The sequence below is a fragment of the Terricaulis silvestris genome (genome assembly GCF_009792355.1).
GTDB classification, from domain to species: Bacteria; Pseudomonadota; Alphaproteobacteria; order Caulobacterales; family Aquidulcibacteraceae; genus Vitreimonas; species Vitreimonas silvestris.
The window spans coordinates 3,338,766-3,564,316 of record NZ_CP047045.1; the positions used below are offsets into that span (position 1 = coordinate 3,338,766).

Consider the following 225,551-nt stretch of genomic DNA (forward strand, 5'->3'; position numbering starts at 1 on the left):
GCGCGAAATGGAGAAGAACAAGTCTCGGGAGCGCCCGGTGCTTCCGCACGAATTGGCCGAGCATGATGAAGCGGAAACGCAAGCAGCTGCTGAGGTCAGTCCCGAAGAGCAAGCATTCGGTGATCTGAAGTTCGGCGACCTCTGAAGCGCTAGCCGCCCTCCTCGCAAGCGTCCTAATCCAGCAATGCGCTCGCCGTGGTCTTAAGCGCCTTCGCCAAGCGCTCCACGATCACGATCGTGGGATTGCGCACTTGTCGTTCGATGCCTGAAATGTAAGTGCGGTCGAGACCGGAGGCGTCTGCCAAATCCTCCTGAGACCAGCCGCGCTCGCTCCGCTCGGCTTTCACGTTGCGCGCCAGTCGACCCCGGATATCCATATCCAGAGAGCGCCGCCTTGGAGACGATCAGACCACGGACGATGAGTCTCATTTTGCTTGACTGCCAGCGGCGGCGGAGCGTTGCTTGCGCATGCTGAATGTGACTTATCGTCTACAGCGCGAAAGATGCGGCATCGCATTCGCCCGGGCGGCGTGCGCATGCCGCTAACGTTCAACCTGTTGCTGTCCAACGCTGGGCTCGACCCCAAAGAGGTGTCCTTGCTCCGCCATCAAGACGGGCGGGCGCGGCGCGGACGCTCAATCTATCAACTTTGGCGCGACGATCGCGCTGTCTTCGAAGACTACCAAAGCCGACAGCGCCGGGGCGTGAAGCTCAAATTCAACCGCCCGCTCTGGGCGAGCTTTGTGGCCGCGCCCAATGGCGAGACATTGTTCGCTGGCCTCTACCGCGTCGGCATCCCACACCCCAGCGAAACGGATTGGCAGGCGCCGCACTCGGGCGAGGTCGTGGCCGCTGGCGCAGATCACGTTTTTCCGTTCGAGCGTTTGAGCGCACTGAGCGAGTTCGTTGGCCTGCTCACCGTAGACTGGGGCGGCGGCACCCGCTCGTGGGTCCAACGCGCAGACCGGCGCGACAAGCCAGTGCTAGAATTGCGCTGTGCGCTCAAAGAACCGGACTTTCCAGGTTATGGAGCGTTCTTCGCGCAATTGTCGGACCTCGAAGCGATGCCGCCTTCATGGACCGTCGCGCTCAGCGCTAGTCGCGGGATCTATCTCCTCACCTGCCCGCGCACGGCAGAACAATATGTCGGAGCGGCTCTTGGCGCAGACGGTTTTCTCGGCCGCTGGCTGGCGTATGCGCGCTCAGGCCACGGCGGCAACGTTGGTTTGAAGATCCGCGACCCGAGCGACTATCGCGTTTCGATTTTGGAAGTCGCAGCATCGAGCGCCAGCACCGAGCACATCCTGGCGATGGAAGCGCTCTGGAAATCCAAGTTGCAAAGCCGCGAGATGGGCCTCAACCGTAATTGAGTCAGCGCGAAGAGAGGCCCGCATTGTTGCGGCGGTCGCGCAACCTTCGCGCCCGCGTAGCTTCCGCTTCCCCCTCGCTACCTGCGCTCGCGCCCAGCTCCCTCAGCGGCCGTCTGGGATCGTGGTCAGCAGCTCGGCCACACGGGCGTCACGGCGCTTGCCGCCGCGCGCCAAGTCAGCCGACGACTTCACATCGAAGGTCGACATCGCGTTGACCATATGAAGCACGCGTCGGTCGAGCACGCCCAGGCCCTGGTGCAAGCTGGAGGCTTGCGCAGGCCCCGCTCCCAACGCGGGGCGGGCATCATCGGGCGCCGAGGCTGCGTGTGCCGTCACAGGATCAGGCTCTCTCAACGCTGAGCGCAGCGGGTCACTCAAGCGCTGAGTCTTTTTCTTCGACGCCCACGCGCTGTTGCGCGACAACCATTCATCGGCAAGCCCGTTGTCATCGCCGCCGCCTGCGCCCATCCAAGCGAACGCTGACTTACCGGGTCCTGGCACGGCAAAAGGCTTGGCGCGCGCACGCTCGTCGGCGGTGCGGCTTGGCCGGTCTTCTGCCGTGGCGGGCATATCGGCGTCATAGACGAGGCTGACATCGGCGGTTTCACCGACGCGGCCGTCGCTTCGCACAAATGTGCCGTAGGCATGAACGATGTTGCCGCCGCTCCGTTGCGCCGGCGCTTCCGTGCGGGTCAGCCCGATCGACGCGATCTCCGCATCCGCGAGCGATCTCAATTCGCCCGCTTCGCTGACGCCATCGCCATTGGCATCTTGCCAGACCAGGAACGTCCCGAACGCCGCGTCGCCCTCGTCGATTTTGCCGCTCAGGTCGGAATCGTAGGCGGCGAGACCTTCAAGGTCTGTCATCGCGCCGGCGAGGTCTTGTTTGAACGATATCTCAAGGCCGTTATTGATGAGACCATCGCCATTGCGGTCGAGGGCCAAGACGCCGTCGCCTGCGCTGAACCAGCCTGTGCGCTCGACATCGCCATCGCCATCGGCGTCGAACCTGGCCTTCGATTGACCGCGCGAAAGCAGCTTCACGCCGTCGCCGTTCAGATCGAACACGATGGGCGGCAAGAGTGCACCTGCGACATCGAAACCAGTTTCTTCGGCGACGAACGCTAGCATGACGTCGCCAACTTCGCCCGAGCTGCCGTCGGCGCGGTAGAACACCGTCCTGCCGATGACGAGATTGTCGTACTCGTTCTCCCGCACCGCGCCCGTCTCTTCGATCGTCAGCGAAATGGATGCGATGCCAACGCTGGTGAGGCTCTGAAGTTCTTCGCTTTGGCTGACGCCGTCTTGATTGAGGTCGCGCCAAATTCTGAAGTCGGCGAAGCGTTCATCACCTCCATCGAAGCGGCCATTCAAATTGGTGTCGAAGGACGAGAGCCCCTCAAGATCGGTCTGGCCGCCGGCGACATCTTCATTGAAGGCGATTTCGCCCCGTTCGGTGATGGCGCCGTCTCCGTTGCGGTCAAGCACCAGGATGCCATCGTCAGCGCCGACCCAGCCGGTGCGCTCGCCTTGGCCGTCGCCGTCCATGTCGAAATAGATCTGTTTGGTGGCGATAGAGGAAAGCTCCAAGCCATCGCCGTCGAGATCCAACACAATCGGCGCAGCCAGACCAAACTCCGCGCCCGCGTGATGGACGGTGTACTGACGCGCCACATTGGCGCTATCGGTGATGGTCAACACCATGTCGAAAGCAGGCGGCGTGGGCACATACTCCTCTGGATCCTCGCCGGAAGCGTCCATATTCCACTTCTGCTGCGTGCCGACGCGATTGACGTCGATGGTGGCGCCGGAGGCGAACGTGACCGATGTGCTGGTGAACGTCGCACTGACGCCGGGCGGTAGGATGACGCTGGTGATGGCGACCGAAGCAATAGTGGTTTGGAACGGCGCATAAGTATCTGGATCGTTGAAGGTGAGCTCGGTCCAGGTGTTATAAATCCCCTTGTACGGGATGTAGACTTCTCTCGGCGTGAAGATGGGCGCGGGCGCCTCGTTCACATTGTTGACGTTGATCGTGATCGTGACCGGCGATGACGCCAGACCTTGGCCCACCGCGCCGCCATCCCACACTCTCGCCGACACCGAGTAGCTCGTCTGCGCTTCCCAATTGAGCGCACCGTGCAGTTTCAATTCGCCGGTCACGGCATTGACCTGGAAGACGCTGGTGTCGCCGCCCGTCAGCTCATATCGGAGCTGCTTGTTGCCGGCATAATCGTCCAAGTCGCTCGCGGCCAGCGTACCAATCGTGGTTTGGCCCGCGCCGGGCATATTTTCGTCCACCGAGAAACTCTGCGCGTTCATGGTGGGCGCGGTGTTGGTCTCGATTACGTTGACGCTAATGTGGCGCACGCTTGGTGAAGCAAGCGCGCCGTCCCAGGCTTCGACATCGACGGAGATGGCGGGCGTCGTTCCATAGTCGAGGGTGGCGACATTGGCTTTGAAGCGAAGCTCATTGCCGACGATCTCGAACCAGGGGCTCGGACCATTCTTGATCCTGAAGCTTGGCGCCGGTCCATTGAGATCGGTTGCTGCAAGCGTGGCCACCACCTGGCCGTTCACGCCACTGTCCTGCACGTTGGTGACAGGCTGAGACACGATTGTGGGCGTCGTCGGCGCGATGGGCTGGGTCGGCGACAAGGTGTCGACGGCGACGGTCTGAATCACTTCGTGACCGGCCGCGTCCGTTATCTTGATCTTGAAACTATCCTCTCCCACCCAATCGGTTGAAGGCGTGTAGGTCCAAGCACCGGTCGCTGCGTTCAAGTTGATCGCGCCATGGTCGGCGGCGTCGAACAGCGTGTAGCCATTGGCTAAGATGTCTTGGTCATGATCGATGGCGCCTGCATTGCCGTTGAGCACCGTGTTCCAAGCCAATTGCAGCGACTGATCGGGCGCCAATGGCGCGACCGGTCCGATGTGCCAAAGCCCGACGGAGAGATTTGCGATCGATTGCGGCATGGAAGCAGGCGCCACCGTCGAGATGGCGGTCATCGCGGTGATGAGCGGTCCGGCGAAAGCTAGGTAGATCGTCCCATCCGACGCTTCGACGCTTTTGATCAGCCCAGGCGAGCTCGAGCCAAAATAGTTTGCGACGGTGATCGAGGACGATGCGGGATCTTCGCCGATGATCCCGATCTTCAAGTCAAAGCCAACGCGTGCGAGCCAGACCTTTGACGCGGGAACGCCCGCAAGCTTGATGGTATTGACGCCCGCCGTATCGGTGATGATGTCTGCGCCATCGCCGGCTTCGAACACATAAACGTCGTCGCCAGCGCCGCCCTGAAGCGCATCGTTGCCGAGGCCGCCGAGCAATTCGTCATTGTCATTGCCGCCTTGGAGCGTGTCGGCGCCCGCCTCGCCCGCGAGCTGGTCGTTTCCGTCGCCGCCTTGCAGAAGATCGATCCCCTCTCCGCCGGCCAAGGTGTCGTCGCCTGTCGATCCCGCGACGGTGTCGTCGCCGTCGCCACCCACGACCATATCGTTGCCGGCGTCGCCATTTAGCGTGTCGTTGCCGGCATCGCCCATAAGGACATCGTCATCATCGCCGCCGCTCACGGTATCAACGCCATCGCCGCCAATAATGTTGTCTGCCCCCGCCTCGCCATAGAGCAGGTCGTTGCCCGCGCCGCCCGCGATGACGTCATCGCCGCCGCGTCCAGAGATGGTGTCGACGCCATCCAAGCCCTGGAGCCGGTTATGACGGGCATCGCCCACGATGGTGTCGTTGAACTGGCTGCCGGTGACGTGCTCGATAGTTGAGTATCCGCCCACGCGAACAATTTTATCGCCGGCCGCGTCGCCGCCAGTGAAGGCAAGACTGCGCGCCGCGTTCGCCGGATCGACGCTGGTCAGATCGATGTTGACCCCTGCGCTCGACGTAACATAGCGGATCGTGTCGCCCCAAGTGCCTTGCGCCGCGCTTAAGGCCACGCCTGCGGTTTGCTCATCGCTGCCGCCATCCAGAAGGTCGGCGCCCGCGCCGCCTTCGAGGACATCGTTACCGTCGCCGCCTTGCAAGGTGTCGTCGCCCGCCGCACCCGACAAAATGTCATCGCCGGCGAGCCCAGCAAGCGTATTGGCCGACGCGTTGCCGAACATGGCGTCGGCGTTGGCGGTTGCGACTTCCGCGCCGGCGCGGACCGTTACCAGATCGATGACAAGGCCATCATCGAGATGGATGGTTTCAACAGCCTTTGCCGCGGTGCTCTGTCCTGAGATCAGAACGGAATCGGTTGCACCGTAGGTGATGCGAAGATCTGCGTTGCTGTTTTCCCGCAGGAACGAGAGCTGTGCCAGCGAAATGCCTGCGCCAAACTCGATTGAGTCCGCCCCGCCCTCGCCCGTGCCCACGATTTCTCGTCCGACCTGGTAGCCGTTGCCGGTGCGCGCAACGCCGTTCTTCCATTGCGCAGCGCTGAACGGCCAGACCGTCGGTGAGGGCTGCGGCATGGCGCCGACACTGTTTCCGTAATATTCGAAGTCGGCGAAGTCATTGGAACGATAGATTTCGACGGTCTGGCCGTTGACGACCTGAGTGACGATGAGCCTGTACCAGGCCCAGGATTTATAAGGCGGCTTCCAATTGCTCTCTTCGTCGACCTCGGTGCCGATCAATTGCCACGACACGGTGTAGCCGCTCGCCAGCACGCCCGCTGCGCTCACGATCTCTTGGGTCGTGATCGCGCCTTCAGCGATGGTATCGGCGCCCGCGCCAATCAAGAATTCGTAGGTGTCGTCGCCGGCGCCGCCACGCAGCAGATCCGCACCCACAAGCCCGCGCAACACGTTAGCGTTTTCGTTGCCGGTTAGCGTGTCGGCGAAGGCCGAACCTTCTAGACCTTCGATGCTGTTATACTTGTCGCCCGCGGCCTCGCCATTACCGGCTTGGAGCGGGCCTAGGGTTGTAATGACAGCCGCGGTTGAGTTGGCGTAGGACGCGAGATCAATGCCCGCGCCGCCGAACAATTGATCGGCGAGCAAGCCGCCATTCAGAATGTCAGAGCCGTCTCCCCCATAGATGACGTCGGCGCCGTCTCCGCCTTTGATGGTGTCGTGATCGTTGCCGCCATAGAGGATGTCAGCGCCGCCCGCGCCGTCCATGATGTCGTCGCCGTCGCTGCCGGTCATCCAGTCGACGCCGGTCCCGCCGGCCGTGGTGTCGGCGATCCCCGTGCCTGCGCCGATCGACCAGGAGGTGGTCACAACCGTTCCGATTTCGGTGAAGACGAATTTCTCGATCGATGCGATCGCGCCCGCGGCGAACCAATCCTTGATCAGGATGCGGTCGTCTACGTTTTCAAACGGTGTGACGTCGCTGTCGTTTTCGCGGATCGCGATGTCGAGGTCGTTGCCGACGCGGCGGAATTCCAGATGTTGAATGTCGATGCCGAAACCGAACTCTAGCGTGTCGGTCCCGCTATTGGCCGCAATCGCGCCGCTGACGGCGCCGACTTGGCGCTTCAGCGTGTTCGTCGACTGAACCCAATCGTAGCGCCCAAGCCATTCCGAGCCGTCGAAATAGACGACACCGCCCTTGGTCACGGTGCCATTGGACTGCAGCGCATAACCGTTGACGTAGACGCCGTTCTGGAAAACCGTTTCCCAGTTGTTGACGTATTCATCGATCAGCGTGTCGGCCCCATCACCGCGATTATAGCGCACAACATCGTTGCCGGCGCCTGTGACGACGAGGTCGGCGCCTTTGCCGCCTGCGATGATGTCGGAATCGGCGCCGCCATAGACTTGATCGTCGCCCGTATCGCCGAACACGGTGTCGAGGCCCGTACCGCCGGTGACGATATCGTCGCCGCTGCCGCCCGCGACCATGTCGCTATCGCCGTCGCCCGAGATGAAGTCAGAGCCGGAGCCGCCAAAACCGAAATCGTCGCCGGCCAGAGTGTAAACAGTGTCGTCGCCAGCGCCCGCCACCACGAAGTCGGCGCCGGAGGTGCCGATGATGACGTCGTTGCCGCCGGTGCCGACGGTAAAGCTCGAGAGGTCACCGATCCTGATATCTTCGCCGTCGGCGAAGCGGAACCACTCCACCCGGCGGGTCTGATTGAACCAATCCTTGATGACGAGTTCGTCGCCCGTCAGCGTCATCACGCCATTCACTTCGACCTGAAGCTGAACGATGAGATCATTGCCCGGCGCCTGCGCCGTCCCCGAGCGCTTCAAGACGATATTAGTAATGTCCATGCCCGGCGCAAACACGATGGCATCTTCGCCGCCGCGAACATCGCCATTTTGTACATAATCGCCGCCGCCCGCCCAGTTTCGCGCTTGAGTGCCGGCCGCGAATGCGGCCATGCGCGCTGCAAACGAGTCGGTCCCACCCGGTCCGCCTGCAGGATCGCTCTCGTCGAAAATGACATCCTTGCCGTAGCCCAGACCAAACACGTATTGGTCCGAACCCGCTCCGCCCAGAATGGCCGCGAGCCCCACGCCTGCGCGATCGTCTCCTGCTCCACCATTTAGGATATCACCGCCCGCGCCGCCGACGAGCCGGTCAACACCATCACCGCCGTTCAGCCAATCGGAGCCTGTTCCGCCATAGATGAGGTCGTCTCCGCCGCCGCCCTCGAGATAATTGCCGTTGCCGCTGTCTATCGCGATAGCAGCGCTTTCAGTCACGTTTCCATCGCTAACGGCGCCCGCAAAGAGTTTGTCGGCGCCTTCGCCGCCGAACATCCAATCGTCGAGCGCGCCGCCGATCAACACATCGCCCCCGTCGCCGCCGATGAGATCGTTGCCCTGATCGCCAGCGCGGATCGTGTCATTGCCGGCACCGCCATCGATGACCGCCGCGATTCGAATAGCGTGAGCGCCCGGTGTTGCAACTTCACCATTGAGTTGGTGAGCGCTCGTCAACGTGATCGACCCGTTGGCGACGGTCAGCGTATCGGCATTTGAGGTTCCTCGAATCCAATCCTTCGAGCCGCTGTCGATCGTATCGCCAAGGACGCCGATGACCGCACCATCCCCGTCGATGAAGCCGAACAGGCGTTCGCGTGTCTCGGGATCGAGCTCAAGCAAGACATTCGACGGCGCAAACGCAACGCCGTCGAGTTTGGCGTCAAACGATTCATCGAAGAACGCGGCCCAGCCCCCCAACCAATCGCTCTTCCAACGCCGGTCAATGCCCAATTCCTGGGCCTGCGCCAGAGTAATAAGCCAGGTCGCGGCGAAACCGCTTGTCGCTTGCGCCGCCATCAGCGAATTCACGAACGCGGAATTGGTCAGATAATTCGCGAAGTCTTGGGCGACCGCAATGTTGCCCAACAAGGTCTCGGCTTCAAAATCGCCCGCCGAATAAGCGGAATTGTTGTCGGGATTGCCGTTTGCTTCTTTGACCGTCGCCATTACGGCGCGCTTGACATAGACGTTGCCGCCGATCAGCCGTTCAGACAAATCGGCAAGCGCGATGAACGTGCCGTGGTTGATGATCTTCTGTGCGTCTTTGGAGCTATAGGCATAATTGCCCGACGCGCTTGCCTTATAGATGAACTTCGAACCCTTGGTGTCGTAAGCGCCCGTTTGCACGCCCGCGACATCGGTGACGCGCGCACCGGTTGAGGCGATGACCGCGTTCAACACTTCGCCAACTTGGCTGGCGATGGCGCGAACGCTGTCCTTCGATCCGCCGTTCTTGGACCAGACGCGTCCTACCGCAAAACGCCCGTCGTGTTCGTTCCATCCCAGCGCCGCGCCCGATTTCGGCGTGCCGCCAAAGAGCGAACCGATGAGCCCGCCCAACAGGTAGCCGACGAAAGCGCCGATGAAGGCGCCAACCGGTCCGCCAACACTCAAGCCGATCTTCATGAGCGCGTCGGCACCGTACAAGGTGCCGATCGCCGAGCCGACCGCCGCCCCGATTTGACCACCTATGCTTTCGAACTGAACGAGTTCGGCAGCGAGCTTCGCGCCCAAGAACCCGCCCATCAGATTGGCGGGATTGACCTCGGCTAGACTGGTGAAGTCTCCGGTCAGGATCTGCGGCAGGTGGGTGATGACTTGGGTGAGATACGCCGCGTGATGGGTTTGCAGCCAATCGCCGTAAAGCGTGCCTTCGAGCCCCATGGCGTCGATCAGATCGGCAACCAGGATCGAAGAGATGACGCCGGCGGCGCTGTTTTGCAGGTTCTGGATGAATTCGTTGGAGAAGCCTTCAAAGGGCCCGCTGAGTTTGTCCGCGACCGCCGCGGGCACGCCGGCCAAAGCTTCGCCGTCGTCTATGAGTTGGCCGAGGTTGAGCCCAATGGTGCCGATCAGCGTGCCTGCGAGCGTCGCGGTCCAGATGTCGTCGGTCGGAATGAGCCGCGCGAGGTTGGAGCCGAAAATGCTGCCGATCTGCGCGAACGATATATTGAGTTCGGGGCCTGTTGCGATCTCGGCTGATTCCGGGGCGCCCTCTGACGCCGTCGCCGAGCGTTGGGTGGTGACGCTGCCGTCGCCATTGGTGATTTCAACGACTTCGATGGTCCAATTGTGTCCAGGCGCGCTGGCGGGCGCGTTCGAGACCGTCCGCCAATCCTTGCCGTCGGCGGAATAGAGCGGCAGGCGAACAACGATGTCCTTGGTATTGTCGTTTGGCGCCCAGGCTCGATAGACTTTGTAGCTTGCGGCCTTGCCGTTCATCACGCCGTCGAATTTGAGCACATGGCCGCCGTCGGGAAGCGTCAGCTCGGAGATGAGCGTTAGATCATCGAGCGCGTCATCGTTCACTTCGACGACAGGATCGACGAGAGTGTTCGTTGCGGTGTCGAGCGTGTAGGCCGTGGTGTGGACGCCGTCGGACGCCGTCAACAAAATCGTACCTTCGCTGTTGCGTTCGAGCGTCAGTTGAACCGATCCGCCACGGCCGTCGGGCATATCCACAACGAGCGGCCCGTCGGCTTCGTCCACCATGGCTTGGAGCCGCATCGTCGTGCGGTATTCGGGCGGGATCTGGTTTAGCAGGTCCGCTGGCGCGTTGCCTTGCAGCACGGCGCTTTTCGCCATCACGTAGGCGAGTTCGGGCGCCGCCTGAAGCGATGCATAAAGCGTTCGCTCGCGCTCATAAGCCGAGATCAAGTCTTGGCTGGCGCCGGGCGGGGGCGGCGTCGGTTCTTCAGCGGCGGCGGCCGCTGTTCCGAGCGCGCCAAACAAAGCAACGGCGGCCACGATTTCTGGGAAGAAGATAATGCCGCCCACCACAAGAACGCCAAGCACGACAGCGCCGCCTACGATCCCAACCGTTGAGGCCCAACCTTCGGAATCTTCGTCGGCCGGACGCGGACGCGGCGCGCCGAGCGGCGCGCGGCCCGTCATCGCGTCGTCGAAAATGGTGACTGTTGCGCCAGCGCCGCCGCTGGGGGGCAAGCAAAGATCTTGAACCGCCGCCAGTTGGGTCAAGATGTCGGCGAGGAACAACAACTGGAAGCCGCCGCCATCGGCTGGGACCAGCCTCGAGGCCCAGGCTTCGACGGCGATGCCGTTGATTGTGACATTGCCCTTGCTGACCAGGATCGGCAATTCGACCATGGAGAAGGTTCGCGACGGCAGAGCCCCTTCTACGAACGCGATCACCTCGCCCTCGGCGGCCATCGCGAACTTTGTCGACGCAGCTCTCCAAACTGCGTCGGCTTCCGCGCGGGTCAGCAAACCACGGATCACGAGCGCGTCGGCTTCCCCGCCGATAGCGCCGACGCCGGTGTCGTGGATGCTGTAATATTGGTTAGGGTAGGAGTTGACGCAATTGAGCGCGAGATTCTGATTTGCGCCGTTGCCGCCTGAATAGAACACCGCGGTGCGCCCGGCCACAGACGCCGAGGCCGTTTGAATGCGGACGAGGAGATCGCTCAGAACTGACATCGCCTCGCCCCCTAATTTTGTACGACAACACGCGAGAGCGCGAAGTCACGCCGCCCGGACGAGAGCGTTCTGTTCAAGACTGTGACGCCATCGATGACGTCGGCTCTTATCTGGGCCAGCCGATTGGCGGGGACGGATGATGCGAGCGCCAATAATGCGCCATCAAAGATGAAGACGACTTCCGCGGGATTGATGACGTTCGGATTGCCGCGCTCGAGGAGACGAAAATCGAACTGACAGAGCGGCGATTGATAGCGATACGATGTTACGCGCTCGGGCCCGTCCGTACGCGCATGCAGATGAGTGATTTTCGAGCCATCATCGGCGGTCGCCGTCCAACCGGTTACGGCGCTGGGACCTGGATCCAAGACTTGCCAAACACGTTGCGTCACGAGCTTCCCCTTCATGGCCAATGTCATCGCTCTCTCCCCGCTTCTTCGACGCGCCGTTGCAGCGGTGAGAGCAGAAATTCGATAATGCGCCGCCGTCCGGTGCGGATTTCCGCGGTCGCGGCCAACCCGGCGCTGAGCGGCGTCGCGCGTCCGCCGACATTAATCGAGAATTGCTGAAGCTCAACGCGCGCTGGAAATACGAGGCCAAGCTCTTCGTCCTGCACCGCGTCTCGGCTCAAGAACGTCAAGCGTCCTTCGACAACGCCGTAACGTGTGAACGGAAAGGCTTCGAGCTTAACGCGCACCGGCTGGCCTTCGCGCACGAAGCCGACATCCCGGTTCAAAACCATGGCGTCGACCACGAGCGTCGAGCCCTCCGGCACGATGACAAGCAGCGCATCCGCCGGGCGCACCACCGCGCCCACGGTGTGCACCTGCAATTGCTGCACGATGCCGGCCGCGGGCGCGCGCAACAACGTGCGGCGGTTCTGTTCGGCGGCGATATTGGACTCTTCTTGCCGGAGCCGCGCGGTGGCGTCGGCTTCATTGAACGCGTCGAGCGCTTCGCGCCGGAACTGGGCGTCGAGGCTGGCAAGCTGGGTCGCTGCTGCGCCTTCGGCTGCAGCCGCGCGCCTCAGCTCGGCACCGCGGATGACGCGGTCCTGGCGCATGCCGATCGTGCGTTCCTCGACCTCGGCGACCCGTAAGCGCGGCGCAAAGCCCCGCGCTTCAAGGTCGCGGTACGACTGCAGCTGCTGCTCGGCCAGCGGCAATTGCTGCTCGATGCGCTCGATGTCGGCCGCCACCATGGCGCGGTCGGCGGCGCGCTGACTGCGCTCTTGGGCGAGGCCTACGCGCCTAGCGCTATGTTCAGCAATGCGCGCACTCACGATGGCGTCTTGGGTGGCCCGCGTCGCGTCGTCGAGACCTGCGGGCCACTCGACGGCGGCGCGCCGCCCATTGGCGTGATCGAGGAGCGCGCCCGCGCGTGCTCGATCGATTTGGGCCACCAACAGCGCTTCATGCGCGCGCTCGAGTTCGGCCGCGGAGACGGTTGGATCCATTTCGATCAGCGGATCGCCTTCGGCGACGCGCTGACCGTCGTGGACATAGACTGCGCGCACGACGCCGGAATCGGGCGCTTGGATAGTCTTGATGCGCCCGTCTGGGATGACGCGACCTTGGGCCACGGCGACGACGTCGATCTGGCCGAAGCACGCCCAAGCGAGCGCAAGCGATAAGAACGCCATGATGACCCAAAGCACGATCCGCCCCAGCGGATTGGGCGGGGTCTCCAACACCTCGAGTGCAGCAGGCAAGAATGCGGTATTGTCATTGGCGCGCTCGACCCGCTCGACGTCGCGCGCAGCCTTCAAGCTCTCCCGCAAGACGTTGACATGGCGCATGAGACCCATGGACCCCTCCTCACGCCGTCATGGGCTTTAGGCCCATCTGTTTGCTGTAGAGCTGCGCATAGCGGCCGTTCTTGGCCATCAGCTCTTCGTGGCTTCCCATCTCGGTTAGCCGTCCCCGTTCCAATGTGACGATGCGGTCTGCGCCTCTAACCGCCGACAAACGGTGCGCGATAATGATGACGGTACGGCTTTCAGCGATCGCGGCCAGATTGGTTTGGATGATCTCTTCGCTTTCGGCGTCGAGCGCCGAAGTCGCTTCATCGAGGATCAGAATCTTGGGATCAATCGCAAGCGCGCGCGCGATGGCGATGCGCTGGCGCTGGCCACCGGAGAGATTGCCGCCGCGTTCGTCAATATGCGTGTCGTAGGCTTCCGGTAGCTCCAAGATGAATTCGTGCGCGCCGGCGAGCTTGGCGGCCTCCACGACTTTTTCCATCGGCAGTGCTGGGTCGGCGAGCGCGATGTTTTCGCGGACAGTGCGGTTGAAGAGAAGGTTCTCCTGCAGGACCACGCCGACTTGGCGGCGGAGCCAAGCCGGATCGACCATGGCGAGATCGACGCCGTCGACCAGGACGCGTCCGCGCTCGGGCGTCTGCAGGCGCTGCACCAGTTTGGTGAGCGTCGATTTGCCTGATCCAGAGGGTCCCACAATGCCCAGCATCTCGCCCGGCGCGATCTGAAGATCGATGCCGCGCAACACTTCTTGCGTATCGGGTCGATAGCGAAAGCTCACGCCTTCAAAACTGACGCCGCCTTTGATCTCTGGAAGGCTTGCACGCGAGGCCGACATGATGGGCTCAGTTGGCGAGTTTAGAATATCGCCTAGGCGATCGACCGCGATCCGGGCTTGCTGGAAGTCCTGCGCCAATTGAGCAAGACGCAGGATCGGCCCCGCAACTTGGCCCGCCAGCATGTTGAACGCGACGAGTTCGCCGACCGTCAACTTGCCCTCGATGACGAGTTTTGCGCCAAAGAACAGAAGCGCCACCGTGCCAAGCTTTTGAATGAGTTCGATCGCCTGACGGCCCCAATTGGCGAGCATTGCGGCCTTGAAGCCCGATTGAATGTAACCCGCGAGCTGGCGCTCCCAGCGCTGCTGCATCTGCGGTTCGACCGCGGCCGCCTTGATGGTCTCGATGCCGGTTACGCTCTCGACCAAGAATGATTGGTTTTCGGCGCCGCGCGCGAACTTGTCGTCGAGTTGACGGCGCAGCATGGGCGCCACGAGCCATAAGACGCCCGCATAGAGCGGCAGCGTGATCAAAACGATCAGCAGGAGCCACGGGCTATAAACGAACATGACGGCGAGGAAGACGATGGCAAAAAAGATATCGAGCACCACCGTCAGCGCCGACGACGTCAAAAATTCGCGGATGGTTTCCAATTCGCGGACCCGCGCGACGGAATCGCCGACGCGCCGGGCTTGGAAATATGCCATCGGCAGGTGCGTCAGATGTGAGAAAAGCCGCCCGCTCAATTCGGCGTCGACGCGGCTGGTGGTGTGACTGAAGAGATAGGTGCGCAAGCCCCCCATAACGACGTCGAAGATCGAGACGCACAGGAATCCGATCGCCAACACTTCAAGTGTGGTGATGCCGTTGTGGACCAGCACCTTGTCGATGACGATCTGGAAGAAGATCGGGCTGATGAGCGCCAGGATCTGGATGAAGAAGGACGCCACGAGCACGTCGCGGAGCAAATGGCGGTACTTGACCAGCGACGGAATAAACCAGGTGACGTCAAAGGCCCGGGCAACGCCTGCCACCCGCTCCCGCGTCGTCATCAAGAGCAGTTTGCCGGAATAGTTCGCCGCCAGCGTCGCGATCGGCACCGCTTGAGGCTTGTCAGCCTCATGATTGAAGACGAGCGCCTTCTCCGCGGTCGCCTGCAAGATGAGATAGAAATGTCCATCCGGCGACGAGGCGATCGCCGGTAGCGGCTGGCGATGAAGCTTTGTGGCCGCCACGCTCACTTCGCGCGCGCGCACATCCAATTGTTTGGCGAGGCGTAATAGGTCGGACCCGTCGAGTGCAGCCCCACCCTTGCCAGCGGCGTGACGCAATTGATCGGGATCTGCCGGCTTTTGCAAAAAGCTCAGCATCAGGACGAAGGCTTGGAGCGCCGTGTCTCCGCCAACGTCCGTTTCCGAACGTGATCCACCCACCTCTTCCACGCCGGCATCCCCTCGCCGCACGCAACCGATTAAAAAATCGAGCGCCTCACCCCTCAACCGCACAGCGAGTGTTCCGGACCGCGCCCGCGACAGGAAGAGTGTGAGGCGGCTAAAGCTGTGGAAAATTCGACTTGGCGCCATCGCAACGCAGCGGACTGCGAAACCGCGAACGTGCTTGTCGCAAAACCTTCATTCCCAATACCGTAGATGAGGTATCTCCGCTCGCCGCGAGTACGCGGCAGCGATCACAGCTCCTTTATGCGCAGCCGCGCAGTCTAACAGCAGGTCGCGGCCTGTCGGCCAACGCGCCAACGCTACGCGCAAGCTAGTTCGGCTTGGCGCCGGGCGCCGCAGGTCCGGTCTGCAGATGACTAGCCATGTGAACCTTGTCGCGTCGGCCGGTCTTCGGATCGGTGCGATGGAGGTTGAAGGCGGTTTCGCGGAAAGGACCTTGAATGAGGTCCATCAGCATGGCTTCGGAAAGTTTGTTTTGCGGTGTCGCGAACGGCGAGATCAACTCCACGAGCCAGACGCGTTCGCCTGAACGCCATTCGCCGGCGTCTAGCCGTTCGCCGCGTTCGAGCTTGGCCTCGGCCGTTTCCGAAAGCTTGGCCCAGATCGCAACGCCCAGCGGCATCTGTTCAAGGCCTTCCTTGGTCAGCCCCACTTTGGCGAATTCGGCGGGATCCAAGTTTTCACTTCCAGGCAGCGGACCGAAGCGGAACAGCCGGAACTGCTCATGGAGAATCGGCGGCATGAACGCCCACTCGAGATCCTTGATCTTGAGCTCACGATGGATCGGAGACTGGGAGAGAACCCAGGTAATCTGCCCCAGCGCCTCGGCAATTGTGCGCGGCGTTCCCGGCGCGGGCTGTTTTGTGCTTTCGCTCATGCCTTCGAACATCTCCCAACGCGGTCCTACGATAAATCCGCGGGCTGCAAAGATCGCGCGCGGCGATCCGGCGCGCAAGGTGGACCGTGTCCACGCCTTCCGCGCCGGCGGTTCCCGCCGCATCGACGCCCAGCCGGCATCAGAGCCGGGTTACAAGGAGAAGCTGAGGCGCTGCTCGGCAGAAAAGCGTGGGGCCATCTTCGGCTGACGCGGCCTTTGCAATCCTTCTTGATGTTTGGCATGGGCCCGCTCTCGAGCGAGTTATATTAGCCACCGCATGCTCAGCGGTCGGCTCGGTCCTGCACCTTAGTGACATTGGCGGCGGGCCGAGAATGGTCGCTGTCAGGGCTCTTGCCGCATCTACCTTCCGCAAAGAAGGCGCTGATCCGAAGGCGGCCTGGGTTCGCTGGTTGAACCTTATGTCCAAGCTAGAGACAGACGCAGCATCAAACGAAAGTTGATACGAATTTGCAGTGCGTTGCGCGCCGCGCCAACTCTATTTTCGATCTTTGATGCGGAGCTTCTCGTCGGCGGCCAGCGAGCGGGCGATCTGCAACAGCAACCGGCGCCCTTCGGCATTTAATTTTCCCATCACTGCGCCGATGTCTTGGGCTTGGGGATCGTCTAGCCAAATCTCGCGCGAGCCGGTCTTACTCTCTCTCGGATAGAGCGCCTCCACGCCGACCCCGAGCGCGCGCGCGATTTCCATCAAGGTGCTGGCGGCAACGCGATTGACGCCCTTCTCATACTTTTGCACCTGCTGGAACGAGACCCCGATCGCCGCGGCCAAGGCCTCCTGGCTCGTGCCGGTCTCCAGCCGAAGCGCACGAATACGCGCGCCGATGTGACGATCCGCGCCGGAAGCCGCTCGCGGATCAGTTTTCTGGTCTTTCGCCATGCTTTATCCCCGCGCGTCGTCGCCAGTTTCGAGCGAGAGCAGCGCCGATAAAAGCAACTTCACGGTGCAGTGGGCCGCTGACCTTATGGTGTGGAGGCGTGTGGCAAGGCACGGGACTGGCGCGTTCCGCGCGCTCTAATCACCGGACACGACTAACGCTTGCGTTTGATCTCGCCCGCCGTGATCGCGTCTTCGAATTCGTCAGGCTGGATGAACTCCTCGCGAAACCAGGGATTGGCCGCCGGATCGAAGACACGCCGCAGCCACTCGATGGTTTCGCGGAGCCTCGGCAATTGCCCGCGCTCGCGGTCGTAGACGAGCCAGAACCGGACACGCGCCAATTCGCCGCCGACCTCGAGGCAGACCAGACGTTCATCGACGCGGGCCACATAAGTCGGCATCGACGATATCCCGCCGCCGCTCGCGGTGGTCTCGACCAGTGCCGGGCCGCAATCGGTGCGCACCGCGTAATCGAGAATTTCCTGCAGCGGCTGTTGCTTTGGCTTCCAGCCGGCTTGAGCGATATAGGCGGTATGCATCAACATGCGGTGCTGAAACGCCTCGCCAATATCTTGCGGGCCGCCATAGAGGTCGAGATAGCTCCTGGAGGCGAAGGCGACATGGTGCACCCACCCCAAGCCGATCGCGACATCCTCCATGCGTTTGGTCTCATGAAACTGGATCGTGATGTCGCTGACCGGTTCGCCGTCGCCAGCCTTCGATTTCAACACGAGCTGAATGCTTGGATGCACGCGGTGTAGATTGGCGACGGCTGGCGCAATAAAATAGGTCAAGAGCGCATCCGGGCACGAGATCGTCACCTCTCCCGCCGGCGCGTGATCGCGCATCGCCACTTCCTGCCTGATCTGCTTGACCGAGCGCGCCATCGCAACGGCCTGCTGGGCGACAAACCGCCCCTCCTCGGTCAGCTGGATCCCGCCGGTTGACCGGAGCGCAAGTGTTGCGCCCAACCGGCGCTCAAGTTCGATTAGGCGCTTCGATACCGTAGGCTGCGTGGTGCGAAGCCGCTTTGCCGCCTTGTTGAGGCTCTTCTCTTCGGCGACCGCCAAGAAGAAATTTAAGTCGTCCCAATCGAGGTCCTGACTGGCAGGGACCGGCTTATCGTCATTTCGAATACCCATGCTTCGAAACTAGCTGAATGTGCGCCGCGCACGATCGCGCAGACTTGCCCCGTCAGAAATTTGGCACGGGGAGCCGGCGATGCAAGCTGAAACAGCGTTTATGGCGGGCCCCCAAGAGATCCGCTCGTTCATGCACGCCCGCGGCTTTGCGCCGTGTGATACAAAAACCGATACCGAGGCTTTGCGCCAACTTGCCTGTCGGCTTATTCCCGGCGCGATCGCTTCGACCGCGGTATTGGCCGATGCACACCGCCGAACCGGACATAGTTTGTTTCTCTGCCGCGAGAACGGCCGGCCTACGGCCTTTATCGCCTGCCTTTCATTGACCCGAGCCGGCGCCAATGCGATCCGCTCTGGACGCTTTGACGGCTTAGCGATCGCACCCGAATGGATCGCGCCCTTTGGGCCTCTGGTGCACGCAGGATACATTTGGGGGCTGGGCGGCGTCACGCGGCGCGCCACGTTTTCGGCCATGCGTGCGCTGCGCATTATGCGCCAACGCTTCTTTTCGCATATCGACCTCTTCGCGCGCGCAAGCACCCCTGAAGGCCGCCGGATCATGGCAGGGTTCGGTTACCGCGCCGCTGCCGGCCCGGATCCCGACGTGATGCTGGCGCCCGCGATCGGGCCCGCGGCACTGGCGCGTGCGTCATGACCACCGCCGCCATCGACGTTGGCTTTCTCTATAGCGGGCCGCCGGCCAATCACGTGCGCGTTCGGGTGGCTCGCGATTTACCCGACCTCATGCGCGTCTTTGCGCTCCGCGCCATCGTCTACATGGCCGAACAGGTTTGCCCCTACGACGAGGAATTCGACGGCAATGATTTTGCTGGCGCGACGCACCTCTTAGCCGAGATCGACGGCGAGCCGGTGGCGACGCTCAGGCTCCGTTGGTTTGCCGACTTCGTCAAAGTCGAACGCGTTGCAGTAAAGGCCGAGCATCGCGGTGGCGCCGTGGTGAAGAGCTTGTTTGGCGAAGCGGTGCGCCTTGCCGCCAAGCGCGGTTACACCCACGCCATCGGCCATATCCAGGCAAGGCTTGAACCCTTCTGGCGCCGGATGGGCTTTTTTCAGCGCCTAGACCGCGCTCGCTTCCGGTTCTCCGACCACGATTACATCGAAGTCGAGGGCCGCATCGAACGCGATCCCGAAGCGCTCTCGACCGAGACGCCGCCGCTCGTGCTGCTTCGACCCGAAGGGTGCTGGGACGCTGAAGGGCCCCTCGACAAATCGGCGTCCCGGGCGGCCACCTGCCCATGTTGAACGCGCCGCTTTTGCTTTGTCTCGACATGCAGCGCGGCTTTTTGGAGCCCGGGCCGTTGCACGCGCCCAACGCGCCGCGCGCACTGGTGCACGGCCGGCGCATGCTGGGACACGCGCGCGAGCGACGCTGGCGCATCGCGCACTGCTTTCGCAAAGCCGCGTCCGGCCCCTCGCCCATGACCGACCACGGCGCGCGCCCGATTGACGGCTTTGAGCCGCGCGTTCGCGAAATGGTGTTCGAACGCAAAACCCTCTCTGCCTACGGCGACGCCGATTTCGCCGCGCTCATGAACCAGACCAGCGCTGGCGCGCTCGTGACCGGACTCTCGGCCTCGCTCACGGTTCTCGCCACCACGATCGACGCGTTTGAACGCGGCCATCGCCTCATCTTCGCCAGCGACGCACTCGCGGGCCTCGCTGGCTCTGAGGCTAATGCCAGCGCCCATGAAGCGGTGGCGCGCGATGTGGCGCGCTTTCTCGGTTTCTTCGTTGGCGCCGCAGACGCGCCGCCAACGCAAGCGCCGTTCTTTTTAGAGGGTCAACGCTGGGGAGCGCCAAAATGAGCAACGTCGTCCACTTCATGCAGGCTGAAGACCGCAAAGCGCTTGAGGTCATGCAAAGCCTTCTTGCCTACGCACAACGCGAACTTGGCGATTTGAAAACGCCCCAGCCACAGCTCGCCGCGGTCGTGAACAATGCGTTGCAACTGTCGAGCGTCATCTTGGGTGAGCACGGCAGCGGCCAAGAGATCCCAACCCATCGCGCGCGCGGACTGTTCGACTTATGAAGGCCGCCCGTCCGGTCGCAGCCAACTCAGCGCCGCTCTTTACGCCTTCGCATCCGATTCCGCCGCGGGCCCAGCTGCCGCGGTTGCAATCGCTGCGCGTCATGCTCGATAATCCAATCGAAGGCTGGCCTTCGGCCGTTTACGAAGAGCCGATCTATGTGCCGCCGCGGCGCGATTTTCCGCTGGTCTACCTCTGCGACCCCGACGCTATCCGCGCCGTGCTGGTCGAGCGCGCGGCGTTCTTTCCAAAGGGTCCGCTTTGGATGCGGCTATTAAAGCCGCTGCTAGGCGAGGGCTTGCTAACGGCTGAGGGCGCCCATTGGCGCTGGCAGCGCCATGCGGCAGCACCCGCGTTCCAACCAAGACAGGTCTTGCAGTGCAGCGACGCTATCGGCGCGGCAGCCGAGCGCGCGGTTGAACGCTGGCGGCGCCAAGCGCCCGGCGAGACGTGCGACGTGGCGGCCGAATTTGTCTCCATCACTTTCGAAGTTATTCTCGACACCATGTTCGGCGGCCGCGAGGGCTATGATGTGAAAGCGATGAGCGCCGCGTTCGCGCGCTATGTCGCCGAGCTTGGCAAGCCCACGCTTTTGGATCTCGCCAGCGCGCCGCGTTGGCTGAAGCGCTTTACCGCACCGGGCGCCAACGAAGCCATTGATTATTTACGCGCCAAGGTGGACGACACCATTGCCCGGCGCCGCCGCGAACCCCCGCGGGGCGACTTGATCGACGCGCTCCTCAGCGCGCGCGATCCAGAAACCGGGCGCGCCATGAGCGACGCTGAACTGCGCGACAATCTTCTAACCTTTCTGGCCGGAGGCCACGAAACCACCGCGCTTGCGCTCACATGGGCGATCTTCCTGCTCTCGCAACATCCCGAGAGCCAACACCGCATTTATCGCGAAGTCGTGAGCGTCGCCGGCGCCGGCGCCATCACCGCCGCACATGCGGACGAGCTTCAATTCACCAAACAGGTCATTCAAGAAGCGATGCGGCTCTATCCGCCGCTGCCCGCACTCTCTCGCGTCTGCCGCCAAGATTGCGAGCTTGCAGGCCGGCCGACCCGGCGCGGTGAAATCGTCGTCATCCCAACCTATGCGCTCCATCGTCATCGGCTCTATTGGGACAATCCAGATTGCTACGATCCCGACCGTTTCAGCCCAGGATCGCCATTGGGGGCGCGCCGTTACCTTTATATGCCCTTCGGCGGCGGTCCGCGCGTTTGCATCGGCGCGAGCTTTGCCATGCTCGAAGCGACGATCATTTTGGCGACCTTGGTGCGCGCCGCAAACTTCGAGACGATCGAGGGGCCGCCGGTGCGTCCGCTGCTTCGCATCGCGCTTCGCCCAGAACATGGTTTGCCGACGCGTGTGACATTGCGCCGAAGCGAACCCAAGATACGCGCTGCGTGAACAAGGGGCGCACGGCGGACGCCGCCACGCTGGTTTACGCCGCTTCTTTTCCGCGCTTTGCCCTTCGCGTAACCGGCGATGTAACGCCCTCGAAGAAATAGTCTAACGGTGCATTGAGCGCCGCCGCGATGTCGAAAAGCCGGCTTGCCGCCACGCGGTTCACGCCCTTTTCGTATTTCTGCACTTGCTGAAACGTAAGCCCAAGCAATTCGGCCAGGCGCTCCTGGGTCATGGCGATCGCGAGACGGCGCGCGCGGATGCGTTTGCCGATGGCAGCGTCCGTCGCGGTCGCTCGCCGTTCATCACGCTTCATCGTCTTTAGGCCCATCCGCTGACCTTGAAGCGCCTTGCCCGCCTCATCAAGGCAAGTTCGCGCAGAACGTGTGCGTTTTCTGAGGGCGTATGATTCAAAAAGTCCCCGCGGGGGAAATCATGAAGCATGGGCACGAGGTGTGTTCGCTGTGCGGGCGTGCGCCATCCGAGAATTTTCCAGAGTGGCCGGCCCGCTCCGATCCGGGCCGTAACGCGCCCGCATTTCGGTCAGTCGGTGACGCTGCAAAGTTCGCGCGAACCTCGCAGAGGGCTGGAACCGACTCTGGCACGCGATTTCCCAAATAACATTGAACCTGAATTATGCTCTGAACGGTTCGACTCCCTGCTGTGCGAGAACACGGCCGCGATCGTTTGAGTAGCAGCGCCAGATTGTGTCGATACTCGTTCCGACCAGAATGGGCCTAGAGGATTCATACCAGCGGCCGAAACAACCTCGCGCCATCGCAATCTCGGTGATGAGTTTGGTGGTTGGATTGAATATGAATGATGCGCCGCCCGTCGATTGAGCTGATCACCACTCTTGGCGCGACGTTCCCAGGGAAATTCGCGTTCTGAAACGCAGGCGTCGCGGGAGTGATGTCATGGTGTTTACGATACGGTCTATGAGGCTTGTGGCCTTGGCTGGCGCTTGTGCGCTGTGGGGCTGCACTACCTCGCTTTCGTCTGCGCCGCACACAATGGGCGGCCCGCCAGGCCACAGTTGCTTAACGCTGGCTGTGGCGGCTACTCGATCGGCGCTCAGCTCTGGGACGAGGTCGCGGTCTCGGGCCAGCGTACGACTTCGACGTGCGTGATAGCGCCCAAGGTGCGCGTGATTCCTCGCCACCGCTCGCGCGACCTCCTCGCGCGTGCACCGCCCGCTCTCGCAGTTCGCTCCTTGCTCTCAGTTCGGGGCGTCGAAGTCAGCGACCCATACTTCGATTCACGAATCCGAGTTGTCTGAATGGCTGACGCCGCAGCGTCCTCTCGGGCAAGCGGCCCGTCTCTAGAGCAAGCCTGAGGGCAGCGCAGCGCGTCGTGTGCGCTGGGTCTTAGAATGGAGACGAAGCTATTGCTGCGTCCTGCGATACTCAGAAAAAAACTCATTGCCCGTGTCCGGCAACGGCCCGGCGCCGATATCTTGCAACGTGGGTCTGGATACACGCAGCCCTGTCGACATGATGGTGGCGCACTGCGAGAGATTGGCTGAAAGGGTAGTGATGTTTGGAGTAATTCTCTGAATCTCGGAGACTTGGCGCGAGATTCGATTGATGAGCGTGCGCGCTTGATCATCTGCGCTCATAACTCCGGGCGCTCCGGCGGGAGGCTCCGACGTGCCAGCGGGCGGCTCATCCTTGTTGGCAAACGCCATATTTTCTTCAACCGTCGCCCCGATAGCTTGAACAAGAGCGGCGAACCCAATTTCAGACCTGACCGACCTTACCACAATACTGTTATAGATCTCGTTGCGGACATTCACGACTGCCGCCGGGAAGTTGTAATACGCGTTCACTTGAGAGGTGGCGCGTTCGATCTCCGCGGTCGCGGTGGCGATTGTTGCACGCGCCTGTTCCGCGAGCGCGTCATTTGGGATTGCGCGCGCCGCGACTTTGCCTTCCAACTCCGCGACGCTTTCGCGCAGGCCTCCGGCGCCAAGCAGTTCGTCCTCCACCCTTCGAACGAATGTTTCTCGTTCCAAGACGAGATATGTCGTGTCCGCAACGCATTCGTAAGTGAAATAAGCGCGAAGGTTGGTATCGCGTGAGCCTACTGGGCTGTAGATTTGGTTTGTCGCCTGCAGCAGCGCGATGCCAAGCGCCGTCTCACGAAGGTCCGTGGTTTCTACCTCAGAGAGACCGCCCGGATTTAGCGCCAGCGTCGACGCCCCGTACGCTGCGGCGCCAAACGTGACGATGTTCTTGAGATCGACAAAGCGCGAGTGGGTGCGCGCCTCTACGAGATAGCCGTCGGCAAAGCCCATGACTTCGCAATACTGCGACCACAACAGATGCTGTGGCGCGGTTGACGGAGTGTCCTCATTCGCATCGCCCGCCGGCGCAGTCACGGGCGTCGGGCATTGCCGCGCCTCAGGTCCCGTGCGCTCGAAGTGAAATTGCGGCCGATCCGGCACGTGTCCGCAGGCGGCCAGTGTAAGCGCAGACAATGCGGCCCATGTTCGCGTCATGGATCACCCCCTGGCTGCACTCCATCGTCCGGCAGCCGCCATCCCTAGGTTGTAGTAAACCTTATCCAGGGGGCCTGCAATCGCAATGTCTAAGGCGGCAGCGAGCCGTGCGGCTCAGTGTTGAGAATCTCGCGCGCCCATACCGGTTTGCCGGTCGCAAGAGCGACCGCGCGGATTTGCAATGGCGTCTCGATCAGGCGTCCACCCGCTCTTTGGATTTGCGGCCGGTTCTCGAATACCAGCAGGCCATCGTGAACGAGGAACGGCGCATAGGCGACATCCATCACGACTTCAGCGAGAGGGCGCTCGGCGCCAGCGCCGGTGATGGTCCACACGTAACGGGGTTGACCCGACGACTCGATTTGGCGACTGGACATATAGAACTGCCGATCAGCGGACGGCGCGCGAAGAATACCTGGAGCGCCGTCGGTTCTCGGAGTGATTTCGTCCGCGGAGACGCCTTCCTCAAACAGACCAGGGCTCGGCGCGCTCGGAGGCGCCGACGTGAGCAGACCGGTGCGAGGCGTGAAAGTAAAGCCGCCTTCAAGATCGAATGAATCGGTGAGATCAGCCTCATCTAAGGCCTCACTACGAAACACTCCGCCAATTCGCTGCCGCTCGAACGTCCACCTGAGCAGCACCCGATCCCCGACGGGCGCGGCCTCCGCTTCGAAGGCGCCGCGTAGTGAAGGCTCGAGCGAGAATTCAGCGCCGGATGGAAGATTCGCGGCGCTTCGTGAGAAAGCGACGCCGCTTGACGCCTCAAGTCCGATCACGGCGAAACGGGTGCGCACACCCGGCTCTTCTGTGATGGCGGTTACAGCGCCGCGCGACACAGCGATCGGCATGGCGCGCTCCTCAGTGACCCACTTCAGCTCACCTGAGTTGAGGTCGATCGCTTCGACGCGGCCGTTCGGGTTGGTAAGAACAATTACGCCGCTCGACGGGTCAGCGACGACACCCTGCGTAAGATCAATAGACTGGGCGTTCGCACCGGTCGGCGCACTCAACGTCAGCGAAATGGCCAAGCACAAAGTCCGGGCGAGCATGAGATTGGTATAGAGGACAAACCCTAGATTGTATAGGCTCCTCGTCCGGAGGGGCGTCATGAGGGGAGCAATCTTTAGCGTTGCAGCATTCGTGGGCGCTGTTGTTGCGGCGCAATCGAGCCATGCGCAGCGATGGACCGCGCAAGGACCCGGGCCCTCTGTGGATGGGCAGGTTGAGATTTTGCCCGACCGCGAAGTGGTCGGGGCCGTGCACGATGTGGCCCCTCATCCGTCCGATCCAAACATATTGTTCATAGGCACAACCAATGGCGGCGTTTGGCGCTCAGACAATGCGTTAAGCGCCCAACCCCGCTGGACGCACCTCTCGTCAACGCTTCCGTCACAGTCGATTGGAGCACTGGAGTTTGATTTCACGGATCGCTCGTTCAGTACGCTGGTCATCGGATTTGGCCGTTTCAGCTCCTATCACCGAGGCGGACCGCTAAGCGGCGTTGCCCGCACCACAGATGGCGGCCGCACTTGGAGTGTTCTTGATGGAGGAGGCCAAATCGTCGGGCTGAACATTTCCGGCGTCGCTGTGCGCGGACAGACAATTGTCGTCACCGCCAATAGTAGCGAGGGACTCCTGCAAAGCGGCGTCTGGCGAAGTACAAACCTCGGTGCCTCATGGACCAGGATTTCAGGCGCCGCGCATTCGAACTTGCCCAGCGGGGCGTCGTTCGACCTCGTAAACCTCCCGAGGTCGGAGCGGCTTTACACGAACGCCGGCTGGAGCGGCATATACCGAAGCGATGACTTTGGCGAAACGTGGAGTAAAGTGAATACAGCCGCCCTGGACGCTGCGCTCACCTCCTCGGTTAGCAACGTGGAGCTGGCGCTTGGACCAGACAGCCGCGTTTTCGTTGCCGTGGTTACTCACGGACAACTCAGTTCGCTCTTCCAGTCGAGCGATGCCGGCGCGACTTGGGGTGAACTCGACCGGCCGCCTGGCCTTCACCCAGGAGCACAGGGCCAGATCCATCTCTCCATCGCTGCTGATCCCACCAACGCAGAACGCGTTTATGTCGGTGGCGACCGACAGCCCGATCAGGGCGAAGAAGCGCCGGGTTCGCCAAGCCAATGGCCAAATTCCATAGGCGCCGTCGACTACACGGGGCGACTGTTTGTGGTGGACGCATCGCGCGCGCGCGGACACCAAGCTACGCATATCACGCACAGCAATACCCAGAGCGGAAGCGCACCCCATGCAGATTCCCGCGACATGGCGTTTGATGCAGCTGGCGAGCTCTTAGAAGCCGACGATGGGGGCGTGTATCGCCGTCGGCGCGTGGGCGCATCGTACGACTGGTTCTCCCTCAACGGGGACCTCCAATCGAGTGAAATGATTCACGTGGCCTGGGATGCGGTCGCTGACATCGTGATCGGCGGTTCGCAAGACATTGGCACTCCTCAGCAGGATGCGTCGAACAATGTCCGGATGCGCAGCTTCAATACTGCTGATGGCGGCGACGTCGCCGTGGATGATCTGAGCACGCCGGGGGTGTCGATACGATATTCTAGCTCACAATACCTCTACAATTTTAGGCGGGCGTTTTACACCAGCGCAAACAAATTCCTGCGCGCGGACTTCCCCGCCCTTCAGCGCGTCGGACAATCGAGGCCGCTGGAGCGACAATTCTACACGCCGATCGCACTCAACGCAGCCGCGCCCAATCGGCTCATTATTGGCGCAGACAACGCAGTGTATGAATCATTCGATCGTGGCGACACAATTCGAGAGATCGGCCGCGGCATTCGCGTCAACGCAGAAGCGGCTGATCCAATTGCGGCCGGCGTGCCATCAAATCCGGACCTCCTCTTTGTCGGCGATCAAGAGGATGTGTATGTGCGCTCAGCGTCTGGCGGCAGGCTTGCCCGGTCGGCGGCGTATCCTGGCAGGAGCTACGTTGTCGACATCGTGACCGATCCCAGCCAGAGCAGCACCGCCTTCGTGGTCGCTCTTGAGGGCGTGTTCGTCACCAACAACGCCGGCGCGACTTGGACACGAGCAACGGGAAATCTGATGTCGCTAGAGCCTGGCGCTTTGCACTCCGCGGCGTTCCGAGCCGGTTCCCGACGCACTTTGATTGTTGGCGCCGCGAGCGGCGTGTACCTTGCTTATGAGCCGTTTGATCATTGGAGCCGGCTTGGCGAAGGCCTCCCGCTCGCGCCAGTGCTGGATCTCGAGTATGATGCCGCTGATCGGATTCTCGTCGCCGCTACACTCGGCCGCGGCGCGTGGACACTCAGCCTTCCCGACTAAGCTTGGATCACCCGCGAATGGAGTCGCTTCCGCGACGCCGCAACCGTTTGGGGATCAGGCTCGCCGCCGCTAGACGCGGGCAATCCTGTGCACAATCACTCATTATACGCTAAGCGGTTCGACTCCCCGTCCCGCTCTCATAACTCGCTGTTATCGTCGCATGTGGAGGTGATGCAGCATCGATTACGCGCTGAACGGTTCGACTCCGACCGCCGCATACCCGAAGTCATCGATACATCGGCCACATCATCCGCATCATCCCAACAACTCTCGCGCGACCCCGCCGTTTAGCGGACATCCGGCGACCGTTGTTCGCTGTGTGTGGACAGCGCTTAGCAGACAACAGCTCTCACCGAACGTCTGCCCTCACCAGTCTCTGACGCGCATGACTCCCGCGTCGCAATTGCACGCGGCTTACATTTCAACTCTCCGAGGATGTTGCATGCCGCGTCTGATCAGCGATCGGACAATCCTTTGCTCCACGCTTGCAGCGCGAACGAGTGTGTTAGACCGGCTTCACGCCGCTTCCCGGGGGCCGCGTGTCGATCTGATTAAATCTAGCGGCGAGCATTCGGCTGGGAATAGCCGCAGTCGTTCCCGTAGCCACCATTTCCGCCACAACTTGGCCAACCCTTGGAGCCATGGTGACGCCTAAGCCGAGAAAGCCGAGCGCCAAGATTGGACCCTCGCCTTCGACCAATCTTCCCAAAATTGGAAAGTGATCTCGCGAGCGCGGTCTCCAGCCGGACCATCTTCGCAATACCTCCGATCGCCGGACTTGCGGCAAGAACGCGGCACAAGCTTCCGTCACGTCTGCTTCTGTCGTTGCTCGAATAGACTCTTTTGCTCGATCCGTTTCGCCAATCGAACGCGGTTCCTCCAACACATAGGTCGACCCCAAAAGGCACGTCCCATCCATTCGGGGAGTCACGAATCCTTTTCCGTGGTAGACGTGGCGAAGCAAATGCGGGGAGTCGGCTGGCAATCGAACCCTCAAACCCTCGCCGCGAATCCACTCCATCTCCGGTCTTGGAAAACCCAAGACTGCAGTTTCACCAAGACCCGTTGCGAGCACTATTTCTCCAGCGGCCACCCTCTCACCGGTGTCCAAGCATACAGCGCTGGCATCAGTATCAACGCTATCTACTCGGGTTTTCAGCTTGATCGTGCATTTTGGATTTCGCGCCAAACGGTCTTTCACGCTCTGCAAAAGTTGCTCCAAGTCGATCCAGGGCTCGTCATAAAGAAGCGCGCCGGCGAAGTCTCCGCGAAGCGCAGGTTCAAGAGCTAGCACTTCCATCCGCGACAGCGGATTTGGACCTCTTAGTGCTCCTGCGCACCCTTTGGCGGCACTACGAGATTCTTCCAGATCATCCATCGAGGCGAAGAGTTGCAGCAGGCCCTCGTCAACGAAGTCCAAACGCGAGTGTCTCGCGAACTCTGGCACGATGTTGTTGCGGTATAGTCGAACGGATTGGTTCGCGAACTCGGCTATGTCACCATCAAAGAAAGGGTCCGAGAACGGCGTGAGACTCCCGAAGCCGGCTGCGGAAGTTGCCGTGAGTAGATTCTCCCGAGCTTCAACGATCATCACTCGGCAGCCGATATCGCAGAGCGCCTGTGCGGCACAACACCCGATAATTCCGCCACCAGCGATCACGGCGTCGAATGCCATCTCGTCCTCCCACCGAGGTCAGATCGCCTCCAGCATGTCCACCGCCATGCGAGGCCCGGCGTACACAGCGGCTTCATCCCTAAGTCGCACAGACGCTTGCTTGACAGTCAACGCATCCAGCACCGAATGGATCGCCACACACAATTTTGATGCGTCGCCGATTGCGGCTTTGTCCGCCAGGACGCCGGCGCCTAGCGCAACGATTTTCTCGGCGTGGTACCGACGCTCCGAGTCCGAGAAAGGCAGTAGCATCTGCGGCACTCCGTGCCGGACCGCGAGCATCATGGTGTTGGCTGTTCCAGCATGAAGGCATATGTCTGCAGACGACATAACACCGCCGCCGGGTAACCAACGTTGGATGGCCAACCGCGGTTGCGTCATTTCGTGCTCTCGCGAAGCCGCCACGATGGCTAGATCAGAGATCCCAACCGCGTCTTGCAGCGTCTTAACCCAAATCGATTCCTCGAGATCGCTTGTGCCGAGATAAACGTAGACCCTGGGCCTAGACTTGAGCACCGCGCCAACGGCGGCGGGCAACTCTCCGTATTCCAATGAATGGAAGAGCAAGTCACCCACGAATCTGAAGCGCGCATGGTCGGATAGCTCAGGTTCAAGGCTTGGCGTCATAGGAACAAGAATGAGCTGAGCGAACCGCACTGTGAGGTCCGACAAGTCTGCGATTGGTTCTACTCCCATGCGTTGAAGGGAATCATTGTGACGATCCAAGCGAGTGGGAGGCACGCTCGACCTCATCCCTTGAGTTGTTAAACTCAGCGAAGACGTGTCCGCCCAAGTAAACGTGCTCGCCAGCGGAATATGATCCTCCAGACAGGTAAGAGGCATGGTGACATTGGACTCAACGAACACTGCGTCCGGCTTGAACTCCTTAATGGCTTTCCGCTCCACCCGCTGCGACTGATCGACGAAGTCATTTTCTGTCAGCCCCAGATAGGCGGCGATGTCTGTCCAGGTGTCGCCTACTTGACTCAGTTGAACTTGCTTCCTTGGTTCCGCCGCCAATGACCCGCTGAAACCGTGCTTTTCGAGCAAAGGGACAAACGACTGGCGCACCAAGAAGCTTACGTCGTGTCCCCGCCTCCGCGCTTCGTCTGCTACGGCCATTGATCGGGTAAGAGGGCCAAGCCCGCGACCCCCTACCATCGGCGCAAAAAGAACTTTCATCGCACTTCTTCGCAGTTGCTCAAGGAACGATCTCGATCGCTCCTAGTTCTGGTTTGTCATTCCACAAACACATTCTGGGGCGCGCCGTGGATAGCCGAAACAATATTTCCAACCCAAATGTCTCGCAGCAGCGCCAGCGATTCATCGGAGAACCATGCATTTTCGGCCGGCATGCTCACGGAATCCAGCTTTGCTAGGTCCAGAGCAATTGTCGTCGGGTTGCGACCGACAGAATAGCCCGCGAAGCGCCCGCTAAGCATTTCACGATACAGTGCATCATGATCCACCAGCTGGATGCCGGCCAGGTTGATCAGGATCGTCCCCGGTTGCGCACGCACGAGCAGCTCATCGCTGATGGCGCCGACGTTCCTTTGCGCGCCTTCCGTCACAGTTTTTAGGCACAAGCAAATAACATCGCAACGCGCGAAGAGATCGGGCAACGATACTTGTGTCACGCCGGTGAGGTTCAGAGGCGTTCGATTCCAAGCGATCACTCGCATACCGATTGCGGAGAGCACCTCTGCGACACGGGCCCCTATGCTTCCTAGACCGACTATGCCCGCAGTTCGTCCCTTAAGATTGATACCCTTTCGGATCTCCGGCTCGCGTCCCGCGATCATGTCCTTGTAACCTAGATGCAACTTGCGGGAATGCAGGAGCACCTCAGCGAGCGTCGACTCCGCGACGCTTTCCGTCGAATAACGCGGCGTATTCATCAGCAGCACGCCGTGACGTCGCGCCAAATGCGGATTCGCCCACTCCATGCCCGTAATATCCACGGATATCGCCTTCAATGCGCGAACCGCGGGCGCGGCGTAGAACCCATCCGTGAGCGTTTTGACGACATCATAATTCAACATCAGGTAGTCGGCTCCGGCGCAAGCTAACGCCAACTCCTCTTGAGTTAGCCGCGCCTCCTCGCGGTACACCACCTCCGAAAGTTCTCTTAGCGGCTTCAACTCCTCGTCGCCGATCATGCCTGGCACTGTTGCCACCAACGTTTTGATCGAGGTCATGCATGTGCCTTTCGCAAGCGATTCACTGCGCGCCGCGCAAGGCAATCGAGTCGAGAACTCGCCGCATTGCAAGGCTGTAGTGCGAATAGTGGTTGTTTCTGAAATCGACCGAGCGAACATGGTCCACGTGCTGACACACGTAGTAGGCAACAGTTTCACGCCAATACGCGCCCCGTCCTGCCGATAGCAACACACGCTCACACACGGTAAAAACGTAAGCGACGTACCTCTTGTATCGCGCATAACTCGTTGGATCGCTTCGAACGACTTCATACGCTGGTGGCGAGAACTCGGGGAAGTCCACCATATTGCGAAGCAGACCTGCGTACGCGTCCTGTGCCGCGATCTCATTCGATATGCGCAGCTGTGCCAAAGCAAAGAATGCTGTGACGACCGCCAGGATCACACCCACGGCTGTGGCCACGCCGCCGACGATTTGAGCGAGATCGAGCCAATTTGTCATGTGTCCGCCAAAGTCATCGAGCGCCTTATGAGCGCATCAGCCATACGCCAAATGCTGCGAGCGCTGCTCCGGCGAACACCTTCAGAGTCAGTTGTTCCGCAAACATCGCCATCCCTATTGGCACAAGCGCCAAGGTCGTAACCGCCAAGATGCTAAGGGCGCCCGTACCTATGGGAAGTCCCGCTCGGTACGAATAAATGTACCCGACTTCTACCAAGGCTACAGCGATACCAAGGCCTAGTGCGGGAATAAGCGTGCGCAACGAGATCAGTCCTCCGACAGACATTTGTTTTGTCGCAAGGCCGACCCAGACGACGGCGATCAACCCGAACAAATAGGCCGCGGCAATGAGTTCGAACGGTTGCCGCGACGGACCGACGGTTCGAGCTATGGAATGATAGATCACTTGGCCAAACACGGTGATCGCGAAGGCGATCGCCAACGCAAACGGCTCTACTCTCATGACAACACCTGCATCATCTGCATGACGGCCTCTTCGAAATAGTCTGCGCGCCGCGCGAGCGCGAGGCGAATGTAGTGCTCCGGTTTCCAACTCGAATGAAAGAATATGCTCCCCGCCACCGTGCCGACGCCATTTGACAACAAACGCTTTCGGATCGCCTCATCCGCCTCACCGGTCCGACTCACGTCAATCAAAGCAAGAGAGCCCGCCTTGGTCGGGAAGAGGTCGAATGACGGACCCACCAAGCGCTCCAGCGTTTCGAGATTGTTCGCGCAGAGTTCGTTCAGTTCGCGCACGTGATCATAATAAGTTGCCAGGCGAAAGAGTTCGGAGAAAAAAATCTTTGCTCTGCGCGCCACACCAAATTGAACGACGGCTAGCGCCGCATCAATCGCGCGACTCGTTTCCGCATCGCCCGAGATCAGAAAGCCGAGTTTGTCTTCATTTAGTCCGAACGTCTTTCCGGTGTCCCAAATGCCAATCCAGTCACAGAGCTCAGATGCGGCGCTCCACACAGCCGCCACATCTTTCGGATGGTGAACGCCCGCCACCGCAAAGCAATGATCGACAATGAGCGTTGCATCGGCGGCCGCGCATTCTCGCGCGATGTGCATCAGGTCTTGTTCGGACCAAATCGATCCCGTCGGATTTTCCGGTGAACACACGAGGACAACGATGTGTTCGCGTTCGTCCTTCGCACGGACCTGAGCAAGTTTTTGTAGTACGGCCTCAGCGTCCAGGACTCCAAGTGCGCCGTTCTTATTGCTCGCCACGAATGCCGGCTTAACGTCCGCCCTTTCCAACAAGAACAGCTTCATGATGTCGATGCATGGCGTCGTCGTGATCACCGCGATCTTCTTCTTACCTCTCTGCCGAGCAAGCAATTGTGCTGTTGCGAGAGCTCGGTCGAGCGCAATTGAGCCGCTGAACGTAGATCGAATTTGTATGCGAGGACCCTCTGGAATCATGAGGAAGCGTCGCAGCGCCACCTCCAAATCCGCGTCAACTTGCGCTTGCTTCTCTGGCGACCACGTAGGCGCGAACTTCAGACTGAGATCCTCTGCAGTGGAGTCGAGATAGAGACGGCGAACATACGGAGGCACATCAAGCTGAGGATACCCGGGTCCCAAATCATGCCGCGCCAGATATGCGGCCTGAAGTTCCTGCTCCGTCAGTGTTCCGTCTGCAATTTTCATTCGATGGTCACAAACAATGCAACGAGGCAAAAGCTACAACGGCAAATAGACGGCGATGCGAAAACCAAGATCAATGTACGAACTAAATGGTGGATCGCAGAGTCGATACGCAGGGTTCCACGCTGCTTGCTCGTCCCTAGAGAAGAACGATCCGCCGCGCACTGCGCGATAGGACAAATCATTGTCCTCATTGACGACATCTCGCAAAGGATGCCGGGGGGTCTGCTCCCCTTGCGCGTCGACGTCATCCCATGCCGTCGGACCAAAGTCCGCGTTCTCCTCGGCCGCGGTGACGATACGACCAAAGACTCGAGACCTCGTCCACTCCCAAACATTGCCGACCATGTCTGTTGGCCCCTCGCTCTTCGGCGCGAGCGAGAGTCCAACGTGCAGAGGGCGCAAGACATTGTGCACTCGCCCGCCTTGGGCGCTTGTCATGGCCATCCGTGTGTGAGCCGGGAAACGACCCGCAGGAAAAGCAGGCGCATCCACTGAGCCTTCAGCCTCGTAGTAGAACCGCCGAACGGCCTCCCACTCCCAATCGGTCAGGAGACCCGCAGTTGAGCCCGGCGGGAATCCGGTGTCCGGCAACTTTGCGGACGTCCACCAGTCACAGAAAGCCATCGCTTCCCACCAATTGACGCCTACAACTGGCTTTCCCTTGGCGCTGAACCTCTCATCCGTTTGAGTCGGATCCCAAAGCGCGACTTGGGCTGGATCGTTTGGGGCCAGTGCCCGCTTGCGCGCCAATTGCAACGGCGTCGGAATGGCGCTCGAGGCCCCCGAAAGCACCAAGGCGTCTTGATCACGCGTCTCTTTCCAAAAACAGCGCGTCGCCGTTACATCAAAGGAGCGCGCGATTTCTTCGCGCAGCGCGGCGTCTTCCCTTATCCATTGCCGTGCAGTCGCCTTGTAGTGCTTCTTTCGCCCTTCGCTGTCCCAGAATTCTAAGAACAGCTCATTGGTGACCAGAAATTTCGCGACCCACAGAGGCCCCACTTCAACGCCTTCGCGCCGAAAAGGGAGAACCGGTTTGGCGCTGTCCGCCCGAACTGGAACGTGATCAGACCCGATCTCGATTGTGGTCTTAGGAACGGCTACGAAATAGCCTGACTCAGGTCCGAACTTCGCCCTAGCCGCCCTTTTCAATCTTGGATCGCCAACGTCGGACAACGCATCTGAAATGTCCCAGAGCAGCGAACCTTCGTCGGTTGTCTCAACGCCGCCCGGAGCCGACCTTTTCTCAATCATTCGCATGCAGCGCTCGCGCAGAACGTCCGCCGGCGCCTCATCGCGTAGTCGACGAAAGGCGTCCGCCACGCGTCCCTGAATGAAAATGGGATAGTGGGCTTGAGCGATCTGCTGATCGCCCATGACGAAGTCGCGTAGATCCAGCTCAAAACGCTCTTTCAACACTTCACCGCGCGCGCGACGAAGGGATTTCATATGAGAGAGGATGATCTCAATTGCCGGGATGACATTTTGGCACTTAACGACGTTCTCAAAACGCTCGCCGCGCGTTACCACCGCAGACGCGAGCAAGACATTTCGATATCCATCATGAACAAAGCCATTCTCGCCAATAATCCCCGCTAAATTCGGCGTGCGATCGGCATCCAAATTGCCCAGAGCACATTGAACGAGATCAGCGAAACTCCCACCTAACTCGGAGACACGCTGTTCAATTGATCTCTGGAAAACCTGCAGAGGCGTGAATGACCCGTCGATACTCATCGACTCGTCCATAGAGATGGCCCTAGCCGCTTGTTCAAAATAGAAAGGGGTCTGCAAAAACCGCTGATCGAAATTGCCAGCGAGCTTCAGCAACTTTTGGGTCGCGACCGCATCAAGCCCGAACTTCTGCGAGATCGCGGAGATACATTCATGGAACAGCTGTCGCGTGGGTTCGAACGGCAACATCGTCACAGCCTTGTCGGCCGGTCGGCCCAGGCGACGTTCAGCAATGTCCATCGTGGCTGGCCGCCCGAGCGCGATCACTGCTCCGTCTTTGTCGATCGCGACCTTTATTCGCTTTGCGAATTCGTGAGCTGGCTCGAGATCTTCGGCCTCTAACACCACGCAGGTTTCGAGAACGTTCGACGCTTGCGGATTGGTGGGAGCCGATTGTTTGCCAACTCTCCGGAGCTCAAGCCGAACCATCGGCACCAGCGTGGACTTGCCTATGCCCAACTCGCCACGAACGAAGATAAGATGACTACGGTTTCCCGCCTCCGCCGCGCGCTGGATCTCCTGGACGATCGCCTTGTCGAGCGGCGGCTCAACGGCCCTTTGCGTAACACCCTCGCCCACTTCCCATTGGTATTCCCAACGCGGAGGGACAACTTCCGCAGGAGGTGGTTGCACCGCTGGACGCGATGGTGTGGCCACCGCTATCGGGTGGGCTGGAGCGCGCTCGCTTGCGCGAGGCCTCTTCAATTTGTCCGTCGCCCAGCGTGCAATCTTGAAGCCGAAGTAGATAATGCTTCCAACTAGTCCAAGGACAGGAACGACCCAGGCGATCTGCTCAAGCGGATTAAGCGCCTCGTAAGCCGCGACGGCACTTTCGATCCATTGGCGTTTGGCGTCCGACATCCCTGCTTCCCCCACCGCTCTGATTATGACGAGGATTGTGTTCGCGCCTCGACGTTTTTTGCCGGCCGCGCGTCGCACGCATCGGTGTTGTGCGACCAGCGAACCCGCACAACTCACGCCTCATCCGAATTCAGAGACAGCCCCTCCCGAAACCGTTCTTATGTAGCCTTTGAATTTCCCTACCGAAGTCGATCGCAATCCACGTCTGTGACCCCGGACTAATTGAACAGAGGATTGGAGGCGAGTTCGGCGACGCTCTCGCCGGCAGCCATGCGCCTCATCATCTCTATGACGGTGTCTGGAACCAAAATTTTGCGCTCGTGATCCCGATCGAGAGAAATCGAGTTCCTTCCACGATCGCCCGGCGCTCGAACCGGAACCGAAGGATCTTCTGGTCGGCTACCGCGAACCGCAACCAGCAACCTTTCAAGCCCTTGCGCAAAGCCCTCAGCGCCGGCCCCAGCAAACTTCGGATCAATCGCGATAAAGAAAGCGCCGCAGTCGAATTCGCTTTCACACTCCATGCCAGCGCGCCCGCCCGGCAGTATCCCCGCGAGAATCTCAATGGCCAGATTTAGCGCAAATCCTTTGCGTCCGCCAAAACCTCGGACGGCATTTACTTCCGATGGTATTGTGGTCACATCACCTGCGGCGTCCAGAAACGGCCCCGTTGGAAGCGCTTTGCCTTCGATGGCAGCCTGACGAATTGCGCCCCAAACGACCTCGGAGGTCGCAAAGTCAAACGTCTGGACTTGTCCCTTCGGTTTCGGAAACGAGAAGCAGATGGGGTTCGTACCGGTTAGCGGATCCACCGAGCCAAAAGGGGTGACGGCAGCCGGGCCGGCCGAATTTGCAAGCAATGTCGCGTAGCCTGCTTTCGCGACGCGTGACGTATAGGGATACAGAGAACTGTAGCGGCTGAAGTTGTGCACAAATGCTGCGGAGATTCCGTTTCGTGGACATCTCTCGATGAGCATTCCAGCTATCTCACGAAACAGCTTGAAGCCGTTGCCTCTGCATCCATCGATCGAAAGCAGCGCGCCATGTTCCTGAATCTTGGGCGCCGCGTTTAGGTCTCCCAAGTTCAACGAAACCAGTTTTCCAATTCCGTGCGTCTTCACACCTGCAAGTTCTGCGACAACAAACTCTTCGGCGACTTCCCGCGCCAAGCCCTCGCTCATGCCTTGGCCAACGAGCGCTTTTGCTGCAAGCGCACAAAGGTCTCTTGCCGTCGATTCAGCCACCGAACCCCCCTCAAATGTGATTGCGCCCTGCCTAACCACAGGTTGCCAAACTAAGCTACGACACGCAAGGCAGGCCCTCTAGGCGAGGCGCACCTGCCTCGTGTGCTCCCTCACCTTTGCCCCGAAAGTCGAACGCGGCAACTTCTCTTCCGGGCAAATGTTTCGCACCCATAGCAGGAAGCGCCGGGGTCCAGCCAATTGATTGACTTCGCTGAAGTTTAGCACCTTATCCACGTGTACCAACGTTCGAAGTGCCGGAAGCCAATAAATGGCGGAGCGTGGCTTTCAAGGCTGGAAGATCGACCTCGTGTCAGTGGACAACGCCCGCGGGGACGATTCTCTCACCACCCGTTGAAACACCAACACGGCCGATGCCGCAACGCCCTCTTCGCCATGAACCCCCGCCCCCGATTACGCGCTGAACGGTTCGACTCCATCTCGCCTCGAATAACCCGAAGTTATCGACACGTGAGAGACGAGCGTATGGCTAGGCGTCGGGCGCAATATCCCAAGCACTGTAGAGCCTCGCGAGCAGCGCATTCTGGCGATCTTGCAGTACTGTCGGCGTCCATACGTCCTCACCGAGAACCTGCGTGGTTATCACGAACGGTGACACTCCTCCGCTTTCAGAAAAATATCGCTCCTTCTTTGTTGCGAAGTCCCAATTGCTCGCCTGAATATTCTTCCGAAGCGTGAGCAGCATTAGATTGGCAAGCTTGTGAGTCCACGTCTCTCGCTCAGCTTCGTCAGGAAAATCTTTCAGCCATTGGCTGCTGGCACTGGGAGTTTGAGGCAGCACATGTTCGACGGAAACGACATCATAATTGTATGTCGCACCGCCAGAAGAGAGCTCCGCATCAAGCCGAAGAAGCAGAGGCAGGCGAACTCTCGTAATTTGATAGATGGGGCCGTCAAGGTGAACGCGAAACGCGACCTTGTCCGCCGCCGATAGCTGCATAGACTCACCGTCTGGCACTCCATTGGCCAAGTCCGTGAGGACAGCAGCGTATCTACGAATACGTTCGTTGATGTCCGCGCGCGTCACGAATAAGAAATAGGCGAGCGTCTCTAGTCGCCGCATGAATTGCGCTGCTTCTTCCGGTTCTGGCTCGGCCTCAGCGAAATACTTTAGTGCAACAGGCAACCAATCGCTGTTGTCCAGCTTGGTTATGTATCGAAGACGCTTTGCACTCTCCTCGCCATAGTGCACCGCAAAATCAAATGGAGAAACCAGCCTGGCATAGGTCGCCCCGAGCGGCTGCAAGACTTCCCTCAGGAACCTCTTGTGGTCGGAGAAGTCGGTCACAAACTTTTTAAACCCAACCTCAAGCCTCTCCCTTGGCTTGTCGCGCTGGTAAATCATCCGAATGTGCTGAAACAGCTCAACGAACCGCTCGCGTCCGAGCTGCTCTTCGATTGCTTCCCAGGCGTCCGCGTAGTCCCTTTCATCTTGTGGCGGCACGCGATCAAGCAAATCCGCTTTAAGGATGTCCGCTGGCGTAAGATCTAGTCCTCGTGCATTGAGCACGGTGAATACGCGATGTGCCATGTCGACATTTGCGACGGCGATGACGACCAAATAGCAACGCTGCAAAAGAAACGCGACTAAGCGGTCGCGCAATTCCGGCGTCATAGCTTTTGCTCGATCGCTGAAGATTTTGGCTGCTTCGACGATCCTTAGTCGGCTATCGGTCAACCCCTTCGCGCTCGGCAAAGCGCCCGTTGTGTCTTTCCTCTGGATGGTCTCGCGAAAAAATTCTTCGTCGCGTTTCCGGAGCGTGAGACGGTATCGGCTCTTTGTGCCTTTGTCTGGGTCGCCGTCCTCGCAAACATAAGAATGACGCCTTATTGCGATCTCCGGCGTTGAAAGATCTCGCAACACCGAGAACAATATTGTGAGGGTCGTAAGCCTCTGCTGTCCATCGACGACTTTGGCGTCGGGCGAGCCAGGCTGCTTGATAAGCACGATGCTGCCTAGAAAGTACGTCACTGGCTCGCGCGTATCAGTCGCATCCGTGAGCGCGGAAAGAATATCGTCGAGCAACGCTTCGACTTGCTCTTTTTCCCAAGCGTAAGGGCGTTGGTAAGTCGGAATCGCGAAAGCGAATTCATCACTGAATACGCGGCTCAGTCGCTCCTGCCCCGCCTTGATGGGCTCAAGCTCCATGGGCTCAAACTGCATTCACGCCCCCCGCAAAAAAAACGAAATGGTCACCTTCTCGACCACAGCTCCGCGATTGACCAGTTCGCGCACAAACTGCGCGTGAGCTCGGCGCACCCTGGCGTCAGCGATGGCGTATGGGTCGAGGATGTGGAGATGAATAACTCTCCTGCCGCTGAACGGCGCCAAGATCTCGTCCAAAGGCCGTGGCTCATTTGGCGATAGCCTCCATCGCCCAAAGCTCATCCGTTGTACGAGCCGCTCGCTTGGCGTCGGCACAATAGGCCTCGCAGCGTCCGACACTTGGCCAGTGACCGTTGGCGCTTCATTCGTCGTGCTCGTATTCTTCGGCCCACCGCCCGAAATCGCTTCAAATAGGGCGGCGATATCACCCGTATCTCCTTCAGGCGCCACCAGCATCTGTTGCGAAAGGGTACGCTTCTTCTCGATGAGATCGTGCAGTCGCAAATCAAAGCTCATTGGACCGAGGTCTGGATCTGGATGCTCTGCGAGCGGAAGGTAAACATGCACCGCCTTTTCCTGCCCAATCCGATAGGCGCGGTCGGTGCTCTGATCCTCGACCGCCGGGTTCCACCACCTCGATAAGTGAATCACATGATTGGCGGCCGTCAGCGTCAAGCCTACGCCTCCTGCTTTCGGCGAGAGGATCATCACGTCAAAGACGTCTCGGGTTTTCTGAAAGGCTTTGACGAGCTCCTGCCGCTTTGCACCGGGCACACCACCGTGAATGCGATGCGGCCTCTGTTGTAGCTTAAAGCGTTGCTGAACAATCGCAGCGAGACGCTCCTGCATTGCCAGACTTTCGACGAAAATGAGCACCTTTTCGCGCTTCAACGCGATCCGATCGAGCTGCTCTATCGTCCACTTCAACCGCGCGGACTCGGCCGCGTACGCAGCTAGATCACAAGGTTCAACTTCCGGGTCGACAGGATGCAACGATACGCCACGCAACGCGTGCAGGACCTGCAACATCATTCCTGGGGCCGGCTTATCGATCTTCGCCGCAAGTGCACTACGGACGATGCCGGCATAGGCGTTCGCTTGCGTCGCTGGCATTTTGAGGCGCTCTGCCTGGACGTGCTTGGCTGGCAAAGCGAACAAACCATTCGTCGAAGAGCAGGCGCGTCGCTCGTTCCAGAAGCGCCATTCGACGTTCGTTGTTCGTCACAAGGGCATCATAGACCCTTAGCTTTTCAGCGATGCTCATCTGCTCATCGACGCTCGGCAACGTAATCGAAAAGCGACGAAGTTCTCCAAGCAGAAGATTTTTCTGAGCAGCTCCCGCCGAGGCATTGACCAATCTCTCGCGACTATCAACGAGCGCGTAATAGAGAAACCTTGGGTCAACCAACTCACGAATTGGCTTCAAAACAGCCACGCTCTTTTGAAAGGTCGTGCAGGCGGTACGGTCGTCTGCCTCCGCAATCGCGATGCGACCGATGGTGCCGCTATTTGTTACGAGGACATCACCTTCGCACAAATCTGTTCGTCGGTGTGTTTCTTCAAAGTCCGATTGTGTGATTTCGCGCGCTCCCAGGTAGTTCACGCGCCCGTCTCGGATGTCCTTCGCACTGATAAAGAAAAATCCGGAGTCGTCCTGGTCACGACAATCGCCATGTTTGCCGTCTGTGATGAGGCTGCAAATCTTTCCAAGGGTCACTTGAGGACGCATTACAGGAGCAACTCAAGGTTCGACGCGATTTGCGATGCTAGTTCCACAGATTCGGCGTTCAATTCTTCCAACTCGCTGTGAATCTCTCGCATGGTTTCGTCAAAATCGAAATCCTCATCGATTTCTTGCGGAGCTACCCCAACATAGCGTCCCGGTGATAAGCTCCAGTCGTTGGCATCCAATATTTTGAAGTCGACCAGCTTGACTAGGCCATCTACGTCGCGAAGCTTTGCTTCTGGGAAGCGCAACTGTAACCAGTGTGCATGTCGCGCAAAATGGCGCACGCGGTTGAGCGCATCCGCTGCGAGTCCACGCATCTCTTCCAGCGCTTTGATAACCTGCTTTGCGTCGCGCGTGCCTTTGCCATTTGGCTCCGCGCTATCGGTCAGGCGAGAGAGCATTTTTGTGACGTGGTCGATGTCCTTGGCCAAGACGTGTCCGCGTTCTGCGTATGTCGCTATGGACTCCGCACTTACGTGGAGCGTCTTGTTGTCTCTTTTCGCCTTTGCCCAGTTCGATTCAACAGCGGTCGTCGCATCCCTGAAGTCACCTGCTTCTTTGCGCAGTTTTTTTGCTAATGACGCAATTTCAGTAAGTGCGGCGGGTTTCTTCCCGTTGCCGACTGAAGCGATGGTTTTCTCCACGCCTGCCAGTGATTTGAGGAAGTTATCCAATGGTTCGAGTGCAGCCCGGCCAGCCTCAGTCGCAGTTTGGAGGTGATTTGTCACGAGTGCGAGGAACCGGTCGCTTTGTCCCCGATAGAGCCACACGATAGCGGTCAGGTTGGCAAGTTGCTCGGGTGAAAAGTCGAAAATTCTTCGTGTAACCTTCCTGTAAACGCCGCGCGCGTCGAGCATCAATATTTTGTCGGCGTGTGCTTTAGGCCTGTCCTTATTCAAGAACCACAGTTCACAAGGCACGCTCCGCGTATAGAAGAAGTTTCCTCTAATGGAGACCATGGCATCGACGTGACCGCTCTTAATCAGGTCGCGCCGCACAGTCGCTTCTTGACCACTCGCACTCGAAGCCTGCGAGGACATGACAAATCCTGCACGACCCTTGCCGCTCAGGTATGCGTCAAAATATGAAATCCAAACGTAGTTTCCGTTGGAAACTTTGCCCTTGTTGTTCACCCCTGGCAGCCCGTAAGGCAGCCTCGGGTCGCGCCTAATTTTGTCGGCGTCAATTTCATCGACGTTGAACGGCGGATTCGCCATGACGAAATCCGCCTTGCCGACAAGCTCATGGGAGTCTTCGTAGTAACTGATCGCTTTACTGATGCGCCCCTCCAACCCGTGAACCGCGAGGTTCATTTTCGCGAGACGGATGGTCGTCGGGTTTTTCTCCATGCCATAGAAGGTGACGCTCTTGGTCGGGTCCTTCTTCAGGCTTTCAATAAAGTGCGCGCTCTGCACGAACATGCCGCCAGAGCCGCAGGCGGGGTCGAGAACCTTGCCGTGCTCCGGCTCGATGACGTTGACGATAAGTTGGACGAGCGAGACGGGGGTGAAGAACTCGCCGCCATCGTGCGCCTTCAGGTCGGCAAACTGGGTGAGGAAGTATTCGTAGATACGCCCGAATACGTCGCCATTGGCCTTTTGCAGGGCCGGGTCGTTGAAGACGCGCAAAAGGTTGCCAAGCACGTCGTTGTCCAATTCTGTATATTCGGACTTGGGTAGCGTGCCCGCGAGCGAGTCATAGTCGCCTTCAATCGACTCCATTGCGGCGATAATGGCCTTGGCGCGGTCTGCGCTATCGGGCAGCGCGGCCAGATGGTCGAACTGGGCGGTGGGTTGAAGGTAGATTGCGCCTCGACCGGAAAAATCCTCCTTGGTGAGCGCGCGTGTCTGACCTGCACGCTTGGGAAGCGCCGGCTCAATCTCCGCTCGGACCTTTAGGAAGCGGCTGTAGGCGTGACGGAGGAAAATCAGCCCCATCACGGGCAGGAAGTATTCGTTGCTCGCAAAATTGGAATTTGCGCGCAGGTTATCGGCGCTAGACCATAGTCGTTTCTCGATTTCGCCGATGTCGTCCATTCGCGAGCTCGTCCCCTAACCTTCACGACGTTGACGATCCCGCCTCTTGGTGGGCGCGCGCACTTTGCCTGCGCTCTTGGTTTGGTCGGTGAATCGCTGGACGTATCCTCGCATAAACTCGCGCAGGACTTGCGCGGCAGGGAGGTCTTGAGCCTGACACGCGCCGAGAAATTCCTCTCGGAGCGCCTTCTCAACTCGAATGCGGAGTCCTGCGTCCTTGGCCGACATTCTCCAAGTGTATCCAACGGATACACAGTGAAAAGCCGAATTCGAAGCGGCGACGATGTATGAGGCCTTCCAAGCACTCCGCTGGCCCTTCGATGTCGCCTTCAATTTATTTCATATTGTCCGTGGGTTACAGCGTGGGTACGCGGCCTCGGGCATCGGGAAGCCTTGAAAAAATAGGGCTCCGCGGAGGACTCCTTTCCGCCATCGATGGAGCGTCGTTGGGCCTCTCCACCGACGCGGATCATCGCGCCTCGCACGCGCGACAGTTGATTGTCCGCTTACCCAGCCTGACGACAGGCCGGCATGTCGCTTGATGCCCCGAAGCGGTCGCCCGATTGTGCGACTATCCGCTGGACTTCGCTTCGGAAGAGAGCGTGCATGGACCCGATGAACGAGGCCCATGTCGCACCGCAACAACGCATCTCTTTGACCTAGCGCGCGCCCCACTCCTGGCGCGCACACCCCCGCTTTGGCGGGGCTTGCGGTCGTACCGGCGACGGGCCGGTGCAGGAGTAAGAGACATGGCCAAACAAACCGCGAAGCAGCGCAAGACGCCGCCCAAATCCCCATCCAGCAAACTCGATCAAATCGTAACCGCGCTGCGCGCACGCAAAGGCGCAACGATCGGGCAACTCGTAACGCTAACCGGTTGGCAGGCGCATTCCGTGCGCGGCGCGATGTCAGGCGCACTGAAGAAGCAGCGGGGCTTCACGATAACGTCGACCAAATCCGGTAGCGAGCGCGTCTACAAAATCGAGGGCGCGCGATGAACGTTGCCGAAGAAGCTGGCATGGCGCTCGCGCATGTCTGGGAAACTATGGTGGTGTTGGCGGAGGCCGGCAACGACATGGTTGTTGATCAACAGCGCCTGGCCCCCGCCAATGGCGCTGGCGAGATCGCGAAGATCGCCGCCGATCTATCCGCTCTTTCGCGCGCAGCGGAGGTGTTGGCGAAACTGAGGGATCGGACGTGATGGCGCCCATCGACTTTGACGCGCTGACGCTTCATCAGGCGCGAGTTCTGTGGGCAAAGCATCTCAAAACTCGGCTTCCTCGCCACCGCTCGCGCGACCTTCTCGCGCGCGCCCTTTCGTATCATCTGCAGGCGCGCACAGACGGTGGCCTTACGCAAACGCTTCGGCGCAAACTCGACGATCTAGCGCCACGCTTTGTTGCGGACAAAGACTTCGCCCCTGCTCCAGCAGAACGGCCCAAACCTGGCAGCGTTCTGGTGCGCGAGTGGAACGGTGTCAGCCACGCCGTGACGGTGACCAGTACGGGCTTCCTGTACGACGGCAAACCGTTCGCCTCGCTGACTGCAGTCGCGCGCGCCATCACGGGCACGCACTGGAATGGTCCCCACTTCTTCCGCCTCAAAGACGGAGTGAGGAAGAAATGAAGACCAAACGGCAATGTGCGATCTACACACGCACCTCGACGGAAGAAGGCCTCGCTCAGGATTTCAATTCGCTGCACGCACAAGCCGAAGCGTGCACCGCTTTCATCAAGTCTCAAGCAAGCGAGGGGTGGATTACGGCGCGACGCATCTACGAGGACGGCGGATATTCCGGCGGTTCGATTGAGCGCCCAGCTCTTCGTGAGCTGCTTGATGACATCGCGGCCGGCCGCGTTGATGTGGTCGTGGTCTACAAAGTCGACCGCCTCACGCGCTCATTGGCGGATTTCGCTAAGATCGTTGAAATCATGGATGCCGAAGGCGCATCGTTTGTTTCGGTCACACAGTCATTCAACACCACGACCAGCATGGGACGGCTGACGCTGAACGTCTTGCTGTCCTTCGCGCAGTTTGAACGCGAAGTTACTGGCGAGCGCATCCGCGATAAGTTCGCAGCATCGAAGGCTAAGGGCATCTTCATGGGCGGGACGCCGCCACTAGGCTACGACATTGGTGAGCGTGCGTTGGTCGTCAATGCTGCCGAAGGGGAGACGGTTCGCTTCATCTTTCAGCGTTTTCTCGAAATTGGATCGGTGTCGTTGCTAGCGGACGATTTGCGCGATCGCGGCATAAAGTCGAAGCGGCACACGAGTCGAAAGGGCAACACACGGGGCGGCGTCACGATCTATCCCGGCGCACTGGCGCAAATACTCGACAACCCGATCTATTGCGGCGTCATCCGACATAAGGGCGTTCAACACGCTGGCCAGCATGAACGGATCATCGACCCTGAGCTTTGGGAGGCCGTCCAGGAATTGAGAAGCAAGACGCGCGGCAAAGGTCGCAGCGCTCAACTACGCTCGGGCGCGCGGCTGATAGGCAAGGTGTTCGACTCGCTCGGCAATCCGATGAGTCCGACCATCACCAAGAAGCAGTCAATACGCTATCGCTACTACATGACGCGCGAGCACGGTCTGGAAGGGCCGAAGGGTTCAATCCACCGCGTCCCGATGACCGCATTGGAAGGTGCTGTCATTGCAGAAGTCACGCCGCAGTTGGCTCCGAGTTGGCGAGGCGACGTCCACGATTCCGCGCAACGCGCCATGGAGGCGGTCCTCCGCGTTCGGATCTTTCCGACCGAGTTGCTGATCGACATCACCGCAGACGCTGTCGGTGGAGACACCGATGCAGAGCCGGTCATTCTGAAATGCGAGGTGTCCTTCGAACGGCCGCGCAATTCGACAACGCTCATCCGAAGCGGCGCGCCGGCGCCCACGAAGGTCGATCGTTCTTTGGTCCGCGCAGTTGTGATGGCTCGTGCCTGGGTGAAGCGACTAGAGGCAGGCGAGCCCCAATCCATCAAGGGATTGGCTCGCGAGGAGGGTATTTGCGTGCTTCACACGGCAAAACTCCTGCCCCTCGCTTTCCTGGCACCTGACCTGGTGGGCCGGATTCTCGAGGGCCGGCAGCCGCGAACGCTGACGCTGACCGCGTTGATTTCTGAGCCTCTCCCCCTGGGTTGGGCCGATCAACGCGCGCGGTTTGCCGCCTTTGCCTGATGCAGGCAGCGGCGAAGAGCTAACTTTTTCGATACGGCGAGAGAGACCGAGGCTCAGTGGCGCCGTATCGCGCGCTTTCTGGCCAGCAGTTCGCGTTCTCTGACCACCCGTTGCCCGGATTAGTGCCGCGAAGTCCGGCGTTTGCGGCGGCGGCGACCCGCGGCAGCGACACACAGGAAATGGGTGGTGGTCGGACAGTTCGATCGAACCTCTCACAGTGTGGATTTCACGCGCATCCATGCGCAGATGCATGGCTCAACGAGCTCGCGCTCGGCTCAAACCTGGCAGACGATCCGGTCCATCGCGGCATCGCCCCGCTTGTATCCCGGCCGCGGAGCTTGCGACGCCTCGTCGGTCAGATGCGCGGAAAACGTCTCATCGGCGCGCATCAGCTTCCAGCCAGAGCGCTCACCGCTAACGCTGCCACCGCGCACTTGCCACACGCGCATGATCGCGTTTCCGTCCTTGGAGTAGCCGGCGGCATGCACCTCAACCACGCGGCTGTAGCCATCGTAGCGAAGCTCCAAACACTTCTGCGCCCGAAGGGCTGCGCAAGCGGTCTCAAGCCACATCGCCTGACGCTACACCGACTCGCTCTGCCTGTTCAGCCGCGCCCCGAGCGAGCAGCATCCCCTGCGTACTGTGGGCTTTCGAAAGTGTTTAATGCGATCAGCGCCCGCGCGAATGCGCCTTTGCGAGCGAAGGCCAGGCAATGAACGCGTGTGCGACACCCGACATACGGGCACCGCGCGCGCACTCAATGATGCACTCAAACGCGAAGAGCTAACTTTCTCCAGACGGCGAGAGAGAGCCCGCGCAAACAGGCGCATTCTCGCGCGATTTGGACCACTAGTTCGGCCGCTCTCACCAGCTCGTCCGCGAAGAAAGCGCCAATTGTCCGAGGCTTAGGGTGAGAGAAAAATCACTGCAAAAACAGCATGTTATGGGTGGTGGACCCTAGCGGGATCGAACCGCTGACCTCCTGCATGCCATGCAGGCGCTCTCCCAGCTGAGCTAAGGGCCCATTTTCCGTCGGGACGCTTGAGCAGTCCCGAGTCATGGACGGCGCGGAACCTAGGCCACGCCTCCCACCGGTTCAAGCGGACTTAGCGTCCGCTGTCGTCGTCCTCGTTCTCGCCGGCGACGCCACCGAGCTCGTCTTCGGGAAACTCTTCTTCGTCGTCGATCAAGGGCACGGTGTCGTCATCAGCGGCGTCTTCGCCCAGATCGGCTTCTTCCTCAGAAAACCCTTCGGGCAACTCGTCTTCCGAGCTTTTCGCCGTGGCGTCCTCTTCTTCGTCGTCCGTTACGATCGGGTCCGGTTCGGCCTCAGCGTCAACTTCCGTTGCCTCCTCAGCCTCTTCTTCTTCGTCCTCATCGTCGTCGCCGGTCTTGGCCTTCTTCTTCTTGGCGTCGACTTCCTCGTCATCGTCATAGGCTGGGTCGTGCGCGGCGACGCGGGCGCGGCCACGCTTGGCGCGGACGCCTTCCTCGGCCGGATCGAAGCTGGTCGTGCACTTGGGGCACACCGCCGGGCGACGGCGAAGATCGTAGAACTTCGCCCCGCAGTTCGGGCAGACCTGCTTGTCGCCCAAATCGGTCTTGGCCAAATGCCTCTCCTATCCGCTCTACGTCGGGCGTTTCGCCCCGTACGCGGGGCGCTCGCTTGCCACCTCCCGGACCGCCTGTCAAAAGCTTTGTCCCCTCCTTCCAGCACTTGCGGGCAAAGGTTTCGTGATGCGTCTCAAGGCGCGATTCGCAGGCCCCCTGAGCGGCCGCGCACGGCCGCCGGGGGACAAATCGATCTCCCACCGCGCCCTCATCATGGGCGGGCTGGCTCATGGCCGCACCGAGATTGGCTGCCTGCTCAACGCCGCCGACGTGCAGAATACCGCCGCCGCCGTTCGCCGCTTTGGCGCGACCGTGGAGCGCGGCGATGGAGACACTTGGGTCGTCACCGGCGCCGGCGGCTTCAGCCAACCGAGCGAAACCATCGATTGCGGCAACTCGGGAACCGCCGCGCGTCTGCTGCTGGGCGCGGCCTCTGGCTACAAACTCTCCGCCCGCTTCGACGGCGACGCTTCGCTGCGCAAGCGGCCCATGAACCGGGTTATCGCCCCACTCACCCAAATGGGCGCGCGGTTCGATGCGCCAAACCAGCGCATGCCGCTGATCATGCATGGCGGGCGCCTCAAAGGGATCACTTACCGCTCGCCGGTGTCGTCGGCGCAAGTGAAGTCGGCCGTGCTGCTCGCGGGTCTCGAGGCGGACGGCGAGACCGTCCTGATCGAACCGGAACGATCGCGCGACCATACCGAGCGCATGTTGGGCGTATTCGGCGCCGCGATCGATGACGTCGAGATCGACGGCGCGCGCCACCCGCGCGTGCGGGCTGGCAAGCTCACCGGCGCCAACATCTATGTTCCGGGCGATCCCTCCTCGGCCGCTTTCCCCGCCGCAGCGGCGCTGATCGTCGCCAAATCGGAAATCCGCATCGAGGACGTGCTGGTCAATCCGCTCCGGCTCGGCTTCTACGAGACCCTGCTCGAGATGGGCGCGAAGATCACCTACGAAGAACGCCGCGATCCGATCGGCGAACCGATCGCCAATCTCATCGTCAACGCCAGTAAACTCCGCGGCGCAAACCCACCGGCCCGGCGCGCACCTGCTATGATTGACGAATTCCCAATTCTCGCCGTCGTCGCCGCGTTTGCCGAGGGCGAGACGCGTATCGTAGGCGCCGCCGAACTCCGCGTCAAAGAGAGCGACCGCATCACCATGATGGTTGACGGATTGCGTGCATGCGGCGTTGACGCTGAGGAATTGCCGGACGGGCTGGTCGTGCGCGGCCATGGGCCAAAGAGCGTGCGCGGCGGCGCGAGCATCCGTACCTTGGGCGATCACCGCGTCGCCATGTCGTTTCTGGTGCTTGGTCTGGCGTCCAAGGAGCCGGTGGTCGTCGATGACGCCGACATGATCGCCACGTCTTTCCCCGGCTTTGCCGACTTCATGCAGGGCCTAGGCGCCGACATCGCGGCGGCCTGAGATTTCACAGTAAACCGTAATTCACCACGCTCTTGCGCGCTCCCTTAACGAGCGGTGTGCATAAGCTTCACAAAACAGGTGGGGCTCATGCGAGCTTTGGGTATTCGCGCGCTTGTAGCGAGCGCGTGTGCGATAGCAGCTTTCAGTTCGACGGCGTTTGCTCAGCAAGCGCCGGAGACGCCGCAACAGCCGCCGGAATGGGTGGTGCGCGGTGAAGCGCTCGCGCGCCGCATCGACGCTGAGAATCTGCTCATCACCCCAGAGAACCGTCACTCGCGTGAAGCAGACGCGCGCCGCCTCAGCGGCGAAGCGCGTTTGCAGGTTCTTTACGATCTCGCGGCCGACGATTATGTCGCGTCCGACGTTGAAGCCTCGCGCTCGTCGATGGCCATGCTCGAATCCGAAGCCCGGGCGCAAAACAACGCCCGCTTCACGGCCATGTCGAATATCCTGCGCGCATACGGCCCGGCGCTCGATGGCGACTACGTCGCGTCGCGGCAAAACCTGGAACAAGCGCTGCGCAACGTCCAGGATCCCTTCGTGCGGGCCGCTGGCTCGCGCCTGCTGGCTTATTCTTTCACTGACCTCGGCCTCTTCGGCAACTCGCTCGAAGCCGCCCGCGCCGGGCTGGTTCACCTGCCGGATTCACCGGCGACCACGACGCTTCGTTCGGGCCTGCACGACGCAATGGCCTACAACGCCGTCCGCGTCGGCGACTACGAAACGGCGCTGCAGCACCTCGAACGCACAGTTGAACTCGACACCTCGGTCGGCCGCCCCGTCGATGGCGCCGTCATCGTCAACAACCTCGCTGGCATGTTCGCGCTTGCTGGCTCGACCGAGGAAGCGTTGCGCCTCGTCACCATCCACGAGTCGCTGGTGCAACGGACCGGCCAACCCAATCTGCAGTTCTTCGGCTATCTGATCTGCGCGCGCGTGAACTTCATTGCCCGCCACTACGAAGACGCCGTGCGCTGCTCCAATAGCGGCCGCGCCATGGCCGAGGCGCCGCCCGAATACATGCCACGCCTTCTCGTTCATCGCGTCCACGCGCTGGCCCGCCTCAACCGCGGGACGGAGGCACGCACAGCGTTGCAAGAGCTGCGCGCAATCGCCGCCGAACGTGGCGACCCGGGCCTGACCGAACGTCTAGACATTATCGAGCCGGAAGTTCTCGCCGCCGAAGGTCGCTACGAAGAAGCCTTCACCATGCTCCGCGACGCTCACGAGAGCGCCGAGACGAACTTGATGTCGCGCTTCAACAACGGCGTGCGCGAACTGCGCGCCACCATGGAAAGCGAAGTCGCCGACGCCGAGCAGCGCGCGCAATCCGAGTCGATGCGCTCCGAGCTGCAGGCCCGCACGCTTGAGAAGATGACGCTGGCAACGCTGCTTGCCGGCGCCTGCCTGATCGGCCTTGGCGCTGTCGCCGTGCTGATCTATCGCAGCCGCCGCAACATGCTGCGCGCTGTCGGCCGCGCCGAAGAGATCCTCGCCCGCCGCGGCCAACCCGTCATGGAAGCCGCCAACGATACACCGACGAAGAAGGTCGGCCCGACGCAGCGCTTGCGCACCATCCTCGACGAAATCGAGCACCGTGACGTGGAGCTGAAACGCGCGTTCGAGGAACTTGAGAAAGCACGTGTCGCCGCCGAACAAGCCAGCATCGCGAAGTCGCAATTCCTGGCCACCATGAGCCACGAACTGCGCACGCCGCTCAACGCGATTATTGGTTACGGCGAAATGCTCAAGGAGAACGCGGAAGATCGCGGCGACGAACAAGATGGCGCCGACCTGATGCGCATCCACGGCGCGGCGCATCGATTACTCGCGCTGATCAACGACGTGCTCGATCTCTCCAAGATCGAAGCCGGAGGCACGGATGTCTCGCTGGAGCCCGTCGATCTCGATGCCCTGCTCCACGAAGCCGCAGAAACAGTACGCCCGGCCGCAGCTGCCAATGGCGCAGAGATCGTCGTCGAAACGCCGGCGCCGCTTGGCGTCGTGGAGACGGACGGCTTCAAGCTCAGCCAGTGCTTGCTAAACCTCGCCTCGAACGCTGCGAAGTTCACCAGGGACGGTCAGATCAAGTTGAGCGGGCGCCGCGAAAGCGAAGCCGGCGCAGAGTGGTTGGTGTTCGACGTCATCGATACCGGCATCGGCATCTCGCCCGAAGCACTCGGACGCTTGTTCCAGCCATTCGTTCAGGCCGACGCATCCACCACGCGCGCCTACGGCGGCACCGGTCTGGGTCTCGCGATCACGCGGCGCCTCGCCCGCATGCTGGGCGGAGACGTGACAGTGGTCAGCGTTGTCGGCCAAGGCTCGACGTTCACACTGCGCGTGCCCGCGCTCGCACTCGCGGAACAAGATCAAGCGCGCAGCGCGGCTTAATCGGGTTCCGAACGCAACTCCCTGCTCGCGCGCGCGTTGTCGCGCCAAAGCATGAGGAGTTCGCCATGCGTAAAGTGTTCGCCGCCGCCGTCCTGGTCGGCGCAGTGTCTCTTGGCTCAATCGCGCTCGCGCAGGTTAAACCGCTTGGGCCAGACGGCCAATACCAGCCGAGTCTCACTACCCAGCAAACGATGACCGCCGATCCCGCCATGACCGAGCCGGTGGATGCAGCGCCACAGGACGCGCGTTCGATCGCCAGCGACCAGGAAGTCGGCGAAGCGCGCCGCGCGTACCGCGCCGCTTGCGACCGCTACGAATCCACCAGCTTCTGCGAATGCGTGACCGCAGGCGTCGCCCAGGCGCTGCATCCGTCTGAAGTGCGCATCGCCGCCCGCACCATCGGCGACCGCATTACCGCGCAAGGTGATGCCGCGATAAGCTCTGAGACCGACAGCACCGCTGGCCTCCAAAGTTCAGCAGCGCGCATCGAGCAAGTCGAAGGCCACTACGCCGACGCCTGCGCACAGTTCCGCGGCTAGCCTTCGTCGGCCACGGCCGCGGCAATATCATCCTCGCGCGTGCGCCCGCGCGCGAGGATTGATGTTGCCGCCAAATCACCGGTGACATTGCCGAGCGTGCGGAAGATGTCGGGGAACACTTCGACCGCAATCAGAATGCCCAGAACTTCCGTCGGCACGCCGAGCGCCAAACAGATTGGCGCGATGGAGGCGATGAACGACACCTGCCCGGGCAAGCCCACCGACGCGACACTCATCGCGTAGGCCACAAACACGCCGCCTGCGATCTGCAGCGGCGTCGGCTGGATCCCATAAAGATGCGCTACGAAGAACACGACCGCGAGGTTCGCCACCGGGCTAGTAAAGCGGAAAATCGCCACCGCGAGCGGCAACACAACGTCGGCCACGCTCGGCGGAATGCGCAAGCCCCGCAACGCCGCATCAAGCATCGCCGGTAGCGAAGCCAGCGAAGACTGAGTGGAGGCAGCGATAGCCCACACGGGCGTCGCAGCGGTGGTGAAGCGCCCAATCGGCTGGCCGCCCAATGTGATCGCGATGAGCCAGGCAACCACGGTGATGCCGGCCGTCACCGACGTCACGATCACCACGTATTGCGCCAGGGTGCCTGCAGCCCCGAAGCCGGTGTGCAGGCCAACGCCTAGCGCCAGGGCGAACACGCCGAGCGGTCCGGCCAACAGCACCCAGCCAACGATAACGATCATCGCTTCCGAAACGGCGCGGAAGAAACCGACGATCTGATCGCGCATTGGCGGCGCTAGCCGCGTCGTGGCGAAACCGAAGAACACGGAGAACACCACCAGCGCCAGCACGCCGTCTTCGGCGGCCGCTTTCACTGGATTATAAGGCGCAAGCCCCTGCAGCCAGCTCGCGAACGTCGGCGGCTCGACGACCCTCACCGCCTGATCGCCGACGCCGGCGATAAAGGCCGCCGCTGCCTCGCGATCGACGGGCCAAGCTGCGAGGAAGCTGTTGGTCGCGATGACCGAATACGTGGCGGCGAAGAAGATCAGCACCGTGAAGAGGAGGATTGCCCGCAGCACCAGACCGCCGGTCTTCCCAGCGTCCGCGACTGAGGCGATTCCCGTGATCAACAGCGATACCACAAGCGGGATCACCGTCATCCGGAGTGTGTTAAGCCAAAGCCCGCCAAACGCCTCGACGCCCTCGCCGACCGCCGTCAGCTGCGGCGCCTCTGCGCGAATGAGAGCGCCCGCGGCCAATCCAGCGATCAGCCCCGCGAACACGAGCAAGCTCAAACTAAGTTTCAAACGCGCGCCCCAATTAACTCAGAGCGCGTGTAACGCACCTGCGAACAGCGCGCCAGCGTCAGGCGAGTTCGCGGGCGCGATCAGGCGCCGAAGCGGGCGCTGCAGCCGGCGCGCGCTCGAACTTCAGCACGCCATCCTCGAGCGGGCCGAACCGCAGGTCGAAGATGTCGTGCATATAGCTCTGGTTCTGCTTCCAGGGCGCGGAACTGGTCTGCTTCGGCATCAGATGCTCGGCGCGCCTAAAGTAGCCGGACGAGAAATCAGCGAACGGCAACGCCTCTTCCGGCGGCGCTTCCATCACGGGCGTGGCCGACGCCAGATCGTAATCATCGAGATATTTGATCAGGCGGCAGGTGTATTCGCAGATCAGATCCGCCCGCAGCGTCCACGAAGCGTTGGTGTAGCCAAACACGAACGTCATGTTCGGCACGTTGGAGAGCATCGAGCCTTTGTAGGCGTAGCACTTGCCGGTATCGATCTTGGCGCCATCGACACTGATCTCCGCCCCGCCGAGCATGCGCAGATTGAGCCCGGTCGCGGAGATGATGATGTCGGCCTCCAGCTCCTGGCCGGAGGCGAGCTTGATGCCCTTCTCGGTGAACGTCTCGATCGTGTCGGTGACGATAGACGCTTTGCCATCGCGGATCGCCGTGAACATATCGTTGTCCGGCACCAGGCAGAGGCGCTGCTCCCACGGATTATAGCTGGGCGTGAAATGCGTCTCCATGTCGTAGTCAGGGCCGAGCTGTTCGCGGATGAGCGCTAGCAAACGCTCCTTCGTCTTGCCCGGCCGCGAGCGCGCCAAGCGGAAGAAAAATTGCTGGAACAGAATTTTCCGCATCCGCGTCAGATCGTAGGCAAAGTGCTTCGGCAGATTGCGCCGGCCCCAATTCGCCAGCTTATCCTCTGACGGCAGCGAGACCATGTAAGTCGGCGAACGCTGCAACATGGTCACGTGCGCGGCTTTGTCCGTCATCGCCGGCACCAATGTCACCGCCGTCGCGCCTGAGCCGATCACGACAACGCGCTTGCCGCTGTACTCCAAATCTTCCGGCCAGTGCTGCGGATGGATCAGCGTTCCCTTGAACTGCTCCGCGCCCGGAAACTCCGGCTGATAGCCCTGTTCGTAATTGTAATAGCCCGCCGCCATCAGCACGAACTTGGCTTTGAAGCGCTTCACCACGCCGTCTTGCTCGGCCTCCACGGTCCAGCGCGCCTCGCGCGAATCCCACGATGAGCGCACCACACGATGCTTAAAACGGATGTGTTCGCGGATGCCGTATTCGTCCGCCGTCTCATTGACGTATTTCCAGATCGACGGCCCGTCCGCGATCGCCTTCTCTTCGGCCCACGGCTTGAACGCGTAGCCCAAGGTGAACATGTCGCTGTCGGAGCGGATGCCGGGATAGCGGAAAAGGTCCCAAGTGCCGCCGATGGCGTCGCGGTTTTCCAGGATGACGTAGCTATGATCCGGTAGATCACGCTGTAGATAATACCCCGCGCCGATGCCGGAAATCCCAGCGCCTACGATTAGGACGTCGAACTCATCAATGCTCATGCCTTGAATCCGCGCGTTAGCGGCGCGCGTGTCAAGCCGACGCAAGGGAACATGACTGCAAACGCATGGCCTGCTAGAGCCGCCCCATGATCATCGCCATCGATGGACCCACTGCGTCGGGCAAGGGCACGGTCGCTGCCGGCGTCGCCCGGCACTACGGGCTGAAGCGCCTAGACACCGGCGCGCTCTACCGCGCCGTGGGCCTCGCCGTGATCGATGTGGGCGGCAATCCATCGGACGAAGCTGCCGCCGTCGCCGCCGCCAAAGCGCTGGATCTCACAGCCATCGACGAGACCCGCATCCGGTCGAGCGCCGCTGGTCTTGCCGCCTCCAAGGTCGCCAGCCAGCCAGCCGTCCGCGCCGCACTCCTCGCGGCCCAGCGCGCCTTCGCCGCCGACCCGGCGGGCGCGGTGCTCGATGGCCGCGACATTGGCACCGTCATCTGCCCGGACGCGGACGTGAAGCTCTTTGTCACGGCTGACCTTCCCGTCCGTACCGAGCGCCGGCTGAACGAACTCCGCTCTCGCGGCGAGCAGATCAGCTTTGAAGAATTGCAGGCCCAGATCGCCGAGCGCGACCGCCGCGACACCAGCCGCGCCGATGCGCCGCTCCGCCAGGCCGAGGGGGCGCACTTGCTGGACACGACCCATCTTTCTATAGAGGGCGCGGTTGAGGCCGCTTGTCGGCTCATCGACGCGGCGCTGGCGCGTCCCGGGGCTTGAGGGCCTGCGGGGCGTTTCTCATATGCCGTGCCTCAGCCAAGCTAGTTCGGACGGCCCCATGGTGGGGCCGAGACCGCCGGAGCCAACCGGTCGGCCCGTTTTGAACGTTGGAGTTGAAGTAAAGTATGTCTGTCCAAACAATGACCCCCACGCGCGACGATTTCGCGGCTCTTCTGGATGAAAGCCTTGGAACACGCGGCATGGTGGAAGGCCGGGTCATCCCGGCGACCGTCGTGGCGATCGAAAACGATTTCGTCGTCGTCGACATTGGCCTCAAGACCGAAGGCCGCATCCCAGTCCGTGAATTCCTGATCGATGACGGCGCCGGCGCTCCGAAAGTGGGCGACATCGTCGAAGTCTATCTTGAGCGCATCGAGAACGCGCTGGGCGACGCTGTCGTCAGCCGTGAGAAGGCGCGTCGCGAAGAAGCGTGGACCCGTCTCGAAAAATCGTTCGCCGCGCAAGAAGCGGTCAACGGCGCGCTCGTCGGTCGCGTCAAGGGCGGCTTCACTGTCGACCTCGGCGGCGCCAATGCGTTCTTGCCTGGCTCGCAAGTTGATATCCGCCCCGTGCGCGACGTCGGCCCGCTGATGAACATCGTGCAGCCGTTCGCGATCCTAAAAATGGACCGTCAGCGCGGCAACATCGTCGTCTCGCGTCGCGCCGTGCTCGAAGAGAGCCGCGCTTCGGAACGCGCCGAAATCGTCGGCCAGCTGAAGGAAGGCGAAGTCCGCGAAGGCATCGTCAAGAACATCACCGATTACGGTGCGTTCGTTGATCTCGGCGGCATCGACGGCCTGCTGCACGTCACCGATATGAGCTGGAAGCGCGTCTCCCACCCAAGCCAAGTGCTCAATGTGGGCGACACCGTCAAAGTCCAGATCGTCAAGATCAACCCGGAAACCCAGCGCATCAGCCTCGGCATGAAGCAGCTGCTCACCGATCCGTGGGATGGCGTTGATGCGAAGTATCCGGCGGGTGGCAAGTTCACCGGCCGCGTCACCAACATCACCGACTACGGCGCTTTCGTTGAACTCGAGCCGGGCGTTGAAGGCCTGGTGCATGTCAGCGAAATGAGCTGGACCAAGAAGAACCTGCACCCGTCGAAGATCCTAAGCACCAGCCAGGAAGTCGACGTGCAAGTGCTCGACGTGGACGGCGAAAAACGTCGTATCTCACTCGGCATCAAGCAAGTGCAGAACAATCCGTGGGACGCGTTCGTCGCCGACCACCCGGTTGGCTCCGTCATCGAAGGCGAGATCAAGAACATCACCGAGTTCGGTCTGTTCGTTGGCCTCACCCCGGAACTCGACGGCATGGTTCACCTCTCCGACATCGCTTGGGACGTGCAGGGCGAAGAAGCCCTTGCTCGCTTCAACAAAGGCGACGTCGTGAAGGCCAAGTTGCTCGACGTTGACATCGAGAAGGAGCGCATCTCGCTCGGCATGAAGCAGGTCGACAACGACCCGATGGCGGATGCCGACTACAAGCGCGGCCAGATCATCACGGTCGAAATCGTCGACGTCGCCACTGGCGGCATCGAAGTCGCATTCGGCGAAGGCAACGCATTGCGCAGCTTCATCCGCAAGTCGGATCTGTCGCGCGATCGCCAAGAGCAACGTGCGGACCGCTTCTCCAAGGGCGACCGCATCGATGCGATGGTGACCGGCTTCGACAAGTCCAGCCGCAAGGTGGCGCTCTCGATCAAGGCCATGGAATTGGCCGATGAGAAGGAAGCGATTGCCCAGTTCGGTTCGTCGGACTCGGGCGCCTCTCTCGGCGACATTCTGGGCGCGGCCTTGAAGGACAAGAAGTAAAGCCTAAACCGCTACCACAGCGGAAAAGGCGAAGGCCCGGCGCGGAAACCCCGCGCCGGGCCTTTTCTTTGTGCGAATTCAACCAGCTGGCCAGTTGACGAGCGCCCCGCCGGGGCTTCTAGTCGGGCCTTGGGGATGACGGGGAGCACCGAATGCTTCGATCCGAGCTGGTAGCCAAACTGCAGGAAGAAATGGCGCCGCTGAAAGCGGCCGAGATCGAGCACGCTGTTGACGTCGTGCTCGACGAGATTTCCGTAGCGTTGGCCCAAGGCGGGCGCGTTGAGCTGCGTGGATTTGGCGCATTCTCGGTGCGGAAACGCGAAGCCCGCACCGGCCGCAATCCGCGCACGGGCGCGGCGGTAAAAGTGTCGGCGAAGAAAGTGCCTTTCTTCAAGCCTGGCAAAGAGTTGCGTCTCAAGGTCAATGGCGGCGAGGAGCCGTGACGCGAAAATAGGCGCCTGACTTCAGATCAAAATGAACAGCACACGCAACGTTGGCGCCGGTGCGCGCGCGTGTTCAACATCCGGCGTCTTCACTCACTCGGAGCTTCCATGCGTATCTTATCGACACTTGTGCTTGCGTTGTTGGTTCAGGTGTCCGGCGCTGCCGCGCAAACACTTGACGATCCTCGTCTGCAGCCCATGTCGGCGCACTACGTGCGCCTCTCGCAAGCATATTCTGAGGGCGATGCGGCAATGATCCTCGCGTATCGCACACCGGACTTCTTCGTCGAAACTCCGGGGGGCGGACGCATCGAGGCCGACGTCGCCTCGCAAATCCTGGTCGACTTCCTCGCCAACAGCCGCCCGCCCATCGAGCAACGCACTGACGTTTTGTGCGCGGGCATGGCAGGCGAGAGCGAAGCGCTTTTCACGGTTGTCCAACACACGACGCGCACCACCGATCTCAGTGGCTCTGACCACCGTCTTGAGAGCGCGATCACACAGACGGAAACCTGGCGTCTAACCGCTGACGGCTGGCGCCTTGCGTCCGTGTCCAACATGCACGACACGCGCCGCTGGGTTGATGGCGCCGAGATCGATCCATCGCAGCCGTACGATCCACGCGCGCGGCGCGCTTTCACTTACACCCCCGGCGTACCTGAAACCTGCGCCGTGCAAGCGCCGGCAGAGCCGGGACCGGGTCTGGAATAAAATCAAACAAAGCGTTTCGCTTCGAAGGCGCGGTCGGCAACGGCCGCGCCTTCCTTGTTCCGCCTTGCGCCAAGCACTGAAATCGTGTCGCTTGCGGCGCAAGAAATCGCGAGGGTCGCCGATGTCGATGCTGAAAGAATTCCGTGAGTTCGCCCTCAAAGGCAGCGTGGTCGATCTCGCCGTCGGCGTCATCATCGGCGCGGCGTTCGGCACCATCGTCTCGTCACTTGTGGACGACGTCATCATGCCGCTCGTCGGCGCAGTGACGGGCGGTCTCGACTTCTCAAATTATTTCTTGCCGCTCTCCGGCGCGGTGACGGCGACAACGCTCGCGGAGGCGCGCGAGCAAGGCGCGGTCTTCGCTTACGGCAAATTTCTTACTGCGGTGCTGAAATTCATCATCATCGCCTGGGTGCTGTTTTTCGTGATCAAGGCGATGAACACGATGAAGCGCAAGGAAGAAGCCAAGCCCGCGCCCGTCGCCGAAACGCCAGCCGACGTAAAGCTGCTCACCGAAATTCGCGACCTGCTAAAGAAGTAATAGAGAGCGCCCCTCCCTACATGCGTAAACATGCCTGACGCGAAAATTTGCGGCATCACGACGCCGGAAGCGCTCGACGCCGCCATCGAAGGCGGCGCGCGTTTCGTTGGCTTTGTCACCTACCCGAAAAGCCCACGCTTCCTCACGCAAGACAAGCTCGCCGCACTGGCCCGCCGCGCGGCCGGACGCGTGGAGACGGTGCTGGTGACCGTCGCCGCCGATGATGCGCACCTTGTCGCCGCCATCGAGGCCGCCCAGCCGGACTGGATCCAGCTTCACGGTGGCGAGGCGCCTGGCCGGGTCGCCGAGGTCCGCCGCTTCGCCCGCCGGGGCGTCATCAAAGCCATGGGCGTCGGCCGGCGCGAGGACCTGATGGCCGCCAGCGCCTACGAGCCGGTCGCCGATATGCTGCTGTTCGACGCTCAGGCGCCCTCAGCGGCCGCCCAGCCGGGCGGCAACGCCATGGCGTTTGACTGGAGCCTTCTTGGCAGCTGGACCTTCGGCCGCCCCTGGCTGCTTGCCGGCGGATTGACCCCGGTGAACGTCAGAGAGGCGATCCGGGTCTCCGGGGCCGACCTCGTGGACGTGTCCTCTGGCGTGGAAAGCGCCCCCGGCCTAAAGGACCCCCTCCTGATCGCCCAATTTCTGGCGGCTGTGGAAGTTTAAAACCCGCCCGATGGATGCGCGCCGCAACTGGCAGGACCTACCCGACGCCGAGGGCCGCTTTGGCCAGTACGGCGGCCGGTTCGTGGCCGAGACGCTGATGCCGCTCGTGCTGGAGCTGGAGCGCGCCTACCGCGAAGCGCAGGCCTCGAATGAATTCAACGCCACCATGGCGGACTTCTGGACCCACTACGTGGGCCGCCCGTCGCCGCTCTATTTCGCTGAACGCCTGACCGAGCATCACGGGGCTGCGAAAATCTACTTCAAGCGCGACGAGCTCAATCACACCGGCGCGCACAAGATCAACAATTGCCTCGGTCAGATTCTGCTGGCGATGCGCATGGGCAAGACGCGCATCATCGCCGAGACCGGCGCCGGCCAGCACGGCGTCGCCACCGCCACCGTGTGCGCGCGCTTTGGTTTGCCGTGCGTCGTGTTCATGGGCGCGACCGATATCGAGCGCCAGAAACCCAACGTGTTCCGCATGAAGCTCTTGGGCGCTGAAGTCCGCCCCGTCACGTCAGGAGCCGCCACGCTGAAGGACGCGATGAACGAAGCGCTGCGCGATTGGGTCACTAATGTCGCCGATACGTTCTACTGCATCGGCACCGCAGCCGGTCCGCACCCTTATCCGGAAATGGTGCGCGACTTCCAAAGCATCATCGGCCGCGAAGCCCGCGAGCAAATCCTCGAGCGCGAAGGCCGCCTGCCCGACGCAGTCATGGCGTGCGTCGGCGGCGGCTCCAACGCGATCGGGCTGTTTCACCCCTTCATTGCCGACGAGAGCGTGAAGCTCATTGGCGTCGAAGCGGCCGGCCGCGGCATCGACGATCGCTTCGAGCACAGCGCCGCGATCAGCGGCGGACGCCCAGGGGTCCTGCACGGGAACCGCACTTACCTGTTGCAGAACGAAGACGGCCAGATCCTCGAAGGGCACTCCATCAGCGCCGGCCTCGACTACCCAGGCGTCGGCCCGGAGCACTCGTACTTGGCCGACATAGGCCGGGCGACATACCTGTCCGCCACTGACGACGAAGCTCTAGCTGCATTTCAACTGTGCGCGAGGCTTGAAGGCATCCTTCCTGCACTAGAACCATCCCACGCACTCGCCCGCGTGGGAGATATCGCGAGGGATATCGGCAAGGGCGGCGTGATCATCATGAATCTCTGTGGGCGCGGCGACAAAGACGTGTTCACAGTTGCGGATGCGCTAGGAGCCAAGCTTTGAAATTCGCACACCTCATCTTCTGCGGCGTCGCCGCTTTCGCCCTGCCCGCTGTCGCCGTGCCGAAGGAAAGCGTTCGCGCCGCTCCTGTCGCGGCGACGGCAACCTCCTCCACGCTCTTCCCGGGCGAGCTGGATATTCCGATCGCTGACGGCTCGAACGTCCCGTCCAATTGTGAGTTTCCCTCATCGCTGACCGCGAGCGGCCTGGAGCTCGCCTGCATCGTCGCCGACGGCGCCGCTGAAGACGAAGTTGGCATCGAGTACATTTCGTGGCTGGGCTCGAACGGCTTCCGCCACAGCGCCGACATCATCGGCGGCTTCGTCGCCGCTCGCGAAACCGGAAACGGCTGCGAGCAGACGCTCAACATCTACCCGCATGGCGAAGAGGGCGAGACCGCCGGCATCTGGTTCGCGCTCGAACGCGAGCCGCGTTGCGCGGCGGCACAACCCGAGACGCCATGACGTCACGTCTCGATCAGCGATTTGCCGCACTCAAACGCGACGGGCGCTCAGCGCTCGTCGCGTATGTGATGGCGAGTGATCCTGATGCGGAGACGTGCTTCGAGATTCTGAAAGGCCTTCCTCTCGCCGGCGCTGACATCATCGAACTGGGCTTCCCGTTCAGCGATCCGATGGCCGACGGCCCGAGCGTGCAGAAGGCAGCGTTGCGCGCGCTGAAAGCCGGCGGCTCACTCAAACAATCGCTCGATCTCGCGCGCCGCTTTCGCGCCACCAATGCCGACACGCCGCTCATCCTGATGGGCTACGCCAATCCGATCGAGAGCCTGGGCTACGACGCGTTCGCCGAAGCCATGCACGCATCCGGCGCCGATGGCGCGATCATCGTCGATCTGCCGCCGGAGGAAGACGCCCCGCTCCGCGCGGCGTTCGACGCCCGCGGCCTCTCCATTATCCGCCTGGCCACGCCAACTACGGATAGCAGCCGGTTAACCAAGGTGCTCGAAGGCGCCTCCGGGTTCCTGTATTATGTCTCGGTCGCTGGGGTTACCGGCGCCAATCAAGCCGCCTCCGACAGCATTCGCGCCGCCGTGGAACGCCTGAAGCGGGCCACGACTTTACCGATTGCGGTTGGGTTCGGCGTGCGCGAGCCGGAAGCGGCGCGCGCGATCGCGAAGACCGCTGACGCCGTGGTTGTAGGCTCGGCGATTGTGGATGAGATCACCGCCGGCCCAGAGGCCCAAGCGGTCGAACGCGTCTTGCGCAAAGTCGCTCAATTGAGCGAAGCTGTGCGATCAGCGCGTGCACTGGAAGGGACACCGGCATGAACTGGCTGTCGAATTTCGCGCGGCCCGGCCTCTCCAACAAGAAGAAGCCCGAGGACGCGCCAGGTACGCCAGACAATCTCTGGATCAAGGACCCGCTGAGCGGAGACCTGATCTATCGCGCCGAGCTTGAGCAAGCCGATTGGGTCACACCCTCCGGCTTCCACATGCGCATCGGCCCCGACGCGCGCTTCAAACAAATGTTCGACGACCAAGCCTGGCAAAAAATCACGCTGCCCAAGGTCGCGACCGATCCGCTGAAATTCAAAGACGATAAGAAGTATGTCGATCGCCTGAAAGCCGCGCGCGCGAAAGTTGGCCGCGACGATTGTATGGCCGCGGGTTACGGCCGCATCGGTGGTGCGCACGCGGTCGTGCTGGTGCAGGATTTCGAGTTCATGGGCGGCTCGCTCGGCATGGCCGCGGGCGAAGCCTTCATCGCCGCCGCTGAAGCCGCGGTGCGGCGCAAGGCGGCGATGGTGGTCGTGACCTCGTCCGGCGGCGCGCGCATGCAGGAAGGCATCCTCTCGCTGATGCAAATGCCGCGCACCACGCTGGCGATCCAGCTGCTGCACGAAGCGGGGCTGCCGTACATCGTAGTGCTCGCTGATCCGACGACTGGCGGCGTTACCGCAAGCTACGCCATGCTCGGCGACATCCACATCGCCGAACCCGGCGCACTGATCGGCTTCGCCGGCCCTCGGGTGATCGAAAACACCATCCGCCAGAAGCTGCCCGAAGGCTTCCAGCGTTCGGAATATCTGCTCGACAAAGGCATGGTCGATCTCGTTGTCGATCGTCGCCAGCTCAAGGCTACCATCGCCACGCTGCTGTCGGTGCTGATGCACAAGCGCGCGATGAAGCAGGGCGATAGCGGCGAGACGATTGAGCTGAACGAGCTTGCGTCGGACGAAGAGGCCGAAGCGCCGGCCAAGTCCAAGCGCAAAGCGCCGAAGCCGACCCGCGCGAAAGCGGCGGAGTAGGTTTGCGCGATCCCGCGCGCGAACGCTTCGAAGCGCTGTTCGGCCCGGAGTTTGGCCACGGCAAGCCATTTGATCTGAACCCGCTGCGGGCCTCACTGAGCGCGCTTGGCAATCCGCACGAAAAGCTCCCGCCTGTCATCCACGTCGCCGGCACCAACGGGAAAGGCTCCACCATTGCGTTCACGCGCGCGATCGCCGAAGCAGCGGGCCTTGAAGTGCACGCCTTCACCAAACCGCATCTCTTCACGCTCAACGAACGCTTCGTGATTGCGGGCGCACCTACGCAAACGGACGCGCTGATCGCCGCCGCAGAACGAATAGCTGCCGTTGCACCCGATTTCACCCAGTTCGACGCGCAGGTCGCCGCGGCCTTCTTGTTGTTCAGCGAAACGCCAGCCGACCTCATTCTGCTCGAAACCGGAATGGGCGGACGCGACGATTCCACCAACGTCATCGCCAAGCCCGCGCTCAGTGTGATCACGCCGATTGGGCTCGATCACCAGGACGCGCATGGCGCGACGCTGTCCGAAATCGCGGCCCACAAGGCCGGGATCATCAAGGCAGGCGTTCCGGCGGTGATTGGGCGCCAAACCGACGATGCCCGCGATGTTCTCGAAGCAACCGCCGAGCGGTTCGGCGCGCCGTTGCATCGCCAAGGCGTCGAGTGGGACGCCTACGCGAATTCCGGCCGCCTTGTCGTCCAAACCGAAACCCGCGCGCTCGATCTGCCGCTGCCGGCGCTCTACGGCGCACATCAGATCGACAATGCCGGTCTCGCCTGCGCGGCGCTGCTTGCGCAATCACACTACAAGATTAGCGATGACGCGTTCGCCGAAGGTGTCGCAAACGCGGTTTGGCCGGCGCGGCTCCAACCACTAACACGCGGTGGGTTTAGCGCCCCTGTTCGCGCGATAGGTGGTGAAGTCTGGATCGATGGCGGCCACAACGCGCACGGCGCACAAGCGTTGGCACAAGCGCTGAGCGCCATGCGGCGCAGACGCGAAGCGCCAACGGTCGCCATCATCGGCATGCTCGCGCGCAAAGACGCCGAAGGTTTTGTCCGCGCCTTTGCTGGCGCGGTCGATCACATCATCGCCGTGCCGCTCCCCGAACCGCACGTCGCTCCAGCACTAATCGCGTCCCAAGCCGAAGCGTACGGCATTGTTGCAACCACGACACCATCCCTCGCCGCCGCAATGCAAAACGCGGCGCAGTTTCCTGCGCCGCGTGTGCTGATCTGTGGCTCGTTCGTGTTGGCGGCTGAAGCGCTTGCCGCCGAAAGCGATTAGGCGCGCTGCGCGTCGGTCGCCGGAATGCTCTCGTTAAGCCACTCGACGATCTTCGACTTCGGCATCGCGCCGACTTTCGTCGCGGCGACTTTGCCGTCCTTGAACACCATCAAGGTCGGGATGCCGCGCACGCCGTAGCGGCCGGGGGTCATCGGGTTTTCGTCGATGTTCAACTTCACGACCTGAACGCGCTCGCCCATCTCGGCGGCGATTTCCTCCAGCGCCGGGCCGATTTGCTTGCACGGCCCGCACCACTCAGCCCAGAAATCGACCAGCACGGGCGTGCCAGACTTCAGCACGTCGGCTTCGAAACTATCGTCCGAGACTTTGTTGGTGGCCACGCGGAATGCTCCTGTTGGGCAACGGATTCGTTGCTTCGATGTAGGGGGCGCCGGTTAACGTTTCAACCTCGGCGGAACACCTCGAAAACGGCGTCCAGACGGGGATCCGGCAACTCCATGAGGAGTGGTTTTTCCGTCCAAAGCAGAGCGCAAGTTACGCGCTTGCCGGGAAAGATTTGCCGCAGAACTTCACGATAAAGTGCAAGCTGCAACACGTAAGCGTCGGGCGCATCTGTGGCGTTCGCCGGCGCGGGGCGATCCGTCTTGAAGTCGAGCACGATCACGCGATCGCCGTCGACCGCAAGCCGATCGACAATTCCGCTCACCGCCTTGCCCGCCGCTTCGCCAACGATCGGCGCCTCGGCACGGCTCTGCGCGCCGAACACCGCAGCAAAGCGCGGATCATCGATCACCGCAATCGCTTCGCGCGCATACGCTTCAGCTTCGGCAGCATCGGCGCCCTGCCGCTTCAGCCACGCATGCGCGCTCTCAACGCGACGCGCGGGCGCGACATCCGGCAAACGCTCCAGCAAGCCGTGGATCAACCGCCCGCGGCGGAAGCGCTTGGCGCCATCGCCGCGCGGCGAAAACAACGCGGGGTCAATGCGCTTGATCCGCGACGGCGCCGCAAGCTCACGCGACACGCCGCCAACCGCAGGCTTGCGCGCCCAGTCTGGCAACGCAAACGAAGCGCGCTCAGCGACGGCCTGTGCCTCCGCAATCTGCGGTGCGCCAAAGCGCAAACCTTCGCCGTACGGCGTTTCGATCGGCGCTGCGCTCAACCCTTGCAACGCTTCCTGCACCGCAAGCCGCCAGCTTTCCTTGGTCTCGCCGTCCTTCGAATTGCCGTGCTGCGTGCCGCAAACGATCAGCCGATCGCGCGCGCGCGTCATCGCCACATAAAGCAGGCGCCAATGCTCGCCCTCCATGCGGTCTTTGTGGGCTTGGCGCGCAGTGGCCACCGCCGCGTCGTCGTCGCCAGCGCGGAACGAGATGAACGGACCCTTCTCGTCGTCGAACATCAGGCCGTCATCGGGTTGGGCCGCAGATGGGCCGGTAGAGTCCGGCAGAATCACCAGCGGCGCTTCCAGGCCCTTTGCGCCGTGCACAGTCTTCACGCGGATGGCGCCGGTTTCCGCTTCCAGCTCGCGCTTCACCTGCCCGGAGTCGACTTCAATCTCGTAGAGGAAGCGCTGCAACGTCGCCGCGCCCATCATCGATGGCTTTAGCGCTCGCTGCAGCAATTCCTCCAATGGATCGCGCGACTCCGCGCCAAGGCGCGACAGCACCAGATCCCAACCGGCGCGCGCGTCACGATGCGGCGCCTCGAGCGCCCAGCTCAAGAACGCGAACGGATCAGCGCCAGCGCGAACGCCGAGCTCGGCCACAAACGCTCGAGCGAAGGCGTACTTCTCGTCCGCGCTGGCGTTCAACCGCTGCATCAGCGTCTCGCCGCGCCCACGGCCGTAGGCGAGTGGAAAGATGTCCAAGTCGTCGTCATCAAGGCCAACCCATGGCCCCTTCAGCGCGCTCGCCAACGCCAAATCATCCGCCGGATCAAGCGCGACGCGCATTAGCGCGAGACAATCCTCCACGGCGAGTTCATCGCGCAGCACCATACGATCGGCGCCGGCAACTGGCAGCCCCGCGCGCTTGAACGCCTTGATCAACTCGCGGAACATCGCCCCACGCGTGCGCACCAGCGCCAACACGTCGCCGGGCCGGAGCGGTCGCATGCGGCGCGTGTCTTTGTCCAACACCGCCTCGCGCGTATCGATCATCTCCTTCACGCGCTTGGCGATCGCCTTGCTCAGCTGTGCATGCACGGTGACGCCAGTCTCGACGTCCATCGGCGCATCCCACGCGACGGCTGGTTGCGCAACCGGCCGCATCGCCAGAGGCCAGACCTCAACAACGCCGCCCTCTTGGTCCCGTGCCGCCAAGTGCACGACCTCATCGTGCTTGCCGGGCTCACCCGCAACCAAGCGTCGGCGCGGATCCGCAAACACGGCATCGACGGCACGCAGAACCTCAGGCGCGGAGCGAAACGATGTGCGCAACTCCGGCGCGGCGAAGCTTTGCTTAGCTTTGCGTGAGCGCTTCTCGAGCACGCGCGCTTCGTTCAGGAAGCGCTCCGGGTCGGCGCCCTGGAAGGCGTAGATGCTCTGCTTCGGATCGCCGACAGCAAAGACCGTGCGCGGCCGTTCGCGCGCGCCGACGCCGGCGAAGAACTCTTCTTGCAGCGGCGCGATCAGTTCCCATTGTGTCGGGCTGGTGTCCTGGCCTTCGTCGATCAGAATGTGATCAATGCCGCCGTCGAGTTTGTAGAGCACCCAGGGCGCTGCATCGGCGCGCTGCAAGAGCTTTTGCGCGTTCGCGATCAGATCGTCGAAATCGAGCACGCCGCTGCGCTGTTTCGCGCGCTCATACGCGCGATCCAAGGTCATCGCCAACTGCAGCGCGGCCGCTGCGTCTTCGGCGCGCTCGATGGCGTTGAGCTTCGCCCGCGCATCGGCCGCATCCTCGGCGACGCGCTGCAGCAGGGAATCGATCCAAGGGAAATCGTCCTTGATCTTCTTGGTCGCGAACGCGCTGCGCAACTCGCCCTTGTCGGTCAGCGCGAACTTGAAACACGACATCAACGCATCGCGTGGCGCATGCTCCATGCAATCGAGCGCCGCACGCAAACGTTCCGCTGCATCCTGATCCTTGGCGCTACCCGTCTCCAGCGCCGCCGCCGCTTCGCGCAAGGCGCGCCAATCCTGCCGCGCCAGGAAATCACGAATGAACACGTCGGCGCTCTGTCGCACGTTGTGCCGATTGCGGATCGCCGCCTCGGCGTAGATCGCATTGTCGTGCTTTGCCGCGAAACGATGGAAATCCGCGCGGCGCAACGCGAGGCGATCGAGGAAGCTGTCGAGCGCATCGCCGTTCATCCGGGCCGCAAAGCGCTGAAACGCTTCCGCCGGCGCCTCCGCGCCGAGGGCCGCGCTCGCCCGCGCTTCGCCGAGCATCGCGGCGGCGCGTGCTTCGTCGGCGATGTCGAACCCTGGCGGAACGCCGGCTTCGAGCGGGAAGCGCGCGAGCAAGCGCTCGCAAAACGCGTGGATGGTTTGAATGTGCAAACCCCCTGGCGTCTCCAGAGCGCGCGCAAACAGTGCTCGCGCCGTGCCCATATCGCTCGCACTCGCGCCGAGCTTGGTCAGTTCGGCTTCGAGTGTTGCGTCATCCGCAACGCACCAGCTGCCCAGCCGCTCGAACAAACGCCGCTGCATCTCGGCGGCGGCTGCCTTGGTGTAGGTGATGCACAAGAACGCGGACGGTTTTGCGTTGGGCAGCAGAAGCAAGCGCGCGATGCGATCGACCAGCACCTTGGTCTTGCCCGATCCGGCGTTCGCGGTGACGAACACCGACGTGCCGGGATCGGCCGCAACGCGCTGTTGCTTGTCGGCATCCTTCAGCGCGCGGGCGCTCATTCGTCGCCCTCCGCGTCAGCCCATTCCTTGCGCCGCGCCAGATGGTCGTACTCGGTGTACGGCTTCACGAATTGCACGCGCGGCTTGGACAGAAACGGCTGATCTGCCTGCGCGTAGCGCTGCAACAAGCCGCGCAACGAAGAGAGAGCTTTCTCCGCTTCCGCTTGAGCGTCGAGATCGAGCGGCTTTGGTGTCGGATCAGCGCCGCCGAAGCGCCAGTAGAGCAGCTCGGTCGCCACCGCCGCCGGCACGCCTTCGAACTTGCCGCGCGCAAGCATCACAGCGAGCAAAGGCAGTTGCGGCGACAATCCGCTCTCAACTTGGCTCTTCGTCGCTGGTGCGCCCGTTTTGAAATCGAGCACCGCGACATGCGCCAGGCCAATTTCGATGCGGTCAGCAACGCCTGAGAGCTCGACGCCCTCAACCGGCAACACGCCCTTCGCCTCGCGATACACGATCGCGTTGTGCGCGCGCCGCTCGGCGAACCAGTCGATCAGCGCCGACACCGAAAGCGCCAGCCGCGCCCGCTCAGCCGCCCGACGCTCCGCCGAAACACCGGCGTGGCGCAATTGTTCATCGAGTAAGTCGATCAGCTTGCCGTGATCTGCGCCGTCTTCGAACAACTCGATGGCGCGGTGAACAGCGGTGCCACGTTCGGCTGGTCCTGCGGGCGCGCCGATCGGCTTCAAATACTCCAAACCGAGAATGCGCCGCGCGTAGACGGCATAGGGATCGCGGATGAGGGATTCCACCTGTGTGACACTGATGCGCTTCAGGCGTTTGTCCGTGGGCGGCTTTGGGCGCGGTATTTTCGGCGTGCGCGCCTTGCTCGGCGCATTGAGCGCGCGCGCCCAGGCCAGGTGCTCGTCGGCGTGGTCGAGCTTCGCGTGCGCGCCTTGGACCAAGGTTTGCAAGCGCCACAGCCAGCGCGACGCCAAGGTCGGCGAACCATCGCGCCGCAGCGATCGCGTCAGCACCACGTTCGGCGCATTGGCCAGTTGCGCGAAGTCATGCGCGGCCAGCCCAATGCGCTGATCGAGCGATGGCAAGCCCAACGCCTCGCGCATCGTGCGCGAGAGAAACGGATCTTCGCCGGGCGGCGCAGGCCACACGCCTTCGTTCAGTCCGCCGAGGATCATCAGGTCGCGACGCTGAAGGCGCGCTTCGAGCGGCCCCCAGATCGCGACGCGCGGATCGCCGCCAGAGGCCGGCGGCGCTTCCTTGCCGTCCATTAGGCGCAACAGCACGCGAGGCGCAGCGCCCGGCGACATTGCGCCGAGATCAGCGCCGTGCGCGATGGCGTCGCGCAGTACTTCCGCTGCGATCTCGCCGTCGCGCTCTTGCCAGACGTCTGCGCCGGTCGCGGTTTCGGCGCCTTGTGCGATGGCGTCAGCAAACTGCGCCAGCGTGATTTGCGGTTGCGCCGTTACCGCCGTGAGTGGCGCCAATGCTTGCTCCACGCTCGCAACGATTGCGCGCGCGCGGTCGTACTTGGCGAGTTTGTCGAGCGCCGCGAGGTCCTGCAGTGTTTCATGACGCCGCGCGCCGCGCAGCGCTTCGTGCTCCAATGTAGCCAGCGCCGCTGCATTACCGGCCAAGCGCACGCGCGGATGCTTCAGGAACGCCGCTAGCGCCACGGGCTCGCCTGGATCGCGCGCCAGGTCGCACAGCAACGCGATCAGTGCGCCTGCTTCGCTCTCGCGCAACGGGCGTCCGTGCGAAACGGACGGCACGATGCCCCAGCGCGTCAGCTTCGCTTCGACCCGGCGCGCCAAGCCGGCGTCCGGCGTTGCGAGCGCGGCGCTGTCGCCCTTCTCTAGAGCTTCGCGCAGCAGAATGGCGATTGCGCTCGCCTCTTCGTCTTCTGTTGTGGCCTCGACCAAGCGCAAGCCTTCAGCGCCCGCTTTCACAAATGCGGCGCCGCCGGCAGCGTCCAGGCGCTTCAGCCAGTCCGCCGTGCGCTCCGCTGGCGCCAGCGCTTCGCGCATTAGCACGCGCCGCGCGCGGCCTTGGGTGGTCTCCTGCACCATCGACCGAATGTCGCCCCGCGCTACGCCAAGCGCCGCCAACGTTTCCTTCAGCACATGCTGCGGATGCTGATCACCGACCAACGCCCAAGACTCGTCATCGAGATCGACATCCAGTCCTGGCAGCACGACGACGCCACGCGGCAGCGCAGCGACGACCCGCATCAGCGCGCGCGTAGCGCCCATTGAGCCAGTCGATCCCGCAATGATAACTGGCCGCGTCGGTGGTTCGCGCGTCCAATCGCGGGCCAAGGCGTGGAGCATCTCGGCACGCCGTCCACCGGGATCGCTCAAACCGTCTAGCTTCAAGCGTTGCGGCCAGTAGTTCGCGATGATCGCGAGAAACTGCGCCGACGCTTCCCAGTGCCGCGCCAAGTCGCGCTCCTGCACGAGCGTCGGCAACTTGTCCCAATGCACTTCGTCGGCAGCAGCCGCACTATCGAGCAGCTTGCGCAACTCGTCCGCCAACGCCAATGCACGCGCGGGATCTTCGACGCCGCCCGCCGCCTTGTCGCGCGCACGTATCAGCGCAGCGAGCTCCATGCGTTGGCGCGTGACATCGATCGCCGACGCAACGTCGAGCGCAATCGGATCGGCGCCCCAAACTTGCGGGTCTTCGTCGAGATCGCCGAGCGGGCGGATCGCGGGCAAAATCGCAGCACCACCGAGGCGCTTCTGGAATGCATCGATCAAGCCGCGCGCGGCGCGCCGGTTCGGCAACAGCACCAGCGCGTCGGAGAGCGCGAATGGATCGTCTTCGCGCACAAGCGCTGCGACCATGGAATCGGCGAGCACGTCGAGGAATGGCGCCGACGCAGGCGCTGCCCGGAGCCTTGGCGCCGGGCCTTCAAACAGTCCGAGCGGCGATGTCATGGACTGGGCGCCGCGCTCGCCAGGCGCGCTTCGGCTTCGCTCCGCGCGTCGGGGTCGCCGACGTGCATCCAATAGCCGCCGAGCGGCGCACCGTGGAGCCGCCCTTCTCGCGCCAGCCTCCGCCACACGCGCGTGAACGAGAACGGCTTGAGCGGCTCTTCATCAACGATGCGCGGATCGATGATCTGTGCACCCATGTAGGCCCACGGCGTGTGCGGCAGCGCATCGCGGAACGAGAGCACGCCGGCTTCGTCCATGAAGAAATCGCCATCGCCGTCGTAGCCGAGCTGGGCGTTCATCGCCGCCAGCATAAGGCGCGCGCCCATTCGCGTGGAATCGAAACCTTCCGCCAGACGCGCGAGCGCCGAGCCATACGGCTCCTCCCAAACGCTGTCGATGTTGCAGACAATGATCGGGTCATTACCAAGCAGCGGTCGCGCTTGGCGAACACCACCACCGGTTTCCATCAATTGTGCCCGTTCATCTGAGATCACGATCTCGATGTCGGCGCGGCGGCGCACATGCGCTTCGAGTAAGTCTGCGAACGAATGGACGTTCACCACTGCGCGCCGCACGCCCGCGGCGACAAGACGATCCAGCACATGATCAACCAGCACGCGCCCGCTGACTTGCACCAGCGCCTTCGGCCGATCGTCCGTCAGCGGCTTCATCCGCGTGCCGAGGCCCGCGGCGAGCACCATGGCGGTGTGCGGCGTCAAGCGGCTTGCTCCAGGTAGGGCCGCGCCACGCTTTCGACGAAGGCTTTCGCCTCGGAGAGCGACGGGTGCTCAAGCGTCCGCGCCAAGTGTCCCCACTCGCGCGGCATGAAGGCGAGATAGCGCTGCTTGCCGTCACGGCCCGCGAGGCGCGAGAAGATGCCGAGGATGCGCATGGCGTTGATTGCGCCGAGCACCGCGAGTTCGCGCTGAAATTCAGCTTCGCTTGCGCCGGTCGCGTCGAGATAGGCGCGGATCGCGGCTTCGTGCGCGGGATAACTCACGTCGCGCCGCGCATCGTGCAGCAGCATGGCGAAATCCCACGCCCGCCAGCCCCGCACCGCGTCCTGGAAATCCAGCAGCCCGACGCGCTGCAAGCCATCGCGCTCAGGCAGCCAGAGCAAGTTCTCGGCGTGGTAGTCGCGGATCGTGAACGCGCGCGGGAAGCCCAACGCTTTCACGATCAAGCTATCGCGCACCTTTTCCCAACGCGCCCGCGCGGCATCATCAATATCAACATCGGCGGCGCGCGGCAGCCAATCGACGAACAGGTCCGCGTTCACTTCGAGTGCAAGGGCATCGTAGTCTTGTACCGGCCACGACGCGCCGCCCGTGCCTTCAAGCCTGCTCGGTGCTGGCGCTTGGTGCACATGCGCCAGCACACGCGCGGCTTCTTCGTAAAGCGCGATCTCGTCCTGGCCGCCGTCGCCAATCACATGCGCGTAGAGGCTGTCGCCGAGATCCTCGATCACCGCGTATCCGGCATCACAATCGGCGCCGTATATGCGCGGCGGTGAGAGACCGATATCTTCGAGATGCTTCGCCACCGCGACGAACGCCTCAACCCGAGAAGCGGCCAGCCGGGAGGTGGCGTTCCAGCCCATGGCGCGGCGTTCCGCCGGAGTCGCCCCTGGCGGACAAGGGGCGCTTTCGTTCGACCGGGGCGCATCCATGAGCATGGCGCGGCGGTCACCCAGCTTCAGGCGCTCGTAGCGGCGCGTGGAAGCGTCGCCGGCGAGCGGGGTGCGCTCGGCGCCGGCGAAGCCGGTTTCGGCCAACAACCGCTCCAGCGCCTCGGCCCTTACGGAAGCCAACGAATCGTTAGGGGATTTCAATGTCACGGCGGCGGAATCTGCCTTGCGGCAAGCGCCGCATCAAGGGCCGCTTGCGCCCCATACTGCTTGGCCTTTAACACTAAGCCGCTGTGACTATGGGCGAAATCAAACGCATCATCATCATCGGCGCTGGCCAAGCCGGCGGCGAGACCGCGCAACGGCTGCGCCAGGGCGGTTTTGCCGGGGATATCACGCTGATCGGCGAGGAGCCGGCCGCGCCCTATCAGCGCCCGCCGCTGTCGAAGGCCTACCTCAAGGGCGAACTCAGCATGGACCGGCTGCTGCTGCGGCCGGCCGAAATGTACGCCGAGGAAAACATCACCCTCCTCACCAAATTGCGCGCGGTCTGGATCGATCGCTCCAACAAGAAGGTGCGCGTCGAGGGCGGGCGCGAACTGCCGTACGACGCGCTGGTTTTGGCCACCGGCGCGAAGCCGCGGAAGCTGCCGCTGGTCGGCGCTGACCTTGAGGGCGTGTTTCTGTTTCGCACGGCCGGCGATGTTGACCGCGTGCGCGAGCGCTTCGTTTCGGGCGCCAGGCTCGTTGTGATTGGGGCTGGTTACATCGGGCTCGAAGTCGCGGCGGTTGCGCGGCAATGCGGGCTTGAAGTCACGGTGGTTGAAACCGCTGTGCGGCCGCTTGCGCGGGTGACTAGCCCGGAAGTTGCTGGGTTCTTCCTGGATGAGCACACGCGCCAGGGCGTGCGCTTCGTGCTTGGCGGCCAGCCTGCGGTGCTGAAAGGTCAGGACCGCGTCACCGGCGTTGCGCTCACCGACGGGATGGAGATCCCCGCCGACATCGTCATTGCCGGCATTGGCGTGACGCCGGACATCGCGTTGGCGGAGCAGTGCGGGCTCACCGTCGCCAACGGCATTCTCACTGACCGCCATTGCCGCACCGCCGATCCGGCGATCTACGCCATCGGCGATTGCGCGGCGCGGCCGATGGTGCATTTCGAGGGCCGCATCGCGCGGCTGGAGAGCGTCCATAATGCCGTGGAAGGCGCGAAGGTCGTCGCCGCCCATTTGCTCGGGGCCAAGGATCACACCGAGGAAGCGCCCTGGTTCTGGTCGGATCAGTACGACCTCAAACTGCAAATCGCAGGGCTGTTCCACGGCTATGAGCATGTCGCGTTCCGTGGCGTTATGGCTGACCGCGCCTTCGCGGCGTTCTACTATAAGGGCGAGCGGCTGATCGCTGTGGATGCAGTGAACAAGCCGGCGGAGTATCTGGGCGCTAAGATGCTGATCCAAACCGGGCGGTCGTTACCGCCCGCCGTGTTGGAAGACACATCGAGGCCAATGAAAGAGCTTGTCGCGTCCGCGCGCTGAGGGTTTGAACGACTTATGCCGAAGATCACCTACATCGAAGACTCCGGAAAAGAGCATGTCGTCGAAGCGCCGGTTGGCCAGACGGTGATGGAGGCGGCCGTGAAGCATGCCGTGCCGGGCATCGACGCGGATTGCGGCGGCGCGTGCGCATGCGCGACGTGCCATGTGTATGTCGATCCGGAGTGGTTGGCGAAGACGGGCGAGCAGAACTCAATGGAGCAATCCATGTTGGATTTCGCCAACGACGTTGAAACCAACTCGCGGCTTTCGTGCCAAATCAAGGTGACGCCGGATTTGGACGGCTTGGTTGTGCGGCTGCCGAAGAGCCAGCACTAGTAGGTTATTAGAGTCATTCCCGTGCATCGCGCGGGTAGTGTGGAATCTATCCTCGGAATATCCGTCAGCTTTTTCGCCGAAAGCTGGCGAGAAAGTGAGAGGCCGCTCGGCATCCTGCGGCCTTCCGCTGGCGACCTGGGGTTCGTTGACATAAAGTCGCACTCAAATCTATCAGCCCGGCGTGGCGGAGGACGATGATCTTGTCAGACACGCGAGAGGCCGCTGGCGGGCGGACTTTGTTGCTCCACGCGCATCCCGGCCACGAACTGCGGCTGTTCGGCTGGATGGCGCAACAAAAGCCGACACTGTTCCTGATGACGGACGGGTCAGGCGCCGGCGCCCCGCGAACACATCATTCGCTGCAATCTGCCCTACGTGCGGGAGCGCGCCCGGGCGCCGTGTTCGGGCTGGCCCCGGATCGCGACTGGTATGCGGCTATTCTAAACACAGACCTGACGATGTTCGACAAGGTGATCAGCGCAATTGTTGAGGCAGCGACCGCGAAAGGCAGCACGCTGATCGTGAGTGACGCCGTCGATGGCTACAATCCGATGCATGACCTTTGTGAAGTTGTTGCCGCTTCGGCCACACTGAGACTGAGGCGTCAAGGACGAGACGTTTCACATCTGGTTGCCCGCGCGGTTGCGGGCGGCAATAGCGATGACATCGTCACCGAGATTAGGCTCGACAGGGACGAGCAGCAGCGCAAACAGGAGGCTGTCGATGCCTACGCGTCGCTCGCCGAAGAGGTGCAGCGCCTACTTGACGAGGACCCCGCAGCGCTGTCTCGCGAACGGCTGCGGCGGCCGACGTTCGCATGGGATGCGCGTTGGTCGCCTTCATGGGAGAGCATCGGCGCATCGCGCGTCGCGGCGAGCAAGTATACGCAACGGATCGAGTACGAGCGGCATGTGAGGCCACTGGCGCTGGCCTTGTTAGAACGCTGGTCGGCTGAGCCAATCGGGAGCGGGGAGCGCGTCGATTGCGCATCCTGATAACCAACCTTTACCTGGCCAACAATTCCGGGTCCGAAGTCGTTGTGGAGCTGTTGGCGGATGGGCTGCGCCGCGCAGGCCATCAACCGATGGTGCTGGCGCCCACGCTTGGCCCCCAAGCGGCGCGGATGCGAGAACGCGGCCATATCATTGTCGATCGCGTGAGCGCCCTGCCCGCGGCGCCCGAGATCATCCACGCACAACATATATCCGTGGCGCTGGCCGCCTTAGCGGCGTTTCCGGAAACGCCCGCCGTATTCGCCTGTCATAGCGCCAATTTCGAAATCGAGGCGCCGCGGCCTCATCCGCAGATTCGGCGCTGGATTGCGGTGGATAATCTTTGCAGGGATCGCTGCCTGTCACGCGGCGTTCCCGCCGATCGCTTGACCGTAATCCAGAACGCTGTGGACCTGGAGCGCTTCGCACGCCGTTCGCCACTTCCCGAGCGGCCGCGACGAGCACTCCTACTCACCAAGAATGCGGGTCACGTCGAAGCCGTCCGCGCCGCCTGCACCAGTCAAGACGTCGAACTCGCCGAACTTGGTCCCGCCTTTGGGCGCGTGAGCGATCAAATCGAACGCGACCTGCCGAACTATGACCTCGTTTTCGCTACAGCGCGCATGGCCCTGGAAGCCGCCGCGATCGGATGTGCGGTCGTCGTTTGCGACGGGCGCGGCTTTGCGGGACTTCTTACCGCGAAGCGGCTTGCGGACTGGCGTCGGTTCAATTTCGGCGCGGGGCTATTAGCGCGGCCGGCATCGCAACAGCTGGTGGCTGAAGCGATTGCGGCTTACGACGCGGGTGATGCTGGCCTTGTCACCGATCGGTTGCGGGCCGAGGCCTCGTTGACGGACTGCGTCGCACAGCATGTCGCCATCTACGAAGCGGCGCTCGCTGACCCGAAGCCGAACCCACGGGATGTCGCTGCCGCTACTGCATCCTGGATCGAAGAGCTGGTCCCGATGTCGCCGGGGCGAAGCTGGGCGGTTATCGCGCGGGAGCTGTTCGGCGTAGAAGCCGAGACCTTAACGAGGGCGCTAGCGGACAGCGAACAGCGGCTGGCGCAAGAGATGGCTCGGCTTTCGGATCAGAATGCCCAGCGCATCATCACGCGCATCGAGAACCCGCCGATGACGTTCTTCAGCAACGCTTGGCGAACAATCATGCCGGGCGCGATCCGCGCTCCGCTGTACAAGCTGCGGCAGCGCCTGCTTGGCCACAAAATGTCTTGAAATTTCGCCGTTGGGTGCACCTGCGCGCGGACCAATGGCCGCTTCGGCGCAATCAAGAGCGAGCCCTTTTGCGAAGGGCTGAAATCGAGTTGAATGGTCAACGGCTGGAAAGGGCCCAGAAGCGGACCTAAGCCGCGCGTCTCTCGCCTGGTGGTGTTGGCGGTGGGCCAGCTTGCGGGGCGTGTACGGGCAAATGGCACGTCACCGTGACGCCGCGGCCTGGTTCGCTGGCTAGCGCGACCCAGCCGCCGTGCATTTCTACGAACGAACGCACCAGCGCCAAACCTAACCCCGCGCCGCGGCGGTCGCCGGATTCGAAGCTGTCGAAGGCTTTGGCTTGTTGGTCGAACGCCATGCCTTTGCCGGTGTCGGCCACGGTGAGGCGGATGACGCCGTCGAGGCGATCGGCGGAGACGGTGATAGTGTCGCCGCGCTCGGTGTGACGGAGTGCGTTGGAGAGCAGGTTCACGATCACTTGGGTGATGCGCTTTTGGTCGGCGTCGATGGCGCCGATCTTCGGATCGCACTTCACGCGGATCGGCACTTCAGTGTCGCGCGCCTTGGAGGCGGCCATCTGCACGGAGTCCGCGATGGTTTCGTAGACATCCATGGGCGCGAGATCGAGCGCGACATTGCCGGCTTCGACCATGGCGACGTCGAGGATGTTGTCGATCAGCTTCGAGAGATTGCCCGAGGCTTCGATGATGGAGCCGACTTGATCGATCTGGCGATCGTTGAGCGGGCCGAACACCTTGTGCTGCAGCATTTCGGCGTTGCCGTAGATCGCCTGCAGCGGGTTGCGGAGCTGGTAGGAAACGTTCTCGACGAACTGGCCTTTGAGCTTGTCGGCGGTTTCGAACGCTTCGGCGCGCTCACGCAGCGCTTCTTCGACGCGGCGGTCGGCGGTGATGTCCTGGAATGCGACGAGCGTGGCGCCGTCCGGCAGCGGACGGGTGAGGAATTTGAGCACGCTCTCGTCGCTGCGGCGCATTTCGCTGCGATATTCGGTGCGCGCCTCCGGGGACGGGTCGGTGATGCGGGCGCGGACTTTCGCCCACTCGGCTTTGTCGTGGAACAGGTGCTCGCAGGCGGCGACGACTTTGTCGAACGGCATGTCGTCTTCGAGCGCGCTGGGCTCCAGCGTCCACATTTTCGAGAATGCGGCGTTGGAGAGCTTCAAGCGCCCGTCGAGGCCGAACACGACGATGGCTTCGTGCAATTTATCGAGTGCTGCCTTCTGCGTTTGCAGTAGCGCGTCGTAGGAGCTCTTCAGCGACACTTCATTGGTGATGTCGGAGAAGATCAGCAGCAAGCCGCCGCTGGGGTGACGCTGGCGCGCGATGCGGAGCATGCGGCCATCGGGCAGCACCCACATGTCTTGCGGCAGTTCCGCGACTTCCTGGTAGAGCGCGAGTTCGCCGGCGCGCCACTCGGCGTAGTTGGCGTGCGCCGGGAGTTTGCGCTTCTCTTTGAGGTAATCGAGCCACGCGGCGTGCACCGGGCGATCCTGCAAGAAGGCGGGATCGAGACCCCACATCGCTTCGAAGGCGCGGTTGTGAAAGACGAGGCGCTTTTGCGCGTCGAACACGGCGATGCCTTCGGCGAGGTGGTCGAGCGTCTCGTCGTGCGCGCGCTGTTGCTTGGAGAGCTGCTCGCGCGAGGCTTCGGTGTCGGTGACGTCGATGGCGATGCCGGCAGCGCCCCCGGCGACGGGGCTCATGCGGATGCGCAGTGTGCGGAGCTGGCCGCCGACAACGGCGGAGCGGGTTTCTTCGACGGCAGCGCCGGCTTCGATGGCTTTGCGCGCCAGTTCGGTGGCGCCTTGGTCGAGCTGCAGGTTGCGTTGGATGGCTTGGTCGAGCGACTTGGCTTCGAGTGCGGCCAGATAATCCGGGTTGGCCCATTCGAGCTTCAGCGCGCCATTGACGCGCCAGGCCATGAACGGCGCTGCGTTCCACATTTCGAGGAAGGCGGCGGGATCGCGGGCGATGACTTCGCGACCGCCTTCGATGCGGCCACGGGCGCCGCCCTCTTCCACACCGCGGACGCTGGCGTCGAGCATCCACACCACGGCGCGGGCGCCGGCGGTGCGGCCGTCGACTTCGACGTAGATGCCGTCGGGCGTCGAGATCTTGATCGAGAACGGCGCGCCTTCGCGGCGGAGCCTTGCGAGTGATGGCGCGAGGCGGGTGACGTTGCCGGTGGCGTCGTTAGCGTCGAACAGCGTCAGGCCCTGCAGGATGCGGATCGAGGGCTCGGCGGAGACGGCGCTGTCGGAGAAGCGCAGCAGGCTCGCGAGCGCGAGCGGGCTGCCATAGATGCGCGGGCGGCCCCACTCGCCTTCGCCGTCGGTGACGAGGTCTTCCCAGATCAGCACGACACCGGGAAACGCGCCAAACACGGCGTCGGCCCAGGCGACTTTGTCTTCGAGTTCGCGGACGCGCTTCTTCCAGACTTCGACGGTGCCTCGCGCGCCATCGGTTACGCGCAGCGCCCACAGGAGCGATGCTACCGCGATGGCCGCTGCGCCAGCCGCCACAAGCAAGCTTGCGAATCCACCGTCCAAGGCGCCGACCCCTAAATTCCATCCGAACAGCGAAACGAATCGCTGCAACCCCGCGCTCATTCTTAGCTGCTTCGCGGCTAAAGCCATGGGCGCGGCTGGGCTTAAGCGTTAACAACAACTTAAAATGATGAACGCGCGGTTAAGTTAAGAAAGATCAACGTCTTAACGTGCCGCTCAGCCGGTGCGGCGGATTTTTTCCACGGCTTGCTGCGCGGCGTGGAGCGTGGGGCGGAGTTTCCGCGCGCGGCGGCCGCTCTCTTGCACCTTCGCGGCGCCGGCGATGCGGAAGACGAACGGGATGCGGTAGCTCGAGCCGAAGCGGACGTGGGTGTCAGGCTTGGGTTGAAACTTCGCGACGGTGAGCGCTTCGCGTGCGGCTTCGTAGAACACGTCGGACGGCCATGCATAGACGCAGTGGATGTTCTTGGCGACGCCGTTGGCGCTGACTTCGAACTCGGCCACCGCCACGCCTTCGACGCCGAGGCGGCGCGCGAGCTTCGGGTAGCGCGCATGCAGGGGTCCGGCGATTTCCCAGGGCATAGCGTTGGGATCGTCTTCGTCGCGCTGCGCCGGTTCGGCGTTTTTCCAGACCACACAGCACGGGCCGCCGGGTAGTCCCTGCTTCATGCGCTGCACTTCGCGGTGCGCGGCGCGCCTCTCGCGCGCCCAGTCGGCAAAGTTCACCATCAGCAGCACGAGGCCGAGCACGACGGCGCCTGAGGCGAGCAAAGATGCGCTTGGGCCCCAGCCTTGCGCGCGCAACGCGCCGGTGAGGCCGAGATGGACGACGACGACGATGATGAAGAGCGCGCCGTAAAACAGCGCGCGCATGGTCAGCGTCGAGAGCGTGCGTGTGGCTTGAACCAGCATGGCGCGTCGTTATCCCCAGGCGTTCATGCCGAACGCGCGTCGCCCGCGCAATGATCCCGCGCACGCGGCGGGGCGGCGCTTGTGAGTAACGCTAGCAAACGAAAGACGCCGCCCCTGCTTGGGACGGCGTCTCGCGTTCTGATCGTTGGCCGCCAGCTTAGTAGCGATAGTGATCCGGCTTGAACGGGCCGGCGGTGGGCACGCCGATATAGTCGGCTTGCTCTTTCGTGAGCGTCGTCAGTTTCACGCCGAGCTTGTCGAGGTGGAGCGTGGCGACCTTTTCGTCGAGGTGCTTCGGCAGCGTGTAGACCTGGTTTTGGTAGGCTTTGCCGTTGGTCCAGAGTTCGATCTGCGCCAGCGTTTGGTTGGTGAAGCTGGCGGACATTACGAAGCTCGGGTGGCCGGTGGCGTTGCCGAGGTTCACGAGGCGGCCTTCCGAGAGCACGATGATCTTCTTGCCGTCCTGGAATTCGACGTGGTGGACTTGCGGCTTGATCTCGTCCCACTTGAAGTTCTTCAGACCCGAAATTTGAATCTCGGAATCGAAGTGGCCGATGTTGGCGACGATGGCGTTGTTCTTCATCGCGCGCATGTGATCGACGGTGAGGACGTCCTTGTTGCCGGTGGCGGTGACGAAGATGTCGGCGAGCGGCGCGGCCTCTTCCATGGTCACAACCTGATAGCCTTCCATCGCCGCCTGCAGCGCGCAGATCGGATCGACTTCAGTGACCATCACGCGCGCGCCGCCTTGGCGCAGCGATGCGGCCGAGCCTTTGCCGACATCGCCGTAGCCGGCGACGACCGCGACTTTGCCGGAGAGCATGACGTCGGTGCCGCGGCGGATGGCGTCGACCAGTGACTCACGGCAGCCATAGAGGTTATCGAACTTCGACTTGGTAACGCTATCGTTGACGTTGATGGCCGGGAACGGGAGCTCGCCCTTCTTGGCCATTTCGTAGAGGCGATGCACGCCTGTGGTGGTTTCTTCCGAGACGCCCTTCACCGAGGCCTTGATGGCTTCGTAGAACCCAGGCTTGTCCTTCAGATACTTCTTCATCGTGGCAAAGAGCGCTTCTTCTTCCTCGTTGGAATGATCGGCGATGACGCCGGCATCCTTCTCCGCCTTCGGGCCGAGCACGCAGAGCAACGTCGCGTCGCCGCCATCGTCGAGGATCATGTTGGCGTATTGGCCGTTCGGCCATTGGAAGATGCGGTGGGTGTAGTCCCAGTACTCCGCGAGACTCTCGCCTTTCACGGCGAACACCGGCGTGCCCTTGGCGGCTATGGCCGCGGCGGCGTGGTCTTGCGTCGAGAAGATGTTGCACGAAGCCCAGCGCACTTCGGCGCCGAGCGCTTGCAGCGTCTCGATCAGCACCGCGGTTTGGATCGTCATGTGCAGGGAGCCCGCGATGCGCGCGCCCTTCAGCGGCTGCTTCGGGCCATACTCGGCGCGCACAGCCATCAGGCCGGGCATTTCGGTTTCGGCGATGTTGATTTCCTTGCGGCCGTAGTCCGCGAGGCTGATGTCTTTCACGACGTAATCTTTAGCGCTCATCGCGCGCCCTCCTTCGAGAGTTCGCGAGCGTCGTTTTCCAATTGGAAAACCCGTCGAGCCTGGCGGAGTGGATACCGTCGCAACGCTCCTCGGCGGGCGGCGTGGCATAGCAAAAGACGGGACGGCTGCAAACCCCGCCCGTCAGCAAAGAGCCGCCGGTTTCCCGGCGGCTCCTATGCTTTTCCGTAGATTAGGGCATTATTCGCCAGTCCACCGCGCCAGCAGTTTCTTGGCGGCGTCGCGTCCGCCGACACCGAAGGCAATCGCGACCGCGACCGCCACCGAGCCGAGGATGAGGCCGAACGCCAGCACGATGATGTCGTTGGCGAGGCCCATGAACCGGAGGCCCACCGCCGTCGCCAGCGCGATCACACCCCAGCGCACGAAAGCTGAGATGATCTCGGACGAAGGCTTGCCTTCCTTGGTCGAGGCGGCCGCGAAGATGTTCGCGAGCAGGATGCCCAAGGCGATGATCACGGCGCCGAAGAGAACGCGCGTGGCCAAGGTGAGCACTTCGCCCAGCATCGACGCCATGGCGCCGAACTCGAGCAGACGCGCTGCTTCGACCGCGGCGAACAGGACGATGCCGATCAGCACCGCGAGGCCGATCATGCGTGATGGCGGGAATTTCGCGAAGTTGATGGTGTCGACGCCAGGCGTGAGATCCATCTTCTCGCGGCCGACGCGGATCGGTTCGGCGTTGGCGATCGAGGAGATGATGTCGTCGAAGCCGATCGACTTCAGGCCCTCTTCCGTCAGCGTCATGATCCAGCGGCCGACGACGTAGGCGATGAAGATGATCAAAGCCGCGCCGATGACGCGCGGGATGGTCATCAGGATGTTGTTCAACATCGCCGTAGCCGGATCGGAGATGGCAGTGATGTTCAAGACATCGAGCGCGGCGATCGAGACCGGGATGATGATGAGTGTGAACACCAGGATGCCGAGCAGACGCGCGAGGCCAGGGCCGCTCGGGGTGTGGGTAAGGCCCGCATCGACCAGGCGGCGATCGAGCTCGACCGCTTCGACCGCGGCCTCGACCATGCGCCGCACGATGGTGGCGAGCACAAAACCGATGAAAAAGATCAGCGCCGCGCCGACAACCGCCGGCAGATAGGCCAGGAAGCCGCGCACCATGTCATAGAGCGGCGTCACCACTGCAGTCAGCCGCAGCACAGTCAGCGCCGCCATGAAGCCGAGCAGCCAGACCAGCCAGTAGCCGACCTCGCCGACACGTTCGCCGACATCGACCATGGGTTTGGCGGTCGCTGGGCTGGCGCCGTCGCGGCGCGAGAAGAACGGGATGCGATCAACGCCTTTGGCAATCGCCCACTTCACGGCCTTCGCCGCAAAGTGCGCGATGATAAGAATGATGATCGCGCCGCCAATGCGGACCGCCCAGTCCTGAGCAGCCACATAGTCAATGGTAATCGGCATGTGCAGTCTCTCCCTCGTGAGCTGCGTTAAAGATGCGCCGAGGATCGCCGGAACGCACGCAAATCATAGGATTTGCACGCGCTAGGCGTGCGTTCGCCATGCTGCGACCGCGAGATATTCGCTTTTTGCGCGCGTTGCGCTGCGCTTAGTTCAACGCTTCGGGGAAACGCGGCATGGCGTCGAAATCTTCCTGCACGTGCTCACGAATCACCAGCGCCTCGTTTTCGCGGGCAAGGGCTTCGACTTTATCCATCGAAGCGATGGTTTGGGCGCGGTCGGTGTTGAAGCTCGGCACCAGGCGTCGTTCGCGACTTTCGGCGAGGTGCCACATGTCGCCGGTGACCAGCACGGCGCCGGCGTTGGGTAGCTGCACCAGGAGCACGGTGTGACCCGGCGTATGACCTGGCGCTTGAATAACTCGCACCGAGCCGTCGCCGAACACGTCGTGCTCCGCATCGCCTTCAATCAGCTGGGTCTCAGCGGTTTCGAGGCGGTTGTAATTGTTGAAGTCCTGCGGATCGGCGCGGTGTTCAGCGTCGAACATGCGCGTGCGCTCGTCCGCATCGACGATCCACGTTGAGGCGGTGAAGAGATTGCCATTGCCGGTGTGATCCGAGTGCATGTGGGAGAACGATACAAACTCGATGTCGGCGGGCGTGAGGCCAAGTTGTTGTAATTGCGCGGTGAGCTTCACCGGAACGACGAAGTGTGCGGGGAAGCCATCGGGGCGCCAGCCGTCGGGCATGTCGGCGATCGCTTCGGGCAAACCTGTGTCCCAGATCAGATCGCCGCTCGGGTGGCGGATCAGATAGCAAGGCACGACGAGCGTGCGGCTTTGGCCGTTCATGGAGCCGTCGTCGGCGAACATGCCGATGTCGGAGAACGTCGAGTGACCGCAATCCATGGCGTAGAGCTGCACGGCTGGCGGATCAGGTTCAGGTGCGCCGGATTGATTGCACGCCGCAAGCGCACACGCCGCCGCAGCCAACAACGCATTACGCAATGCCATCGCGAACTCCCTCACATTCGGCGCCGTTCAAGCGCGTCCGTCGCCGAAACGCAAGCGGAGGACGAAGATGACGCTTACGAGAACAAGGCATACGGCGTTCGCGAGCATCACCGGCCAAGAACCACTGAGCGCGCCGTAGATCGTCCAACAGATGAAGCCGACAATTGTCACTGCATACATGCGAAGCGAGACGCCTGAGGCGTCTCGCTCGCGCAGCATCTTCACAATCTGCGGCACGAAGCTCGCCATCGAACACAAGCCGGCGGCGACGCCGAACGCGTTTATCAACCAGATCGGCGCGTCGGGCATGCGCGCTAGGCGCGTTTGATGACGCGCACGATCAGCAGCAGAATCACGGCGCCGATGAAGGCGGTGATGATGGTGTTGATGATGCCCGGCATGAAAGCGAAGCCGATGGCGCCGAACAACCAGCCGCCGAGAATGGCGCCCAGGATGCCGACGATGATGTTGCCCAGCAGGCCGAAGCCGAAGCCTCGTACGACAAGGCCAGCGAGCCAGCCGGCAACTGCGCCGACGATAATCCAGATGATGAGGGTTTCAGCGCTCATTACCAATCTCCCAGCGCCATAGGGCGCTTTCGTGAGGTAACGGGCGAATGCAGGCAGAGTTCCCTTCCGCTCAACCGCCGCCGAGAACGGCGCGGCATTGCGCGAGGCGCTCGCCTTCAAGCGGCGCCTCAAGCACGAATTCCTGCAGCGTGTAAGAGCCAGTCCCGCGCGGCATGAAGCGAATGGTGCGTTCGGCGTCGCCGTCGCGCACGATGTAGACGATTTCGACGTCGGCGTTGCCGACCTCGCCGGCTTCGCGGCGCAGAATTGCCATGCCGTCACGCAAGCCTGCCGCATACGCCGGCGATTGCGGATTGAGGCCGGTGACGACGTTGTTGTTCGCGGTCGTGGCTTCGACATCGAAACCGCGGTGAAACCGCGTGACCTCGCGCGTCGTGACGCGGCCACACGGCGCGAAGGCGTCTTCAGGCAACAGCACCGCTGCGCCCTGCTCGACATAGGTTTGCAGGTCGTCGCCCAGCGCTAGCCCCATCTCCGGCGCGACGCGCGCGAAGAGATCGGTGGCATAGACTTGCGGTTCGCGCGCCATCGCGCCGGCCATCGAACGGCGCTTCATCTCCAGCACGACGTCGTCGAAATCGCGCCCACCGCCGGCGGCGCGAAGACGGTGATCCCAGATCGTCGCGAGCAAACGCCCGCGCTGATAGGGCAGCGAGCGCACGTCGGGATCGTTCCAGAAATCCACATTGATGCGCGCATTGGTTTCGGTACGCGCGGGCGACCCGCCGTAGGCGCGCAGCATACGGTTCAGATCGCTCGCGAACTCCTGCGGCGTCCACAACCCCGAACGCACCATGACGCGGCCGGTGTAGAAATCGGTGAAGCCTTCGGAGAGCCAATATTGCGAGGCCTCGTCCACTTCCGAAATGCCGCCGATCCGGCGCGGCACCCACGTGTGCTGGCCTTCGTGCGCAAGCGTGCGCGCGATCGCGGCTTCTTCGGCGTTTGGCGTGGCGAAGAACGCGAACGCGTCGGCTAGGCCGGTGCCGCCGAGGCTGCGGAAACCCGGGGCGGTTTGCGCGAGCTGCGTCATCGTCACCAGGAACGGTTCGTCACGGTCGCCCCAGAAGGCGCGCTGCGCCGCGAGGATCGCGCCGATGCGATCGGTCAGCGCTTCATCAGTGAACGCCCAGGCGCCACGGATCGCCACGCGCATCGGTCCGCGCGTCAACACCCGATAGTCGCCGCCGACAAGCACGCTTTGATGAACCGCCTCGAGCGTCAGACCACGATGTTCGAGATCCGAGGCGAAGCTCCAGCCGCGTGGAAAACCGCGTGCGCGCACGGACACCCGCGTGGCTGCATCGAGGTCAGGCGTGATGAGCGCGGTCTCGCCGATGAGATGGTAATAGGTCGAGCGCACGATTGGCCGATACGGATTGCCGCCGATGCCCGTGGGCTCGCCGTCCCAATCCTGGATCACGCGGTACGAGATGCGCACGCGCGCGTTCGGACGATGGCGGAGCACGCGTTCGCCCGCATCTCCGGTCTCGACAATCTCGGCGCCGGAGGCGCTTAGGCCCTCGATGCCGCGCCAGAGTTCGGACTCACTGGCCCATGAATCGGGAAGTCTGATGCTGGTTTCGCCGTCGGCGTCGCCACGGAAAGAAAAATGAACCGCGACCGCCGTAAGCGCGCCGTCGCGCATCACCGGCGACAGCGTGTACTCAACACGCGGCGCCGGCGCGAACGCGGCGCAGACCAACACCGCCAGTGCAGCAATGAAGCGCTTCATTCGTCTTCATAGAATTTGGCGGCGAACAGCTTTTCGACTTCCGCCATCGCCTCTTCGGCCTGCGGCCCGCGCGCTTCGACTTCGACGTCGGAGCCGATGCCAGCGCCGAGCATCATCAGATCCATCAGCGAGCGGGCGTCGGCTTCATCCTCCTCGCGGCGGACCATGATGCGGGTGCTCTCATAATTGAGCGCAAGTTCGGCCAGCCGGCGCGAGGCGCGTGCGTGCAGGCCCTTCTTGTTGGTGACCGCTATCGTGCGTCTTACGCTCATGCCAGCTCAGCCGCGCCCCTGTTAGGCCGCACCGCCAGCGAGTTCGATCGAGGCGACACGGATGTAACGACGGCCGGCATCCTGCGCGGCAAGAGCTGCTTCGGGCAAGCTCACTTTGTCCCGGACCTCGGCGAGCTTGATCAGCATGGGCAGGTTCACGCCGGCAATGACTTCGGTCTTGACCTGGTTGATCACCGAGATGGCCAGGTTCGACGGCGTGCCGCCGAACATGTCTGTGAGGATGACGACGCCGTCGCCGGTTTCAACGGCGCGTACAGCGTCAATGATGTCGCCGCGACGCTCTTCCATGTTGTCATGAGGCCCGATGGCGATAGCGCGCATCTGTTCTTGAGGCCCAAGGACGTGCTCGGCGGCAGCGACGAACTCGTCAGCAAGCCGGCCGTGGGACACCACGACTACGCCAATCATTTAGTGCTCCCGCCACCCGCCAAGGTGGGCCTGCTTCGAAGGGCCGGACAATAGACCTTCGCGCCCTCGATAAAAGCGAAAGCCGCACGCCGCTTACAGTTTTCGACGAATAGTCGCAGCATCAAGCCCTCGCGGCTGCCGCAAGCGGCAATTCCACTATTAGGCGTGCTCCACCGCGCTCGCCACGGCCTAGGCCGTCGAGATTTTGCGCGAAGATGCGGCCGCCGTGACTGGTCACGATCTGGCGAGCGATGGAGAGGCCGAGGCCAGAATTGCCGCCGAAGGCCACGCCCTTGGGGCGCTGGGTGTAGAAACGCTCGAACACGGTTTCGAGATTCTCCGGCGGAATGCCCGGGCCTTGGTCTTCGACCTGCGCACGTACGATCGAGCCGTCTTTGTTTTTCAGAATCTCGATCGTGACCGTGACCATGCCGCCGGGCGGGCTGAATGAACGCGCGTTGTCGATCAGGTTGCGGAACACCTGGCCGAGCGGGCCCTCTTGGCCGAGGACGATCACGCCCGCGGGCCGATCGCCTTTGAATACGACGGGCGCTTTCAATTCTTCGTCCGGCGCCGGCGCATAGGCGCGCGTCAGTTCGTAGAGCAGCGCGCCGAGATCGACTTTGCCGAGATCACCGCGTGCGGTCTCCGCTTCGATGCGACTGGCGCGGGCGATATCGGTGACGAGGCGGTCGAGCCGCTGCACGTCTTGGGCGACGATGGCGAGCATTTGGGTTTGCTGCGCCGGCTCGCGGGCGTTGCGGGCGGATTCCACCGCGGACTTGATCGACGCCAGCGGGTTCTTGATTTCGTGGCTGACATCGGCGGCGAAGCGTTCGTTGGCGTCGATACGATCGGCGAGAGCGCCGGTCATGGCTTCCATGGAATGGCTGAGAGCGCCGATTTCGTCCTTACGACGTGAAACATCGGGCAGCGAAAGGCGGGTTGAGCCGCTGAGGCGCAGACTATCCGCCGCTTGCGCCAATGTGCGCAGCGGGCGCGCGATGAAGAGTGCGAGCAGCAGCGAAGAGAGGAAGATCGCGACGGTGGCGCCGAGCACGAACGGGATCATGCTAGCGCGCTCGGCGACCAGGATGCGCTCCACGTCGGCGCTTTCGATAGTGACGGTGCCCATCACGGCTTGGACGCGCCGGAGCGGCAGCGTCACGGAGACAACGCGCTCACCTTTTTCGTTGAGCCGCTCGCCGCGCGCGATCTCACCGCGCTGGGCGCGGGCAATTTCTTCTTCCAGTGAGATGGTCGGCCGCCATGGCGTGAGCCGTATGTATTCGACGCGCTGCGCGGTGCGGCGGATCGACTGGCCGATGCTTTCCTCTTGGCCGACTTCCGGCAGCGCCGTTTCTTCAAGCCGATCGTAGATCACGTCGCTGTCGGCGATCAGCCGCCCGTCGTCCGCGAACATCCGTACGCGTGGCTGCCCGACGCCGCCCCGTGCGCCCTCCGCGATGGGCGGCAAGATGCGCCTCAGCGTGTCGCGCACTCTGACCTCGTTCACATACGGATAGGGATCGCCCTCAACCGTACCGGTCTCGATCAGCAGGTTGGTGATGAGCTCGCCCTGCGTGCGCAGATTGCGGAACTGCGCGTCGGTCAGGCCTGCGCGCATTTCGGTGAGCAACAGCACGCCGAGCACCAGGACGAACAGTCCGGCGAAATTCCAGATGAAGATGATGCGGGCGATGCGTGAGCGCGCAACCGCGCGCAAGCCCTCGCCGCGACCGCCTTCAGGCTTCGTTGTAGCGATAGCCGACGCCATAGAGGGTTTCGATCGCGTCGAAGTCGCCGTCGATGTCGCGGAACTTCTTGCGGAGCCGCTTGATGTGCGAGTCGATGGTTCTGTCGTCGACATAGACCTGATCGTCATAAGCCGCGTCCATCAGCTGATCCCGGCTCTTCACGTAGCCCGGGCGCTGCGCGAGCGCTTGGAGGATAAGAAATTCGGTGACCGTGAGCCGCACTTGCTCGCCCTTCCAGGTGCAGGCGTGGCGGTTCGGATCGAGCGTGAGTTCGCCACGCACGATCGGCTTTTTGTCCCCTCCCGGATCGGCGCCAGGCATGTTGGCGCGCGTGCGGCGCAGCAACGCTTTCACGCGCTCACTGAGCAGGCGCTGAGAGAAAGGCTTTTTGATGTAGTCGTCGGCGCCGACATTGAAGCCGACCACTTCGTCCATCTCGTCATCCTTCGAGGTCAGGAAGATAACCGGCAGGTTCGACGATTGGCGCAGGCGCCGCAGCACTTCGACGCCATCCATGCGCGGCATCTTGATGTCGAGAATGGCGATGTCCGGCGGCGCCTCGGCGAGCGCCGCCAAAGCCGTGGCGCCATCGGTGTAGCTGCGCACGGTGTAGCCTTCCGCTTCGAAGAAGACCTTCAGTGAAGCGAGGATGTTCTCGTCGTCGTCGACAAGGGCGATGGTGGCCATGGGGGGCTGCGGTTCCTGACTTTGCCGTAATGAACTGGCGTTGGCAGTCTTAGCCGTCAATGCCGGGGTTGGAAACAGGTTCTAGGGCCGCGCGCGCCCGCTCTCTGGAAATTGACTGCGCGATTGTGCCGGCGGCGAGCGCGTGGCGCGAATGATGATGAAACTGTGGCGGAAAGGCTGACTGGACAAGTCTTTGCGCCGCTCCAGATCAACCCGCATGCCTACCTATCATCGCGGTCGCCTCGTCGACCATGTTCACCTCCGTGTCTCGGATCTTGGCGCTTCAAAGCGCTTCTATCGCGACGTCCTGGCTACGCTCGGACGCGAGCCGACGATCGAAACTGACGACGCTATCGGCTTCGACGAACTCTGGATTGACGCCGCCGACAGCGCCGGGCCGAGCCACGTCCACCTCGCCTTCCAGGCCGCGGATCGCGATGCGGTGAAACGGTTCTACGAAGCTGGCCTCGCAGCCGGCGGGCGCGACAACGGCAAGCCGGGCGAGCGCGACTATCACCCCGGCTACTACGCCTGCTTCCTGCTCGATCCGGATGGGCACAACATCGAGGCGGTGCATCACGGCCCGTTTACGCGCAACGTAGAGTCGGTTGAGTTCAAAGTCGGCTAGGAACTCGGCGGCGGGTCCGATAGCGGCCAGACTTCGAGGGACGACGCTCGCACTCTCGCTCCAAGTTCAAAGGAGCGAACATGAAGGTGCTTGCAAACAAAGTAGCGATCATCACGGGCGCCAGTTCCGGCATCGGCCACGCCGCGGCGAAACTGTTTGCCGCCGAAGGCGCGCGCCTTGTGCTTGTCGCACGGCGGCAGGCCGAACTGGAAGCGCTCGCCAGTGAAATCGGCGCGCATGGCGGCGAATGCGCCATCTTGGCTGGCGACGTGCGCCATGAAGAGACCGCGCTGGACGCGGTCACTCTAGCGCAGCGCGCTTTCGGTGGGCTCGACATCGCCTTCAACAATGCGGGCTCACTCGGCGAAATGGGCGAGGTCACCGAGATTTCGCCCGACGGCTGGCGCGACGCCATAGAAGTGAACCTCACCAGCGCCTTCTTCGCCGCACGCCACCAAATCCCGGCCATGCTCGCGCGCGGCCGCGGGTCGCTGATCTACACCTCGACCTTCGTCGGCCACACCGCAGGCTTCCCCGGCATGAGCGCCTATGCGGCGAGCAAGGCGGGCGTGATCGGACTCACGCGCAACCTTGCGGCGGAGTACGGACGCAAAGGCATTCGCGTGAATGCCCTGCTACCGGGCGCTGTCGATACGCCGATGGGCCGGAGCGTCGCGCACAGCGAAGAGATCCGCTCTTTCGTCGCCAACTTAAACGCCATGAAGCGCATTGCCGCGCCCGAGGAACTGGCACGCGCGGCGCTCTTTCTGGCGTCGGATGCGTCGAGCTTCATGACGGGCGAAGCGATGCTGGTGGACGGAGGCGTCTCGATCAACCGGACTTAGTGCACGTCGGCGCGTGCGCGGCTGAGCGTGAAGCCGTGGCCGGCGGCGCTGGCGCAGGCGACGCCGGCGTCAGTGATGTCGCAGGTGTACGGGCCTTCGGCCCAGCGATCGCCGTAGGCGATGGTCTCGCCGCTGCAACAGCCGCGCTCGTCGGTTTGAACGATGCGCGCCTCGCCGTTTTCCGGCAGCACGACGCGGACGTATTCCGGCTCTGCGCGGTCGCACTGCAGCTCGGCGCCGGGTTCGGCGGGTTGGTACACGTCCGTGCCGCCGGACGGGATGTAGATGCAGCCGATGTTCCCGGATGGCGCCATAAAGGTGACGGCCGCGCCAGGCGTGGCGGCAACTTCCACCGCTGGTTCGGCGGGCGGTGGCGCTGCCGGCGAACACGCGGCGCACGCCATCAGGGCCAAGGCGAGAAAGAAGCGCATGAGAGCAGTCTGCGCTCGCGCCTGCTTCGGCACAACGGCGGACTAGTCGTCAGTGCGCGATTTTTGAAACGCCGGCAGGCCGTCGCCAAACTTCACCCAATCGAGATCGTGGGCGAGCCAGGAATGGTGCGTGGGCGGGAAGGCGTTGGGTTTGTCGAGGCTGGCGGTGGTGACGTCGATGTAGCTGTCGTCGTCGGTGCGGCGGTAGGTGAGCTGCGTGCCGCACGCGCCGCAGAACGTGCGCTCGACATGCGCGGAGGATTTGTACTTCTTCGGGCGGCCTTGAGTGACGGCGTAGGCTTCGGGCGCCACCGTGATCCAGGCGACGACCGGCGCGCCGGAGACGCCGCGACATGTCTTGCAGTGGCAGATCATGCTGTTGGTTGGCTTGGCGGAAATGGCGTAGCGGATCGCGCCGCAGTGGCAGGCGCCGGTGGCTTGCTTTGACATGCTCACTCCGCCGACGTGTCGACCTTCTTAAATCGATCTAAGAGCAGGCCGATCAGGCTCGCGATAACGACTATTACAATGAAAACGATTAGAAAGAAGGACGACCAAGTCGCCGATGATGAGAGAACTGTCGGGGCAATGTAATCCAGAGCCGGCAGGGCACGTCGCCACGGCAATTCGCCCCTAGCAACCATGAGCAGCACTTCAACAATGGCGGCGCCACACAAATAAAAAGCCATCAGCAGAAAGAGCGCTAGCCAACCGCCAATTAGCCTTAGCACGATGTTGCGCAGAGCGATCCCGCGCGCGGTCAATGCGCTGCGCCCCAGCTCGCGCCCGCTTTCGCTTCCACAGTCAGCGGCACGCTGAGCACTGCCGCCGGCTCCGGTGCGGCTTCCATCACGTCTTTCGCCAGCTTGCAGAGTTTATCCGCTTCATCCTTCGGCGCTTCGAAGACGAGTTCGTCGTGGACTTGCAGCAGCATGCGCGACTTGAGTTTGGCTTTCGCCAGCGCCGGAGGAAGCCGGACCATGGCGCGGCGGATGATGTCGGCGGCAGCGCCTTGGAGTGGCGCGTTGATGGATTGGCGTTCGCCGAAGGCGCGCTCCTGGTGGTTTTTCGATTGCACGCCTTTGACCCAGATGCGGCGGCCGAAGATGGTCTGCACGTAGCCGTGCTCGCGCGCGAACGCTTTGGTGGATTCCATGTAGTCGCGGATGCCGGGGAAGCGTTCGAAATATTTCTTGATATAGGCGCCGGCTTCTTCGCGCTCGATGCCGAGATTGCGCGCGAGGCCGAAGGCGCTGATGCCGTAGATGATGCCGAAATTGATCGCCTTGGCATTGTTGCGGATTTCCTTCGGCATGCCTTCGACCGGCACGCCGAACATTTCCGACGCGGTGCGCGCGTGAATGTCGACGCCGTCGGCGAAGGCTTGCTTCAGCTGCGGAATGTCGGCGACGTGCGCGAGCAGACGGAGTTCGATTTGGCTGTAGTCAGCGGAGACGAGGACGTTGCCCTTCTCCGCGATAAACGCATCGCGGATGCGGCGGCCTTCTTCGGTGCGGATCGGGATGTTTTGCAAGTTCGGGTCGTTGGACGCGAGGCGCCCTGTGGTGCTGGCGGCGAGCGCGTAGGTGGTGTGAACGCGGTTTGTTTGCGGATTGACGGCCGCTTGCAGCGCCTCGGTGTAGGTGTTGCGGAGCTTCGAGAGCTGACGCCACTCGAGCACTTTTGCCGGCAGTGCGTGCTCTTCGGCGAGCCCGCTCAGAATGGACTCGTCGGTAGACCAGGCGCCGGTTTTGGTTTTCGAGCCGCCTTGCAGCTTCATCTCGTCGAATAGCACTTCGCCGATCTGCTTGGGTGAGCCGATGTTGAACTCACGGCCAGCCAAGCCATACGCTTCGGCTTCGTACTGAGCCATGCGCTGCGCGAAATCGCCGGAGAGACTCGACAGCATTTGCGGGTCGATCTTGATCCCCTCGCGTTCCATCGCCGCGAGCACCGGCGGCAACGGGCGCTCCAGCGTTTCGTAAACCGTGACGAGGCGTTCGGCGCCGAGTTCTGGCTTTAGCTTGCGCCACAGGCGGAGCGCTGCGTCGGCCTGTTCGCACGAATAAGCCACGGCGCGCTCGATGGGCGCGAGATCGAAGGTGATTTGCGCTTTGCCTTTGCCGGTGACATCGGCGCGGGACGCCAATTCGTGGCCAAGGTGCTTCTCGATCAGCGCAAACTTGTCGTGATCGTCCATGCCGCCATAGAGCGTGTAGGAGATCAGCATCGGATCGTCGTAGGGCGCGAGCGTGATCTTGTGCTTGGCGAAGAGCGCGATGTCCCATTTGACGTTGAGGCCGACCTTCACGACGGACGGATCTTCCAGCAGCGGATGCAGCGCAGCGAGCGCTGCGGTGAGCGGGATTTGTTCGCCGACATCGGGCGCCGCTTTCTCCGCCGGGACTTCAGACGCGAACAGTTCGCCTGCGCGCGAATCCGCGCCGCGGTGCGCGAGCGGCACATAGATCGCATCGTTGGCGCCGAGGGAGAGTGAAAGGCCGACGAGTTGCGCGCGCGTTGCGTCGTGCGCGTCGGCTTCGGTGTCGAGGCCGACGGCGCCGGCGGCTTTGGCGCGCGCGATGTAGGCTTCCAGCGTTGGGAGATCGCGGACGGTTTTGTAGGCGTCGCGCTTGAATTCTTTCTCTACGGCTTCAACAACGCGACCGGGCGCGCGCGTGGATTGAGCGGCGGCTTGTGGGGCTGCTGCTTGGGCGGCGGCGTATTGGGCGACGATCTCTTCGCCTTTTTCCTTCGAGTAGTAATCGCGCACGCGACGGCTGAGCGTGCGGAATTCCATGGCTTCGAGGAACGTCAGCAACATGCCGGGATCGGGTTCGCGGACGGCGAAGTCTTCCCACTTGTCTTCCACGGCGACGTCATCGCGCAGCGTCACTAGCTGGCGCGAGATGCGGATTTGGTCGGCGAAGTTGATCAGGGTTTCGCGGCGCTTTTGTTGCTTTACTTCGTTGGCGCGTTCGAGGATGGCGTCGAGCGAGCCGAACGTGTTGATGAGTTCGGCGGCGGTCTTGGGGCCGATGCCGGGGGCGCCGGGGACGTTGTCGGTGCTATCGCCGATCAACGCTTGCGCATCGATCACCTTGTCCGGCGTAACGCCGAACTTCTCCATCACTGCTTCGGGGCCGAGCGCCTTGTTCTTCATCGGATCGTAAAGCTGGATCACTTCATCGACGATGAGCTGCATCAGATCCTTGTCGGACGAGATGATTTTCACCGTGGCGCCGTTCGCGGCGGCTTGGCGCGCGTAGGTGGCGATCAGATCGTCGGCCTCGAAACCGCCCATCTCGATGCACGGCAGATTGAACGCGCGCGTGGCGTCGCGGATCAGCGGGAATTGCGGCACCAGATCTTCTGGCGCCGGCGGGCGATGCGCTTTGTATTCGGGATAGAGTTCGTTGCGGAAGGTTTGCTCACTCTTGTCGAAGATGACCGCGAGGTGCGTCGGCGCCTCGCTCCCCTTCATCTCGGAGAGAAACTTCCAGATCATATTGCAAAAGCCGGCGACAGCGCCGACGGACACGCCATCAGACGCGCGCGTCAGCGGCGGCAGTGCGTGATAAGCACGAAAAATGTAGCCCGATCCGTCGATCAGGAAGAGCCGCGGTGCATTCTGCTTCTTAGCCATCGCGCCTATCTAGGCGCTTCGCGGCAGCGCCTCAACCGAACAGCTTGTTGTAGTCCGGCGGCGTGCCGCGGCGGGCCCAGAGGGCGTCGGCGTCGCCGTCGCGCAGGAATTCCTCGGTCGATGCGATCAGGGCGGCCATGGCGATGGTGTAAGGCGACGTCGCCGCGGACATGCGCTTGACGCCGAGCGCTTTGAGTTCGTCGAGCTTCGGCAGGCCGGGGCGCGCCATGATGTTCACCGGCATCCCTGCGCCATCGACGACGGCCTTGATCTCATCAGCTTTCACGATGCCTGGCACAAAGAGCCCGCTCGCGCCTGCAGCTTTGATCGCAGCCGCGCGGCGCAGCGTTTCGGCTTGCGCCTGCTCGGCCGGGACGAGTTGCTTCAAGTAGACGTCGGTGCGGGCGTTGATGAAGAGATTGACGCCTGCCTTCTCGACGGCGTTGCGGATGGCTTCGATCTTTTTCAGATGCAGTTCGTGCGGCTGTTTGCCGTCTTCGAGATTGATGCCGACGGCGCCGGCGTTGATGAACGCCAGCACGTTCGCCGCTGCTTGCTTCGGATCGTCCGAGTAGCCGCCTTCAGCGTCGCACGTGATCGGGACGCTGACGACGCGGGCGATGTCGGCGACGGTGATGGCAAGGCGCTCTGGCGGGAAGTGGTGCCCATCGGCGTAGCCTTGCGACCACGCCACGGCGGCGCTCGATGTCGCGATCGCCTTGGCGCCCAGATCCTGCGTCACCCGCGCCGAGCCCGCGTCCCACGCATTGGGCAGCAACAGCAGCTCCTTGTGCAGAGCATGAAAGGCGGCGGCGTCTTGCGGGCGTGCGGGCATGGGTCTCTCCTTTGCAGCGGAGATAGTGCGTCGGCGCCGCACTCACACGCCGCAAACGGACTCTAGCATTTCTTTTAGGTTGCGGGCACACGGGAATGCGGGGAAAATCTTCGCGATGAAGCTATCGCTCCTGGCCGGTTTGGCGTTCCTTGCGCTTGCCGCACCCGCACAAGCGCATGCACAGGTCAGCGGGCTTGCCGTCGATCCGCCACCGGCGCCGAATCCGGAAGAGGCGGCGCCTTCCGCAGAGCGCGCGGCCTTCCTCCAGCGTTACGTGCAATCGGATGCGCCGCGCCATGAGCGCGATCGCGCTTTCCGGCGCCTGCTCAGGCGGTTGGAGACGGGTTCGCAGGAGCACCAGCGCTGGGTTGGGCGCTACCGGGACTTTCTCGTTCAGCAGGCCGGTTTGATCGCGGCTGAGCACGCGGCGGCGCCTCGACCGGCTGTCACCGTCTGCACGGTGGCAAGTGATGCGCCATCCGGCATGAACTTTATTGGGCTCCGTCAGTATTGTGCGCCAGATTTCGCCGGTGACTCGGCCTACGCGGACGATCTCGATCTGATGGCGCGTGCAGCAGCGATCGAGGGCAACCAGGCGCGACGCATCGCGCTTATGGAATCCGTGACGATCCTGCGCTGGTGGCGCGTGCCGGATCAAACGCGGTGGGCAATGTTGGCGCGTGACGCAGCACGCGCGGGGCTTCGCGATACCGCCATCGGATATTGCTCAGCGACGCGCATCTATCCGATCTATCAAGCATTCCCGGATGCTGCCGGCGCCGCGCCGGACGCGGTTGAACGATGCATCGAGTCGCTCAGCGGCTAGTGCCCATCGTCCGCGCCTTCGGCCAGCACGAAGCGGCGGTCGCAGTAGAGGCACTCGACGAAATTGTCTTCGCCCATGTCGTAGAACACGACCGGGTGACCGAGCGCGCCGCCGCCGCCGTCGCATTTCACGCGCTTGGCAGTCACGGTTACGACTTCCGGCGCCGGCATCGCGTCGGGATCGCCCGGCGTCATCTGGTCGGTCCTCGGATTGTCGTGAAGCTTGCTCATTATATTGCCGGTCCGGGTTGAAGCGTTTGGCGCGCGCCCGTACCTAAAGCGCATCGCGCGCCCGCGCAATGCGGCGCCTCCCCCAGGACTTCCATGCTCGCACCCGCCGCGCCGCCCGATTTCGCGATCCAGGCCAAGGGGCTGGACAAGACGTACCGCGCTCAGGGCAAGGGCAAGGCGGTGCATGCGCTGAAGGCGATCGATCTGGAGATACCGCGCGGCTCGTTCTTCGGGCTGCTGGGGCCGAACGGCGCCGGCAAATCGACCTTCATCAACATTCTCGGCGGCCTGGTGGTGAAGAGCGGTGGAACCGCGTCGATCTGGGGCAACGACATCGACGGCGATCCGATGAACGCGCGCGGCGCGATCGGCATCGTGCCGCAAGAGCTGAACATGGATCCGTTCTTCTCGCCTGGCGAAGCGCTGGAGATTCAAGCGGGCTATTACGGCGTGCCGAAGAGTGAGCGTAAGACGGAAGAGATTCTGAAGGCCGTCGGGCTTTGGGATAAGCGCGATGTGTACGCGCGCACATTGTCTGGCGGCATGAAGCGGCGGCTGTTGGTGGCGAAGGCGATGGTGCATGCGCCGCCCGTGTTGGTACTGGATGAGCCGACGGCTGGTGTGGATGTCGAGCTGCGGCGCCAGCTTTGGGATTATGTGCGCGAGCTGCATGCGAGCGGCGTCACGATCGTGCTGACGACGCACTATCTCGAAGAGGCGCAAGAGCTTTGCGATACGATCGCGATCATCAACCACGGCAATGTGATTGCGTGCGAGCCAACGTCGAAGCTGATTTCACGGCTGGATAGTAAGACTTTGGTAGTGACGCCGACCGATCCGATCACGCTGCCGGTGCAGGGCTTCGAGGACGTGACGTTCGCGATGCGGCCGACGGGCGCGATCGCGGTCACGTATCACACCAAGGAACACAGCGTCGAAGAGATGCTGGACCGCGTGCGCAACGCCGGCATCGCGATCAAGGATCTCTCGATCGAAGAGCCAGACTTGGAAGACGTGTTCGTGGAGCTAACGGCATGATTCAGAGTCATTCCAGGCGAAGCGAAGCGGAGACCTGGAATCCAGGCAACCGGTCAGCCGTTGGCCCTGGATTCCAGATCACCGCTCCGCGTGTCTGGAATGACTCGAAGGTGGTATGACCAATGAAATATGTAAATCTCGGAACGTCCGGCCTCAAGGTCTCGCGCATCTGCCTCGGCACGATGACGTATGCCGACGCATCGAAAGGCCTGCACCCTTGGGCGCTGAGCGAAGAGGCGTCGCAGCCGTTCTACAAACGCGCCATCAAGGCCGGCATCAATTTCTTCGACACCGCGAACGCCTATTCCTCCGGCACCAGCGAAGAATTCCTTGGCCGCGCCATCAAGAAATACGCCAAGCGCGACGAGATCGTGATCGCGACAAAAGTCTTCTACGACATGCGGCCGAACGATCCGAACGGCAAAGGGCTTTCGCGCAAGGCCATTCTTGGCGAGATCGACAACAGTCTGAGACGGCTTGGTACGGACTACGTCGATCTCTATCAAATCCATCGCCTCGATCCGGAAACGCCGATCGAGGAAACGCTGGAGGCGCTGCATGATGTCGTGAAGGCCGGCAAGGCGCGTTACATCGGCGCGTCGTCGATGTGGGCGTGGCAATTCATGCAGGCATTGGCGCTACAGAAGGCCAATGGCTGGGCGCGTTTTGTCTCGATGCAGAACCATTTGAACCTGCTCTACCGCGAGGAAGAGCGCGAGATGCTGCCGCTCTGCCGCGATCAGGGCATCGGTGTGATCCCGTGGTCGCCGCTGGCGCGCGGACGCTTGGCGCGCGCCGCGGACGCCAGCACGGATCGCAGTGAGACGGACAAGTTCGGCCAATATCTCTATCGCAAGACTGCCGAAGCCGATCGCGCCGTGATCGACCGCGTTGGCGAGATCGCCGCCGCGCGCGGTGTCTCGCGCGGACAAGTGGCGCTGGCTTGGCACTTCGCGAAACCTGGCGTCACGGCGCCGATCGTCGGCGCCACCAAGCTGGAACAGCTCGACGACGCCATTGCCGCCGTCGAGGTCACGTTGTCGCCCGAAGACGTCGTTAGGCTGGAAGAGCCTTACATCCCCCACCCTGTCGTAGGATTTGCCTGAGACACCGCCATGTGCCGCAACATCAAGACGCTCTACAATTTCGCCCCGCCCGCGACCGACGATGAAGTCCGCGCCGCGTCGCTACAATTCGTGCGCAAACTTTCCGGCTACAACACGCCGTCGAAGACCAACGAAGCGGCGTTCAACACGGCGATCGATGAAGTGTTCGCCGCGGCGCGGAAGCTGATCGACTCGCTCGAAACCAACGCGCCACCGAAAGATCGTGAAGAAGAAGCCGCCAAAGCCAAGGCGCGCTCGGCCGAGCGCTTCGGCCGGCCAGCGGAGGCTTAAGATGCCGTACGTCAACATCAAAATCACCAAGACCGGCGCGACGGCCGAGCAAAAGGCCGAGCTGATCAAGGGCGCGACCGAGCTGTTGCAGCGCGTGTTGAACAAGAACCCGGCCACGACCGTCGTCGTGATCGATGAAGTAGAAACCGACAATTGGGGCATCGCCGGCGAGAGCGTCACCGCACGCAACGCGAAGCCGCGTCCATGAACGCGCCGACACTTGCGTTCTATATTGCGCTCTCCACGCTGGGCGGCATTCTCATTCCGATCATGGCGGCGCTCTCCGGCGCGCTGGGGCGCACGTTGGACAATCCGTGGGCGGCGGCGACGATTGTGTCGGCGGGCGCGTTCGCCACGGTGCTCGCGTTCACGCTGCTCACCGGAAGCATGCACATTTCGTTCGACGCGCTGAAACAGGCCAAGCCGCTGCAGCTCCTCGCCGGACTTGGCTTTGCTTATTATCTGCTCTCGATCACATGGGTCGGACCGCGCTTCGGCATCGGCAACGCCATCATGTTCGTGCTTGCGGGCCAGATCTTATCGTCAGCTGCGATCGATCATTTCGGGTTGTTCGGCGCGCCGCAAAAGCCGATCGACGCGCTGCGCGCATTTGGGCTCGTGGTTATGGCGACGGGCATCGCGATTGCGCAGATCGCGGCCAACAATACGCGGCCTGCGACCTAGAACCAGGCGTCCGCACAAACAAGTGCAAGCGGGATCAACGCAACGGCGTCGACCAGCGCGACGCTGCGCAGCGGGCCTTTCGGTGCGCCTGAAGCTGCGTACACGATCAAGAATCCTATCAAGCTGATCGCAACAATTAGCGCCGCGAGTTGGCGCGCTTCCGGCGCCGTCGCCGCGTAGACGCACGCGACTAGCACAGCAGCGAACAGCACGCCGCGATGCGTCAGCATGACTCTCAGAGCCCCGTCGGACTCAATGCCATAGAGCCGCCGCCGTAAAGCCGGGGAAAATGTAGCTAGTGCCGGCATCAGATGGACAAGCGCCAGCGCCGCCCACGCCAGCACGATCCAGGTTTCGCTCACGCCGGCCGCTCAGCCACCACACTGACGGAGATGAGCCGCGCGCCGTCCGGCGCGCAGCGTTCATCGACGATGCGCCAGCCTTGCTGCGCGAGCAGCGCCGAAGCTTGGCCGATCCGCTCCATACCGCTCCCGGCGCCGGCGAAGTTTGTGTGCCGTTCCGGATTTGGCGCACGCTGGGTGATCACCAGCCGGCCGCTCGGCGCCAGCACGCGCGCGATTTCGCGCAAGCCGCGCGCGGGGTCGGGCCAGAATTGAAAGCTGTTCACGGTGAAGGCGCCGTCAAACATAAGATCGCGGAACGGCAGATCGGTGACGTCCGAGCGCAGAATGGCGGCGCGGCCGCTCAGCGTTGCATTGTGCGCGACATGCGCCGCGAAATGCGCGGCTAGCGGCGATTGATCGATGCCGGCGACGAAGCCGCCCTTCCCCACCCGCTTCAGCGCGGCGCGAATGCCCATGCCCGGCCCGCAGCCGATTTCGATCACGCTGTCGCCGGGCTTCGGCGCCAGCGCATCGAGCGCGGCCTTGTTCTGGCCGCCGTTCTTGAACGCCATCGCCACCAGCGCCGCGTTGCCGAACAGACCGCGCGGATCGCCCCAAACGCAGCCAATCCCTCGGCAAGGTTCGCGTTCCGCATTGGCCGTCATTGACGCGCGCATGGCGATCTCCCAAGGTGACAATTAATCTGTCATTTTCGACAAGCGGATTGTCAAGTGAAAAAGCCATTACAAGCGAGCGCCGAGGATATTCTCGAGCTCTCTGTCACTGTCATCGAAATGTATTTCAGGATCGAAGCGATCACCCAGGCCACGGCAGGGTTCGCGACGGCCGGCGGCGAATGGGGCGTGTTGCGGATGCTGGCGAAGGAAGGGCCGCAGACGGTGCCGGAGATGGCGCGCTCACGCCCGGTGTCGCGTCAGCACTGCCAGACCATTTGCAACACGCTCGAAGCGCAAGGGCTGGTCGAGTTCGTCGACAATCCAAAGCACAAGAAGAGCAAGCTGGTACGTGTCACCAAAAAGGGCCGCGACCGCTTTCAATCCATGCGCAAACAATTTCTCGCCGCCGCCGGCGTGTACGCGCCATTCTTCACCGCCGCCGAAGTTAACGTTGCGACAGAGGTCTGCCGCCGCGCGCGTGAGATGATACAAGTCTAGCAGCGAAAGGCGCTCCTATGGCCGTACGTCCGCTCTCCGAAGCTCCCGAAATCTCGTTCGATGCGCCCGGAGATGCGCACGCGGTGCTGAAACGCCTGCGCGAACAAGCGCCGCTGGCGCGCACGCCGATCGGCATCGTGCTGGCACTGCGTCACCGCCACCTCGAACTCGTCACCAGTGACGCGACGCGGCAAATGGAGACGGAAACCAAGGTGATGCAAGGCATCACCAGCGGCCCGATCTGGGATCTGATGACGACCGGCATGTTGTTCGCCAATGGCGATGTCCACGCTCGCCGCCGCGCTCCGGTGGCGCGGACCTTTGCGTTCAAACTGATGGACGCGATGCGGCCGAAGGTGATCGAAGTCGCGACCGAATTGGTTGAGCCGCGCGTCGGCGCCGGCCCGATCGATTTCGTGAATGAGATCGCCGCACAACTTCCGGCTCGGATCATCGCTGACATTCTTGGCGTTCCGCGCAGCGATCTGCCGATCTTCATGCAGTGGATCGCCGACACCGCGGAATCGCTCGGTTTCATCGACCTGACGCGCCGCCAGCAGATCGAAGACAGCCTGACCGCTTTCAATGCTTACGTCGGCGACTTGCTGGAGGATCGCCGCAAGACGCCGAAGGGGGATTTCTTGTCTGACTACGTCGACGCAACCGCGCGCGACGTTCAGCTCAGCGAAGCGGAAATCCGCACGCAAGTGCTGGGCCTCATCCTCGCCGGCTCCGACACCACGCGCGGCTCGCTCTGCATGACTCTTGCCCACCTGCTTCGCCATCCCGATCAGTGGCGCGCGTTCCGCGCCGATCCGGATGGTTTGAAGAAGGGCGTGGTCGCCGAAGGCTTGCGCTACGAGCCGATCGTCTCCGGCGTGCCGCGCGTGGCGCTGCGGGACCTCGACATTGATGGCTATCTCGTGCCGGCGGGTACGCCGGTTGCGGTGTCATTGATTTCCGCACTTCGCGATCCGGAGGTCTATGCCGACCCTGATACTTTCGACATCACACGCACGGACCATCCACGCTGGCATCCGATCTTCGGCGGCGGCGCGCACCGTTGCGTCGGCGAAGCGCTGGCGCGCGCGGAGATGGAGGAAACGCTAGCGGTGATCGCGCGGCTGGCGCCGAACACCGCGCTGATCGGGGATTTCCCGACCTTGGCGCAAGGCGCTATCCGGCAGGTGAGCGCGATGAACGTGGCGTTTGCCTAAGTACAAGTGAGCCCGGCTTTCGCCGGGCTCGTAACGTTCGATTGACGCAGCCTGTTACGCTATCGCCAGAATGATTAGCACGCCGACGCCGATCAGAATCCACTCGGTCTGCGAGAAGGCGCCAGCCTGATACGCTTCTGCTTCTTCGGGCGTCAGCGCAACGACGGTGTAGCCCTGCTCTTGCAGCGCCACGCCTCTCGCGGCGTCTTCGGAGCTCAGCCCATAACGCTGCAGATCCTCAGCCGTGAACGATTGCGGTGCAGCGGCGCGGAATTGGGCAGGAGCTTCCGGCGTTTCCGCATACGCTGGGACGGCGAATTGAGCCATCGCCAAGCTGGCAGCCAGTGCGCAGATAAAACGAGTTTTCATGGTCGACTCCTTACAAAAGGGCGTGGTCAACGTGCAGCGCTGATGGATTTCGCGCAAGCGCCCGCGCGTTGTCGGGCTTGGACTAATTTCGGCGCGCCACCTTAATACGGGGTTACGTTTGGCCGAGCGTCAGACGCCCGGTCACGCCGATCGCCTTCAGGAAAGACTTGTCGTGGCTGACAACGAGAAGCGGGGCTATTTGAGCTGCTGCATGATGGACAACGCATCCATCAGGTTCCAACTTTCAACCATGCGCCCGTCGGCGTCAAAGCGATGCAAATCCCAGAATGCGGACTCGATCCTCCGGTTCGTCGGCGCCACGCCCATGACGGTGTTTGAATGCGTGGCGACCGCGACGCTTCGGCCCATCACCCAATCGTCTTCAGCGACCGCCTGCTCGACGGAGATTTGGATGTCCGGCCAAACAGCGATCGTCTCTTCGAAGAAGCGCCGGATCGAAGGTGCCGCATCGCCCTGCGGGCGCGCCGACACCACACGGTGGTTGGCCGCGTAGAAGGCGACGCAGGCATCAAGATCGCGCGCGTTGAACGCCGCTTTAGCGTCGAGATAATTTTGCTTGTTGCGCTTGGCTCGATCCATGACGCGTCCTTTCAAGCCCGCGTTTAGATTCGGGCGCTGAGTGCAATGAAGAAGTAGCGCCCAGACTTATACCCTGGACCCGGTTGGAAATCCCACCCTTCAACGATTTGCGTCCCCTCGGGCCAAGCGTTGCCGTCGAGTTGGACATCTAGCGCGGTGCGTTTCCCATTCAAGAAAGCGAAGAATGCTTCCACCCAATGCACTCCACTCGGTGAAAGCGTCGTGAACGCGTTCTCAAGCGCCGTCTGCACGGCGCCAAACGGAACAGACGCCGGATTGTCGAAGCCCTGCGTAATCAGGGGAGAGTCGCAGATGCTCCATTTGCTCCCGCCTTCGTTGCAGAGTTCTCGCCACTCCTCGCTCCCCTTCGAGCAAACATGGCCACCCAAAGCGCTAACAAGCACGTGGAACGGGCCGAGTAGGAATTTCATGAAGCCATTTTTAATGGCGGCGCCTTCATTTTCTCCCACGCCCGCAAATACATTCCATATCACGCGCCCGTCGAGCGCGGCCGCCTCCGTGGCAAACGCGACCTGCATCACAACACTATTGGGGTGAACCGCACTCTTTTGAACATCAGTGCGGAACGCCATAGGAGCGTCCTGGAGCACTAACGCACCGCCCTCTCGGCTGAAGCGAATCCCGTGCGCAACCAATGCCTCCGCTAGCAGCTCGCTGAGCAAATCCTGCGACATGCCGAACCCTAGCTGCATACTGAAGCGGCGGAAACTGGTGGCGCTACCCACCTCAAACGAAAACGGCCGGCGCTTCGTAGAACGCCGGCCGTCTCGACAACCCCGAATGGGGTCATTGTTTCTTGCGTCGTGTGAGCGCCTTAGCGGCTGCCCATCACTTGCGCCTTCATCACCGACGATTGGCGGAAAGCGAGCTTCTTCGACGCCTTGATCTTCACCGGCTCACCCGTTTGCGGGTTGCGGCCCATGCGGGCCTTGCGGTGGCGGACCATGACCATGCCGATGTCGCCGATCTTCACCTTAGCGCCCTTCAGGACGTAGGCCTTCACGACGTCGGTGTATCCTTCGACCATCGTCTTGGCTTCGGACTTTTTCATGCCCATGTGGTCGGCGATGGTCTGGAGCAGAGCGCTCGCAGTAACCGTCTTGCCGGCGACCGCAGTCACCTTCACGGCCTTCGCCGGAGCCGGAGCCGCCTTCTTGGCCGACTTCTTACGAGCCGGAGCCTTCTTCGCTTTTGGTGCTTTCTTCGCTGCCTTTTTGGCCATCTTGCATTCCCCTGTTCAAAGGTTGTCGTGCGTTAAACTCAACGAACCGCCGGTAAATCATGGGTTTCTGACGACCCTCATCACCGCCGGCCTATGAGTGATGCCATTCAATTCTTGATGGAGCGTGACCGCGCCTCTCGAGAAAATCGCCGAAAACCCGCTAAAACCGCTCGTTTTCGTACGATTGCGCCGAATCCCTCGCATTTCACCGCGAGAGTCGCAACGCAAAAAAGCTGATTTGACTGAGTTTCTGCGACAATATGCACAGCGGCGTGTTCCCGGCACACGCCGCTTTCACTGCAAAACCGCTGTTTTGGAGCGCGTCGACCTAGCGCAGGCCCATCCGAATCGCGCCGTCGATGCGCACGTCCTCGCCGTTGAAGTACGGATTGCGAATCATTTCGAGCGCGAGAGAGGCGTATTCTTCGGGGTTTCCGAGCCTTTTCGGAAACGGCACCGACGCTGCCAACGCTTCCTTCACCTTCGCCGGCGCGCCCAGCATCAGCGGGGTTTCGAAGATGCCCGGCAGAATGGTGTTGATGCGGATGCCTTCGCCAGAGAGATCGCGCGCGATCGGCAGCGTCATGCCGACAACGCCACCCTTCGACGCCGAGTAAGCCGCCTGCCCCATCTGGCCGTCTTCTGCGGCCACAGACGCCGTCATCACCATCGCGCCACGTTCGCCGCCTTCGAGCGGCTCCAGCGTCAGCATCCCGGCCGCGGATTTGGCCACGCAGCGGAAGGTTCCGATCAGATTGATCTGGATGGTCAGCTCGAAGATGTTGAGCGGGAAATGTTTGATCTCGCCAGTATCCTTGGACCGGCTGGCGGTCTTCATCGCCGAGCCGATGCCGGCGCAGTTCACCAGGATGCGCTCCTGGCCGTTGGCCTTGCGCGCGGCCTCGAAGCCGGCGTTGACGCTATCGTCGCTGGTGACGTCGACCTTGCAGAAAGTTGCGCCCAGTTCATTGGCGGTGGCGTTGCCGCGATCCTCGTCGCGATCGAAGATGGCGCACTTCACGCCCTCGGCGCGGAGCTTCTCAACCGTGGCCCGGCCTAGGCCCGACGCGCCGCCCGTCACAACTGCCGCGATTTCCGACGAAAGCCGCATCGTTCTCTCCCTCAGGTTTTGTTGAGGGCGTTGTAGCGAGCGTATTCGCGAACGCAACGCGACGCGGCGTCAGTCCGGTTGGCGGCGCTGTTCGCGTAGCTCTTCGATCCGATGCTGACGGCGCTCCAGTTCTGTCTCTTGATCGTCCGGCTGCTGCGGCACGACAACGGGCTCCGGCGGCGGTGGTGGTGACGCCGGTGGTGGTGGTGGCGCAGGCGGCGGTGACGGCGCAGGCGGTGGCGTCACCGGTGGCGGCGTGGGCGGCGGTTGCACAACAGGCGGTGGCGGAGAATGCGGGCGTGGCGGCGGCGCGCCTGGCGGCGGCGCAGGCGGTGGTGGCGGCCCTGGCGGTGGATTGGCGGCGGCGTCGCGGAGTTGGCGAACGCGCCGCGAGGCGTGGTCGCGATACTCGCCATCCGGCCAAGCGCGGCGATAGTCCTCGTATGACTCGATATTGTCGCGGCGCACGGCGCGATCCCAAGCCAAGCGATCATCCGAGCGGATCTGGTAGATGCGGCGCTCGGCATTGGCGCGGTGATAGCCGTCAGGGAATTCCCGGATGTAGCGCTCGTACTCGCGAATAGAATCGCGGCGGCGTGCATTGTCCCAAGATGAGTCGTCCTGAAACTGGAAATAATCGAGCTGGCGGCGCGCTTCGGCGGCGTAGGTCGAACGCGGGTAAGCGCGGATGAAATCGGAATAGCCGCCGGGCGAGCTCAAACGCTGCGCGCGAATCCAGGCGCCTTCGTCGGTATTCCAAAGATAGTCGAGCCGCGCCCGCGCTTCTTCCGCGTTGGCGCCATCAGGCCAGGCGTTCAAAAATGCTTCGTAGCTCGGGATGCGGTCGTCACGTTCAGCATCGGCCCAGGCCGCGCGTTGTTCGGCGGCAAGGCGCGGCGCCGCCAATGTGGCGCGGCGTTGATCCGCTTCCGGCGCTGCCGGCCCCCACGAATAAAGATTGAGAAAATTGACGTAGGCGTCCTCGGTGTTGATGCGGCGCGCTTGCGTCCATGCCGCGCGCTCTTCGGCCATCAAGCTTTCGATCCGAGCGCGGGCGCCTTCGGCGTTGGGCCAATCGCCGTAGAGACGGAGATACTCTTGGTAGGCGTACGGCGAATCCGCGCGTTGCGCGCTGACCCAGGCTTGCGCCTCGAGTTCGCCGGGCGTTGGCGGCGGCGGTGTTGCGCACGCGGCCAGGAGCGCCGCCACCGAGGCGGCCGTCAACATTTTCAAACGCCAGAAATGAGAGCCCCGCGTCATGCACCTTCCCCCCAAACGCTTCCTAGGCGTCCCAACCTTTGTGTACCACATTGACCTGAACGGCGGTGGAATCGAAGGGCCGAATGATGGGTATGGAATTCGGCCCCGTGTTCTGGGCGCTCGCCGCATTGAGCGCCGTGGCTGCCGTTACGTACGGGCTCTATTTTCTCAACCGCCCGTCGAGCTTTCTCCGCGCCATCGTCAAAACGATCTTCATGGGCGCGCTGACCGCGGCCTTCGTCATCGCCGGCGCCCCCTTCCCTCTTCTGGTTGCGCTCGCTGCGGCGGCGGCCGGCGACTTCTGGCTGGCGTTCGACAAGCCCGCGATCCTGCCGCTTGGCATACTTTCCTTCTTGCTCGCGCAGCTTGCGTACCTGGCGATCTTCTTCGGGCTCTGGATGTTCTCCGGCGACAACGCGCCGCGCTGGCCGCGCTACGTCGCGATGATCGCGATCGCAGCCGCGCTTGTCGTATATTTGCTTTGGTTCTGGCGCGATGAACTGAAAAGCCGGCCGATCAGCGGCGGCCTCGCCGTGCTGACGCTGTTCCTAACCGGCGCGCTGCTGCCGTGGTTCATCCTGATTGCGATCAGCGCGTCGACCTCGGACGAGCCACTGGCGTGGACCGCGCCTCAGATTGTTGGCCCGCTCGTGCTGTTGGTGGTAGCGCTCGTGCTTGGCTGGCTGCGGCGCGAAATGCGCGCGATCAAGTTGGGCGGCATGGTCTATGGCGGCGCGATCACGGCGATGGCGTTGCAAGCAATGTGGCTGCCGTGGATGGGCTGGCCGGCGATGCTGGGCGCGGTGTTGTTTCTCACCAGCGACTTCGTGCTCTCCGCCGAACTCTTCCGCCTCGCGCCGGATTCACCCGCGCGCCGCCTCACCGCGCCTATCGTGTGGTGGACTTATGCCGGCGCGCAGGCTCTCATCGTCACCGGTGTTGTTCTCGTAGTCCTGCAGTCGTGAAGGAGGCTCGCATGCGCGCTTTGGTTTTCGCCCTTGCTCTCGCCGCGTGCGGTCAAAGTGCGGCGCCGCCAGCGCCGGAGGCCGAGATCGCCACGACGAGCGGCTTGGATCTGAGTGGACACCTCATTGCCGTCGGCCCCGAATTCCGTTTCGACGCGCTCCCTGTCCAGAACATCGCCGTGCTGGTCTATCCCGCCTACGAGCAGACCGTATCCGAACCGTACGCCCTGCCGCAGGCGACGGACACAGGCGCGGTGCTTCAATCAGGCGACATCACGCTGACGCTGACACCCGGCGCGTGCACGCATGACGGCGCCACGTTCCCGATGCGCGCCAGCATCACCATCACCAACGGCCGCCCGGCCGAAGGTTGCGCGCTGATCGCGTGGGATCACCATTTGCTTGAACTGATCCCGCAGATTGATGCGTGCATCGCACAAGCGCCGACCCAAAACTGGGTGAGCTACGCCGGCCGCAACGGCGAGGACGTCATCGTGCGCCTGCAAGGCAACGGGGCCGCTCTGCATTGCGTCGTGCGCGGCGGGACGGCCACGATCGCGCCCGCGCAGGGCGAGCCGAAGATCGCTGGCGACGGCGAAGCGCTGTTCGTCCGCGGGTCGAGCGGCCCGAACCCTGGCGGAGAATGCACGGAAGCGCCGGAAGTGCGCAGCGCCAGCGGCGAAATGCTGGGCTGGATGATGGACCCGTTGGGCTGTTAGTCCAGCGACGGCAAATCCAGCCCCTGCTCCTCCGCGCACCGGATCGCTTCTTCGTAGCCCGCGTCGGCGTGGCGCATGACGCCGGTGCCTGGATCATTCCACAGCACGCGCGCAATGCGCTTCGACGCGGCCTCAGTGCCGTCGCATACAATCACGACGCCGGAATGTTGCGAATAGCCCATGCCCACCCCACCGCCATGATGCAGCGAAACCCACGTCGCGCCGGACGCGGTGTTGAGCAATGCGTTGAGCAGGGGCCAATCGCTGACCGCGTCGCTGCCGTCGCGCATCTTTTCTGTTTCGCGGTTGGGCGAAGCGACGGAGCCAGAGTCCAAATGATCGCGGCCGATCACGATTGGTCCGATCTCGCCCCGCGCCACCATCTCGTTGAACGCGAGTCCCAGGCGATGGCGCTGCCCTAAGCCAACCCAGCAAATCCGCGCAGGTAACCCTTGGAACGCGATGCGCTCTTTCGCCATATCGAGCCACCGATGCAGATGCGCGTCGTTGGGGATCAGCTCTTTCACCTTTGCGTCTGTGCGCGCGATGTCTTCCGGATCGCCGCGCAGCGACGCCCAGCGGAACGGGCCGATGCCGCGGCAGAACAACGGGCGCACGTACGCTGGCACAAAGCCCGGATAGTCGAACGCGTTCGCGACGCCTTCGTCCTTCGCCACTTGGCGAAGGTTGTTGCCGTAATCGACAACCGGGATGCCTTGCTTGTGAAAGTCGAGCATCGCCTTCACATGTATCGCCATCGACGCGCGCGCGGCTTCGGCAACAGCTTCTGGATTCTGCTCGCGCGTCTGCACCCAGCGCTCGACGGTCCAGCCCGCGGGGAGATAGCCGTTCACTGGATCGTGTGCCGAAGTTTGATCCGTCACCGCGTCGGGACGAATGCCGCGCTTGACCATTTCCGGCAAAAGTTCAGCGGCGTTGCCGAGCAAGCCGACGGAAATCGCCTCGCCTTTCGCGCACGCGTCGTTGATCATTGCCATCGCCTGATCGAGCGTCTCGGCGCGCTTGTCGAGGTAACGCGTCTGCAGCCGCTTCTCGATACGATCGCTCTGGCATTCGATGGCCAAACAGCAGGCGCCGGCCATCACTGCGGCGAGTGGCTGCGCGCCGCCCATGCCGCCGAGACCTGCCGTCAGAATCCATTTGCCGGACCAATCGCCGCCGAAATGCTCGCGGCCCATTTCGGCAAAGGTTTCGTACGTGCCCTGCACGATGCCTTGGGTGCCGATGTAGATCCACGACCCGGCCGTCATCTGGCCGTACATCATGAGACCTTTGCGATCGAGCTCGTCAAAATGCTCCCACGTCGCCCATTTCGGCACGAGGTTGGAGTTCGCCAGCAGCACGCGCGGCGCATCCGCGTGCGTCTTGAACACGCCAACCGGCTTGCCGCTTTGGATCAACAGCGTTTCGTCGTCTTCCAAGCGTTGCAGTGTTTCGACGATCTTGTCGTACGCCACCCAATCGCGCGCGGCGCGGCCGATGCCGCCATACACAACGAGCTCTTCCGGATGCTCCGCGACATCCGGATCGAGATTGTTCATCAGCATCCGGAGCGCTGCTTCGGTGAGCCAGCTCTTGCACGTACGATCGTTTCCACGCGGCGCGCGAATAACACGCGACGGATCGCGGCGGGGGTTCATGATGGGCTCCGAAAGTTCGTTCTAGTTTAGACCACGCGACCCGAAAGTACACGCTCTCGCAACAGAGGCGCGCCGATCCAGTACGAAAGCTCGGCAGGCGTTTTCACATTCCAGATGGCGAGGTCCGCCGCCTTGCCGACTTCTAGCGTGCCGATGTCATCGAGCAGGCCGAGCGCCCGGGCGCCTTCGCGCGTCATGCCGGCGAGCGCCTCCTCCGGGGTCAGCCGAAAGAGCGTGCACGCCATGCTGAGCGCGATCAGAGGCGACGTCATCGGGGATGTACCGGGATTGCAGTCCCCTGCCACGGCCATCTTCACACCAGCAGCGCGGAGCGCAGCGATCGGCGGCAGTTGTTTTTCGCGCAGGAAGTAGAACGCGCCCGGTAGCAACACGGCGACCGTGCCGGCGCGCGCCATTTCCGCGATGCCTGCGTCGTCGAGATATTCAAGGTGATCCGCCGAGAGCGCCTTATGCCGCGCCGCCAAGGCCGCGCCGTGGAGATTGCTGAGCTGCTCGGCATGGAGCTTAACGTCGAGGCCGTGTTCGCGCGCGGCGGCAAAGACATAGTCCACCTCTTCCGTGGTGAAGCCGATGCCTTCGCAGAATGCGTCTACTGCATCGGCCGCGCCCGCCGTGGCGATCGCCGGGATCATCACATCGGCGACGAGCTGCACGTAGGCGGCGCGGTCGTCGCGAAACTCGGGCGGGAGGGCGTGAAGGCCAAGGAACGTGCGCTTGACGCGGACGTTGGCGCGCGATGCGAGGTCGCCCGCGGCTTCGAGCATCTTCAGTTCCGTCTCGAGATCGAGGCCGTAGCCGCTTTTGATCTCGATCGTGGTGACGCCTTCACGCGTGAGCCCTGCCAGCCGACGCGCGGCGCTTTCAATCAACTCATCCTTCGACGCCGCGCGCGTTGCGGCAACGGTGGAGACGATGCCGCCGCCGGCGCGGGCGATGTCTTCGTAGCTCGCGCCCTGCAAGCGCATCTCGAACTCGAGCGCGCGATCGCCGCCGAACACGAGATGGGTGTGGCACTCCACCAGCCCCGGCGTGATCCAGGCGCCGTCACAGCGGCGCACGTCGCGCGCTTCGCTGGGCGCATCCGCGGCGTAGCCGACCCAGGCGATGCGGCCGTCCTTTACGCCGATGGCGCCCCGTTCGATCGCGCCATAGGCCGCGCCGCCTTCGCGCATGGTGGCGAGATTGCAATCAGTCCAGAGCGTGTCGAACATCGCGTCTCTATGGACCGCCGGCGCCCTCGCCGGCAACTCCGGTGCTGGCCGGCGCGGCGCCGGCGGTCCATAACACACCATGAATTCCGACTCCGATTGCCGCTCCTGGTTCTCCGCCGCCGATTTATTGACGCAAGACGGGACCGCGCCCGTTGCGCTGATCGGCGCGCCGTTGGGCTTGGGCTCGATCACGCCGGGCCGCTGCGACCTCGCGCCGGAAACCGTGCGCGCGGCGATGAAGCGGATGAGCGTCTATGATCTGGAAACCGAAACCGATCTCTCCAGCGTGCGAATCTTCGACGCCGGCGACATTGGCCTTGAGCGCACCCAACCGGCTGAAGCGTTTGCGCCGATTGTGGAAACGCTGATGCCGCTGACGCGCGAACATCAGCTTACCATCGTGCTCGGCGGCAACAATGCCGTGACACGGCCATGCGTTCATGCGCTCGACGCCATGCTGCAGCGCGTCGGCGTGCTGACACTCGATGCGCACTTCGATCTCCGCGACACCGATTGCGGTTTGACCAACGGCAATCCGATTCAAGCGTTGCTCGAAGACGGGCTTCCCGGTGCGCACATCGCGCAGATAGGCCTGCTGCCGTTCGCCAACACCAGGAAGGCGCATGACAAAGCGAAGTCAGCCGGCATTTACGTCGCCACCGCGGCGGCGTGCAAAGCGCAAGGCCTAGCCGTCATTGCCGAAAACGCGCTCGCGCGGCTCGCGGCCAAGTGCGACGTGATCCATGTCGATTTCGACATCGATGTCGTCGAGCGCAGCGCGATGCCGGGCGCGTCGGGCGCGCGGCCTGGCGGCGTCGGCGTCCAGGATTTCTTCGACGCCACGCGGTTCATCTGTGCGCATCCTAAAGTGAGGAGCGTCGATCTCACCGAGTTCGATCCGTCGCTCGACGTTGCCGCGATCAGCGCGCTGACGGCGGCGCGTTGGGTTTGCGAGGCGCTGGCTGGGTATCAGAAGCGCTAAGTGCGCACTTTCGCAAACGGGATCAGCATCGGCACGCGGCGGCGATAGGCGCCGTACGCATCATCGCCGAGGTCACGCCGCAAGAAGCGCTCCTCCAGCTTCGCGCGCAGCGATACTGCCGCGATCAGCACCAACGCGCCTGCGACTGCCTCGACGCGGCCGCGCTCCGCCGCCGTCGCGATCACTGCAAGCAACAGCCCGGCGTACACGGGATGGCGCACGATGCCGTAGGGGCCGGTGTCGACGATGCGGTGATCTTCCGTCGGCGCTGAAGTGCTTGACCAGAGCGGCCCCAGATGCAGCCGCGCCGCCCAGGTGAACAGCAAACCGCCCGCGACCAACGTCAACGTCGCCCAGCCGACCAACGGTGGCGAAACCCAGAGCACGCCAAAGCCCATTGGCCAATACGACGTCATGATCATCACGATCGCCGCGAGCGTCAGCACGCGGCTGGGGCTTTCCGATCCGAGATCATGATGCGACGCCGTGCGCGCGCTCCAGCCCGCAGCCAGCACCCAGGTCAACAGCCACACAATCCACGCCGCGGCGATCGCGGCGCCGGGCGTCATCACTCCATCACCACGACAAGCTTGCCTGTCGCGGTGCGATCGCTCAGCGCGCGGATAGCTTTGCCGCCTTCCGCAAGCTTATAGCGCGCCGAGATGCGCGGCTTGATCTTGCCTTCGGCGTAGAGTTTGAAGAGGTCGCGGACGTTGCCTTTGTGCAGCTCGGGCTCGCGCACGGTCGATGCGCCCCAGAACACGCCAACGATCGACGTTGACTTCAGTAGCGTGAGATTGAGCGGCGGCGTTGGAATGCCGGCTGGGAAACCTACAACCAGATATCGCCCGTTCCAGTTCATCGCGCGCAACGCCGGCTCGCAGTAATCGCCGCCGACCGCGTCATAGACGACGTCCGCGCCGCCATTGGTGGCCTGCTTGAACGCATCCGCCAGCGCCTTGCTTTGCTCTTTCGCAAAGGCGCTCGCCGGATAGACCACCGTTGAGTCCGCGCCGCAGGCTTTGGCGAACTCCGCCTTCTCTTCGCTCGACACGGCGCCGACGACACGCGCGCCCATGGCTTTCGCCAACTCGATCGCGGCGACACCGACGCCGCCAGCAGCGCCGAGGATGAGCACGGTCTCACCAGCTTTCACTTGGCCGCGGTCCTTCAGCGCGTAGTACGAGGTGCCGTAAGTGAGGATGAAGGCGCTCGCTTCATCGAACGGCATCGCGTCCGGAATCGGCATGGTGCGCGCGGCGGGGACTTTCACCTTCTCCGCATAGCCCCCCCAACCGAGCGAACCGATCACGCGCTGGCCGACCTTCACATGCTCGACGCCCGGGCCGACGCTCTCAACCACGCCAGCGACTTCGCCGCCCGGCGAGAACGGGCGCTCCGGTTTGAACTGATATTTATCCTCGATGATCAGCACGTCGGGGAAATTCACGCCCGCGGCCTTCACGGCGATGACGACTTCGCCCTCGCCCGCCACCGGATCGGCGATCTCCGCCAGTTCCAGTTCTTCCGGCGGCCCCGGCCGTGTGCTCAGCAGCGCTTTCATCGATGGCTCCTTGTTGCTCACACGCTAGTGGATAGCACCGCCCGCGCACAAGGCGGCGCTTGCCGGGCAAGCGCGCGGTGCTAAGGTCCCGGCCCAGAGGTGCGGGGATGTTCAGGACACTGGCGGCCGCTCTGCTCGTTGCGATTGTCGCGACCGCGCACGCGCAAACGGTGCAACTGCCCCCGGCACAACAGATTCAGCGTCAGCAACCCACGCTGCCCGCGCCCCAACTGCAACTCGGCACGTACGTCTACACCGCGCGCACCGCCGCGCCTGTGCGCCGGTCTGGCGCGGTGACGGCGTCGGGGATCACTTGGGCCTGCCAGGGCGCAAGCTGCACCGTTACCGGGCCGTGGGCGCAACCGGGTGTCGGCGCCTGCGCGGCGTTGGCGCGCGAGATCGGCACAATCGTCTCGTACGGCCGTCAAGGCGCTATGCTGAACGCCGGGCAGCTCGCACAGTGCAACGGCGTGCCGTCCAACACGCCATCGTCACCGCCGCCACCACCACCACCACCACCACCACCTCCGCCACCACCACCTCCGCCACCGCCGCCACCGCCGCCGGCGACTTCTTCAGGGCCGATTGCGGTGACCTCGCCGGAGCTGTCCGTTATCGGCGGCGGCGCGTACGTGCCGCCGGCTGCGTTGCCGCCAATCGCCGTCACATCATCGGAAATCAGTATTATCGGCGGCGGCGCCTATGTGCCACCTCCAGCCGCGCCGCCGATTGCTGTTACTTCGCCTGAACTCTCCGTTATTGGTCAATGAGGATCTCGGCCATGCGTATGCTGCTTAGCGTCATCGCCTTCACCACCGCGCTCTTGTCGGTCGAAGCTCGCGCAGAGGATTACGTGTTCACCCTGCCGGTTCGCATTGAAAATATGCGCAACATGGAAAGCGCTGACGCGACTTGCGGGGTGGAAGGCCTGCGCCGACTGCCGGCGGGCGCGGGCTACACCTACGTTCCCATCCCGCTTATCGACGGCGCCTACAACGGAACACTCACCATTCGCGTCACTCTGCCAGTCGGCTTCACACGTGCGGACTTTCCGCGCTGGGCATGCGGAATTATCTATCGGTGGCGGCGACCCGCGGGAGCATCTGCAGGCTATGGTTCTGGCGAGCAGAACCTTCTTTATGCAACTGAGACCGGGCAGACCGTCGCGAGCTCGGTCCTTCGAACTGAGGGCGCTTTCCCGCGATGACGCAACGCGGTTATTTTCTGAGGCTGGCCTTCTCCATCGTTATCGATCTGTTCGATTTCACCCTGGGCCGCATCCCGATCTTCGGCACGGTGACCGAGGGCGTGGGCACGATCGTGCTCTACGCCCTGTGGGGACCAGCGGGGCTCGTGAACTTGCTGGAGATGGTCGATTTCACCGAGCAGGCCGACGCCTTCATTCCGACCGCGACCCTGGTCGCGCTCTATGTGGGGTGGAAGGAAGGTCATCTGTTCAACAAGGGTTCCACTGTCGCGCCGCGCGAGTAGCGCTATAAGCGGCCCATGACCGTGACTTGGGCCTTGGCGCTCCATGGCGGCGCCGGCGCCATCGCTGAGCGCGCCTACAAACAAGAAGAAGCGCACATGGCCGCCCTGCTCGACGAGGGCGCGGCGATGCTGACGCGCGGCGTGAGTGCGCTCGACGTGGTCACCGCGATGGCGGAGGCGTTGGAAGCCAGCGGCTTGCACGTTGCCGGCAAAGGCGCCGCGCCGAACGCGGCCGGTGTCGTCGAACTGGATGCGTCAATCATGGACGGCGACACGCGCAACGCCGGCGCCGTCGCCGGTCTGCGTGGTTTCGTCTCCCCGATCCGCGCCGCGCGTGCGGTGATGGAACACACGCCGCATGTGCTGCTGGTTGGGGATGGCGCCGGGGCGTTCGCCGCCGCGCAGAACCTGGCGCGCGTCGAAGACCCGAAGAGCTACTACACGCCCGCCGAGAGCGGCCTGCCCGGCCCAGAGAGCGGTTCGGGCACGATCGGTGCAGTGGCGCTCGACATTTCCGGCAAGCTCGCCGCCGCCACCTCCACCGGCGGTCTCGGCGGCAAGATGCCGGGCCGCGTCGGGGACACCCCGATCATCGGCGCTGGGTGCTGGGCCGATCGGCGCGCCGCTATCTCCTGCACAGGCTTGGGCGAATATTTCATACGCGTAAACGCGGCAGCCGACGTTTCCGCCCGCATCGCCTATGCTGGCCAGACGCTCGAGTCCGCCGCCGCCAGCGTCATCGAAGACGTGCGTGAGCTGGGTGGTTATGGCGGGCTGATCGCGGTGGACGCGCACGGAAACATTGCCGCCCCGTTCGCAAGTCAGGGTATGAAACGGGGAATCGCGTCCTCATCCGGGCGGCGCGAAGTAAAGACGTTCCAATAGAGGTGATCCGATGAAGACGCTCCTCGCCGCCGCCGCCGTCCTTTCACTCGCCGCGTGCGCCAGCGGCGGCGCGCCCGGCGGACCGCGCGTCGATTGGGACTGTGACGGCGCCGCCGCCTTCTCAGCGCGGATCAACAATAACGGCGCCGCTGAAGTGTTCGCGGGTGGCCAGGTCTACGTTCTTCCGGGCGTGGCGGCTGGTTCGGGCACGCGCTACACCAACGGCTCGGTTGAATATTGGGAGCATGGCGGCGAAGCGACGCTCAACGGCGCCCATGGCGGGCCTTACAATAATTGCCGACGCTGAACGCGTCGACTACGAGGGACAGACATGAAGAATTCAATCCTGCTCTGCGCCGCGCTGTTGACGCTCGGCGCCTGCGTTTCGCACGATTTCAGCGAAGGCGAACGCACCAATTATACTTGCGACAGCGGCCGCGAATTCAACTCGCGCGACGTCGCGGGCAGTGTTGAAGTGTATGCGGGCGGCCAAACCCAGCGGCTGTTGCCCAACGGCGAAGGCAGCTATTCCAACGGCACGGTGACGCTCACCAAGAGCGGCGGCAGTGCTACACTCACCGGCGTCTCCAGCGGTTCGTTCGAAAACTGCCGCGGCCGCGCGCTGAACAGCTGGTTGCCAAGCCTCTGGTGATGCGCGGCTATTTCGGCATCGGTGCTGAGGAGATTTCGAAGCCAATGAATTTGGGTGCGCTGATGCGCACCGCTCATGCGTTCGGCGCGAGTTTCTTCTTCACCGTCAACGCGCACCCCAAAGTGCGCGAAGCCTATAATAGCGACACCTCCCGCAGCTTCGATCACATGGCGTACTATCCGTACGACACGCTGGACGATCTGCGTTTGCCGAAGGGCTGCGCGCTGGTCGGCGTCGAGCTGACCGACGACGCCGTGGAGCTGCCGCGATTCCAGCACCCGAGCGCCGCCGCCTACATTCTCGGCCGCGAGCGTGGCTCGCTGTCCCCGGCGCTGCTGTCGCGCTGCGCCCACGTCGTGAAGATCCCGACCAAGTTTTGCATCAATGTAGGCCTCGCCGGCGCGCTGGTGATGTACGACCGCTTGCTCGCGCACGGTGGCTATCCAGCGCGCCCGATCATGCCCGGCGGCCCGCCGCCGGAGATGACGGAGCGGTTGAAGCAGCGCACGTGAGCGAACCGGCGGCGCCAACCAGCACAGTCTCGCGCAACGTCCGCGGCGCGCTCTGGATGCTGGGCTCAGCGCTCGCGTTCACGCTGATGACGACGCTGGTGAAGTTCCTCGGCGACGATTATTCGCCGGCGTTGCAGACGTTCTACCGCCAGGTCGCGGCGACTTTGGTGCTGCTGCCGATCATGCTGCGCGATCCAAAGGCCGCGTTCAGCACCAATCGGCCAGGCATTCTGCTTTACCGAGCGCTAGTCGGCACCTTCTCGGTGATCCTTGCCTTCTACGCCTACCAAGAGCTGCCGCTGGCCGAAGCCAACGCGCTGTCCTTCACACGCACGCTCTGGATCGTGCCGCTTGCCGTGCTGGTGCTGCGCGAAGCGATCGGCACATGGCGCATCGGCGCCACGCTCATTGGCTTCGGCGGCGTGCTGTTGATTTTGCAACCAACCGTCGCCGGCCACGGTGGCTGGCCTGCCCTTGCCGCGCTTACGTCGGCTGCGCTGTTCGCCACCACTATCACCGGCATGAAAATCATGACGCGCGACCACAGCGTCCTGGTGTTGACGGTTTGGAGTGCGGTGCTCGGTCTCGTGCTCGCCATTCCGTTCGCAATTCTGGAATGGCGCTGGCCGACTTGGCCCGATCTCGGCTTACTCGCCGCCATGGGAGTCGGCGGGCTCGTCGCGCAAATGTGCTACATCAAGGGCATGTCGATCGGCGACGCTGTCGCCATGGCGCCGATCGACTACACGCGCCTGCTGTTTGCGCTCGTTGTCGGCTTCGTCCTGTTCCAAGACATCCCCAACCCGCTGGCCATGGCGGGCGCTGCCATCGTCGTCGCCTCGACGCTGTTCATCACCTTCCGCGAAGCGCGCTTGAAACTGCCGAAACGTCCGCCGAGCGACCAGTAGCCCAGCGGACGCTCAGACAAGCCTCAGGGCTTGTTCAGCGCCGGCCACTTGGCGAACGCGAACCAAGCGGTGAGGATAACTGGCACCAACCAGCCGATGAACGGAATAATGATTGCGAGGTTAAGGAGCGAAAGCGCCCCGCTGTAACCTGCCTTCGCGAAAATCTTCCACCAGCAGAAAATGTAGAAGACGAAGAATGCGAGGCCCACGATTAGGAACACCGCAACAAACGGCCCCATCGCCGCCATCATGGCCGTTGGATCGCTGGCGCCGCCGTATTGAGAATAGTCGTTCATATGATCCCTCCCCGGATTTGGAACCGCGGGAGCTAAGCCTGCAAAATCCCTGGCGGCAAGCGATTGCAGAGCCCGCCTAGGCGGTGTTGGGGATTGCGGCGTTGCAGCATCATGCCCATAACCCGCGCGTGAGCGCCGCTCTCCCCTCCCTCGCCGGCCTATCCAAGACGGAACTGGCCGAAAAGCTTGTCGCCGTTGGCGTCGAGCTGAAGAAGGCGCGCATGCGCGCCGAGCAGCTGTGGCGCTGGATCTACCATTACGGCGTCACCAATTTCGCCGCGATGACCAACGTCGCGAAGGAACTCCGCGCAACGCTGGCGCAGCACTACACGCTGGCGCGGCCGGAGATCGTCACGCAGCAGATCAGCACGGATGGCACGCGCAAGTGGCTGATCCGTCTTGGCCCCGGCGTCGAAGCTGAGGCAGTGTTCATCCCCGGCGTCGGCCGCGCGGGTGCGCTTTGCGTCAGCAGCCAAGTCGGCTGCACGCTGAATTGCACGTTCTGCCACACGGGCACGCAGAAGCTGGTGCGCAACCTCACGGCTGCGGAGATCGTCACGCAAGTGATGATCGCGCGCGATGCGTTGGCCGAATGGCCGACGCAAGAGCGCCCACTCAACGATGGCGACCGCCAGCTCACCAACATCGTGTTCATGGGCATGGGCGAGCCGCTCTACAATCTAGATAATGTCGACACCGCGATCGCGGTCATCTCGGACGGCGACGGCATTTCGATCGGCCGCCGCCGCATCACCGTCAGCACCGCTGGCGTAGCGCCACGCATTCAAGAGCTCGGCGAACGCACCGGCGCGATGCTGGCGATTTCGCTGCACGCCACCAATGACGAACTCCGCAACCAGCTCGTGCCGCTGAACAAGAAGTACAATCTCGAAGACCTCTTCGCCGCGATCCGCTCATATCCTTCGCTCAACAATGCCAAGCGCGTAACGTTCGAGTACGTCATGCTGAAAGGCGTGAACGACTCGCTGCCGGAAGCGAAGGCTTTGGTGAAGCTGCTCGCGGGCATTCCAGCAAAGATCAATCTGATCCCGTTCAATCCGTGGCCGGGCACAAACTATGAATGCTCGGACTGGGACACGATCGAGAAGTTCGCCGAAGTGCTGAACCGCGCCGGCTATTCCTCACCGATCCGCACCCCGCGCGGCCGCGACATCCTCGCCGCCTGCGGCCAGCTCCGCAGCGAAAGCGTCAAAGTGCGCGCCAGCGAACGGGCGAAGGCGGCGACGTGATTGATCCACGGAAAAGTCACCCCATGGAAAAGCTCCGCCCCCGGCGCTAGGCTCGGCACGGGAGGGACGACATGGGACAGCGCAACATCAGCCGCCGCATCGCGGGCGACCGTGGCGTCGCGGGTTTCTTCGCCTTCATCGCGGCGCTCGTGCCTTTCGCCGGCGTCGTGGCGATGGGCTATCTCATCTATCACCTCTTCACCGACCCAAGCACCGACTTCGACTCTGATGGCGGCTACTTCTGGGTCGGCGTGCTCGCGCTAAGCGCGCTGCTGTTCTGGACTGTCACGCGCTGGACATACGACTCCGTCCACGCCGCACTGACGCCGCAGCGCGTGCAAGCAATGTGGCTACGTCGTTTCCAGGCCGAAGGCGGCGATGCGTTCCGCACCTCGCGCGTTATCGACCGGCTCTCGCGTTACGGCGTCAGCGCGCTCACACTGCAAGACCGTGACGTGCAGCTCTCGTTCGAACAACGCCGCAATCGCTTGGCGCCAGTGTTCTGGCTGCTGTTCATTCCGATCGCCGCGCTCATCACCTACGCCGTCTTCACCGGCTGGGAGAATGCGCAGGCCGACATTATGGACCTGCCGCCCGCGCAAGATCTGCAAACCGGCATCGGCAACGCGCTTGGCGCCGTGTTCGCACTGATCGTGGTCGGCCTTCTGCTCTTCGTTGGCCTCTTCCTCGGCATCCTGGCGACGGTGCTGATCGTGATGATCTCGGCCGCACTCGCCGGCCCGATCGGCGCGATGATGTCGAAGAACCGCGACGATTTTCGCACGCTGCCCAATCTGCTGAAACGCTTGCAACGCGGCAAAAGGCGCGGCGCCTCGGTTGTGCGCGTGTCCGACGCCAATTGGCGCGAAGCGGTCACGTCATCCCTGGGCGCTGTCGATGTCGCCATCATCGATCTCACCAACGTGAGCGATCACGTCGCCTGGGAGATTGGCGAAGCGGCAAAAGCGTGCTCGCAAGCCGGCTTGGTTTTCATCTGCCGCGACGGCGTCGACGTCTCGCCCGCCGCCAAAGCCGCGATCCGGCAGGCGCTTGGCCGCGAAGGCGTCAGTGTCGTGCATTATCCTTCGCGACGCGGCGCGAGCGACAAGCACTTCGCCCGTGATCTCCGCACCCACATCTACGACGCCGCCGACCTGCGCGCCGCGTACCGAGCCTGATGCCGACGCCAGCCACTCTCGAAGCGCCCGGCGTGGTGCTGCGCCCACTCGTTGTCGGCGACGCGCAAGCGCTGTTCGCCGCGCACGGCGATGAGCAGACGCACCATTATTGGTCCGGCCCCGCGCACGCCAACGTCGCGCAGACCGCGCAATACATTGAAGAGACGCTCGCCCTCCCCGGCGCACAGTGCTGGGCCATCACCGAAGACGGCGGCGAAGCGCTCGGCCGCATCGGCTTGTTCGTGCAGCGCGAAGGCGTCGCCGAAATCGGCATCATCATGCGCCGCGACGCCACCGGCCGCGGCCTCGCCTCAAAAGCGGTGACGCTCGTCTGCGACTACGGCTTCACCCACCTCAACCTCCACCGCATCGCCGCCGACATCGACCCCGACAACAACGCCAGCATCTCGCTGTTCTTGCGCGCCGGATTTCAGCGCGAAGGCCTGCTGCGCGGGAATTGGAAGACGCACCTCGGTGTGCGCGATACGGTGATGATGGGAAAGCTGCGGGAGTAGCTACGTGACCTGCGGCGGACCTATACAATGACTCGACACACCAGATCGAGCTCGGAAGGCGCGTGACCGATGATCGAAACCCTGACGGTTTTGACGACCTTGGTGCTTGGGCTATTCGCCGGCAGCCTCCTCACGGAAGCGCTCCTTCTTGTCCCCTATTTCAGGGCATTGAGCTTTGACGAATTCAACCGGCTGCACGGCGAGTTCGGGCCGCGTCTCTATCGCTATTACGCGCCGCTGACGATCAGCGCCACGCTGGTCCCTCTGGCGGCAGCGGCGACGACGCTTCTCGACTATCCGCGCATCAACCTCTTCGCTTGGTTGGCCGCGGCTTTGGTTCTCGTGATCCTGGCCACGTACGTGTTCTACTTTCGCGCCGCCAATCTCGCCTTCGCCGAGCGACGCCTCGACGAACCAGCGCTCGCCAAAGAACTGACACGCTGGGCCGGCGTTCACACCTTCCGCACCGCGCTCGCTCTGTGTGCGTTCATCGCGTCCGTACTGGCGGTGCTAGGAACGATCGGCGTGTGAGGTCGCGCACCTAGTTTAACGCCTACAGGCGACCGCTCTTCATTTCTTCCAGGTCATCGACCCAGGGCAATACGTCTCGCAAATGGAAGGGATACTCCTTCTCTATAATCTTCCCGCCGATTTCTCTATGCACGCCGGGCAGAAGCCAACCTGTGAAACTTTCAGTAGCAGCGTGGCGCACGGACTCGAAGAACCCCGCCTCGTCGGATTCCATCAGCGTCTGTTCAAAATCTTTCACTGCGCTGAACACTACTGGCCGCTTGTCTGCCTCCGAGATGCCGGGGTCGTCGGCGGCCATCGCATCAGCCATCCTCAGAACTTCTGATCGCAACCCTCGGGACATAAGCAACCAAGCGTCGAGCGTAAGCACCAATCCATGAGCTTCAGCATCGATTTCTGCCTGCACGATGCCCCTGCGAATATGTGAGAAGTATCGCCAGACTTGGTAGGCACCCTTGGCAAGTTGTTTGTATCCATCCTCTGCGACAAATGCCGGATCCTCGGAATACTGTGCATCCAGATTGAGTTTTGACGCCTTGCACTCGATAGCCAGCGCGAGCTGGCCTCTCCTCGACAACAGCACATCGGGAGAACGAAACTCCTGGCCACTAACCCGATAGATTTTCTCCGGCTGGACCAAGAGGCTCGGCATAAGTTGCCGACATAGATTCTCACAGTAAAGTTCGAAGCGTCCGCTCGCTTCGTTTCTGAGCGCCTGACCACCACCTGTCAGATCATAATAGATGCCCGACGTGACACGTTGGAGGATCAACTCCGGCAACGGAGAACGAAACATACTGTTGGACGTTTCGACGACTGGAAACTGTCGAAAGACGCTTGGTCGATACGCCACGGACGGAATAAATCCCCAACGCGCCCGGACATCTTCGAAATCGCGAGTGTACTTGGATCGAACGGTAGTGAGAGGCGCACAAAACAAACGAAACGCCGCGTCACAGGTTTCTGCCGAGACTCCCACCGACAATAAATTGAGCCTGCCGCCATATGCTGGCTGTCGCATGAAGTGCATGTACGTCGCGAAACCAACCAATGAGAACTGATTCTGAGTCAGCCCGTGCAGGCGTTCGAAGTACTCGCCGCACTTACTTCCTCCGTAAACGAAAGCGTTCCGGTAAAACTGAACGACGTTGAAATAGCCTGACTGCCAAGGAAATTCTCGCTGAGCGATGCGGTGCAGCTCGTCCAGGATACTGACGCGCTTCAAATAGATTCCTGACTCTTCGTTCTCCAATTTGCGCAAGATACGGACCAACGTCGCCAATCCACCAAAATTACCAACGTTCAGAATTCGATTGGCGCCGTCGCGAGGTGTGAACTTCTCAGTAAGCAAAAGCTCACCGAGTAACGTCTCGATCTCCCACGGATAGATCGAGAACTTGGACTCGAAGCGAGGAGTGGCAGCTCCCAAAGGATAGGCAATGAACCGTCGCGCTTCGTCTTCTCTGCCGGTCTGCAAAGCGTTGACCGCCCAACAAAGGTCAAAAAACGCCTCGTCCGGCGCCGTCGAAAGCCAACGCCTGAGCTTCTTCTGCACTTGTCGTCGCTCAGTCTGTCCCATCGGCGGAAGTATTTCACGAGTCGTCTATCCATGGATTCCGGCGGGATTCGCGTGTAAATTCAACACCCGCACAAAAATCTATCCGCCCCCTCCCCGCGCAGCCGTACACTCCTTGCATCCCGTTTCATCGGAGGGGCGTTCGGTACCAGCCCAAGCGTGAAGCGGAGTGTGATGAGCGAGAGTTAGGCGGCGGGGCTTGAAACCGTCGCGGTCCGGGATCGGAGGCGTGCGCAAGCACGCTGTTGGATCCGACCCGCTCGCCGCCGGCGTCCGGCTCCGGAGCGAACAGCTCCTCACCCGGTGCGCTGGCGATAAATCATCACGGAGACGTCGGCTCGCGCACACGTTTCCCTTTTGCCTATGGCGCCCAGTGCGCCGAGCCGGCGTCTCCGCCCTCCGTTTTTCTTCACACGAGAAACGAAAACGCGAACCCATGCACGAAACCAAACGCCGCCACTCAAACGAACGCCGCACCCGCAACGCCAGCGCCAGCGCCATCGCCGAACGCGCACTCTCGATCGCCGCACGCGGCGATCACCGCGAAGCCGCCCGCGCCGCGCTGCTCGCCGAACGCTTGCTCCGCCTCGAACCAAAACTCCGCGCCGCCAAAGCCACCGCGGAAACCCAACGCATTCGCGCCGAAGCCGCAATCGCCGCGGCGCAGGCGCACGTCGAAGCGCTCTGCGCGCCATCGCCGCCAACGCCGCCGGTGAAATCCAAACCCTTGTATGAGTTCAAGGACAGACCCGACGGCCCCGTCGCCGAACTGCGCCGCCGCGGCATGATCCCTTGAGTGTAGCGCCCGCTCCGCAATTCCGCTGCACGCGGCGGAACGTCTGCCCTCCTTCCCGCATCCAATGCACGAACCGGCGCGCTTCGGCGGGGCGCCGCGCTGGTCTTGCTGGAGGACGTCATGAGCACACCTGTCAAACCTGAAACATCCGCGACGCGCCGAACGGTGGTGGAGGCAGCCGGCGGCGCGTTGATCGCAAGCTCGATCCTCGGCGTCGAAGGTTGCGCCACGCCTGCCGCGACTGCGCAGGCGGATGCATCGCTCTACGACCGTCTCGGTGGCGTGTTTTCGATCGCCGCCGTCGTCGATCACTTCAGCGACGCGGTGGTGCGCAACCCGATCGTCGGTCAGCAATCGCAAAACCCACAGCTGCGCGAATGGCACACGCGCAACCTGACACGTTTGCCCGGCCTCAAATTCATGCGCACGCTTTGGGTCTGCAGCGTCTCCGGCGGCCCGTACCAATACACGCCGACGAGGCCGGGCCGCACCAACGTCGGCCTCGAGGTAGCGCACCGCGATCTGCGCATTTCTCCCGCGGAGTTCGACGAAGTCGCCGCCGAACTCGGCCGCACGCTCGATCACTTCGAAGTGCCGGCGCGCGAGAAAAGCGAGGTGCTCGCGGCCTTCGCTGCGCACAAGGACGAGGTCACTCAAGGCTGGCGCGCTGCACAGAGGTAACGCGGGACGATCATACCGCGCCCGGTCCGACTTCCGCGCGGGAATCATGCTAGGCACGTGGCATGGAAGCAGTCGCTCAAGCCACCGCCATAGTCCTCGCCGGCGCATCGATCGGTTGGATCATGCTGTTCTCGTTCGTGCTGTCGCCGGTGGCGTTCAAGCAATTCGACGCCGGGCGCGCCGAGCGGCTGGTCAAGCACGTGATGAACCAGGGCCACGGCATCCTGGGTTTGATCGCGATCTGCTCCGGCATCGCTGCTTTGATGGCAGGCGCTGTTGCGGGCGCGTCGGTTGCGGCTGTCGCCGGCATCTTCGCGTTCATGTGCAAGTTTGCCCTTGCCCCGCGCGACGACAAGCCGATCAAAGGTCACCGCGTGCTGAAGACCGCGCGCATCGTGGCGAGCGGCCTCACCGCGTTCATCGCGCTGATCCTGATCGCCGCGATCGTGCTGACGATGTTGGGAATCTAGGCGGCGTCGCGCCGATCGACCAACGCGTAGTCTTCAACGCCGAGCACTTTTGCAAACCGGCTGCACTCGAGCCGCGCCTCGGCCGGATGATCGACGATCATCGTGTCCGAGGTCTGTTGCGTTTCGCCATCGACCTCACGCGTCGCGTGCATGACCAGACGCAAGCCGTCGGTGGCGTCGTCGAGAATCGCTTGGATTTGCCAGGTCGCGCTCATTGCTTGCTCCTTCAGGCCGCCACGTTGGCGGATTGCGACGCACGCCGCGCCCGTTCGATCCAGGTTGCGACGTCGTCCTCGGTTGGCGCCTCGGCCGAACCCCACGCGCGTTGGCCTTCTTCGGAAAGGCCCCAGCGCGCGACGGCGTCGCAGAGTTCGGTGGCATCGAGTTGCGAAAGTTCGGCGACATCGTTGACGCCACACGCCACCAGCGCTTGCGCTTCGCGTGACTTCAAGCCGGGCACCGTGCATGCGAGCAGCGCCTGCGATTGCCAGTCGCGGATCACCTGCGCGGAGATGTGGCGCGTATCGATGCTGCGCTCGCCCTCGTCCGCGTTCATCGCCAGCAGATCAGACACCGTGCGCACGCCGACAGCTTCCAAGCGCTTCGCAGTTTTCGGCCCGATCGACGGCGCTTGCACGACCGGCGCACCTTCGCTCAGCGACGGCTTCGGCAGCACTTTGTCTCTCTTCGCCAACGGCGCACCCACCGGCAACTCGCGCGGCACTCGAATTTCGCGCTTCGGCGTAGGCGGCGGCGCTTCAGCTACGACTGCAACCCTCCGCACTGGCGGATCAAGTTCGATCACCTTCGGCTTGGGGGCAGCGGTCGGCTTGGCGATTGGTCTGGTAACGGTCTGCTTCGGCGCGGCAACAGCCTTCGACGTCGTGCCGCGCGCTTCCGCGCCCTCGCCTGCCTTGGCGCCGATCTCGCGCGGCCATTTGGCGTCGAGCGACGAGAGCGGCGTCTTCAGCACTTCAGCCGCGTACAACTCACGCACGACCTTGTCGTCTTCGCCCAATGTCGCGCGCACTTTGCCGGTGCGGCGGAATTCTTCGTACTGCGCCGCGACTTCCTTGCGCGCCGCCGCATCGTCCATCAGCTTCAGTACGGCTTGGATCGGCATTTCCAACGCGAGGAAAAACGCATCGAGCCCAGCCGCGACTTGTGGCGGCTTCACGGCGGCTTCCGCGAACGCGCGATCCAATATGCGCGCCAAGCCGACGGCGGCGTGACCGACCAGCTTCGCGATCGTGTCCTTCAGCTCTTGATCCAACCCAGCCGGCGGATCCTTCACACCACGCGCGAAATCGTAGTGCTCGATGATGGTTTCGTAGTGCGGGTTGGACGCCTTGGCGCCAGCCTTCACCATTTCCGCCAGCCACTTATCCCCGGTCGGCGTGGACATGGTAGGATAGCCGCCGAGATCGTTCTCGAGGATGTGCTGAAAGGCTTTGTACGACTTGGAAAAACTCCACTCCACCGCGCGATGGATGACGTTTTCTTCTTCGGTTTGGTGCGTATGGAACGGCTGAATCGGATCGACGTAATAGTGGCTCATCACGCCGGCGCACCATGCCGCTTGCTTCCAATCTTTTTCGGCCAGCGCGCGAACCGTGCGGCGATACCATTCCTGGCACGCTTCAATCGCGCCGCCCCAATCTTTGTCGCGCACGTGGAGGACGTGGTTCTTGAAGTCCTTGAATTCTTCGTCGGGCGCCTTGGCGCCTTCGAGATATTCCTTGTGATGATGCAAGAGCAGATCGCGCCAACGCTCCGCGCGCGGCGCTTGCAAGTGGCGCAGCGCATCCACCGCGATGCGGTGATGATTGGATCGACAGCGGCTCGCGAAAACGACCGCGTACAACAACGACATGCGCCGGGCCCCAAAAGTGAACGCGGCGTTAAACTCGGCGCGAATCCGTTAGCGGGGCGTTAACTTAGGCCGCTTGGCTCCCCTGCCCGCCCCCTTGGATCAGGCCCCAATCCTCGCAGAGGATGCGCACGAGCTTTTCGTGACGCTCCTCAATGGCGCGCATGGTCCATTCCTCGATCGGAACGATATCGCGGCTGAGCGCATAGATGGTCGCGCCCTGCGTGTTGAAGATCACCTTGCGCTTGTCAGCGTAAGGACGCGCCGCCGCCGTCGAGTTCTGGTCGTAGGTGATGAGCGTCAGATTGCCGAGGAGGTTCGACGCTTCGGTGCGCATCGCCGCATCCGGGAAGCGCTCATTCCACCACGCGCCGCCGTTCTTCGGCAGGATGTGTTCGACCGTGACATCGTCCGTCATCTGCAGATGATGTCCGCCCGGCATCGCTGCTTCGAGCCGGATCAACAGCAAGCGGCGCTGACGATCGCGCTTACGCGATTTGTTCAACGTCGCCAGCAGCTTCAGGTGCTCGCCGTCCGTGAGTTCGAGCGCGCCTTTTGGCCCATAGAGCATCTTGTCGTCATCGCAGTGCGTCACGGCGCGCGAATAGCGCCCCTGCTGCACGCGGTTGTCGATCACCGACAACTCGCAAGCGAAGGTGAAGCGATCGAGCGCTTGAAAGAAACGCCGCGCGCGTTCTGGTTCGCCGGAGTGCTCGGCCAGGAAGGCGATTGCGGCGGGCGCCCAATCCCATTCCTCGACCTGCTTCATCATGCGGATGCGGCGGTTCACCTCCGCACTGGCCGAGCCGACGTCGACGGCGCCGGCGAAGATCGCGCGCAATGCGTGCGCGTAACGTGGCAATTGTTCAAACAGGAATGTCCGCACGCCGCCGGCCTTATCGACCGCCGCGCGCATCGCGGCGAGATCGCCGGGCGACAGGATCTGCTCGCCGGTCAGCAGGAACGGCATCATGTCCAGCAGCTTGGCGAAGTTCTCTCGCTCGAACATCGCCTCGGTCTGCTCCCATTTCCGCGCTGCTGCTTCGGCTTCGGCGTCGGAGAGCTTGGAGTTCTCGATCAGATCGCTCTTGATGATGTCGGCGCCGGACAAAGGCGATCCCCGCTTGTTCAGCGTGTTAAATACTGTCTGCGCGCAGCCGCGTTCGTCAGCGTCGACGACGTTCAGCGTGCATGCGCGCGCCACATAGGACATGAACGCATCGAGTTCGCGATCGTCCATGCCTTTGAGTTCAGTCTCGATCGTTTGCGCGGCGGCGCAGAGCAGGTCCTTCGACTCGATGCCGATTTCCGGCAGCTTCGCCATCGCCGCTATCTGACCCGGCTCCTGCACGTAGCCGCGATAGAAGCTCGCGTCTTCTTCGCGCAGAATGAGGCGTGGATGGTCGCCGTCCATGATCAATTGCTGAAAGTGCTTGGCGCGGCCGGGCAGGCGATCGCGCACGTAGGCCATGATCATCGTGAGCGTGGTGAGGCGCTGCTGTCCGTCTGAGATTTCGAGCTTGCCGCGGTTCTTCACCAGCACGATCTGGCCGATGAAATAAAACGTCGCGCCACGCTTGAAGGCGCGCCGCAAATCCTCGATCAGCTGACGCACTTCTCGCTCGGACCAGGTGTACGGGCGCTGATAGCGCGGCACTTTCAGGTGCAGCTTGCGCATCAGCACCGAAGCCAGATTGAGAATTTGCGAGGAGAGCCCGATCGGCGTGTCGCCAAAAGGTCCGGCCATCAACTTCCCCCATACGCACGTTTCTTCTTGAGCCCGATGGTTGCGCGCCGAAAACGCCCACGCAATCCGCCGTCTGCCGAACATAGGCGCTCAGCGACAAAGCGTTTCCAAAACGACACGTTGGCTAATCGACCGCCGCCAGTGCGAAATCGGACGATCCGATGCGCGAGACGCCCTCGAACCCCCGTGCGCGCAACGCCGGGGCGAGACCGTGGGCATGTTCCATGTCGGTGAAGCCCACATATTGGGCGCGCGTAACGCCGGTTTCAGCGCTCAGCACCTGGACAACGCGGCGCGCGATTGCAGCGCCGGAGTCCAGCCACGTCGCAGGGCGCGGCGACGCGGCGGAAAGCTCCTCCGCCAACAGCGGAAAATGGGTGCAAGCCACCGCCACCACGTCGATGTCCCCTCCGCCCGGCGCTCCGAACAAACCTTCGATCGCCTCTGTGATCGCAGACCGGTCGGGGACGTCTCCTCTCAGCTTCTGCTCCGCAGCCTCAACCAGAGCAGCAGAGCCAAACCGGACGACGGTCTTGTCCGGTGCGAACTGGGCGATCAGATCATCCGTGTAGGCCCGCCGAACCGTGGCTGGCGTAGCCAGCAAACCGATCGTTCCGGTCTTGGTCAGTGCGGCAGCTGGCTTGATCGGCGGCACGACGCCGACGACGGGGATCGAAAGCGCGGCACGCACGTCTTCGAGCGCAATTGTCGACGCTGTGTTGCAAGCGACAACGACGGCGTCGGGCACCCAGTGTCTAACCATCGCTATGAGCAAGGCCGGCACGCGCGCCTTCAGTTCAGCGTCCGACTTCAAACCGTATGGCAGCCACGCATTGTCTGCGGCGTACGAGAGCTCAAGCGCGTGTCCGCTCGCGGCGATTGCGTCGAACACGGAGAGCCCGCCGACGCCGGAGTCGAACACCAAAACGCGCTTGGCGCTGTTAACCATTGTGGCAGCGCCCGTTGCAGCTGCGCATTAACCAATTCGCTGATTTTGGAAAGGTTTTCGCGCGCGGTGGAGTAACGGCCCTCACCTGTGGAAACCACTCCTTAACCGAGTTTGCCAGAATCATGGTTTGGGTTAGTGACGTTAGGTGGGGTCTTCGTCAACGCGCCGTGGCGCGCGTTCGGAATTGGGGTCGGAACATGAATGCCATCGGAAAATCCTCTGTCGTCTTCGTGACGCTGTCAGGTCTGTTCTGGAGCGGCTGGGTTCTGGGCTCTCAAACGCCCGAGGGCCAAGAAGCGCTTGCGCGTGCGTATGAAGCGTACTCGGAGCAGCAAGCCACTTCGAACGAAACACTCTTCAACACAACGGCGCTTCGCGCAGTCGTCTGCGGCGACGCTGACGCTGAAAACGCGCAACCGTGCCTCGCCATCATGGCGGCAGGCCGCATGTTCATCGTCGATGCTGGCTCCGGCGCCGCAAGCACACTGAACGGCCGCAACATCCCGCTCGATCGTTTGGACGCTGTGCTGCTGACCAGCGCGGGCCTGAACCAAACCGCGGATCTCGACGAACTTTACGGCGCTGCCTCGCGCGCGCGCGATAACGCGCTGCTGCCGGTGTACGGCCCAGCCGACACGCAACGCATGGTCGATGGCCTGAACCAAGCCGCCGGCTTCGACGGCATGGAGCGCGGCCTGCAAGCGTGGGGCCCGTCACCTGAGCCGGGCACGCCGGTGATCGTGTTCGAGGCTGACGGCTTGGTCGTCTCCGCCTTCACGACGCAAGAAGACGCCTTCTCGGGCCGCGTCGCCTATCGCTTCGATTATCGCGGACGCTCGATCGTCGTCGGTGGCGATGGCCGTGTGGCCAACGCACCGGCCGCGGCGAACGCGGACGTCGTGCTGCAAGCGCAAGCCGGCGTGGAAGCTGCCGGGTCAGACGCTGGCCTGCTGATGCTCACGGGTGCGGAAAACCCGATGGCGGGCCGCATCCAAGTCTCGGAAGCGCGCGCGGCTGGCGTCGAGAACGTCACCACGGCGCGCGTCGGCATGCTGGTCGAGCTGCCGCTCGACAACATGGATATCAACGTCCGCCCGCTCTAACGCAGGCAACAAGCAAGATCGGAAGGGGAGCCTCACGGCTCCCCTTCTTCGTTTGGGCGGCCTCTTGGCAGCGCGCGCGATGGACTTAGCGCGCTCCGGCCCCATAAAAGCCCGGTGCGCATAGCCATCGCCGCCCTCGCTCTAGCGCTCTGCGCCGCGTCGCCCGCGGCGGCGGATCGATTTTCGCTGACCTACGATGCCTCGGGCCTCGGATTTGTGCCGCTGGGCGCGATGACGGTCGACGCCAACGTCTCGGCCGAGGATTACGAAGTCACCGCCACGATCCAATCGCGCGGCATCCTCAATCTGTTCGAGCGCACCAATCTTACCGCGACCTCCTCCGGTCTGATCCAGAACGGCGCTGTGCACTGGCAACGCTACGATCTCGATCACCGCTACAGCCGCAAGCGCCGCGTCATCGCCATGCAGGCGACGGACGCGGGCGTGACAGCCGAGATCACGCCGAACTACCGCATCTGGGGCAGCCCGCCGACAAGCGACGAACAGCGCCGTGCTTCGCGCGATCCGGTGTCGACGCTGATCGCGATGGCGATCGATGTGGGCGAGAACCGGCGTTGCTCGGGCGTGTACCCGACGTTCGACGGGCGCTTCCATTATCTGATGCAGCTGAGCGGTGGCGACATCGATCACTTCCGTGGCGGCGGTTACGAAGGCGAAGTGCTGAAATGCGATCTCGCTTACATCGCGGTTGCTGGGTATGAGGCGCGCGATGCGGGACGACGCCGGATTCCAGAAGGCGAAGTGTGGTTCGCGCTGATGCCAGACACGACGTTCGCGCCGCCAGTGCGCATTACGACGCCGCTCTCTGCCGGCGCAGCAAACATTCGTCTCGCCAGCTATCGCCGCGCGCGCGTGGATATTGAACTGACCGCGACCACGCCTTGAACGCCCGCGTCGCCGCCGCCGAGTTGCTCATCGCCGTGATGGATCGCGGTCGCGCGCTTGAAGATGCGCTGGAGGAGACGGCCAGTTTCAATGCGCTGGAGGGGCGCGATCGTGCATTCGCGCGGGCGCTGGTGACGGCGGGTTTGCGGCGTTTGGGCAGCGTCAATACCGTGCTGTCGCGGTTTCTGGAGCGACCGCTGCCGGATACGGCGTATCACGGGCGCGCGTTGCTCCACATTGGCGCGACGCAATTGTTGGTGCTCGGCACACCGGCGCACGCGGCGGTTGGCGAAACGGTGGAGGCGGCAAACTCGCTGCGCGAAGCGCGCGGGTTCGCGAAGCTGATGAACGCGGTGCTGCGGCGCGTGTCGCGCGATGGCCCGGAGATTTTCGCGTCACTGCCGCCTGGCTCGGATTTACCGCCGTGGCTCTACACGCGCTGGCGTGCGGCCTATGGCGAAAGCGCACCGCGCATTGCGCAGGCGCTGCTGCAAGAGCCGCCGCTGGATGTGAGCGTGAAGGATGATGCCTCGGGCTGGGCCGAGCGGCTATTCGGTACGGTTACGCCGACCGGCAGTGTGCGCCTGGCTTCACCTGCACCGATCGACACCCTTCCCGGCTTCGGCGATGGCGCATGGTGGGTGCAGGACGCCGCCGCCGCATTGCCGGCGCGCTTGCTCGGCGACATGCGCGGCAAGCGCGTGCTCGATCTCTGCGCCGCGCCGGGTGGCAAGACGCTGCAGCTCGCGGCGACAGGCGCGCGCGTGACCGCCGTGGACAAATCCGACGCGCGGCTCAATCGGCTGCGCGAAAATCTGGCGCGCACCAAACTCAGCGCCGAAGTGATCGCCGCCGATGCGTTGGAATACCGCGCGCGCGAGCCGTTCGACGCCGTGTTGCTCGACGCGCCTTGCACCTCCACCGGCACGCTGCGGCGTCATCCGGATGTCGCGTGGCTGCGCCGCCCGACCGACGTGCGTTCGTTGGCGGAGTTGCAATCGAAACTGGTTGCCGCTGCGGCGGCGCTGCTGAAGCCGGGCGCGTCGTTGGTCTATGCCGTGTGCTCGCTCGAGCCGGAGGAAGGCGAAGGCGTGGTCGCCGATGCGCTTAAGCATGGCTGGAAACGCGAGACGATACGCGCCGGCGATGTTCCAGGCGCGGACGAATTCATCACCGCCGCTGGCGATCTGCGCACCCTGCCCGCCCATTGGCCGGAGATCGGCGGCCTCGACGGCTTTTACGCAGCGCGCCTCGTCCGCAATTAGTGCGCGAGCGGAACCGTCGGCTTGCCTCCAAAGGCGGGCGCCGCTAGCAACGAGCCATGGCGCGGACGCTTATAGCCCCCTCGATTCTCGCCGCTGATTTCGCGCGCTTGGGCGAGGAAGTGCGCGCGGCTGAGGCTGCGGGCGCCGACATGATCCATGTCGACGTGATGGACGGCCATTTCGTGCCGAACATCTCGATCGGACCGAGTGTGGTGAAGTCGATCCGGCCGCATTCGAAATTGCCGTTTGACGTCCACCTGATGATCGCGCCGGTCGATCCATTCATCCAGCAATTCCGCGACGCCGGCGCCGATATCATCACGGTCCATCCGGAAGCCGGGCCGCACGTGCATCGGACTCTGCAGGCGATCCGCGCGAGTGGCGCGAAGGCCGGCGTCTCGCTCAATCCTGGAACGCCGGCCGAGGTGGTCGATCCAATCATCGATCTGGTCGATCTGATTTTGGTGATGAGCGTGAACCCAGGCTTCGGAGGGCAGAGCTTCATCGAGACGGCGCTGCCAAAGATCGAAAAGCTGCGCAAGAAGATCGACGCGACCGGCCGCGACATCATTCTCGAAGTCGATGGCGGCGTGAACGCGAAGACCGCGCCGCGCGTGATTGAAGCCGGCGCGACGGCGCTCGTCGCCGGCACCGCCGTCTACGGTGGCGATCCGACCAAGTACGCCGATAATATCCGCGCCATACGAGGCAGCGCCTAGGCCATGTCAGCCCCGGCCTCCCCCACCCGGCGGCCCCAGCGCCCGCCTCCAGTGCATGAGCACTGGCGGTCAAACCCGTTCCATCGCATGCGGCTGGGCGACGAGACACCAGATCGCGTCGAGAGCTGGGGCGCCGATCCGCGCGTCGGTGACGCCGAACGCGGACGCGAAATTGGCAAAGGCATTTGGCGCATCGCCGCTGAGCGGCTGAATGGCGAACACGCCATGCCGTGGTTGCCGAAACATCCGTCGCGCCACTTCACGGCGCGGCTGCATTCGTTCTCGTGGCTGATCGATCTTGCGGCGGTCGGGCCGTCCGCGAACCGGCGCATAGCGGAGCTGATCGACGCTTGGGTGCGCGAGCACGGGGAATGGGACGACATCGCTTGGGATCCTGAACTCACGGCGGAACGCCTGTATGCGTGGCTGTGCTGGGGTCGGCCCGCGTTTGAGCATGGCGATCCCGAACAACGCGCGGCGTTGCTGCGCTCTGCCGCACGGCAAGTGCGCTTGTTGCTGGTGGCGCAGGAAGAATTGCGTGAGCGGCACCTCGGTTCGATCAAGGCTGGTGCGGCGCTCATACTTGCTGGTGCAGCGGGATTTCCGGAAGCGGAGCGGTTGGCGCAGGAAGGCGAAGAGCTGCTGATCGAGGCGTGCGCCAAGCAATTTTTCCCGGATGGCGGCCATCTTTCGCGCGCGCCCGAAGCGACGGTGGAAGCGCTCTATGATCTTGTCGCCGCGTGCAGCGCGCTCGCTGATCCAGCGCCGATCATCAAGGAAACGCTGCCGAAGATCGCCAACATGGTGCGCATGCTGCGCCTGGGCGATGGCGGCTTGGGCTGCTTCCAGGGCGGCTCGGAGGGCTCGGCGGCAGCGATTGATTCCGTGCTGGCGCGCGTTGTCGGTGACGTGCGTGCGTTTCAGTTCGCGCAGCACACCGGCTATCACCGCATCGAAGCCGGCACGACGCGCGTGTTGTTGGATGTCGCCGGGGCGCCGCCGCTTGCCTATTCGGAGCGCGGGCATGCGGGTGCGCTGTCGTTTGAACTGTCGAGTGAGTCGGAGCGGCTGACCGTCAACATTGGCGCGGCACGCGAGCTGGAGCCGACTGGGCGCTTCGCGGCGCGCACCACCAACGGGCACTCGACGCTGACTCTTGGCGACGCGCTATCGGCGACGTTTGACTCTCCGCGGCGCGGCAACGGTCCGCCGCGTTTGGTTGGGCCGACGCTGGATGATGTCCGGCGCTCGTCCGACGAAAGCGGCGTCACGCTGCAAGGGCGGCATGACGGCTATCGCGAGAAGTTCGGCCTGCTGCATCGGCGCTACGTGTTCGTCGACACCGAAGGCAAGAATCTGCGCGGCATCGATGAGCTGATCCGGCCGACGCGTCACAAGGGGCCGACGCCAAAAAACCCCGTCCCCTACGCCGCGCGCTTCCACCTTCATCCGGACGTGCGCGCGCGCTGGATCGAGCACCAAGTCGCGCTGCTCGAAACGCCTGGTGGCCAGAAGTGGCGATTGCGCACGGATGCGCCGGATATCGCGATCGAACCGTCGATTTATTGGGGCGGCAAAACCGTGCCGCGCGATGCGTTGCAGATCGTGCTTTCAGGCGAAGCTGATCCGATGGGCCACGGGCTCGCCCCGCCAAACCGCCTGCGCTGGGCGCTAACGCGGCACGCCTAAGCGCGACGCGGCAGCGCACGCACCAGTTGGCGTCCGGCAAAGCGCACGTACGAGCGCAGCAGTACCAAGGCGCCCCACCCGATCGCGAACATGACTGGGCCAAGCGCCGCGACGAGCCACGGCGACATGCCGCCTGTTTGCACATGCGGGAGATGCACGCCTCCTGCTTCCAAAAGTCCCAGCACAAACAGAAGGATGCCGGAGAGCACGAATGAAAGGCCGATCGAACCGAGAAACGTCACAACGATGAGCGTCAGCAGGCCGCCGAACGCCACGAGCGCCAGCAGTTGAACAAATCGCGCGATGTTTGAAGTCTCTTTGGGCTTTCCCATCAGCAGCTCGACCGCATAAGCGCGCGCTAGCGCCTTCGGTGTGCCGAGCGAGGTCAGAACCTCTTCGAGCGGCTTGCCGTACTCGACGGCCTCGTTGATGTGGCTGCGCACATCGTTGGCGATGTCGCTCGCTTCATTCAGACCGAAGCCGCGCGACTCTCGTTCGAACGCCGCCAGGTAGTCGGACACGCGGTCAGTCATTCTTCGCTCCTTTGCCGAGGCAGCGCTCAACAGCGCGCGCCATTTCGGTCCATTCAGTTTGCAGATCGGTGAGGTGCTGGCGTCCGCGTGCGCTCAGGCGAAAGTATTGGCGCGGCGGGCCCGTCGGTGATTCCACCGCATAGCCTTCGAGGTAGCGTTCGGTTTTGAGCCGCCGCAGCAATGGATAAACGGTGTTTTCACCCGCGGAGAGCGGGCCGAACTCGGCCAGCGCGGTGACGATCTCGTAGCCGTAGTTTGGTTTGTCGCGCAGGATGCGCAGCACGCACAATTCCAGCACGCCGCGTCGCAATTGGGAGGTCCATTCGGTCTCGGCCACGATGCTTGTCTCTTCCGTGCGCTGCCTAGTGTGTGTTGCACACTACCTCACTAGTGTGTGGCGCGCAATAGCTTTCCTGCATTTTGTTTGGCGGGCGGTTGTGACGCCCTACCCCATGGCGCGGCGAATCCTCTAAAAGCCGCTCCATGACAGACATTCTTCCGATTAAGCGCGCGCTCATTTCGGTGTCCGACAAGGCGGGGCTGATCGATCACGCCAAGGCGTTGGCCGGTCTCGGCGCGACGCTCGTCTCCACGGGCGGCACACATAAGGCGATCGCGGACGCGGGCCTGGCGGTCAGCGATGTGAGCGCTGTCACCGGTTTTCCGGAGATGATGGACGGGCGTGTGAAGACGCTGCACCCGAAGGTGCACGGTGGCCTGCTCGCACTGCGCGACGACAAAGAGCACGTCAAGGCGATGAAGGAGCACGGCATCGAGGCGTTCGATGTGCTCTACGTGAACCTCTATCCGTTCGAAGCCACCGTCGCGCGCGGCGCCGATTTCGATACCTGCATCGAGAACATCGACATTGGCGGCCCCGCCATGATCCGCGCGGCGGCGAAGAATTATGGCTTTATCGCTGTCGCCACCGACGCAGAGGATATGGCGGAGATCCTGGAAGAAGCGAAGGCGCACGGCGGCACGACATTGGCGCTGCGCAAGAAGCTCGCGGCGAAGGCGTTCTCGCGTACGGGCGCGTATGACGCGGCGATCTCGGCTTGGTACGCGGAGCAGCTGGAAGACAAGGCGCCGACCTATCGCGCACTGGGCGGCAAGTTGCGGCAATCGCTGCGCTACGGCGAAAACCCGCATCAGAGCGCCGCATTTTATGTCACGGGCGAACATCGCTTTGGCGTGGCGACGGCAAAGCAGCTTCAGGGCAAAGAGCTCAGCTACAACAATTTGAACGATACCGACGCGGCGTTTGAACTGGTCGCCGAGTTCGATCCGAAGGAAAGCGCGGCCGTCGCGATCATCAAACACGCCAATCCGTGCGGCGTCGCGACGGGCGGCACCCTGCTCGAGGCTTATCAACGCGCGTTCGAGTGCGATTCCGTTTCCGCGTTCGGCGGCATCGTGGCGCTGAACGGGCGGTTGGATAAGGCCACCGCGGAAGCGATCGCGGAGATTTTCACCGAAGTCGTGATCGCGCCGGAGGCGGATGAGGACGCGGTGGCGGTGTTTGCGAAGAAAAAGAATTTGCGATTGCTCGTCACTGGCGGTCTGCCTGACCCCGCGAAGGCTGGGCTTTATCTCAAGACCGTGGCCGGTGGTTTCCTCACGCAGGATCGCGACAATGGCCGCATCAGCGCGACTGATCTGAAGATCGTCACCAAGAAAAAGCCGAGCGACGCGCAGATCCGCGACATGATTTTCGCCTTCCGCGTCGCCAAGCACGTAAAGTCGAACGCCATCATCTACGCCAAGGACGGCGCCACCGTCGGCATCGGCGCGGGGCAAATGAGCCGCGTGGATTCAGCACGCGTGGCGCGGTTGAAGGCTGAAGACGTCGCACACGCGCAAGGCTGGCGCGAGCCGAAGACGATCGGCAGCGTCTGCGCCTCCGATGCGTTCTTCCCCTTCCCCGATGGCTTGCTGCAAGCTGCGCAAGCGGGTTCGACGGCGGTAATCCAGCCGGGCGGCTCGATCCGCGACGAAGATGTGATCAAGGCAGCGGACGAAGCTGAGCTGGCGATGGTCTTCACCGGCATGCGCCACTTCCGGCACTAGCGCCGGCGTTTGTCTTCCAACAGCAGCGCGCCTTCACGCTTCAGCTCGCCTGCGATCTTGTCTGCGAGGCCAGCGAGAAAGGCTGGCAGATCCACTTCGATGCGGATGTCGCTTTCATTCACGTCGAGACGACCGGCAACGGTTTGACCAAGCGTCTGCGCGCGGAAGCTCAGGCGATCACCGTCCCAGCCTTGCTGAAAGTTGGCCAGGTGGGCGCCGACGACTTGCGATGAGAGCTTGTCGAAGCCCTCGGAAATGCGAGCGCGCGCTTCGGCTTTACCGAGCTTGTGCGGGATGGTGATCGTGATCGGCTGCGCCATGCATCTCTAACGATCATCGCAGCGTGTTAGTTTCCCGGCAGCGACGTTGGTGTGGCAGTCGCGGGCACTGCAAGCGCCTGGGTGATCGCGGCGCGCAGCTCCTCCGATGTCGGCTCCACGTCCGACGGGAACGCCGCGATCAGATGGCCGTCGCGGCCGATCAGCAGCTTATGGAAATTCCAGCCCGGCACGGCGCTGTCGCCGAGCTGCGCTTGCGCCCATTTGTAGAGCGGGTGCGCGTCGGCGCCCACGACTTCGGTTTTGCCGGCCATCGGGAACGTGACGCCATAATTGAGTGAGCAGAAATCCTGGATCTCTTGCGCACTGCCCGGCTCCTGCCCGGCGAAATTGTTCGACGGCACGCCGACGACTTCGAAACCTTGCGCGCCGTACTCTGTGTAGATCGCCTGCAAACCTTCATATTGCGGCGTGTATCCGCAGCGTGACGCGGTGTTCACGACCAGCACGACTTCGCCTTCGAAGGCGGTCAACGGCAGGCGATCGGTCCACAATCCGGTGAACTCGAACTGGTAGGCGCTGGCGGGATCACTTGCGTTCAGGGGCGGCGCGGCGGCAAAACGGGTGCGCTGTTGCTCGACGGCGGCGGCCACGGCGGCGCTGCGCTCAGCTGCGACGTCGGCGCTCGGTGGCGGCGGCGCCTGATTGCAACCGACCAGAACCACGGCAAACGCGGCCAGCAGGATGTTGTAGTTCATGAGCTTCGACCTTCCGTCCCTAAGCGGCGGCACCATGGCGCCGCCTCGCGCGCTGCGCCAGCCTTGCACGACGAGCGCCTGCGCACCCATCTTAGTCGTCGCCCTGGCGGCGCTGGTTCTCTTCATGCCGACACAAGCCTTCGCTGAAACCCTGCAACACCGGATCGATCGGCTGACGCCGCATTTTACGATCAACCGCCCCGATGCCGAGGGGCGCGTGCCTGTTGTGCTGATGATGCACGGCTGTGGCGGACAGCGCCCGTTCATGAATGAGATGGCTGAGATCGCGGTGAGCGCTGGCGCGGCGGCGGTGCAAATAGATTCCTACGCGCCCAGGCGTATCAGCCGCGCGTCGGCGATTGCATCCGTATGCACCGGCGCGCGACTACACGGGCGCGAACGCGCAGGCGATCTCTACGCGACCTTCGCTTGGGCGAAGACGCAGAACTGGATCGATCCTAATCGCATCATTGTACTCGGCTGGAGCCATGGCGGCTGGACCATAATGGACGCGCTCGCGCTGCGAAGCGGTGGAGAAATGCAGCGCGCAACAGGATTGACGGAGCTTCCCGATGAACCGCTCGAGGGTATTGCCGGTGCGCTGATCGTCTATCCCTACACGGGGATTGGCACGTACGTCGGCAGACGCGACTGGCGCCTGGCGCCGCGCAGCATCGCAATCGTCGCCCAGTACGACTACATCGTCGGCTCCACCTACGCCGCGCTCGAACGGCAACGCGCCCGCGGCGCACCGCTCGACATCCAAGTCTTCGAAAACACGACGCACGCGTTTGAGGATCCGTCGGCGGAAGATCCGCGCGTGCGCTACAACCCCTCCGCGGTCGCCCGAGAACAGGCCATGCTGCGGGAGATGATCGAAGCGTTCTAACGCACCGCCGCAGCGAATGCGTTGAGCTCCGCTGAGATCAGCATCAACTTCGCGAACGTCCACGGCGGCTGCGCGTTGAGTTCAGCGTACGCGGAGCGGACACGAAGCGCTGGCTGCCCGAGGCTCGTGATCCAGCCTTTTGCTGCTTCCCCGATCCCGTGGGCGTCGGCGTTGTTCGGTGGCGCGCCGATCGCCTTGGCGGCGGCCTCCGCCAGCTTGAGCTGAGTTTCGCCGAAATCCTCGCCGACGCGGCGAACGACAAGGCGATCCCAATGCTGCTCCAGCTTGAGATTGCTGGCCGCGTCGCGCAGCGCATCGATACCGAACTCAGCGCCAACCACGCAATGCAACAGCGCCGCTTCGTGGACGGGCCAGCCGCTGCGTCGCGCGAGGTCCGAGACGTCGAGCGCGCTGGTCAGCGGCAACAGGAGACCGGCCTCCAGCGCCAAGTCTTCCGGCGCCCCCAATTCCATCAGTGCAGCCTGCCGCGCTTCAGCGCGTGCACATTCGACGGCGCTCATCTCTTCCCAGAGGTGCTTGCGCTGCGCGGCGACCGGCTCGCGATAGAGTTTCACAACATCCAATATGCTGGGCGGCGTATCGAGTTCGAAGCCGGCCGTGCGCGAGAGGTAGGTGGTGGCGCGGCGCAGTGCACCGCCGACGCGCTGATGCAGCGCGATTTGCGCGACCGCAGGGACCTTGTTGTCCAGCGCATTGATGCGGTCGACCAAGTCTTCGAGTTCGAAGATGCGGCGGGATGCTTCGAAGGCGCACGCAACAGTCACGGTTTTTGCGCGGGAAATATCCTTGATGCGATCGACGAAGGACGGTCCGCAGCGATTGACCAAATCGTCGGCCAATTGCGTCGCCACGATTTCGCGGCGCAGCCGGTGCGTTTTCATCTGCGCTTCGAACTTCCACAATTCCTTCGGGAAGTAGCGTTTCAGCGGCTCCTCGAACGCCGGATCGTCCGGCGTCGCCGAGGCAACCAGCGCGTCGAATAGATTGATCTTCGAATAGGCGACGAGCTTGGCCAGTTCCGGGCGCGTGAGGCCGAGCTTCGCGGCGCGGAGCGAGGCAAACTCGCCAGTCAATGGTAAGCCTTCGACCCGCCGATTGAGTTTGCCTTCGGATTCGAGGCGCTGAATGAAGCGCTCGTGGCTGTCGAGATCGTTGACGGCGCTCGCCTGCGCGATCGAGATCGCGCCGGTCTGATCGTAATTGTCCTCCAGCACCAGCGCGCCGACTTCGTCGGTCATGCTCTCGAGCAGTTTATCGCGCTTGTCGGCTTTCAGAGCGCCGGAGCGGATGACCTCGGACAGCAGAATCTTGATGTTCACCTCGTGGTCGGAGGTGTCGACGCCGGCGCTGTTGTCGATGGCGTCGGTGTTGATGCGCCCGCCGGCGCGCGCGAAGGCGATGCGGCCTTTGTGAGTGACGCCGAGATTGGCGCCCTCCCCGACCACTTGCGCGCGCACGTCTTCAGCGTCAACGCGGACGCCGTCATTGGCCTTGTCGCCGACATCGCCGTGCGATTCCGCGCGCGCCTTGATGTAATTGCCGATGCCGCCGAACCACATCAGTTCGCACTGCGCCTTCAGCAGAGCGGACATCAGCTCGGTCGGCGTGACCGAGGCTTTGTCGATTCCGGTCAACGCGGCGATCTCGGTGCTGATCTCGATGGATTTCAGGCTGCGCGAGAACACCCCGCCGCCTTTGGAAATGAGTTTCTTGTCGTAATCCGCCCACGACGTGCGCGGGGTGTCGAACAAGCGCTTGCGCTCGATCCAGCTGGCTTCGCAATCTTTCGGATTGGGATCGATGAAGATGTCGCGGTGATCGAACGCCGCGAGCAGGCGGATCTTGCGTGACAGCAACATGCCGTTGCCGAACACGTCGCCGGACATATCGCCGACGCCGATGACGGTGAATTCCTTTTCCTGGATGTCCTTGCCGATTTCGCGGAAGTGACGCTGCACGGCTACCCACGCGCCCTTGGCGGTGATGCCCATGGCTTTGTGGTCGTAGCCGACAGAACCGCCCGACGCGAACGCGTCGCCCAGCCAGTGGCCGTATTCGGCGCTGATGCCGTTGGCGATATCGGAGAACGTGGCGGTGCCTTTGTCGGCGGCGACGACGAGGTAGGCGTCGTCATCATCCCAGCGGACGACATTGTTCGGCGCCTTGATTGAATCGCCGACGATGTTGTCGGTGATGTCCAGCAAACCGCGCAGGAACGTCTTGTAGGCTTCGATGCCAGCTTCCTGGTAGTTCGCCGCGCCGCGCGCTGGCAGGCGCTTTGGATAAAAACCGCCCTTGGCGCCGACCGGCACGATGATGGCGTTCTTCACCTGCTGCGCTTTGACGAGATCGAGCACTTCGGTGCGGAAGTCGTCACGCCGGTCGCTCCAGCGCAAGCCGCCGCGCGCGACCGGGCCAAAGCGCAAATGCACGCCTTCGACTTGCGGGCTCGCCACCCAGATTTCGCGGTACGGCTTCGGCGCTGGCAGTTCCGCCACGGCGTTGGAGTCGATCTTGAACGACATGTAGGGCTTCGGCTGGCCATCGGCGCCGGGCTGATAATAGTTCGTGCGCCGGATCGCCTTCACCAAGTGCGCGATGCGGCGGAGCGCGCGGTCTTCGTCAAGGCTGACAACTTCGGTCAGCGCCGCTTCGACCATGAATTCGAGCTTGCTCGACCGGATCTGCCGCGTCTCCATCGTCTCCGGCAGGTTGGGGTCGAAACGCGCTTTGAAGAACGCCAAGATCAGCGACGCGATCTTCGGATTGTTCGCGAGCGCTTGCTCTTGCACTGATTGGGTCGGATCAAGGCCGCTTTGCTGGCGATAGCGCGCCAATGCGCGCACGAGCGCCGCTTCGCGCCACGAGCACGAGAGCGCCAAGATCAGCCGATTGAAACCGTCGCTCTCGGCCTTGCCGGTCCACACGGCAGTGAACGCTTCCTCGAATTTGTAGCCCGCACGCACCAAATCGATCGGCGCGCCGTCGGCGGAGCGGGTTTCGATGTCGTGCACGTAGATACGTTGCGCCGGATGCAGCGCACTGGCTTTCAGATTGAGTTCGAAATTAATTTCGGAATCGACGAACAAGCCTAGGTTTTCAAGAATCGGCACAACAGCGGAAAGCGCCAACACATCGCCGCGGGTGTAGAATTTGCAGCGCACGGTGTTCAGCGCGTCTGATTCCATTCGATACGCCCGGGCGCGGATGACTTCGCCATCACTGGCGCCGAGAATCTCGATCGTGTCGGTGATGCCCTCGTCGACGCCATAGCGTTCGCGATAGGACGCGGTGAAGGCGTCGTCGAAGCGGTTGGACGCTTCTTCGCGCGCAGCGGCATCGAACAGCGGCGAGCGCATGAGCTCGGCGCGGAAGGTGTCTTCCCAGGTATGGGTCAGCGTTGCGACTTCCGCGTCCAACTGCTGTGCATTGGGCTCGGGACGCGTCTTGTCGATCTCGCCAATCACAAACAGCACGCGAGCAAGCTGCCCTTCCCCGAGCTGAGGCTGGAAACTCTCGACGATACCGCCATAGGCGCGCGCGATCAGAGAGCCGACTTTCTCCCGGATGTCGGAATCGTAGCGATCCTTGGGGATGTAGACGAGTGCGGTGACGAAGCGGTTGAAGCGGTCGCGGCGTGTGAACAAGCGGGCGCGCGGACGGTCCAGCAAATGCAGGATGCCGCGGGAGATGCGCAGCAATTCTTCACGTGACATCTGCCACAGCTCTTCACGCGGGTAGTACTCGATGATCTTGCGCAGAGTCTTGGCGTTGTGTCCGCCCGGCGCGAACGCGGCCTGGTCCATCACCCACTCGGCTTTGCGGCGCAGCATCGGGATGTTGCGCGTGGATTCCGTGAAGGACTCGCTGGTGAACAGCCCGACGAAACGGACTTCGCCGGTGGCTTCGCCCTTGTCGTTGTAGCGCTTGACGCTGATGTAATCGGCGGTGGCGCGCCGGTGCACGCGAGCGCGGATGGTGGACTTGGCGACGACGAGCGGCGCGGGTTCCGCCACCAGGCGCTTTAATTCCGGCGTCAGCACCATGGGTTCAGCCGAAGTGCGCAGGACGTAGAGATCGAGATCGCGGAGCACGCCGAGGCACGAGGCGCTCAGAATCTCCGGTTCGTCTGGCTTGTAGCTGCCGTCGGCGAGGCGCGTGTATTTGTAGTCGCGCGAACCGAGGAAAGTGAACTTGTCGGCGGCCAGCCACCGCAGCAGCGCAACGGCCTCAGCCACCTCCTCCGGAGGAGCATTGGTCGTCGCGGTTTCCAGCTCTTCGGCGGCGTGCAGCATGCGCTGACGCATGGCTTTGAAATCGGCCACCGACGCGCGCACGTCTGCAAGCGAACCGCGCACGCCATCGTGCAACGCCTTGGCGCGCTGCGCCGACAGACGCGGCAAATGGATCTGAATCAGCGAGTCACGGTCGCGGCCGTTGGTGGCTGGCGCCAACGGGTGGAACATCGCCAGCGTCGTGATGCCTTGATCCGAGATTTCGCCCATCACCGAGTCGACTAGGAACGGCATGTCCGGCCCGGCAATTTCAAGGATGTCGCGATCGAGTTGGACGCCGTTCACACCGACAGCGCGGCGCACCCGGACGCATTGCTCGTCGCATTGGCGCTCAGTGCGCCAAATCCAGAAATCGTGCGCGATGGCGGCGAAGTCTGCGACCGAGAGATCGCCAAGCTCGTCGTCAGAGGCGTCCTCGTAGAGGCCACGCAGGAAGGCCTCAGCGGCGGCATCCATGGCGCCATTGGCCTTGAAGGCCGGCCATGGCCCTTTGACGACGGTAGCGACGAATTGGTCAGCGGTTTTAGGGAGTTCCTGGCGCGCGGCGGCGTCCATCGGGCGTTTCCTTATTTTGGCGCGAACCTACTCGCCCCGGCGTCAGGTGCAACCGGCACCGCGCATCCGTGCGATCCAAGTCTGGATGGGACGTTAAAATGCGTCTGCGACATCCGGTTAACCGGATCGAAGCGCTGAGCGCGGCGCAAAATGGCCTACGCGTCGTGGAAAGCTTGCGCCAAAATTGGCGGCGCCGCCGAGCGGGGACAAGCTGCTCGACGGCGCCTGCAGGCCTCGCAGCAGGCTGGGTGGGGGACGCACGCGGAGGCCTGGTCCGATGAGGACGTATAGTCCGCTCTGATGAAGCCCCCCAATGAGCCCACGCGTGCGGAAAGACACGTCGAATAGCACTCGAGCGCGCCGAGAATTTCGGAAGCTATACGGTTTGCGTTTGCCGTAAACGCCCCTAGCCCCGGCGACGTTCTTCACATCAGCGATACATCTTCGTCGCCGATTCGCAACATCATTTTGATCCGGACTCGGACTTACTCAGACGTGGCGAGTCAGGGGTTGGTTTGCCGTCCGCGGAGAGCAGAATTGCGATCCACCGCGTGGTCGGAAATTGCGCCAATACAATCATCAACATCACCGTCATCGGCGCCGCGAGAAAGGCGCCGACGATGCCCCACACCGTGCCCCAGATCGCCAACGCGAGCAGCACTACGACGGCGGAGAGGTTCAATGAATCTCCTGTCATGCGCGGCTGAATGAAATTGCCGATGACGAATTGCCAAACGCCAACGCCGGCGAACACACCAACGACGGGGCCGAGTGTAGGAAATTGCACAAGCGCAACGGCCGTGGTGAGCACGACGGCGGCGATCGAACCGATGGTCGGAATATAGTTCAGGAAGAAGATCAGGAACGACCAGAACAACGCGTTCTCAAGGCCAATGATCGCGAGCGTGGCGTAAGTGAGCGCGGTGATGATGAGGCTCATCACTGTCTGCACCCACAAGTAACGCTCCATCGACTCCCTGATGCGCATGAAGACGTCGGCCGCCGCCGCGCGCTGGGCTTTGTTGCGGAAGATGAAGTCGAGCTTGGCCGACATGACGCCGGCCGCCGGGAAGATGAAGGCGAGATAGATCAGCGTGAACATCGCCGCTGACGCCGCGTTCTGGATGCTCTCGCCTATTTCCGTGGTGAGTCTCGCCGGATCGAACTGCGCCACCAGATCGCCGACCGTGGGCGCGCGCCCCGGGCCGCCGACTGCTTGATGGAGCTGACTTAGCACCTGATTCAGCCGGAATTCGTAGCGGGTCAGATCGCCGATGATGGCGGCGATGTTATCGACCACCACCCAGCCGATCAGCGCCACGATCGACAGCACCACGATCAGCGCCAGTGGCAGCGCCAGCCAGCGCGGCAGGACCGGGATGCGCTTGTCCAGGGTCTCGGTGAGGCCGTCGATGGCGAGCCAGAGGATGATGGCCATGGCGAACTGCGTCAGCGGCTCGCGGAAGAAGTAGAGCCCAACCGCAATGACGCCGGTGGCGACGATCCAGAGCGCCCCGCGCTGCGACACATCCATGGTTGCCATGACTTGCCTCTTGCGTCCGCCCGGCCTGCGGCGCAAGGCCCGGCTTGGCCGGAAAGGCCCAATGCGCCAAGCTGTTGGCGAACCAGGAGTCGCGAGAATGGCGTCTGCAATCGAATTTGGCGCGAGCCCCGAAGGGGTTCAGAGCCTCGCGCTGAAACGCGCCAACCGCCACGGGCTTATTGCTGGCGCCACGGGCACCGGCAAGACGGTGACGTTGCAGATGCTGGCGGAAGCGTTCGCCCGCGAGGGCGTCAATGTTTTCGCCGCGGACATCAAGGGCGACCTGTCGGGTTGCGCTGGCACGGACCCAACCCCGCCTGGCTGGGCCACCGCCCGCGCTGCCGAGATCAATCTGCCGCTGACGCCGGAAGCGGCACCGGTCGTGTTCTGGGACGTCTATGGCGAACTCGGCCACCCGGTGCGCACGACGGTGACCGAAATGGGCCCGGTGCTGATGGGCCGCGTGCTGGAAGCGACCGACGCACAGGCCGGCGCGCTGACCATCGCGTTCCGTATCGCCGACGATTGGATCAAGGAAGGCAAAAACGAAGGCCTGCTGCTCGACATCAACGACCTGCGCGCGATGCTGACCTATCTCAGCGAAAACGCAGAAGATATCGGCAAGCAATACGGCCTGGTCACGCCGCAATCGATCGCGGCGTTGCAGCGCAAATTGCTGCAGCTGGAAATGGACGGCGCCGAGCGCTTCTTCGGCGAGCCGGCGTTCAAGCTCGAAGAATTGCTGAAGCCGCGGCCGGACGGCAAAGGCACGATCCACGTGCTGGCGTCCGAGCGGCTGGTGCAATCGCCGCGTCTCTACTCAGCGTTCCTGCTCTGGCTGATGAGCGAGCTTTGGGAAGAGCTTCCGGAAGTCGGCGATCAGGATAAGCCGAAGCTCGTCTTCTTCTTCGACGAAGCCCACCTGCTCTTCCGTGACGCGCCGAAGGAGCTGATCAACAAGGTCGAACAAGTGGTGCGGCTGATCCGCTCCAAGGGTGTCGGCATCTATTTCGTCACGCAATCGCCGACGGATATTCCGGAGATTGTGCTCAGCCAGCTCGGCAACCGCTTCCAGCACGCGCTGCGCGCCTACACGCCGACCGACCAAAAGGCCGTCCGCGCCGCGGCGCAAAGTTTCCGCGCCAACGAGAACGTCGACGTGGCGAAGGAGATTCAGGAGCTGGGCGTTGGCGAAGCGTTGGTCTCCACGCTGGACGAGAAAGGCGCGCCGACGCCTGTCGCGCGGACTAAGATCCGTCCGCCGAACGGCCATGTCGGCCCGATCTTGTTGGCGGACCGCCAAGCGCTGATGCGCGCCAACACGGCTGGTCGCGTTTACGAGAAAGCCATCGACCGCGAAAGCGCGCACGAAATCCTGAGCGAGCGCGCCACGCAGGCCGCCGAAGCTGTCGCGCGCGAAGAAGAACGCGAAGCGCGGGACAAGGAAGCAGCGCGAAGCTCGCGCACAACCGGCACGCGCTCCAGCGGACGCACCAGCGCACCACGTCGCACTGGCGGATCGCGGACCACGGCGGTGGAACGGCAAACCGGACGCGTCGCCAGCGGCGTATTCAACACCATCGTGCGCGAGCTAATGCGGGGAATTCTCGGCACGCCGCGCCGCCGCCGTTAGAATTTCTCGCGTCTGAAGATGGCGTAATCGTTGGTCGTGTGACTCCGGTCACGGCGCGATGATGAACGTTCCCTTACTTGGAAACCCAACGAAGTTCCTCTGCGTTGCAGAGTTCGAAGGGAGAAATCCAATGTTCTTGCGTTCCACCATCCTCGCTTGCGCTGCCGCCATGATCGTTGCGCCAACCGTCAGCGCTGAGGCGCCCGCGCGCTGCGAAGAAACGTCGTTCCGCGTGTATTTCCAACACGGCTCGGCCTCGCTCAACGCGATGACGAACGAAATGCTGCAAGCCGCGGCGCGCAACGTCGCCGATTGCGACTATGCCGAACTGCGCGTCAGCGTCTCCGGCCCGCAAGCGGCGCAACGCGGCCGCGCTATCGGCGCTGCGGCTGGCGATTGGGACGCGGTGCGCGTCGGACAGCGCGCGACGCATCAAGCCGGATACGGCCCGGAATACGCCGAAGTGACGATGTCGCCGAACCGTTCGCCCGACGCGCTCACGCCGCCGACCGAGAACGACGCCGGCGTCTAATTACTCAACGATCCCGCTCTTCCACTCCGCGTCGCGGCGTGGAAGGGCGAGATACGTTTCGCTGCGCATTTCCATGAGACGCGACGCCGTGCGCTCGAACTCAAAGCTCTGATCGCCTTCCGGATAAAGCGCCACCGGCACGGCTTCGGCCGAGGCAATAAGCTTCACCTTCGCCTCGTAAATCGCGTCCACCAAGGTCCGAAACCGCGCCGCCTCTTCGCGCTTTGCGGGTGACAGTCGCGGAATGTTCTCCAGCAACACAGTATGGAAGCGTTCGGCGATCTCCAGATAGTCCGCCGCGCCGAGCGGGCGCGCGCAGAGTTCTTCGAAGCTGAACCGCGCTACCCCTGCGGCCTCGCGCTCCACGCGCAGCGCACGCCCACCGACATCGAGGGTCACCGCTTGTGGCACGGCGCCCGCAGTGAGCCGCCGCCAAGCTTGGTCCATCTTTTCATCTGCCGCTGGGCCGAGCGGCGCGTACCAGACCGGAGCGGCCATCAGCTGACGCAGGCGGTAATCGTGCGGACCCGACAACTCGATGACGTCCAGCTTCTGTTTGAGCATTCCGATGAACGGCGTGAAGAGTTGGCGGTTGAGGCCGTTCTTGTAGAGATCGTCTGGCGCGCGGTTCGAGGTGGCGACGATCACCACGTCTTCGGCGAACAAACGCTCGAACAACCGGCCGAGGATCATGGCGTCGGCGATGTCGGTGACTTGGATTTCGTCGAAGCACAGCAGCCGCGCATCGCTCGCCACATCCTTCGCGGCTTCGGCGATGAGCTGATCTTGCCCTGGACCACGCGCTCGCGCGTCGCGCAGAAACGCGTGCCGCGCCAGCATGAATTCGTGGAAGTGGACGCGGCGCTTCTTCTTCACCGGCGCCGTTTCAAAGAACAAATCCAGCAGCATCGACTTGCCGCGACCGACCGGTCCCCAGATGTACAAGCCCCGCGGCGGTGTGGTCTTGCCGAGCCACGCATCAGGCCGCCAGCGCGCGATATCCTCCGCCAGTGCGTCGAGCCGCATAGCCACCGCTTCTTGTGCCGCGTCCGGCGCGAGATCGCCGGAAGCGAGGCGGTCGCGGTACGCGGCCAGGACCGATGTCATTGCGTCTCCAAGAGAATCCGGCGGAACGGCGCTGCACAAAGCCTGCGGAAACGTCCCAAAGCAAGCCGCCCCGCTCTGGAACACGCACGCCGCTTCCTTAGAATGCCGCGAGTCGCCATGACACAAACAGACGCCCTCGCCCGCGCCACGCCAGCGCCCGCCGCCACGGCGCAGAAGCACATCGTCGATGTGCTGATCGAGGAGCGCGCGCCGAAGCTTTCGACCAGCTCGATCTGGCCGGTGCTGCGCCCGATTCTCTACGCGGTGCTGAATTACGACAAAGCCGTGAGCATGGCCGACGCGATCGCGCCGATGGGTGGACGCGAGGCGCTGGTCTACATTTCGCAGCTGCTCGACGTGAAGCTCGAGATGACTGGCCAAGAGCGCATCCCGGCCGACGGCGCATTCATCATCCTCTCCAACCACCCCACCGGCATCACCGACGGCGTCGCGCTCTATGATGCGTTGAAGCCCGCGCGGCCCGATACGTTGTTCTACGCCAACTCCGACGCTGAGCGCGTTTGCAAGCGTTTCGGCGAAGCTTTGATCCCGGTGGAATGGGTGCTGGCGAAGCGCACGCGGGAACGCACACGCGTGACGCTGAAGATGACGGACGAGGCGTTCGAAGCTGGACGGCCCTTGGCGATCTTTCCTGCCGGACGCCTCGCGCGCCTGCGCGACGGCCTGCTGACCGATCCCGAATGGATGCCGACCGCCGCGAGCCTCGCGCGGAAGTACGAGCTGCCCATCCTCCCCGTGCATATGAGCGGCCCTTACTCGTTCTGGTTTCACACCTTCGCCAAGTTCTCCGCCGAACTTCGCGATATGACGCTCTTCCATGAGCTGCTGAACAAGCAGGGCAAAACGTACAAGTTAACGTTCGGTCCGCTCATTCCGCACACGGCGGTCGCCGGCGACACGGCGTCATCGATCCGCAAACTGAAACATTATATCGAGCGGGTGTTGCCGGCAGCGTCCGACACGCCGTTCGATCCGAACGGCCCGGAATGCCAATGGCGCGATCCGCCGAAGCCCGAGGCTCTCAAGCCCGCGTGATCGGCGCGATTCTGAATTTTTGGCCATAGACGACGGTCACAACGCAGAGCAGAGTGATCGTGCGAGGGGCGAAGTATCGGAGGCATGCTTCCATGCGCGCCCGCATACTGACGATTGTTATGTGGCTGGGTTTGGCCGCGAGTACGGCTGCAATCCCATACATTCCGCCACCGCAACCGGTGTACGAAGCGCCGATCGATCGCGCGCTCGCGAATGTTACGGAGATGCCGGATCTGCAACCGGCACAGCGCGAGCAATTGCTGGGGCGGCTCAATCTGCTCGCCTACGCGCGCAACGATCCGCAATTCACGTATGTCACCGAAGACAACCGGCTCGTGCTTGCCGGCAGCGTGTTGTGCACCGAAGTGCGCCCTGTCCGCTACGACCCCGCGCCGGCAGACGCGCCGACGTTCGGCCCAGACGACCGCTGCGCAGCCTTCGATTTCCAGCTCGGTCCTTGGCAAGAAACGCCGGAGGCGCCGCCGGCCGAAGCCAGCGCCGCGGCCAACGCGCGGCTTGAAACGGCGCGCGGGCACTATGCGCGCGCGCTCGAGCTGGAGCCAGAGAACCTGCGCTCGCGCCTTGGCTACGCTTACGTGCTCGACCGCCTCGGCCGCACCAATGACGCGCGCCGCGAACTGCGGTGCATTTTGAAAAAGGGCATGCCGCGCCTCGCGGGCGAGACGTCGGAATGGGAGGACCACGCCGTCCTCACCGAAACCGCGGCGCACCTCGCGCACATCGCCACGTCCAGCAGCGATCGCCGGCGCATGGAGGGTTTGCGCGAACGTCTGCAAGCCAGCCAACCGATGATCTATGTGACGCCAATCGTGGTGCCGCTCACCGACGCGCCGTTCGCCGAGATGATCGACAATGGTTCCGACGTCGCGTTCGATTTCGCCGGCACCGGCGACACACGCGCCAGCGGCTGGATCACGCCAAATGCGGCATGGCTGGTGTGGGATCCGGAATGGCGCGGCGACATCCGCTCGGGCTTCGACATGATCGGACAACGCACCTGGTCTGTTTTCTGGAGCGACGGCTTCGAGGCCATGCGCGCACTCGATGACAATCGCGACGGGGAGCTCACGGGCGGCGAACTCGGCGGCTTGTCGCTGTGGCGCGACGAGAACCGCAATGGCGTCAGCGATCCGGGCGAAGTGCTGCCGGCGAATGTGCATGGCATCGCGGCGCTCGCCGTGCGCGGCGACACCACGCGGTCGGGCTTGATCACGGCGCCAACCGGCGTCCGGTTCGACGATGGCCGCACGCGGCCGCTCTATGATTGGACGCCGGGCGTGGGCCGCGCGCCTGTGAGCTAATCGGCGCCGAGCCGGCGCGGAAAAAGTCCGGCCGCCCCTGATGAAATCGGCGTGCCGACATGCCACCTACGGGGCCGGTCCAACGTCCAGGGGAAATACGCATGCGCTCCACTCGCCGTTTCGTCGCCGCCGCCATCGCCGGCGCCGCGCTTTTGTTTGCTGGAGGCGCAGCCGCGCAAGTCACGGCCGATCCGGCCGCTGCTGGCGCCGGGACGTACACGATCGATGCGCGCCACACCGCGGTGCTAGCCCGCGTGCCGCACGCTGGCTTTTCGTTCGAGGTTTTCCGCTTCGGCGCCGTCGAAGGCACGCTGACATGGGATCCGGCGAACGCCGCCGCGAACAATCTCACCGTCACCGTCGCCACCAACTCCATCGCGACGCCGGTCGAAGGCTTCGCTGCAGAATTGCAGGGCGAGCGCTTCCTGAACAGCGCCGGCTATCCGAACGCAACGTTCGTCTCCACGGCGTTTCGCCAAATCGATGCGACGCATGCTGAAGTCGATGGCAACTTTACGCTGAAGGGCGTGACCAAGCCGGTGACGTTCCGTGTCGAGCTGATTGGCGCAGGCGCGAACCAGCGCGGCACACCGACGATCGGCTTTCGCGCCACCACGATGATCGACAATGCCCACTACAATTTTCCGGGCTTTATCCGCGGGCAGAGCGAGATTGTCGTGGATGGCGAGTTTAACCGCCAGCAGTGAGACAAAGCTGAAGCTCCAAGAAACCGCCGGTGCGAAAGCGCGCCGGCGGTTTTGTCTTAGAGCTTCCGCTCAACCATCGCCTTCTTGATTTCGGCGATGGCCTTCGCCGGGTTCAACCCCTTCGGGCAAACCTGGGCGCAATTCATGATGGTGTGGCAGCGGTAAAGCTTGAACGGGTCCTCGAGTGCGTCGAGCCGTTCGCCCTGGTTTTCGTCGCGGCTGTCGTTGATCCAGCGATAGGCCTGCAGCAACGCCGCCGGGCCAAAGAAGCGATCAGCGTTCCACCAATAGGACGGGCACGCCGTCGAGCAGCAGGCGCAGAGGATGCACTCGTAGAGGCCGTCGAGCTTGGCGCGCTCCTCCGGACTTTGGCGCCATTCGGCGTCGGGCTCCGGCGTGACGGTTTGCAGGTAAGGCTGGATCGCCGCATATTGCGCGGTGAAGTTGGTGAGATCGGGCACCAGGTCCTTCAGCACCGGCTGGTGCGGCAGCGGCGCGATGGTGATGGCGCCCGGCGGCAAGTCATCCATGCCCTTGGTGCAGGCGAGCGTGTTGCGCCCGCCAATGTTCATCGCGCACGAGCCGCACACGCCCTCGCGACAAGAGCGGCGGAAGGTGAGCGTCGAATCCATATCGTTCTTGATGGCGATCAGCGCATCGAGAACCATGGGCCCGCAGCTATCGAGATCGAGGTCGTAGATATCCCAGCGCGGGTTCTCGCCGGTCTCCGGATCGTAGCGGTAGATCTTAAACTGCCGCACGCGCTTGGCGCCTGTCGGCGCCGCGTGGCGCTTGCCCTGCTTGACCTTCGAATTGCGCGGCAGCGTGAGTTCGACCATGAGCCGGGTTTGGCGAGGGTCGGCGCGCCCGTCAAGCGCGCCGATTGCCCTACCCTTACTGGCCTGTGGTGGTCGATACGCCGCGCCCGTACCAATCGATCCGCCGCGTCGCGATCATGCTGGCGGCGATCACAGCGAAGGCCACGACCGACCCTGCCAGAAGCGCGAAGTCTTCCAGCGTCATCAGCACGTACATCGCGAGATACAACAACGAGAGCCCAACCAACGCGCGGAGGCCGACCGCGCTCGAGTTGAACGAGGTGGCGGCATAGTAGCCAAGCAGCCCCACCGTGGCGGCGGCGGCGACGAAGAAGGCCGGCGTGAAGCCGATGATTTCCGTTATGGAGAGCAGCAGCAGGTAGAACACGCACTGCGCCAAACCGACCAGGATGTATTGCGCCGGGTGCGCCTTGCGCCCGCTGACCGCCTCGAAAATCAACGTCGCCAGGAACACGATGCCGATGAACATGATGCCATAGCGCACCGCGCGCATGACGCCGGTGTAGATATCATCCGACGCCACGAAGGTTACGGCCATGTCGCGGCTGGAGGCAGCGCCGAGATTGAAGCTGTTCAAGTCCGCCGCCTTCTCCACCCCGCGCGCCACAAACGGCACGCGCCAGGAAACGGCAAAACCCTCGTCGGTGGCTTGCAGCGCTTCGTTGGATTGGAAGAAGCCTTCTGCGCGGACATCCTGACGGTCACCGCGGATAGTGGCGGTGGTATCCTGTGCGAACGCGGCGATCGAGAAACGTTGTGCGCCGGTCAGTTCGAGCCGCGTTTCGACCGCGAAGTCCGCGGGCGTCGCCGAAAGACGAGCGGGTGCGGCGAACGCGACCAAGTTTGACGGCAGCGGGGCGGAGGGCGTCGAGAAGACCTCTGGCCGCGAGTAATCCGGCGAAGGCGCCGCAAGGCTCAGATCCGACACCGGCTCAAACGTCTCCGTTGTCCCGTCGGCAAAGCGCAACTCGGCGGCGTTGCGGATCGAGCGGCTATCGCTGACGAACATGACGACACGGGCGCGCGTCCAATCGAAGCGATAGGATTCATCGACGCCCTGCAGCGTCGCGGCGGGCCGGAAGCTCGCGTCGAACTCGGTTTGGGCGGTGTAGATGGCGGCGCGGTAGATGCCGACGCGGCGATCGGTGACGCTGAGCGTCGTGTCGGCCGTGCCAGTATCGGCGAACACCACGTAAGAGCCGCGCTGCGTGGTGCGCTGAACTCGGCCCTCGGTGTCTGTGGTTTCGACTGCGCGCTGGTACGGCACCAGCAACATCGGACCGCCGACGATCTGGGAGCCGCCAGCGCCCGCGCCGATTTCCGCTGTGACCCTGGTGGCGTTGACTTGGCGCTCGGCCACGAGGCCGGCGACAATCAGCAGCGGCACGCCCATCGCCAGCACCAGCAAGCAGACAAGCAAGAGCTTCAGGCCCAACGATCCGCGCGGGATCAGGCCTGAGATCGGATTGGTCGCCACGTCATCCCTCCCTGCGGATCAAGGCTCATGACCCGCGCGTAATATCTTCGCCTCGATCAAGGCGAGATGTCGACCGGAACGGAGGTTTCCGGTGGCGTCCACTCGTTAGGGTCAATTGGCGCCGGCGGTTCGGCGCTCCACGCGATCACGAACGCGGCAGCCCCCGCAAGAGCGCAACCGAACGACCAGAGCAATGCAATCCAGTCATAGCTCACGCCGACTTTTTCAGGCGCCGCGCCCTCACGCGCCAGCGCGGCTTGGCGGCGAGCGTCGATCAGGACGTAGCCGATCAAAAACACAAAGGGCACGGCGAAACCCCACGGCGCCGCGCCCGGCATCCATTCGCGCACGAACAGGCCCAACGATCCAACGCCCAACCCCGCCAAAACAAGGAATTCCGCGATGCCCTGCCCGCGATCCCCCAAAGATGCGCGTAAACGCCGGCGCCGCGCGCCCATTTCCGCAAACATTGACGACAAAAACCCAGCCATGGCCGCCGCAATAGCTTACGTCGCGGCGAACGCAAAGACGCATGGGCGGCTCGCTTTCGCCACGCGGGGGCACTAAATCTCGCCTCAGCGAGGGAATGATGAACTTTCTGAAGAAGCTCAACTGGAAACTGATTGGCATCAGCTTGGGCGCCGTGCTTGGCGTGCTGGTGCTAGCGGCTGGCTTGTTCATCGCGTTCTTTCCCAAGGATTTGGCCGCCCGCGAAGCGGAGCGCCGCATCGAGGAAGCCACGGATCGCGACTTGGTGCTGGGCGGCAATGTCGAACTGACGTTCTGGCCGGCGCTTGGCTTTTCGGTGGATCAAGTCTCGCTCTCAAATCCGCGTGACTTCGACTCCGTCGCCCGCCGTGGCGGCGTTGAGGCGGCGGAGACGCCATTCCTTGCCGCTGATCGCATCGTGTTCGCCGTCGCTGTGATGCCGCTGCTGCGCGGGGAGATTCAGGTAAAGGATTTGATCCTGCAAGGCGCCGATGTGCAATTGCGCGCCAAGGAAGACGGCACCTCGAATTGGACCTTCCCCACCGACGAGGAAGAAGACGAAACCACGCTCGAAGATCTGCGGCTCGACAACGTCCAGCTGATCGACAGCATGATCACGTTCCAAGGCGCCGAAGACGAAGCGCCGCTGACGTTTGAGGACGTGGACGCGACGTTGGCGCTGGAATCGCTCGACTCGCCGGCGCAAATCCAAGCCGCGCTCACCTATCGCGCAGAGCGCTTGAACGTCGACGCCGGCATCGGCCTGCCGCGCGCGGTGCTCGAGAAGGGCGAAACGCCGATCACGGCGCAGTTGCGCTCGGCGCCGCTTGAAGTCGATCTAAGCGGCACGTTCAACGCCGAGACAGGCGCGCTCAATGGCGCGATCCAAGCCAACGGCGCCAGCGTGCGCCGCTTGCTGGCGTGGGTCGGTTCACCCATGGCCGAGGGCGACGGCTTCGGCGCCTATCGCGTCACCGGGCAAATGGCGCGCGAAGGCGAAACCACCGCGCTCACCGAGCTTGCGCTACGCATGGATGCGATCGAAGCCAACGGCGCGCTCAATCTGATCAACCAGGAAAACGGCCGGCTCCGCGTCACTGGCGTTCTGAACGCACCCACTCTCGATCTCAACACCTATTTGCCCGCACCGGCGCAGGGCGACGGCAGCGGCGTCGAGGTCGACACGGCGTGGAGCGCCGATCCGCTCGATCTGAGCGGCCTACGAGCACTCGACGCTGACCTGAACCTCACGCTCGGCGCGCTGCGCTTTCAGCGCATGAGCTTCACCAACGTCGCGCTGGCGCTGCGCGTCGCCAATGGCGCGGCAGATGCGCGGCTCACGCGCATCGCGCTCTACGACGGCGGCGGCACGGCGCGGCTGATCGCCGATGGCGCAGGGCCGACGCCGCGGATCGCCATTGAGCTCAACGCGGAGAATATCCAGGCTGAAACGCTGCTGCGCGACGCGATCGGTTTCGACAAGATCGTCGGCCGCGGCCGCCTCACCGCTTCGCTGGTTGGCACAGGCGCTTCACAGGCCGCGATCATGCGCAGCTTGCGCGGCACAGCGTCGTTCAATTTCAACGACGGCCAGTACAAGGGCGTGAACCTCGCGCAGATGGCGCGCACGCTGCAATCGTTCACCTCCGGCCAACAAGCGCAGGCGCAAGGCAACGCCACCGACTTCGCCGAACTCTCCGCTAACTTCGCGGTCTCCGAAGGTGTCGCGGCGACGGATAGCCTGCGCATGCTGAACCCGTTCGTGCGTCTTGAAGGGCGCGGCCTGATCAATATCGGCTCGCAAACGGTCGACATGCGCCTCACGCCGCGCGCGGTGCGCTCGATCGAAGGCCAAGGCGGCGACGCGACGGTCGCGGGCCTCGGCATTCCGTTTCGCGTCTCCGGCCCGTGGTCGCGTGTGAGTTTCCGGCCGGCGCTGGAAGACGTGGTGCAAAACCAATTGCGCGACATCCTCAGCCGCCAAGGTGGTGACAATCCGCTCGGCTCACTCGGCGAAGCTCTCTTCGGTCGCACGCCGCCAGGCGAAGCCACAACCGAAACGCCAACCCCAACCGCCGAAAGCGGTGACGCAGCGCCGACGCCTGCGCCAGAGGAAGAGAGGCAGCGCCCGCGCAATCCGCTTGAGGAGATCCTGCGTCGCGCGACCGAGCGCAATCAGCAGAAGCAAGAAACGCCGACGCCTGCGCCGAGTACGCCGTGACTATGGAGCGCCGGCGTCCTCGCCGGCGTTGACTGCGGTGCGTGGCGTCGCCCTTCGACAAGCTCAGGGTGACGCCATAGTTGGTGTCGCGCTTTGCTACAGTAGAGTCGTCGTGAGCCCGTCGAAGGAGACGCGGGCCAAGAAACGCCGGCGAGGACGCCGGCGCTCCACACTTAGCGCTACTTTGGCCTCGTCCCCTCGCTCGCGAAGCCAGCCATCAAGTCGGCGTAGCGTTCCATCGGCGGGAATTGGTCGAAGCTGTGCGTCGCACCTGTCTCGGCTCCTGGCAGTTTTTCCGTCACGTACGATTCCACATACGGCACGACCCAGCTTGCGTCTTCGAGCATGGTCGGGCGGAAATTGGTCATGCCCTGCAGACCGGGCGCGGTGGTGAAGAGCCAGCTTTTGCATGTCGGGCAATAGTGATGCTGGCTTTCAGCGCGCCGCAGCGCACCGAGCACTGGTTCGCCTTGCGTGACTTCAAACCCGCCCGGCGGCAGCATCAGCGTCAGCGAGTACGCACTGCTCGTGAGCTTCTGACAGCCGCGGCAATGGCACGCCATCGCCACCATCGGCGGCGCAGTGACACGCATCTTCACCTCGCCGCAGAGACACGATGCGTTCCAAGGGAGTTTCCAGTCGCTCATGCGCGTTGTTTAGTGGTCCCGTTCTCGATCGACAACACGCCTGCTCCTATTGCTTGAACTTTGCCGCTTCGTCCGAGCCGGTCGTGGCGTTGCCGGCGCTATAAGAATGCGCCCCGGTTCCCGCGAGCTTGCCATCGCTGACGATGAGGTACTCATCGCGGATCGGGCGGTTTTCGAAATAGCATTCAAGGATTTCCCGGACTCCGGCGGCGTAGCGCGTCTGCGCCGAGAGCGACGTGCCGGAGATGTGCGGCGTCATGCCGTGATGGGGCATGGTGCGCCACGGGTGATCCTGCGGCGCCGGCTGCGGGAACCAGACGTCGCCTGCGTATCCCGCAAGCTGGCCGCTCTTCAGCGCGTTCGCCACTGCATCGCGGTCGCAGATTTTGCCACGCGCCGTGTTGATCAGATAGGCGCCGCGCTTCATCGAGCCGATCATCTTGGCGTCGAACAGATGCTCAGTTTCAGGATGCAGCGGGCAATTGATCGTAACCACATCGCAGTGCGGAACCATCGCGGCGGCGCTTTCGTGGAAGGTCAGACCAAGCTCCTCCTCCTCCACGGCCCTCGGCAGCCGGTGCCGGTCGGTATAGTGCAGCTTCACATCGAACGGCTTCATCCGGCGGAGCACGGCCAGTCCGATGCGCCCCGCCGCCACCGTGCCAACCTGCATGCCCTCCACGTCGTAGGATCGTGCGGCGCAATCGGCGATGTTCCAGCCGCCTTTGACCACCCACTGGTAGGACGGGATGTAGTTGCGCACGAGGCCGAGGATCATCATCACCACGTGCTCGGCCACGCTGATCGAGTTGCAGTAGGTCACCTCCGCGACGGTGAGTTTGCGATCCATCGCCGCCTGCAGATCGGTGTGATCAGAGCCGATGCCGGCGGTGACGATCATTTTCAACTTTTTGGCGCGCTCGATGCGCTCGCGCGTCATGTAGGCCGGCCAGAACGGCTGCGAGATGACGATCTCCGCGTCTTCCAATTCGCGGTCGAGGCGTGAGTTATCGCCGTCCTTGTCGCTGGTGACGACCAGCGTATGGCCGTTCGCTTCGAGATATTTGCGCAGACCCAGCTCGCCGGACACGCTGCCGAGCAGCGCGCCCGGTTTGAAGTCGATCGCCTTCGGCGTCGGAAGCGTCTGGCCGTCGGGATAGCGTTCCAGCCTCGGCAGATCGGCGCGCGGATACGACTTCGGATAACCGTCAATGGGATCGTCGTAGAGAACGCAGAGCACCTTGGCCATGACTTCCTCCCTCGGGCCTTCAGTACGCCTTGGCGCAGCTTCTGTCTGTTCACATGATCGGCGCTAACGACCGTCCGCAGGGGCCTCGTCCGCGGGCTTAATCAAATAGATGTCGACGATCGCTCCCGAGCGTTCGTCGCGCCAGACAACATCCTTCGGCGCGTACTGCTCAGGATAGAGCAGGACGCGTTCCCACGAATCCTCCCAAGTGTCGAAGCCCGGACGTGGCCCCGTACCCTCCACGACATCATCACAGGCAAACATCCAGCCGGGCGGGGCTGACCATATTCGCAGGCAACGTTTCGGAGGACCCTCGCTATCGGCAACGAAACTAAACTCCGGCTCCTCCGAAGGCGCATAGGTGACCGCCGCGCCCAGTTCAGATTCTGAGAGTTCAGGAAAGCGCCTCCTAACCTCGTGAGCATACACACCCGGCTGGCGCCAATACTCTTGAACCTCCGTGACTGTAATCGATGTGCCTTCGACAAAGGGCTGCCCATCGAACTTCGCAGGATCGGTGATAATCGGGCGCGTCATCGCATCAATAAACCACCACGCTCCGGATGCTTTCGCCCTTGTGCATCAGATCGAACGCTTCGTTGATGCGCTCCAGCGGCAGCTTGTGCGTGATCATCGGGTCGATCTGGATTTTCTTGTCCATGTACCAGTCGACGATTTTTGGCACGTCGGTGCGCCCGCGCGCACCGCCAAACGCCGTCCCCTTCCACACACGGCCCGTGACCAACTGGAATGGTCGCGTGGCGATTTCCTTGCCGGCTTCAGCAACACCGATGATGATGCTCTCGCCCCAGCCGCGATGGCAGCTCTCAAGCGCCTGGCGCATAACGGTGGTGTTGCCGGTGCAGTCGAACGTGTAATCAGCGCCGCCGCCGGTAAGCTCCACCAAGTGCGCAACGATATCGCCGGTGATGCTCTTCGGATTGACGAAGTGCGTCATGCCGAACTTCTTGCCCCACTCCTCGCGCGCCGGATTGATATCGACGCCGACGATCATGTTGGCGCCGACTAGCTTCGCGCCTTGGATCACGTTCAGGCCAATGCCGCCCAAGCCGAACACGATGACGTTAGCGCCCGGTTCGACTTTCGCTGTATTCGTCACAGCGCCCACGCCTGTCGTCACGCCGCAGCCGATGTAACACGCTGACTCAAACGGCGCGTCTTTGCGGATCTTCGCCAGCGCGATCTCGGGCAGCACAGTGAAGTTCGAAAACGTCGAGCAGCCCATGTAGTGCGCGACGGGTTTGCCCTTGTAGGAAAACCGCGACGTGCCGTCCGGCATCAGGCCCTTGCCTTGGGTGGCGCGGATCGCGGTGCAGAGGTTGGTTTTGCGCGAGAGGCAGCTTTTGCACTGGCGGCATTCGGGCGTGTAGAGCGGAATGACGTGATCGCCCACGGCGACGCTGGTTACCCCTGCTCCAATTTCGCGCACGATGCCAGCGCCTTCGTGGCCAAGGATCGAGGGGAAGATGCCTTCGCTATCCAAACCATCCAGCGTGTAGGCGTCGGTGTGGCAGATGCCGGTGGCTTTGATCTCGACCAGCACTTCGCCGGTCTTCGGGCCTTCAAGATCAAGCTCGACAATCTCCAACGGCTTCTTGGCTTCGAACGCGACTGCCGCTCTGGTTTTCATGAATGTCTCCGCTGGCGCGTTTATAGCGCGGCGGATGCGCGACGCTAGCGGTTGCGGGCTCTCGCCTTGGCCTTCGCGGTCTTAGGCGCGGCCTTCTTCTTCGCGGCTGACTTGGCGATGCTCTTGCCGATCCGGTTCGGGACTTGCGCCACGAAGGCGCGCGCGGCGCGATCGATTTTCTGACGGATGCCGGCGTCTATCTTTCCGCCGAGGCCGGCCAACATGTAGATCGCCTCGACGGGAACCAGCGCGGCGACGGTTCGTCCGTAACGATCGAACCCGATCACCGCGCTGTCCAATTGCGTCGTCTCAAGGGCCTCAGCAAAATTCGCGCGCGCTTCCGAGGTCGAATAGACCGGTGCGGTCCTTGCGGTGCGCTTAGCGGCTTTGCGTCTGAGTTCCTTGACTGACTTCATGCAACCTTTTGTTCGTCTTCCCCCGGCCTACCGAAAAGCCAAGACTCCCAGTTGGGATATTCGATCTCGATCTCAAGCTTACCGAACAGCCAGGATTCCCAATCCGGACGTTCGAAGTTGTACAGGACCAATGTGAAGCCTTGACGGATCTCGATCCTGCGCGGCTCCACATGCGTAAGCGTTCGAACCTCAGACTCGAAGTCTTCGATGAAGAAACTTCTAACGTCAGAGAGTTTGCGGCCGAGCCATCGTCCGCCCGCGCGTGCAAACGCATGCACGGTATCGCGCGACAGCAGGCAGAGCGCCTTCATCTCAACGACACTGGCCCCGAATTGGGACTCGATGTGCCGTAAGCGCGGCGATCGCCGCACTCTCCGCAGCAGCACACGTGTTCTGCACAAGATTCGCGCGGCCTTGCGCTTCGCAGGCGCAGCAACCTCGCGCCCAGCGTCTGCCGGTCGCTTCGAAGCTTGGTCCGCGGGCGGTCGGCGGCGGCGGCCACGCAGCGGCGGGGCGCGCCGTTGCTCCCGGCGCGGCGGCGGCAGGTAGAAACCACCACTCAGGGTGAGGTCGACGCCGCCTCCCCCCATTGGTCCTTCCGGCGGGACGTCAGGCGCAGCAGCCGCGCCGTCATCGCCGTCGTCGGGCTTCTTGGCGATAACGCCATCGAGCTCCCAAGCTTCGAAATCGGCATTCCAGCGCAGCATGAATTGGCGCTGGAAACGAGTGAAGCCCATCCATGTGCATTTGCGTTGTTGCAACATGGGCTCTGGGTTCATTGCATTGAACACTTCAACCCAAGAGTTGAACGCATCCAGTCTTTCGATGAGAAGGTCTTCGACTTCGTGATATACGGTCGATGCATGCGGGCCCGAAAGATTGAGGGCCAGAAGGTTTGCTCCGCGTATAAATTTCATTTCGCGTACCCCTTTTAGATGATCTCGATTTCTGCGAGATCACGCGAGATTTCTCATTGTTTCACGCGCCGCTCACTGCCGGGGGGAGGGCTTGCGCACTCTGCACAAACGCGCCGCGCCTTCAACCCGTGTGTCGAATTTACAATTGACGCCCACGGCAACCTCCAACGTGTGTTGTTCACGTCAACACAACGCAGCGTCGCATATTTGATGTTGTACAAAACCGCGCAAACGCTTGACGGCGCTTCGCGGCGACCTATCCCTCTTGCGCGGGCGACTGGGCTGCTGATGGGCGTGCGCCGGTCTGGGCTGTCGGGGCCAAGCCGGCGCACGTTTCCCAAGCCCCCAGCTGCGAAGACCAACGTTAACGATGACTGGGAACTTCGCGCGCCTAACGAGCGAAAAATATTTCGGCGAACCCTGGAACTGAGCGGCCGGCGGATCGTTGATTGCCTGGCGCCGACCTACTCCCCCCGCCCAGGCGCCACCGCAGCACGGGCCGGATCTCAGGATCCGGCCCAACTGCTATGTGCTGCAGAGTGTCATAAGCCCATGAAATGGCTGGCTAAACCGCCGGTGTCGGATCTGACGTGCAGCATCCAGCCGGGCTGTTCGGCCGTTTTCGGCGCGATCTTTTGGCCGGGATACATGGCCAGCCCGTACACCCAGGACGTCGACGGCGCGATCACCACTGGTGCATGCGCGACCTGCCCTACCGCCACGCGATGGTGGTGGCCGCAGATCACCCGCTCTACTTGGCGATGACGTGCGATCACAGATGCGAACAAGTCTGCATCCAGCAAACCGATATTATCGAACAGCATGTCGTGCGTGAGGAACGGCGGGTGGTGCAGCGCGACGATCGTCGGCTTGTCAGGCGCCTCCGCGAGCGTGCGATCGAGCCAGTCAGCGCCGGCATGGGTGATCAACCCATGTGTCTCGCCCGGCACAATCTGGTCGATGACGACGAGCCGCACCGGAAAGTCATCGATCGCAAATGAGAGAAAGCCCGAGCGCGGCAGATAGCCATGGCGTGGAAACGCGTTACGAATAAGCGCGCGATCGTCGTGATTTCCCGGCATGAGATACAAAGGCCGCGACACATCCTCGATGATGCGTGCAAGCAAATCGTATTCGTCCGGCCGTTCGTCATTCGCGAGATCGCCAGTCAACAGGATCACGTCGGCGCGGTATTCGTGCGCTTCGGCCAGCGCACGCTCCAATTGACGCGCGGACAAGCCATCATCGTCAGCGCGGATGTGCGTGTCGGAAATCTGCGCAAGGATGAACTGGCCGCTCATGCGGCTCTCCACGGCTCAGCAAGCAAGAAAAAGTCCCTCCCGCGCGCAATGTGTAACGAAGGGCACGCTTTGTCTGTGCCCTCGGTCACACAATTTGAGCGAAATCGGGTTGACGCGTTCCTAGTCGAGCGTACGTGCGACGCGAAAACCAACGCCGGGCTGACGCAATGCTGGCGCACCAGCCTTGCGCGCGGCGGCGCGCAGAACCGGCGCTTGGTCGGCGAAGCCGCCGCCGCGATAGACGCGACGGCCGCATTCGTCGGCCTGCACCGCGCCGCCATTGATCGGCGCGAGCTCGTAGTTCGCCGCGTAGCAATCATCCACCCACTCGCCGACATTGCCGTGCACATCGAACAGCCCGAACGCGTTGGCTTCGTGGGCGCCCACTGGCGTCGTCTGCCGCGCCCGGTACGTCGCTTGCGTTTGCGTTACGCGCGCGCCCGTTGCGTACGCTTCAGTCTGACCCGCGCGCGCCGCGTATTCCCACTCAGCTTCAGTCGCCAACCGATAGCGCAGGCCGCCGGCGCGCGCATTGAGCCAATCGAGATACGCTTGTGCATCGTCCCACGACACGCCCGTCACCGGACGATTGCCGCGTCCCCAGCCGCGATCGGGCGGCGAATAGCCGTTGCAACCGCCGCCAGCGAGGCATGCATCCCATTGCTGGAAGGTGACTTCGTACTTGGCCAGCGCGAACGGAGAGATCGAAACTTCGCGTTGCGGACCTTCATCACGACCGCGTCCAGTCTCGGTCGTCGGCGAGCCCATTACGAACAGACCGCTCGGCATCACCACCATTTCCGGGCAATTTTCGCAATCGTTGAAGGTTTCGCCTGGCGCCGGACCCGCGGGAATCGGCGATGCGGCGGGACGGAAATTGTCGTCCGCAGGCGTGGCCGGAGTCGCGGCAGCGGCTGGCGCGTTCTGCTCAGACAAGCTTTGCGCAAAGCGAAGCAGCGTCGGACTAAAGTACGCCAGCGCGATCAGCACAGCCGCTGCGACTGTCATACCGCCAACGCGGCGCGAAGCGCGCGCGAACTTCTGTCGCTTCGAGAGAATCTCAAACGTCTGCACGCGCTGATCAATGTTATCGAGCGGCTTTTGCCCCTTGGATTGAAACGCCGCCGTCGGGCTGGTGCGCGCCATCGATCGGAATTCAGCGGAAACCAGCGCCGTCCCCGGCTCCGCCAATTCCTGCAGCCGCGCCGCGACGTTCACGCCGTGGCCGAGCAGATCGTCTGTCGCGGTGACAACGACATCGCCGACGTGCGCGCCAACGCGGATCGGCGGCTCGCCTTTGCCGCGCTTGTCGAGAATGAGTTGGATCGCGTTCAGCGCCGAACCGGCCGAGCCGAACTCCAGCATGAAGCCGTCGCCCGCGGTGTTAAACAAACGCCCGCCGCTGCTATCGGCGACGGAGACGATGCGCGCGCGCAGGTTCTCCACCTTGCGCGCGGCGTTGCGCTGATCGCGCTCCGACATTGTTGAGAAGCCGACGATGTCGATCGCAACGATCGACGCCAATCGGATAGCCCGTTCCTCGCCCTGGTCACTCACTGGCTCAGTTCCCCACGTCCCCGCGAGGATAATCCCCGCCCGGGGACATATCCACCCTCCTCCTACTCGCCTGAATCGAGGCTGAGCAGAAGGGCGCTCATGTTTTGGATGAAAGCGCCGGTCGAAATACCGGTTACAGGGTCGTTTGTCGTGTGTGGCGAGGTATCTGTCGCGTCGCCGACCAGGGTTTGCGAGAAATCGCCTGCCGCTGGCGTTTGGGAACCATCGCCCGCATAGGGATTGCTGGTCGAGACCAGCGGCGTCGGCCAATAGCCCTCAGCGTTGAGGCTGGCCGTGAGTTCCTGGACACGCTCCGCGGTCGGACGCTGCACAGCGCCCGAACCGGCGTTGGAGTTGAGATCCGAGACTTCGATGTTTTGCGTCGTGAAGTATGGCGGCAGCCGGAAATCCGCACGCGCGCGCAGCAGCGTTGTTGCCGCCAAGCGATCGGCGCTCATGCTGCGCAACCGCTCGTAACGCGCACGCAGCGCTTCGACATCGAGGTTGCGCCATTGCGAGTAGTGCGTGATCGGTTTGGCGACGTCGTAGTTCCAATAGTATTCGCCGTTGAGGACGTTGGAGCCGCGCCTATGCACAATGCGAGCGCGGTTGGTTTCGAGTTCGATGAACGTCGGATAGTGACGGCCCTGCATTTGCACGGCGGCGTCCGGCAAGCGCACGGACTCTAGCCACGCGATCGCTTCCGGAACGCGCGCGAGGAAACGCTCTTCGCCGGTCCATTCATAGAAATTCATGAGTTGCGAAATATTGTTGGCGGTCGTGTGCGTGGTCAGCGCTTCCGGCTCATACGTGCGCGCGCCGATCGGGCGCAGTGTTTGTGCATCGTGCTGCAGCCCCCACCCCGCTTGCGGCGCGGGCTGTTGCGTGGCGACAAAAATATCCATGGCGCGCCGGATCGCCGCGAGCGCGCGTTCATCACCCAGCGTTTGGTAGATCATCAGCAAAAACTTGATGTTCTCGCCAGCGACATCGTCGTTGAACGTGATTTGCCGCGTGTAATCGGCACGGCCGTGCAAACCGGCTTCGCTTGTCAGAGGAAAACGTTGCGGCCAGCCGCCATTAGCGAACTGGCTGTCGAGCACAAAACTGAGCGCCTTTTCGACCGGGCCACGCAACCGCGAAGCGCGCCGCTCGGCATATAAACGCAGCAGGAATTGCGATGCTTCCGATGTGCCGGCGTCATCAAACGTCGCATTGCCGTAATAGTGGTGGAATTCCTCAAGCCGCCAGCCGTTCTTGCCGATCGTATCGTACCAGCGGCGCGTGCTCTCTTCGCCCGCGAAGTCGTGGAGATAGTTCCAGCCGCCTGCCGGATGCTGCGCGGCGATCAAGCCCTCGGCGACATCCATCGCGGCCTGGTAGTAGAACTCGTCACGCGTCGCGTGGAAGCAATCGAGATAGAGATGGCCAACTGTCGCCGTGCCCGGCGGCTGGATCCAGATCATTGTCGGGAACGCTTCCATCTCGCCCCAGCGCCGAGAGAAGTCCGGCGCGTAGCTCCAAAGATAGCCGCCGCGATACGCCACGCGCTCGCGCATAAAGCGCGCCGCGCGCTTCATCGTGCTCAACGTTTCGCGTCGCAGCTCGCTGTTACCGGTGTCATCGCTCGCGGAAAAAAAAGACGCGCAACCGCTCGTCAACACGGCGCCGGAAGCGCCCGCGAGCAACGCGCGGCGCGAAGCATTTCGCACTTCGATCATGACGTCTCGCGTCCCCTCTTTGCTGCTCAGCGCGACGGCGCGTTCGGCGCCGGCGTGAGCAGGTGCTTTCTAATCTTGCCCGCGGCAGTACGCGGGAAGTCGTCCACGAACGTGACGTGGCGCGGGGTTTTATAGCCAGCCAGATTGGCGCGGCAAAACTGAATCAGCTCTGCTGGCGCAACCGCCGTCGTACCCGGCCGCAATTGCACGAACGCATGACCGACCTCGCCCCATTTCTCGTCGGGAACGCCGATCACGGCCGCTTCCAGCACGCTGGGGTGCCGCGCCAGCACGTTCTCGATCTCGGCCGGATACACGTTCTCAGCGCCGGAAATGTACATCTCCTTGATCCGCCCGGCGACGTAGTAGCAGCCGTCCGCGTCACGCCGGCCGATGTCGCCGCTCCTCAACCAGCCGTCAGGAGCGAAGGCCTTCTTGGTCTCTTCCGGCTTGTCCCAATAGCCCGGCGTCAGTCCCGGCCCGCGCATCCAGATCTCACCGCTCTCACCGTCGGCGACGTCATTGCCACCCGTGCCGACGATGCGGACATCGAGCAGCATTTGCGGCTTGCCCACTGAGCCGATCTTGGTCAGCGCATCTTCCGGCGCGGCGATGAAAGCGGTCGGGCCGGTTTCGGTCATACCGTAGCCGTTGCAAACGCGTACGCTCTTCGCCGCGTATTTCTCGACCAGCACATCCGGCAGCGGCGCGCCACCGCAGCCCCAGGTACGAATGCGCGAGAAATCCGCGCCGTCGAACGCCGGATTGAGCGCAAGCTGCTGATAGATCGCGGGCACGCCAAAGAAGATATCGAGCCGCGGCATCAGCGTCATCACGCGCTCTTCATCGAACGCCGGCAACACGATCACGGTGCCGCCCGCGATCAAAGTCGGCAGCGTGACGAGCTGAATGCCGGCGGTGTGGAAGAGCGGCAGATAGTTGAGCGTCGTGTCGCGCGGCCGCAGATCGAAGGCTTGCGTGACATGGAACGCGTTCACCGCGCTCATCTGATACGTCTGCATCACGCCCTTCGGCGCGCCCGTGGTGCCCGACGTGTAGCTCAGAAACCAGATCGCATCGCCGCGCCAGCTCCGCACATTGGCTTGCGGCGTAACAGTGGGAAGCGCGGCTTCGTAGCCCCCATCGAGTGCCAGCGGCTTGCGGTGAGCGCCTAAAGCCGCCGCCATTTCTGCGTCTTCGCGGCCAAAAACCAGCGCAACCGGCGCGCAATCGGCCATGATCCCGGCAAGCTCGCCCACCGGCGAGCGCCAGTTCAGCGGCACGAGGATCGCGTCCAACTTGGCGCACGCGAACATGATCTCGAAGAATTCGATGCGGTTGCGGCAGAGGATAGCCACGCGATCGCCGCGCACCACGCCGAGCTCCGCCAGCACTTCCGCCGCACGCGAACAACGGTCATCCAATTGCGCGTACGTCAGCGTGCGCCCGGTCAGCGCATCCTCGAATGCGATCACGTGCGGCGTCAGCTCTGCTCGCTTCGCCGTGATGTCGACGAGATCGAAACCCATCGTCACCCTCCCAAGCGCGCCCTCTTCAAGTGGCGTCGCCGTTTTTGACTCGCGGCGCGAGCCCGTTGATCATCAAGTCTGCCGCGGCTTCCGAGACAGCGTCCACGTCCGCGTCGTTTTCCCACAAGCCGTACTTCAAACCCAGAAACGTTGAGGCGCCCATCAGCGCCCACACTCGGACTTCATCGTCGCCTTTGCTGATCTCACCGCGCGCCGCCGCTTGCGAAAGCTGTTGGCGATAAGCGTCCGAGAAAACCAGATAGTACGCCGCGTAGGCTTCCGGCGCGACGAACTGCGCCTCCATGACAACGCGGTAGAGCGACTTGTTCGCGCGCGCGAATTCCAGGAACGCGCGGATGCCAAGCCGTTCGGCCTCAAGCCGGTTCGGCGCATCCTTCACCGCGTCAGCCAGCGCATGCCGCGTACGCACGCCCATGTCCGCGACCAGGGCGCGGAACACTTCCTCTTTGCTCTTGAAGTAAACGTAGAAGGTGCCCAGCCCGACGCCGGCACGCGTTGTGATGTGGCTGATCGCGGTCTCGTGGTAGCCGCGCGCCCCGAACTCCTCCCCGGCCGCATCCAGCAATTTCCGCAGAGTTCTCCGCCCGCGTTCGGTTTTTGGGCCGCTCCGCTCGTCAATCTCAGAACCTGAATGTTGACTCATGTTTCAAGTCTCCGATATAAGGCTCAGCAAGACAACGAAAAAAGTGGCTCGAAAACGGGCCCAAATAGGGGGAAGCCGGGTTGCCGGTATGCGCTTTGCCAGACGGGGCGGCCATGGCCTACGCCGATGACGGCGCCGGCGCTCCCATTATTCTGGTGCACGGCTGGGCGGCGCACGGCGGCTTCTTCGACGATCTCCGCACCCGGCTCTCGAAAACCCATCGCGTTCTCACCCCCACGTTGCGCGGCCATCCCGGGTCGGGTCACGGCACCGCCGAGCTCACGATCGAGACGCTCGCAGACGATATCGCGCATTTCGCTGAAACGCTCGACCTGAAGGCCGTGGTCGCGCTGGGCTGGTCGATGGGCGCGATGGCGCTCTGGGCCGCTGCGCCCAAGCTCGGCGTGCGTCTCGGCGGGCTGATCGTCGAAGACATGTCGCCGCGGCTGACCAACGACGCCTCGTGGCGCCACGGCATCGCCGGCGATTACGGCGTCGCCGACATCGCCATCACCCTGAAAGAGATCAACGGCGATTGGCCGAGCTACGTTTCCCGCTTCGCGCCGCGCATGTTCGCGCCCGGTCTCTGCAAAGAGCAGCCGGAGGTTGCTGCGTTCGCCACCTCCGAAATGTCGAAAGCCGATCCGGAGAACATGGCGTCGTATTGGGCGTCGATGGCGCGCCAGGATTTTCGCGCCGCCCTCGCCGGCATGACGATGCCGATGCTCGTGATCCACGGCGCCGACAGCCAGGTCTATCCCGACGAAGCCACGGCTTTCATCGCCAGCGCCGCACCCAATGCGGAGCGCGTCGTCATTCAAGGCGCCGGCCATGTGCCGCATCTCGAGGCGCCAGACACATTTTTCAATCATGTCGAGGCTTTCGTCCGCAAAACGCGGCAGCCGGAACTGAGGAGCGGAGGAGCAGTCCCATGAAACGGTTTGGAGAGTCAGCGCGGTATGCGCTGTTGTTTGCGAGCGTATGCGCGGCGCCGTTCGCACTTTGCGCACCGGCGCTGGCGCAGGAGACTGCGTCCGCCGAGGAAGAGGAAGCGATCACGGTTACGGCGCGCCGCCGCGAAGAAAACCTGCAGGACGTGCCGATCGCAGTCACCTCCTACTCCGCAGAGGCGCTCGAAGCGGCCGGCGCCCAGGATATCACCGCCATCACGCAGACAACGCCCAACGTCACGCTCGAGAACTCACGCGCCACCAACACCACACTGACCGCGTTCATTCGCGGTGTTGGTCAGCAGGATCCGGTCGCCGGCTTCGAGCAAGGCGTAGGCATCTATCTGGACGACGTCTACCTGAACCGACCGCAAGGGGCGGTGCTCGATATCTACGACATCGAACGCATCGAAGTGCTGCGTGGTCCACAGGGCACGCTCTACGGCCGCAATACCATCGGCGGCGCGGTCAAGTACGTGACGCGTCGTCTCAATGCTGACGACCCGACACTGCGCGCCCGCTTTGCGTATGGCAGCTACAATCAGATGGACGCCGTTGTGTCCGGTTCACTGCCGCTCACCGACACGTTCCGCGTCGGCGCGGCGGTCGCCGGCCTCACGCGCGACGGTTTCGGCGAAAACCTGACTACGGGCGAAGACAACTACAACAAAGACATCTTCGCCGGCCGCTTCTCGGCGGAATGGGAGCCAACCAGCAATTTCCTGGCGCGCCTCTCCTACGATTACATCGACGACGACTCTAACGCGCGCCAAGGCCATCGCCTGCTGCCGAGCGCGATCAGCGGCAACTCTCCGCTCGACAATGAGTTCGATACCGAAGCCGGCATCAGCAACCAGCCGTGGAGTCTCGGCGGCAACAGCGTGATCGCACGCGGCGTCCAAGTGATGCTCGATTGGCAGCCGGCCGAGAACTGGACTGTGCGTTCGATCAGCGCCTACCGCGACGACAGCTCGCGCGCGCCGATTGACTTCGATTCGACCGCGGCGCCGACAATGGATGTGCCCGCGGTCTATCAAAACGAACAATTCAGCCAGGAACTGCAGCTGCTCTACGAAGGCGAGCGTTGGAATTTCCTGGCCGGCGCCTACTATCTCGACGCCAACGCTTTCGACGCCTTCGATGTCATCTTCACCAGCGTCGCGAGCTTCACACTGGGCGATATCGATACCAAGACATGGGCGGTGTTCGGCGAAGCAACGTGGGATTTCACCGATGCCCTCAGCCTCACGATCGGCGGACGCTACACCGAGGACGAACGCACCGCGCTCATCCATCGCCAGGGCTTCGCCTCGGCGCCGTCGCCGTATTTCGGCGGCCCTGGCGCGCTGGGCGCTGGTTCGCCGGTGCCGCGATTCGAGGGCACTCGCACTGACGACGCCTTCACGCCGCGCGTCATCCTCGCGTATGAGGCGAGCGACGATCTCAACCTCTACGCTTCGTATTCCCAAGGCTTCAAAGGCGGCGGTTTCGATCCGCGTGGCAACTTCGCCAACGCCGACGTGCGTGAGGGTTACCTGCCGGAATACGTCGATACCTACGAAATCGGCGCCAAGGCGACGTTGTGGGGCGGTCGCGCTCGCGCGAACACGGCGATCTTCTTCTCCGACTATACCGACGTGCAAATCCCGGGCTCGGTCATCATTCCAGGCCCCTCGTTCGTCGGCACCGTGACCAATGCGGGCGCCGCGGAAATCTATGGCGTCGAGTTCGAGGGAACGGCTCAGTTCACCGACAATCTGAGCGGCGCGCTTTCGATCGGGTACGTCAGCGCCGAGTACACCGAGTTCGTTCTGAACGGCATCGATGTCTCCGAACAACGCGACGTGCAGAATACGCCAGATTGGACCGGGAGCGCTGGGCTCACCTACAGCGTTCCGCTCACGCTCGGCACGGCGCCGGGGGAAATCTCTTTCACCGGCTCAGGCGCCTATCGGAGCGATACGCAGCAGTTCGAGTTCGCGATCCCGCTGCTCGATCAGCCGGCGTTCTGGCTCTATGACGCGGCCGTCTACTGGACTTCCGACGATGATCGGCTGCGCCTCGGCGTCTATGGCCGCAACTTGGGCGACGAGCGCTACATCACGTCGGGCTACAACTTCCCGACCGTCGATAGCGGCGTCACGGCGTTCTACGGCAATCCAAGAACAGTCTCGGCTTCGGTGGAAGTCCGGTTCTAAATCCCTCCACTCTCGCGGCGGCGCGATACACTCGCGCCGCCGCTTTGTTTTGTGACACATGACAGAGATGAGCAGTTCCGCCGCGACGCCGCCTTCGAGCGGCTACCGCTATGTTGTCCTGGCGCTGCTGTTCATCGTCTACACCTTTAACTTCATCGACCGCCAGATCATGGGCATCTTGAACGTGCCCATTCAGACCGAGCTCGGCGCCAGCGATTCCGAGATGGGTCTGCTCGGCGGGCTTTCCTTCGCATTGTTCTACACCGGCCTGGGCATTCCGATCGCTTGGCTTGCCGATCGCAGCGACCGCACCTGGATCATGACCGTCGCGCTTTCGCTTTGGAGCGGGTTCACCACGCTTTGCGGTTTCGCGACGACCTACACGCAGCTCTTCCTGGCGCGCATGGGCGTGGGCGTGGGCGAAGCTGGCGGAGTCGCGCCGGCCTATTCGCTGATCTCCGATTATTTCCCGCCGAAGGAGCGCGCCCGCGCGCTGGCGATGTATTCGTTCGGCATCCCAATTGGCAGCGCCGCCGGCATCGCTCTCGGCGGCATCGTCGCCACCAGCGTCGACTGGCGCGTTGCGTTCATCGCCGTTGGTCTTGGAGGCCTGCTGGTTGCGCCGGTGTTCCGCATCTTCGTGCGCGAACCCGAACGCGGCCGCTACGACTCGAAGCAGGGCTCCACGGCACGCGCCGGCTTCGCGCGCTCGCTCGCGACGCTGACCAGGAAGCCGAGCTTCTGGCTGCTTTCGTTCGGCGCCTCGTGCTCTTCGATCATGGGATACGGATCGTTCTATTGGATCCCGACTTTCCTGCAGCGCTCGTACGGTTTCACGCTGCTGCAGGCTGGCTTCTACTATGGCGCCATCCTGCTCATCGGCGGTGTAATCGGCGTTTGGCTGGGCGGCCTACTCGGCGACAAGCTTGGCGCCAAGCGCCGCGCCATGTTCGCGCTGGTGCCGGCGGCAGCGTGGATACTCGCCGCGCCGTGCTACGCGCTCGGCCTGCTTTCCCCCTCGCCCACGATCGCCTTCTTTCTTTTTCTTGCACCCACCGCGCTCGGTCTCGTGTGGCTTGGGCCCGTCATCGCCGCAGTCCAGCATTTGGCCCCGGCCAGCGCGCGCACCACCGCTTCCGCAAGCTTCCTGTTCATCAACAACCTGATCGGCATCGGCATCGGCACCTATCTGCTCGGCGCCATCTCGGATGCACTGACGGAGCGCTTCGCCGAGGAATCGTTGCGCTACTCCATCCTCGCTGGAACCGGCTTCTATTTGCTCGCCGCGCTCCTCTATTTGGTCGCCGCCAGATCGCTGAAACGCGACTGGGTGGACTAAAGCCCGCCCGCGCGGCTCTGTCCTTTCATCACTCTCATTTCTGACCAAGGCGGCGCTTGCGCCCCTTTCGCCCGTCCCCCCGAATTATCCCTTGCATATAACTGACTGTTCAGTTATATAAGTGGAATGAGCCCATCTGCCTCATCCAAACCGGAAAAATCCGCGACGCCGCGCTGGCGCCGGCGCTCCGACGCGCGTCCAGAGGAAATCCTCGACGCCGCTCTGGCCGAATTCACCGCCCGCGGCTTCGAGGCCGCCCGGATGGAGGACATCGCCAAGGCGGCCGGGCTCTCGAAGGCGGCGATCTATCTCTACTTTCCGTCGAAGATGGCGCTGTTGGAAGCGCTGATCGAAGCCAAGGTCGCCCCTCTCGCGAACCAGGCCCAGTCGCTCGCAGCCGCCGGCGCGGCCGATCCGCTGATGGCGCTCCGCATGCTTGCCACCGCCGCCGCATATCGCGCGGGCGACGCCAAGGTCTTCGCCGTGCCCCGCCTTGTCATCGGGATTTCCGGACGCTTTCCCGAGATCGCCGACTATTACCGGACAAACGTTGTCGAGAAGGCGCGCGCTGCGCTCGAAGCGCTGATCGACGCCGGCAAGGCCAAAGGCGTCATCCGCGACATTGATAGCAAGGCCGTCACCCGCGCCTTCATCGGCCCACTCTTCTTCGAGGCGATGTGGACCCACGTTTTGCGCGGCGAAAGCGCATTCGCTGACCCGCACACGCTCATAGAGCAACACTTCGACATCCTGCTGAACGGGCTGGAGCAACGCGCATGAAGCGCATCCTCATTCTTTCGCTGGCGCTCCTCGCAACCGCGTGCGGCGAGCGCGCATCCGATGTCATGCAGGGCTACGGCGAGGCCGACTACATCTATCTCTCCAGCCAAGATGCCGGCATCGTCGGCGAAGTGCTGGTGCGCGAAGGAGACACGGTCGAAGCTGGCGCCCAGATTTTCCGCCTCGATCCGGAACGTCTGAGCTATGGCGCCCAAAGCGCGGAAGCACAGCGCGCGGCCGCGGCGGCCGCTGTCACGACAGCGCGAGCCGAAGCTGTGTTGGCCGAACGCAATTATGCGCGCGGCGCCCAGCTTGCGGCGCAAGATTTCTACCCCCGCGCCCGCCTCGACGCCGACCGTGCCGCCCGTGACGCCGCCAACGCGCGCCTCGCGCAAGCGCGCCGCGAAGCCAGCGCCATGAGCGCCGAAACCGGCCTCGCCCGCGAACGCTTGAACGACCTCGCCGGCGCGGCGCCTGCCGCCGGCACGATCGAGCAAATCTTCCATCGGCCCGGCGAAGTGGTGGCCGCCGGCCAGCCGATCGTCGCGCTGCTGCCGCCGGAGAATATGAAGGTGCGCTTCTTTGCGCCGGAGGAACTGCTCTCGCAACTCCGCCTCGGCGCGCGCGTGAACATCAGCTGCGACGGCGAAGGCTGCGCCGAGCCGATCGCGGCGACTATCAGTTTCATCGCGCGCGAACCACAATTCACGCCGCCCGTGATCTACTCGCTCGATCAGCGCGAGAAGCTCGTCTATCTCGTCGAAGCACGCTTCACCGGCGCCGTTCCGATCCGTCCGGGCATGCCCGTTGATGTCCGGCTCGCCGCCAATGACTGAGCTTGTCATCGATGTCCGCGATCTGACCAAGAGCTTCGGCGACCGCGTCGTCGTCGATCACTTCGATCTGCAAGTGCCGCGCGGCGCTATCTATGGCTTCTTGGGTCCAAACGGCTCAGGCAAGACCACCACCATCCGCATGGTCTGCGGCCTATTGAAACCCGAGAGCGGCGAAGGCACGGTGTTGGGCTTCGACGTCTTGACCGAAAGCCCGAAAATCAAAGAACGCGTCGGCTACATGACGCAAAAATTCTCGCTCTACGAAGATCTTTCGATCCGCGAGAACCTCGAATTCATCAGCCGCCTCTACGGCCTCGATCACCGCGCCGAACGCGTGGACAAAGCGCTTGAGGATCTCGGCCTCAGCGAGCGCCAACAGCAGCTCGCCGGCAAGCTCTCCGGCGGTTGGAAACAGCGCCTCGCGCTCGCCGCCTGCATGATCCACGAGCCGGAGGTGCTGCTGCTGGACGAGCCAACCGCCGGCGTCGATCCCAAAGCGCGACGCGATTTCTGGGACGCCATACGCCGCTATTCCGCGCAAGGCGTCACGACGCTCGTCTCCACCCACTACATGGATGAAGCCGTGCAGTGCGATTCCATCGCCTACATCGCATACGGCAAGAAGCTGCTGGACGCGCCGGTTTCAGAAATCCCGAAAAAGATCGGCCTCGCCTGCTGGCGCATCGCCGGCCGCCCGCTCCTGCCGGCGCAGGAAATGCTCGAAGGCGCACCCGGCGTCGGGCTGGTCGCGCGCTTTGGCGCCGAAATTCATGCCTGCGGCGAAGATCCCGTCGCGCTCGAACAATCCGTGCGCCGCGTGAAAGCAGCGCAGCCGCACGTCGAGATCGAAAAGATCGAAGCCGGCTTCGAGGAGATATTCATCTACCTGATGGCCGGCAGCCACGATACCTTCCAATGAAACGCCCACACCTCCCCGATCTTTCCGGCCTGCTCGACGTTTCGTGGTCGCGCATCTTCGCCGTGTTCCTGAAAGAGCTGGTGCAGATGCGGCGCGACCGGCCGACCTTCGCCATCATGATCATGATGCCGGTGATGCAGCTCGTACTGTTCGGCTTCGCCATCAATACCGATCCGCGCCATCTCCCCGCAGTCGTCGAACTGCGCGAAGACACACCGATGACACGCGCCTTCCTCGCGTCACTCGATGCGTCATCCTATGTCGATATCGTCGCCGTCGCGCGTACGGCGGAGGAAGGCGAAGCTGCGCTCCGTTCCGGCAATGCCGCCTACCTCATCTCCATCCCCGAGGGCTTCGAACGCCGGCTCGTCCGCGGCGAACGTCCGCAAATCCTGATCGCCGCCGACGCCAGCGACCCCGTCGCCGCAGGCGGCGCGCTCGGCGCCATCGAGCGCATTGCGCAATCCGCGTTCGCGCCAGAGTTCAACGGGCCGCTCGCTTATCTCCAACAAGCGCCGCCGCCCTACGAGATCGTCGTCCACCGCCGTTACAATCCCGCCGGCGTCAGCGCGTTCAACATCGTGCCCGCGCTCTTGGGCGTCATCCTTACCATGACCATGGTGATGATCACCTCGATCGCGCTGACGCGCGAAACCGAGCGCGGCACCATGGAAAATCTGCTCGCCACGCCGGTGCGTCCGCTCGAAGTGATGATCGGCAAGACCACACCGTACATCGGTGTCGGCGCTATCCAAGTCGCCATCGTGCTGACCGTGGCGGCGCTGCTCTTTCGCATCCCGTTCACCGGCTCTTTCCTGGCGTTCCTGGTCGCGGTGACGCTCTTCATCTTCGCCAATCTGATGCTGGGTTATCTCATCTCCACGGCTGCGCGCACACAGATGCAGGCGATGCAGATGACGTTCTTCATCTTCCTGCCGTCGATCCTGCTGTCGGGCTTCATGTTTCCGTTCGCGGCGATGCCAGGCTGGGCGCAAGCAATCGGCGAAGCGCTTCCGATCACGCACTTTCTGCGCATCGTCCGCGAGATTGTGCTGAAGGACGCCGGCTTCGGCGACATCCTAGGCGACCTCTGGCCGCTCACTTTGATCTTGCTGGTGTTGGCGAGCCTGGCGCTACTGCGCTTCCGCCGCACGCTGGACTAGCCGGCGGCGGCGCGTTCTTTCTCGATCGCGATCGGCGTCACCGCCGCGAACAAGACTTCGCGCACGTCGACATCCGCGCCTTGGCGCGCGAGCAGTGTGAGCCGCTCCATCGTCTCGTGCATCTCGCCCAGACCGCGCGGGGCAGAGAACGCCGCGATCACGCCCGGTGCCACGTCCGACTCGATCCACTCGTCGGACGCCACCAAAGCTTCGTGCAACTTTTCGCCGGGCCGCAGGCCAGTGAACACGATCGGCGTGTCTTCGTCCGGCCGCAGCCCTTCGAGCCGGATCACTTCGCGCGCCAACTCCACCACCGGCAACGCTTCGCCCATCTCAATGACAAATGCCCCGCCCCGCTTCTCGGGCTGGCCCAGCCCCACCGCCGCCGCGTGCAGCAACGCATTCGCCGCCTGCGGGATAGTGAGGAAATAGCGCGTCACTTCAGGATCTGTCACCGTGAGCGGCCCACCGGACGCGAGCTGCGCTTCAAAGATCGGTGAAACCGAACCCGTCGAGCCCAGCACATTGCCGAGACGCACCGGAATGGCGCGACGTTCGCCACGACGATCCAGCGCCTGGCAGTACATCTCGCCCAACCGCTTCGAGGCCCCCATCACGCCGGACGGATCGACAGCCTTATCAGTCGAAACAAAAATCAGCTCGGCGCCAACGCCGTGTGCGGCTTCCGCAACATTGCGCAACCCGCTCACATTGGTCAGCACGCCTTCGCACGGAAAGCGCTCGACCAGCGGCACTTGCTTCAGCGCCGCTGTGTGAAACACGATGTCCGGCTTTTCCGCGTTGAACCAACGCCGCATCGCCGGCGCGTCGCGGATATCGGCCAGCGCGATCTCTGAGTCCTTCAGATCAAGGCCGATGCGATAGAGGTTGAACTCAGAGCTATCGAGCAGCGTCAGCCGCGCGGGCGAGAGTGATGCGATCCGGCGCGCAAGCTCACTGCCGATTGAGCCTCCGCCGCCGGTGATCAGCACGCGCTTGCCTTCGATCAGCGCCTGCATCCGCGCGCTGTCGATAGCGCCCAGCGGACGGCCGAGCAGATCGTCCAGGCGCATCCGGCGCGGCGCACCGCGTTCGAGCAAGTACACCTTGATCCGCGCTTGGGCGGCGCGCTCCAGAATAGCGCGTCCGGTCGCCCCATCCTCGGGCGGCGCAGCCAACACCAATGCCCGCACACCGAGCTTGCTGAAGTCTAAGCTCTGCCAAAGCGGTGCGCGGGAAAGAACGGGAACTGAAGCGTCGCCTGGCCCGATCAGCACGGCCCCTTTCACGCGGAGACCCGAACGGTCCCAGCGATCCAGCGCCGCCAAAGCGTCGCCCACGGCTTGCGCCGATCCCACCAAAGCGGCTTGCTGCAACTTTCCCCTTCCCGAACGTCAGTTCAATCCGACGTGTAGTCGTGCGGTGCAACTAGTGTCCACCCCGTTACCCAGTCATATCCCTCACGTATTGTTTCGCAAACGTACGGCAGCTGGAATTCCGTCGGCGTTGCTCACATGATTCAAATCTGAGCAGCGATCACAGCGGCAAAGGCGCCTTCGCATTGCCCGCCGACACTTCCAACGGTTGATCCAGGGCCGTCCCCTCGATGCGGTATTCTCCACCCGCCGCTTTCACCAGCGCGCAACCCGCCGCCACGTCCCAGATCATGGATCCAGACTCGCGGTAAGCCTCGGCCCGACCTGCCGCGACATAGGCTAGCGCCGTCGCGGCCGAGCCAATCATCCGCACTTTCCGCCACGTGGACAGCCGCTCTTCGAACAGCTGCATCGACTCCGCGCTCGCCCGCGAGGGCACGCCAGTCTGCAAGATGCCGCCGGCCGGATCGGCGATGTCCGAGACGCGGATTGGCTTGCCGTTGAGCCACGCGCCTTCGCCGACCGCGCCGGTAAATCGCTCGGACAAAACAAAACAATCCACGACACCGATTACCGGCGCGCCATTGTCCAGCAATGCGATCGACACGGCGCAATGTGGATATTCTCGCAGATAATTGACGCTGCCGTCGAGCGGATCGACGGCCCAGACGAAGCGATCGCCGCGCTGTTGCGCGCGCACCCAGCCCGCCTCTTCGGAAATGATTGGATAGTCTGACGCCTTGCTGATCGCCGCCAGGATCAGCGCCTCGGCGTGCTTATCGGCGTCGATCTTCACCTCGCGGCCGATCTCGGCCGCGATCACGCTCCACTTGGCGCGGTTCGCGGCCAAAGCGGCGCCGGCCTCCGCCGCGACCGCCTCCGCAATCGCCAAAAGCTGCTTCAACTCGCTCACCAGAGCCTGATACCCCGCCCATTCCTCTTGGAGAAGCGCGCCATCCGCGCTTTAAGAGCGCGGGAGCTGGCGCACATGGACGGGGGGCAAACCCGAACGCCGAACGGAGCCACCCGCCCGGCCGCGAAACCGCCGCAGGGCATGAGCGCGGCTGCGCTCGACAAAAAGCTCGGCCTGAAGCACCGCGCCCGCGAAGACGCCGCCCGCAACCTGCCCCGTCATGACAGCGACGACCTCTCCGCCGCCGAGCTTGCCGCGATCGAAGCGGTCGCCGGCGAACGCGCCAAAATCGATCAAGCCCGCAACGACGCCAAGGCGGACGCGGAGCGGCGGCTGCGCACGTTGGCGCCAACACCACAAGATTTCACCGGCCCCGCGCTCGACGCGCGGCTGGCGCTGAAGCAAACAGCCGGGCGTCTCGCGCACGATTGGACTGAAGCAACCGAGCGCGCCACGCAGGGCCGCGGCGATCTCGACGCCTTCAAGCGCGCCAACGAACTCCGCCGCGCCGCAGTCTACCCGAAATCGACGCTCCTTCAGTCCGGCCTATTGTTCTGCGCTGCGGTGTTCGAAGCACTCTTCAGCGCAGCACTCTTCGCCGAAGACGACGCACGGGGCCTGCTCGGCGGGGCAATCACCGCGATCGGTCTCTCCGGCGCCAACGTCACGCTCGGCTATCTCGCCGGCTTTCTGGGCCTGCGTTACCTCCAGCACGTCAAGCTTCCGATCAAAGCGACGGGAGCGCTCGCTTTCGCCGCGCTCACTTTCCTCGCCCTGATGCTGAACCTGTTCGCCGCCGATTGGCGCGATCAGCTTGCGGCGGCGGCTGGCCGTCAGATTGATCTCGGCGCCGACGCCAGCTTCCATCTCTGGTCGCTACTTCAGCTTGAGTCGCCGCAATCGATCATCCTTCTGATGCTCGGCGCCGGCGTCTGGGTGTTCGCCGCGCTCAAGGGATACTCCGGCTTCGACGATCCCTACCCCGACTATGGCAAGATGGACCGCGCCGCGCGTGACGCCGGCGACCATCTCTCCGACTTCCGCGCCGAGGCTCGCCTCGAACTGGAAGCGCCGGTCAACGCCGCACGCACGGCGCTGGCGGCGCGCATGGAGAAGATGCGCGCCGAGTACGAAGCCATGAACAAGGCGTTCGACGCGGCCGCCGCCAAGATGGAAACGCTCGACGCCAAAGCGCGCGCGCTCGACCAAGCCGCCGCCGACGCGATCTATCTCTACCGCCAAGAAAACACCGCGCTCCGCACCGCGCCCGCGCCTGCCTATTTCGGTTCGCAACCACCGGCGGCCGGCCCTGCGCTCGACGCCCTCGGCGCCGCTGCCACGATGATCGACGACGCCCGCGCTCGCCTCGCCGAAGCGCAAGCACAATCGACGCGCGCGCTGGAAGACTTGCTTAACGACCTCGACGCCGCCACCACGCGGCTCGACCAAGGCGCTGCCGCATGAGACGCGGCCGCGGCGCGGGCGCGCGCAACGCGCTCGGCCTCGTACTCATTGGCGTCGCCATGCTCGTGCTAGGCGGCCTTGCCGGCGCTTCGCTCCTGCTCCGCGCACCGCCGACGGATGCGGAAACGCTCTGCCGCATCGACGCGCCGCTCGGCGCTCACACAATTATTCTGGTCGATGCAACCGATCGGCTGGAGTCGCGCCATCGCCGCAAGCTGCGCGCCGTGCTGGCGCAGGAGCGTGTCCGTCTCGCGCAATACGACCGCCTCACCATCATGCGACTTAACGTGCGCCGGCCGCAGGAGCCGGCGATCCTGTTTTCCAAATGCCTGCCGCGCCCGCCAGAGCAAACCAATCCGCTGTTCGAAAACGCGCGCATGACTCAGCAGCGCTGGGACGAGGATTTCGCGCAAGCGCTCGACAGCGCACTGCGTAGCGCAGGATCATCCGGCCCTGCCCGCGCCTCGCCCATTCTTTCAGGCGTGCGCGCCGTCGCCGCCGACCCTGATTTCGGCGCCGAAATACCGCGCCGGCGCTTAGTGTTGGTCTCCGACCTGCTCGAGCACGACCCAGAAGGCTTCTCGCTCTACGTTTCGGATGCGAACTTTGCTGCCTGGCGCGCGATAGCACCGAGTGGCCCGCCGGACCTGGCGCGCATTGATCTGCGCGTCGTGCCAATCGATCGCCCCGACCATGCCGAGCGCCAAGCTTACGCTTTGGAAAACTTCTGGCCCGCGTTCTTCGACGCCGCCGACGCGCAATCCGTGAGCTTCGATCCGGCGCCGTAACCGCCGCTGTCATCGGGACTTTTCAGCTCCGCCCCGACTCACTCTAGATTCCCGCCGGGTCGGTACGACGGAGGGGCGTTTGAACACTTTCAATTGGCAGGGCGCGAGCGGCCGCTGGTACGAGTTCGAGATCGCACGCGCGCAGCGTGCGTGGGAGCCCGTCGGTGGCATCTACATGTTCGTGAAACCGCACGACCAACCGTCGCTCGATTGGGGCGGCCCGATTGCGCTCTACGCTGCATACACCGACGATTTCTCGCGCAGCCTCGCGCGCCACGACATGTGGCAAGCGGCTGAGAATCTCGGCGCCAAGGAAATCCATCTACTGGTGATCAAGGACGACGCCACGCGCGCCCGCGTCGAGGCAGACATTCTCGAGGCGCAAACGCCGATCCTGAACCGCAAGATGCTGCGCCGCGTCGCCTAAGCGCGCGCGGCCACAGCCGTCGCCGGAAAATCCGTAATCACGCCATCGACGCCCGCGGCGTAAAACTCGCGGGCGTCTGCCTCTGCGTCGCCGTGCAGTTGCAGATAGTTGGGTGCGTTCGCGTCGCCGCGGCGCAGGTTCGGCGGCAGGAAGAAATTCTCCGCCCGCAATGTCCATGGATGCACCACCAGGCCCGCCGCGTGCGCACGCGCCACCAGATCGGTGGCCGGCGCGCGCGATAGATCGTTGTTGCGCGGGAAGATCAGCACGTTGTCGGCGCCAAGGCCGCGGGCGTAGGTCGCGATGTCGCGCAGGCCGCCATCCGTCAGCATCTGAGCATAAGTCAGATCGGGGCGGTCCACTGGCCCGCCGTCGATCGAAACCAATTGCGTGCAGCTCCAGCGGATCGACGACATCTGCGTCAGCGTCACCAGCGCACCGATCTCGAAGCTTTGGACGAACATCTTGTCCGCCATACTCTGACCGCCGGCGGCATGAACATCCGCGATGAGCGGCGGCAGCGGATCCTTGCCGATGCCGCGCAAATACGACGGGTGCTTCAGTTCGCAATAGACGCCGATATTCGTCTCGGCCGACAGCGCCAGCACTTCCGCGAATGTCGCGATTGTGTCCTGGCCATCGAACGCTACGTTGGCAGGGCGCAGCTGCGGCAACCGTTCCTTGCAACGCAGCGTCTTCAGCTCAGCGAGCGTGAAATCCTCGACCCACCAGCCCGTCGCGGCCACGCCATCGACCGTTTTCTGAACGCGGCGCGCGGCAAACTCCGTGCGCGCGGCGACGTCGGTGGTGCCTGAAAGTTCGTTCTCGTGCCGGCACACCAAGACGTCATCGAGTGTCATCACTACGTCGAGCTCGACGTAGTCGGCGCCCTGCTCCGCTGCGCGCCGATACGCAGCCATCGTGTGCTCCGGCCGTTCACCGCTGCAGCCGCGGTGCGCGATCACGACCGGTCGCCGCGTCGGCGCTGGCGCTTGTGTTTGCGTTTCACTCATGCTCGCGCACCCCGCCAGAACCGCGCTCGCCCCAGCGCGCGCAATCAGCTCGCGCCGCCTCATATGCGCTCATCCTGCGGCGCGAGCTGCGTCATGAACAAACCTACCATCAGGATCGACCCGCAAAACAACAACGACCAGGCGCCAAACGTGGCATCCAAGGTCGGATCGATGTTGGGCAGCGTCGTGACGAATTCGTGCGTCATGAAGCCGTTCAGAAACAGCGACGGCAAGGCGATGCCGATCGCCGCCTCGCCCTCATCGCCGCGCGCTTCGTGCAGCAATCTCAGCAGCAGAAGCGTGGCGATCACGCCGACGACTGGCGCGGAGATATACGCGATCAGCCGCCCATCCGGCAAAAAGAACATCTGCCCCGCAAACCGAAACACCGCGGCGACCGCGAGCCACAACACAAACCCCAGCCCCATCGCGCGCAAGATCATATGCTGCCTTTCCGTACCAACTGATGGCTCGATTTAGAACCACTCAAGATTTCAACAACTCGCGCGCGACGATCACGCGCATGATCTCGTTGGTGCCTTCCAGGATGCGGTGCACGCGCAGATCGCGAACGATGCGCTCGACCTCGTAGTCCGCCAGATAGCCATAGCCGCCGTGCAACTGCAGCGCCTGATCGGCTACCTTGAACGCGGTGTCAGTGACAAAGCGCTTGGCCATGGCGCAAAACTTGGTCGCGTCCGGCGCTTTTGCATCGAGCTTTTGCGCCGCCTGATGCAGGAGCGCGCGCGAAGCGGCCAAATCCGTCGCCATATCGGCCAATGTGAACTGCGTGTTCTGAAAGTCCGCGATGCGCTTGCCGAATTGCTTACGCTCTTGCACGTAAGCCAGCGCGCGATCGAAGGCATCTTGCGCCCCACCGAGCGCGCACGCCGCGATGTTCAAGCGTCCGCCATCGAGCCCTTTCATCGCGTACTTGAAGCCCTCGCCTTCCGGGCCAACGCGATTGTCCACCGGCACTTTGCAATTATCGAACGCGACGATTGCCGTGGGTTGGGCTCGCCAACCCATCTTGTCTTCCATCTTGCCGAACGAGAGCCCCGGCGTGCCGTTCTCGACCAGCATCGTGGACACGCCCTTCGGCCCGTCCTCACCCGTCCGGCACATCAGCACATAAAGATCAGAGAACCCCGCGCCAGAGATAAACGCCTTCGAGCCGTTGATGACGTACTGCGAATTGCCGTCCGCCTTCGCCGTGGTGCGCAACGCGCCTGCATCAGAGCCCGAACCTGGCTCAGTCAAGCAATACGAAGCGATCTTCTTGCCGGCAGTGAGTTGCGGCAGCCATTCCGCGCGTTGCTCGTCGCTGCCGAACGAGTCGATCATCCACGCGCACATGTTGTGGATCGACATGAACGCCGACGTGGCGATGCAGCCGCGCGACAATTCTTCGAAGATCAACGCCGCGTCATGCCGCGTTAGTCCAGAGCCGCCATGCTCTTCGCGCACGTAAATGCCGGCGAAGCCGAGCTGCGCCAGCTCCTCAAGCACACCACGATCCAGCCCCTCTTCCTCCCAGCGCGCCGCGTTTGGCCGCAACCGCTCCTGCGCAAACGCGCGCGCGGTTTCGACGATCATGGCTTGGTCTTCGGTGAGCTCGGCGGCCATTGTTCCCTCTGCCTGTGCTCGCTTTATAACCGCCCCGCCTCGCATCGCCAGCGTTCCCGTTCAGGAACCAGCCGCGGGCGCTGAGGAGGTCTTGCCCCTTCAGCGCCGCTTTTTTGGAACCGTGTGGTTTTCGTCGCGTTCACCTTCCCGGCGGCGGAACAACACGTCGTCCGAGGACGGGACATTTAGGAGAAATGCATGTTGAAGCCTGTGTTAGCCGCGCTTGTAGCGGCGAGCTTCCTCACGCTCGGCGCTTGCACACAAGAAACGCGTGTCGAGGACGAGCCCACTGCTGAGCAAGCCATCGAGAACGCTGGCGACAGCATCGAACAAGCCGGCGACAACGCCGCGGATTCCATCGAACAGGCGGGTGAAAACGCTGAGCAGTCGATCGAAAACGCGACCGACAACAACACGGCCACAACCCCGTAACCACTTCACTGCAGGAGAGAGAGCAATGAAAACACTTCTGATGACGGCCGCTGCGGCGGCGATACTGGGTCTGGCTGCGTGCGGCCAAGGCGCCAACGAAGAAGCCGGCGAAGCCGCCGACACCGCGTACGAACAATCCACCACCGGCACCACCGACCTCGGCCAAGGCCCGCAGGAAGAAGCCGGCGAAGCGGTGGACCAAGCCACCGAAGGCGCGCCGGCAGCCGACCCCGCCGCTCCGGCCCCGACCACGCCGTAACGCGATCCTTCGCTGTACGGCAGAGCTCCCCTCGCGCCCTCGGCGCGGGGGGAGTTTCCGTTTTAGCGGCGTGCGAACAACGGGATTGCGGCAACCGCCGCGCCGGCCACCAGCATCGCAAGCGCGATCGCCGCCGCCATTGCAAGCACTGGCGATTGATCCGGCCTCAGCAACTGAGCCGCGAAGACAGCCGCTGTGGCACAGACTCCTGCTACAATAGCGGGCAATCCCTTCTCCAAGACGGCGGGGCCGCGCGCGGCGCGCTCGAGCCGCCGACGCAACGCCGCCTTCCACAACAGCGCTTCAGCCGGCGGCGAGCATCCTGGTAGCTCCGCGTTCCTTAGCGCCGCGATCGCCGCGTTGACCGCTTCATCACTCATAACCGCCTCCACGCAACGCGGCCTCAAAACGCCGCCGCGCCCTATGCAACATCACGCGCACGCTCCCTTCGCCAAGTCCAAGCACAGTTCCAATCGCGGCATGATCGTCGCCTTCGACATAAGCCAGCCAGATCAGCTGCCGCTCTTGCAGCGTCAGTGTTTGAAACAAACGCGACAGGTCGAGGCGCAAGCCCTCTTTCTCAACATACACTGCATCCGCGACCTCTACGCTTTGCGCGGCGCGCTTTTGCCTGCGCCATGCATCCCGGATCAGATTGCTAGCGATGCGAAAGAGGTAGGCACGCGCTTGCGGCAAGCCCGTCGGAAACGTGGCGCTGCCCAGCGCGCGCAAATACGTCTCCTGCACGATATCGTCGGCCGCCGCGACACTGCCCAGCACACGCGCGGCGTAGCGGCGCAACGGCTCTGCCGTTTCTTCATGCATCTGTTTGAAGGTGCGTTCGTCCACGCCGCGGCTCGCTCAGGGCCGCAATCGCCGAGCGAGCCATGCGGCGCCCAGAAAGCCCACGCCGAGCACGCCGGACAACACCGCCAATGTCAGCCAGACATCCGAAACGCCGAGCAGGTTGTAGGCCATCAAGCCCAACAGGCCGGCCGTCGCGGCCAGCGACACAACGCCCACCTGCGCCGCCCGCGCGCCACGGGCAGCCTCGCTGCCCTCATCTGCCCGCACCAACTCCGCAACGATGCGTGCAACATCATCACCATCCATGGCGTTCAGCCGATCGAGCACCTTCAGCCGAAAGGCCAGCAGCTGCGTCAGCCGATGGCGTCGGGCGAGTTCGGAAACCGCGAGCCACAGCACGAATGCGCCAGTCGTCAGCACCCCCGCGATCAAGACCGCTTCGCTGATTGCCGACGCTGTCGCGACGGTTTGCAAGTCACTCATGTCAGTGCTCCTGGCCATCGGGACTAAGACGCGCCAAAGCGCCCGGCGTTAACAATCCTCAGCAGAAATTTCCCGTGTTAACGGCCCAGCCCTCCCGGCGTTGAAGGCGCCAGGAGGCACCATGCACAAGATTGCCGGACTCGTTGGGCTTTTCCTATTCGGAGGGATCGCCAGCTTGGCTGCTCTGCTCTTCTTTCAAGGTCAGCGCCCAGACTACACGTGGCACCCGAGCGCCACGCCGCCTGCGTTTGTCAACGCGCACCCACGCGTCCTCATCGACGAAGGACATCACAACGCCTCCACCGCCGGGCTGTTCGGCCGTTACATGCCGCTGGCGCGGCTGCTCAAGGCGGAAGGCTACGACGTGGTGCGCGGCAATGCGCGTTTCACTGATGGCACGCTGGCAAGCACCGGCATCCTAGTCATCGCCAACGCCTCGGGCGCGGCCCGATTGCAATTCTGGGGCTTCAATTTGCCGATCGGCGATCGCGGCGATCGCGGCGCGGCGGCCTTCACCGCACTTGAAATCGAAGCCGTGCGCGCGTGGGTCGAACGTGGCGGATCACTGCTCCTGATTGCCGATCACGCACCGTTCGGCGCCGCCTCCGCGCAACTGGCGGCGGCGTTCGACGTTACGATGCGCGGGGGCAGCGTCGAAATACCCGGCGCGACGTCGGACCCATTGCCGTTCGAACAGGGAGCGCTTGGCGATCATCCGATCCTCTCTGGCGTCGACCAAGTCTTCACCTTCTCGGGCCAATCGCTAAGCGGCCCGGCGGACGCCACGATCCTACTCCGCCTTCCACACAACGCGATTGAGTACGTCGAAGTCAGTCGTGACGAAGCCGCCGGAACGACGACGTTCGAAGATCAGCCTGCCGGCCCCGCCCAAGGGCTTGCGCTGAACTACGGCGCGGGCCGCGTCGTGGTTCTCGGCGAGGCCGCCATGCTCACGGCCCAAGTGAGGGCGGGCCGACCGTTCGGCCTCAGCGCCCCCGGCGGCGACAACGAGCGCTTTGCACGCAATGTGATGCGCTGGCTAGCGCACGACGATTGACGATTGCGGTTAGTTCTCCCTCGGGCCAGAAGCCCCACGGGAGTTTTCATGTCCGTGCGCGCGTTTCCGCCGGCCTTAGTGCTGGTGCTAGCGATCATGGCCGGCGCGTGCATGGACGCGACCATAAAGTATCTATCGCAGACCAACCCCGTGCTGCTGGTCGCGTTCGGGCGATACTTGTTCGGCGCCATTTTCTCGTTCGGCATCTATTGGCAAGCCGGCCGCCCGGCCATCAGCTCTGAGATGTGGCGCGCGCACGGCGTGCGCGGATTTCTGATCGCCGCATGCGCGGTCACTTTCTTCTGGGCGCTCAGCGTGCTGCCACTCGCCGAAGCGGTGACGCTCTCTTTCATCTATCCCCTTCTCGCGCCCTTCGTGGCGAGCCTGCTGTTGAAGGAACGCATTCGCGCGTCGAGCATGATCAGCGCCGTGGTCGGTTTCGCCGGCGTCATCGTCGCCATGCAGGGCGCGCCGAGCGAAGCGGAATCGCCGCAGCACGATCTCGGCGTAGCGGCAGTGCTCGTGTCCGCCGGCTTTTTCTCCTTCGCCATGGTGCTCTTGCGTGAGCGCGCGCAGAAAGACGGCGCGCCGATTGTCGGCCTGATGACGAGCCTCATTCCCGGCATCATCCTGCTGCCGCCGACCATCATTTTCGCCACACCGCCCGTGCTCGAAACCTGGCCGTTCTTCCTGCTAATGGGCGCGCTGGCGGCGGCGTTCATGTACTTGATGGCGCGCGCCTACGCCGCCGCTGAAGCCCAACAGCTTGCGCCGATCCACTACACCGAGCTGATCTGGGCCACCGCAATCGGCTACGTAGTTTTCCAAGAGACGCCGCACCTCGAAATTTATCTCGGCGCCGCGCTCATCATTGCGGCGTGTCTTTTCGCGGCCTACGACGAACGCCGCATCGCACTCACCAAGAGAGAAGCCGCGCCATGAACTTCGCCGACCAGATTCCGTTCGCCAAGACCATGGGCGTCGAGATCACCGAGGCGACGCCCGAGCGCGTCGTCGCCCGTCTCGTCGTACGGCCAGAGCTTTGCACTGGCGGCTCCATTCTACACGGCGGCGCCATCATGGCGCTCGCAGACTCCGCCGGCGCGGTTGGCGCCTTCCTTTCGCTGCCGCCCGGCGCCACCGGCACCACCACGATCGAAAGCAAGACCAATTTCCTCGGCGCCGCAAAAGCCGGCGTCACCATCATCGCCGAAGCCACCCCCGTGCACAAAGGCAAGCGCACCAGCGTCTGGCAAACGCGCGTCGCCACCGAGGACGGCAAGGCCGTCGCCCTCGTGATCCAAACGCAGCTGGTGCTGAGTTAGCTACTTCCTTCGCTTCGGCCGCGGCATCGCGACGGCCTTGCCAATATTGGTCATCGCAACCGTGATCGCTTTCGGGTCGTCCGTCTGCTCCGCCTCACCTGTCGCGAACAGATCGCGGCTGACGTCCCACGCTTCCAGCGCCAGCTTCTTGCTCGACGTCGCCACCACCCAATCGCCAAACCCGATCTGAGCGCGAAACACTTTGATGCGGGGTGGGAGCTTTGCCATGGACGGAAGGTTACCCGCTTGCGGCCTATTTTCCACTGCGCCGGAACTTGCGGCGCGGCAGGTTCGCAGTCTATATCGCCGGACCCAACGGTCGGGCGCGTAGCTCAGCGGGAGAGCACTACGTTGACATCGTAGGGGTCACAGGTTCGATCCCTGTCGCGCCCACCATCCTACGCTCGCGATGCCGCGCGTTGGATGTCCTCCGAAGCCTTGGCGAAGGAGGACTACATCTCCATCCGCGAGCTGCGGATGGCTCCGCTGTCCAAATCTTGAATCAAGCTGCCGCGATCACGCGTTCGATCTCCACCACGAGATCCTTGAGGTGGAAGGGCTTGGACAGCACCTTCGCATCCTTCGGCGCCTGGCTTTGCGCTGAAAGCGCCACGGCGGCGAAACCGGTAATAAAAACAATCTTCATCGCTGGATCGGCTTCAGCGCCACGGCGCGCCAGTTCGATGCCATCAAGGCCCGGCATCACGATGTCCGTCAGCAGCAGATCATAGGTGCCGTGCTCCAGCGCTTCCCAAGCGCTGTCGCCGTCGCCATGGCCCGATACGTCGTGGCCGGCGCGCGTCAAGCTCTGCACCAGGAACCCCCGGAGCGAGTCGTCGTCTTCCGCCAACAGGATACGCGCCATCCACAGCTCCGGAACGTCCGGCCCCCTTCAAACCGGTAGCCCCTACCACACCACCGGTAAAGGCCGGCTGAACCGTCACACACAGGCGGTAATCATGTGGAAACGTTGACGGCCCGCGCGGCTGCGGCGAACAATGATTCATGGACTTGACGGATCTTGGCCAGAGCGCGCTCAGCGCCCGCGCGGAAGGCGAAAGCCTCGCCGAATCCGTCGTCGAGCCGCCCTTTGTCCTGATCGAACCGCTGAGGCGCACCGCGCCGCTCATCTTCTCTTCACCACACAGCGGGCGACGTTATCCAGCGGAGCTACTGGCCGATACGCGCGTGCCGCTGATCAGTCTGCGGCGCTCGGAAGACGCCTATGTCGACGAGCTGATCGCGGGCGCCGCCGCGCACGGCGCAACCGTGCTCTCGGCGACTGTCGCGCGCGCTTATGTCGATCTGAACCGCGATCCCGCAGAGCTTGATCCGGAAATGTTCGACGAGCGGCCACCGCCTAGCGTGCACCTCACTTCCGCGCGCGTGCAGGCCGGCCTCGGCGCCATCCCGCGCGTCAGCGGCGACGGCCAGGCGATCTATCGGCGCAAACTTTCATTGCCCGACGCCGAACGCCGCATGGCGCAGGTGCACCGCCCCTATCATGCGATGCTCGCGAACCTCGTCGCAGAGACCAAGGAAGCGTTCGGCTGCGCGGTGTTGGTGGATTGCCATTCCATGCCCAGTAACTCACGCGGCGCGCATGCGCCCGACATCGTGCTGGGCGATCGCTTCGGCGCGTCATGCCACCCATCCGTCACCGCGCTCGCGGAAGCGACGTTGCGCCGCTTGGGGTATCGCGTCGCCCGCAACGCGCCGTTCGCCGGCGGCCATACGACGCAAACCTACGGCCGCCCCGCTTTGCACACCCACGCTCTGCAAATCGAGATCAGCCGCGCGCTCTACGTCGACGAACGCACGCTCGAGCGCACCAACGGCTACGTCCGCGTCCGCGCCGACATGAGCCGGCTGGCCGAAGCGCTTGCCGCGGCGACGCTGCATAAGAGCTTGGCTTAGCGCGCAGCCCGGAGTCCGCTGCTGACCCGGAGCGGACTCTGTTGCATTTGAGCTTAGTCGTGTTGAAAGTAGAACCACTGGTGAGGCGGCTCTGTGAGAGGCCTTTCGCCATGTTGAGGCGGGCCGGGCAAGCGGCGGTAGGTAATCCCGCTCATGACGCTCCCAAATGCCGTTCCGTCGTCTCCGTTCACAAAGGTAACGCGCCAGCGACCTTCGTCGACGATAGCAGACCGGTACCGAAGTCGGTGAAGTTCTCGTGCAATTTCAGCGATGCAACCGGCGCGCTGGTTTTGACGCGCTAAGAAACGCGAGGCGTCCTCACACGCCACCGCAGCTTCGGCAAGCTGTTGCAACTGGTCACGATCCCTCTGGAACTGAGCGGATGTCTCCTCAAAAGATCGGACATCGCCGCAAGCAGCCAGCAGTAGGACGAAGACGGCCAGAAACTTGGGGCGCATGGCTTACATATAGCTTGTGGGGCCGATGTCCCCACTCGGCGAAGAACGGACTCATGGAAAAACGGGGATTGAGCGCAGCTCAATCCGGAGGATACACACTATCGCCTGCAGGTTGGAGCGCGCGGCTCCGCCGCGCTTAGCGCCTCACTTTCAAGCCTTTTGCGCCAATGCGCGGCGGAGCCGCGCGCTCCAACTTCAAAATATTTGCGCTAATCTATCCGACCGAATTGACTCCGCCGTACTCTGAGTCCGTCCGCACACGGGAGATTTCTGAGACGTCCGAAACTTTGGAATGTGAGGGACACGGTCGGTGGGATTTGTTTGCGGGGAGTGAAACCGCAAAGTCCAAGGTTCGGAAGCCTTGCCCACAGAACCGGCGAATTGGGAATGGAGCTAAGCCCCAAGGGATCAGTCTTCGGTGAAGGCTTGTCCCGGAAGCGCACCGTGCAGGAGGCGAGCTGGCCATCGTCAGCGTTCTACAACTCCTCGTCCCAGGCCGGGAAAAACGATCGGCAACCGGGGCGCGCGAAGCGCGCAGCGTTGGTTGGAGACAATCGACGCACCCTACAGAGACTACTCAGCGCGGATCGCGCGCCCCGACTCCCGACTTCGCGTCGCGAAGTCGTCTCGCCGAAGCCTAGGCGAAGGCGGACAAGAGCGAAAAGAAACCCGCATCGGCGGCGTTTTCGCGCGCTCAAGAAAAAACCGCCGGGCTTTGAGGCCCGGCGGCGGAAAGGTAAAATAGGGAGGAAACGCCCGATAGGGCGGGTGCGGGATCGCGAAACCCCGCAACGAGGAAAACCTATTTCGCAGCGCAGCATTTTGCAAGGTGAACACAGCGTCACGTTTATGTAATCAATCATACATGACTGTTTACGTTTGATTTTTTGGAGCGCTTTGCTATGCTGCGCTGCACACATGCATATTTGGATGGATTGTGCCTAAGGAATTGCGCCGTCTGCCGTTGAAGCAGGCGCCTTCGGCAGGCAGAACCCGCGGCTATTCCCGTTGAAAGCTCCTGAAATGGCCGAGCGCCTTCGTAATCTCGCGATCATCGCCCACGTCGACCATGGCAAGACCACCTTGGTCGACCAAATGCTCGTCCAAGGCGGCGCCTTCCGCGCCAACGAAGCGCACGCCGAACGCGCCATGGATTCCAACGATCAGGAGCGCGAGCGCGGCATCACCATTCTCGCCAAGTGCACATCGATCCATTGGGGTGACGATTGGCGCCTCAACATCGTCGATACGCCCGGCCACGCCGACTTCGGCGGCGAAGTCGAACGCATTCTCGGCATGGTCGATGGCTGCGTGCTGCTGGTGGACGCCAGCGAAGGCGTGATGCCGCAAACCAAGTTCGTGCTGTCGAAGGCGCTGAACCGCGGTTTGAGGCCGATGGTCGTGCTCAACAAAGTCGATCGTGCGAGCGCCGATCCGGACAAAGCGCTGAACGAAATCTTCGAACTCTTCCTCGCGCTCGGCGCCAGCGACGAGCAAGCCGATTTCCCGATCCTCTACGCCAGCGGCAAAGAAGGCTGGGCGAAGACCGACATGACCGGCGAGAATAAAGATCTAACGCCGCTGTTCGAACTCATCGTTCGCCACGTGCCCGATCCCCAGCCGATTCAAAAGAAGGACGAGCCGTTCGCATTCCTCGTCACCATGATCGATTCCGATCCGTTCCTCGGCCGCATCCTGACCGGCCGCGTTGAGGCGGGCCGCGTGAAGGTTGGCGATCCGGTGCGCGCGCTGTCGCGCGAAGGCAAGGAAATCGAGAAAGGCCGCCTCACCAAGCTGCTCTCGTTCCGCGGCTTGAAGCGCGTGCCAGTCGAAAGCGCCGAGGCCGGCGACATCATCGCCATTGCCGGCCTGGTCGAAACCACCGTCGCCGACACCATCGGCTCGCCGGACCTGGCCGCACCGATCCCATCGACGCCAATCGATCCGCCGACGCTGGCGATCACCGTATCGATCAACGACTCCCCGCTCGCCGGTCGCGCCGGCGATAAGGTGCAGAGCCGCGTTATCCGCGCGCGTTTGCTGGCGGAAGCGGAATCCAACGTCGCCATCCGCGTCACCGAGACTGCCAACAGGGACGCCTACGAGGTCGCTGGGCGCGGCGAACTGCAACTCGGCGTGCTGGTGGAAACCATGCGCCGCGAAGGCTTCGAACTTTCGCTCTCGCGCCCGAAAGTATTGACGCGCAGCGAAAACGGTCAAACGCTTGAGCCGGTCGAAGAAGTCGTGATCGACGTGGATGATGAATACACGGGCGTCGTCATCGAGAAGATGAGCATTCGCAAAGGCGAACTACAGGACATGCGCCCCTCAGGCGGTGGCAAGACGCGGCTGGTGATGTACGCGCCGGCGCGCGGCATGGTCGGGTATCACGGCGAATTTCTCACTGACACGCGCGGCTCTGGCGTCATGAACCGCCTCTTCCACTCCTGGGCGCCATGGAAGGGCGAAATCCCGGGCCGCCGTAACGGCGCGCTGATCTCCAACGACAAGGGCCAATCGACGGCCTTCGCGCTTTGGAATCTTGAAGATCGCGGCCAGATGTTCATCGCCGATGGCGAAGACGTCTACGAAGGCATGATCATCGGCGAGAACAGCCGCGGCGAAGATCTCGACGTCAATCCGCTGAAGGGCAAGAAGCTCACCAACGTGCGCGCGTCCGGTAAGGATGAATCGATCCGCCTGACGCCCCCGCGCCGGTTGACGCTCGAACAAGCAATGGCTTGGATCGAAGACGACGAACTGGTGGAAGTTACGCCCGCCGCGATCCGGCTGCGCAAGGCGTATCTCGATCCGAACGAGCGCAAACGCCAATCGCGCGCTAAGGAAGCCGGTTAACCCTCGCGCGGCGCATCCACATGCACGCCACGCCGCCATTCGGCGCGGCGCTGCGCAACTTGCGCACCCACATCAACGGGCTCCGGGCAGGTGTAGCTGACCTCGCGCAGTTGCGTCCGCTCCGCCTCGCTCACCTCCGCGCCATAGCAACCAAACTGCGTCAGCACCGCATTGGCCGCCGCACCCCACCACAACGGACCGAGCGTTGCATCGTTAGCGTAAATGGTGGCGTTCTGCGTCAGCAGGCTCGCCAGCGGCTGCGGGTCGCCGCGCTGGATCAGGACGGTTTGATCCTCGTGGTGAAACCAGAGCTGGAACCGCTGATTGCCGACGAACACGTCCGCATCAGGGTTACCACCCTCATAGCTCAACGCCCGCTGCGTCGAAGCGCACGCGCCAAGCGCGAACAGTGCAACAACCGGAAAAGCGCGCAGTCTCATGATGAACCTCATCCTGCGCGAGATGTTCGCGCCCGAAGATGCGCCACAAACGGCAATGCGGCGGCGAAAACACGGCGCGCGCACGTTTACCAATCGCGCGGCGCCAAAACGGTGCGAAGTTCGCGCTGCACGGGCCTTGCACGTGCATGAAACCCTTAACGCGATACAATTCGCGTCACCGGGACTTGGCACGCGTCGTGCTCTCCAAACCGCACATAAGGCGGGCCCAAGTGGGGGAAACCGCCGCGAACAAGGGCGCACTCACATGGCTAACGCCATCGACCTCCACGTCGGCAAGCGACTCCGTCGCCGCCGCCGTCTTCTGGGCCTCACCCAGCAACAGCTGGCTGAGTCCATCGGCATCCGCTTTCAGCAGATCCAAAAGTACGAATGCGGCGCCAACCGCGTGACTGCGAGCCGTCTTTACGAACTCGCCGTCGCGCTGAACGTGCCGGTCAACTATTTCTTCGAAGGCCTCCAACAAGTCGCCAACCCGGCGGCCCCTGGCGCGCCGGCGAACGATCGTGACCTGATCGCCGCTGACGTTCTTTCGCAGAAAGAAACGCTCGAACTGATCCGCGCTTACTACAAGCTCGGCGAACGTCCGCGCCGCCGCCTGCTCGACCTGGCGAAGGCACTGCAAGACGAAAACACCGACGCAGCGTAATCTCCCTTCCCACGCTGCGGAGGAACGGCAACGGGCTCGCCACTGGCGGGCCCGTTTTTCGTTTGCACAAATCAATCCCACACCAGCGGCGCCGCGCTATAGTGAACTGATGGATTTGCACACCCAACGCCGCGAACCGCCGGCGGGTCGCCGATGACCCCCCCGGAAGCCCCCCGCCTACTCACCTTTGCCGACACGTTGGCCGACGCCGCACGCGCGGCAATCCTCCCGTATTTCCGCGCCGCGCATACGGTCGAAAGCAAAGGCGCGCTGTTCGATCCTGTCACCGACGCCGACAAGGCGGCGGAGCGCGCCATGCGCACGCTGATCGAGCGAGAGTTTCCTGACCACTCCGTTCTTGGCGAAGAATACGGCGGCGAACTCTCGAGAAGCGGCTACCAATGGATCCTCGATCCGATCGACGGCACCCGCGCCTTCATCTCAGGCCTGCCGCTCTGGGGCGTGTTGATCGGCCTCTATCACGACGGCCGCCCGCTGATCGGCGTGATGGATCAACCCTATCTCGACGAACGCTATCGCGGCTGGAACGACGGTGCGAATCTCACCGCGCAAGGCGTGACGCGCCCGCTGAAGACGCGCGCCTGCGCCGGTCTTGGTGATGCGATCCTCTCCACGACCGATCCGTATCTGTTCAAGGGCGACGAAGCAGACGCCTTCGCGCGTGTGCGCGCAGAAGCCAAGCTGACGCGCTACGGCTACGATTGCTATGCGTACGCCATGGTCGCGTCCGGCACGATGGATTGCGTTGTCGAGTCCGGCCTCAAACCCTTCGACATCGCCGCCCTCATCCCCATTCTCACCGGCGCCGGCGGCGGCGTGTGCGCATGGGATGGCGGCGACGCAAGTGCTGGCGGCCGTGCATTGGCGTATGGCGACGAGCGCATTCGCAACGCGGCGTTAGATCTGCTTGCGCGCTAATGCCGCGTATCCGTGGCGATCCAGTTGTCGATCCAGCTCACGCCACCGTCCGCGGAGTAGGATTGAACGAAACGCGCGGTGTTCGCGCTCACATCCGAAATCACGAACCGCACCAACACGACGCGACCGTCAACACTATCCTGCCCGTAAAACACGCCGCGTCCGTTCTCGAACCCGCCATAGACCGGCGACGTCAGCTGCCCATCGCGCATGCTGGCGAAGTTCAGGCTCCACTGCTGGGTCTGCGGATTGAACAACCGAAGCGAGACGCCCTCAATCCGCCGATCACCGTTGACGACATTAAGATCGACCAGATTTGCGCGTCCGTCCGCGAACGCATGCACGATCGAGGCGCCGCGAAATTCGGTCCACGCGCCGTCCTCAGAAAGTGGTGCGCGGACGCGGACGTGCGTATTCCACGCACCGATCTCCCAATCGAAATCGCGCGCGCCGTCGGACTGCGCTACCGCGTGCGGCGTCAGCACGCAAAGCCAGCCGAAGACGAGCAGCACGAAGAGTATTCGCGCGCTGGGATTGCGAAGCGCCATGTCGATCGTTCCATGCTAAACCTGCGTGCATCTGGCGCCGACGCGGCGCGCCGCACAACGCACCTCGGGGTAACCGCATGACTGCGCACCTGAAACAGCCCGGCGAACCGATCGCCGAAGATTGCCCGATGCGCGCAGCGATGAGCGCCATCGGCGGCAAGTGGTCGCTGATACTGCTCTACTGGCTCGACAAGGCGCCGCGCCGCTTCAACGAACTGCAGCGGCTCGTGCCGGATATCTCACACAAGGTGCTTACCGAGGTGTTGCGCACGCTGGAGGACGAAGCGCTGATCACGCGCACGGTGTGCGGAACGAACGTTGAGTACGCCATCTCACCGCACGGGCAGAGTGCCAGCCCTTTGATCGATGCGATTCACGACTGGGGCCAAGCGCACTTGGCGCGATCCATGAGCGCTCAGCGATAAAACTCCGTCCGCCGATCGCGGAAGAAGCCCCACGCGGCGCGGTGGCGATCGAGGAAATCCAGATCGAACGTATGCACCAGCACGCCTTCGTCGGCGCGCTCCAAGCTCTGCACCAGATCGCCGCGATGGTCGGCGATGAAGCTTGAACCGTAATAGCTCTGCGTGTTCTTCCCGACTGTCTCCGTGCCGATGCGATTGCTCGCCACCACCGGAATCACATTCGACACCGCATGCCCCTGCATCGCGCGCCGCCACGGATCGCGCGTGTCGAGCGAGGCGTCGTGCGGCTCGGAGCCAATCGCGGTCGGATAGAACAGCACTTCAGCGCCTTGGATCGCCATCGCGCGCGCGGCTTCGGGAAACCACTGGTCCCAGCAAATGCCGACGCCAATGCGGCCGTACGCGGTGTTCCAAACCTTGAAGCCCGTATCGCCTGGCCGGAAATAGTACTTTTCCATGTAGCCCGGGCCGTCAGGAATGTGGCTCTTGCGATAAACGCCGAGCTGCTTGCCGTCCGCATCCACGATGACGACGGAATTGTAGTAGAGCGGCCCATCGCGCTCGTAGATCGAGACGGGGATCACAACGCCCAGCTCTTTCGCCACCGGCGCCATCGCCAAGACGCACGGATGCGTTGCCGCTTCATGCGCCGTCGCGAACCACTTCTCTTCCTGCGCCGTGCAGAAGTACGGACCCTGAAACAGCTCAGACGGCAGGATCACGTGCGCGCCCTTGTTCGCCGCCTCGCGCACGAATCGTTCCGTCCTCTCGATGTTGACCTTCATGTCGTCGCCGTACGACGTTTGAATCGCGGCGACTGTGATCGTCTTGGCCATCACGCCGGCTCCTGCTGAGTGATGCAATGGAACGAGCCGCCGCCCGTGAGGATCGCGTTGGACGAAAGCCCGATGATGCGGCGCCCTGGAAACAACGGCGCGAGCGCATTCACGGCATCATCGCCGCTGCCAGAATAAATCGGTACAACCACTATCGTGTTGCCGATCAGAAAATTCATGTGGCTCGCTGGCACTGCTTCGCCATCCTCATCCTCAACGGCGCCGACAGATGGAATCCGAATCACTTCAAGTTTCCGCCCCTTCGCATCGCGCATCGCGCCCAACTCAAGTGCGATTTCCTCCAGCACGTCAAAATTCGGATCGTCGCGGTTTGCCGGCGCCTGGCACACGACTTTCCCCGGCGCCACGAAGCGCGCCAGGTTGTCGATGTGGCCATCGGTGTGATCGTTCAGCAGTCCTTCGCTGAGCCACAGCACCTTCTCAACACCCAGCGCGCGCTTCAGCGCCACCTCCGCGCCCTCTTCGGTCCAATGCGCGTTGCGGTTCGGGTTGAGCAAGCATTGTCGCGTCGTAAGCAGCGTGCCTTCGCCGTCCATCTCGATGGCGCCGCCTTCGAGGATAAAGTCGTGGCGACGATAGTCCGCCTTCGCCAACAGCGCCACGCGCGCGCCGACTTCATCATCGTGCGGCAGTTGGTACTTGCCGCCCCAGCCGTTGAACTTGAAGCCATGCGCGACGCCCGCGCTATCGAAGATCGGCCCAGTGTCGCGAAACCAGATGTCGCCAAACGCGCCCGGAATAATCTCCGCGCTCTGCCCGATCGAAAGCTTCGCTGACGCTTCCGCCTCGCGGCCGTGCGCCAGCACGCGCATCTTGTCGCCCTTCCCACCATCGTTGAGCGCGCGCACCATCGCCGCCACTTCCGCGCGCGCCGGCTCCAGGTCTTCTCCCCAGAGATCTCCGGCCGACGGCCAAGCGGTCCAAATCGCCTTGTGCGGCTGCCATTCGGCGGGAATCGTCGTCATGGCGGGTCCTTAGCCCATGTGAATGACGCCAGATAGGCGCTTTCAAACCCTACACAAGTGAGCTTGCGTTCTGGCGCGCGCAGCGGCCATCCGGTAAGACCTAAGCGGGGACAATCCGAGTAGCCGATGCCATCAGCCCGAGCCGCCTTCGACCGCGCGACGCTCGCCTTTCTGGGCGTGCTGATCGTGCTGACGTGGCTGCGGATCGAGGCGCTCCGACTCAATCCGGTCGGGCTCTATTTCGACGAAGCGCAATACTGGATGTGGTCGCGCACGTTCGACTGGGGCTACTTCACCAAGCCGCCGCTAATCGCCTGGGTGATCGGCGCTACCACCACGCTGATGGGCACCGACGCCGAATGGGCGATCCGGCTCGGCGCACCGATCGCGCACGCCATCGCGGGCGTCGCCATCTACGCGCTGGCGCGCAACATGTATGGCGCTTGGGCCGGGTTCTGGGCCGGCATCGGCTATCTGCTGATGCCCGGCGTCGTATTCTCGTCGAACTTGATCTCGACCGACGCTCTGTTGCTTCCTCTTTGGTCGCTGGCGCTGTTTGCGATGTGGCGACTCGTGGTCACTCGCGCTTGGATTTGGGCGATCGCGCTGGGGCTGTTCGTTGGCGTCGGTTCCTTGGCCAAATACGCCATGCTCTACTTCATCCTCTGCACCGCGCTCGCGGCGTATTGGATGCCGCCGGTGAGGCAAGCGCTGGCCAAAGGCCGCGGCATCATCGCGTTCTTCATCGCACTGGCTGTGCTGACGCCGAACATCATTTGGAACGTCGAGCACGGCTTCGCCACGGCGCGCCACACCGCCGCCAACGCGCGCCTCGACGGCAGCGATATGTTCAACCTCGACGAATTGTTCGAGTTCGTCAGCGGCCAGATGCTGCTTGGCCCGATCATCTTCTTCGTGCTGATCGGTTTCGCCTGGCGCGCATGGCGGCGCGCCTCGGGGCTATCGGACGAGGACAAGTTCCTCATCTCCTACATGCTGCCGCCGTTCCTGATCGTGGCGACCATCGCCTTCATCTCGCGCGCCAACGCCAATTGGGCGGCGGTCGCCTACCCCGCCGCGTTGATCTGGGCGACGGGCGGCTTGTTCGCGACCTCGAAGGGCCGCAAGTGGCTCGTCACCGCAATGGCGTTGAACGTGCTGATTGCCGTCGCCTTCCCATTCGCCGCGCTCGATCCCGTCATCGCCAACCGCTTCAAGGGTCTGCGCACTACGCAGGGATGGGAAGAGACCGCGCACGAGATCGCGCTGCGCGCAGCACCTCAGCCAGGTGAACCTCCATTCACCGCGGTGCTCGTCGATGATCGCGTTACCTACTTTGAACTCGCCTACTACTGGCGCAACGCCCGCCGCGCGGAGGTGCCATTGCCGCCGGTGCGCATGTGGCTCCTGCACGGCGAAGCGCAGAACTCGGCCGAATCCACCGATCCGATGCGCCCTGAAGAAGGCGGCCGTGTGCTCGTGGTCCACCTGACGCCGGACTATCTTCCGTTCGTGGCGGGCGACTTCACCGTGTTCCGCACTGTCGAGCATTTGACCGTTCCGCTCGGCGGCAGCGTCAATCGCGAGCTGGAAATCTCTGTCGGCGAAGGCTTCGCACCGGCGCCGCGCGACGAAGCGTTCGCGCAGCGCCTACGCGATCAGCGCGATCAGAATCGCCGCGACTAGGCCGGATCGAAGTCCGGAAACGCTGAACCGCCGCGCTCCGCCGAACAGGCGTGCGCCCGGAAAAGCGAGAATAGCTCGCGCCCTACTCCCCGCGCGTTCCCTGCAATATCGAGCTGCGCCGGCGCGCGTTCGCGCCAGTCCGCCGGCGACACCACATCGAGCGCGCCTGCATTCGCGTCCACACGCAGCACATCGCCGTCACGCACCTTCGCGAGCGGCCCGCCCTCGGCCGCTTCCGGCGTGACGTGAATCGCCGCCAGCACCTTGCCGCTCGCGCCCGACATTCGCCCATCCGTCACCAGCGCGACGCGAAAGCCACGATCCTGCAGCGCGCCCATCAGCGGCATCAATTTGTGCAACTCGGGCATCCCGTTGGCGCGCGGCCCCTGCCCGCGCACGACGATGACGCAATCGCGATCCAAGTCGCCGCGCTTGAACGCCGCCTGCACCTCGCCCTGCGTGTCGAACACCGCCGCCGAAGCTTCCACAGCGCGCTTGTCGTCCGCCACCGCGGATACTTTCACGCACGCGCGCCCCAAGCCGCCAGCCATCAAGCGCAGGCCGCCGTCGGCTGAGAATGGATTGCGCGCATCGCGGAGAACGCTGTCGTCAGCGCTGACACTCGGCGCATCGCGCCACGACACGGTTTCGCCGGCCAGAAACGGTTCCTGCGCGTACGCCGCCAAGCTCTCGCCGCCGACCGTCGCGATGTCGCCGTGCAACAAACCAGCGCCCAGCAATTCGCGGGTCAGAAATCCCATGCCACCCGCGGCGTGGAAGTGGTTCACGTCCGCCGAGCCATTTGGATAGATCCGAGCCAGCAGCGGCGTCACACTCGAAAGCTCGGAGAAATCATCCCAGTTGATCTCGATGCCGGCCGCCAGCGCGATCGCGGGCAAATGAATGAAGTGATTGGTGGAGCCGCCCGTCGCCATCAGGCCGACCATGGCGTTCACGATCGCCTTCTCATCCACAACGCGTCCGATCGGCCTATAGTCGTCCCCTAACCCCGTGATCTTCGCCGCCCGCCGCGCCGCCGCGATCGTTAGCGCCTCACGCAATGGCGTAAACGGATTGACGAACGCGGCGCCGGGCAGATGGAGGCCCATCACCTCCATCATCATCTGATTGGAGTTGGCCGTGCCGTAGAACGTGCATGTGCCCGGCGCGTGATAGCTCTCGGCTTCCACCTGCAGCAATTCCTCTCGGCCAATCTTGCCTTCCGCGAACAATTGGCGCCGCGCCGCCTTCTCCTTGTTCGGCAAACCCGACGGCATCGGCCCGCCGGGCACGAGAATGCACGGCAACCACGGAAATCTGAGCGCGCCGATCAGCAGCCCCGGCACGATCTTGTCGCAAATGCCCAGCAGCAGCGCTGAATCGAACGTCGCGTGAGAGAGCGACACTGCCGTGCTCAGCGCAATCACATCACGCGACCACAACGACATCTCCATGCCCTCGAAGCCTTGCGTGACGCCATCGCACATCGCGGGCACGCCGCCCGCAACTTGGGCCACCGCGCCCACTTCGCGCGCCGCTTTGCGGATGATCTCGGGATAGCGCTCGTACGGCGCGTGCGCGGAGAGCATGTCATTGTAAGACGTGACGATGCCGATCGACGGCCACTTGCCGCCGAGCAGATCGATCTTGTCCTGCACCGCACATCCCGCCGCGCCATGCGCGCGGTTGGCTTCGGACACCTTCACGCGCGCGGGCTTGCTCGGATCGTAAGCGTCAATCAAATCCAAATATCGCCGCCGCCTTTTGGCGCTGCGTTCAACAATGCGCGCCGTGACCGCTTCGACAATTCGATTGAGCGCCATTATTCGGGATCCCACCAAGCGCGGCCATCGCGATCGAGCATCAGCGCCGATTGCGTCGGGCCATTGGCGCCCGCCGCATAGAGATGCGGCTCGCCGCCATTCTCATCCCACGCCGCCAGCAACGCATCCGCCCACTTCCACGCTGCGTCGACTTCATCACGCCGCATGAATAGCGCGAGGTTGCCGCGCACCACGTCCATTAGCAGCCGCTCGTACGCATCCGGGTAACGCACGCCGCCAAACTCTTCCGCGAACGAAAGATCGAGTGGCGCGGTCTTCACCCGCAACCCGCCCGGCCCCGGCTCCTTCATGTTGAGCCACAGCCGCACGCCCTCGTCAGGCTGCAGTCGCAGCACCAACTTGTTCGGCGAACCTGCGCCCGCGCCGAAAATCGGCACCGGCGTATCCTTGAACTGAATCACGATCTCCGAACGCCGCGTCCCCATGCGCTTGCCGGTGCGCAGATAGAACGGCACGCCGGCCCAGCGCCAATTGTCCACCTCGGCCTTGATGGCCACGAATGTCTCGGTGCGCGTCGGCTTGCCGACTTCCTCGGAATAGCCCGGCGCTTTACTTCCGCTGACCAATCCAGCCTTGTACTGCCCACGCACCGTTTTCGCGGGCGCCGCCTTCGCATCGATGCGCTTCAGCGCCGACAGCACCTTCAGCTTCTCGGTGCGGATCGCGTCCGCATCCATCGAGTTCGGTGATTCCAGTGCGACGAGGCAAAGCAATTGCAGGATATGGTTCTGCACCATGTCCCTGAGCGCGCCGCTCTTATCGTAATAGTCCGCCCGCCCCTCGACGCCGATCTCCTCAGCCACCGTGATCTGCACGTGATCAATCGTCTCGCGCGACCACACCGGCTCGACCAGCATGTTGGCGAAGCGCAGCACGAGCAGATTCTGCACCGTCTCCTTGCCGAGATAGTGATCGATCCGGAACGTGCGCTGTTCATCGAACACGGCGCCCACGCCATCGTTGATCGCACGCGAAGACGCCAGATCGCGACCGATCGGCTTTTCCAGCACGATCCGCGACTCCTGTGTCGCCAGCCCCGTCTCACCCAGCTTCTGCGCAATCGGCACGAACAAGCTCGGCGCCGTCGAGAGATAGAAGATGCGGACGTTACCCTTGCCGTTCGTCAGCGCATCCTTCAGCGGCGTCCAGCGTTCCGCCGGCGCCGTCGCATCCAGCTTCACGTACTCAACGTGGCGCAGGAAATCCTCGCACTTGGCATGATCGACGCAGGCGCCCGGCGCGAACTCCTCGCGGCTGTCATGGATCAGCGTGCGGAACGCCGAAGTATCCATGTCCGACCGGGCCACCCCGATCAGCCGCGACTGCGCCGGAATCTGGCCATCGAGAAAGCGATGGAGCAGCGAGGGGAAGAGCTTCCGAAGCGATAGATCGCCAGTCGCGCCGAAGACGACGAGATCAAACGGGGGGACGGGGATGAACTCAGCCATGCGCCCTACAAACTAGGATTTGCGCGTCCACGCAAACAGGGGCGCAACCATTTGTCGCCACGAAAATGTCCCGCGACAATTTCGTTGCCAAGTCAACCGAGGGACGCCTAAGTTCCGGGCACATGGCAGACGATGACAACCAGCCCCGCCGCCGCGGTCTAGGCGGCGAAAAGAAGCCCACGATCAACGACGTGGCGCGCCTGGCCGGCGTCTCCAAGAAGACGGTTTCACGTGTCATCAATCAGTCGCCGTTCGTGAAGGCGGACACCCGCGAGAAGATCAACGCCATTATCGCCGAAATCGGATTTTCGCCCGATCCGCAGGCGCGCGGCCTCGCCTTCCGCCGCTCGTTCCTGATTGGCCTCGTCTACGACAATCCGAACCCGCAATACGTCGTGAATATGCAACTCGGCATGCTCGATGCCATGCGCGGTTCGGGCTACGAGTTGGTGGTACACCCCTGCAATCGCGGCAACCCGACTTTCTTGACCGATTTCCGCCGTTTCATCGAACGCCAGAAGCTCTGGGGCGTGGTGCTGACCCCTTCGGTTTCGGAAGACGATCGCGTCAAAATCATTCTCGATGAAATCGGCTGCGGTTATATCCGCATCGCGTCGGTGCCAGTCGATGAACCCGCGCACATCATCGTATCCAACGACCGCGTCGGCGGCCGAGCCGCCGCGCGCCACTTGGCCGAACTCGGCCACACCACAATCGGCTTCATCTCAGGCCCGGGCACTTTCCGCTCCTCACACGAACGCCGCGGCGGCTTCGAGGAGGAGCTGAAAGACCGCAAGCTCAAGCTCACCGACGACTACATCATGCAAGGCGCCTACACGTTCGAAACCGGCATCTCGTGCGGCGCCGAGCTGCTAAAACGAACCCCCCGCCCCACCGCGATTTTCGCCGCCAATGACGAAATGGCCGCCGGCGTGCTTCACGCTATCCGCCGCGCCAACCTGCGTTGCCCGGAAGATGTCTCCGTCATCGGCTTCGACGATTTCCAGATCGCGTCCTCGGTTTGGCCCCCACTCACCACGGTGCGCACGCCCACACGCGAGATCGGCCGCATGGCCGCTGAGAAGCTGATCGGCCACGGCGGAGAAGAAGGCGAGGACCATTCACGCGAAGCCGCCTCGGCGACATCGCCCGCCCTCGTGGTTCGGGATTCCACTGGCCCCGCGCCGCGCTAAGATTGGCTGGCGCATCCGCTTGTCATGGACTCTGACACCGGTTACCAAGGCCCAAAGCTTGAGCCAAACAGGGACCGATCCTATGAAAATCGCGCTCGTCATCGAAAACAGTCAGGCCGCGAAGAGCAGCATCGTTCATGACGCACTGAAATCGGTGGCGGAGCCGCTTGGCCACCAGGTGCATCACTATGGAATGTACGGCGCCGAGGATAAGGCCTCGCTCACCTATGTGATGAACGGCCTGCTCGCCGGGATTCTAATCAATTCGAAAGCGGCGGACTTTGTCGTCACTGGATGTGGCACCGGCATGGGCTCGATGCTGGCGTGCAATTCGATGCCCGGCGTGTTCTGCGGCCTCATCGTCGATCCGACGGATGCGTTTCTGTTCGGGCAGATCAACGACGGCAACGCCATCGCCATGCCGTACGCCAAGGGCTTCGGCTGGGCCGCTGAGCTCAATCTGCAGGACTGCTACCGCAAGCTTTTCGACGGCGAGCGTGGCCTGGGCTACCCGAAGGAGCGCGCGGCCATCATGGCGAAAAACCGCGGCATCCTGAAAGAGCTGAAAGCCGCATCGTGTCACGACATGCTAACGGTGCTGAAGTCAGTGGATCAGGATTTGTTGAGGGCCGCCGTCGCCGGTGAACGCTTCGAAGAGCTCTTCTTCGCCAACGCGCAGGACACCGCCATTGCCGATTACATACGGCGCGTGCGTGCGTCGTAAGAGGGAGCTATGAGCGCCAATCCGTTCAGCCTTGAAGGCAAAGTCGCGCTCGTTACGGGCGGCAATGCGGGTCTTGGACAAGCCATCGCCGTCGCGCTCGCGCAAGCCGGAGCCGATATCGTGTCCACCAGCCGCCGCCCGGCGTCGGAAACGCAGGTGCAGGTTACTGCACTCGGCCGCCGTTTTCTCGCACTCAGCGCCGATCTCACCACAACCGCGCCAATCGCCGGCATCGTCGAGCAAGCCATCGCGTTCGGCGGCCTCGACATTCTCGTCAACAACGCCGGCATCATCCGTCGCGCCGACAGCGTCGATTTCACCGAAGCCGATTGGGACGATGTCATCGACACCAATCTCAAGTCGGCGTTCTTTCTGGCCCAGGCCTCCGGCCGTCACATGATCGCGGAGGGGCGCGGCAAGATCATCAACATCGCCTCGATGCTTTCCTTCCAAGGCGGCATCCGCGTGCCCTCTTACACCGCCAGCAAAAGCGGCCTCGCCGGCATCACCCGGCTCTTGGCATGCGAGTGGGCGGGCAAGGGCATCAACGTCAACGCGATCGCGCCTGGCTACATGACCACCGACAACACCGAAGCGCTCCGTGCCGACAAGGCCCGCAACCAGCAGATCTTAGATCGCATCCCGGCCGGTCGCTGGGGCGAAGCTTCGGATCTCGGCGGCGCAGCCGTCTTCCTCGCCAGCAGCGCCTCAGATTACGTAAACGGCGCGATCATTCCGGTGGACGGGGGCTGGCTCGCGCGCTGAGTCGGCCTTAGAGGACAAACGTGGCTCGTATCGTCTGCTTCGGTGAAATCCTGCTCCGGCTCTCCGCGCCGGGCCGCGAACTATTGCTGCAAACGCCAACGCTGCAAACGCACGTCGGCGGCGCCGAAGCCAACGTCGCCGTTTCACTCGCGCGTTTTGGGCATGACGCGCGCATGGTGAGTTTTCTTCCCGACAACACGCTGGGCGAAAGCGCACGCGGCGAACTCCGGCGGCACGGTGTCGAAACAACGTTCGTCGAACACGCCGCCGGTCGCATGGGACTCTATTTTCTCACACCCGGCGCCGGCCAGCGCGCCGCAGACATCATCTACGACCGCACTGCCTCCGCCTTCGCCAACATACCAGCGACCGATTGGCGCGCCGCGCTCAACGGCGCCGATTGGTTGCACATTTCCGGCATCACGCCGGCGCTCAACGCTACGACGACCGACGCGACGCTCGGCGCGATGCAAGCCGCGCGCGCCGCCGGGGTGAAGGTGTCGTTCGACTCAAACTTCCGCGCCAAATTGTGGGAAGCGCGCGGCGACGACCCGCGCCCCACGCTCAACGCGCTCTTTGCCGATGCCGATCTCCTGTTCGCCGAAGCCCGAGATATCGGCCTCGCCACCGGCGAACGCGCCGCGAACGCCGATGAAGCTGCCGCCATCGCCTTCAAGCGCTACCCCAACCTGCAGCGCATCGCGTCCACGACCCGCACCATTGTCAGCGCCGATCACAACGACCTCGGCGGCGTCATGCATACGCGCACCACCGCGACACGGTCCCCCGCCCGCGCCGTCATCGGCATCGTTGATCGCATCGGCGGCGGCGACGCCTTCGCCGCCGGCCTGCTCCATGGCCTTGTCACGGGCTCGACGGAACAACACGCGCTCGATTTCGCCGTGGCCGCAGCGGCGCTGAAGCACTACATCCCTGGTGACTTCAACCTCGCAACGGTCGCCGACGTGGACTTCTTCCTCTCCAACTCAGGATCGGACGTGCGCCGATGAGCAAGCTCGCGGCGGACGACGTCTTCAAGCTCTCCCCGGTGATGCCGGTCGTCGTCATCGACGACGCCGCGCAAGCCGAACCGCTCGCGCGCGTCCTGCTGGCAAGCGGGATCCGCACCATCGAAGTCACGCTGCGCACGGACGCCGCGCTCGACGCCATCCGAGAGATCGTCAAGACCGCGCCAGAGATGATCGTGGGCGCCGGAACGGTGCTGAACCTCACCGATCTCGAAGCCGCCATCGAGGCCGGCGCACGCTACGCGCTCTCGCCCGGCGCCACGCCGAAGCTGATGAAGGCTGCGCGCAACGCCAAGATCCCATTCATTCCGGGCGTCGCCACCTCGAGCGAAATTATGCGCGGCCTCGATCTCGGCTACACGCACTTCAAGTTCTTCCCCGCCGAGCAAATGGGCGGCGTCGCGGCGCTGAAGGCGCAACACGGCCCGCTGCCGAACGCGAAGTTCTGCCCCACCGGCGGCATCAGCGCCGATAAAGCGCCGTCGTACCTCGCGCTGCCGAACGTGCTTTGTGTTGGTGGCTCCTGGATCGCGCCTGCGGACAAAATCAAAGCGCAAGATTGGGCCGCGATCGAATCCGCCGCCAAGCAAGCGGCGGCAATGCGTTAGAGCCGATCGCGCAGCGCGTACCAGAGCATGCCCAACACATAGAGCGGTGACCGCAGCGCGGCGCCGCCCGGAAACTCCGGCGGCGCAATGCCGGCGAGCACATCGAAGCGCTCCGCCGTCCCCGCCATCGCTTCAACCAGCACTTTACCCATTAGCGCCGGCAGCAGCACGCCGAGCCCTGAATAGCCATGCGCGAAGAAGAGATCGCCCATCCGCCCGATGTGCGGCAGCCGCGTCATCGAGATCGAAACCAGTCCGCCCCACGCGTAGTCAATCCGTGCATCCCGTAGCTGCGGAAAGATGGACGCCATGTGACCGCGCACGAACGCCTCGATGTTCCCGGGAGGATGCGGCGAATAGCGCTCACCGCCGCCAAACAGGAGACGTCCGTCTTCCGTCATGCGAAAATAGTTCACGACGAAACGGCTATCGCTGACCGCCAAATGATCCGCGATCAGCGTCTGCGGATCAGGCACGGGCTCAGTTGCCACCAAATAGTTCGCCACCGGCATGATGCGCCCGGCAATGCGCGGCTCCAGCCCTTCCAGCAACGCATCGCACGCCAGCACGCCAAACCGCGCCTGCACGACACCGCTTTGCGTGTGCGCAACAACACCTTCAGTGCTCTCGATCCGCACCACCCGCGAGTCTTCGTGCAGCACAACACCCGACGCACGCGCCGCATCGGTCAAGCCCAGCGCAAAGTTCAAAGGATGCAGCTGCCCGCCGCATTCATCGAGGAAGCCGCCGTGGAAATCGACACTGGCGACCTTCGCTTTTGTTTCACTTGCGCTCAGCACCCGTGCGTGCGGATAGTCCATAACGCTCGCGAGCGTCTCCATTTCCGCGTTCATCCAACTGAGATCAGAGGGCTTCGCCGCCAACGTCAGGTGCCCGTTCACATGCAAATCGCACGCGATGCCGTGCTTCGCGATCCGCTCCATCGTCAGCGAACGCGCGTCGAGCGCCAACTCAAACAAAAACTTCGCGCGTTCGCGCCCGAACCGCGACATCAACTCCGTCGCGCTCTTCCGCCAACCGGGGATGGCCTGCCCGCCATTCCGTCCCGACGCGCCCCAACCAATGCGCCCAGCTTCCAGCAAGATCACCGAATAGCCGCGTTCCGCCGCATTCAGTGCCGCATGCAGCCCGGTGTAGCCGCCGCCGATGACGACAACATCCGCCTGCGCCTCGCCCTCCAACTTCGATGCGCGCGCAAACGGATTCGCGGTCGCTACGTAGTACGACCGCTCCATGCCCAAGCCGGAGTTGAAGCCCTCAACCAAGCTCTTGCGCAAACATGATGCGATGGCCGTCCACGGTGCGCACGGGCATCTCGCGCATGCGCCACGGCTTATCCGCCGGCGCCGCGATGATCTCCGCTCCCTTCGCCGCAATCTCAGCATGGTAAGCGTCGAGATCGTCCATCACGACGTAGGCGAAGTACGAATGATCGCCCAGATCTGCGGGCGCGATCGCATCCTTACACTCACCCAGATGCACGCCGACGGAATCGCGGAACATGAAGCTCCAATTGCCAGAATCCTCGAACCCCAATTCCCAGCCCAACACGTCGCGCCAATACGCCGTCGAACGCGGCAGATCGTGCACGGCGAGTACGAAGCTCACGCGTTGAACGTGTGGCGTGCTCACGTCACACCTTCAAGAGCAAGTGGTCGCGCTCCCAAGAGCTGATGACGCCCTCGAAATTGCTGAGCTCGTGCGCCTTGATCATCTGGAACGCCGTGCAGAAATGGTCACCCAGCAATTCGATCACCGGTTGGCACTTCTGGAAGCGATCCAGGCCTTCGCTCAGCGTTCGCGGCAATGTCCGCGCCCATTTGTAAGCGCTCCCCTGCACCATCTCCGCCGGCGCAACCTTGTCGCGGATGCCAATATACCCGCACGCTAGCACCGCCGCGATTGCCAAGTACGGATTGGCGTCCGCGCCTGGCAAACGGTTCTCGATGCGCCGGTTCTCGGTTTGCGAGATCGGCACACGCAAGCCGCAGGAGCGGTTGTCATAGCCCCACTGCAGGTTGATCGGCGCCGAGAAGTCCGGCCGCATGCGGCGGAACGAGTTCACGTTCGGCGCGAACAGCGGCGTGCATGCGCCGAGATACTTCTGCAACCCACCGACGAAGTTGCGGAACATCTCGGTGTTGGCTTCAGCGCCCATAGCACTTTGTGACCCGAACAGGTTGTTGCCCTTCTTGGCGTCGACCAGCGAAACGTGCAGATGCATCGCACTGCCCGGTTGGTTCTCGTGGGGCTTGGCCATGAACGTCGCATAGACGCCGTGCTTCAGCGCGACTTGCCGAACAATACGCTTGAACACCAGCACCTGGTCCGACACATGCACCGGATCGCCGTGATTGAAATTGATCTCGAGCTGCGCCGTGCCGCTCTCGTGGATCATGGTGTCGAGATGCAGCGACGCCAGTTCGGCGTGCTCGTAGATCGTTTCGATCAGGTCTTCGTATTCGGTGATCGCTTCAAGCCCGTAGGGCTGCGGGGACGTTTCCGAGCGGCCCGAACGCCCGGCCGGCGGCATCAGCGGCAAATCCGGATCGGTGTTCACCTGGGTCAGATAAAATTCGAGCTCCGGCGCCACCACCGGCCGCACACCCATTTCCTCATAGAGCTTCAGCACACGCCGCAGCACGTAGCGCGGCGCGATGTCGTAGGGTTCACCGCTGGTGTGATACGTATCGGCAAAGACGAACGCAGTCGGCGTCTTGTAGCCCGGCGCCACGCAGATTGTATCGATGTCGGGCCGCAGCACGACATCTGGATCTTGCGTAGACATCGCCTCGTCGGCCTCGTCGGCATACTCGCCGGTGACAGTCAGCAGATAGATGCTCGACGGAATCCGCAGCGATCCATCGCGTTCGCTTTGCAGAAATTTCTGCGCCGGAAACACCTTGCCGCGAAGGACGCCGTTCAAGTCGGGAATCAGACACTCGATCTCACCAATGCCGCGTTCCTTGATCCAATTCGAAAAGCTCATGACACACACATATTTGTGCGCACGCAAAAGCGCGTTGCGCCGAGACGGCGCGCGAGAACCGCAACTGAATTTCTTTCAAACGGGCGCGGCGCAATCCCAGAGCGGGCGCAACCCATGTGGGCCGCTAGCAAACCGCGCCCATTCGCCTTCGGAGGAAGGCCGCGGGGGCGCATAAGTCACCTGATACGGCACTATGGGTGTTGCAAATAGGCCAAGTCAAGCTGGCCCCCCGCATGGTTGAGGCGCATTCGCCTGATGTTTTTTGGTGATTTTCGCTTGGGTTTGGGGTTACTGACGCTTGATGATTACCAGCGACACCAAAGAAGAAGGCCTGAACTCAGCAATCTATGCTGAACTTCGGCAAAGACTCGTGACCGGCCGCATGGCGCCTGGTCACGAGCTATCCACACGTAGTCTAGCGGCGGAATTAGGCGTTAGCCAAACACCGGTGCGTGACGCGCTCTCACGTTTGTCCGCCGAAGGAGCAGTGTCGATCCGCTCCAAGCGCCGCGTGCGCGTGCCGCCGATGACGAGCGAACGGTTCGACGATTTGCTCAACTGCCGCGTCACGTTGGAGACCGAAGCAGCGTCACTCGCGCTCTCGAACTTGACGGCGCAACACGTCGAAGAACTCCGCCGCATTGATGCCGAACTTGATGCCGCGATCGCCAAGGGCGATCCCGATGCGTACATGATGGCGAACTATCGCTTCCACTTCACACTCTATCGCGCCTCGAACCGGCCTACGTTGATCCAGCTGATCGAAACGGTGTGGCTGCAGTTCGGGCCGTTCATGCGCGTCGTCTACGGCCGCCTCGGCAACGCGCATCTGCACGACAACCACCAAAGCGCGATCAAGGCGATCCTCGCCAAGGACGAAGCCGCGCTGCGCAGCGCGATCGAGCATGACATCTCCGACGGCATGGCGCTGATCAAGCGCACCGGGCTGGCAGTCGAAGGCGGCGTCGCGCCTTAATCCGCCTTCAGCGCCCGCAACGCCGGCTCGGCTTCACGCAGTGAGCGGCCAATAATGTCGATCATGCGATCGATTTCGGCGTGCGTGATGATCAGCGGCGGGCACATCACGACGCTGTCGCGAATGCCGCGCACCATCAGCCCGTTCTTGATGCAGGTATCGCGCACGATCGGCCCCGCCTTGCCTTCCTTGCCGGTGAAGCGCTCGTTGGTTCCCTTCTTGGCGACGATCTCCACAGCGCCGATCAAACCGAGCGAACGCACTTCGCCAACCAGCGGATCGCCTTCGAGCCGCTTCAGCGCCTCGGCGAAATATGGCCCAGCATCGTTCTTCACGCGCTCGACCAAGCCTTCGCGCTCGATGATCTCGATGTTCTTCAGCGCCACCGCAGCCGCGACCGGGTGACCCGAATACGTGTAGCCATGCGCGAACTCGCCATTGCCGTCGCGCAGCACCTTCACGATGTCGCTCGACACGCCGACCGCCGAGATCGGCAGATAGCCGGACGACAACCCCTTCGCCATCGGCACCAAGTCCGGCGTCACGCCGAAATGCTGAAAGCCGAACCATTCGCCCAGACGGCCGAACCCGGTGATCACTTCGTCGACCACGAGCAGAATGCCGTACTTCTCGCAGATAGCTTCGACGCGCTTCCAATAGCCCTTCGGCGGAATGATCACGCCGCCGGCGCCTTGCACCACTTCACCGATGAACGCCGCGACGTTCTCCGGCCCCACCTTGATGATGCGGTCCTCGATCTCCTGCGCGACACGCGCGCCGAACGCTTCTTCGTCCTCGTTGAAGCCTTCGTTGAACTTGTAAGGTTGCGCCACGTGTTCAATGCCGGGTATCGGCAGCCCGCCGATTGGATGCATATGCGCCATGCCGCCGAGGCTCGCGCCGGCCATAGTCGAGCCGTGATAGGCGTTGCGACGGCTGATAAACACCGTGCGCTTCGGCTCGCCCTTGAGCGACCAGTAATAGCGCACCAGACGCATCACCGTGTCGTTTGCTTCCGATCCCGACGCATTAAAGAAGACGTGCTGCAGCTTGCCGCCGAGTTTCTCCGCCAGCTTCGCCGCCAGCATCACCGTGGGCGGTGTCGCTGTCTTGAAGAACGTGTTGTAGAACGGCAGTTCCTGCATCTGCTCGGCCGCGGCGCGCACCAGTTCCTCGCGCCCATAGCCGACATTCACGCACCATAGCCCCGCCATGCCGTCGAGGATTGCATTGCCTTCGCCGTCATAGATGGTCGACCCTTCGGCGCGTGTGATTATTCGGCTGCCGCCGATGCGTTGCAGCTCCGCGTAGTTGGCCTGTGCCGGCAAATGGTGTTCGACATCGAGCCTGCGAAGCTCCGGAATGTTATAGTTGCGCGCAGCCATTGTCGTTTCCTCGTATTGTTCTTGTTGCGCTGTCGTCGCGGCTCAGGCGACCAGCGGTTCGCGGCGCAGTGCTCGACCCAAGAGCTTAAAGAAGGTTTGGCTCTGTGGGTTCTCGTGCGCTTTCCATTCGGGGTGCCATTGCACCGCCAAGATGGTCGCGCCGTTCACATTCCCCGAGATCGCTTCAACAACGCCATCCGGCGCCTTGGCCTCGACCGTCAGCCCCTTCCCGAGCAGATCGACGCCCTGATAGTGAACGCTGACGACATTGAGTTCGTCTGTCTTGTAAGCGCGCTGCAGCACGCCGCCTTCTTCCAACGTCACCGGATGGATGTGCTCGAAATACTCAGCGAACGTCTTGTTGTCCGGCGCGTGGTGCGGGATCAGATCGGGATTATCGCTCATGTCGCGACGCAGCGTGCCGCCGAACGCGACGTTGAGTTCCTGAAACCCGCGACAAATGCCGAACACCGGCTTACCCGCTTCCAACATCGCCTCGATCAGATGCGCCGTCATCTCGTCGCGCGCCGGATCGAACGGCCCCGGCGCGTCATCGACAATCTGGCCATAGCGCTGCGGATCGAGATTGGACGGCGTGCCCGTCAGCAAAATGCCATCGAGCCGCGGCGCGACTTCTTTGGCGTGCATCAGCTCCGGCATCGCCGGCACCAGCAACGCTGCCGCATCGGCGTACTTAATCGCGGAAACCAAATAGCGCGTCATCACTGCCTGCGCGGCCTGCGTCTCCACGGTGCGGTTGCAGCTGATGACGCCGAGTACGGGACGTTGAGCGTGAGTCATGGGCCTAAGATAGGAGCACCGCCGGCGAACAGGCGTGCCAAGCCAGCCATACAGGCTCATCCCAGGTAAAATCTTCCTGATCGTAGCGCGTCAAATTCGACCGAAACGTCTTTACGCGGCGTCCACCATCCAGCTCGATCTCGTAATTGGTCTCACTACCCAGATAGACGATGTCGCGGATCACGCCCGGCACCACGTTGGTTCCCGCCGGGGCATCCTCCATCTTCATCGCCGTTGAGCCTTCGGCCCGTTTGTGCATCTCGATCTTCTCAGGCCGCAGCGCCACCCACACGGTCGACCCCTTTGCGCCGGTCACGCCGTGATCGAGGTAAACCGGCGCCGCAAGCTCCGGCACGCGCACCAAAGCATGGTCCGGCTGATCCTCGGCAAGTGTCCCCTCAAACATGTTCACGCTGCCGACGAAATCGGCGACGAAGCGCGAGTTCGGGAACTCGTAGAGATCGCCTGGCGACGCCACTTGTGTCAGTACCCCGCGGTTCATCACCGCGCAGCGCGTAGCGATGGCAAGCGCCTCATCCTGATCGTGCGTCACCATCATGAAGGTGATGCCGACTTTCTCCTGCAGACTCGTCAACTCTGAACGCATCTGATCGCGCAGCTTCGCATCCAGCGCCGAGAGCGGCTCGTCCAGCAGCAGCACGCGCGGCCGCTTCACCAGCGCACGCGCCAGCGCCACGCGCTGACGTTGGCCACCAGAGAGCTGATCCGGCATCCGGTCGCCCAGCCCACCGAGCTTCACCAACTCCAACGCTTCTTCCACGCGCGTCTTGATCTCGCCGCCGGCGACGCCATCCATTTTCAGCCCATACGCAACATTGTCCGTCACCTTCATGTGCGGGAACACGGCGTAGCTTTGAAACACCATATTCACCGGCCGCTTGTTTGGCGGTAGCTGCGCGATGTCCTTGCCGTCGATCAGGATGCGACCCTCGGTGGGCGTCTCGAACCCCGCCAGCATCCGCAGCAACGTCGTCTTACCGCAGCCCGAAGGCCCAAGCAGCGCGAAGAACTCGCCCTCTTGCACATCGAGATTGACGTTATCGACCGCCACCATCTTGCCGAAGCGTTTGGTCACACCTTGGAACGAGATGATCGCGTTCTCTTTCACGTGCGGCGTCGGCTTGGCGGCCGGGGCGTTAGAAACAGCGGCGTCAGTCATGTCAGGCCTTCTTTTCCTTCGGCGTGTTGTTCTGCATTTGCAGACCAACCGCGGTCAGGATGACGGTAACAACGATAAGCACGGTGGATGCCGCGTTCACTTCCGGCGTCACCGAGAAGCGCAGCATCGAATAAACCTTCACCGGGAACGTGATCGTATCCGGGCCGGCGGTGAAGAACGTAATCACGAAATCATCAAGCGACAGCGTGAACGCCAGCAGCGCGCCCGCGATCAAGCCGGGCTGCATGTGCGGCACCAGCACATCCCAAAACGTTCGCCACTCGCTCGCGCCCAGATCTTTGGCCGCCTCCTCCAACTCGCGATTGAACGAAGAGAGCCGCGCTCGCACCACCGTCGCGACGAACGGAAACGCGAACGAGACGTGCGCGATGGTGATGGCGCCGAGGTTCAGCGGCCAGGGCAGCCCCATCGGCCACGGCATCACCCGTGCGAAGAACACCAGCATGGCGACGCCGAGACAAATCTCCGGCACCACGATCGGCAGCGCCATCGAGCCTTCGACCACCGTCTTTCCGGGAAACCGGAAGCGCCACAGCATCACCGCCGCCAGCGCGCCCAGGATCACCGAGATCACCGTGCAGAAAAACGCGATCATCAACGAATTGATGAAGGCCTGCAGCAGCGAGTCGTTGTTAAACGCCTTCACGTACCAATCGGTGGTGAAGCCCTGCCAGACAATGTTGCGCCGGCTGGTGTTGAACGAAAACACCATCAGCGTGATCAGCGGCAGATATAGAAACAGCAGCGTCAGGCCGACGATGACGCGCAACGGCCACTGCCGCATGTACTCCAGCGGCCCCGGCTTTTCCTTCGCCGCGGCTTTGGGCGATCCGACCGGCGGGATCGAGGTCAAGGCTTGGTCGGCCATCAGCCCCTCCGCTCGGCTTTGCGCTGCACGAACGCCTGCGCCGCGATCGCGATGAAGGTGAGGTACATCAGCAAGAACGAGAGCGCCGCGCCGAACGGCCAGTCATTAGCGCGCTTGAATTGCCGTTCGATCACGTTGGCGATCATCTGGCTATCGGTGCCGCCGAGCAGGTCAGGCGTCAGATAGGCGCCGAGCGCCGGAATGAACGTGATCAAAATCCCCGACGCGATCCCCGGCGCCGCCAACGGCACCACCACTGACCAGATTGTGCGCAAATGCCCGGCGCCGAGATCGAGGCTCGCCTCCATCAGCGAACGATCCATGCGGTCGAGTGCAGAATAGAGCGGCAGCACCATGAACGGCAAGTGCACGTACACGAGCCCGATGATCACCGCCGTATTGTTGTAGAGCAGCGTCAACGGCTCGTATTCGCCGAGCGGCTGTAAACCCACCAAACTCATGAACCCGCTGGCGTTGTTCCACATCCATTCAAGCGCGAAGTTCACATAGCCCTGCTCCCGCAACACGGCGATCAGCGCGAAGGTGCGGATCAGCAAGTTCGTCCAGAACGGCAGCATGATCAGCAGCAGCAGCCACGCTTTCGCTTTGGGCGAGGCGAACGCGATCGCCAGCGCAACGGGAAAGCCGACGATAAGGCACAACAGCGTCGTCAACCCCGCGACGATAATGCTCTTCCAGAAGATTTGAAGGTAAAGAGGTTCGAGCGCCCGCCCATAGTTCGCGAACGTGCCAGTGAAATCGATGGTGATCGGTCCGGTATTCTCACCGAACGAATAGGCCCAGATCACCGCCAACGGAATGAGAAAGAAGAAGAGCAGCCAGCCGATCGGCGGCACGGCAATCGCCGCGAACGCCGCCTTCGCCTGTTTCCAAGTCTGCTCCATGCGCTCCCTCCGCCGCAGCGAAAAAACCGCCGACCCGAGGGTCGGCGGTTTTCGACCTTAGGCCGCGCTGATGCGGGTGAAGATTTCTTCGAACTGACGCGCCTTCTCGTCGCCTTCGAATGCGCCGTATTCGCTCTTCGCCATCAAATCCGCCGACGGGAAGATCACCGGATTGTTCTTGTAGCTGTCCGGCATCAGATCGCGCACCGCCGCGTTCGGCGTCGGATATTGAATTTCTTCCGTGATCTTTTTGCCGGCTTCCGCATCGAGCAGATAGTTGATGAACGCATGCGCGTCTTCGACGTGCGGCGCGCCAGTCGGGATGCACAGGCAATCCGAGTTGATCAGCGTGCCTTCTTGCGGGACCACGAAGTCGAACGCTTCGCCACCCTCGGCGCTCATCAACTGCGCCATATCGCCGTTATATTCGAGCACGATGTCGATCTCGCCCGCCGCCAGCAAATCCTGGCCGTCGTCTTCGTGGAACGCCTTGATATGCGGTTTCTGGCGAATGAGCATTTGCTCGATCGACGCCAGGTTCGCTTCCGGAATCGCATTCAGCGAAATGCCCTGATACTTGGCGCAAAGCCGGATCAGGTCCGCCGATTCCGACAGCAACGCCATGCGCTGCGTGAAGGTCGGGCTGTCGAACAGGTAGCGCCACGAATTCGGCACCGGCACGCCCTTGGCTGCGCACGCGGCCTTGTTGTAGCCGATGCCCAGCACCAGCCAAGTGTACGGCATCGAATAGCGCCGGCCCGGATCAAACGCCGCGTCCTGGAATTCCGGCAGCAGGTTTGTGAAATTCGGGATTTGCGCGCGATCCAATTCCTGGATCATCTGCGCCTGGCTCATGCGCGTAACGAACTCGTTCGACGGCACGATCACGTCAAAGCCTGGATTGCCGGCGCGGAGACGCGCGAACAATTCGTCATTAGTGGCGAACAAGCTCATGTTCACCGGCACATCGGTCGCGGCCTGGAAGTCGGCCAGCGTCGTCGGCCCGATATACGTATCCCAGTTATAGAAGTTGACGGTGCGCCCGCCGCCGCCTTGTCCGCACGCGCTCAAGCTGCCCGAGAACGAAATCCCGATCGCCGCCGCGCCGAATTGTTGAAGCAAAGACCGGCGCGAAGCGCCTCCCAAAAACTTGCTCTTCGCCATGTCGTGTGCCCTTCTTTGTTCGACCGCCTTGCAGCGTCCCCGCCATCTAAGTCTTTGACACTAAAGACGCGCAATCCGCGATCATTTCAATATCTGTGATCACGGCTGGCGCATAATTCTTAGTCGCCCGGTTCGCCTATCGGGCGCCCTTCGCCTCCGCGTTGTGCTCACCGTGGAGGAAGCGCTCGATCCGGTTCTGGTCGTCGAGCAGCGCCACCGACGGCCGCACGGGCTGATCGGTCAGCTCAAAGCCCATAATAATGACCTGCTCGCCCGCGCCGATCAGCTTTGCTGCGGCGCCGTTCATCGAGATGACGCCGGTCCCGCGCGCGCCGGCGATAACATAAGTCTCAAGGCGCGCGCCGGAGGTGTTGGAGACCACGAGCACCTTCTCGCCCTCCCAGAGCCCGACAGCATCCACGAGGTCCATGTCAATCTCGATCGAGCCGACATAATTCACGTTTGCATCCGTCGTGCGCCCGTTGTGCAGTTTGGAACGAAGCAGCTGTCGCATCAGATTGGTCCACCGGGCGTTTTCGCCCTCAGCAGGTGCGCAGATACCAGTCAAAATCCGTCGAGGGAATGACCGCTTGGTAGCGATCCTGCTCGACGCGCTTCACCGTCGAGAACATCTTCACGAACCGCTCGCCGAGATAGTCCTTCATCGCCGCGGAGTCCGCGAACCGATCGACCGCCGCGAACCAGTTCACCGGTATCCTCTCGCCGGAACCTTCGGCTTGCGCATAGCCGTCACCGACGATTGCCGGTCCTGGATCAATTTTGTTCGTGATGCCGTGATGCACCGCAGCAAGCAGCGCCGCCAAAGCCAGCGCCGGATGTGCGTCGGCGCCCGCGACGCGGTGCTCGATATGGCGTGTGTTTGGCGCGCCAGCCGGCACGCGGAACGAGACTGTACGGTTGTTAACGCCCCAAGTCGGCGCCACCGGTGCGTAAGAATTGGCTCGGAAGCGCCGGAACGAGTTGGCGTTCGGTGCAAAGATCGCCATCGAATCCCCGAGCAGCGCCTTCATGCCGCCAACGGCGTGCGCCAGCACGGGCTCGCCCTCGGGCTTGTCCGAGGCAAAGATATTCTTGCCCGCCTTGTCGTTGACGCTGACGTGCAGATGCATGCCCGAACCGGCCAGCTCACCGAATGGCTTGGCCATGAACGTCGCTTCATAGCCATGCCGCAACGCGCAGCCCTTCGCCGCGCGCTTATACAGCACCGCATCGTCCGCCGCGCGCAACGCGTCAGCATGATGCTTCAGCGTAAGCTCCAACTGCCCGGGTGCGTATTCGGAGATCGCGCCTTCCAACGGCACGCCCATCGCGTCCGCCGCGATCCACAAATCGCGCAAGAAGCCGCTCGCCTCCTCCACTTCGCGTAAGCCGTAGACTTGATGCTGCGTCGGCCGCTCGCCTGTCAGCGGCGATTTCGGCGGCTGGATACGGCCATCCGCCGTGCGCTCTGCATCGACGAGATAATACTCCAACTCGCACGCCACGACCGGCACGAGCCCATCTGCCGCAAAGCGGTCGATCACGCGCTTCAGCACGTGACGCGGATCGAGATCGTGCGGCGTGCCGTCGAGTTCGTACATCGACACCGGAATCTGCGCGACATCATCGCCGAGCCATGGCGCCGGCGTCAGTCGCCCAGCAATCGGCCGCGCCATGCGATCGGCATCGCCATCTTCCCAAACCAGCCCCGTCGCCTCGACGTCCTGTCCCGTAATGTCATTCACCAGGATCGAGCCCGGCAGAAAGCGCCCCTGCGCGTACACGGCTTCGATCTCATGGCGCCGCAGCCGCTTGCCGCGCGGCACGCCGCACATGTTCGTAAACAGGATTTCGAAGAACTGGATTTCTGGATGCTTCTCCAGAAACGTCTTAACTTCTTTCGGGTCGGCGATCGTCATGCACTCTCTCTGGCGAACTCTTCGGCGAAGCTATCGACCGCCGCGACCAGCCGGTCAATCTGTTGCGTCGTCGTGGCGGGACAAACCAGCATCATCATGTGAAACGGCGCGATCAGCACACCGCGATTGATTAAGTACAAATGCAGCGCATGGTTCAGCTCGCCTTGCGCGAGCGCCGGCCGCATCTCCGCCGCGTTCCTCGGCGGCTCCGGCGCAAACACGATCTCCGCCCGCGCGCCCACATGCACCACGCACCACGGCAACGCGCGCTTGGCGATGACGGCACGTAGCTTCGCCACCAGCGCCTCGGCGCCAGCGAGCATCACGTCATATGCTTCCGCCGTCGCCACCTCGCGCAGCGTCGCGCCAATCGCCGCGATCCCCATCGCGTTGCCGGCGAGCGTCGTGCCGATCCCCGATCGCCCGCCGCTCGTCTTCGCCGCCGTAATCTTCTCGCCCAGCTCTGCGCTGACACCCCACACCGCCGCCGGAAACCCACCCGCGATCGCCTTGCCGATAACCAATGCATCCGGCGCCAAACCCCAAGTCTTCGTCGCACCACCCGGCCCTGTCGACAAAGTGTGCGTCTCATCCAGGATCAGCAGTGCTCCGGCCTTCGTCGCCAACGCCTGCGCGCGCTTCCAGAAGTTCGGCTCCGGCAGTATCATCCCGCAATTCGTCATTGCAGGCTCGGCCAACACCGCCGCCACATCGCCCTGCGCCAGCGCCGCTTCCAGCGCACCAATGTCATTGAACGACACCGCGCGTGTCGTCCGCGTCATGTCGAACACCTGGCCGATCAGTCCCGCATCCGGCCGCGTTCGCCCGTGACGCAGTTCAACTAAGCAATCCTCGACCATGCCGTGATAGCAGCCGTCGAACACCACGATCACGGACTTGCCTGTCACCGCTCGCGCCCAGCGGATCAATGCACGGTTCGCATCCGATGCCGACAACGTCGTTTGCCAAAACGGCAACCCGAACCGCTCCGCTAGCAACGCGCCAACTTCCGCGGACTCTTGCGTCGGCAACATAAACGTCGCCCCACGCCGCGCCTGCTCCGCCACCGCGCGCGCGATCTCCGGCCGCCCATGACCAAACATGCCCGGCGTGTCGCCGAGGCAGAAATCGTCGTATGTGTTGTCGTCGATATCCGTCAGCACCGCGCCTTCGCCGTCTTCAGCGATGATCACCACCGGCGCTGCCCAATCCTTCATCCAGTGAAACGGCGCGCCGAACAGCCAATGCGCATCGAGCGCCTTCGCTTGCGCAGCGCTCTTCGGGTGTGTCTCCAAGAAACGCTGTGTCTCGCGCGCGATGAGATTGGCCAGGCTCATGTATGCGGCTTAACCAACTCTAGCTCCATCGTCATCCCGGAGCCGCGTAGCGGCATCCGGGACCCAGGGGATCGCAGAGCGCCGCGTTTGCCCCTGGGTCCCGGGTCTCGCTTCGCTCGCCCGGGATGACGGAAGGGCATGCTTGAGTTTGTGCGTACGGGCAGACAAGTTGCGCCGCGAGGGGATCACATGAAGAAGCTCGCGGCGCTTGCTCTGACGTTTGCGCTCGCCACCTGCGGCCCGCCGCCCGCGACGCCGCCAGCGGAGAGCTTCTCCCCCACCATCACCCGCAACGAATACGGCGTGCCACACGTCCACGGTCGAACCGACGCCGAAGCCGCCTACGGCATGGCCTACGCCCACGCGCAGGACAATTTCGAGACCATCCAGATCACCGTGCTGCTCGGCCGCGGCAAACTCGGCGCTCATCTCGGCGAAGAAGGCGCCAAGTCCGATTTCCTGTGGCACCTGCTCGGCATCCAACGCTCGGTCGACGAACGCTACGAGCGCGACCTCTCGCCCGAATTCCGCGCCGTCGTCGAAGCCTACGCCGCCGGCCTCAACGCCTACGCCGCCGAACACGCCGACGAAGTTCTTCCGGGTGCGCGCAACATCACGGGCCGCGATGTCATCGCCGGCTCCGCGCTCACCGTCCCTTTGTTCTGGGGTTTTGAGCGCACGCTCGGTCAGGTCGTAACGGAAGACGCGCATCCCTGCTCGCCGCTCCAAGCCAGCGCAGAGCAGATCGACTGGGGCTCAAACGCCTTCGCCGTCTCTCCGCGCCGCAGTGACGACGGCCACACCCGTCTCATCGTCAACTCGCACCAGCCTTGGGCCGGACCGGTTGCGTGGTACGAAGCCGGCATCTCGTCCGACACCGGCTGGCGCATGCACGGCGGCCTCTTCCCCGGCTCACCCTTCCCGGTGCTCGGCACCAACGGCCACATCGGCTTCGCCGCCACCGTGAACTTGCCGGACCTCGCCGACATCTACCGCCTCACCACCGACGACCAGCATCGCGGCCAGTATCAAATCGACGGCGGATGGCGGCGCTTCGAAGAGCGGACGATCTGGCTCTGGGTGAAGATGGGCTGGTTCACGATCCCGATCGCCCGCACGCTACGCTACACGGTTCACGGCCCTGCTTTCGAAACCGCCGACGGCTGGGTCGCCGTGCGCTACGCCGGCCAAGGCGAACTCCGCGCGCTCGAACAATTCTGGCGCATGGGCCGCGCGCAGAACTACGAGCAGTGGCGCGAAGCCATGCGCATGCGCGCCATTCCGTCCTTCAATTTTATGTACGCCGATGAAACCGGACGCATCTCGTACCTCT

Annotated in this window: 215 protein-coding genes, 2 tRNA genes, 1 pseudogene and 1 riboswitch (2 of these 219 cut by a window edge); of the genes and pseudogenes, 100 read left to right on the top strand and 118 right to left on the bottom strand. The window is 63.0% G+C overall.

What is annotated here, in order from left to right; translation table 11 throughout:
• Window positions 1-145 carry the 3' portion of a hypothetical protein gene (locus DSM104635_RS17090; RefSeq protein ID WP_158767378.1) on the top strand. It extends 197 nt beyond the left edge of the window, so 145 of the gene's 342 nt are visible here — the last part of the coding sequence; its start codon lies beyond the left edge, outside the window; the stop codon is at window positions 143-145.
• Window positions 146-173: 28 nt separating this feature from the next.
• Here DSM104635_RS17090 and DSM104635_RS17095 read toward each other — a convergent pair whose 3' ends face one another.
• Window positions 174-377: a helix-turn-helix domain-containing protein gene (locus DSM104635_RS17095; RefSeq protein WP_158767379.1), complete on the bottom strand. Its 204-nt coding sequence runs from the start codon at window positions 375-377 to the stop codon at window positions 174-176.
• A 126-nt stretch (window positions 378-503) separates the two neighbouring features.
• Between DSM104635_RS17095 and DSM104635_RS17100 the strand changes: the two genes are divergently transcribed.
• Window positions 504-1,370: a GIY-YIG nuclease family protein gene (locus DSM104635_RS17100; RefSeq protein WP_228445738.1), complete on the top strand. Its 867-nt coding sequence runs from the start codon at window positions 504-506 to the stop codon at window positions 1,368-1,370.
• Between the two features lie 102 nt (window positions 1,371-1,472).
• Here the strand turns inward: DSM104635_RS17100 and DSM104635_RS17105 are convergent, their stop codons facing one another.
• The 7 genes from DSM104635_RS17105 to DSM104635_RS17135 all read right to left on the bottom strand — a co-directional run bounded on the left by DSM104635_RS17105 (window position 1,473) and on the right by DSM104635_RS17135 (window position 18,155).
• Window positions 1,473-11,243, bottom strand: a complete 9,771-nt coding sequence (locus DSM104635_RS17105) for an SPM autocatalytic domain-containing protein (protein ID WP_158767380.1) — start codon at window positions 11,241-11,243, stop codon at window positions 1,473-1,475.
• Between the two features lie 11 nt (window positions 11,244-11,254).
• Window positions 11,255-11,662: a hypothetical protein gene (locus DSM104635_RS17110; RefSeq protein ID WP_228445739.1), complete on the bottom strand. Its 408-nt coding sequence runs from the start codon at window positions 11,660-11,662 to the stop codon at window positions 11,255-11,257.
• Complete coding sequence (locus DSM104635_RS17115) at window positions 11,659-13,050, bottom strand: HlyD family type I secretion periplasmic adaptor subunit (RefSeq protein WP_158767382.1); 1,392 nt, start codon at window positions 13,048-13,050, stop codon at window positions 11,659-11,661. The genes DSM104635_RS17110 and DSM104635_RS17115 overlap by 4 nt, the downstream gene beginning before the upstream one ends.
• A 10-nt stretch (window positions 13,051-13,060) precedes the next feature.
• Window positions 13,061-15,223 (bottom strand): type I secretion system permease/ATPase, encoded by a 2,163-nt coding sequence (locus tag DSM104635_RS17120; protein ID WP_228445740.1) that lies wholly within the window; start codon window positions 15,221-15,223, stop codon window positions 13,061-13,063.
• A 325-nt stretch (window positions 15,224-15,548) separates the two neighbouring features.
• Window positions 15,549-16,115 (bottom strand): toxin-activating lysine-acyltransferase, encoded by a 567-nt coding sequence (locus tag DSM104635_RS17125; RefSeq protein WP_228445741.1) that lies wholly within the window; start codon window positions 16,113-16,115, stop codon window positions 15,549-15,551.
• 496 nt (window positions 16,116-16,611) lie between these two features.
• Entirely contained in the window at window positions 16,612-16,905 is a 294-nt protein-coding gene (locus tag DSM104635_RS17130) for a helix-turn-helix domain-containing protein (protein ID WP_407703497.1), read from the bottom strand.
• Between the two features lie 260 nt (window positions 16,906-17,165).
• Window positions 17,166-18,155 carry a LysR family transcriptional regulator gene (locus DSM104635_RS17135; RefSeq protein WP_158767386.1) on the bottom strand — a complete coding sequence of 330 codons (990 nt, stop codon included), beginning with the start codon at window positions 18,153-18,155 and terminating at the stop codon, window positions 17,166-17,168.
• A gap of 79 nt (window positions 18,156-18,234) precedes the next feature.
• Here DSM104635_RS17135 and DSM104635_RS17140 point away from each other — a divergent pair, with 79 nt between their 5' ends.
• The 5 genes from DSM104635_RS17140 to DSM104635_RS17160 all read left to right on the top strand — a co-directional run bounded on the left by DSM104635_RS17140 (window position 18,235) and on the right by DSM104635_RS17160 (window position 21,617).
• Window positions 18,235-18,810, top strand: a complete 576-nt coding sequence (locus DSM104635_RS17140) for a hypothetical protein (protein ID WP_158767387.1) — start codon at window positions 18,235-18,237, stop codon at window positions 18,808-18,810.
• Window positions 18,807-19,418, top strand: a complete 612-nt coding sequence (locus DSM104635_RS17145) for a GNAT family N-acetyltransferase (RefSeq protein ID WP_158767388.1) — start codon at window positions 18,807-18,809, stop codon at window positions 19,416-19,418. Before DSM104635_RS17140 ends, DSM104635_RS17145 begins: the two co-directional genes overlap by 4 nt.
• Window positions 19,412-19,981, top strand: coding sequence for an isochorismatase family protein (locus tag DSM104635_RS17150; RefSeq protein WP_158767389.1), 570 nt, complete (start codon window positions 19,412-19,414; stop codon window positions 19,979-19,981). Before DSM104635_RS17145 ends, DSM104635_RS17150 begins: the two co-directional genes overlap by 7 nt.
• On the top strand, window positions 19,978-20,205 hold the full coding sequence (locus tag DSM104635_RS17155) for a hypothetical protein (protein ID WP_158767390.1): 228 nt from the start codon (window positions 19,978-19,980) through the stop codon (window positions 20,203-20,205). The genes DSM104635_RS17150 and DSM104635_RS17155 overlap by 4 nt, the downstream gene beginning before the upstream one ends.
• Before the next feature lie 101 nt (window positions 20,206-20,306).
• Window positions 20,307-21,617: a cytochrome P450 gene (locus DSM104635_RS17160; RefSeq protein WP_158767391.1), complete on the top strand. Its 1,311-nt coding sequence runs from the start codon at window positions 20,307-20,309 to the stop codon at window positions 21,615-21,617.
• A 34-nt stretch (window positions 21,618-21,651) separates the two neighbouring features.
• Here DSM104635_RS17160 and DSM104635_RS17165 read toward each other — a convergent pair whose 3' ends face one another.
• The 3 genes from DSM104635_RS17165 to DSM104635_RS17175 form a co-directional block, all read right to left on the bottom strand.
• Entirely contained in the window at window positions 21,652-21,930 is a 279-nt protein-coding gene (locus tag DSM104635_RS17165) for a helix-turn-helix domain-containing protein (protein ID WP_158767392.1), read from the bottom strand.
• A 1,068-nt stretch (window positions 21,931-22,998) separates the two neighbouring features.
• Entirely contained in the window at window positions 22,999-24,114 is a 1,116-nt protein-coding gene (locus tag DSM104635_RS17170) for a hypothetical protein (protein WP_158767393.1), read from the bottom strand.
• An 89-nt stretch (window positions 24,115-24,203) separates the two neighbouring features.
• The gene (locus DSM104635_RS17175) at window positions 24,204-25,142 is read right to left on the bottom strand and encodes a PQQ-binding-like beta-propeller repeat protein (RefSeq protein ID WP_158767394.1); all 939 of its coding nucleotides are present in this window, start codon (window positions 25,140-25,142) and stop codon (window positions 24,204-24,206) included.
• 799 nt (window positions 25,143-25,941) lie between these two features.
• Here DSM104635_RS17175 and DSM104635_RS17180 point away from each other — a divergent pair.
• Window positions 25,942-27,426, top strand: coding sequence for a WD40/YVTN/BNR-like repeat-containing protein (locus tag DSM104635_RS17180; RefSeq protein ID WP_158767395.1), 1,485 nt, complete (start codon window positions 25,942-25,944; stop codon window positions 27,424-27,426).
• Window positions 27,427-27,931: 505 nt separating this feature from the next.
• Here DSM104635_RS17180 and DSM104635_RS17185 read toward each other — a convergent pair.
• The 12 genes from DSM104635_RS17185 to DSM104635_RS17240 all read right to left on the bottom strand — a co-directional run bounded on the left by DSM104635_RS17185 (window position 27,932) and on the right by DSM104635_RS17240 (window position 43,147).
• Window positions 27,932-29,101 (bottom strand): NAD(P)/FAD-dependent oxidoreductase, encoded by a 1,170-nt coding sequence (locus DSM104635_RS17185; protein WP_158767396.1) that lies wholly within the window; start codon window positions 29,099-29,101, stop codon window positions 27,932-27,934.
• A gap of 18 nt (window positions 29,102-29,119) precedes the next feature.
• Window positions 29,120-30,283, bottom strand: a complete 1,164-nt coding sequence (locus DSM104635_RS17190; RefSeq protein ID WP_158767397.1) for a glycosyltransferase — start codon at window positions 30,281-30,283, stop codon at window positions 29,120-29,122.
• Between the two features lie 56 nt (window positions 30,284-30,339).
• Window positions 30,340-31,299, bottom strand: a complete 960-nt coding sequence (locus DSM104635_RS17195; protein ID WP_158767398.1) for a 2-hydroxyacid dehydrogenase — start codon at window positions 31,297-31,299, stop codon at window positions 30,340-30,342.
• Window positions 31,300-31,321: 22 nt separating this feature from the next.
• Window positions 31,322-31,762, bottom strand: coding sequence for a hypothetical protein (locus DSM104635_RS17200; protein ID WP_158767399.1), 441 nt, complete (start codon window positions 31,760-31,762; stop codon window positions 31,322-31,324).
• A 25-nt stretch (window positions 31,763-31,787) separates the two neighbouring features.
• Window positions 31,788-32,225, bottom strand: a complete 438-nt coding sequence (locus tag DSM104635_RS17205; RefSeq protein WP_158767400.1) for a hypothetical protein — start codon at window positions 32,223-32,225, stop codon at window positions 31,788-31,790.
• Window positions 32,222-33,421, bottom strand: coding sequence for an aminotransferase class I/II-fold pyridoxal phosphate-dependent enzyme (locus DSM104635_RS17210; protein ID WP_158767401.1), 1,200 nt, complete (start codon window positions 33,419-33,421; stop codon window positions 32,222-32,224). The genes DSM104635_RS17205 and DSM104635_RS17210 overlap by 4 nt, the downstream gene beginning before the upstream one ends.
• 33 nt (window positions 33,422-33,454) lie before the next feature.
• Window positions 33,455-36,013, bottom strand: a complete 2,559-nt coding sequence (locus tag DSM104635_RS17215; RefSeq protein ID WP_158767402.1) for a formylglycine-generating enzyme family protein — start codon at window positions 36,011-36,013, stop codon at window positions 33,455-33,457.
• A gap of 218 nt (window positions 36,014-36,231) precedes the next feature.
• On the bottom strand, window positions 36,232-37,257 hold the full coding sequence (locus DSM104635_RS17220; RefSeq protein WP_158767403.1) for an Ldh family oxidoreductase: 1,026 nt from the start codon (window positions 37,255-37,257) through the stop codon (window positions 36,232-36,234).
• Between the two features lie 487 nt (window positions 37,258-37,744).
• Window positions 37,745-39,439, bottom strand: coding sequence for a DUF262 domain-containing protein (locus DSM104635_RS17225; RefSeq protein WP_158767404.1), 1,695 nt, complete (start codon window positions 39,437-39,439; stop codon window positions 37,745-37,747).
• Window positions 39,440-40,495, bottom strand: coding sequence for a DEAD/DEAH box helicase (locus tag DSM104635_RS17230; RefSeq protein WP_158767405.1), 1,056 nt, complete (start codon window positions 40,493-40,495; stop codon window positions 39,440-39,442). It abuts the gene before it with no gap.
• On the bottom strand, window positions 40,452-41,099 hold the full coding sequence (locus DSM104635_RS17235) for a restriction endonuclease subunit S (RefSeq protein ID WP_158767406.1): 648 nt from the start codon (window positions 41,097-41,099) through the stop codon (window positions 40,452-40,454). Before DSM104635_RS17235 ends, DSM104635_RS17230 begins: the two co-directional genes overlap by 44 nt.
• An 11-nt stretch (window positions 41,100-41,110) precedes the next feature.
• Window positions 41,111-43,147, bottom strand: a complete 2,037-nt coding sequence (locus DSM104635_RS17240) for a class I SAM-dependent DNA methyltransferase (protein ID WP_158767407.1) — start codon at window positions 43,145-43,147, stop codon at window positions 41,111-41,113.
• Between the two features lie 749 nt (window positions 43,148-43,896).
• Here DSM104635_RS17240 and DSM104635_RS17245 point away from each other — a divergent pair.
• Genes DSM104635_RS17245 through DSM104635_RS17260 form a run of 4 tightly spaced genes read left to right on the top strand, consistent with a single transcriptional unit; the run spans window position 43,897 to window position 46,329 of the window.
• A complete protein-coding gene (locus DSM104635_RS17245) occupies window positions 43,897-44,145 on the top strand; it encodes a DUF3489 domain-containing protein (protein ID WP_158767408.1) in 249 nt (82 codons plus the stop codon).
• Window positions 44,142-44,348, top strand: a complete 207-nt coding sequence (locus DSM104635_RS17250) for a hypothetical protein (RefSeq protein ID WP_158767409.1) — start codon at window positions 44,142-44,144, stop codon at window positions 44,346-44,348. Before DSM104635_RS17245 ends, DSM104635_RS17250 begins: the two co-directional genes overlap by 4 nt.
• Complete coding sequence (locus DSM104635_RS17255; RefSeq protein WP_158767410.1) at window positions 44,348-44,773, top strand: DUF2924 domain-containing protein; 426 nt, start codon at window positions 44,348-44,350, stop codon at window positions 44,771-44,773. The genes DSM104635_RS17250 and DSM104635_RS17255 overlap by 1 nt, the downstream gene beginning before the upstream one ends.
• Entirely contained in the window at window positions 44,770-46,329 is a 1,560-nt protein-coding gene (locus tag DSM104635_RS17260) for a recombinase family protein (RefSeq protein ID WP_158767411.1), read from the top strand. The genes DSM104635_RS17255 and DSM104635_RS17260 overlap by 4 nt, the downstream gene beginning before the upstream one ends.
• Window positions 46,330-46,604: 275 nt before the next feature.
• Here the strand turns inward: DSM104635_RS17260 and DSM104635_RS17265 are convergent, their stop codons facing one another.
• The 3 genes from DSM104635_RS17265 to DSM104635_RS17275 form a co-directional block, all read right to left on the bottom strand.
• Window positions 46,605-46,856: a hypothetical protein gene (locus DSM104635_RS17265; RefSeq protein WP_228445742.1), complete on the bottom strand. Its 252-nt coding sequence runs from the start codon at window positions 46,854-46,856 to the stop codon at window positions 46,605-46,607.
• A gap of 421 nt (window positions 46,857-47,277) precedes the next feature.
• A tRNA-Ala gene (locus tag DSM104635_RS17270) sits at window positions 47,278-47,353 on the bottom strand.
• A gap of 82 nt (window positions 47,354-47,435) precedes the next feature.
• Window positions 47,436-47,939 carry a TIGR02300 family protein gene (locus DSM104635_RS17275; RefSeq protein WP_158767413.1) on the bottom strand — a complete coding sequence of 168 codons (504 nt, stop codon included), beginning with the start codon at window positions 47,937-47,939 and terminating at the stop codon, window positions 47,436-47,438.
• A 127-nt stretch (window positions 47,940-48,066) separates the two neighbouring features.
• Here DSM104635_RS17275 and aroA point away from each other — a divergent pair, with 127 nt between their 5' ends.
• From aroA to DSM104635_RS17290, 3 genes are all read left to right on the top strand, one after another.
• Entirely contained in the window at window positions 48,067-49,374 is a 1,308-nt protein-coding gene (gene aroA / locus DSM104635_RS17280) for a 3-phosphoshikimate 1-carboxyvinyltransferase (protein ID WP_158767414.1), read from the top strand.
• Window positions 49,375-49,461: 87 nt separating this feature from the next.
• Complete coding sequence (locus DSM104635_RS17285; RefSeq protein ID WP_158767415.1) at window positions 49,462-51,768, top strand: ATP-binding protein; 2,307 nt, start codon at window positions 49,462-49,464, stop codon at window positions 51,766-51,768.
• Between the two features lie 65 nt (window positions 51,769-51,833).
• Window positions 51,834-52,307 carry a hypothetical protein gene (locus DSM104635_RS17290; RefSeq protein ID WP_158767416.1) on the top strand — a complete coding sequence of 158 codons (474 nt, stop codon included), beginning with the start codon at window positions 51,834-51,836 and terminating at the stop codon, window positions 52,305-52,307.
• Here DSM104635_RS17290 and DSM104635_RS17295 read toward each other — a convergent pair.
• The gene (locus DSM104635_RS17295) at window positions 52,304-53,563 is read right to left on the bottom strand and encodes a dicarboxylate/amino acid:cation symporter (protein ID WP_228445743.1); all 1,260 of its coding nucleotides are present in this window, start codon (window positions 53,561-53,563) and stop codon (window positions 52,304-52,306) included. The genes DSM104635_RS17290 and DSM104635_RS17295 overlap by 4 nt on opposite strands.
• A gap of 70 nt (window positions 53,564-53,633) precedes the next feature.
• Window positions 53,634-55,133 carry a flavin-containing monooxygenase gene (locus tag DSM104635_RS17300; protein ID WP_158767418.1) on the bottom strand — a complete coding sequence of 500 codons (1,500 nt, stop codon included), beginning with the start codon at window positions 55,131-55,133 and terminating at the stop codon, window positions 53,634-53,636.
• Between the two features lie 86 nt (window positions 55,134-55,219).
• On the opposite strand from DSM104635_RS17300, the gene cmk reads away from it, so the two are divergent.
• The 11 genes and pseudogenes from cmk to DSM104635_RS17355 all read left to right on the top strand — a co-directional run bounded on the left by cmk (window position 55,220) and on the right by DSM104635_RS17355 (window position 64,812).
• Complete coding sequence (cmk, locus tag DSM104635_RS17305) at window positions 55,220-55,855, top strand: (d)CMP kinase (protein ID WP_158767419.1); 636 nt, start codon at window positions 55,220-55,222, stop codon at window positions 55,853-55,855.
• A 125-nt stretch (window positions 55,856-55,980) separates the two neighbouring features.
• Window positions 55,981-57,672 carry a 30S ribosomal protein S1 gene (rpsA, locus tag DSM104635_RS17310; protein ID WP_158767420.1) on the top strand — a complete coding sequence of 564 codons (1,692 nt, stop codon included), beginning with the start codon at window positions 55,981-55,983 and terminating at the stop codon, window positions 57,670-57,672.
• 152 nt (window positions 57,673-57,824) lie between these two features.
• Window positions 57,825-58,115 carry an integration host factor subunit beta gene (locus DSM104635_RS17315; protein WP_158767421.1) on the top strand — a complete coding sequence of 97 codons (291 nt, stop codon included), beginning with the start codon at window positions 57,825-57,827 and terminating at the stop codon, window positions 58,113-58,115.
• A gap of 108 nt (window positions 58,116-58,223) precedes the next feature.
• Window positions 58,224-58,826 carry a hypothetical protein gene (locus DSM104635_RS17320; RefSeq protein ID WP_158767422.1) on the top strand — a complete coding sequence of 201 codons (603 nt, stop codon included), beginning with the start codon at window positions 58,224-58,226 and terminating at the stop codon, window positions 58,824-58,826.
• 121 nt (window positions 58,827-58,947) lie between these two features.
• The gene (mscL, locus tag DSM104635_RS17325) at window positions 58,948-59,367 is read left to right on the top strand and encodes a large conductance mechanosensitive channel protein MscL (RefSeq protein WP_228445744.1); all 420 of its coding nucleotides are present in this window, start codon (window positions 58,948-58,950) and stop codon (window positions 59,365-59,367) included.
• A 30-nt stretch (window positions 59,368-59,397) separates the two neighbouring features.
• Window positions 59,398-60,033, top strand: a complete 636-nt coding sequence (locus tag DSM104635_RS17330; protein ID WP_158767423.1) for a phosphoribosylanthranilate isomerase — start codon at window positions 59,398-59,400, stop codon at window positions 60,031-60,033.
• A 10-nt stretch (window positions 60,034-60,043) separates the two neighbouring features.
• Complete coding sequence (gene trpB, locus DSM104635_RS17335) at window positions 60,044-61,258, top strand: tryptophan synthase subunit beta (RefSeq protein WP_158767424.1); 1,215 nt, start codon at window positions 60,044-60,046, stop codon at window positions 61,256-61,258.
• Complete coding sequence (locus DSM104635_RS17340; protein ID WP_158767425.1) at window positions 61,255-61,719, top strand: hypothetical protein; 465 nt, start codon at window positions 61,255-61,257, stop codon at window positions 61,717-61,719. The genes trpB and DSM104635_RS17340 overlap by 4 nt, the downstream gene beginning before the upstream one ends.
• A complete protein-coding gene (gene trpA, locus DSM104635_RS17345; protein WP_158767426.1) occupies window positions 61,716-62,543 on the top strand; it encodes a tryptophan synthase subunit alpha in 828 nt (275 codons plus the stop codon). The genes DSM104635_RS17340 and trpA overlap by 4 nt, the downstream gene beginning before the upstream one ends.
• Window positions 62,540-63,394, top strand: a pseudogene (locus tag DSM104635_RS17350) (acetyl-CoA carboxylase carboxyltransferase subunit beta); the annotation flags it as partial. The gene trpA and the pseudogene DSM104635_RS17350, both read left to right, overlap by 4 nt.
• A gap of 131 nt (window positions 63,395-63,525) precedes the next feature.
• Complete coding sequence (locus DSM104635_RS17355) at window positions 63,526-64,812, top strand: bifunctional folylpolyglutamate synthase/dihydrofolate synthase (RefSeq protein ID WP_158767428.1); 1,287 nt, start codon at window positions 63,526-63,528, stop codon at window positions 64,810-64,812.
• Here the strand turns inward: DSM104635_RS17355 and trxA are convergent.
• The 5 genes from trxA to DSM104635_RS17380 form a co-directional block, all read right to left on the bottom strand.
• The gene (gene trxA / locus DSM104635_RS17360; RefSeq protein ID WP_158767429.1) at window positions 64,809-65,153 is read right to left on the bottom strand and encodes a thioredoxin; all 345 of its coding nucleotides are present in this window, start codon (window positions 65,151-65,153) and stop codon (window positions 64,809-64,811) included. The two genes, DSM104635_RS17355 and trxA, sit on opposite strands and share 4 nt — an antisense overlap.
• A gap of 62 nt (window positions 65,154-65,215) precedes the next feature.
• Complete coding sequence (gene addA / locus DSM104635_RS17365; RefSeq protein WP_158767430.1) at window positions 65,216-68,629, bottom strand: double-strand break repair helicase AddA; 3,414 nt, start codon at window positions 68,627-68,629, stop codon at window positions 65,216-65,218.
• Window positions 68,626-71,529, bottom strand: coding sequence for a double-strand break repair protein AddB (gene addB / locus DSM104635_RS17370; protein WP_158767431.1), 2,904 nt, complete (start codon window positions 71,527-71,529; stop codon window positions 68,626-68,628). Before addB ends, addA begins: the two co-directional genes overlap by 4 nt.
• Window positions 71,526-72,248 carry a nucleotidyltransferase family protein gene (locus DSM104635_RS17375; protein ID WP_323368332.1) on the bottom strand — a complete coding sequence of 241 codons (723 nt, stop codon included), beginning with the start codon at window positions 72,246-72,248 and terminating at the stop codon, window positions 71,526-71,528. The genes addB and DSM104635_RS17375 overlap by 4 nt, the downstream gene beginning before the upstream one ends.
• Window positions 72,245-73,339, bottom strand: coding sequence for an aminoglycoside phosphotransferase family protein (locus tag DSM104635_RS17380; protein ID WP_158767432.1), 1,095 nt, complete (start codon window positions 73,337-73,339; stop codon window positions 72,245-72,247). Before DSM104635_RS17380 ends, DSM104635_RS17375 begins: the two co-directional genes overlap by 4 nt.
• Window positions 73,340-73,455: 116 nt before the next feature.
• Between DSM104635_RS17380 and DSM104635_RS17385 the strand changes: the two genes are divergently transcribed.
• The 4 genes from DSM104635_RS17385 to DSM104635_RS17400 all read left to right on the top strand — a co-directional run bounded on the left by DSM104635_RS17385 (window position 73,456) and on the right by DSM104635_RS17400 (window position 77,254).
• A complete protein-coding gene (locus tag DSM104635_RS17385; RefSeq protein WP_158767433.1) occupies window positions 73,456-74,691 on the top strand; it encodes an NAD(P)/FAD-dependent oxidoreductase in 1,236 nt (411 codons plus the stop codon).
• A 15-nt stretch (window positions 74,692-74,706) separates the two neighbouring features.
• Window positions 74,707-75,027, top strand: coding sequence for a 2Fe-2S iron-sulfur cluster-binding protein (locus DSM104635_RS17390; protein ID WP_158767434.1), 321 nt, complete (start codon window positions 74,707-74,709; stop codon window positions 75,025-75,027).
• A 194-nt stretch (window positions 75,028-75,221) separates the two neighbouring features.
• Window positions 75,222-76,022, top strand: coding sequence for a hypothetical protein (locus DSM104635_RS17395; RefSeq protein ID WP_158767435.1), 801 nt, complete (start codon window positions 75,222-75,224; stop codon window positions 76,020-76,022).
• Window positions 76,010-77,254, top strand: a complete 1,245-nt coding sequence (locus DSM104635_RS17400; protein WP_158767436.1) for a glycosyltransferase — start codon at window positions 76,010-76,012, stop codon at window positions 77,252-77,254. The genes DSM104635_RS17395 and DSM104635_RS17400 overlap by 13 nt, the downstream gene beginning before the upstream one ends.
• 127 nt (window positions 77,255-77,381) lie before the next feature.
• Here the strand turns inward: DSM104635_RS17400 and DSM104635_RS17405 are convergent, their stop codons facing one another.
• From DSM104635_RS17405 to DSM104635_RS17460, 12 genes are all read right to left on the bottom strand, one after another.
• Window positions 77,382-79,880 carry a sensor histidine kinase gene (locus tag DSM104635_RS17405; RefSeq protein WP_158767437.1) on the bottom strand — a complete coding sequence of 833 codons (2,499 nt, stop codon included), beginning with the start codon at window positions 79,878-79,880 and terminating at the stop codon, window positions 77,382-77,384.
• Between the two features lie 114 nt (window positions 79,881-79,994).
• Window positions 79,995-80,690 carry an energy transducer TonB gene (locus DSM104635_RS17410; protein ID WP_158767438.1) on the bottom strand — a complete coding sequence of 232 codons (696 nt, stop codon included), beginning with the start codon at window positions 80,688-80,690 and terminating at the stop codon, window positions 79,995-79,997.
• Window positions 80,691-80,847: 157 nt separating this feature from the next.
• Window positions 80,848-82,245, bottom strand: a complete 1,398-nt coding sequence (ahcY, locus tag DSM104635_RS17415; protein ID WP_158767439.1) for an adenosylhomocysteinase — start codon at window positions 82,243-82,245, stop codon at window positions 80,848-80,850.
• An 18-nt stretch (window positions 82,246-82,263) separates the two neighbouring features.
• Window positions 82,264-82,342, bottom strand: a riboswitch (S-adenosyl-L-homocysteine riboswitch).
• Window positions 82,343-82,443: 101 nt separating this feature from the next.
• Window positions 82,444-83,682, bottom strand: coding sequence for a mechanosensitive ion channel (locus DSM104635_RS17420; protein ID WP_158767440.1), 1,239 nt, complete (start codon window positions 83,680-83,682; stop codon window positions 82,444-82,446).
• A gap of 145 nt (window positions 83,683-83,827) precedes the next feature.
• Entirely contained in the window at window positions 83,828-84,691 is an 864-nt protein-coding gene (locus DSM104635_RS17425) for an N-acyl homoserine lactonase family protein (protein WP_158767441.1), read from the bottom strand.
• 27 nt (window positions 84,692-84,718) lie between these two features.
• On the bottom strand, window positions 84,719-85,000 hold the full coding sequence (locus tag DSM104635_RS17430; RefSeq protein WP_158767442.1) for an SWEET family sugar transporter: 282 nt from the start codon (window positions 84,998-85,000) through the stop codon (window positions 84,719-84,721).
• A gap of 5 nt (window positions 85,001-85,005) precedes the next feature.
• Complete coding sequence (locus tag DSM104635_RS17435) at window positions 85,006-85,260, bottom strand: GlsB/YeaQ/YmgE family stress response membrane protein (RefSeq protein ID WP_158767443.1); 255 nt, start codon at window positions 85,258-85,260, stop codon at window positions 85,006-85,008.
• A 70-nt stretch (window positions 85,261-85,330) separates the two neighbouring features.
• Window positions 85,331-87,016, bottom strand: a complete 1,686-nt coding sequence (locus DSM104635_RS17440) for a M61 family metallopeptidase (RefSeq protein WP_158767444.1) — start codon at window positions 87,014-87,016, stop codon at window positions 85,331-85,333.
• A complete protein-coding gene (locus tag DSM104635_RS17445; RefSeq protein ID WP_158767445.1) occupies window positions 87,013-87,288 on the bottom strand; it encodes an HPr family phosphocarrier protein in 276 nt (91 codons plus the stop codon). The genes DSM104635_RS17440 and DSM104635_RS17445 overlap by 4 nt, the downstream gene beginning before the upstream one ends.
• Window positions 87,289-87,309: 21 nt before the next feature.
• The gene (locus tag DSM104635_RS17450) at window positions 87,310-87,717 is read right to left on the bottom strand and encodes a PTS sugar transporter subunit IIA (protein ID WP_158767446.1); all 408 of its coding nucleotides are present in this window, start codon (window positions 87,715-87,717) and stop codon (window positions 87,310-87,312) included.
• 121 nt (window positions 87,718-87,838) lie between these two features.
• Window positions 87,839-89,494 carry a sensor histidine kinase gene (locus tag DSM104635_RS17455; RefSeq protein WP_158767447.1) on the bottom strand — a complete coding sequence of 552 codons (1,656 nt, stop codon included), beginning with the start codon at window positions 89,492-89,494 and terminating at the stop codon, window positions 87,839-87,841.
• Complete coding sequence (locus DSM104635_RS17460; RefSeq protein WP_158767448.1) at window positions 89,463-90,161, bottom strand: response regulator transcription factor; 699 nt, start codon at window positions 90,159-90,161, stop codon at window positions 89,463-89,465. The genes DSM104635_RS17455 and DSM104635_RS17460 overlap by 32 nt, the downstream gene beginning before the upstream one ends.
• Before the next feature lie 217 nt (window positions 90,162-90,378).
• Here DSM104635_RS17460 and DSM104635_RS17465 point away from each other — a divergent pair, with 217 nt between their 5' ends.
• Both DSM104635_RS17465 and DSM104635_RS17470 read left to right on the top strand, forming a co-directional pair.
• Window positions 90,379-90,789, top strand: coding sequence for a VOC family protein (locus DSM104635_RS17465; RefSeq protein WP_158767449.1), 411 nt, complete (start codon window positions 90,379-90,381; stop codon window positions 90,787-90,789).
• 80 nt (window positions 90,790-90,869) lie between these two features.
• Window positions 90,870-91,634 (top strand): SDR family oxidoreductase, encoded by a 765-nt coding sequence (locus tag DSM104635_RS17470; RefSeq protein ID WP_158767450.1) that lies wholly within the window; start codon window positions 90,870-90,872, stop codon window positions 91,632-91,634.
• On the opposite strand, the gene DSM104635_RS17475 is transcribed toward DSM104635_RS17470, so the two are convergent.
• From DSM104635_RS17475 to DSM104635_RS17495, 5 genes are read right to left on the bottom strand one after another with little or no spacing between them, the layout of a single operon-like run.
• A complete protein-coding gene (locus DSM104635_RS17475) occupies window positions 91,631-92,065 on the bottom strand; it encodes a hypothetical protein (RefSeq protein ID WP_158767451.1) in 435 nt (144 codons plus the stop codon). The two genes, DSM104635_RS17470 and DSM104635_RS17475, sit on opposite strands and share 4 nt — an antisense overlap.
• Window positions 92,066-92,107: 42 nt before the next feature.
• The gene (locus tag DSM104635_RS17480) at window positions 92,108-92,515 is read right to left on the bottom strand and encodes a GFA family protein (protein ID WP_158767452.1); all 408 of its coding nucleotides are present in this window, start codon (window positions 92,513-92,515) and stop codon (window positions 92,108-92,110) included.
• Window positions 92,516-92,517: 2 nt separating this feature from the next.
• Window positions 92,518-92,829, bottom strand: coding sequence for a hypothetical protein (locus DSM104635_RS17485; RefSeq protein WP_158767453.1), 312 nt, complete (start codon window positions 92,827-92,829; stop codon window positions 92,518-92,520).
• Window positions 92,826-95,711, bottom strand: coding sequence for a DNA polymerase I (polA, locus tag DSM104635_RS17490; RefSeq protein WP_158767454.1), 2,886 nt, complete (start codon window positions 95,709-95,711; stop codon window positions 92,826-92,828). The genes DSM104635_RS17485 and polA overlap by 4 nt, the downstream gene beginning before the upstream one ends.
• A 31-nt stretch (window positions 95,712-95,742) precedes the next feature.
• Window positions 95,743-96,546 carry an isocitrate lyase/PEP mutase family protein gene (locus DSM104635_RS17495; protein ID WP_158767455.1) on the bottom strand — a complete coding sequence of 268 codons (804 nt, stop codon included), beginning with the start codon at window positions 96,544-96,546 and terminating at the stop codon, window positions 95,743-95,745.
• 115 nt (window positions 96,547-96,661) lie between these two features.
• Here DSM104635_RS17495 and DSM104635_RS17500 point away from each other — a divergent pair, with 115 nt between their 5' ends.
• Entirely contained in the window at window positions 96,662-97,372 is a 711-nt protein-coding gene (locus DSM104635_RS17500) for a hypothetical protein (protein ID WP_158767456.1), read from the top strand.
• On the opposite strand, the gene DSM104635_RS17505 is transcribed toward DSM104635_RS17500, so the two are convergent.
• Window positions 97,369-97,602 carry a zinc-finger domain-containing protein gene (locus DSM104635_RS17505; RefSeq protein WP_228445745.1) on the bottom strand — a complete coding sequence of 78 codons (234 nt, stop codon included), beginning with the start codon at window positions 97,600-97,602 and terminating at the stop codon, window positions 97,369-97,371. The genes DSM104635_RS17500 and DSM104635_RS17505 overlap by 4 nt on opposite strands.
• Before the next feature lie 93 nt (window positions 97,603-97,695).
• On the opposite strand from DSM104635_RS17505, the gene DSM104635_RS17510 reads away from it, so the two are divergent.
• The 5 genes from DSM104635_RS17510 (at window position 97,696) to DSM104635_RS17530 (ending at window position 100,721) form a co-directional block, all read left to right on the top strand.
• Complete coding sequence (locus tag DSM104635_RS17510; RefSeq protein ID WP_158767457.1) at window positions 97,696-98,640, top strand: ABC transporter ATP-binding protein; 945 nt, start codon at window positions 97,696-97,698, stop codon at window positions 98,638-98,640.
• Window positions 98,641-98,762: 122 nt separating this feature from the next.
• Window positions 98,763-99,746: an aldo/keto reductase gene (locus DSM104635_RS17515; protein WP_158767458.1), complete on the top strand. Its 984-nt coding sequence runs from the start codon at window positions 98,763-98,765 to the stop codon at window positions 99,744-99,746.
• Between the two features lie 9 nt (window positions 99,747-99,755).
• The gene (locus tag DSM104635_RS17520) at window positions 99,756-100,037 is read left to right on the top strand and encodes a DUF2277 domain-containing protein (RefSeq protein WP_158767459.1); all 282 of its coding nucleotides are present in this window, start codon (window positions 99,756-99,758) and stop codon (window positions 100,035-100,037) included.
• 1 nt (window position 100,038) lies between these two features.
• A complete protein-coding gene (locus tag DSM104635_RS17525; protein WP_158767460.1) occupies window positions 100,039-100,245 on the top strand; it encodes a tautomerase family protein in 207 nt (68 codons plus the stop codon).
• A complete protein-coding gene (locus tag DSM104635_RS17530; RefSeq protein ID WP_158767461.1) occupies window positions 100,242-100,721 on the top strand; it encodes a DMT family transporter in 480 nt (159 codons plus the stop codon). The genes DSM104635_RS17525 and DSM104635_RS17530 overlap by 4 nt, the downstream gene beginning before the upstream one ends.
• On the opposite strand, the gene DSM104635_RS17535 is transcribed toward DSM104635_RS17530, so the two are convergent.
• Both DSM104635_RS17535 and DSM104635_RS17540 read right to left on the bottom strand, forming a co-directional pair.
• Entirely contained in the window at window positions 100,718-101,083 is a 366-nt protein-coding gene (locus DSM104635_RS17535) for a hypothetical protein (RefSeq protein ID WP_158767462.1), read from the bottom strand. The genes DSM104635_RS17530 and DSM104635_RS17535 overlap by 4 nt on opposite strands.
• The gene (locus DSM104635_RS17540; protein ID WP_158767463.1) at window positions 101,080-101,742 is read right to left on the bottom strand and encodes a class I SAM-dependent methyltransferase; all 663 of its coding nucleotides are present in this window, start codon (window positions 101,740-101,742) and stop codon (window positions 101,080-101,082) included. Before DSM104635_RS17540 ends, DSM104635_RS17535 begins: the two co-directional genes overlap by 4 nt.
• Window positions 101,743-101,796: 54 nt before the next feature.
• Here DSM104635_RS17540 and DSM104635_RS17545 point away from each other — a divergent pair, with 54 nt between their 5' ends.
• Both DSM104635_RS17545 and DSM104635_RS17550 read left to right on the top strand, forming a co-directional pair.
• Window positions 101,797-102,240 (top strand): MarR family winged helix-turn-helix transcriptional regulator, encoded by a 444-nt coding sequence (locus tag DSM104635_RS17545; protein WP_158767464.1) that lies wholly within the window; start codon window positions 101,797-101,799, stop codon window positions 102,238-102,240.
• 17 nt (window positions 102,241-102,257) lie between these two features.
• Window positions 102,258-103,457, top strand: a complete 1,200-nt coding sequence (locus DSM104635_RS17550; RefSeq protein WP_158767465.1) for a cytochrome P450 — start codon at window positions 102,258-102,260, stop codon at window positions 103,455-103,457.
• Window positions 103,458-103,511: 54 nt separating this feature from the next.
• Here the strand turns inward: DSM104635_RS17550 and DSM104635_RS17555 are convergent, their stop codons facing one another.
• The 6 genes from DSM104635_RS17555 to DSM104635_RS17580 form a co-directional block, all read right to left on the bottom strand.
• Window positions 103,512-103,826: a hypothetical protein gene (locus DSM104635_RS17555; protein ID WP_158767466.1), complete on the bottom strand. Its 315-nt coding sequence runs from the start codon at window positions 103,824-103,826 to the stop codon at window positions 103,512-103,514.
• A gap of 195 nt (window positions 103,827-104,021) precedes the next feature.
• On the bottom strand, window positions 104,022-104,426 hold the full coding sequence (locus DSM104635_RS17560; protein WP_158767467.1) for an ester cyclase: 405 nt from the start codon (window positions 104,424-104,426) through the stop codon (window positions 104,022-104,024).
• 23 nt (window positions 104,427-104,449) lie between these two features.
• Entirely contained in the window at window positions 104,450-105,121 is a 672-nt protein-coding gene (locus DSM104635_RS17565) for a DUF6348 family protein (RefSeq protein WP_158767468.1), read from the bottom strand.
• Between the two features lie 140 nt (window positions 105,122-105,261).
• Window positions 105,262-105,669 carry an HU family DNA-binding protein gene (locus DSM104635_RS17570; RefSeq protein ID WP_158767469.1) on the bottom strand — a complete coding sequence of 136 codons (408 nt, stop codon included), beginning with the start codon at window positions 105,667-105,669 and terminating at the stop codon, window positions 105,262-105,264.
• Window positions 105,670-105,997: 328 nt separating this feature from the next.
• Window positions 105,998-106,780, bottom strand: a complete 783-nt coding sequence (locus DSM104635_RS17575; RefSeq protein WP_158767470.1) for an SDR family NAD(P)-dependent oxidoreductase — start codon at window positions 106,778-106,780, stop codon at window positions 105,998-106,000.
• Between the two features lie 69 nt (window positions 106,781-106,849).
• Window positions 106,850-108,040, bottom strand: coding sequence for an outer membrane protein assembly factor BamD (locus DSM104635_RS17580; RefSeq protein ID WP_158767471.1), 1,191 nt, complete (start codon window positions 108,038-108,040; stop codon window positions 106,850-106,852).
• A gap of 83 nt (window positions 108,041-108,123) precedes the next feature.
• On the opposite strand from DSM104635_RS17580, the gene DSM104635_RS17585 reads away from it, so the two are divergent.
• Together DSM104635_RS17585 and DSM104635_RS17590 are read left to right on the top strand one after the other, a co-directional pair.
• Window positions 108,124-109,005, top strand: a complete 882-nt coding sequence (locus DSM104635_RS17585; RefSeq protein WP_158767472.1) for a lysoplasmalogenase family protein — start codon at window positions 108,124-108,126, stop codon at window positions 109,003-109,005.
• 11 nt (window positions 109,006-109,016) lie between these two features.
• Window positions 109,017-109,724, top strand: coding sequence for a hypothetical protein (locus DSM104635_RS17590; protein WP_158767473.1), 708 nt, complete (start codon window positions 109,017-109,019; stop codon window positions 109,722-109,724).
• Here DSM104635_RS17590 and hutU read toward each other — a convergent pair.
• Complete coding sequence (hutU, locus tag DSM104635_RS17595; protein ID WP_158767474.1) at window positions 109,721-111,385, bottom strand: urocanate hydratase; 1,665 nt, start codon at window positions 111,383-111,385, stop codon at window positions 109,721-109,723. The two genes, DSM104635_RS17590 and hutU, sit on opposite strands and share 4 nt — an antisense overlap.
• Window positions 111,386-111,411: 26 nt before the next feature.
• Window positions 111,412-112,617, bottom strand: a complete 1,206-nt coding sequence (gene hutI, locus DSM104635_RS17600) for an imidazolonepropionase (protein ID WP_158767475.1) — start codon at window positions 112,615-112,617, stop codon at window positions 111,412-111,414.
• 79 nt (window positions 112,618-112,696) lie between these two features.
• On the opposite strand from hutI, the gene DSM104635_RS17605 reads away from it, so the two are divergent.
• On the top strand, window positions 112,697-113,599 hold the full coding sequence (locus DSM104635_RS17605) for an agmatinase family protein (RefSeq protein ID WP_158767476.1): 903 nt from the start codon (window positions 112,697-112,699) through the stop codon (window positions 113,597-113,599).
• Here DSM104635_RS17605 and DSM104635_RS17610 read toward each other — a convergent pair.
• Window positions 113,596-114,168, bottom strand: a complete 573-nt coding sequence (locus DSM104635_RS17610) for a methyltransferase family protein (protein ID WP_158767477.1) — start codon at window positions 114,166-114,168, stop codon at window positions 113,596-113,598. The genes DSM104635_RS17605 and DSM104635_RS17610 overlap by 4 nt on opposite strands.
• Window positions 114,168-115,163: an NADPH:quinone oxidoreductase family protein gene (locus DSM104635_RS17615; protein ID WP_158767478.1), complete on the bottom strand. Its 996-nt coding sequence runs from the start codon at window positions 115,161-115,163 to the stop codon at window positions 114,168-114,170. Before DSM104635_RS17615 ends, DSM104635_RS17610 begins: the two co-directional genes overlap by 1 nt.
• A gap of 107 nt (window positions 115,164-115,270) precedes the next feature.
• Between DSM104635_RS17615 and DSM104635_RS19800 the strand changes: the two genes are divergently transcribed.
• From DSM104635_RS19800 to DSM104635_RS17660, 8 genes are read left to right on the top strand one after another with little or no spacing between them, the layout of a single operon-like run.
• Window positions 115,271-115,933 carry a DUF8200 family protein gene (locus DSM104635_RS19800; protein WP_187448155.1) on the top strand — a complete coding sequence of 221 codons (663 nt, stop codon included), beginning with the start codon at window positions 115,271-115,273 and terminating at the stop codon, window positions 115,931-115,933.
• Window positions 115,934-115,944: 11 nt separating this feature from the next.
• Window positions 115,945-116,370, top strand: coding sequence for a hypothetical protein (locus DSM104635_RS17630; RefSeq protein WP_158767481.1), 426 nt, complete (start codon window positions 115,945-115,947; stop codon window positions 116,368-116,370).
• Window positions 116,367-116,654, top strand: coding sequence for a hypothetical protein (locus DSM104635_RS17635; protein WP_158767482.1), 288 nt, complete (start codon window positions 116,367-116,369; stop codon window positions 116,652-116,654). The genes DSM104635_RS17630 and DSM104635_RS17635 overlap by 4 nt, the downstream gene beginning before the upstream one ends.
• 15 nt (window positions 116,655-116,669) lie before the next feature.
• Window positions 116,670-117,539, top strand: a complete 870-nt coding sequence (locus DSM104635_RS17640) for an isoaspartyl peptidase/L-asparaginase family protein (RefSeq protein ID WP_158767483.1) — start codon at window positions 116,670-116,672, stop codon at window positions 117,537-117,539.
• Window positions 117,540-117,549: 10 nt separating this feature from the next.
• Window positions 117,550-117,846, top strand: coding sequence for an MliC family protein (locus tag DSM104635_RS17645; protein WP_158767484.1), 297 nt, complete (start codon window positions 117,550-117,552; stop codon window positions 117,844-117,846).
• 24 nt (window positions 117,847-117,870) lie between these two features.
• Window positions 117,871-118,191, top strand: coding sequence for a hypothetical protein (locus DSM104635_RS17650; RefSeq protein WP_158767485.1), 321 nt, complete (start codon window positions 117,871-117,873; stop codon window positions 118,189-118,191).
• A complete protein-coding gene (locus DSM104635_RS17655) occupies window positions 118,191-118,703 on the top strand; it encodes an RNA methyltransferase (protein WP_158767486.1) in 513 nt (170 codons plus the stop codon). The genes DSM104635_RS17650 and DSM104635_RS17655 overlap by 1 nt, the downstream gene beginning before the upstream one ends.
• Complete coding sequence (locus DSM104635_RS17660; protein ID WP_267129049.1) at window positions 118,700-119,611, top strand: DMT family transporter; 912 nt, start codon at window positions 118,700-118,702, stop codon at window positions 119,609-119,611. The genes DSM104635_RS17655 and DSM104635_RS17660 overlap by 4 nt, the downstream gene beginning before the upstream one ends.
• Window positions 119,612-119,634: 23 nt before the next feature.
• On the opposite strand, the gene DSM104635_RS17665 is transcribed toward DSM104635_RS17660, so the two are convergent.
• The gene (locus tag DSM104635_RS17665) at window positions 119,635-119,907 is read right to left on the bottom strand and encodes a hypothetical protein (protein ID WP_228445747.1); all 273 of its coding nucleotides are present in this window, start codon (window positions 119,905-119,907) and stop codon (window positions 119,635-119,637) included.
• Between the two features lie 86 nt (window positions 119,908-119,993).
• Between DSM104635_RS17665 and rlmN the strand changes: the two genes are divergently transcribed.
• The 4 genes from rlmN (at window position 119,994) to DSM104635_RS17685 (ending at window position 123,381) form a co-directional block, all read left to right on the top strand.
• Window positions 119,994-121,157 (top strand): dual-specificity RNA methyltransferase RlmN, encoded by a 1,164-nt coding sequence (rlmN, locus tag DSM104635_RS17670; protein WP_228446077.1) that lies wholly within the window; start codon window positions 119,994-119,996, stop codon window positions 121,155-121,157.
• Between the two features lie 71 nt (window positions 121,158-121,228).
• Entirely contained in the window at window positions 121,229-122,335 is a 1,107-nt protein-coding gene (locus DSM104635_RS17675) for a hypothetical protein (RefSeq protein ID WP_158767488.1), read from the top strand.
• Complete coding sequence (locus tag DSM104635_RS17680; protein WP_158767489.1) at window positions 122,335-122,850, top strand: GNAT family N-acetyltransferase; 516 nt, start codon at window positions 122,335-122,337, stop codon at window positions 122,848-122,850. Before DSM104635_RS17675 ends, DSM104635_RS17680 begins: the two co-directional genes overlap by 1 nt.
• Window positions 122,851-122,919: 69 nt before the next feature.
• The gene (locus DSM104635_RS17685) at window positions 122,920-123,381 is read left to right on the top strand and encodes a hypothetical protein (RefSeq protein WP_158767490.1); all 462 of its coding nucleotides are present in this window, start codon (window positions 122,920-122,922) and stop codon (window positions 123,379-123,381) included.
• 22 nt (window positions 123,382-123,403) lie between these two features.
• Here the strand turns inward: DSM104635_RS17685 and DSM104635_RS17690 are convergent, their stop codons facing one another.
• A complete protein-coding gene (locus DSM104635_RS17690; protein WP_158767491.1) occupies window positions 123,404-124,936 on the bottom strand; it encodes a hypothetical protein in 1,533 nt (510 codons plus the stop codon).
• A 457-nt stretch (window positions 124,937-125,393) separates the two neighbouring features.
• Here DSM104635_RS17690 and DSM104635_RS17695 point away from each other — a divergent pair, with 457 nt between their 5' ends.
• The 3 genes from DSM104635_RS17695 to DSM104635_RS17705 all read left to right on the top strand — a co-directional run bounded on the left by DSM104635_RS17695 (window position 125,394) and on the right by DSM104635_RS17705 (window position 126,904).
• Complete coding sequence (locus DSM104635_RS17695; protein WP_158767492.1) at window positions 125,394-125,753, top strand: hypothetical protein; 360 nt, start codon at window positions 125,394-125,396, stop codon at window positions 125,751-125,753.
• Between the two features lie 120 nt (window positions 125,754-125,873).
• The gene (locus tag DSM104635_RS17700) at window positions 125,874-126,434 is read left to right on the top strand and encodes a group I truncated hemoglobin (protein ID WP_158767493.1); all 561 of its coding nucleotides are present in this window, start codon (window positions 125,874-125,876) and stop codon (window positions 126,432-126,434) included.
• 62 nt (window positions 126,435-126,496) lie between these two features.
• On the top strand, window positions 126,497-126,904 hold the full coding sequence (locus DSM104635_RS17705; RefSeq protein WP_158767494.1) for a hypothetical protein: 408 nt from the start codon (window positions 126,497-126,499) through the stop codon (window positions 126,902-126,904).
• Here DSM104635_RS17705 and DSM104635_RS17710 read toward each other — a convergent pair.
• The 4 genes from DSM104635_RS17710 to murI all read right to left on the bottom strand — a co-directional run bounded on the left by DSM104635_RS17710 (window position 126,901) and on the right by murI (window position 131,470).
• A complete protein-coding gene (locus DSM104635_RS17710) occupies window positions 126,901-127,119 on the bottom strand; it encodes a hypothetical protein (protein WP_158767495.1) in 219 nt (72 codons plus the stop codon). The genes DSM104635_RS17705 and DSM104635_RS17710 overlap by 4 nt on opposite strands.
• 11 nt (window positions 127,120-127,130) lie before the next feature.
• Window positions 127,131-128,777 carry a DUF4332 domain-containing protein gene (locus DSM104635_RS17715; RefSeq protein WP_158767496.1) on the bottom strand — a complete coding sequence of 549 codons (1,647 nt, stop codon included), beginning with the start codon at window positions 128,775-128,777 and terminating at the stop codon, window positions 127,131-127,133.
• A gap of 64 nt (window positions 128,778-128,841) precedes the next feature.
• Entirely contained in the window at window positions 128,842-130,521 is a 1,680-nt protein-coding gene (locus tag DSM104635_RS17720) for a DUF262 domain-containing protein (RefSeq protein WP_158767497.1), read from the bottom strand.
• A gap of 124 nt (window positions 130,522-130,645) precedes the next feature.
• On the bottom strand, window positions 130,646-131,470 hold the full coding sequence (gene murI, locus DSM104635_RS17725; protein WP_158767498.1) for a glutamate racemase: 825 nt from the start codon (window positions 131,468-131,470) through the stop codon (window positions 130,646-130,648).
• A 197-nt stretch (window positions 131,471-131,667) separates the two neighbouring features.
• On the opposite strand from murI, the gene DSM104635_RS17730 reads away from it, so the two are divergent.
• From DSM104635_RS17730 to DSM104635_RS17750, 5 genes are all read left to right on the top strand, one after another.
• Window positions 131,668-132,573: an MBL fold metallo-hydrolase gene (locus tag DSM104635_RS17730; protein WP_158767499.1), complete on the top strand. Its 906-nt coding sequence runs from the start codon at window positions 131,668-131,670 to the stop codon at window positions 132,571-132,573.
• Window positions 132,574-132,687: 114 nt separating this feature from the next.
• The gene (locus DSM104635_RS17735) at window positions 132,688-133,479 is read left to right on the top strand and encodes a DUF3108 domain-containing protein (RefSeq protein ID WP_158767500.1); all 792 of its coding nucleotides are present in this window, start codon (window positions 132,688-132,690) and stop codon (window positions 133,477-133,479) included.
• Window positions 133,476-134,744: a transcription antitermination factor NusB gene (locus DSM104635_RS17740; protein WP_228445748.1), complete on the top strand. Its 1,269-nt coding sequence runs from the start codon at window positions 133,476-133,478 to the stop codon at window positions 134,742-134,744. Before DSM104635_RS17735 ends, DSM104635_RS17740 begins: the two co-directional genes overlap by 4 nt.
• Before the next feature lie 56 nt (window positions 134,745-134,800).
• Window positions 134,801-135,463: a ribulose-phosphate 3-epimerase gene (gene rpe, locus DSM104635_RS17745; RefSeq protein WP_158767501.1), complete on the top strand. Its 663-nt coding sequence runs from the start codon at window positions 134,801-134,803 to the stop codon at window positions 135,461-135,463.
• 87 nt (window positions 135,464-135,550) lie between these two features.
• The gene (locus DSM104635_RS17750) at window positions 135,551-137,152 is read left to right on the top strand and encodes a heparinase II/III family protein (protein WP_158767502.1); all 1,602 of its coding nucleotides are present in this window, start codon (window positions 135,551-135,553) and stop codon (window positions 137,150-137,152) included.
• Here the strand turns inward: DSM104635_RS17750 and DSM104635_RS17755 are convergent.
• A complete protein-coding gene (locus DSM104635_RS17755; protein ID WP_158767503.1) occupies window positions 137,149-137,685 on the bottom strand; it encodes a DUF1700 domain-containing protein in 537 nt (178 codons plus the stop codon). The genes DSM104635_RS17750 and DSM104635_RS17755 overlap by 4 nt on opposite strands.
• Window positions 137,678-138,022 carry a PadR family transcriptional regulator gene (locus DSM104635_RS17760; RefSeq protein WP_158767504.1) on the bottom strand — a complete coding sequence of 115 codons (345 nt, stop codon included), beginning with the start codon at window positions 138,020-138,022 and terminating at the stop codon, window positions 137,678-137,680. Before DSM104635_RS17760 ends, DSM104635_RS17755 begins: the two co-directional genes overlap by 8 nt.
• Window positions 138,023-138,168: 146 nt before the next feature.
• On the opposite strand from DSM104635_RS17760, the gene purH reads away from it, so the two are divergent.
• Complete coding sequence (gene purH / locus DSM104635_RS17765; protein ID WP_158767505.1) at window positions 138,169-139,755, top strand: bifunctional phosphoribosylaminoimidazolecarboxamide formyltransferase/IMP cyclohydrolase; 1,587 nt, start codon at window positions 138,169-138,171, stop codon at window positions 139,753-139,755.
• Here the strand turns inward: purH and DSM104635_RS17770 are convergent.
• On the bottom strand, window positions 139,752-140,075 hold the full coding sequence (locus DSM104635_RS17770; protein WP_158767506.1) for a polyhydroxyalkanoic acid system family protein: 324 nt from the start codon (window positions 140,073-140,075) through the stop codon (window positions 139,752-139,754). The two genes, purH and DSM104635_RS17770, sit on opposite strands and share 4 nt — an antisense overlap.
• A gap of 26 nt (window positions 140,076-140,101) precedes the next feature.
• Window positions 140,102-140,917, bottom strand: coding sequence for a glutathione peroxidase (locus tag DSM104635_RS17775; RefSeq protein WP_228445749.1), 816 nt, complete (start codon window positions 140,915-140,917; stop codon window positions 140,102-140,104).
• Between DSM104635_RS17775 and DSM104635_RS17780 the strand changes: the two genes are divergently transcribed.
• The gene (locus DSM104635_RS17780) at window positions 140,916-141,680 is read left to right on the top strand and encodes a dienelactone hydrolase family protein (protein WP_158767507.1); all 765 of its coding nucleotides are present in this window, start codon (window positions 140,916-140,918) and stop codon (window positions 141,678-141,680) included. The two genes, DSM104635_RS17775 and DSM104635_RS17780, sit on opposite strands and share 2 nt — an antisense overlap.
• On the opposite strand, the gene DSM104635_RS17785 is transcribed toward DSM104635_RS17780, so the two are convergent.
• Both DSM104635_RS17785 and DSM104635_RS17790 read right to left on the bottom strand, forming a co-directional pair.
• Entirely contained in the window at window positions 141,677-146,551 is a 4,875-nt protein-coding gene (locus DSM104635_RS17785) for an NAD-glutamate dehydrogenase (RefSeq protein WP_158767508.1), read from the bottom strand. The two genes, DSM104635_RS17780 and DSM104635_RS17785, sit on opposite strands and share 4 nt — an antisense overlap.
• 463 nt (window positions 146,552-147,014) lie before the next feature.
• On the bottom strand, window positions 147,015-148,094 hold the full coding sequence (locus tag DSM104635_RS17790; RefSeq protein WP_158767509.1) for an AI-2E family transporter: 1,080 nt from the start codon (window positions 148,092-148,094) through the stop codon (window positions 147,015-147,017).
• A gap of 97 nt (window positions 148,095-148,191) precedes the next feature.
• Here DSM104635_RS17790 and DSM104635_RS17795 point away from each other — a divergent pair, with 97 nt between their 5' ends.
• Complete coding sequence (locus tag DSM104635_RS17795) at window positions 148,192-149,727, top strand: helicase HerA-like domain-containing protein (RefSeq protein ID WP_158767510.1); 1,536 nt, start codon at window positions 148,192-148,194, stop codon at window positions 149,725-149,727.
• 130 nt (window positions 149,728-149,857) lie between these two features.
• Window positions 149,858-150,259, top strand: a complete 402-nt coding sequence (locus DSM104635_RS17800; protein WP_158767511.1) for a hypothetical protein — start codon at window positions 149,858-149,860, stop codon at window positions 150,257-150,259.
• On the opposite strand, the gene zapE is transcribed toward DSM104635_RS17800, so the two are convergent.
• A complete protein-coding gene (gene zapE / locus DSM104635_RS17805) occupies window positions 150,260-151,366 on the bottom strand; it encodes a cell division protein ZapE (RefSeq protein ID WP_158767512.1) in 1,107 nt (368 codons plus the stop codon).
• A gap of 117 nt (window positions 151,367-151,483) precedes the next feature.
• Here zapE and DSM104635_RS17810 point away from each other — a divergent pair, with 117 nt between their 5' ends.
• The 3 genes from DSM104635_RS17810 (at window position 151,484) to DSM104635_RS17820 (ending at window position 154,451) form a co-directional block, all read left to right on the top strand.
• Window positions 151,484-152,422: a 1-acyl-sn-glycerol-3-phosphate acyltransferase gene (locus DSM104635_RS17810; RefSeq protein WP_158767513.1), complete on the top strand. Its 939-nt coding sequence runs from the start codon at window positions 151,484-151,486 to the stop codon at window positions 152,420-152,422.
• A 92-nt stretch (window positions 152,423-152,514) separates the two neighbouring features.
• Complete coding sequence (locus DSM104635_RS17815) at window positions 152,515-153,744, top strand: tetratricopeptide repeat protein (protein ID WP_158767514.1); 1,230 nt, start codon at window positions 152,515-152,517, stop codon at window positions 153,742-153,744.
• Between the two features lie 101 nt (window positions 153,745-153,845).
• The gene (locus DSM104635_RS17820) at window positions 153,846-154,451 is read left to right on the top strand and encodes a YceI family protein (protein WP_158767515.1); all 606 of its coding nucleotides are present in this window, start codon (window positions 153,846-153,848) and stop codon (window positions 154,449-154,451) included.
• 56 nt (window positions 154,452-154,507) lie between these two features.
• On the opposite strand, the gene DSM104635_RS17825 is transcribed toward DSM104635_RS17820, so the two are convergent.
• From DSM104635_RS17825 to DSM104635_RS17835, 3 genes are read right to left on the bottom strand one after another with little or no spacing between them, the layout of a single operon-like run.
• Complete coding sequence (locus DSM104635_RS17825; protein ID WP_158767516.1) at window positions 154,508-155,290, bottom strand: succinate dehydrogenase iron-sulfur subunit; 783 nt, start codon at window positions 155,288-155,290, stop codon at window positions 154,508-154,510.
• 55 nt (window positions 155,291-155,345) lie between these two features.
• Window positions 155,346-156,767, bottom strand: a complete 1,422-nt coding sequence (creD, locus tag DSM104635_RS17830) for a cell envelope integrity protein CreD (RefSeq protein ID WP_158767517.1) — start codon at window positions 156,765-156,767, stop codon at window positions 155,346-155,348.
• A gap of 56 nt (window positions 156,768-156,823) precedes the next feature.
• Window positions 156,824-157,258: a hypothetical protein gene (locus tag DSM104635_RS17835; protein ID WP_158767518.1), complete on the bottom strand. Its 435-nt coding sequence runs from the start codon at window positions 157,256-157,258 to the stop codon at window positions 156,824-156,826.
• 98 nt (window positions 157,259-157,356) lie between these two features.
• On the opposite strand from DSM104635_RS17835, the gene DSM104635_RS17840 reads away from it, so the two are divergent.
• Entirely contained in the window at window positions 157,357-159,477 is a 2,121-nt protein-coding gene (locus DSM104635_RS17840; RefSeq protein WP_228445750.1) for an AsmA family protein, read from the top strand.
• Between the two features lie 179 nt (window positions 159,478-159,656).
• Here the strand turns inward: DSM104635_RS17840 and DSM104635_RS17845 are convergent, their stop codons facing one another.
• The 11 genes from DSM104635_RS17845 to DSM104635_RS17895 all read right to left on the bottom strand — a co-directional run bounded on the left by DSM104635_RS17845 (window position 159,657) and on the right by DSM104635_RS17895 (window position 171,129).
• A complete protein-coding gene (locus tag DSM104635_RS17845; RefSeq protein WP_158767520.1) occupies window positions 159,657-160,124 on the bottom strand; it encodes a GFA family protein in 468 nt (155 codons plus the stop codon).
• Window positions 160,125-160,170: 46 nt separating this feature from the next.
• Entirely contained in the window at window positions 160,171-161,373 is a 1,203-nt protein-coding gene (locus DSM104635_RS17850) for an NAD-dependent formate dehydrogenase (RefSeq protein ID WP_158767521.1), read from the bottom strand.
• Between the two features lie 63 nt (window positions 161,374-161,436).
• A complete protein-coding gene (locus DSM104635_RS17855; protein WP_158767522.1) occupies window positions 161,437-161,910 on the bottom strand; it encodes a DUF433 domain-containing protein in 474 nt (157 codons plus the stop codon).
• Window positions 161,911-161,914: 4 nt separating this feature from the next.
• Window positions 161,915-163,024: an S-(hydroxymethyl)glutathione dehydrogenase/class III alcohol dehydrogenase gene (locus DSM104635_RS17860; RefSeq protein WP_158767523.1), complete on the bottom strand. Its 1,110-nt coding sequence runs from the start codon at window positions 163,022-163,024 to the stop codon at window positions 161,915-161,917.
• 44 nt (window positions 163,025-163,068) lie between these two features.
• Window positions 163,069-163,440, bottom strand: coding sequence for a hypothetical protein (locus DSM104635_RS17865; RefSeq protein ID WP_158767524.1), 372 nt, complete (start codon window positions 163,438-163,440; stop codon window positions 163,069-163,071).
• Window positions 163,437-164,357 (bottom strand): hypothetical protein, encoded by a 921-nt coding sequence (locus tag DSM104635_RS17870; protein ID WP_158767525.1) that lies wholly within the window; start codon window positions 164,355-164,357, stop codon window positions 163,437-163,439. Before DSM104635_RS17870 ends, DSM104635_RS17865 begins: the two co-directional genes overlap by 4 nt.
• Before the next feature lie 542 nt (window positions 164,358-164,899).
• Entirely contained in the window at window positions 164,900-165,658 is a 759-nt protein-coding gene (locus DSM104635_RS17875) for a metallophosphoesterase (RefSeq protein ID WP_158767526.1), read from the bottom strand.
• Window positions 165,659-165,778: 120 nt separating this feature from the next.
• Window positions 165,779-167,215, bottom strand: a complete 1,437-nt coding sequence (locus DSM104635_RS17880; protein ID WP_158767527.1) for an SUMF1/EgtB/PvdO family nonheme iron enzyme — start codon at window positions 167,213-167,215, stop codon at window positions 165,779-165,781.
• 62 nt (window positions 167,216-167,277) lie between these two features.
• Window positions 167,278-168,795, bottom strand: a complete 1,518-nt coding sequence (locus DSM104635_RS17885; protein WP_158767528.1) for a pectate lyase — start codon at window positions 168,793-168,795, stop codon at window positions 167,278-167,280.
• Window positions 168,796-168,962: 167 nt separating this feature from the next.
• Complete coding sequence (locus DSM104635_RS17890; RefSeq protein WP_158767529.1) at window positions 168,963-170,465, bottom strand: acyl-CoA synthetase; 1,503 nt, start codon at window positions 170,463-170,465, stop codon at window positions 168,963-168,965.
• Window positions 170,466-170,490: 25 nt separating this feature from the next.
• Complete coding sequence (locus DSM104635_RS17895; protein WP_158767530.1) at window positions 170,491-171,129, bottom strand: TetR/AcrR family transcriptional regulator; 639 nt, start codon at window positions 171,127-171,129, stop codon at window positions 170,491-170,493.
• Between the two features lie 113 nt (window positions 171,130-171,242).
• Here DSM104635_RS17895 and DSM104635_RS17900 point away from each other — a divergent pair, with 113 nt between their 5' ends.
• From DSM104635_RS17900 to DSM104635_RS17930, 7 genes are all read left to right on the top strand, one after another.
• Window positions 171,243-172,064: an alpha/beta fold hydrolase gene (locus DSM104635_RS17900; RefSeq protein ID WP_158767531.1), complete on the top strand. Its 822-nt coding sequence runs from the start codon at window positions 171,243-171,245 to the stop codon at window positions 172,062-172,064.
• Window positions 172,061-174,277: a TonB-dependent receptor gene (locus DSM104635_RS17905; RefSeq protein ID WP_158767532.1), complete on the top strand. Its 2,217-nt coding sequence runs from the start codon at window positions 172,061-172,063 to the stop codon at window positions 174,275-174,277. Before DSM104635_RS17900 ends, DSM104635_RS17905 begins: the two co-directional genes overlap by 4 nt.
• Window positions 174,278-174,344: 67 nt before the next feature.
• Window positions 174,345-175,616, top strand: coding sequence for a spinster family MFS transporter (locus DSM104635_RS17910; protein ID WP_407703498.1), 1,272 nt, complete (start codon window positions 174,345-174,347; stop codon window positions 175,614-175,616).
• A 126-nt stretch (window positions 175,617-175,742) separates the two neighbouring features.
• On the top strand, window positions 175,743-176,396 hold the full coding sequence (locus DSM104635_RS17915; protein ID WP_158767534.1) for a TetR/AcrR family transcriptional regulator: 654 nt from the start codon (window positions 175,743-175,745) through the stop codon (window positions 176,394-176,396).
• On the top strand, window positions 176,393-177,232 hold the full coding sequence (locus tag DSM104635_RS17920; RefSeq protein WP_158767535.1) for an HlyD family secretion protein: 840 nt from the start codon (window positions 176,393-176,395) through the stop codon (window positions 177,230-177,232). The genes DSM104635_RS17915 and DSM104635_RS17920 overlap by 4 nt, the downstream gene beginning before the upstream one ends.
• A complete protein-coding gene (locus tag DSM104635_RS17925; RefSeq protein WP_158767536.1) occupies window positions 177,225-178,151 on the top strand; it encodes an ABC transporter ATP-binding protein in 927 nt (308 codons plus the stop codon). Before DSM104635_RS17920 ends, DSM104635_RS17925 begins: the two co-directional genes overlap by 8 nt.
• Complete coding sequence (locus tag DSM104635_RS17930; RefSeq protein WP_158767537.1) at window positions 178,148-179,314, top strand: ABC transporter permease; 1,167 nt, start codon at window positions 178,148-178,150, stop codon at window positions 179,312-179,314. The genes DSM104635_RS17925 and DSM104635_RS17930 overlap by 4 nt, the downstream gene beginning before the upstream one ends.
• Here DSM104635_RS17930 and DSM104635_RS17935 read toward each other — a convergent pair.
• Together DSM104635_RS17935 and DSM104635_RS17940 are read right to left on the bottom strand one after the other, a co-directional pair.
• On the bottom strand, window positions 179,311-180,690 hold the full coding sequence (locus DSM104635_RS17935; protein WP_158767538.1) for a polysaccharide biosynthesis protein: 1,380 nt from the start codon (window positions 180,688-180,690) through the stop codon (window positions 179,311-179,313). The genes DSM104635_RS17930 and DSM104635_RS17935 overlap by 4 nt on opposite strands.
• A 160-nt stretch (window positions 180,691-180,850) precedes the next feature.
• A complete protein-coding gene (locus DSM104635_RS17940) occupies window positions 180,851-181,603 on the bottom strand; it encodes an inositol monophosphatase family protein (protein ID WP_158767539.1) in 753 nt (250 codons plus the stop codon).
• Between the two features lie 75 nt (window positions 181,604-181,678).
• On the opposite strand from DSM104635_RS17940, the gene DSM104635_RS17945 reads away from it, so the two are divergent.
• The 3 genes from DSM104635_RS17945 to DSM104635_RS17955 all read left to right on the top strand — a co-directional run bounded on the left by DSM104635_RS17945 (window position 181,679) and on the right by DSM104635_RS17955 (window position 184,282).
• The gene (locus tag DSM104635_RS17945) at window positions 181,679-183,067 is read left to right on the top strand and encodes a hypothetical protein (RefSeq protein ID WP_228445751.1); all 1,389 of its coding nucleotides are present in this window, start codon (window positions 181,679-181,681) and stop codon (window positions 183,065-183,067) included.
• Window positions 183,064-183,855 (top strand): hypothetical protein, encoded by a 792-nt coding sequence (locus tag DSM104635_RS17950; protein WP_158767541.1) that lies wholly within the window; start codon window positions 183,064-183,066, stop codon window positions 183,853-183,855. Before DSM104635_RS17945 ends, DSM104635_RS17950 begins: the two co-directional genes overlap by 4 nt.
• A 79-nt stretch (window positions 183,856-183,934) precedes the next feature.
• Complete coding sequence (locus DSM104635_RS17955) at window positions 183,935-184,282, top strand: hypothetical protein (RefSeq protein WP_158767542.1); 348 nt, start codon at window positions 183,935-183,937, stop codon at window positions 184,280-184,282.
• Here the strand turns inward: DSM104635_RS17955 and DSM104635_RS17960 are convergent.
• The 3 genes from DSM104635_RS17960 to DSM104635_RS17970 are packed head-to-tail and all read right to left on the bottom strand — an operon-like array spanning window position 184,279 to window position 186,921.
• Window positions 184,279-185,295: a glycerophosphodiester phosphodiesterase family protein gene (locus DSM104635_RS17960; RefSeq protein ID WP_228445752.1), complete on the bottom strand. Its 1,017-nt coding sequence runs from the start codon at window positions 185,293-185,295 to the stop codon at window positions 184,279-184,281. The two genes, DSM104635_RS17955 and DSM104635_RS17960, sit on opposite strands and share 4 nt — an antisense overlap.
• A 59-nt stretch (window positions 185,296-185,354) precedes the next feature.
• The gene (locus tag DSM104635_RS17965) at window positions 185,355-185,738 is read right to left on the bottom strand and encodes a DUF5367 family protein (protein ID WP_158767544.1); all 384 of its coding nucleotides are present in this window, start codon (window positions 185,736-185,738) and stop codon (window positions 185,355-185,357) included.
• Between the two features lie 43 nt (window positions 185,739-185,781).
• A complete protein-coding gene (locus tag DSM104635_RS17970; protein WP_158767545.1) occupies window positions 185,782-186,921 on the bottom strand; it encodes an acyl-CoA dehydrogenase family protein in 1,140 nt (379 codons plus the stop codon).
• Window positions 186,922-187,119: 198 nt separating this feature from the next.
• Between DSM104635_RS17970 and DSM104635_RS17975 the strand changes: the two genes are divergently transcribed.
• Together DSM104635_RS17975 and DSM104635_RS17980 are read left to right on the top strand one after the other, a co-directional pair.
• The gene (locus DSM104635_RS17975) at window positions 187,120-187,353 is read left to right on the top strand and encodes a hypothetical protein (RefSeq protein WP_158767546.1); all 234 of its coding nucleotides are present in this window, start codon (window positions 187,120-187,122) and stop codon (window positions 187,351-187,353) included.
• A gap of 25 nt (window positions 187,354-187,378) precedes the next feature.
• Window positions 187,379-187,612, top strand: a complete 234-nt coding sequence (locus DSM104635_RS17980) for a hypothetical protein (protein ID WP_158767547.1) — start codon at window positions 187,379-187,381, stop codon at window positions 187,610-187,612.
• 62 nt (window positions 187,613-187,674) lie between these two features.
• On the opposite strand, the gene DSM104635_RS17985 is transcribed toward DSM104635_RS17980, so the two are convergent.
• Genes DSM104635_RS17985 through DSM104635_RS17995 form a run of 3 tightly spaced genes read right to left on the bottom strand, consistent with a single transcriptional unit; the run spans window position 187,675 to window position 188,902 of the window.
• A complete protein-coding gene (locus DSM104635_RS17985; protein WP_158767548.1) occupies window positions 187,675-187,992 on the bottom strand; it encodes a hypothetical protein in 318 nt (105 codons plus the stop codon).
• Window positions 187,985-188,461, bottom strand: a complete 477-nt coding sequence (locus tag DSM104635_RS17990; RefSeq protein WP_158767549.1) for an RNA polymerase sigma factor — start codon at window positions 188,459-188,461, stop codon at window positions 187,985-187,987. Before DSM104635_RS17990 ends, DSM104635_RS17985 begins: the two co-directional genes overlap by 8 nt.
• A gap of 12 nt (window positions 188,462-188,473) precedes the next feature.
• Window positions 188,474-188,902 carry a hypothetical protein gene (locus DSM104635_RS17995; RefSeq protein WP_158767550.1) on the bottom strand — a complete coding sequence of 143 codons (429 nt, stop codon included), beginning with the start codon at window positions 188,900-188,902 and terminating at the stop codon, window positions 188,474-188,476.
• Window positions 188,903-189,023: 121 nt separating this feature from the next.
• Between DSM104635_RS17995 and DSM104635_RS18000 the strand changes: the two genes are divergently transcribed.
• Genes DSM104635_RS18000 through DSM104635_RS18010 form a run of 3 tightly spaced genes read left to right on the top strand, consistent with a single transcriptional unit; the run spans window position 189,024 to window position 191,284 of the window.
• Window positions 189,024-189,959, top strand: a complete 936-nt coding sequence (locus DSM104635_RS18000) for a DUF4350 domain-containing protein (protein ID WP_158767551.1) — start codon at window positions 189,024-189,026, stop codon at window positions 189,957-189,959.
• A gap of 48 nt (window positions 189,960-190,007) precedes the next feature.
• A complete protein-coding gene (locus DSM104635_RS18005; protein WP_158767552.1) occupies window positions 190,008-190,901 on the top strand; it encodes a DMT family transporter in 894 nt (297 codons plus the stop codon).
• A complete protein-coding gene (locus DSM104635_RS18010; RefSeq protein ID WP_158767553.1) occupies window positions 190,898-191,284 on the top strand; it encodes a PaaI family thioesterase in 387 nt (128 codons plus the stop codon). The genes DSM104635_RS18005 and DSM104635_RS18010 overlap by 4 nt, the downstream gene beginning before the upstream one ends.
• Here the strand turns inward: DSM104635_RS18010 and DSM104635_RS18015 are convergent, their stop codons facing one another.
• Window positions 191,285-191,512 carry a hypothetical protein gene (locus DSM104635_RS18015; RefSeq protein ID WP_158767554.1) on the bottom strand — a complete coding sequence of 76 codons (228 nt, stop codon included), beginning with the start codon at window positions 191,510-191,512 and terminating at the stop codon, window positions 191,285-191,287.
• 93 nt (window positions 191,513-191,605) lie between these two features.
• Here DSM104635_RS18015 and DSM104635_RS18020 point away from each other — a divergent pair.
• Window positions 191,606-191,680: transfer RNA gene (locus DSM104635_RS18020), tRNA-Val, on the top strand.
• Window positions 191,681-191,786: 106 nt separating this feature from the next.
• Here DSM104635_RS18020 and cpdR read toward each other — a convergent pair.
• Window positions 191,787-192,149, bottom strand: a complete 363-nt coding sequence (cpdR, locus tag DSM104635_RS18025) for a cell cycle two-component system response regulator CpdR (protein ID WP_158767555.1) — start codon at window positions 192,147-192,149, stop codon at window positions 191,787-191,789.
• 140 nt (window positions 192,150-192,289) lie between these two features.
• Between cpdR and DSM104635_RS18030 the strand changes: the two genes are divergently transcribed.
• A complete protein-coding gene (locus DSM104635_RS18030) occupies window positions 192,290-193,201 on the top strand; it encodes an N-formylglutamate amidohydrolase (RefSeq protein ID WP_158767556.1) in 912 nt (303 codons plus the stop codon).
• Window positions 193,202-194,682: 1,481 nt separating this feature from the next.
• On the top strand, window positions 194,683-196,515 hold the full coding sequence (gene typA, locus DSM104635_RS18035; protein ID WP_158767557.1) for a translational GTPase TypA: 1,833 nt from the start codon (window positions 194,683-194,685) through the stop codon (window positions 196,513-196,515).
• On the opposite strand, the gene DSM104635_RS18040 is transcribed toward typA, so the two are convergent.
• Window positions 196,512-196,955 (bottom strand): hypothetical protein, encoded by a 444-nt coding sequence (locus DSM104635_RS18040; protein ID WP_158767558.1) that lies wholly within the window; start codon window positions 196,953-196,955, stop codon window positions 196,512-196,514. The genes typA and DSM104635_RS18040 overlap by 4 nt on opposite strands.
• Window positions 196,956-197,220: 265 nt before the next feature.
• On the opposite strand from DSM104635_RS18040, the gene DSM104635_RS18045 reads away from it, so the two are divergent.
• Together DSM104635_RS18045 and hisN are read left to right on the top strand one after the other, a co-directional pair.
• Window positions 197,221-197,622, top strand: a complete 402-nt coding sequence (locus tag DSM104635_RS18045) for a helix-turn-helix domain-containing protein (RefSeq protein WP_158767559.1) — start codon at window positions 197,221-197,223, stop codon at window positions 197,620-197,622.
• Window positions 197,623-197,775: 153 nt separating this feature from the next.
• The gene (gene hisN, locus DSM104635_RS18050) at window positions 197,776-198,561 is read left to right on the top strand and encodes a histidinol-phosphatase (protein WP_158767560.1); all 786 of its coding nucleotides are present in this window, start codon (window positions 197,776-197,778) and stop codon (window positions 198,559-198,561) included.
• Here hisN and DSM104635_RS18055 read toward each other — a convergent pair.
• Window positions 198,558-199,109, bottom strand: coding sequence for a hypothetical protein (locus DSM104635_RS18055; protein ID WP_158767561.1), 552 nt, complete (start codon window positions 199,107-199,109; stop codon window positions 198,558-198,560). The genes hisN and DSM104635_RS18055 overlap by 4 nt on opposite strands.
• Before the next feature lie 77 nt (window positions 199,110-199,186).
• Between DSM104635_RS18055 and DSM104635_RS18060 the strand changes: the two genes are divergently transcribed.
• Window positions 199,187-199,534 (top strand): winged helix-turn-helix transcriptional regulator, encoded by a 348-nt coding sequence (locus DSM104635_RS18060; protein WP_228445753.1) that lies wholly within the window; start codon window positions 199,187-199,189, stop codon window positions 199,532-199,534.
• Here DSM104635_RS18060 and aguB read toward each other — a convergent pair.
• Together aguB and DSM104635_RS18070 are read right to left on the bottom strand one after the other, a co-directional pair.
• Window positions 199,525-200,370 (bottom strand): N-carbamoylputrescine amidase, encoded by an 846-nt coding sequence (aguB, locus tag DSM104635_RS18065; RefSeq protein ID WP_158767562.1) that lies wholly within the window; start codon window positions 200,368-200,370, stop codon window positions 199,525-199,527. The genes DSM104635_RS18060 and aguB overlap by 10 nt on opposite strands.
• On the bottom strand, window positions 200,370-201,356 hold the full coding sequence (locus DSM104635_RS18070) for an agmatine deiminase family protein (protein WP_158767563.1): 987 nt from the start codon (window positions 201,354-201,356) through the stop codon (window positions 200,370-200,372). The genes aguB and DSM104635_RS18070 overlap by 1 nt, the downstream gene beginning before the upstream one ends.
• Before the next feature lie 126 nt (window positions 201,357-201,482).
• On the opposite strand from DSM104635_RS18070, the gene DSM104635_RS18075 reads away from it, so the two are divergent.
• Complete coding sequence (locus DSM104635_RS18075; protein WP_158767564.1) at window positions 201,483-203,042, top strand: ArnT family glycosyltransferase; 1,560 nt, start codon at window positions 201,483-201,485, stop codon at window positions 203,040-203,042.
• Here DSM104635_RS18075 and edd read toward each other — a convergent pair.
• Together edd and zwf are read right to left on the bottom strand one after the other, a co-directional pair.
• Window positions 203,039-204,865, bottom strand: coding sequence for a phosphogluconate dehydratase (gene edd, locus DSM104635_RS18080; protein WP_158767565.1), 1,827 nt, complete (start codon window positions 204,863-204,865; stop codon window positions 203,039-203,041). The two genes, DSM104635_RS18075 and edd, sit on opposite strands and share 4 nt — an antisense overlap.
• Window positions 204,865-206,334 carry a glucose-6-phosphate dehydrogenase gene (gene zwf / locus DSM104635_RS18085; protein WP_158767566.1) on the bottom strand — a complete coding sequence of 490 codons (1,470 nt, stop codon included), beginning with the start codon at window positions 206,332-206,334 and terminating at the stop codon, window positions 204,865-204,867. The genes edd and zwf overlap by 1 nt, the downstream gene beginning before the upstream one ends.
• A 122-nt stretch (window positions 206,335-206,456) precedes the next feature.
• On the opposite strand from zwf, the gene DSM104635_RS18090 reads away from it, so the two are divergent.
• From DSM104635_RS18090 to DSM104635_RS18110, 5 genes are all read left to right on the top strand, one after another.
• Window positions 206,457-207,527, top strand: coding sequence for a LacI family DNA-binding transcriptional regulator (locus DSM104635_RS18090; protein WP_158767567.1), 1,071 nt, complete (start codon window positions 206,457-206,459; stop codon window positions 207,525-207,527).
• 82 nt (window positions 207,528-207,609) lie between these two features.
• On the top strand, window positions 207,610-208,251 hold the full coding sequence (locus DSM104635_RS18095; protein WP_158767568.1) for an RpiB/LacA/LacB family sugar-phosphate isomerase: 642 nt from the start codon (window positions 207,610-207,612) through the stop codon (window positions 208,249-208,251).
• 9 nt (window positions 208,252-208,260) lie between these two features.
• The gene (gene kduD, locus DSM104635_RS18100) at window positions 208,261-209,016 is read left to right on the top strand and encodes a 2-dehydro-3-deoxy-D-gluconate 5-dehydrogenase KduD (RefSeq protein ID WP_158767569.1); all 756 of its coding nucleotides are present in this window, start codon (window positions 208,261-208,263) and stop codon (window positions 209,014-209,016) included.
• Between the two features lie 20 nt (window positions 209,017-209,036).
• On the top strand, window positions 209,037-210,026 hold the full coding sequence (locus DSM104635_RS18105) for a sugar kinase (RefSeq protein ID WP_158767570.1): 990 nt from the start codon (window positions 209,037-209,039) through the stop codon (window positions 210,024-210,026).
• Entirely contained in the window at window positions 210,023-210,652 is a 630-nt protein-coding gene (locus DSM104635_RS18110; protein ID WP_158767571.1) for a bifunctional 4-hydroxy-2-oxoglutarate aldolase/2-dehydro-3-deoxy-phosphogluconate aldolase, read from the top strand. The genes DSM104635_RS18105 and DSM104635_RS18110 overlap by 4 nt, the downstream gene beginning before the upstream one ends.
• On the opposite strand, the gene DSM104635_RS18115 is transcribed toward DSM104635_RS18110, so the two are convergent.
• The 3 genes from DSM104635_RS18115 to DSM104635_RS18125 are packed head-to-tail and all read right to left on the bottom strand — an operon-like array spanning window position 210,649 to window position 213,662.
• On the bottom strand, window positions 210,649-211,950 hold the full coding sequence (locus DSM104635_RS18115; protein ID WP_228445754.1) for an NAD(P)/FAD-dependent oxidoreductase: 1,302 nt from the start codon (window positions 211,948-211,950) through the stop codon (window positions 210,649-210,651). The two genes, DSM104635_RS18110 and DSM104635_RS18115, sit on opposite strands and share 4 nt — an antisense overlap.
• Window positions 211,931-212,305: a VOC family protein gene (locus DSM104635_RS18120; RefSeq protein ID WP_158767572.1), complete on the bottom strand. Its 375-nt coding sequence runs from the start codon at window positions 212,303-212,305 to the stop codon at window positions 211,931-211,933. Before DSM104635_RS18120 ends, DSM104635_RS18115 begins: the two co-directional genes overlap by 20 nt.
• A gap of 1 nt (window position 212,306) precedes the next feature.
• Window positions 212,307-213,662, bottom strand: coding sequence for a glutamine synthetase family protein (locus DSM104635_RS18125; protein ID WP_158767573.1), 1,356 nt, complete (start codon window positions 213,660-213,662; stop codon window positions 212,307-212,309).
• A gap of 301 nt (window positions 213,663-213,963) precedes the next feature.
• On the opposite strand from DSM104635_RS18125, the gene DSM104635_RS18130 reads away from it, so the two are divergent.
• Complete coding sequence (locus DSM104635_RS18130) at window positions 213,964-214,638, top strand: GntR family transcriptional regulator (protein WP_158768145.1); 675 nt, start codon at window positions 213,964-213,966, stop codon at window positions 214,636-214,638.
• Here the strand turns inward: DSM104635_RS18130 and DSM104635_RS18135 are convergent.
• From DSM104635_RS18135 to DSM104635_RS18175, 9 genes are all read right to left on the bottom strand, one after another.
• Entirely contained in the window at window positions 214,635-216,023 is a 1,389-nt protein-coding gene (locus DSM104635_RS18135) for an aspartate aminotransferase family protein (RefSeq protein ID WP_158767574.1), read from the bottom strand. The genes DSM104635_RS18130 and DSM104635_RS18135 overlap by 4 nt on opposite strands.
• Before the next feature lie 42 nt (window positions 216,024-216,065).
• A complete protein-coding gene (locus DSM104635_RS18140; RefSeq protein WP_158767575.1) occupies window positions 216,066-216,824 on the bottom strand; it encodes a gamma-glutamyl-gamma-aminobutyrate hydrolase family protein in 759 nt (252 codons plus the stop codon).
• A 4-nt stretch (window positions 216,825-216,828) separates the two neighbouring features.
• Window positions 216,829-217,899: an ABC transporter ATP-binding protein gene (locus tag DSM104635_RS18145; protein ID WP_228446079.1), complete on the bottom strand. Its 1,071-nt coding sequence runs from the start codon at window positions 217,897-217,899 to the stop codon at window positions 216,829-216,831.
• A 106-nt stretch (window positions 217,900-218,005) separates the two neighbouring features.
• Window positions 218,006-218,893 (bottom strand): ABC transporter permease, encoded by an 888-nt coding sequence (locus tag DSM104635_RS18150; RefSeq protein WP_158767577.1) that lies wholly within the window; start codon window positions 218,891-218,893, stop codon window positions 218,006-218,008.
• Window positions 218,893-219,798 carry an ABC transporter permease gene (locus DSM104635_RS18155; RefSeq protein WP_158767578.1) on the bottom strand — a complete coding sequence of 302 codons (906 nt, stop codon included), beginning with the start codon at window positions 219,796-219,798 and terminating at the stop codon, window positions 218,893-218,895. The genes DSM104635_RS18150 and DSM104635_RS18155 overlap by 1 nt, the downstream gene beginning before the upstream one ends.
• A gap of 57 nt (window positions 219,799-219,855) precedes the next feature.
• The gene (locus DSM104635_RS18160) at window positions 219,856-220,962 is read right to left on the bottom strand and encodes an ABC transporter substrate-binding protein (protein ID WP_158767579.1); all 1,107 of its coding nucleotides are present in this window, start codon (window positions 220,960-220,962) and stop codon (window positions 219,856-219,858) included.
• Window positions 220,963-221,098: 136 nt separating this feature from the next.
• Window positions 221,099-221,476 (bottom strand): aspartate 1-decarboxylase, encoded by a 378-nt coding sequence (panD, locus tag DSM104635_RS18165; protein WP_158767580.1) that lies wholly within the window; start codon window positions 221,474-221,476, stop codon window positions 221,099-221,101.
• A 28-nt stretch (window positions 221,477-221,504) separates the two neighbouring features.
• Entirely contained in the window at window positions 221,505-222,881 is a 1,377-nt protein-coding gene (locus DSM104635_RS18170) for a glutamine synthetase family protein (protein ID WP_158767581.1), read from the bottom strand.
• A complete protein-coding gene (locus DSM104635_RS18175) occupies window positions 222,878-224,218 on the bottom strand; it encodes an aspartate aminotransferase family protein (RefSeq protein ID WP_158767582.1) in 1,341 nt (446 codons plus the stop codon). Before DSM104635_RS18175 ends, DSM104635_RS18170 begins: the two co-directional genes overlap by 4 nt.
• A gap of 189 nt (window positions 224,219-224,407) precedes the next feature.
• Between DSM104635_RS18175 and DSM104635_RS18180 the strand changes: the two genes are divergently transcribed.
• Window positions 224,408-225,551 carry the 5' portion of a penicillin acylase family protein gene (locus tag DSM104635_RS18180; protein WP_158767583.1) on the top strand. It continues 887 nt past the right edge of the window, so only the first 1,144 of its 2,031 coding nucleotides appear in the window; it begins with the start codon at window positions 224,408-224,410; the stop codon falls past the right edge of the window.

What these genes read in the sequence shown, in the direction of transcription:
- DSM104635_RS17095 (WP_158767379.1), bottom strand. Translation starts at nt 377, where the DNA reads ATGGATATCCGGGGTCGACTGGCGCGCAACGTGAAAGCCGAGCGGAGC.
- DSM104635_RS17100 (WP_228445738.1), top strand. Translation starts at nt 504, where the DNA reads ATGCGGCATCGCATTCGCCCGGGCGGCGTGCGCATGCCGCTAACGTTC.
- DSM104635_RS17105 (WP_158767380.1), bottom strand. Translation starts at nt 11,243, where the DNA reads ATGTCAGTTCTGAGCGATCTCCTCGTCCGCATTCAAACGGCCTCGGCG.
- DSM104635_RS17110 (WP_228445739.1), bottom strand. Translation starts at nt 11,662, where the DNA reads ATGACATTGGCCATGAAGGGGAAGCTCGTGACGCAACGTGTTTGGCAA.
- DSM104635_RS17115 (WP_158767382.1), bottom strand. Translation starts at nt 13,050, where the DNA reads ATGGGTCTCATGCGCCATGTCAACGTCTTGCGGGAGAGCTTGAAGGCT.
- DSM104635_RS17125 (WP_228445741.1), bottom strand. Translation starts at nt 16,115, where the DNA reads ATGAGCGAAAGCACAAAACAGCCCGCGCCGGGAACGCCGCGCACAATT.
- DSM104635_RS17135 (WP_158767386.1), bottom strand. Translation starts at nt 18,155, where the DNA reads ATGGGTATTCGAAATGACGATAAGCCGGTCCCTGCCAGTCAGGACCTC.
- DSM104635_RS17140 (WP_158767387.1), top strand. Translation starts at nt 18,235, where the DNA reads ATGCAAGCTGAAACAGCGTTTATGGCGGGCCCCCAAGAGATCCGCTCG.
- DSM104635_RS17145 (WP_158767388.1), top strand. Translation starts at nt 18,807, where the DNA reads ATGACCACCGCCGCCATCGACGTTGGCTTTCTCTATAGCGGGCCGCCG.
- DSM104635_RS17150 (WP_158767389.1), top strand. Translation starts at nt 19,412, where the DNA reads ATGTTGAACGCGCCGCTTTTGCTTTGTCTCGACATGCAGCGCGGCTTT.
- DSM104635_RS17155 (WP_158767390.1), top strand. Translation starts at nt 19,978, where the DNA reads ATGAGCAACGTCGTCCACTTCATGCAGGCTGAAGACCGCAAAGCGCTT.
- DSM104635_RS17160 (WP_158767391.1), top strand. Translation starts at nt 20,307, where the DNA reads ATGCTCGATAATCCAATCGAAGGCTGGCCTTCGGCCGTTTACGAAGAG.
- DSM104635_RS17165 (WP_158767392.1), bottom strand. Translation starts at nt 21,930, where the DNA reads ATGAAGCGTGATGAACGGCGAGCGACCGCGACGGACGCTGCCATCGGC.
- DSM104635_RS17170 (WP_158767393.1), bottom strand. Translation starts at nt 24,114, where the DNA reads ATGACGCGAACATGGGCCGCATTGTCTGCGCTTACACTGGCCGCCTGC.
- DSM104635_RS17185 (WP_158767396.1), bottom strand. Translation starts at nt 29,101, where the DNA reads ATGGCATTCGACGCCGTGATCGCTGGTGGCGGAATTATCGGGTGTTGT.
- DSM104635_RS17190 (WP_158767397.1), bottom strand. Translation starts at nt 30,283, where the DNA reads ATGAAAGTTCTTTTTGCGCCGATGGTAGGGGGTCGCGGGCTTGGCCCT.
- DSM104635_RS17195 (WP_158767398.1), bottom strand. Translation starts at nt 31,299, where the DNA reads ATGACCTCGATCAAAACGTTGGTGGCAACAGTGCCAGGCATGATCGGC.
- DSM104635_RS17200 (WP_158767399.1), bottom strand. Translation starts at nt 31,762, where the DNA reads ATGACAAATTGGCTCGATCTCGCTCAAATCGTCGGCGGCGTGGCCACA.
- DSM104635_RS17205 (WP_158767400.1), bottom strand. Translation starts at nt 32,225, where the DNA reads ATGAGAGTAGAGCCGTTTGCGTTGGCGATCGCCTTCGCGATCACCGTG.
- DSM104635_RS17210 (WP_158767401.1), bottom strand. Translation starts at nt 33,421, where the DNA reads ATGAAAATTGCAGACGGAACACTGACGGAGCAGGAACTTCAGGCCGCA.
- DSM104635_RS17215 (WP_158767402.1), bottom strand. Translation starts at nt 36,013, where the DNA reads ATGTCGGACGCCAAACGCCAATGGATCGAAAGTGCCGTCGCGGCTTAC.
- DSM104635_RS17225 (WP_158767404.1), bottom strand. Translation starts at nt 39,439, where the DNA reads ATGCAGTTTGAGCCCATGGAGCTTGAGCCCATCAAGGCGGGGCAGGAG.
- DSM104635_RS17230 (WP_158767405.1), bottom strand. Translation starts at nt 40,495, where the DNA reads ATGCCAGCGACGCAAGCGAACGCCTATGCCGGCATCGTCCGTAGTGCA.
- DSM104635_RS17240 (WP_158767407.1), bottom strand. Translation starts at nt 43,147, where the DNA reads ATGGACGACATCGGCGAAATCGAGAAACGACTATGGTCTAGCGCCGAT.
- DSM104635_RS17245 (WP_158767408.1), top strand. Translation starts at nt 43,897, where the DNA reads ATGGCCAAACAAACCGCGAAGCAGCGCAAGACGCCGCCCAAATCCCCA.
- DSM104635_RS17250 (WP_158767409.1), top strand. Translation starts at nt 44,142, where the DNA reads ATGAACGTTGCCGAAGAAGCTGGCATGGCGCTCGCGCATGTCTGGGAA.
- DSM104635_RS17255 (WP_158767410.1), top strand. Translation starts at nt 44,348, where the DNA reads ATGGCGCCCATCGACTTTGACGCGCTGACGCTTCATCAGGCGCGAGTT.
- DSM104635_RS17260 (WP_158767411.1), top strand. Translation starts at nt 44,770, where the DNA reads ATGAAGACCAAACGGCAATGTGCGATCTACACACGCACCTCGACGGAA.
- aroA (WP_158767414.1), top strand. Translation starts at nt 48,067, where the DNA reads ATGCGTCTCAAGGCGCGATTCGCAGGCCCCCTGAGCGGCCGCGCACGG.
- DSM104635_RS17285 (WP_158767415.1), top strand. Translation starts at nt 49,462, where the DNA reads ATGCGAGCTTTGGGTATTCGCGCGCTTGTAGCGAGCGCGTGTGCGATA.
- DSM104635_RS17290 (WP_158767416.1), top strand. Translation starts at nt 51,834, where the DNA reads ATGCGTAAAGTGTTCGCCGCCGCCGTCCTGGTCGGCGCAGTGTCTCTT.
- DSM104635_RS17300 (WP_158767418.1), bottom strand. Translation starts at nt 55,133, where the DNA reads ATGAGCATTGATGAGTTCGACGTCCTAATCGTAGGCGCTGGGATTTCC.
- cmk (WP_158767419.1), top strand. Translation starts at nt 55,220, where the DNA reads ATGATCATCGCCATCGATGGACCCACTGCGTCGGGCAAGGGCACGGTC.
- rpsA (WP_158767420.1), top strand. Translation starts at nt 55,981, where the DNA reads ATGTCTGTCCAAACAATGACCCCCACGCGCGACGATTTCGCGGCTCTT.
- DSM104635_RS17315 (WP_158767421.1), top strand. Translation starts at nt 57,825, where the DNA reads ATGCTTCGATCCGAGCTGGTAGCCAAACTGCAGGAAGAAATGGCGCCG.
- DSM104635_RS17320 (WP_158767422.1), top strand. Translation starts at nt 58,224, where the DNA reads ATGCGTATCTTATCGACACTTGTGCTTGCGTTGTTGGTTCAGGTGTCC.
- mscL (WP_228445744.1), top strand. Translation starts at nt 58,948, where the DNA reads ATGTCGATGCTGAAAGAATTCCGTGAGTTCGCCCTCAAAGGCAGCGTG.
- DSM104635_RS17330 (WP_158767423.1), top strand. Translation starts at nt 59,398, where the DNA reads ATGCCTGACGCGAAAATTTGCGGCATCACGACGCCGGAAGCGCTCGAC.
- trpB (WP_158767424.1), top strand. Translation starts at nt 60,044, where the DNA reads ATGGATGCGCGCCGCAACTGGCAGGACCTACCCGACGCCGAGGGCCGC.
- trpA (WP_158767426.1), top strand. Translation starts at nt 61,716, where the DNA reads ATGACGTCACGTCTCGATCAGCGATTTGCCGCACTCAAACGCGACGGG.
- addA (WP_158767430.1), bottom strand. Translation starts at nt 68,629, where the DNA reads ATGAGCGCCCGCGCGCTGAAGGATGCCGACAAGCAACAGCGCGTTGCG.
- addB (WP_158767431.1), bottom strand. Translation starts at nt 71,529, where the DNA reads ATGACATCGCCGCTCGGACTGTTTGAAGGCCCGGCGCCAAGGCTCCGG.
- DSM104635_RS17385 (WP_158767433.1), top strand. Translation starts at nt 73,456, where the DNA reads ATGGGCGAAATCAAACGCATCATCATCATCGGCGCTGGCCAAGCCGGC.
- DSM104635_RS17390 (WP_158767434.1), top strand. Translation starts at nt 74,707, where the DNA reads ATGCCGAAGATCACCTACATCGAAGACTCCGGAAAAGAGCATGTCGTC.
- DSM104635_RS17395 (WP_158767435.1), top strand. Translation starts at nt 75,222, where the DNA reads ATGATCTTGTCAGACACGCGAGAGGCCGCTGGCGGGCGGACTTTGTTG.
- DSM104635_RS17405 (WP_158767437.1), bottom strand. Translation starts at nt 79,880, where the DNA reads ATGAGCGCGGGGTTGCAGCGATTCGTTTCGCTGTTCGGATGGAATTTA.
- DSM104635_RS17410 (WP_158767438.1), bottom strand. Translation starts at nt 80,690, where the DNA reads ATGCTGGTTCAAGCCACACGCACGCTCTCGACGCTGACCATGCGCGCG.
- ahcY (WP_158767439.1), bottom strand. Translation starts at nt 82,245, where the DNA reads ATGAGCGCTAAAGATTACGTCGTGAAAGACATCAGCCTCGCGGACTAC.
- DSM104635_RS17420 (WP_158767440.1), bottom strand. Translation starts at nt 83,682, where the DNA reads ATGCCGATTACCATTGACTATGTGGCTGCTCAGGACTGGGCGGTCCGC.
- DSM104635_RS17425 (WP_158767441.1), bottom strand. Translation starts at nt 84,691, where the DNA reads ATGGCATTGCGTAATGCGTTGTTGGCTGCGGCGGCGTGTGCGCTTGCG.
- DSM104635_RS17430 (WP_158767442.1), bottom strand. Translation starts at nt 85,000, where the DNA reads ATGCCCGACGCGCCGATCTGGTTGATAAACGCGTTCGGCGTCGCCGCC.
- DSM104635_RS17435 (WP_158767443.1), bottom strand. Translation starts at nt 85,260, where the DNA reads ATGAGCGCTGAAACCCTCATCATCTGGATTATCGTCGGCGCAGTTGCC.
- DSM104635_RS17440 (WP_158767444.1), bottom strand. Translation starts at nt 87,016, where the DNA reads ATGAAGCGCTTCATTGCTGCACTGGCGGTGTTGGTCTGCGCCGCGTTC.
- DSM104635_RS17445 (WP_158767445.1), bottom strand. Translation starts at nt 87,288, where the DNA reads ATGAGCGTAAGACGCACGATAGCGGTCACCAACAAGAAGGGCCTGCAC.
- DSM104635_RS17450 (WP_158767446.1), bottom strand. Translation starts at nt 87,717, where the DNA reads ATGATTGGCGTAGTCGTGGTGTCCCACGGCCGGCTTGCTGACGAGTTC.
- DSM104635_RS17455 (WP_158767447.1), bottom strand. Translation starts at nt 89,494, where the DNA reads ATGGCGTCGGCTATCGCTACAACGAAGCCTGAAGGCGGTCGCGGCGAG.
- DSM104635_RS17460 (WP_158767448.1), bottom strand. Translation starts at nt 90,161, where the DNA reads ATGGCCACCATCGCCCTTGTCGACGACGACGAGAACATCCTCGCTTCA.
- DSM104635_RS17465 (WP_158767449.1), top strand. Translation starts at nt 90,379, where the DNA reads ATGCCTACCTATCATCGCGGTCGCCTCGTCGACCATGTTCACCTCCGT.
- DSM104635_RS17470 (WP_158767450.1), top strand. Translation starts at nt 90,870, where the DNA reads ATGAAGGTGCTTGCAAACAAAGTAGCGATCATCACGGGCGCCAGTTCC.
- DSM104635_RS17475 (WP_158767451.1), bottom strand. Translation starts at nt 92,065, where the DNA reads ATGCGCTTCTTTCTCGCCTTGGCCCTGATGGCGTGCGCCGCGTGTTCG.
- DSM104635_RS17480 (WP_158767452.1), bottom strand. Translation starts at nt 92,515, where the DNA reads ATGTCAAAGCAAGCCACCGGCGCCTGCCACTGCGGCGCGATCCGCTAC.
- polA (WP_158767454.1), bottom strand. Translation starts at nt 95,711, where the DNA reads ATGGCTAAGAAGCAGAATGCACCGCGGCTCTTCCTGATCGACGGATCG.
- DSM104635_RS17495 (WP_158767455.1), bottom strand. Translation starts at nt 96,546, where the DNA reads ATGCCCGCACGCCCGCAAGACGCCGCCGCCTTTCATGCTCTGCACAAG.
- DSM104635_RS17500 (WP_158767456.1), top strand. Translation starts at nt 96,662, where the DNA reads ATGAAGCTATCGCTCCTGGCCGGTTTGGCGTTCCTTGCGCTTGCCGCA.
- DSM104635_RS17505 (WP_228445745.1), bottom strand. Translation starts at nt 97,602, where the DNA reads ATGAGCAAGCTTCACGACAATCCGAGGACCGACCAGATGACGCCGGGC.
- DSM104635_RS17510 (WP_158767457.1), top strand. Translation starts at nt 97,696, where the DNA reads ATGCTCGCACCCGCCGCGCCGCCCGATTTCGCGATCCAGGCCAAGGGG.
- DSM104635_RS17515 (WP_158767458.1), top strand. Translation starts at nt 98,763, where the DNA reads ATGAAATATGTAAATCTCGGAACGTCCGGCCTCAAGGTCTCGCGCATC.
- DSM104635_RS17520 (WP_158767459.1), top strand. Translation starts at nt 99,756, where the DNA reads ATGTGCCGCAACATCAAGACGCTCTACAATTTCGCCCCGCCCGCGACC.
- DSM104635_RS17525 (WP_158767460.1), top strand. Translation starts at nt 100,039, where the DNA reads ATGCCGTACGTCAACATCAAAATCACCAAGACCGGCGCGACGGCCGAG.
- DSM104635_RS17530 (WP_158767461.1), top strand. Translation starts at nt 100,242, where the DNA reads ATGAACGCGCCGACACTTGCGTTCTATATTGCGCTCTCCACGCTGGGC.
- DSM104635_RS17540 (WP_158767463.1), bottom strand. Translation starts at nt 101,742, where the DNA reads ATGCGCGCGTCAATGACGGCCAATGCGGAACGCGAACCTTGCCGAGGG.
- DSM104635_RS17550 (WP_158767465.1), top strand. Translation starts at nt 102,258, where the DNA reads ATGGCCGTACGTCCGCTCTCCGAAGCTCCCGAAATCTCGTTCGATGCG.
- DSM104635_RS17555 (WP_158767466.1), bottom strand. Translation starts at nt 103,826, where the DNA reads ATGAAAACTCGTTTTATCTGCGCACTGGCTGCCAGCTTGGCGATGGCT.
- DSM104635_RS17560 (WP_158767467.1), bottom strand. Translation starts at nt 104,426, where the DNA reads ATGGATCGAGCCAAGCGCAACAAGCAAAATTATCTCGACGCTAAAGCG.
- DSM104635_RS17565 (WP_158767468.1), bottom strand. Translation starts at nt 105,121, where the DNA reads ATGTCGCAGGATTTGCTCAGCGAGCTGCTAGCGGAGGCATTGGTTGCG.
- DSM104635_RS17570 (WP_158767469.1), bottom strand. Translation starts at nt 105,669, where the DNA reads ATGGCCAAAAAGGCAGCGAAGAAAGCACCAAAAGCGAAGAAGGCTCCG.
- DSM104635_RS17575 (WP_158767470.1), bottom strand. Translation starts at nt 106,780, where the DNA reads ATGCGGCTTTCGTCGGAAATCGCGGCAGTTGTGACGGGCGGCGCGTCG.
- DSM104635_RS17580 (WP_158767471.1), bottom strand. Translation starts at nt 108,040, where the DNA reads ATGACGCGGGGCTCTCATTTCTGGCGTTTGAAAATGTTGACGGCCGCC.
- DSM104635_RS17585 (WP_158767472.1), top strand. Translation starts at nt 108,124, where the DNA reads ATGATGGGTATGGAATTCGGCCCCGTGTTCTGGGCGCTCGCCGCATTG.
- DSM104635_RS17590 (WP_158767473.1), top strand. Translation starts at nt 109,017, where the DNA reads ATGCGCGCTTTGGTTTTCGCCCTTGCTCTCGCCGCGTGCGGTCAAAGT.
- hutU (WP_158767474.1), bottom strand. Translation starts at nt 111,385, where the DNA reads ATGAACCCCCGCCGCGATCCGTCGCGTGTTATTCGCGCGCCGCGTGGA.
- hutI (WP_158767475.1), bottom strand. Translation starts at nt 112,617, where the DNA reads ATGTTCGACACGCTCTGGACTGATTGCAATCTCGCCACCATGCGCGAA.
- DSM104635_RS17605 (WP_158767476.1), top strand. Translation starts at nt 112,697, where the DNA reads ATGAATTCCGACTCCGATTGCCGCTCCTGGTTCTCCGCCGCCGATTTA.
- DSM104635_RS17610 (WP_158767477.1), bottom strand. Translation starts at nt 114,168, where the DNA reads ATGACGCCCGGCGCCGCGATCGCCGCGGCGTGGATTGTGTGGCTGTTG.
- DSM104635_RS17615 (WP_158767478.1), bottom strand. Translation starts at nt 115,163, where the DNA reads ATGAAAGCGCTGCTGAGCACACGGCCGGGGCCGCCGGAAGAACTGGAA.
- DSM104635_RS19800 (WP_187448155.1), top strand. Translation starts at nt 115,271, where the DNA reads ATGTTCAGGACACTGGCGGCCGCTCTGCTCGTTGCGATTGTCGCGACC.
- DSM104635_RS17630 (WP_158767481.1), top strand. Translation starts at nt 115,945, where the DNA reads ATGCGTATGCTGCTTAGCGTCATCGCCTTCACCACCGCGCTCTTGTCG.
- DSM104635_RS17635 (WP_158767482.1), top strand. Translation starts at nt 116,367, where the DNA reads ATGACGCAACGCGGTTATTTTCTGAGGCTGGCCTTCTCCATCGTTATC.
- DSM104635_RS17640 (WP_158767483.1), top strand. Translation starts at nt 116,670, where the DNA reads ATGACCGTGACTTGGGCCTTGGCGCTCCATGGCGGCGCCGGCGCCATC.
- DSM104635_RS17645 (WP_158767484.1), top strand. Translation starts at nt 117,550, where the DNA reads ATGAAGACGCTCCTCGCCGCCGCCGCCGTCCTTTCACTCGCCGCGTGC.
- DSM104635_RS17650 (WP_158767485.1), top strand. Translation starts at nt 117,871, where the DNA reads ATGAAGAATTCAATCCTGCTCTGCGCCGCGCTGTTGACGCTCGGCGCC.
- DSM104635_RS17655 (WP_158767486.1), top strand. Translation starts at nt 118,191, where the DNA reads ATGCGCGGCTATTTCGGCATCGGTGCTGAGGAGATTTCGAAGCCAATG.
- DSM104635_RS17665 (WP_228445747.1), bottom strand. Translation starts at nt 119,907, where the DNA reads ATGAACGACTATTCTCAATACGGCGGCGCCAGCGATCCAACGGCCATG.
- DSM104635_RS17675 (WP_158767488.1), top strand. Translation starts at nt 121,229, where the DNA reads ATGGGACAGCGCAACATCAGCCGCCGCATCGCGGGCGACCGTGGCGTC.
- DSM104635_RS17680 (WP_158767489.1), top strand. Translation starts at nt 122,335, where the DNA reads ATGCCGACGCCAGCCACTCTCGAAGCGCCCGGCGTGGTGCTGCGCCCA.
- DSM104635_RS17685 (WP_158767490.1), top strand. Translation starts at nt 122,920, where the DNA reads ATGATCGAAACCCTGACGGTTTTGACGACCTTGGTGCTTGGGCTATTC.
- DSM104635_RS17695 (WP_158767492.1), top strand. Translation starts at nt 125,394, where the DNA reads ATGCACGAAACCAAACGCCGCCACTCAAACGAACGCCGCACCCGCAAC.
- DSM104635_RS17700 (WP_158767493.1), top strand. Translation starts at nt 125,874, where the DNA reads ATGAGCACACCTGTCAAACCTGAAACATCCGCGACGCGCCGAACGGTG.
- DSM104635_RS17705 (WP_158767494.1), top strand. Translation starts at nt 126,497, where the DNA reads ATGGAAGCAGTCGCTCAAGCCACCGCCATAGTCCTCGCCGGCGCATCG.
- DSM104635_RS17710 (WP_158767495.1), bottom strand. Translation starts at nt 127,119, where the DNA reads ATGAGCGCGACCTGGCAAATCCAAGCGATTCTCGACGACGCCACCGAC.
- DSM104635_RS17715 (WP_158767496.1), bottom strand. Translation starts at nt 128,777, where the DNA reads ATGTCGTTGTTGTACGCGGTCGTTTTCGCGAGCCGCTGTCGATCCAAT.
- DSM104635_RS17720 (WP_158767497.1), bottom strand. Translation starts at nt 130,521, where the DNA reads ATGGCCGGACCTTTTGGCGACACGCCGATCGGGCTCTCCTCGCAAATT.
- murI (WP_158767498.1), bottom strand. Translation starts at nt 131,470, where the DNA reads ATGGTTAACAGCGCCAAGCGCGTTTTGGTGTTCGACTCCGGCGTCGGC.
- DSM104635_RS17730 (WP_158767499.1), top strand. Translation starts at nt 131,668, where the DNA reads ATGAATGCCATCGGAAAATCCTCTGTCGTCTTCGTGACGCTGTCAGGT.
- rpe (WP_158767501.1), top strand. Translation starts at nt 134,801, where the DNA reads ATGGCGCGGACGCTTATAGCCCCCTCGATTCTCGCCGCTGATTTCGCG.
- DSM104635_RS17750 (WP_158767502.1), top strand. Translation starts at nt 135,551, where the DNA reads ATGCGGCTGGGCGACGAGACACCAGATCGCGTCGAGAGCTGGGGCGCC.
- DSM104635_RS17755 (WP_158767503.1), bottom strand. Translation starts at nt 137,685, where the DNA reads ATGACTGACCGCGTGTCCGACTACCTGGCGGCGTTCGAACGAGAGTCG.
- purH (WP_158767505.1), top strand. Translation starts at nt 138,169, where the DNA reads ATGACAGACATTCTTCCGATTAAGCGCGCGCTCATTTCGGTGTCCGAC.
- DSM104635_RS17770 (WP_158767506.1), bottom strand. Translation starts at nt 140,075, where the DNA reads ATGGCGCAGCCGATCACGATCACCATCCCGCACAAGCTCGGTAAAGCC.
- DSM104635_RS17780 (WP_158767507.1), top strand. Translation starts at nt 140,916, where the DNA reads ATGCCGACACAAGCCTTCGCTGAAACCCTGCAACACCGGATCGATCGG.
- DSM104635_RS17775 (WP_228445749.1), bottom strand. Translation starts at nt 140,917, where the DNA reads ATGAAGAGAACCAGCGCCGCCAGGGCGACGACTAAGATGGGTGCGCAG.
- DSM104635_RS17785 (WP_158767508.1), bottom strand. Translation starts at nt 146,551, where the DNA reads ATGGACGCCGCCGCGCGCCAGGAACTCCCTAAAACCGCTGACCAATTC.
- DSM104635_RS17790 (WP_158767509.1), bottom strand. Translation starts at nt 148,094, where the DNA reads ATGGCAACCATGGATGTGTCGCAGCGCGGGGCGCTCTGGATCGTCGCC.
- DSM104635_RS17795 (WP_158767510.1), top strand. Translation starts at nt 148,192, where the DNA reads ATGGCGTCTGCAATCGAATTTGGCGCGAGCCCCGAAGGGGTTCAGAGC.
- DSM104635_RS17800 (WP_158767511.1), top strand. Translation starts at nt 149,858, where the DNA reads ATGTTCTTGCGTTCCACCATCCTCGCTTGCGCTGCCGCCATGATCGTT.
- zapE (WP_158767512.1), bottom strand. Translation starts at nt 151,366, where the DNA reads ATGACATCGGTCCTGGCCGCGTACCGCGACCGCCTCGCTTCCGGCGAT.
- DSM104635_RS17810 (WP_158767513.1), top strand. Translation starts at nt 151,484, where the DNA reads ATGACACAAACAGACGCCCTCGCCCGCGCCACGCCAGCGCCCGCCGCC.
- DSM104635_RS17815 (WP_158767514.1), top strand. Translation starts at nt 152,515, where the DNA reads ATGCGCGCCCGCATACTGACGATTGTTATGTGGCTGGGTTTGGCCGCG.
- DSM104635_RS17820 (WP_158767515.1), top strand. Translation starts at nt 153,846, where the DNA reads ATGCGCTCCACTCGCCGTTTCGTCGCCGCCGCCATCGCCGGCGCCGCG.
- DSM104635_RS17825 (WP_158767516.1), bottom strand. Translation starts at nt 155,290, where the DNA reads ATGGTCGAACTCACGCTGCCGCGCAATTCGAAGGTCAAGCAGGGCAAG.
- DSM104635_RS17835 (WP_158767518.1), bottom strand. Translation starts at nt 157,258, where the DNA reads ATGGCTGGGTTTTTGTCGTCAATGTTTGCGGAAATGGGCGCGCGGCGC.
- DSM104635_RS17840 (WP_228445750.1), top strand. Translation starts at nt 157,357, where the DNA reads ATGAACTTTCTGAAGAAGCTCAACTGGAAACTGATTGGCATCAGCTTG.
- DSM104635_RS17845 (WP_158767520.1), bottom strand. Translation starts at nt 160,124, where the DNA reads ATGAGCGACTGGAAACTCCCTTGGAACGCATCGTGTCTCTGCGGCGAG.
- DSM104635_RS17850 (WP_158767521.1), bottom strand. Translation starts at nt 161,373, where the DNA reads ATGGCCAAGGTGCTCTGCGTTCTCTACGACGATCCCATTGACGGTTAT.
- DSM104635_RS17855 (WP_158767522.1), bottom strand. Translation starts at nt 161,910, where the DNA reads ATGACGCGCCCGATTATCACCGATCCTGCGAAGTTCGATGGGCAGCCC.
- DSM104635_RS17860 (WP_158767523.1), bottom strand. Translation starts at nt 163,024, where the DNA reads ATGAAAACCAGAGCGGCAGTCGCGTTCGAAGCCAAGAAGCCGTTGGAG.
- DSM104635_RS17865 (WP_158767524.1), bottom strand. Translation starts at nt 163,440, where the DNA reads ATGAAGTCAGTCAAGGAACTCAGACGCAAAGCCGCTAAGCGCACCGCA.
- DSM104635_RS17870 (WP_158767525.1), bottom strand. Translation starts at nt 164,357, where the DNA reads ATGAAATTTATACGCGGAGCAAACCTTCTGGCCCTCAATCTTTCGGGC.
- DSM104635_RS17875 (WP_158767526.1), bottom strand. Translation starts at nt 165,658, where the DNA reads ATGAGCGGCCAGTTCATCCTTGCGCAGATTTCCGACACGCACATCCGC.
- DSM104635_RS17885 (WP_158767528.1), bottom strand. Translation starts at nt 168,795, where the DNA reads ATGAAGCGCGCGGCGCGCTTTATGCGCGAGCGCGTGGCGTATCGCGGC.
- DSM104635_RS17890 (WP_158767529.1), bottom strand. Translation starts at nt 170,465, where the DNA reads ATGGGTTTCGATCTCGTCGACATCACGGCGAAGCGAGCAGAGCTGACG.
- DSM104635_RS17895 (WP_158767530.1), bottom strand. Translation starts at nt 171,129, where the DNA reads ATGAGTCAACATTCAGGTTCTGAGATTGACGAGCGGAGCGGCCCAAAA.
- DSM104635_RS17900 (WP_158767531.1), top strand. Translation starts at nt 171,243, where the DNA reads ATGGCCTACGCCGATGACGGCGCCGGCGCTCCCATTATTCTGGTGCAC.
- DSM104635_RS17905 (WP_158767532.1), top strand. Translation starts at nt 172,061, where the DNA reads ATGAAACGGTTTGGAGAGTCAGCGCGGTATGCGCTGTTGTTTGCGAGC.
- DSM104635_RS17910 (WP_407703498.1), top strand. Translation starts at nt 174,345, where the DNA reads ATGAGCAGTTCCGCCGCGACGCCGCCTTCGAGCGGCTACCGCTATGTT.
- DSM104635_RS17915 (WP_158767534.1), top strand. Translation starts at nt 175,743, where the DNA reads ATGAGCCCATCTGCCTCATCCAAACCGGAAAAATCCGCGACGCCGCGC.
- DSM104635_RS17920 (WP_158767535.1), top strand. Translation starts at nt 176,393, where the DNA reads ATGAAGCGCATCCTCATTCTTTCGCTGGCGCTCCTCGCAACCGCGTGC.
- DSM104635_RS17925 (WP_158767536.1), top strand. Translation starts at nt 177,225, where the DNA reads ATGACTGAGCTTGTCATCGATGTCCGCGATCTGACCAAGAGCTTCGGC.
- DSM104635_RS17930 (WP_158767537.1), top strand. Translation starts at nt 178,148, where the DNA reads ATGAAACGCCCACACCTCCCCGATCTTTCCGGCCTGCTCGACGTTTCG.
- DSM104635_RS17945 (WP_228445751.1), top strand. Translation starts at nt 181,679, where the DNA reads ATGGACGGGGGGCAAACCCGAACGCCGAACGGAGCCACCCGCCCGGCC.
- DSM104635_RS17950 (WP_158767541.1), top strand. Translation starts at nt 183,064, where the DNA reads ATGAGACGCGGCCGCGGCGCGGGCGCGCGCAACGCGCTCGGCCTCGTA.
- DSM104635_RS17960 (WP_228445752.1), bottom strand. Translation starts at nt 185,295, where the DNA reads ATGAGTGAAACGCAAACACAAGCGCCAGCGCCGACGCGGCGACCGGTC.
- DSM104635_RS17965 (WP_158767544.1), bottom strand. Translation starts at nt 185,738, where the DNA reads ATGATCTTGCGCGCGATGGGGCTGGGGTTTGTGTTGTGGCTCGCGGTC.
- DSM104635_RS17970 (WP_158767545.1), bottom strand. Translation starts at nt 186,921, where the DNA reads ATGGCCGCCGAGCTCACCGAAGACCAAGCCATGATCGTCGAAACCGCG.
- DSM104635_RS17975 (WP_158767546.1), top strand. Translation starts at nt 187,120, where the DNA reads ATGTTGAAGCCTGTGTTAGCCGCGCTTGTAGCGGCGAGCTTCCTCACG.
- DSM104635_RS17980 (WP_158767547.1), top strand. Translation starts at nt 187,379, where the DNA reads ATGAAAACACTTCTGATGACGGCCGCTGCGGCGGCGATACTGGGTCTG.
- DSM104635_RS17985 (WP_158767548.1), bottom strand. Translation starts at nt 187,992, where the DNA reads ATGAGTGATGAAGCGGTCAACGCGGCGATCGCGGCGCTAAGGAACGCG.
- DSM104635_RS17995 (WP_158767550.1), bottom strand. Translation starts at nt 188,902, where the DNA reads ATGAGTGACTTGCAAACCGTCGCGACAGCGTCGGCAATCAGCGAAGCG.
- DSM104635_RS18000 (WP_158767551.1), top strand. Translation starts at nt 189,024, where the DNA reads ATGCACAAGATTGCCGGACTCGTTGGGCTTTTCCTATTCGGAGGGATC.
- DSM104635_RS18005 (WP_158767552.1), top strand. Translation starts at nt 190,008, where the DNA reads ATGTCCGTGCGCGCGTTTCCGCCGGCCTTAGTGCTGGTGCTAGCGATC.
- DSM104635_RS18010 (WP_158767553.1), top strand. Translation starts at nt 190,898, where the DNA reads ATGAACTTCGCCGACCAGATTCCGTTCGCCAAGACCATGGGCGTCGAG.
- DSM104635_RS18015 (WP_158767554.1), bottom strand. Translation starts at nt 191,512, where the DNA reads ATGGCAAAGCTCCCACCCCGCATCAAAGTGTTTCGCGCTCAGATCGGG.
- cpdR (WP_158767555.1), bottom strand. Translation starts at nt 192,149, where the DNA reads ATGGCGCGTATCCTGTTGGCGGAAGACGACGACTCGCTCCGGGGGTTC.
- DSM104635_RS18030 (WP_158767556.1), top strand. Translation starts at nt 192,290, where the DNA reads ATGGACTTGACGGATCTTGGCCAGAGCGCGCTCAGCGCCCGCGCGGAA.
- typA (WP_158767557.1), top strand. Translation starts at nt 194,683, where the DNA reads ATGGCCGAGCGCCTTCGTAATCTCGCGATCATCGCCCACGTCGACCAT.
- DSM104635_RS18040 (WP_158767558.1), bottom strand. Translation starts at nt 196,955, where the DNA reads ATGAGACTGCGCGCTTTTCCGGTTGTTGCACTGTTCGCGCTTGGCGCG.
- DSM104635_RS18045 (WP_158767559.1), top strand. Translation starts at nt 197,221, where the DNA reads ATGGCTAACGCCATCGACCTCCACGTCGGCAAGCGACTCCGTCGCCGC.
- hisN (WP_158767560.1), top strand. Translation starts at nt 197,776, where the DNA reads ATGACCCCCCCGGAAGCCCCCCGCCTACTCACCTTTGCCGACACGTTG.
- DSM104635_RS18055 (WP_158767561.1), bottom strand. Translation starts at nt 199,109, where the DNA reads ATGGCGCTTCGCAATCCCAGCGCGCGAATACTCTTCGTGCTGCTCGTC.
- DSM104635_RS18060 (WP_228445753.1), top strand. Translation starts at nt 199,187, where the DNA reads ATGACTGCGCACCTGAAACAGCCCGGCGAACCGATCGCCGAAGATTGC.
- aguB (WP_158767562.1), bottom strand. Translation starts at nt 200,370, where the DNA reads ATGGCCAAGACGATCACAGTCGCCGCGATTCAAACGTCGTACGGCGAC.
- DSM104635_RS18070 (WP_158767563.1), bottom strand. Translation starts at nt 201,356, where the DNA reads ATGACGACGATTCCCGCCGAATGGCAGCCGCACAAGGCGATTTGGACC.
- DSM104635_RS18075 (WP_158767564.1), top strand. Translation starts at nt 201,483, where the DNA reads ATGCCATCAGCCCGAGCCGCCTTCGACCGCGCGACGCTCGCCTTTCTG.
- edd (WP_158767565.1), bottom strand. Translation starts at nt 204,865, where the DNA reads ATGGCGCTCAATCGAATTGTCGAAGCGGTCACGGCGCGCATTGTTGAA.
- zwf (WP_158767566.1), bottom strand. Translation starts at nt 206,334, where the DNA reads ATGGCTGAGTTCATCCCCGTCCCCCCGTTTGATCTCGTCGTCTTCGGC.
- DSM104635_RS18090 (WP_158767567.1), top strand. Translation starts at nt 206,457, where the DNA reads ATGGCAGACGATGACAACCAGCCCCGCCGCCGCGGTCTAGGCGGCGAA.
- DSM104635_RS18095 (WP_158767568.1), top strand. Translation starts at nt 207,610, where the DNA reads ATGAAAATCGCGCTCGTCATCGAAAACAGTCAGGCCGCGAAGAGCAGC.
- kduD (WP_158767569.1), top strand. Translation starts at nt 208,261, where the DNA reads ATGAGCGCCAATCCGTTCAGCCTTGAAGGCAAAGTCGCGCTCGTTACG.
- DSM104635_RS18110 (WP_158767571.1), top strand. Translation starts at nt 210,023, where the DNA reads ATGAGCAAGCTCGCGGCGGACGACGTCTTCAAGCTCTCCCCGGTGATG.
- DSM104635_RS18125 (WP_158767573.1), bottom strand. Translation starts at nt 213,662, where the DNA reads ATGAGCTTTTCGAATTGGATCAAGGAACGCGGCATTGGTGAGATCGAG.
- DSM104635_RS18130 (WP_158768145.1), top strand. Translation starts at nt 213,964, where the DNA reads ATGATTACCAGCGACACCAAAGAAGAAGGCCTGAACTCAGCAATCTAT.
- DSM104635_RS18135 (WP_158767574.1), bottom strand. Translation starts at nt 216,023, where the DNA reads ATGGCTGCGCGCAACTATAACATTCCGGAGCTTCGCAGGCTCGATGTC.
- DSM104635_RS18140 (WP_158767575.1), bottom strand. Translation starts at nt 216,824, where the DNA reads ATGACTCACGCTCAACGTCCCGTACTCGGCGTCATCAGCTGCAACCGC.
- DSM104635_RS18145 (WP_228446079.1), bottom strand. Translation starts at nt 217,899, where the DNA reads ATGGTGGCGGTCGATAACGTCAATCTCGATGTGCAAGAGGGCGAGTTC.
- DSM104635_RS18150 (WP_158767577.1), bottom strand. Translation starts at nt 218,893, where the DNA reads ATGGCCGACCAAGCCTTGACCTCGATCCCGCCGGTCGGATCGCCCAAA.
- DSM104635_RS18155 (WP_158767578.1), bottom strand. Translation starts at nt 219,798, where the DNA reads ATGGAGCAGACTTGGAAACAGGCGAAGGCGGCGTTCGCGGCGATTGCC.
- DSM104635_RS18160 (WP_158767579.1), bottom strand. Translation starts at nt 220,962, where the DNA reads ATGGCGAAGAGCAAGTTTTTGGGAGGCGCTTCGCGCCGGTCTTTGCTT.
- panD (WP_158767580.1), bottom strand. Translation starts at nt 221,476, where the DNA reads ATGCGACAGCTGCTTCGTTCCAAACTGCACAACGGGCGCACGACGGAT.
- DSM104635_RS18170 (WP_158767581.1), bottom strand. Translation starts at nt 222,881, where the DNA reads ATGACGATCGCCGACCCGAAAGAAGTTAAGACGTTTCTGGAGAAGCAT.
- DSM104635_RS18175 (WP_158767582.1), bottom strand. Translation starts at nt 224,218, where the DNA reads ATGAGCCTGGCCAATCTCATCGCGCGCGAGACACAGCGTTTCTTGGAG.